Origin of the sequence: Rhizobium sp. BT-226 (assembly GCF_025847085.2) — a bacterium.
GTDB lineage: Bacteria > Pseudomonadota > Alphaproteobacteria > Rhizobiales > Rhizobiaceae > Rhizobium > Rhizobium sophorae.
Genome location: NZ_JAOYTI010000001.1, coordinates 53,663 through 272,331, shown reverse-complemented (window position 1 = coordinate 272,331; position 218,669 = coordinate 53,663). Strand labels below are relative to the sequence as shown.

Below are 218,669 nucleotides of genomic sequence, written 5' to 3'. Positions count from 1 at the left end.
CTTTGAACCAGCCTTCATTTCACCTATTACCTTTGTTTCCCTCGTCCCCGGCCCCAGGAAACCCCGATTCCGGTCACGTGTGTCGTTTTACCCGCTTTTGACATACAAGCAAGGCAGGTCGTTAATTTCTGTTTACTTCATTTGCAAGCGTGACCCATTCGCCACTACAGCCTTGAAACATCGTAAATAAATAGTAATTAGCCTCGCCTTGCTCGTTTACCCTCTCAACGAGCCAATGTCGTTCCAGGTCGTGAAAACCATCAATGTCAGTATCATCGCCAGGCCGATGCGAAATGCAATTTCCTGGGCCGAAGAGCCCAGCGGTTTCCCCCTCACCGCTTCCACCGCATAGAACATCAGGTGGCCGCCATCAAGTACCGGAACCGGCATCAGGTTAAGCAATCCTATCGAAACAGAAAGCACCGCCGCAAGCTGCAACACCGCGCCTATCCCAAGCGACGCCATCTGGCCCGAGGCTTGCGCCACGCGGATCGGCCCGCCCAATTGATCGGCGCGCATCGTTCCGCTGAAGATGTTGCCGATATATTTGAAGGTGCCGGTGACAATGTCGCGGGTCTCGATCACAGCCTCGCGCAGCGACTGCAGCGGCGTATAGGTCTTCAGGCGGAAGTTGCCGACCTCCCGGCTGGTGACGATGCCGATCTGGCCGAGCTCGACCTTGTTGCCGAACTGGTCGGTCTGGTCGACGCGTTGCGGCACCATCGTCACATCGAGCTTCTGGCCGGCGCGCTCGATCGTCACGACGATCTTCTGGCTCGGGCGGATGCCGACATAGCGGCGCACGTCGTCGAAGGTCTCGACCTTGCCGCCGTCGATGGCGACCAGCAGATCGCCCGGAAGGATGCCGGCGGCAGCGGCGGCGCCGTCGGGCTTGACCTCGGCAACGACGGGATCGGCGATCGTGCGGCCATAGACCGAGAACAGAATGGTGAAGATGGCGATCGCCAGCAGAAAATTGGCGATCGGGCCAGCCGCGACGGTTGCAGCGCGTTTCCACAACTTGGCACCGGCAAAGGAGCGCGCCCTGTCCTCCTCGGACATGGCGGCGATCTTGTCGGTGTCGGGCTTGCTCGAGGCATCCTCGTCGCCGAAGAACCGGACGTAGCCGCCAAGCGGGATCACCGAGATTTTCCAGCGTGTTCCGTGGCGGTCGGTGAAGCCGAAGATCTCCGGACCGAAGCCGACGGAAAAGGCAAGGATGCGAATGCCGCTCCAGCGCCCGACGAGGTAATGGCCCATCTCATGCACAAAGACGAGCAGTGACAGCACGAGGATGAAGGTAACGATGTTCCCCATCAGAAATGCGTATATGCCGCTCATCGTTTCTATAAGTCCCTTCCGTCAGACTGCCGCGTTGTCAGAGTCCGAACAATGCCGCGCCGAGCGACGTCATTTCGGCCCCCTTTATCAGGGAAAAAAGCCCAGCAAGCAAGAACGCCGAAAAACAGGCGAAAATCAGTCCGTCGACACGGTCCATGACGCCGCCATGGCCGGGAATGAGACGGCTCGAATCCTTGACGCCAAATTTCCGCTTGATGAACGATTCGAAAAGATCGCCCGATTGGCTGCAAACCGAGAGAACGAGTGCCACGAAGGCGGCGATGATTTCAGCGCCGGGAATGAGAAAATGGACGAGAACGACGCCGGCTACGACCGCCGAAACGGCGCCGCCGATTGCACCCGACCAGGTCTTTCCGGGCGAGATCGAAGGGGCAAGCTTCGGTCCGCCAAGCGCCCTGCCGACGAAATAGGCAAGAATATCGGTTGCCCAGACGACGGCAAAGACGAAGAGCATGGCGTAAAGGCCAGGCCGGTCATCGCTTCTGATCGCGGCAAGCGCCAGGCCGGTGGCGCCGGCATAAAACAGGCCTGCCGGAAACCAGCGGCTCGTACCCTGCAGGATGATCAGGGCGATGCCGACGGCGGTGACGCCGGCCAGCATGCCGGCGGCGAATTCGAAATTGCCGACAAGCACCAGGAAGGCAATCGCCGCCTCGCCGATCCAGCCGACGGCATTGGCGACCCAATCCCGCGCGATGCCGGTGATCTTCGACCATTCATAATAGATCAGCAGGCCGATCACGACCGCCAGGATACGGAAGGCAAGGCCGCCATACCAGGTGGCGGCAAGAACGATGACCGCAAGAATCAGTCCTGAAACGATGCGGAGCTTCAATTCCCTCTGCATCAGGTGCCGACCGCGGCCGCCTGCGACGACAGGCCGCCGAAGCGCCGGTCACGAGAGGCGAATGTCTCGAGCGCCGAGCGGAAGATTTCGGGGCTGAAATCCGGCCAATATTCCGGAAGGAAGATAAACTCCGAATAGGCGGCCTGCCAGAGGAGGAAGTTGGAAAGCCGCTCTTCGCCGCTGGTGCGGATAATGAGATCCGGATCGGGAATGCCGGCCGTGTCGAGACGGGCGTTGATCAGCGCCGGGGTGATGTCCTGCGCCCTCAGGCGGCCGGCCTCGACGTCGCGGGCGAGGCTGACGACGGCGCGGGCGATCTCGTCACGCGAGCCGTAGTTGAAGGCGATGACGAGCGTCAGTGACGTGTTGTCCTTGGTCGTCTCCTCCGCCTCCAGCAAGAGGCCCAGAATGTCGCTGCGCAGGCTGTGGCGGTCGCCGATCACCTTGATCCGCACGTTCTGGCGATGGAGCTCGGCGAGGTCGCGCCGGATGAAAGCCTTGAGCAGGCCGAGCAGATCGGAGACCTCGGCTTCGGGCCGGCGCCAGTTCTCCGAGGAGAAGGCAAAGAGGGTCAGATATTTTATGCCGGCGGCACCTGCGGCGCGGACTGTCTCGCGCACCGCCTCGACGCCCTTGCGATGGCCCATCGTGCGCGGCAGGCCACGCTGCTTGGCCCAACGGCCATTGCCATCCATGATGATGGCAACATGCTCTGGCACAGTCACAAATACAGATTCCGACATTTCCCGTCCGGTCTTTCCAGGCAAAGGCACAGATCCACTAGACCTGCATGATTTCCTTTTCCTTCTCGCCAAGCAAGCGGTCGATTTCGGAAATCGTCTCGTCCGTCATCTTCTGTACACGTTCCGACTGTGCCCGGCTCTCGTCCTGGCCGATTACGCCGTCTTTTTCGGCTTTCTTAAGGCCGTCCATGCCGTCGCGGCGGACGTGGCGAATCGCCACCTTGCTCTTTTCGGCATAGTCGTGCGCCACCTTGACGAGCGACTTGCGGCGCTCCTCGTTCAGCTCCGGCAACGGAATGCGCAGGTTCTGGCCGTCGACGATCGGGTTGAGGCCGAGATTGGATTCGCGAATGCCGCGCTCGACGGCGCTGACCATCGACTTGTCCCAGACGGAAACCGACAGCATGCGCGGCTCGGGCACGGTGATGTTGGCGACCTGGTTCAACGGCATGCGCGAACCGTAGGCCTCGATCGTCACCGGGTCGAGGATGTTGGCCGAAGCACGGCCGGTGCGCAGCGATGCGATGTCGCTCTTGAATGCGGAAATCGCGCCGTCCATGCGGCGCTTCAGTTCCTTGATGTCGATACCTTCACTCATGTCGATGCTCCCGTATAAAGCGCGTCGCGATCTTTCAGATTCGCTTGCCGCACTTTAAGTCCTGGTTCTACGCATGTCGTTTTCGCAAAACCGCTGCACACTTTTGCGCGACATGCTCTAGAGCATGATGCCGGAAAGTGTCAGCGGCTTTCGGACGACATCATGCTCTAACTATTTAATGTAGAACATGATTCAGCTTTCAGGCCAAGCGGGCCTAAAACCATCATGTTCTAGCGAGGGCTGCGCCGAAACCGCGGCGCAGCTTATATCAGTTGTCGGAGACGATGGTCTTGAGGCCACCGCCCGTCAAGATTTCAGCAAAACCACCCTTCTCGTGGATCGAGAAGACGATGATCGGAATGGAATTTTCTCTGGCCAGCGCCACAGCGGCAACGTCCATCACCGCCAGCCCCCTGTCCAGCACTTCCTGGTGCGTCAGCCGGTCGAGGCGGGTCGCATCGGGATATTTCTTCGGGTCGGCGGTGTAGATGCCGTCCACCTGCGTGCCCTTGAAGATCGCTTCCGCACCCATTTCGGCGGCGCGGAGTGCCGCAGCGGAATCGGTGGTGAAGAAGGGGTTGCCAGTGCCGCCGGCAAAGATCACCACGCGTCCCATCGATAGATGGTAAAGGGTTGCACGCTGCGAAAAGCTCTCACAGATCTCGGGCATGGAGATGGCCGAAAGCACCACCGTATCGATGTTCAGCTTGCGCAGCGAGGTCGCCAGCGCCAGCGCATTGATGATGGTGCCGAGCATGCCCATATGGTCGCCGGTGACCCGGTCGCCGCCCTTGGACGCTACCGCGACACCGCGGAAGATATTGCCGCCACCGACGACGACGCCGACTTCCACACCCATATGCCGTGCCTCGGCGATGTCGGATGCAATGCGGTCCGCCACCGTCACATCGATCCCGAAACCCTGGCCACCCATGAGCGCTTCGCCGGAAGCCTTGAGTAGAACGCGTTTATAGACAGGCTCTAAAGACATCTTGGCTCCTCGTAAATTGCCGTGAATGCCCGATACACGAAGGGCACCGCGTTGTCACGCGATGCCCTTCGTGTTTTCCCAATTATGACTGGAAGATCAACCCTTGACGGCAGCCGCGACTTCGGCCGCGAAATCGGTCTCTTCCTTCTCGACGCCTTCGCCGAGCAGCAGACGGGCCATGCCGGCAACTTCGATCGGTGCGCCGACGGCCTTTTCAGCTTCCTTGATGGCGGCTGCGACCGTCAGATCCGGATTGATGACGAAAGCCTGCGAGAGAAGGGCGACTTCCTCGAAGAACTTGCGCATGCGGCCGTCGACCATCTTCTCGATGATATTGTCCGGCTTGCCGGAAGCGCGCGACTGCTCGATGAAGACGTTGCGCTCGCGCTCGGCGACGGCGGCATCGACTTCTTCCGGGCGGATCGCCAGCGGCGCGGTGGCGGCGATGTGCATGGCGACCTGGCGGCCGATGGCGTTGAGGGCATCCTTGTCGCCGGTCGACTTCAGCGCAACGAGAACGCCGAGCTTGCCGAGGCCGTCGGAAACAGCATTGTGGATATAGGTGGCGACGACGCCGTCCTCGACCGAGAGAGCGGTCGAACGGCGCAGGTTCATGTTCTCGCCGATCGTTGCGATCGCATCCTTGATCGTGTCGGATACGGACTTGCCGGATGCCGGGTAGGTCGCAGCGGCAACGGCGTCGACAGTGCCGTCGGTCGAAACAGCGACCTTGGCGATGCCGCGGACGAGCTCCTGGAAGGCATCGTTCCGGGCGACGAAGTCGGTTTCGGAATTGACTTCGACGACGACGGCCTTGGTGCCCTGGCTCGAAACGCCGATGAGGCCTTCGGCAGCGGTGCGGCCGGACTTCTTGTCGGCCTTGGCGATGCCCTTGGCGCGCAGCCAGTCGATCGCCGCTTCCATGTCGCCGGCGGTTTCAGCAAGAGCCTTCTTGCAGTCCATCATGCCTGCGCCGGTCTTTTCGCGCAGTTCCTTCACCATTGCAGCCGTAATCTCGCTCATTAGCTTCCTCTTGTCGGTTCATACGGTGGACCGCAAAGCGCGGCTCGGCACCGGATTGAGGCACGAAATGTACCTGTATGTATGACAGCGTGATGAAGACGCGTCATAACGAAACTTATCGGGCGGAGAGCCTGACGCCCTTCCCTTGAAACAGGCAAGGCCGCCGAACTTCGATGAGTCGCGAGCGGCCTTTCCCAGTCTCTGCAAGCATTAGCGGACCTTTTCGATCCGCCCGCCTTCATCAGCCTTCGGCTGCTTCCTCGAGAGCCGGTTCGACCGGAACTTCGATGGATGCGCCGAGATCGCGGCCGGAAGAGCCCTGCTGACGCGCAATGCCGTCGATGGCAGCGCGGGAGATCAGCTCGCAGTAAAGAGCGATCGCACGCGATGCGTCGTCGTTACCCGGGATCGGATAGTCGATCAGGTCCGGATCGCAGTTCGAATCGATGATGGCGACAACCGGGATGCCGAGGCGCTTGGCTTCGTCGATCGCGATCTTTTCCTTGTTGGTGTCGATGATGAACATCAGGTCGGGCGTGCCGCCCATATCGCGGATACCGCCAAGAGCCTTGTCCAGCTTTTCGCGTTCGCGCTCGAGGTTCAGGCGTTCCTTCTTGGTGAAGCCCTGGGCTTCGCCGTTCAGGATCTCGTCGAGCTTGCGCAGACGCTGGATCGAGTTGGAGATCGTCTTCCAGTTCGTCATCATGCCGCCGAGCCAGCGCGAGTTGACGTAGTACTGGGCCGAGCGCTTGGCGCTGTCGGCAATGATCTCAGACGCCTGGCGCTTGGTGCCGACGAAGAGAACGCGGCCGCCGCGGGCAACGGTGTCGCTGACCACCTGAAGGGCGCGCGACAGCATCGGAACGGTCTGGGCCAGATCGATGATGTGAATGTTGTTGCGATCGCCGAAGATATACGGCTTCATCTTCGGGTTCCAGCGATGTGTCTGGTGGCCGAAGTGGACGCCTGCCTCAAGAAGCTGGCGCATAGAAAAATCAGGCAATGCCATGCCTTGTTACTCCTTTTCCGGTTGAACCTCCGCAAGGCGAACAGCACCCTCTTCGAGGATGCCACCGGGCGGAACAGCCCGGATTTCTCCCGGACGATCCCATGCCTTACGTGTGGAATGCCGGTGCCCATACATTCGATTTGGCGCAAAAGCAAGGCTTATGCCGAAAAAACCTGGCGGCTCAGCTTGCCAGCGTCGGCAGCAGCGACAGCATGACGCCTGCGTCGGGCATCGGCAGGATGGCATCGACCTCAGCCGGCAGCAGGGTGCCGATTGCGCTGTCGGCGTTGCCGCTGGCGGTCCCCAGCGGACCGCGGAAGCCGTGTCTCGTCCAGGCAAGTTCCTGGAGCTTCGGGCTTACCAGTGCTTCAATCAGCCGGTTGGCATTCTCGTCGACGACGATCAGCGGATGCGCTGAATAGACGGTCGGGCGCGGATAGAGCACCACAGGCTTTGCGCCGGCACTTGCCTTGATGCGGTCCCAGCGTGCGGGATCGGCGAGGATCCATTCGACCAGCTGGTTTTCATAACCGACGATCATCGGCTCGCCGCCGAGGCCGCCTGCGAGATACTGGTCGAAAAGTTTGCCTGAGGACGGCGACTTGAAGCCCATGTTGCGGAAGATCGCCTGCACCTTGCCGCCGAACGCAGCGAGGTCGGCGGATGTCGCGACATTGCCGCTGAACAGGCTGAGCACCAGGCCCGCAAACATGAAGCCGGAATTGGAACGGTTGGGATCGGTCGAGACGATGCGCGCGCGACCATAGAGCGAATTGACGCCGAGCTTCGACCAGTCGGATCCGGCAAGAATCGCATCAAGCAAAGCCTTGAGGTCGAGCTGATGATGGCCTTCGTTCGTCACCGTCACCAATCCCGCTTTCATCAGTCCGTCGACGACGGGCTGCCAGGAATAGACGACGATCGGCGTGTTCAGCACGACGCGGTCGTTACGGATAGAAATGCCGTTCTGCCTGGCGATATCGACCATGATCGAGGAGGACGGCCAGAGGAATTGCGGATGCTGCGACAGCAGTGCCTGTTCGCGGACCATCTCGACGGAACCGGCGACGCGGCTGTCCATCGTCAATCCGTATCCGCCGAGCGCCCTGACGACGTCGGGGTCGGCCAGGAAAGCCTCTTTCTCTCCGCCGACGAAGCCGAACAGCGTCGTGCGGCTGCCGAGCAGGCCCTGCAATTCCGGCCGATCTCGGACAGCGAAATAACCGCCGGTGCCGACGACGCCGGTTCCAAGCAGTCCCACTCCAAAGGCGCGACGAGAAAGGGCCATCAGCGTCCGATATCCTCTTTGAGCGATGCCTGGATGAGGCGCAGATCGGTGTCGAGCGTGCCGAGCTCCTCATCGACCAGGCTGTCGGCATAATGGACGAAAGCCTCTTCGAGCTTCACCAGCACGCCGCGCACCTCCTGCAGCTGCTTGGGGTCGGGAACACGCTTGGCCTCGATGACGGCGAAACCTTCCGCCACCTCGGCGGCACGCGGCAAATAGTAGGAGAGGAATCGCCGTACCGCATTGGCGCTCTCGGGCTTGGCCTCGACCTTGCGAAAGACATCGGCGGCGATCTCAGCGAGATGCCGGACTGCGGCTGCCATTTGACGATCGCTGATCGTGTCGGCGGCAGTCTCCAGCCTCTCAGCAAAGGGCACGGCGGCCTCCAGCAGGTCGCGGGCAAAGGCGACGCGCCCGCTGCCGATGCTCTTGATATCGAGGCCTTCGAACAGCCGGCGCGGCGCGAACAGAATGACCAGGCCGGCAAAGACCAGAAGGGCGATGACGGCGGCGATCCAAAAGGGCATGCCGGCGGCAAAGCTCAAGAGCGGCACGGTGATTGCCGCCGCCAGTCCCGCCACGATCCAGTTGCCGTCATTGCCGAGCCAGTTGCGCATGCCTGTCCTAATTGTAGCCTCGCGCGGTGCGGAAAGCGGTGGCGAGATCCGAACCGCCGTCGAACACGCGCGCCGAGGTCAGCTTGGCGAGGCTGTCGAGCTGGGTCTTGTCGGCATCGCCGAATGTGATGCCGAAAATCGGCACATGCGGCTCCATCGCGTTCCATTCTCTGGTGAAGGCCTGGCTTTGATCATCGGACTTGCCATCGGTCATGATGACGATGGCAGGCAGATAAGTCGAGAGCCCGTCGGTTCGGGCAATCTGCTGCAGAGCCCGTGCGGCGCAGGCATACATGTTCGTGCCGCCATTCGCCTTCTGCCGGGAAATTTCGTTCAGCAGCCCTTCCTGCTCGAGCGGATTTCCGCTCGCCATGAAAGTGTTGCGCACGCTGCCGTCGAAGGGAATGACGATGATCTGATCGGCGGGCGACCATTGCACCAACACCTTGCTCGCTTCGTCGGGCGTCAACAGGAAACGCATCGCCTTCTGCAGCTGGTCCTCGCCGTCACCCTGCATCGAGCCGGAAAAATCGAGGCAGAGCGCGGTCAGCGACGGTTTGCGCAGTGCTGCCTGATAAAGGTTGAGCGCCTGGCGGATGACGCCCGCCTCCGGCATGCGGATCGCCGTCACCAGCCGGGCGGGATCGAAATTCCAGCTTGGCTCCGATTTTGCGGCGACGCCGGTCAGCGGAATGCGCCGGCCGGTATCAGCGATTCGCCGCTGCACCGGGGCCGAGCTCAGATAGGCGAGCAGATCGTTGAAGAAGGTCTGGACTTCTGGCCCGCGGCCATGATCGACGAAACCGATCGGCGAATCCGCCACGGCCACACCATCGGCCGGATAGATCGCGTACAGCGGTTCCTGCGACAGGGCGGCGAGCTTTTCGTTGGTTTCCTTCAGTACCGCCTCGTAATTCCACATCGCGTCATAGACCGTGCCCTTGCCGGCGGATTCGACATAGAGATCGGCTAGCCAGCCGGAAGAGCCGGAAGAGCGCACGACACCTGACAGCAGCGACCGGACGCTCTCCTGGACGTGTCTGTCGTCGAGATCGCCGGGTTCGATCACCGGCTTGTTGCCGAGCGCGCTCGACAGCATGGCAAGATAGGCGCTGGCGCCCGAATTGGATTGCGTCGCCGAGGTCATCAGGAACTTCAGCGATCCGCTCTCGACGGCAGCGAGAATGTCCTTCATGAAGACGTCCTTGCCGATCCAGCCGAGCTGCTGCGCCTTCGACCTGCGCACGCCCAAGACCACCGGCGTCTGGGCGATCGAGGTCAGGCTCTTGACGCGGCGCTTGGTGTCGAACATGTCGACCCACACGCTGGAGGCCGGCCAGACCGCATCCTGCGCGACACCCTGGTCACTCTGCAGCGCCAGGCCGATATCGAGCGTGCCTTCATATTTGAAGGTGCAGGTGGCGTTCTTCTGTTTGCAGAATTCCTCGACGATCGGCTGCAGAACGGTGTTCTCCGATCCCGATACGATCGAGAAATCCGGCCCTTGGCCGAAGGGATTGCAGCCGGCAAGGGGCAGAACGGCAAGAAGCGCCAGGCCTGACAGCAGTGCTCGCATCGTCATCTTGCCGTTCACGCCTGGGTCATCGCCTTCTTGAGTTCGATCGTCATCTGCTCCATCTGCTGTTCGGCGAGCGCCCGCTTGCGGCGCCCCTCCTCCTGAACCTGCAGCACGCCTGATATGGTATCGATCAAATCCCTGTTTGCCTTGGCGAGCGTGTCGATATCGACGATGCCGCGCTGCGACTGTTGCTCGATTGATATCGCCTGATCCTTCATCATCTCGGATGCCTGGCGGATCATGTCGTTGGTGGCGTCGGTCACCGCCTTCTGCAGGTCGAGCGCCGATTTCTGCCGCGTCAGGCCGAGCAGGATCACCATCTTCTGCTTCCAGGCCGGCACCGTCAGCGCCGAAGTCGCCTGCAGGTTCTCGATCAGCGTTTCGTCGCCCGCCTGAACGATGCGGATCTGCGGCAATTGCTGGATGCCGAGCTGGCGGGCCTGCTGCAGGTAGAACACCCGCTTTTCCAGCCGGTCGAGCGCCTGCAGACTGTCCTGATAGGTCTGCGCCTCCAGCATGCCGCCGCCAGGGCCGGTCGCCGCCGCCTCGGCTTGCGCCTTCAGCCTCGGCAGATCGACGCTGCGAAAACGCTCGGCGAAAGTCTTGCCGGCCTGAACATAGGCCTCGAGCCGCATGATCGATTGCCTGGTTTCCTCATGCAGGTCGTCGAGCAGCGCGATGTCGCGCCTCAGCGTATCCTTGTGACGGTCGAGCTCCAGGCCGATCCGGTCGATCTGGCCGGCCACGTCCTCGAACTCCGCCTTGAAGCGTTCGAGCCGGGCCTTGGCCGAGAGAAACATGCGGCTGAGGAAACCCTTATCCTTCAACGATGCCGGATCGAGGCTCTTCGATTTGAGGATGATGTCGGTCAGCAGGCGGCCGACATCGCCGAGGTCCTTGTTGCGGACTTCGCGCAGGATCCTGTCGGCATAATCGCTGACCGCCTGCTGGGCGCGGTCGCCATAGACCGAGATGCCGGCGCGGTCGGTGATATCGATGCTATCGGAAATGCGGGCAATTTCCGCCGGATCGGCGACAACAACCGGCAGAGCGGCATTCTGAACAGTCGCGAGATCGGTATCGGCCATCGGTAGGGCTTTCCAGGCTTGCGGGCATAATCGTCTGGAAGCCCATCCTCGCAATAAACAGGCCCCATCGCAATGGACTGGCCGCTAGGATCGCACCGACCCGAAAAACAGGACGACAGAAGGCGACTCAATCATCGCTGGTCGCCGCACCATAGTGAACTTTATGATACAGTTTTATGACAGTCGAAAAACCCGTGCGCCTATTTGCAAACCTCGGCCTTGCGGTCAAGCAGTTCCAGCTTGGCGAGCTTGCCGGTCAGGACGAAATCGCCGTAATCCATCGTCAGGTCGCGGGTAATGCCGTTCTCGTAGAGCTTGAAGGACATGCGGTAGACCGGCAAAGCATCCGATTTCGCACTCTCGTTGAAATAGGCGATCGTCACCGGCCAGAAGGCCGTCTTGGAGAAGGCGCCGGCGTTGCCGGCATCGGCTTCCTCGACGAGCGGCGTCTCCTGCTTGCCGACGATCGTCGTCGTCGCCAGCGACTTGTCGCCGTCATCGGAACCGTCGAAGACACGCGCCTCGAAGAAGCGCTTGCCGTCCTTGGCGTGCTGGATCACGTCGAGCATATGTTCCGTGGGAAAACGGCTTTCAGCAAGCTGCAGCTCGCGGCTCGCCGGCTGCTTGAGATCGACCTTGACGCCATCAGGCTGGTCCTGCGCCGCACCGTTGACCTCTTTATCGAGCTGCTCGTCGGTGAAGGATTTGGTGTCGAAGGTGAACTTGCCGTCCTTCAGGTTCTCGAATGTCTTCGTCTGCTGATCGCTGACACGCACGCTGTCGCCGGTGTCGATCTGCGTCACGAAGCGGAAGCTGGTGGTAAAGCCCTGGCAATAGCTGCCGTCGAACTCATAGACCATGCGACCGTACATGGCGGCGATGCCGGAGCGGTCCGAGGCGTCCTTTAGTTCCAGATCGTAGACCGCGCGATGGGCGACGAGGCCGGTCGCGATCGCAGCGCTTACCGCGGGCGCACCCGCCCATGCATTGGCGGAAACGCTGGCGAAAAGCAGAGCGACAAGACCTGATCGGAACATTTATTAACTCCTGTTGGACTCGGTCGCGATGTTATAAGAACGCTTTCGGCCAAATCGAGGCTCGAACCTGTCATATTAAAGATTCTAGTCTTGATGCATAATTTTTGAAGAATTGACAACAAAAGCGGAGACGAAAATGTCCGATGAAATTGCAGCGCGCCTGACTGAGATGGGGATAACCCTGCCCGAAGCCGCAGCACCGGCTGCAAATTACGTTCCCTATGTCATCAGCGGCAATCTTCTCTACATCTCCGGCCAGCTGCCGCTCGAAGGCGGCAAGGTCACCGTCTCGGGCCATCTCGGCAAGACCGTCGACGTTGCAACGGGCCAGCGCGGCGCCGAACTCTGCGCCATCAACATCCTTGCCCAGGCGAAGGCGGCCCTTGGCGGCAATCTCGGTCGCATCCAGCGCGTCATCAAGCTGAATGGCTTCGTCGCCTCGGCGCCCGACTTCGTCGAGCAGCATCTCGTCATCAACGGCGCTTCGAACCTGATTGCCGGCGTGCTTGGCGAAGCCGGCAAACATGCGCGTGCCGCTGTCGGCATGGCGGCCCTGCCGCTGAATGCCGCCGTCGAGATCGATGCTATCATGGAAATCGCAGAATGACCAATGCTGCCTGGATCAGGGACCTGCCGATCGCCCATCGCGGCTATCACGATCTCAACACGCATGTCTGGGAAAACACACTTTCGGCCTTCTCGCGCGCCGTCGAAGCAGGCTTTGCGATCGAATGCGACCTGCATTACGCCTCCGACGGCGTGCCGGTCATCTTTCACGACGAGGATCTGCAGCGCCTGTGCAATCTCAACGGCGATATCCGCGAGCGCACCTCCCGGGAACTCGGACTGATCGCCGTTGGCGGCACGAGCGACAAGGTGCCGACGCTGCGCCAGCTCCTCGATCTCGTCAAAGGCAAGGTGCCGCTGGTGCTGGAGCTGAAGGGCCGCGAGGCCGATGACGAAGGTTTCGCCGAAGCCGTGCTGGAAGTCCTCGAAGGTTATGAGGGCAAGGTGGCGCTGATGAGCTTCGACCACTGGCTGCTGCGCGATCTGAAGGCGCTTGGCTCACCCTACCCGCTTGGGCTGACCGCCAACGGCAATACGCCGGAAGAGTTCAAAACGCATGCGAAGGCGATGGAGATCAGTCTCGATTTCATCTCCTATTATTATGACGACCTGCCGAATGCCTTCATCACAGGCGAACGCGAAAAGGGCATTCCCGTCATCACCTGGACGGTGCGTGACGAAGAGGCGCGCCGACGCACATTCGCCAATGCAGACCAGATGACCTTCGAAGGCTTCGATCCGCGTGTGACTGCTTGACGCTCGCTTTTTGGCCAAGATCATGCGCAGACTGAAGCAGAGCCGAGACCATCCCCCAAAGGCTTCGCATTTGCTCCATGACTGATGAACTATCCATTCGCGTAGAACGCTCCTTCACCGCGATTTCCCCGGAGAGCTGGTCCAGGCTTTCCGGGACATCGAAGACTTGCGGCACGCTTGCCTACAACCCCTTCGTTTCGCACGCTTTTTTATCGTCGCTGGAGGAATCCGGCTCGGCCGATGCCCATACCGGCTGGCTTGGCCACCACCTGCTGCTCGAAACCCATCGCGGCGAACTGGTCGGCGCCCTGCCCGGCTACCTCAAGAACCACAGCCAGGGCGAATATGTCTTCGATCATGGCTGGGCCGACGCCTTCGAGCGGGCCGGCGGGCGTTATTATCCCAAGCTTCAGTGCTCGATCCCGTTCACGCCGGCGACAGGCCCGCGTCTTCTTGTCGCCGAGGGGCTACAGCGGCTGCCGATCCAGAGCGCGATCGCCGAAAGCCTGAAGGAGGTGGTGCGCCGGCTCGGAATCTCTTCGGCCCATATCACCTTCGTGCCGGACGAAGAGATCGGCGTCTTCGAGATGGACGGCTATCTGCACCGCACCGACCAGCAGTTCCATTTCATCAATGACGGCTATGCCAATCACGAGGATTTTCTAGAAACGCTTGCCTCGCGCAAACGCAAGGCATTGCGCAAGGAGCGCCGCGCCGCACTCGAAAACGGCATCAGCATCGACTGGCTGACCGGCCGGGACCTGACGGAACGCATCTGGGACCAGTTCTTCAAGTTTTACATGGATACCGGCGGCCGCAAATGGGGGCGCCCCTACCTCACCCGTAAGTTCTATTCGTTGATCGGCGAACGCATGGCCGACGATATCCTGCTCGTCATGGCCAAGCGCGACGGGCGCTATATCGCCGGCGCGATTAACTTCATCGGCGGCGATACGCTCTACGGTCGTCACTGGGGCTGCATCGAGGAGCATCCCTTCCTGCATTTCGAGGTCTGCTATCATCAAGCGATCGACTTCGCCCTGTCGAAAGGGTTAAAACGGGTCGAGGCCGGAGCGCAAGGCGAACACAAGCTCGCCCGCGGCTATCTGCCGGTGACGACGCATTCCGCCCATTATGTCGCGCATGCCGGCCTTCGCCGGGCGATCGGCGACTATCTCGCCCGCGAGCGCGCCGATGTCGAACAGATGAGCGAGTTGCTGACCGAGCACAGCCCTTTCCGCAAGGGCGAACGTCAGCAGGAGGATTGACGCCACCGCACCGGCCGCGTTACCCGATCAACGCATAATTCCCTGAATCGAAATCGATTTAGGGATAAAATTATGCAGTAATTCAACGTGCTACAGCGTCCCTTGTGCGTTTGAAATGACGCACGCCCTGTGAAAAACGAGGAGATTTCGCGATGACCAGCCCGGCCGCTTACGACGACAACAACATCTTCGCCAAGGTCCTCCGCGGCGAAATCCCCTCGCACCGGGTTTACGAGGACGAGCATACCGTGGCCATCATGGATGTGATGCCGCAGGCGCCGGGCCACGTTCTCGTCCTTCCGAAGGCGGCGTCGCGCAATATCCTCGATGCCGATCCAGCCGCTCTTACCCATGCGATCACCGTCGTCCAGAAGATCGCCAATGCCCTGAAGGACGTCTTCGACGCCGATGGCGTGTTCATCGCCCAGTTCAACGAGCCGGCCGCCGGTCAAACGGTGTTCCATCTGCATTTCCACGTCATCCCGCGGCATGAAGGCGTGGCGCTGAAGCCGCATTCCGGCAAGATGGAGGACGGCGCCGTGCTTGCCGGCAATGCCGAAAAGATCAAGGCAGCGCTGGCGTAAGGTCGGCCCAGCCGATATCACGCGAGGGCGGCCCCACCACTGGTACTCCCCTCCTTGTTGAACGGCGATTTTCTGGATATATTACCGGAAATAAGCTGAAGGTGCATCGTGACCAGTTCGCAAAAGCGTGCCATTCAAAATTATCGATCCCGCCTCGGCGAGCGTGGCATGGCGCGTTTTGAGGTGATCGCGCTCGACAGCGACCGCGATCTTATCCGATCCCTTGCACGACGCCTTGCAGAAGAAGGCCCGGATGCCTCACGTTTGCGTGCGGTCGTCAGCCAATCGATTGCCGGCGAGCCTGCTCCGAAGGGCGGCATCCTGGCCGCGCTCCGCCGCTCTCCCATGGTCGGCGCAGATCTCGACCTTACGCGCCCTCGTGAGGAAGGGCGCAAAGTCGATCCTTGATGCGTTATCTGCTGGACACGAACATTCTCAGCAATGTCACCAAGCCGGCGCCATCGGAGGCCCTGCTGGCCTGGATGGCCGCTCGGATCGACACAGACCTCTTCATTTCCTCCCTTACCGTCGCAGAGATCCGACGCGGCGTTCTCGAGAAGCCTGCCGGCAAGAAGCGCGATCAGTTGGAGGCGTGGTTTTCAGGGCCGGAGGGTCCGCATGCCCTATTTGCCGATCGTATCCTCGCATTCGACGAGAAGGCCGGTCTGATCTGGGCACGGTTGATGGCCGATGGAAGGACCAGAGGCCGACCACGCAGCGGCCTCGACATGATCATCGCGGCTGTCGCCGAGGCCAACGGATGCATTGTCGTCACGGATAACGAGAAAGATTTCGACGGGATCGATATCGTCAATCCGCTGCGATATCCTTCATGACCGGTATCCCCTATCCCATCGTTCCCGTTGACGCTCTTCTCGACTGAATTTCTTTCGCACCTCTGAATGGACAAGATCATGATCCGCCACACTGTCACATTCCGCCTGAAGCACGAACCTGGCTCGGCCGAAGAAACGTCGTTCCTCGCTGGCGCGCTGGTGCTTGCCAATATCCCGAGCGTGCGGAATTTCGAGCAACTTCGGCAGACAAGCCGGAAAAACGATTTCACCTTCGGCTTCTCAATGGAGTTCGACGATCAGGCTGGCTATGACACGTACAACCTTCATCCCCTGCATGTCGCCTTCGTGCGCGACCGCTGGGTGCCCGAGGTCGCCGATTTTCTCGAGATCGACTACACCAAGCTCTGAAAGGGCCCATGTAGATCCGGAAACGAAAAAGGCCGCTGAGAACGCGGCCTTTTCCAATTCGGTGACGGTATCTTACTTCTTGCGTGGAACCTTCGGAACCGCGCTTCCCTTCTTCGGCGCGTCGCGGACCTCAGGCTCGGCCTGCGGCACCGCCTTGGCGCGGGTCTTGCGGGCTGCCTTGGTCTTCAGCTCGCCGTCATCCCCATCATCGCCTTCGGGATGCACGACCTCGGCTTCGGGCTTCGGCTTGATCGGCGCCGTTTCCGAAATAGCTTCGAGCACGATGCCGGGTTTGCCGTCTTCCTTCGGGCCGACGGTGACGTTGACGACGCCGCCCTTCTTCAGCTTGCCGAAGAGGATTTCGTTGGCGAGCGGCTTCTTGATCGTATCCTGAATGACGCGAGCAAGCGGGCGGGCGCCCATCTTCTCGTCGTAACCCTTTTCCGCCAGCCAGGCGATCGCGTCCTCATGCAGGTCGAAGGTGACGTTCCTTTCCGAAAGCTGCGCCTCCAGCTGCATGATGAACTTCTGCACGACCTTGTGGATAACAGCCGTCGGCAGCGCCGCGAAAGGAATGATCGCGTCGAGACGGTTGCGGAATTCCGGCGTGAAGAGACGGGTCAGTGCCTCTTCGTCCTCGCCGGTGCGCTTGGACGAGCCGAAGCCGATCGCCGCCTTGGCCATTTCCGACGCACCCGCATTGGTCGTCATGATCAGGATGACGTTGCGGAAGTCGATCTTCTTGCCGTTATGGTCGGTCAGCGTGCCGTGGTCCATGACCTGCAAGAGGATATTGTAGATGTCGGGATGCGCCTTCTCGATTTCGTCGAGCAGGACCACGCAATGCGGATGCTGGTCGACGCCATCGGTCAGAAGGCCGCCCTGGTCGAAGCCGACATAGCCGGGAGGTGCGCCGAGCAGACGCGAAACCGTGTGCCGCTCCATATATTCCGACATGTCAAAGCGCAGCAGTTCGACGCCGAGCGACGATGCCAGCTGCTTTGCCACCTCGGTCTTGCCGACGCCGGTCGGACCGGAGAAGACATAGGCGCCGATCGGCTTGTTCGGCTCGCGAAGACCGGCACGCGCCAGCTTGATCGAGGTCGAAAGGGCTTCGATCGCGATATCCTGGCCGTAGACCACCGAACGCAGTTCCTGCTCGAGATTGGCGAGCACGGCTTCGTCGTCCTTGGAGACGGTCTTCGGCGGAATGCGCGCCATCGTGGCGACCGTCGCCTCGATCTCCTTTTCGGTGATCAGCTTGCGGCGCTTCGACGGCGGCAGCAGCATCTGGGCCGCACCGGTTTCGTCGATCACGTCGATCGCCTTGTCGGGCAGCTTGCGGTCGGAGATGTAGCGGGCCGACAATTCGACGGCCGACTTGATGGCGTCGTTCGAATAACGCAGGTGGTGATACTCTTCGAAATAAGGCTTCAGGCCCTTCATGATCTCGATCGCATCATCGATCGACGGCTCGCTGACGTCGATCTTCTGGAAACGACGGACCAGCGCCCGGTCCTTCTCGAAGAACTGGCGGTATTCCTTGTAGGTGGTCGAACCGATGCAGCGAATCGCACCCGATGACAGGGCCGGCTTCAGGAGGTTCGATGCATCCATCGCGCCGCCCGAGGTGGCGCCGGCGCCGATCACCGTGTGGATCTCGTCGATGAAGAGCACGGCGCCCGGATATTCTTCCAGTTCCTTGACGACCTGCTTCAGGCGCTCCTCGAAATCGCCGCGGTAGCGCGTGCCGGCGAGCAGCGTGCCCATGTCGAGCGAGAAGATCGTCGCATCGGCGAGCGCTTCGGGAACCTTGCCTTCGACGATGCGCTTGGCAAGGCCTTCGGCGATCGCCGTCTTGCCGACGCCGGGATCGCCGACATAGAGCGGATTGTTCTTCGAACGGCGGCACAGGATCTGGATCGTGCGGCTGACCTCGGCGTGACGTCCGATCAGCGGATCGATCTTGCCGCCCTTGGCCTTCTCGTTGAGATTGACGCAATAGGCCTTGAGCGCATCCTGCTGCTTCTTCGAGCCGCCCTCTTCCTCGCCGCCGCGCGCCGTCGGCTTGCTGCTTTCGGCTTCGTCCTCGGCGCCGCGCGGGGGACGCACATCCGAAGCGCCCGGCCGCTTGCCGATGCCGTGGGAGATATAGTTGACGGCATCGTAGCGGGTCATCTCCTGCTCCTGCAGGAAATAGGCGGCATGGCTTTCGCGCTCGGCGAAGATGGCGACGAGCACGTTGGCGCCGGTCACCTCCTCGCGGCCGGACGATTGCACGTGGATGACGGCACGCTGGATGACGCGCTGGAAGCCGGAGGTCGGCTTCGAATCCTCGTCATAACCAGTGATCAGGTTGGAAAGTTCGTTATCGACATATTCGACGAGCGTCTTGCGCAACGCGTCGAGATCGACATTGCAGGCACCCATGACCGCGGCCGCATCGGCATCGTCGATCAGGGCGAGCAGCAGATGCTCGAGCGTCGCATATTCGTGGTGCCGCTCGTTGGCAAAGGTCAGTGCCTGATGGAGCGCCTTCTCTAAACTAGGCGAAAATGTTGGCACGTTCAGATCCTCACTTCTTTTCCATGACGCATTGCAGCGGATGCTGGTGTTGCCGGGCGAAGTCCATCACCTGGCTGACCTTCGTTTCCGCTACCTCGTATGTGAATATTCCGCATTCGCCGACGCCGTGGTTATGGACATGGAGCATGATGCGGGTGGCACTTTCACGATCCTTCTGAAAAAAACGCTCCAGAATATGGATGACGAATTCCATGGGAGTGTAGTCGTCATTCAAAAGCAGCACGCGATAGAGGTTGGGCTTCTTGGTCTTCGGCTTGGTGCGTGTGATGACCGAGGTTCGATTTGCGTTGTCCCCGTTCCTTTCGCTGTCGTTCTGCATCCGGATCGGCTTTGCGATCATTGTCATTCATTCCTCAAGCAATCCGGCGGAGCATGGGAGGGTGCTTTTCCCGCCGAATATCTGAAACACTAACTTAGTTCATAATAGGCTGATTTTAAGCCCCCTGTCAGACACTGCAATCAAGAAATGGCCGGCATGCACGGGAAAGACCAAAAAAGTCCCCAAAGCATGTCGCGCAACACCGTGCAGCGGTTTTGCGGTAACGACATGCGTAAAAACAAAGACCTAAAGCGCGAAGAGCGAATCTGAAAGATTGCGACGCGCTTTAGCCGATCCCATGCGGGCGCTGCAGCGAAAGCGGAAACGAAAAGACCGGCCACAGATGCGTAGCCGGTCCTCGTTTTTCAATATGTAGCGCAGGTTGCGCCGCCAAAATCAGCTCATGCGGCAGCAGGCGTTGCCGGCGACACTGACTTCGGGGTCTTGCCGACCGCAGCGGCGATCGGAGGCTCATAGGGCTTGTAGGCTGATTTGGCGAGATCGGCATACATCTCACTGAGCTTCGTCGTCTCGGAGACAAAGCCTTCAAAATACGCCTTGACGTAGTTCGTCTGCAGCTCGAAAGCGGCTTCGAAGCTCTTGACGCCGGCCAGCGTTTCGAAATGCGTCACCGCGTCCTGAAAGGATTTCTTCGAATATTCAGTGGCTTCTGCGGCGATCGCCTGAAACCCCTTGGTCGTGTCGGAATAGGTTTTCAGGGCCGTGTCGACGGCTTCCTTGCTCTTCTTGTTGGCGTCGTCAAAGTTGAACATGAGCCATCCTCCGTTGGGCTGTTGGTGGCGGCAGGGTAGCTGCAATGCACAAATAGTCAAGTAGTCTTGTGCGTTGCAAAACATCCACTAGTTGCATTACAATAATATAACAAAGCCCGCGCGCCGGGGCACGTACGTCTTTAACTGATTTTGCTAAAATATATCAGAATGCCGCAACCAGAAGTTTTGAATAAATTCTCGTTCCGAATCGAAAAAACGAAAAAAGGACCGAACGGATCACGCCGTTCGGTCCCTTTTGAAGCTTTCGAGCGCGATCAGAGATCGACGTCGAGGATCGCCATCGAAAAGTTGTAGGAGCGGTCGCCGTCCTCGTCATCGATATAGACGACACCCAGAAATTCTTCGCCGAGATAGACTTCCGCAGAATCATCCTTGCGCGGACGCGCCTTGACGATCATCTGCGGATTGAACATGCGCTTGAAATAGGCGTCGAGCTTCTTGATTTCTTCTGGCTTCACTCTGTCATCTCCGTAAGCGGTCTTGATTGGCCGCTTCTTGCACAGGAAATGCAGCGGTGTAAAGGCAAGGTTGCCGTTTGCTCATGGCCCTCCCCGCTTGGATCCCGCCGACTTTTCCTATCCTTGTTTCCAAACGGCGCTCAGATATCGGCGCCGATCACCTGGTCCATGTTACGCGACGGCTCGGAACAACCGGCCTCGCCGACGACCTTGGCCGGCACGCCCGCCACCGTCTTCTTGGGCGGCACCGCCTTCAACACGACGGAGCCGGCGGCGACGCGTGAGCAATAGCCGATCTCGATATTGCCGAGGATCTTCGCGCCGGCGCCGATCATGACGCCGGAGCCGATCTTCGGATGGCGGTCAGCGCCCTCCTTGCCGGTGCCGCCGAGTGTGACGCCGTGCAGGATCGAGACGTTGTCGCCGATGACGGCCGTCTCGCCGACGACGAGACCGGTGGCGTGATCGAGGAAGATGCCCTTGCCGATACGGGCGGCCGGATTGATGTCGGTCTGGAAGACGCTGGAGGAGCGGCTCTGCAGATAGAGGGCAAAATCACGCCGGCCGCGGTTCAGCAGCCAATGGGCGAGACGATGCGTCTGCAGCGCATGGAAACCCTTGAAATAAAGCACCGCCTCCATGAAACGCAGGCAGGCGGGGTCGCGATCGTAGATCGCCTGGATATCGACGCGCAGGATGGAACTCCAGTCAGGCCAGTCGAGGAGCATTTCCTCGAAGGTCTGGCGAAGCAGGTTCGCCTGCATGTCGGGGTGATCGAGACGTTCGCAGATGCGGTGAATGACGCATTCCTCGAGCGAATGGTAGTTGATCACCGTCGAATAGAGGAAGGCGGCGAGAACCGGGTCCCGTTCGGCGGCGAGCCGGGCTTCCTCGCGCAGGCTGTCCCAGATGGGATCCATCACTTTCAGAGGATGGCCTGTGTCAAAAGCACGGATGTCAGTCTTTGCGACCATCGCCGCTCTCCTCGCTGCCAGCAGGAATGCCGTTTTCGGAATGCCAATATATAGAGGAAAACGCCAATAACATAAATGGGTGCCGTCGCCATGGTTTTTTAGCACGGTTTTTCGGCATCACGATGTTGTCAGCGATGGGCGACCCTTGCATAGAAGGCCAGCACCGCCTGCTTGAAAACCCTGTCGCCGACGGCGAGCATATGATCGCGGCCCGGAATATCGAGCGCTTCGGCATTTTGCATCAGCGACGCCAATTCCTGCGGCGAGCCGGCGATATCATCCTTGGTGCCGACGCCGATCAGCGTCGGCATGTCCAGCTTGGTCATATCGGAGCGGGCGACCAGATCGCGCGAGCCGCGGATGCAATCGGCAAGGGCGACCCGATCGCTCTTCGTCTGCTCGGCGAAGGCGCGGAACATACGGCCGCGGGCATGCGTCACCGCCTCCAGCGAGGGAGCCAGCAGCGCATCGGCAATCGGGTCCCAATCGCCGACGCCGTCGGTCATGCCGATGCCGAGGCCGCCGAGCACCAGTGAACGGACGCGATGCGGATTGGCAAGTGCGGCAAAAACGGAAATGCGCGCGCCCATCGAATAGCCCATGACATTGGCTTCGGGGATGCCGAGATGGTCGAGCAGCGCGATCGCATCGCCGGCCATGACCCATGGACGATAGGCTTCGGCATCATGCGGCTTGTCGCTTGCGCCATGGCCGCGATTGTCGATGGCGATCACCCGGTAGCCGGCATCGCCGAGCGTCTTCAGCCAGCCCGGATGCACCCAGTTGACGTTTGCGGTCGAGGCAAAGCCGTGGATCAACAATACGGGCACACCGGCCGGATCGCCCTCATCGAAGAAGGCGAGCTGCAGTCCGTCATGGGTGAAGCTCGAAAATGTGGGCGTATTCAGGTTCATCGGGCCTTCCTTTTTGGCGCGACCATAGTCGAGCGGCCTTTCATCGTGAAGCCAAAAACTGTGCTTGGCGCGGCGGTTTGGCTCTACACATTTGCGGCGAAGGCTTATAAGGTTCGCGCAGATTTCAAAGCATTCGGAGAGCGACATGGCCGGCCACAACATTCCTCACTTCCAGAACGACGGCGGTCACCGCGTTATCGAAGTCGGCGTCAAGGAATTCATGTGCACCGGCGCTTCGGCTCCCTTCGATCATCCGCATATCTTCATCGACATGGGCGACGACAACGAGAAGGTCTGTTCCTACTGCTCGACGCTCTATCGCTTCAATTCCGCGCTCAAGCCGAGCCAGACTAATCCGGCCGGTTGCGTTTTCCACGTGAAGGCGGCGTAACCCGTCCAGATCCGGATCGGACGGATAATGCCGGTCGAACATGCCGCCATCATCGGCGCCGGGATATCGGGGCTGACCGCTGCCCTTGCGCTTTCGCGCCGGGGTATCAGCTCGGAGATTTTCGAACAGGCGGGCGAACTCATCGACATCGGCGCCGGATTGCAGGTTTCGCCGAACGCCTCCCGCATCCTTGCCGAACTCGGTATCCTTGACGGGCTGTCAAAGGTCTGGCTCGAGCCGGACGCGATCCGGCTGATATCGGGGGGATCGCTGTGCCAACTCGCGGCGGTGCCGGCCGGCAAATTCGCGCGGGAACGCTGGGGCGCTCCCTATGGCGTCCTCCACCGCACCACATTGCAGAAAGCGCTTTTGGATGCGGTTACGACCGATCCGCTCTGCCGACTTCACCTTGGCGTGCGGATAGATTCGACCCTACCGCCTTTCGAGCGGACGGCCGATGTTGTGATCGGCGCTGACGGCGTCTGGTCGAAGCTCCGGCAATTCGTTCCGAGCAGCCCATCGCCGCGCTTTTCCGGCAATATCGCCTACCGTTTTACGATTGCCGAAACTGAGGCGCCGGGTTTCCTCGACCGGGCAAGCGTTTCGGCTTTTCTCGGCGGTTCGGCGCATCTCGTCTGCTATCCGCTGAGAGAGATCGGCAGCTTCAACATGGTGGCGATCACCGCCGGCAATATCGCGCCGCAGGCCTGGCAAAGCGAGGCGACGGAAGAACAGCGGGCGCAGCTGCGGGCGCGCCTTTCCGGCTGGAACGCCGCGATCGTCTCGCTGCTCGAAAAACCCCGGAAGCTGACGTTCTGGCCACTGTTCGAAACCACCGCGGGTTCCTGGCAGGACGGCCGTAAGACTGTTCTGATCGGCGACGCCGCGCATGCGATGATGCCGTTTGCCGGCCAGGGAGCAGCCATGGCAATCGAAGACGCCTACGAACTGGCGGCGTTTCTTTCGAACCGTCCCGTGGCGGAAGCGCTATCGCGCTTCGAAAAACACCGGGCGCCACGCATTGCGAGGCTACGCCAGCGCGGCGCCTTCAACCGATTCGCCTATCATGCGAAAGGGCCGATCCGGATCGGCCGCGATCTCGTGCTCGGCCTCAAGCCGCCGCTAAGCCTGGCGGCAGATCTCGACTGGATCTACGGCTATCGGGCTGCAGATCTGCCGTGAGGTGCCGCCAGCGACGACGAAGCATGCCTGATCAGACCGCGCTTGCCGCGGCAAAACCCCGTTCGATATCGGCCTTGAGGTCGGCCACGTCCTCGATGCCGATCTGCAGGCGGATGACCGGACCGTCCGTCGGCGCCTTGGCGACCTTGCGATCGTTGAGATAGGCATGCAAAGCGAGGCTTTCAAAGCCACCCCAGGAATAGCCGAGACCGAAAATCCTGAGCGCGTCGAGGAAGGCATGCGCCTTTGCTTTTGATTTCTCGGGGCCGTCGGCGGCAAGCACGAAGGAAAAGATGCCGCTGGCGCCTTTGAAATCGCGCTTCCAGAGATGGTACGAGGGGAAACTCGGCAGGGCCGGATGCAGCACGCGGGCGACATCCTCCCTGCCCTCCAGCCATTTCGCGATATCAAGCGCGCTTTCATAATGGCGCTCGAGGCGCAGGCCCATGGTGCGCAATCCGCGCAGGATCTGGTAGGCATCATCGGGTGCGCCACAGATGCCGAGCACACCGTTTGCTTCCTTCAGCCGCTCCCAGTGCTCGGCATTGGCCGAAACCGTTCCGAGCAGGATGTCCGAATGGCCGGACGGATATTTCGTCGATGCGTGGATGGAGATGTCGACGCCGTAATCGAGCGGCCTGAAATAGACCGGCGTCGCCCAGGTATTGTCCATCATGACCACGGCGCCGTGGCGGTGCGCAACCGCCGAGATCGCCGGAATATCCTGCATTTCGAAGGTGTTGGAGCCCGGAGCCTCGGTATGAACGAGCTTGGTGTTCGGCCGGAACAGCGTCTCGATGCCGGCGCCGATCTCCGGGTGGTAATATTCCACCTCGACGCCGAGGCGCTTCAGCATCGTATCGCAGAAATGACGCGTCGGGCCATAGACCGAATCGACAACCAGCGCGTGATCGCCGGCAGCGACGAAACCCAGAAACGGAATGGTGACGGCCGCAAGACCCGAGGGCACGAGGATCGTCCCGGCCGAACCTTCGAGCGCGTCGATCGCCTCGCAGAGCGCATCCGTCGTCGGTGTGCCGCGCGTTCCGTAGGTATATTTCTGCGTGCGCGTCTCCATCGCCCGCGCATTCGGAAACAGCACCGTCGAGGCATGCACGACCGGCGGATTGATGAAGCCGTGATAGTCGAAAGGATCGTTGCCGATATGGGTCAGGCGGGTGTTGATGCCGGCATTCTGCAGCAAGCTGTCTTTGTCTTTCATGTCGGGAATAGCCTTTGGCGACGGAGACGCGAAACCGGACTTTTGGACGCCCCGCCATATCAGGTCAACCCCTTGGAGTTGATCGCCGGCGACGTAGCGAAGCGGTGGAAGCCACGATTTTCGCGTTATTTTTCCGCAATCAGGCGCCTATTTCATAGCCAAGTGCCCACGAACGCAGCGCAATCTCCCAAAATGCTGAAATTTGCCGCAATTATTGACCGCGACACTTGACCCTGGTGACATTTGCGACTGTGATAGAACAACTCGCGCCGGGAGGGTGTCGAGAAAATGGGGGGCGGCAGAGTTTTTCCGCCGGCACTTCCCACAAGAAAATACAAGACAACGGAAAAGGTTGGGAAAAAATGAAGAACAAGCTTCTGTCCGCAACGATCGGCGCAGCAGTTTTCGCTCTTGGCGCTTCGGCTGCTTCGGCCACGACACTCACGGATGTCAAGGCAAAGGGTTTCGTTCAGTGCGGCGTCAATACCGGCCTTACCGGCTTTGCCGCACCTGACGCTTCCGGCAATTGGGCCGGCTTCGACGTCGACTTCTGCAAGGCCGTCGCTTCGGCCGTGTTCGGCGACCCCACCAAGGTCAAGTACACGCCGACAAATGCGAAGGAACGCTTCACCGCTCTGCAGTCCGGTGAAATCGACGTTCTCTCGCGTAACACCACTTGGACAATCAATCGCGACACCGCACTCGGCTTCAACTTCCGTCCCGTCACCTATTATGACGGTCAGGGCTTCATGGTGCGCAAGAGCCTGAATGTGAAGTCGGCTCTCGAACTCTCCGGCGCCGCAGTCTGCGTACAGTCGGGCACGACCACGGAACTGAACCTCGCCGATTACTTCAAGACGAACAATCTGCAGTACAATCCGGTCGTCTTCGAAAATCTTCCTGAGGTCAACGCGGCCTACGACGCCGGTCGTTGCGACGTTTACACGACCGACCAATCTGGTCTCTATTCGTTGCGTCTGACGCTGAAGAACCCCGACGAACACGTCATCCTTCCTGAGATCATCTCCAAGGAGCCGCTTGGCCCGGCCGTCCGTCAGGGTGATGATCAGTGGTTCGATATCGTTTCCTGGACGGCTTATGCGCTGATCAATGCCGAAGAGTTCGGCATCACCCAGGCAAATGTCGACGAGATGAAGAACTCGCCGAACCCTGATATCAAGCGCTTCCTCGGCAGCGAGACCGACACCAAGATTGGTACCGATCTCGGCCTGACCAATGATTGGGCCGCCAACGTCATCAAGGGCGTCGGCAATTATGGCGAAATCTTCGAGCGCAACATCGGCCAGGGCAGCCCGCTTAAGATCGAACGCGGCTTGAATGCTCTGTGGAACAAGGGCGGCATCCAGTACGCACCGCCGGTTCGTTAATCGAGCTTTGGCATGAAATCCCGGGAAGGCGGCCGAGCCGCCCTCCCATCTTCCAAAAAGTAAAAAGAAAGCCCGAAAACGGGCACAAGGGGATTGGCGCGGCATGACGCATGGGGCTGTGGATAGGACACCTTTGCATGACACCGGCTGGAGTTTCCGGTCGGCAATGTACGACCCGAAATACCGGAGCATATTTTACCAGCTTCTAACAATCGTTGTTCTCGTGGGCTTTGTATGGTGGGTGGCCCACAACACGGCCGTGAACCTTGCCCGCAGCAATACGGCATCGGGTTTCGGCTTTCTTCGCGGTCGCGCCGGTTTCGAAATCGGCCAGTCGCTGATCACCTTTTCGAGTGACTCGACTTATGCGCGCGCACTTCTCGTCGGTATTCTGAATACCTTGCTGGTGGCGGTGACCGGTATCTTCACGGCGACCATCATCGGCTTCCTGATCGGGATCGGCCGGCTGTCGCGCAATTGGCTGATTGCCAAGCTCTGCACGGTCTATGTCGAGGTTTTCCGCAACATTCCGCCGCTGCTCGTCATCTTTTTCTGGTATCTCGGCGTTCTCTCCGTCTTGCCGCAGCCGCGCGAGTCGGTGGGTCTGCCGTTCAACATGTTCCTCAACAACAGAGGACTGGCCTTCCCGAAGCCGATCTTCGAGACAGGCATGATAGCGGTCGGCATTGCCCTGCTGATTGCGATTGTCGCCACCATCATCATCACGCGTTGGGCCCACAAACGCCAAGCCGCAACCGGCCAGCCGTTCCACACCGTGTGGACGGCGATCGCGCTGATCGTCGGCTTGCCATTGCTGGTCTTCGTTGTCTCCGGCTTTCCGCTCACCTTCGATGTTCCGGTTGCCGGAAAATTCAACCTCACGGGCGGCTCCGTCGTCGGCCCCGAATTCATGTCGCTGTTTCTCGCTCTGTCCTTCTATACCGCCTCGTTCATCGCCGAGATCGTTCGCGGCGGCATTCGCGGCGTTCCAAAGGGACAATCGGAAGCAGCCGGCGCGCTGGGGCTGCATCCGTCGAGCGTGACGAGACTTGTCGTGGTGCCGCAGGCGCTGCGCATCATCATCCCGCCGCTGACGAGCCAGTACCTCAACCTGACCAAGAACTCCTCACTCGCCATCGCGATCGGTTTCTCGGATCTTGTTGCCGTCGGCGGCACGATCCTCAATCAGAGCGGTCAAGCGATCGAGATCGTGTGCATCTGGGGTATCGTCTATCTCAGCTTGAGCATTCTCACGTCGCTGTTCATGAATTGGTTCAATGCCAAGATGGCACTGGTGGAGAGATAAGATGTCGGTCGCCGATAAACCCTTCGTCAGAACGTCCATCCTTGCCGCCGAACCGCCGCCGCCCGGCGAGAGGGGAGCCGTCGCGTGGATACGCCGCAATCTCCTGGCAACGCCCAAGGACGTGATCCTGACGATCCTCGCCCTTGCGCTCATCGCATGGGCCGTGCCGCAGCTCGTCAACTGGCTGTTCATCCAGGCCGTATGGTCCGGGCCGGACCGCACATTCTGCGCGACGACGATCCAAGGCGGCATCCAGCCTGACGGCTGGAGTGGTGCATGCTGGGCCTTCATCAGCGCCAAGTACGATCAGTTTATCTTCGGCCGCTATCCGCTCGGTGAGCGTTGGAGGCCGGCGATCGTCGGGATCCTGTTCATTCTGCTGCTGGTTCCGATGCTGATCCCGTCGGCGCCGCGCAAAGGTCTGAACGCCATTCTTCTGTTCGCCGTCCTGCCGGTCATCGCCTTCTGGCTTCTTCACGGTGGCTTCGGCCTCGAAGTGGTGGAGACTCCACTCTGGGGCGGGTTGATGGTGACGCTCGTCCTGTCCTTTGTCGGTATTGCCGTCTCCTTACCCTGCGGCATTCTGCTTGCGTTGGGGCGCCGCTCGAAGATGCCTGTCATCCGGATGCTCTGCGTGACCTTCATCGAGGTCATTCGAGGCGTTCCGCTGATCACCGTTCTGTTCATGGCAAGTGTCATGCTGCCGCTCTTCCTTCCCACAGGCTGGAACGTGGACAAATTGCTGCGGGCGCTGATCGGCGTGTCGATCTTCACGTCGGCCTATATGGCGGAAGTAATCCGCGGCGGCCTTCAGGCGATCCCGAAGGGACAATTCGAAGGCGCAGATTCGCTTGGCCTCGGCTATTGGCAGAAGACCCGGCTGATCATCATGCCGCAGGCCATCAAGCTAGTCATCCCGAGCATCGTGAACACCTTCATCGGAACGTTCAAGGACACGTCGCTGGTCACCATTATCGGCATGTTCGACTTGCTTGGCATCGTCAAGCTGAACTTCTCCGATGCCAACTGGGCAAGCTCCGTCACGCCGATCACGGGTCTCATCTTCGCGGGCTTCATCTTCTGGCTGTTCTGCTTCGGCATGTCGCGCTATTCAGGCTTCATGGAACGCCATCTCGATACCGGCCACAAACGATAAGAACGCTAAAACGATAAGAATGAGGGAAAACAATCATGGCTGAAGCTCCAGCGAAAAAGCTCACCGTTTCCGCAACGGAAGTGGCGGTCGAGATCGTCAACATGAACAAGTGGTACGGCGATTTCCATGTGCTGCGCGACATCAACCTGAAAGTCATGCGCGGCGAGCGCATCGTCATTGCCGGGCCGTCGGGCTCGGGCAAGTCGACGATGATCCGTTGCATCAACCGTCTGGAAGAGCATCAGAAGGGCAAGATCATCGTCGACGGCACCGAGCTGACCAACGATCTGAAGAAGATCGACGAAGTACGGCGCGAAGTCGGCATGGTGTTTCAGCACTTCAATCTCTTCCCGCATCTGACGATCCTCGAAAACTGCACGCTGGCGCCGATCTGGGTCCGCAAGATGCCGAAGAAGCAGGCGGAAGAAGTGGCCATGCATTTTCTGAAGCGGGTCAAGATCCCGGAACAGGCCAACAAATATCCGGGCCAGCTCTCCGGCGGCCAGCAACAGCGTGTGGCGATCGCCCGGTCGCTCTGCATGAACCCGAAGATCATGCTGTTCGACGAGCCGACCTCGGCGCTCGATCCCGAAATGATCAAGGAAGTGCTCGACACCATGGTGGGTCTTGCCGAGGAAGGCATGACCATGCTCTGCGTCACACACGAAATGGGCTTTGCCCGCCAGGTCGCCAACCGCGTCATCTTCATGGACCAGGGCCAGATCGTCGAGCAGAATTCGCCGGCCGAGTTCTTCGACAATCCGCAGCACGAGCGCACCAAGCTGTTCCTGAGCCAGATCCTGCACTGAGGCAGAGAGCTGAAGCTTTTAAAGGACCCGCCGCGCCTTCCGGTTCGGCGGGTCTTTCGCGTTCAGCGGGAAGCTGTCGCCTGCAGCAGACTGCAGAGACCGGCAAGACCGGAATCGGAGCCGCCTGAACCGGAGATATCGGCGCAACGGACGAGCATCTTGCGCTGCTCATTGACAGGCCTCGCCCGAAAAGCCTCCAGGGTCTGGATCTGCGATGCGCTGAGGCTGCGGTCGGCCGCGGGTCTCCCGGTGCCTGCCTCATCTACCCTGCCGATGGCGAGATCGGCATCGACGCCATTACCGCTGCCGACCGAGGCCGTGGCGTCGGCATCGAGCCCATCAGAACCGCCGGTGCGCGCATTGAGATCGGCATTGACGCCGCGCCCGCCACCGATCCTGGCGTTGGCGTCTGCATCGAGACCGTTGCCGACACTGGCATTGACATCGGCATCGATGCCCCGGCCACCACCGGCATTGGCGATTGCATCGGCATTGACGCCGTTCGAGCCGCCGACGGAAGCATTGGCATCGGCGCTGATGCCGTTCCCACTGCCGATCGAAGCCCCGCCATCGGCGCTGACGGCATTGCCTGCATTCACCGACACGCCGACATCGATCGCACGCGCATCGCTTGCCGGCATGGCAAGGAGGGCGCAGGTAGATGCGAGCACTGCAAAGGACAGTCTATTGTGGTTATGGGTCATATTTTCCTCCGTTTCATTCCGCCGAACCATCTGCCCGGCAGTCGAAAATCGAGGAACGCGCGTACCTTCGATTGACCGGACGCCTGCAGCTACAGGACGTCCATGGCAAGGCAACGTGAAGAGATGACGAATGTTTCACAACGTGGCGCGGCAAGTCGGCTTGGCGGCGTGCAATGATGTTTCACGGTTATTGAATTCCGAATTGCTCGACCGACTGTGCCAGAAGCGGGCATGTCCGCTGACAGTCGGAGGCTTGCTGAAGTATTCCCTCCGATGGCGCCAGCAATCTTCAGCCGGCGGCGAAAATCCGATGGCAGCTTTTCCTTGAGATCGACCACAGCTGTCGCGGGCGTCGGCTTTTCCACCAACGATTGAACATGCTAAAAATAACTCCCTCTCCGCCTGGATATATCAAGCGGGAAGTCCATGTTTCAGAATGTTTCTCATCTGATGGAACTGGAGGTTTAGAATGGGCATTTTCGACAAGATCAAACATGCAATCTTCGGAGAGGCGAAAGCGGCCGAACCCGTTGCTGCCGGCGCGCCGAAGACAGAGCCGGCGCAAGCGCCTGCCTCACCGTCGGCAGCCCCCAGTGCGGCGCCTGCGGCCCCTGCCCCGCAGAGCAAGCCGGTCCCCACGGCCACCGCGCCAGCCAGCACAGGGACAGTCGATATCGTCCCGATCCTTGACGCGGCAGTAAAGAAGAGCGGTCAGAAACTCGATTGGCGCCGCTCGATCGTAGACCTGATGAAAGCCGTCGGGATGGATGCGAGCCTGACCGAGCGCAAGGAACTTGCCGCTGAACTCGGCTATACCGGCGACACCAACGATTCCGCAAAAATGAACATGTGGCTGCACAAGGCGCTGATGAAGCGGCTTTCGGAAAATGGCGGCACGGTCCCGGCCGATCTCCTGGATTAATCAACGGCGGATGGCTGCCGCCATTTCTACGACGGCAGCCACCCGGCAAGGTCTCGCGCCGATGCGGAGGGAACAAGGAGTCCGCTTGCCCGCAGGCGTTGGAACCAATAACGTCGCGCTCGATTACTTCAAAAATCGATCATGGAGAATTAAATCCGATGAGATTGATGGCAGTCGTTGGTCTTGCACTGAGCTTGGGCTGTATCTCGGCCGCAGAATCCCCTTCAAACTATCAATCCTATAGCGGCATTCGGGTCGATACCGACCCGGTCCTCCTGGCTCGATACGACAAGGCGCTTCAACGCTGCGTGCCGGAGGCAAGCTCATGGCGGCGCGGCTCGCCGGATCCGCAAAGCCTGCATTACAACGCGGCGCTCAGAAATTGCCTCTATAGACGCAGCTTCGTCGACACAGGCGTCTACGCCTATCCTATCCCGAAGGTCTACTTCGATCACTTCCTGGATCGCTGAAAAGAGCGGAGCCCTTCAGAGGCCTATCAAACAGAAACCCCGCCATTTTGGCGGGGCTGTCCTCAATCGCGATGCTGCGACCTCTGCATAGTTCCTTAAATCGGAAAGACGCGCGGCGTTATAGTCAGCGTTTGCCGCCAGCTGGCGGGCGGCCCTTGCCCGCCGGGCGATTGCCGCTTCCGGACGAGGTCTTGGCATCGTTGCCCTGACCGAAGTTGGTGCCGCCAAGATGGCCACCGCCGCTGGTATTGGCAACCTGGCGCTGCGCTTTGCGCAACAGTGCCTCTGCATTGGTCTTGCTCATGAAATTCTCCTCGATGGCTGGAAAACCCAGCCGGAATGCCGCCACTGACATCCGCGGTCAAAGACCGAAGGCATATCAGGCAGCGACGATGGGTGTGGGCGGGAGGCTTGTGTCGATCAAAGAATTGACTGCGTTCATGACGATCCCCCCTCAACCGGCATGACAATCACCCTCCGGCTGCTGCCGGACGGCGCAGAAATCGATTTTGAAAGGAAAGATCAGCTGGGACGCCAGGGCGCAAACCAAGCTCGACAAGCAATTTCGATAGATGAATCAATAAGACGGCAATGTGTTTAAAACAAGTTCCCGGCTTCCTGGCTGGAGAGGCATTGCCGATGGCTTTTGCCGATTCATAGAGGATGAACATGCTGCAGCTCCGGTTGGAACACTTCTTGCAGAGTTACTAATATGTTTATGATGCAAGGACCAAATGTCATGAATCGGTACACATCGCATCAGTTTCCCGCGCTGAGGATCCTCATGAGCGGCCAGGAAAAATACAGCGTCGTCAGAACCCTCGGCGACGCAGCCACCATACTCATCTCCGAATGGCCGGGCGATGATGGCGAGGAGTATGTCGTGGCGGTGAGGACATGCCTCGACGCCATCCGCGGAACCACGCCCCCGGACGCCGCGCGGGAAGCGCTGATCAGAGCGGCTGATGAAGCCGGCATCCGCTACCTCTCGGTCGTTCACTGAGATCGCTCGAGCAGATTCCAGAGAAGAATTTGCGGAAATGCTCGAGGTGCAAATCCGCCGCTCGAACAGATATGGGCACCGCGTTCCTGAACTTCGGCGAATAACGGAACGACTGCCGAATCGAGCCGCGCGCATCTTCCTGGCTTCGCCCTTTTCAAAGCGCGTTTGAAGCAAGACATTTCTGTCTTCTGATCGACCTTCGCAATTTCGCGCATGGTCTTTCCCGCGTCACACGAATCGAAATAAACATCAAACGCCGATCAATGGGTAATTAAGGGAATAATATAAGAATGCGCGCCGGTACCGCAACAGTATTGATTGCCATGGGATTGCTCACTGCCTGCACGCCGACGCGTCAGGACTATGATGCTTTCGTCACATTGCTGCAGGGCAGCTCGAGAGCGAGAAGTGAAGCCGTCAAAGAATGCGTGAGGGGCTTCGATGGAAGGACCACTCGCAACTTCGGCCTTTTGACAAACACCTCGGACAAAGACGCTGCGCGCGTTGGCTGCAATCGATTTATCGCAGCGATCGCTTCCGGTCGCGCCACCTATGACGACGTCGTTGATATCAAACGCCACCGGCCCACTCCGAAGTTGATCAAAATCTTTCAAGGTCGCTAAACAGGATTACGCGTCGGCTTGCGGTGTTAGGCTCGCAAGCCGTCCGCCCAAAGTCGTTTAAGGTGGCAACGAGCCGATGTTTGTGTACCGGCATTGCGATCGGCGTTTGCCTTGTCGTCTTGCTGCAACTTTACGACGCCCTACGCTCTTGCTAATTGTTGCCGTCGAGGGCATGGGGGCTAGAGCATGGCAGAGTGGTATTATGCGGTCGAACAGAATCAAAAGGGTCCTGTTGGCGAAGACGAACTTCGAGAACTCATCGAAAGCGGGCAGATCACAAGCGAAACCTACCTGTGGCATGAGGGGATGGACGCATGGCAACGAGCCACCGAACATCCAGAGTTTGCGTCAGCCTTCGTTGCGCCGCCACCTTTGCCTGTCGTCCAGCTTTCGAAGGGACCACCGCCCGCTTTCGAACCGCGTGTAGGCGGACAAGGCGTGGTCATCACGTCTCGACCATGGCCTCGTTTCTGGGCGAGGTTCATCGACAATCTCATATTTGCGCCGCTACTCGGGTTCTGTACCGTCCTTCTGGCGGCCTTGTATGCGCCGGACGTCTACTTACAGATTGTCACGATGAACACCGGCCTATTCGGTCTCCTTCTGCTACCGCTCGTCACCCTATTCCTCGCCCTGTGCATGATCACAACGGGTTATACGCCCGGCAAGGCTATCGTCGGTGTGCGCGTACCTGTTCCCGTTGACCGCAGCCGCATCGGCTTCTTTCTCGGTAGAGAGTTCAAGGTGTGGGTCGCCGGCCTGGGTCTCGGCATACCCTTCGTCGCCCTCTTCACGCAAATCCACCAATACCGCCGCCTCGCGGAAGGTAAGACCGCAAGCTACGACGAAGGCAATCCTCCGGTCGTCGCCAATCCGTCGAAGATGCGGCTTGGAACGGCGATCGTGGTCGTCATGGCCCTGTTCACGGGCCACATCGTCCTGCGAGTCGAGGATCAAGAGGCCTCCAGAAACCTCGCCGGCACCCAGACATGGGTCAACCCGGTGACGAAGAAACCAGCAATCATCGGAAAGACCTGGCAGGCGAAGGAAATGACCACCAATAGCGGCCGAGCTTTCTACTTCGCCTCCAACGACCTACTCGCCGAGGCTATACTCGGTTACGAGCAGTTTCCGTCCGAAGGAATCGAGCCCGCCGCCTATGCGGATGCGATCAAGAGGGCGGTCGCCTCAGACATCAGCATCACCACTGAATGGAAGCCAGTCACCGTTCAGGGGATACCCGCTCTGCGAGCCACAGGAAAGTCCGTAAACTTCAATGACGCCAACGTCGAGGTGACCATTGTCGTTGCCGGCCGTGACGCATGGAGGACACTGATGTTCGCAAGGGGTAATTCACCCGCGCAATCGGCCGAGAAGGACAAGTTCGTGCAAGCAATGTTCGGGACGGCAAACTGAGCATATCGAAATGCCGTGTTATTGCCCATAAAGCCTCGGCAAGATCTAGCCTTTCCTGTGCTCATTGTGGATGTAATATCGACAATGTTCAGCGGGTGCTCCCAGCGGACGGCGCGCGTAAACACAGGCGGCTGTAACGCAGGCCGTCGCGCGGATAAAGCTGTCGATCTGCCAGAAGCGACGCCGGATCTCCCGGCGGACCGAGAGGCCAGACGTATGTGGGCGTGGGGTCCGGTAATCTTGGAGGCTGTCCAGACGTATCTGGCGCTGCGTAAGATGGTGGCGACCCCTGCAGGAATCGAACCTGCGACAACCTGCTTAGAAGGCAGGTGCTCTATCCAGCTGAGCTAAGGGGCCGTCCGGCGGCCGCGTCTCACGAGCGCGACCGGATGGCATATCTGGACCAGAAATCTCAATGCGTCCAGGGTTGCGTGCGGGTATAGCGGAAATTGTCCGGATAGGCGACGACTTGGCGGACCGGATCCTTCGGTGCGATGACGCGGTATTCGATGCCGTTGCGCTGGGCGTAGGCTTCGGCCAGTTCCTGCGTTTCGAAGGTGAGCTTCACCTGCTGGCGCATATCACCCGAGGAAGTGTAGCCCATGATCGGATCGATCTTGCGCGCCGACTCCTGATCGTATTCAAGCACCCAGAGATGGGTCTTGGCCTTGCCGGACTGCATGGCGGTCTTGGCTGGACGATAGATCTTGGCAGACATGACTGCAGCGTCTCCGACTATGCGGGCAACGCCCGCCTTTCCTGGTCTCTATCCCGTTGCCGGCCCGCTCTCGGGCCTTGGCTTCATCGCTGACGATAATGCCAAGAGATGAATTTTGCTTAGCCGCGAATCCTCGCTTTTTCAAGAAAAAAGGCGGTGTGCGACGCAGCTGCCAACTCCATTCGCATGACGGCCAACATCGCCTCCCCTTCAAATCCGGGGACTGCCGGCCGGATTTCGCAATATTACCGATTGTCTCATGTTGTGATCACAACCTGATTGCCGCTGCCTTCCCTCGGCACTAGTTTACGGCTCAATCGATTTCAGTGGATTTGCAGCTCATGATGAGACGTTCGGCGGAGTTCAATGCCATTGTGATAGGCGCTAGCATCACGGCCTTCTTCTACGTTGCCATCAGCTACGCCCAATATATCGGCCTGATCGCCCGCGGCTAAGGTAGCCTTGTGCTGACGTACAATTGCGCCAGGCAGACCGAACTCGTGCGCCCGGCAAGCAGGCTGGCGACCTATCAAGATTTTTCTGTCTTGCATCCACAGGTCCGGCGAGGAATCTTCAGCCAGAGCTGGATTTATGGTTGCGACGGCGAAGTGAACCGTGTATCTCCCCTGCCATTCACGGCACGGAGTGTAGCGCAGTCTGGTAGCGCATCTGGTTTGGGACCAGAGGGTCGGGAGTTCGAATCTCTCCACTCCGACCATTGCCTTTCCCACTGAATTTAATATTGAATTTGGTATCGCCGCGATCACGCCGGCAACGGGCTTAGTGGGAGCACTGCGAGAGTACTTGCCGCCGTGGGCGCAAATTCCAACACACCGCTTATGCTAATGCTGCCCATCGTCTATCCCTTCGTCCCTGATTTCGCGCCAAATAAAAAATGACAACAAGGGATTCTTGCGCACGAATTCTCTATTGGCTTTATCCTTACGAAACTCCCGCCACGACCGCGAAAATAAATAACTCATGACGCCCGGCAGGAACAGTATAGCAAGAAGCGTCCAAATAATACCGTATGCATGCCTGACGAACCCATGCATATATTCCACACCCCCACTGAAAATACCTAGGGTAAACACGCCAAGCAAACAGAGGATGAAACCTATTAGACAGACAATACTTACGCGTTTTGTCACCCTAACCTCCTAATATCCTTGAGAAGATGCCGGCGCATGTTTATAAAGGCTTTCAGGGATACCTTCATAACTCACTCGCTCATAACCGACGTAGACGTCAGGCCGATCTTTAGCCAGCTTGTCCGACGCTGCGCAAAGGCATTTATTGAGGATGCACGCATTGCCGTGGGTGGCAACAACTCCAGCCTGGAGGAATAGGAACGCATATTCTTGGCACATGCGAAGCGGCCGTACGCGCCGTCACTTCGCCTTCTTCGTCGTCGTGGCGCTAACGATCCTGTCGCCCGGCTTGATTCCCAGTTTGGTGACGATGCCGGCATTGAGTTCGACGACGTATTTCACCGCGACCGTCGAATCGATGATGTCGCGCGAATAGGGCGTCGCGTTTTCCTTGATGTGGCGAATCGTGCCGGTGTCGTCGGCAAAAAGCATGTCGAGCGGCAGGGTGGTGTTTTCCATCCACATGGTGACGCGCCGCGGCTGGTCGAAATCGAATATCATGCCGGCATCATCGGCCATCGTCTTGCGAAACATCAGGCCGCGGGCGCGCTGATCAGGGGTCGAGGCGATTTCGACGGTGAAATGCAGCACCTTGCCCGCAGCGGTCTGGATGAGCAGTGGCTCCTTGTCGAACCGTATCTCCTCGTCAGCCAACGCCGGCAGCGCGACCATGAAAAAAAGCGCCAAGATGGCGCTTCTGATGACATCAAATAGGATTAGGCCGCGCATGTTCAGTGCGACCGGCTTGCCGGGCTCGGAACGTCGGGATGGATTTCAGCGGCCATCAGGCCCTTTTCGCCGTCGCCGAAGCGGACGAGCACCACCTGGCCGGGGCGCAGTTCCGTCAGGCCGAAACGGCGGAGTGTTTCCATGTGCACAAAGATGTCTTCCGTGCCCTCGCCACGCGTCAGGAAGCCGAAGCCCTTGGTGCGGTTGAACCACTTGACCAGCGCACGCTCAAGCCCGCTCGTCGCGGTGACCTGCACATGGGTGCGCACCGGCGGCAGTTGCGAGGGATGAACCGCGGTCGATTGGTCCATCGAAAGGATCTTGAAAGCCTGGTAGCCGCGCTCGCGGCGCTGAATGAGGGCGACGATGCGTGTTCCCTCGAGGATCGTCTGGTAGCCGTCGCGGCGCAGGCAGGTCACGTGCAGGAGAACATCCTGCATGCCGTTGTCGGGCACGATGAAGCCAAAACCCTTGGCGACGTCAAACCACTTGACGACGCCGGTGATTTCAACAAGATCGACCGGTTCTCCCGATAGCTCGTCGAGGTCGGAGTATTCGTTCGATGAAATCCTATCAGCCATTGTCGCCAGCCCCTCGAATACGCGTCACACTGTTACGGTTAACTGATTCTTGAAATCAAGATTAACATCTTGGTAACGGATAAGCGCAAGTCCTAGTTTTCGGTTATTCCCAGCTGCACATTTTATAAAGATGACTTGCCCGAAGCTGACCTCGGTTCGCCGAAAAAAGCCAGCCCCAATAAAGGAGTAAATAGAATGCGTTATCTTCATACAATGGTTCGCGTCAAAGACCTGGACGCCTCGCTTGCCTTTTACACCACGCTGTTCGGGCTGGAGGAGATTCGCCGCCACGAAAACGAAAAAGGCCGCTTCACCCTGGTTTTCCTGGCCGCCCGCGACGATCTCGACCGTGCGCGCAGCGAAAAAGCTCCCTGCCTCGAGCTTACCTACAATTGGGACACGGAAGATTATAGCGGAGGACGCAATTTCGGCCACCTCGCTTATGAGGTCGACGATATTTACGCGACCTGCCAGAATCTGATGGACAACGGCATCACCATCAACCGGCCGCCGCGCGACGGCAACATGGCCTTCGTGCGCTCGCCCGATGGTATCTCGATCGAAATCCTGCAGAAGGGCAGCCCACTTCCAGCCACTGAGCCCTGGGCGTCGATGGGCAATACCGGCGCCTGGTAAGGGTTTTCGCCGCAAGGCTTTTGCGAGGCTTGCGGCTTTTTCGATTTCGGGTCCGGCCGGCGCCTCGGCGCTTGCCGCGATCCGACGCCGCAGGCAATCTCCTGGCGACTCGAAGCGGAAGAGAAGCGTTTTCGCTTATTTTCCGCATCAACTGGAGACTGTCGCTTGCGTAAGATGCAGATGCGGATGCCCGTGATGGGCGCTTTGCTGATCGCCACCTCGGTTCTGGCACTGTCCGGCTGCGCGTCGGACAAGAAGGCGCTCGATGCGGCGGCGACGAATCCGGTGGTTCCGGCGGTGCAAGCCGCAGCACCGCAAGTGGCCACGGCAGCGCCTGCAAGCCCTGCCCCACGTTCGGTCTATACCGATCCCCGGCTCGTCAACGTCTCCGGCGTCGAGGGCGCGCCTCAGGTCGTGGCACAGGATCCGAATGCAGCCGTCCCGCCCGCTGGCTCGGCAACGGCGGCGCCTGCCAATGTCGGCGGGCTCGTCCTGCAGTCGACCCGGATCAACGCGCAGGCGATGAGCATCTTTTCCGATCATCAGCCGGCGCCGCAGAACAACAGCACGTCGACTGTCATTCAGCCGCAGGCCTATGTGCCGGTGGAAGGTGCAGCACCGGCGCGAAGCAGCGTCTACAGCCAGCCGCCCGTGCCCCAACAGCCGGCAGAACCGGTGCTGCCGCAGCAATCCTCGCAGAATAACAGCACGCAGCTTGCGCCCGTGCAGACGGCGTCCTTGGCGACGGGCAGCATTCCGACCTCGACGATGAACGCGCTCTACAGCGCGCCGAAGCAGAACCTGCTCGGCAGCCTCTCGGGCCTGCTGCACAAGGCGGCCCTGCCCGGCATGACGCGTATCGGGCCGAATGGGCTACATCTCCAGAACGACAAGGTCGAGGTCGGCTGCTTCAAGCCCGACCTGCTGAAGGTGATCAAGATGGTCGAAAGCCATTTCGGCCGGCCGGTCATCGTCACCTCCGGCTATCGCGACGAAGAACACAACCGCCTCGTCGGCGGTGCTGACGAATCGATGCACAAGAGCTGCGAGGCCGCCGACATCCAGATCGACGGCGTGACGAAATGGAATATCGCCGCCTATATCCGCTCATTGCCGGACCGCGGCGGCGTCGGCACCTACTGCCACACGGATTCGGTTCACCTCGATACCGGCAAAACCCGCGACTGGAACTGGGGCTGCGGCGGCAAACGTGCACCGATAACGACGGCAAGAGCGATCTGACGGCCGCGCGATTTCGACATTACGTTACGGCAGCGCCGCCTCGTCTCGTTAAAGAAACAAGTGGCAGCCTATTGATTCAGCTTCAATAATCGGCGTCTCGAATGCAGTCGGTTTTCCTGTCATTTTTTTGAAAGAAAACCGCAATTGCCGCTTGCGGGATTTAAAACGCCTGACTATAAGGGCGCCACCACGAAGGAAGCGCCCTTCGTCTATCGGTTAGGACACCAGATTTTCATTCTGGGAAGAGGGGTTCGACTCCCCTAGGGCGTGCCACTTTCTCTTCATCAAGAAGCCATCACTTCCGCTTGCAGAAGCCAGCGCGCGCTCCTATTTTAACGGGGCTGCCTGCGCCCTTCGTCTATCGGTTAGGACGACAGATTCTCATTCTGTAAAGAGGGGTTCGACTCCCCTAGGGCGTACCACTCCTGGTGATAGGCCGTCGTCTTCCGTTTCGATCGACGTTGGCCGGCCCTATGAGTCCCCTCGAGGAGAACCCTTCGGATTCGCGCGACGTTGCCCATCCTAGCTGCCGGCTTGATTTTTCTCCGCTCCGCCGTAGCCTGCGCCTCGATTTTCCACAGGAGCAAAAAAATCGGCGAAAACGATGATTTTTTCGTGTCTTGGCGCTTGCGGCCTTCGAAGGTGCTGACTATAAGGGCGCCACCACGAAGGAAGCGCCCTTCGTCTATCGGTTAGGACACCAGATTTTCATTCTGGGAAGAGGGGTTCGACTCCCCTAGGGCGTACCACTTTCTCTCCCTTGACACTTCCCATCCTCATCGCTCTTGCGCGACTGCTCTATTTCGCCGGCGCTGCATCGCAGACGCGCAGCTGGATGCGGCGTGCGCCCTGGTAGTGGTCGGCACCGAGCGAACCGGCGACATGCAGGTTGGCGCCGCGTGAATTGATGAGAAGATTGCCAAGCGGCGTATCGGCGGCGCGGAAGGCGATGCCGTCGAGCCGCGATCCGTCCATTGCCTCCAGCGTCACCTTCACATGTTTCTCGCCGACGAGGCGGGCGTCGCGCAGACGATGCGCCGGCACGGCAAAGAGCGGCTGCGCGTGGCCGGAGCCATAAGGGCCGGCGGCCTCCAGGCGGTCGATGAGTTCGAGGCTGGCGCCGCTTGCGCCGATCGCACCGTCGATCTTCAAGGTCTCGTTGGCGACGAGGCCTGCCACCGTTTTTGCCGCTCTCTCCGTGAAGAAGGTCCGCAGCCTGCCGAGATCGGCGCGCTCGACCGTCAGGCCCGCGGCCATGGCGTGGCCGCCGCCTTTGACGAGCAGACCCTCGTCGACTGCGGCCCGGACCATCCTGCCCATGTCGAAGCCGTTGATCGAGCGACCCGAACCGGTGCCCCGGCCGGAAGGATCGAAGGCGATCGCGAAGGCAGGCCGTTTGAACTTTTCCTTCAGCCGCGCCGCAATCAGGCCGACAATGCCGGGATGCCATTTCTCATGCGCGGTGACGATGACGGACGCGCCCTCGCCGTCGCCATATTCGGCGAGCGCCTCGGCTTCCGCCTCCTGCAGCATGATCGCCTCCATCGCCTGGCGTTCGCGGTTGAGCTCGTCGAGACGCTGGGCGATCATTTCCGCCTCACCGGCGTCATCAAGCGTCAGCAGCCGGCTGCCGAGTGCCGCGTCGCCGATCCGCCCGCCGGCATTGATGCGCGGGCCGATCAGGAAGCCGAAATGATAGGGTGTCACCGGGCCGGCCAGCCCCGCCTTGCGGAACAGTGCTGCCAGCCCGGCATTGCTCTGGTGGCGGGCAGCGACCAGCCCCTTGACCACATAGGCGCGATTGAGGCCCTTCAGCGGCACGACATCGCAGACCGTCGCAAGTGCGACGATATCCAGCCATTGCAGCAGATCAAGCGCCAGGATGCGCTTGTTGCCGGCCGCGCGCAGCATCCGGAGCGTCGCGACCAGCACCATGAAGACGACGCCGGCGGCGCAAAGGTGCCCCTGCCCCGAGAGATCGTCCTCGCGGTTCGGGTTGACCAGCGCATGGCAGGACGGCAGCTCATGTGTCACCTGGTGGTGATCGATGACGACGACATCGATATTGCGCGCGGTAGCGGCGGCCAACGCCTCGTGGCTGGTGGAGCCGCAATCGACGGTCACGATCAGCTGAGCGCCATTGTCGATCAACTGGTTGATCGCCGCCGGATTGGGGCCGTAACCTTCGAAGACGCGGTCGGGAATATAGATGGTCGCCTTGACGCCGAAATGACTGAGAAAACGAAACATCAGCGCCGAGGAGGCTGCGCCGTCCACGTCATAGTCGCCGAAGATCGCGACGCTCTCACCACGCTCGATCGCGCGCAAGAGGCGGTTCGCGGCCTTTTCGCAATCGGTCAGCTTATGGGGATCGGGCATCAGGCTGCGAATCGTCGGATCGAGGAATTCGATCGCCTCGTCTACCGTCACGCCGCGCCCGGCAAGCACCCGGGCGATCAGGTCCGGCAGTCCGTGGATTTGCGACATGGCCAGCGCGCGGTTCTGCCCGGCCTGGTCGAGCCGCGCGACCCAGCGATTGTCGAGCGCGGATTTCTCCACGCCGAGAAACGCGCGCTGTACGGGATCGACGAGATCTGCCATGCCACACTCCGCTGACTTCATCTGCTCTTTCTACAGGAGCAGCGGAGATAACATAGCGATGGATTTGCAGACACGGATTTTTACCAAAACACCGCCCAGATGATCATGGCGATGCCGGCGAACTGTACCAGCAGGAACGAAAACAGCGTCAGCAGAATGGCCCAGTTGCGGCCTTCCGTGTTTTCCTCGTCATCAGCCTCATCAGAGATCTCTTGAGGAATTTCACGGTAGGCCGGCTTGAGGATTTCCTCAGGCAAATCAGGATGGTTCGGCGGCACGTCGCTCGGGTAGCCATACCCCTTCCCGGCGTGGCTGTCCTTGCTCATGAAATTCTCCACCCAGACGACTCACCATCTTAGGTTTAGTTATATCAATATTTCGGTATCTGTTAATATAGCCTTCCGTAACGAAAGGTTGAATAGATAACAAAAAAACCGCCCTGCAGGGACAGGGCGGCGCAATGGTCCTCCGGGACGAGAAAAAGGCTCAGCCTTCCTCTTTCGGCCGCTCGATGCGAATCACCTGCGGCTCGCCGAAGAGGTAACCTTCCGACTTGATCGAGGCGACCGCCTTGCGCACCGACTCTTCCATCGTCGCATGGGTGACAAGGATGATCGTCTGGTGGTGCGATGGCGCCAGGTGCTGCTTGGAGCGCTGGACGATCGATTCCAGCGAGATGTTGTTTTCGGCCATGCGGGTTGCGACGCTGGCAAAGACGCCGGTACGGTCGAGCACGGTCAGGCGGATGAAATAGCCGCCCTCGTGGCTCTGCATCCGCGCCTTGCGGTAGGGCTCCAGCGTCGTTGCGGGATGACCGAGCACAGGCACGCGCTGGGCGCCCGGCTGGCTCTTGGCGATATCGGCGATATCGCCAAGCACCGACGAGGCCGTGGCGTTGCCGCCGGCACCAGGGCCGACCATCAGCAGTTCGCCGAGCACGTCGGATTCGATTGCCACCGCATTGGTGACGCCATCGACCTGGGCGATGACCGAATCGACCGGCACCATCGTCGGGTGCACGCGCTGCTCGATGCCGGTATCTGTGCGCTGGGCAACGCCTAAGAGCTTAATGCGATAACCGAGCTCGGCAGCGGCGTGGATATCCTCGATCGAGATATTGGTGATGCCTTCGAGATAGATGTCGTCGGCCGCGATCTGATTGCCGAAGGCGAGCGTCGTCAGGATGGAAAGCTTGTGGGCCGTGTCATTGCCCTCGATATCGAAGGCTGGATCAGCCTCGGCATAACCCAGCCGCTGCGCTTCCTTGAGGCATTCGGCGAAGGAAAGCCCCTCCTTCTCCATCTTGGTCAGGATGTAATTGCAGGTGCCGTTCATGATGCCATAGATGCGCGAGACGGAATTGCCCGTCAGCGATTCACGTAGCGCCTTGATGACCGGGATGCCGCCGGCGACTGCCGCCTCGAAGTTCAGCAGCGACCCCTTCTCCTCGGCGATCGTCGCAAGCTCGACGCCGTGATAGGCAAGCAGCGCCTTGTTGGCTGTCACCACATGGAGACCACGCTGGAGTGCCGTGCGCACGGAGATGTTGGCAGCCCCTTCGGCGCCGCCCATCAGCTCGACGAAGACGTCGATATCGCCCTTTTCGGCAAGCTCCTCCGGCCGGTCGAACCAGGCAACAGTGGAAAGATCGATGCCGCGATCCCTCGCCCTGTCACGCGCCGAGACAGCCGTGATGGTGATCGGACGACCGCAGGTAACGGCAAGCTCGTTGCTTTTCTGCTGAATGATGCGGACAAGCGAGGCGCCAACGGTGCCCAAGCCCGCAATGCCGATTCTGAGGGCATCTGCCATGGATCGATCCTGAAATATCTGTGTGGCGGCAGCCGCCGGACGCGGCTGCCGGAGAGTTGGATTAGCGGTGTGCGTTCAGCGAGATGACGTTGTGCATCGTCTCGTCTGCCGTCGACATGAACTTCTTGATGTTGCGCGCAGCCTGGCGGATGCGGTGTTCATTTTCGACAAGGGCCAGACGGACGTAGTCGTCGCCCATTTCGCCGAAGCCGATACCCGGGGCAACGGCGACGTCGGCCTTCTCGACCAGCAGCTTGGAGAATTCCAGCGAACCGAGATGACGGAACTTTTCCGGGATCTTCGCCCAGGCAAACATCGTCGCAGCCGGCGGCGGCACGTCGAACCCGGCCTTGCCGAAGCTTTCGACCATGACGTCGCGGCGACGTTTATAGACGTTGCGGACTTCCGCAATGTCGGAACCATCGCCGTTCAGCGCATGCGTCGCCGCCACCTGGATCGGCGTGAAGGCGCCGTAGTCGAGATAGGACTTGACGCGGGTGAGCGCCGCGATCAGCCGCTCGTTGCCGACGGCAAAGCCCATGCGCCAGCCGGGCATGGAGAAGGTTTTCGACATCGAGGTGAACTCGACGGTCACGTCCATCGCGCCCGGCACTTCGAGAACCGACGGCGGCGGGGCGCCGTCAAAGTAGATTTCCGAATAGGCGAGGTCGGAAAGCACGATGATGTCGTGCTTTTTCGCAAAGGCGATGACGTCCTTGTAGAAATCGAGCGTCGCGACAAAGGCCGTCGGGTTCGAGGGATAGTTGAGGATCAGCGCCAAGGGCTTCGGGATCGAATGCCGGACGGCACGTTCGAGCGGCTCGAAGAAGCTCGCATCCGGCTCCACCGACATGGAACGGATCACGCCGCCCGCCATCAGGAAGCCGAAGGCGTGGATCGGATAGGTAGGGTTCGGGCAGAGGATCACGTCGCCAGGCGCGGTGATTGCCTGCGCCATGTTGGCGAAGCCTTCCTTGGAGCCCAAGGTGGCGACCACCTGGGTATCCGGGTTGAGCTTGACGCCGAAACGGCGGGCATAATAGGCGGCCTGGGCGCGGCGCAGGCCCGGAATGCCTTTGGAAGAGGAATAACGGTGCGTGCGCGGATCCTGCACGACCTCGCAGAGCTTGTCGACGATCGACTGGGGAGTGGGAAGGTCGGGGTTTCCCATGCCGAGATCGATGATATCGGCGCCGCCCGCTCGCGCGCTTGCCTTCAAACGGTTGACCTGTTCGAAAACATAAGGCGGCAAACGCCGGACTTTGTGAAACTCTTCCATCTCATTCCCCATGGAAAGGCGGCATTTCGGGCCGCAGTCGAAGTTCGTTCCGTCTCCCGGCGGCTGCGACACGAACTTCAGAATCGCAACGCCGTATTCATCAGACCCAAGCGACGCGGCGAATCTTTGACGGAAAGGCCGCGAAACGCGCTTTATCGGGAAAATTGTATCTTCCGATCCTTGCCGAAGGCTTTGCGTCCAAATTGCCTGAAAGGCAAGGTCTATTTGGAGATTTCAGACAGCGTATCGGTGCCGTGCTCGGCGGCGAGACGCCGCATTTCGGCGACCTTGGCCTGATATTCGGCTTCCGAAAGCGCGCCTGCCTTGCGCCGGGCGGCAAGTGCCGTCAGCTGATGCTGCAGTTCGGCCGCCTGCTCGTCGCTCATCTGGACATTGGCGGCGGTCAGCGGAGCGCCGAAATTCGGATAGCCGTCCGGGTATTTTGCAAGGCCGCCCTCGGCCGCCTCGCCCTTGGTGGCGGGCATGACGACGGCGGTCGGCGCCGCTCGCTTGGCGGCGGCTGCGGCTTTTTGTTCCGCCGTCAGATTGCATCCGGCAAGAGCCATCGCTGCCGCGGCGCAGATCAGTGCGGTACGGTTGAAGGTTGCGATGCGCCGAATGCCGTTCTTCGTCATGCCTCAAAAATCCAGTTTTGACTGCTTCGACTGTTAAATTTGTCGCAGCCACAAAGCAATAGCATGAGCCGATGCGGGTGGAACTTGTTTTCTCGTTCGATCACGATGTACAACGAATGGATAAAAAGAGTGGTGCTGCCGCCGGAGGAAATGGTGACCGACAGCAAGCAGGAGAATGGCGGCAAGGCCGGCTTCGACGCGACCGATCTCGATCCCTATCTGTTGAAGGATCCTGAGGCCATGGCGATGAATTTCGCCCGGGCGCTCGAAAATCTCGGACAAGCAGCGTCTGCCTGGCTTGCGCCGCGCGAACGCGGCGAGATCACCGAAAGCGCCGCCGATCCGATGACCGACATGGTCAAGACGCTTTCCAAGGTCACCGAATACTGGATTTCCGATCCGCGCCGAACCTTCGAGGCACAGACGCAGCTGATGTCCTCGTTCTTCGGCATCTGGATGCGCTCGATGCAGCGAATGCAGGGCGATCCCACGCCACCCGAGCCGGACACCCGCAAGGACAAGCGCTTTTCGGACGAGGACTGGCAGAAGAATCCGTTCTTCGATTTTCTCCGCCAGGTCTATTTCGTCACGACAGACTGGGTGGAAAAGATGGTGTCGGAGACCGAGGGCCTCGACGAGCACACCAAGCACAAGGCCGGCTTCTACGTGAAGCAGATCACGGCAGCGCTTTCGCCGACCAACTTCATCGCCACCAATCCGCAGCTCTACCGCGAGACGATTGCGACCAGCGGCGCCAATCTGGTGCGCGGGATGAAGATGCTGGCCGAGGATATCGCTGCCGGACATGGCGACCTTCGCCTTCGCCAGACCGACATGACGAAATTCGCCGTCGGCCGCGACATGGCGCTGACGCCAGGCAAGGTGATCGCCCAGAACGATATCTGCCAGATCATCCAGTACGAGGCATCGACCGAAACGGTGCTGAAGCGGCCGCTTTTGATCTGCCCGCCCTGGATCAACAAGTTCTATATTCTCGACCTCAACCCGCAGAAATCCTTCATCAAATGGTGCGTCGACCAGGGGCAGACCGTCTTCGTCATCTCTTGGGTCAACCCGGATGCGCGCCACGCCGACAAGGACTGGGCGGCCTATGCCCGCGAGGGTATCGATTTCGCGCTGGCGACGATCGAGAAGGCGACCGGCGAGAAGGACGTCAACGCCGTCGGCTACTGTGTCGGCGGCACGCTGCTGGCCGCGACACTAGCGCTGCATGCCAAGGAGAAGAACAAGCGCATCAAGAGCGCGACACTCTTCACCACCCAGGTCGACTTCACCCATGCCGGCGACCTCAAGGTCTTCGTCGACGAGGAGCAGCTTGAATCGCTGGAAGAGCATATGCAGGCGGCCGGCTATCTGGACGGCACGAAGATGTCGATGGCCTTCAACATGCTGCGCGCCTCCGAGCTGATCTGGCCTTATTTCGTCGACAACTACCTCAAGGGCCAGGATCCCCTGCCCTTCGACCTGTTGTTCTGGAACGCCGATTCGACCCGCATGGCGGCGGCAAACCATGCCTTCTACCTGCGCAATTGCTATCTCAAGAATGCGCTGACGCAGAACGAGATGATCCTCGACGGCAAGCCGGTGTCGCTGAAGGACGTGAAGATCCCGATCTATAATCTCGCCACCCGCGAGGATCACATCGCACCTGCCAAGTCCGTCTTCCTCGGCAGCCAGTTCTTCGGCGGCAAGGTGGAATTCGTCGTCACCGGCTCGGGACATATCGCCGGCGTCGTCAACCCGCCCGACAAGAAGAAATATCAATATTGGACCGGTGGTCCCGCCAAGGGGGACTACGAGACCTGGCTCGAACACGCGACCGAGACGCCGGGATCGTGGTGGCCGCATTGGCAGGCCTGGATCGAGGCGCATGACGGCAGGCGCGTACCGGCGCGCAAACCCGGCGGCGATGCGTTGAACGCGATCGAGGAAGCGCCGGGGAGTTATGTGATGGAGCGCGCCTGAGAAGGCCCAACACATCTCTTTTTGAGACGTCGAAAGAAAGAGCGACGCCGCGTAAACACATTAGAAACCATAATTCGTCATCCTTGCGAGACAGTCGGACGTCGCGGGTGGTCTAAATTCGGCCCATTTGCGCCTGTACCGGCCCCCGGCGAAGTTTAATCAGTCAGTGCCGCCGGCCTGCGTAGCGAGTTTGAAAGACGAGTGTAGTATGGCGTGTGCGGTCGGGACGTTGGATGACGTCACCCCTCTTGGCGGATCTGCTTTCCGTTGGCGCAGATCTCGCGGTTTCCTTTACGGTGTTGTCGGCGCCGGATTTTTGACCTCCACCTGGCTGATCGCAACCTTCGCGACGATGCACTCGATAGCCGCTCCCTATTCTCCGCCGGATCGTCTGGCACAGCTCGGCATTGCGCCGAAGGTTGCGCCTTCACCGCGCCATGAGAGGCTGATCCATGTCGGCAAGGCCGACCGGCTGACCGCCTTCGATGCGAAGCCGAAGGTCCCGCTGACGGCGAGCCTCATTCAATCCCATGCCGAAAAGACCGCCGCCGCTGCAACAGCACTGGCGGTTCTCGCCAAAAACAATCGGTTCGCCATGGCTGCCGAGCAGCCGGTCGTGGCAGCGATCTCCGACAGCGCCAAATTCCGCAAGGACGACGTGATCGCGGCGGCGGCGGTCGAGATCGCCTCGGCAGAGACGGAAGAAGACGACGGCGACCGGATCATCGTTCCCTCGAAAGAGGCGGTCGCTGCAGCCGAACTCCCGACCCTGCTTGCTCTTGCCGATGCCGGATCCCGGCAAATCGCGCCGTCTCCGGTCGAGCCAGCTGCACCTCCCCTCAAAACGGCCTCGATTCCCGCATCTGAACCAGCTCCTGTGGTTGTCGCCGCCGCGGAAGACGCGCCACCCTTCGATCTCGTGCTGGCGCCGGACGACGGTTCGGTGCCGCTGCCGATGGCGCGTCCCGACGGATTGATTGGCAAACCGACACCGGCCTCCAAGGGTTTGCAGCGCTCCGCCGAGCCTGTGCTTGCCTACGCCCAGCCGAACTCGCCGATCGAGGATGACGAGGACGATGCCGTGCCGCGCTACGACAAGCCGGTCTTCTCGCCCAAACTGCGCGCAGGCGTGGCGATCTACGATATCGAGAACAGCACCGTCTATCTGCCGAACGGCGAGCGGCTCGAGGCCCATTCCGGGCTCGGCAAGATGCGCGACAAGCCGCGCTTCGCCAACAAGAAGATGCGCGGACCGACACCGCCGCACACCTATGTTCTTACCATGCGCGAGAGCCTTTTCCACGGCGTCGAGGCGCTGCGGCTGACACCTGTCGAGGGTTCGGACGCCATCTATGATCGTGTCGGCCTGCTCGCCCACACCTACATGCTCGGCAAGAACGGCGATTCCAACGGCTGCGTCTCCTTCAAGGATTACAAGCGCTTCCTCGCCGCCTACAAGCGCGGCGACATCAAGCAGCTCGTGGTGGTGGCGCGGCTGAACAACAAACCGTCTTCGACGCTCGCCTCGCTATTTTCGCGGCGCAGCTGAGGATTGGCGAGCGCACTGCCGCTTGCCCGGCAGCGGACGCTACTTCAACCAGGCTGCGATTCGCTCTACCGCCTCGGCGATCTCCGCTTGCGAGCCCGCATAGGAGAGACGCAAGCTTCGATTTCCCTCCAGCGGATCGAAATCGAGACCGGGCGTTGCGGCGACGTCGATTTCCGCGAGCATACGTTTGGCAAAGCCCATGCTGTCATTGGTGAAGCGGCTGACGTCGAGATAGGCGTAGAAGGCGCCGTCCATCGGCGAGGCGATGGAAAACCCGATCTGCGGCAGTCGCCGCATCAGCAGTTCGCGGTTGGCGGCATAGCTCGCCTTGTAACGATCGAGCTCGGCGCCAGCGCCAAGAGCGGCCGTGGCGGCGATCTGGGAAAGCTCGGGCGGGGAAATATAGAGGCTCTGCGCCACCCGCTCGATCGGCCGAACCAGGCGCTTGGGAAGCACCATCCAGCCTACCCGCCAGCCGGTCATGCAATAATATTTGGAGAAGGAGTTGATGACGATCGCCTCGTCGGTCAGCTCCAGCGCGCTCGCCTCCTCACCGGCGAAGGTCAGCCCGTGGTAGATTTCATCGGAGATGAAGGCGATGGAATGGGCCGCGCAGTAATCAGAAAGCGCCTTCAGTCCCTCGCGGCCGGTCACCGTACCCGTCGGGTTGGCGGGGCTTGCGAGCAGCACGCCTTTCAGCCTCATGCCGCTTTCCTTCTGCGCCGCTTCGAGGCTTTGCGGCGTCAGGGTGAAGTGGGTCTCGGCCGTTACAGGCACTTCGAGAACCTTCAGGCCCAGCGCACCGAGGATATTGCGATAGGCGGGATAACCGGGTCTTGCGATCGCCACCGCATCACCGGCATCGAAGAGCGACAGGAAGGCGAGATTGAAGCCGGCCGAGGAACCAGTGGTGATGGCGATGCGCTGGGGATCGATCTCCAGGCCATGGCGATCCTTGTAGTGCCAGGTGAGCGCCGATTTCAGCCGCGCCGTTCCCAGCGCATCGGTATAACCGATCCGGCCTTCGGCAAGGGCTGCCCGCGCCGCTTCGAGGGCCGCCTGAGGTGCCGGATGCGAAGGCTGACCGACCGCCATCGAGATCACCGGATGACCGGCCGCACGCCGCTTTGTCGCCTCCGCCAGGACGTCCATGGCGTGAAAAGGCTCGACTTCGCTGCGTTTCGATATGGAAAACAAGATCGTTTCTCGCTCAGCTTCTGCAATCACGGCCCGACAATTGCCGCATTAATCGGCTCATCACAATCCCGCGAGGGCCGCGCGGGGACGAAAAATTCTGGTTTGAGCAGAACCGAACGCACCGTACCTTGACGCAACGCATTCAAGTCCATTAACCCGGCGACGGTCTTCTCGATGAAGAGACGACCATATCGCCGATGACGAGGATATCATGGCATTCTTCCCGAAGACCTTCACCGCACTGGCGCTTGCCGCATCGATCGCCCTTCCGCTTCCGGCGGCAGCGCTCGACGACCAGCAGAAGAAGGAGTTCGGCGAATTCATCAAGCAATACCTGATCGAGAACCCCGAGATCATGCTCGAAGTCCAGGATGCGCTGCAGAAGAAGCAGGAGGCCCAGCGGTCGGTAAAGGCCAATATGGCGATCGAAGAGAACAGCACCGACATCTTCGAATCGAAGAACGACGTCACGCTCGGCAATCCCAAGGGCGATGTCACTGTCGTCGAATTCTTCGATTATAATTGCAGCTACTGCCGCCATGCGCTTCCCGACATGCAGGCGATGCTGAAGAAGGACAAGAACGTCCGTTTCGTCCTTAAGGAATTCCCGATCCTCGGGCCGGATTCGGTCGCCGCCCACAAGGTGGCCGACGCCTTCCGCAAGCTCGCACCGGAGAAATATGCCGATTTCCACGTCGCCCTTCTCGGCACCGAGGGCCGTGCCTCTGACGAAACAGCGGTCGCGGTCGCTGCCTCGCTCGGCGTCAGCGAGGACAAGATCCGCGCCGAGATGGCAAAGAGCCCGAATGACGGTATAGTCCAGGCGACCTACCAGCTCGCCTCCAGTCTCGGCATCAGCGGCACGCCGTCCTATGTGATCGGCAACGAACTGGTGCCCGGCGCCGTCGGGCTCGACGATCTCGAAGCCAAGGTTAGGAACATGCGCAGCTGCGGCAAGACCGCCTGCTGAGCAAACCAAGCGCCGAACGATAGCCCATCAAATCGCCAAAATCGAAGCGTTTCAACCATGTGGACAAATGTGGCACGATTGCCGCTGGCCAATCCGTAAGGGCTTTCATTCAGCCTTCGCGGAGTCTATAGGTTGCCGTCGTACCTTTTACGGAACATTCGATGACGCAAACGATTTTTGTCCTGAACGGCCCCAACCTGAACATGCTGGGTAAACGAGAGCCCGGCATTTATGGCGGCAAGACGCTCAAGGACATCGAGGCGGACTGCAAGGCTGCAGGCCGCGAACTCGGATTTGATATCGATTTCCGGCAGAGCAACCACGAAGGCACGCTCGTCGACTGGTTCCATGAGGCCGACGACAAGGCCGCCGGCGTTGCCATCAACGCGGGCGCCTATACGCATACATCGGTCGCGCTGCATGATGCGATCCGCGCTATTTCCATTCCCGTCGTCGAACTCCACATATCCAACGTGCATGCACGGGAAGAATTCCGCCACAAGTCGATGATCGCGCCGGCATGCAAAGGCGTCATCTGCGGCTTCGGGCCTCACAGCTACATCCTGGCGCTCCACGCGCTGAAGAACATCACGGCATAAGAAGAAGACAGGGCAACACCATGGCTGAAAAGAAATCGGGTATCGACCAGGCACTGATCCGCGATCTCGCCAATATTCTGAACGAAACGGATCTGACAGAGATCGAGGTCGAGCAGGACGACCTGCGCATCCGCGTTTCGCGCGCCGGCACGCCGCAATATGTCCAGGCGCCGATCGCAGCACCGGCCTTTGCCGCGACCGCAGCCACCGCTGCGGCAGCTGCTGCCGCGCCTGCCGCAGCTCCCAGCCGCAACCCGGCCAATGTCGTCAATGCACCGATGGTGGGTACCGTTTACATGGCGCCGGCTCCGGGCGCGCGTCCCTTCATCGAAGTCGGCGCAACCGTCAAGGAAGGCCAGACGTTGATCATCATCGAAGCGATGAAGACGATGAACCAGATCCCCTCGCCGAAGTCAGGCAAGGTGACCGAAATCCTCGTCGATGACGGGCATCCCGTCGAATACGGCCAAGCCCTCGTCGTCATCGAATAGGCCGATGCCCATGATTTCGAAAATCCTCATCGCCAATCGCGGGGAAATCGCCCTTCGCGTGCTCCGGGCCTGCAAGGAGCTCGGCATCGCCTGCGTGGTGGTTCATTCCACCGCCGACGCCGATGCCATGCATGTACGCCTTGCCGACGAAAGTGTCTGCATCGGCCCGCCCTCCTCGCGCGAGAGCTATCTCAACATCCACCAGATCGTCGCCGCCTGCGAGATCACCGGTGCCGACGCCGTGCATCCGGGCTACGGCTTCCTGTCGGAGAATGCCAAGTTCGCCGATATCCTCGAAGCCCACGGCATCACCTTCATCGGCCCGACGGCGGACCATATCCGCATCATGGGTGACAAGATTACCGCCAAGACGACGGCGCTCGAGCTCGGCATTCCCGTCGTTCCAGGCTCGGACGGCGAAGTGAAGACCGAAGAGGATGCGCTGAAGACGGCCGCCGAAATCGGCTATCCCGTGCTGATCAAGGCCACGGCCGGCGGCGGCGGACGCGGCATGAAGGTCGCCAAGAGCGAGGCCGACTTGATCGAGGCCTGGTCGACGGCGCGCACGGAAGCGGCAGCCGCCTTCGGCAACGATGCCGTCTACATGGAAAAATATCTCGGCAAGCCGCGCCACATCGAAATCCAGGTATTCGGCGACGGCGAAGGCAATGCCATCCATCTCGGCGAGCGCGACTGCTCGCTGCAGCGGCGCCATCAGAAGGTCTGGGAAGAGGCGAATTCGCCGGCACTCAACGTCGAGCAGCGCATGAAGATCGGCCAGGTCTGCGCCGACGCCATGAAGAAGCTGAAATATCGCGGCGCCGGCACGATCGAATTCCTCTACGAAAACGGCGAGTTCTATTTCATCGAAATGAACACCCGCCTGCAGGTGGAGCATCCCATCACCGAAGCGATCACCGGCATCGACCTCGTTCACGAGCAGATCCGCGTCGCTTCCGGCGGCGGTCTCTCGGTGACGCAGGATGAAGTGCATTTTTCCGGTCACGCCATCGAATGCCGTATCAATGCCGAGCACCCGCGCACCTTCGTGCCTTCGCCGGGTACGATCACGCATTTCCACGCGCCGGGTGGCCTCGGCGTGCGCATCGATTCCGGTGCCTACCAGGGCTACAAGATCCCGCCCTATTACGACAGCCTCATCGGCAAGCTGATCGTGCACGGCCGTACCCGCGTCGAATGCATGATGCGCCTGCGCCGGGCGCTCGACGAATTCGTCGTCGACGGCATCAACACAACGTTGCCGCTGTTCCAGGACCTCGTCTCCAACCAGGATATCGCCAACGGCGATTACGATATCCATTGGCTTGAACACTACCTCGCCAAGACACCGGCAGCATAGGACAGGAATGGCAGGATCGCGCAGGAAGTCACCAGGCATAACCCCTGACATTCTCCTGCGCGCCTATTCCATCGGCCTCTTCCCGATGGCCGAATCCGCCGACGACCCGGAGATCTTCTGGGTCGAACCGGAACTGCGCGGCGTGCTGCCGCTCGACCATTTCCACGTGTCGAAGAGCCTTGCCAAGGCAGTGCGCAGGAAACCCTTCGAGATCCGTTTCGATCACGCTTTCGATCAGGTCATCGCGGCTTGCGCGGAGGAGACGTCCGGGCGCCCGAGCACCTGGATCAACAGGACGATCCGATCGCTTTACGCGACGCTCTTCGACATGGGTCATGCCCATACCGTCGAAGCCTGGGAGGGCGATAAACTGGTCGGCGGCCTCTACGGCGTCTCGCTCGGCTCGGCCTTCTTCGGCGAAAGCATGTTTTCGCGCCGGACGGACGCCTCGAAGATCTGCCTCGTGCATCTGGTCGACCGGCTGCGGGAAAGGGGCTTCACCTTGCTCGACACACAGTTCACCACCGAGCACCTGAAGACATTTGGAGCTATCGACGTTCCGAAGGCTGATTATGCCGCGATGCTTGCCGCGGCGATGGAATCGCCGCACCTTAAGTTTTAGGCCCGATCGATTCATCCAAGCGTTGATTTTTCAACCGAGTTCGTTAGGTCCCGGCCCAACGGGGATAGAACTTTGAAACGATATAATGCGGCCGCGATCCTTGGAGCGGCCTGTACTACTCGACCGGCCTCTAGAATGTTGTGCGGCGAATGAAGAATGGCTTTACTGAGCTATTCTCCCACGCAGGGCAAATCTATGGAACAGCGCTTCACATTCGATCAGGTCGCGAACGTATACAGGGAAACACGCCCCGACTATCCCGAAGCTCTCATCGATGATGTGGTCTCGTATGCCAAACTGAAACCAAGCGATATCGTTCTCGAAGTCGGCTGCGGAACGGGTCAGGCAACGAAGAGCTTCGCGACGCGGGACTTGCAGATCCTTGCGATTGATCCCGGGCAGGAAATGGTCCGCACCGCACGTGAAAGCTTGGCGAATTTTTCCAACGTTGACGTGCTCGAGACAACGTTCGAGGCTTGGCCTGTTCACAATGCCGTCTTCCCACTGATCATTGCGGCACAGTCGTGGCACTGGGTCTCTCCGGAGGTGCGGTTCGTAAAAGCAGCCGAAGTGCTTTCGCCTAATGGATCATTGGCGGTCTTCGGACATGTTCCTGTGGGGATACCCACGTCCCTGCTTGAACAGTTCAAAGGAATATTCCTGCGTCACACTGGTGGCTGGGGGACTCCGCCGGAAGCTTGGTATCTGCCCAGTGGCCCATTCAAACGCTGGTTTGACGAGTCGAGATTGTTCGGGGCGGTGGAGCACCGGTGTTATTCGTGGAAGTGGCAGCACACAACATCGAGCTACATCAATTTCTTACGCACCCGATCGGATGTTCGGATGCTCACTCCAGCGATACGCGAAGAGCTGCTCGGCGAAATCGCAAAAGCGATCGACAGTGAAGGAGGAGAGTTCAGCTTGGACTACGAAACCCACCTCTACATTGCTCGCCGTGTTGACCACGGCGACTAGATTCTGATTCTGTTTGCTAAGGTCGAACGGAAACCACAATTGGCCGGACTGATTTCCGTCCTCACACGGCGCTTGGCAAGATACCGATACCGTTGAGCACCTTTCGAGTCAGGCTCTGAGAGGCTTTAGCGCGCTGTCGCCTTGGCGCCGTCGGGAGCCGGGACGTCCGAGTTCGCCTTGCAATCCTTCAGCCAGACGTCGTAGATCGGGTGCTCGACGGCGTTGAGGCCGGGGCTGGCTGCGAACATCCAGCCGGTGAAGATGCGGCGGATCTTGCGGTCGAGGGTGATCTCGTCGACCTCGACGAAACCGTCGATCTTCTGTGCTTCCGACTGGTCGCGCGAATAACAGGCCTTCGGTGTCACCTGCAGCGCACCGAACTGTACCGTCTCGTTGACATAGACGTCGAAGGTCGTGATGCGGCCGGTGATCTTGTCGAGGCCGGAAAAGACGGCAACCGGATTTTCGATGCGTGCGGCATGTGCCGCAACTGGCGGAAGCAGGGCCGAGAGCGCCAGCAGCGATCCGGCGGCACGCAGGACCATGTTCCGCGTGAAGAGCTTCATATGTACCCGTCTCCAGACATTTTCAGTTCACGGCCGCGGTCAAGCGCGGCCAACCTGCGGGTAAAGGTCAATTGTGGCCAAAAGCCGGGTCTTGGGATCGCCCGGTCGAGCCGTCTCAGTTGCCTGGCGTCCAGGCGTCGTAATCGCCGGTGACGCGCGGACGTTCGCCCGGAACGGCGATGGAGCCCGGCGGACGATAGGCCTGCGGCGAACCGGTATGGTTGGGCCGGTGCGGCTTCTGCCATTCCTTGGCGACGTAGTTTTCCCTGGACGGAGGAACATCGGTGCGATGATGCATCCAGCCATGCCAACCCGGCGGAATCGCGGAGGCTTCGGCATAACCCTTGTAGATCACCCAGCGCTTCGGCAGACCGTAGGAGGACATGCCGCCTTCGTAGTAGACGTTGCCGAATTCATCCTCGCCGACGCGCTTGCCAAAACGCCAGGTCGCAAAACGCGTGCCCATCGTCTGACCGTTCCACCAGGTAAAGGTCTGAACCAGAAGATTCCACATGTCTTTTCCTTGTGCCCGCCAGATGCGAGCCAAACCAGAATTCGTTTCCTCGCTTATGCCGTCGCCAAGCCGAATTGTCCAGCGATTCCGCGACAGTCACGGGTCATTTCAAAGCCAGCTTGAAGCCGAGATGCGAGGGCTTGAAGCCCAGCCTTTCGTAGAAACGATGGGCATCCTTGCGTATCGCATTCGAGGTCAAGGCAACCCGCCCGATACCGCGGCCTTTTGCCTCGGCAATGGCGAATTCAATCATCAGTCCGCCGACCCCCTGCCCGCGCATATCGGCGCGTGTCTGCACCGCCTCGATAATCATCGCCGAGGAGCCACGGCCGGTGAGCGAAGTCGTCACCATCGTCTGAAAAGTGCCGACGACCTCGCCGCCGCGCTCTGCGACGTAAAGCGTCTGGTCGGGCGAGGCCTCGATGATGGCAAATGCCCTGACATAATCTGGAAAGGCTTCAGCTTCGGTGGTATCCCCGTGACCGCCGAGTGCGTCGGCCGAAAACATAGCCACCAGCGCAGGCAGGTCGTCCTTGCAAGCTTCACGGATATTCAAATCTTGTGGCATCACACTTTTCTACCTATGTAGGAATCGGACGATGATTGTTGCAGAAGGAAAAAGGCGGATGTTCTTGAGCGATATCCGTGAGGTCGGATACTCCGCTAGGGACATTTGGCTTAGAATTGCACTATCAACACTAGTGATTGTTCTCGGCTTCTGGCTTTTCGATGGAACTTTGAATTCGTTTTTCCTGTCCGTCCTCTGTGGGCCGCCAATTGCGTACTACCTATTTTGCAATCTTTATATCCTGATCTTTTCATCCAATAAGACGATCATTGCGATAGGCCCAAATGGCTTTAAAGATCTTCGGCTAATGCAAGAATTAATTCCGTGGCCGGCAGTCGCACGCATCGAGGCGGCGGCACCCACGCTGGCGCAAAGGATTTTGCGAACAATTTATCTGGTTCTGGGCAACCTGTTGTCGGCATCGCCGGGAACGGACGCAGAAGGCACCGGAGATACAATCGCTGTCTGGTGTCGACCAGGCAGCATTCAGGGTCGCAAACCGGTGTTCTCACTATTCCATACCGCACGTGCCACGAATGAACTTCGGCAACTGCGCATCGAAACGAGTGGCCTTACCGTCAGCACGGAGCGACTGCTGCAACTGCTCCAGACCTACCACAGCCACCACAAGGCACTCAGCGATACGGGCGTTTAACCCGCCAAGCGCTTCTCCAACACCAATGCCGGAATGCCGGATTGTCCGGCCCCGTCATTCTCGTTGCGGCCGATCTCGGTGAAGCCGTGCGTGAGATAGAAGGCGATCGCCGCAGCGTTTTGCGGTTCGACTTCGAGGCGCATGATCTCCGCATCGGGAAAGCAGGTTTCGAGCTCGGCGAAGATATCGCGGCCGATACCCTGGTGCTGCAGCGCCGGCCTGACATAGAGGAGATGCAGCATGACCGTTTTCGTCAATGCCTGCGACATTGCCGCATAACCCATGCCGCCGATATTACGGCCGTCATCGGCAACGAGGAATTCGGCATCCTTTCGCACCAGCCGCGCCTTCAGCGCCGCCGGCGAAAAGAGATGGGCGACCAGTTCATCTACTTTAGCTCGGCCATGGAGACCGTCATAGGCGGCATGAAAGCTCTCCGCCAGCAGCGCGCGCACCTTCTCCAGGTCGCGCTCGCCGGCAGTGCGGACGAAATACACCGCTTACTCCTCGATGCCGAGCTTCGCCTTGACGAGGGCCTGAACAGCCTGCGGATTGGCCTTGCCGCCGGTCGCCTTCATCACCTGGCCGACGAACCATGCCGCCATGGTCGGCTTCGCCTTGACCTTTTCGACCTGGTCCGGATTGGCGGCGATGATCTCGTCGACGGCCTTTTCGATCGCGCCGGTATCGGTCACCTGCTTCATGCCGCGCGCTTCGACGATCTCGGCGGGATCGCCGCCCTCGGTGAGCACGATCTCGAAGAGATCCTTGGCGATCTTGCCGGATATGGTTCCCGCCTTGATAAGATCGATGATGGCGCCGAGCTGGGCCGGCGAAACCGGCGTCTGCTCGATGTCCTTGCCGGTGCGGTTCAGGGCTCCAAGCAGATCGTTGATCACCCAGTTGGCCGCCGTCTTGCCGTCACGGCCTGCGGCGACCGCTTCGAAATAATCGGCAATCGCCTTTTCGGAAACGAGCACCGAGGCGTCGTAGATCGACAGGCCGAGCTCGCGCACGAAGCGCTCCTTCTTGTCGTCAGGCAGTTCCGGCAGATCGGCTTCGAGCGCCTTGATGAAGGCATCGTCGAATTCGAGCGGCAGCAGATCCGGATCGGGGAAATAACGATAGTCGTGCGCATCCTCCTTGGAGCGCATCGAGCGCGTCTCGCCCTTGTTCGGATCGAACAGGCGGGTCTCCTGATCGATCTTGCCGCCATCCTCCAGAATGCCGATCTGGCGACGGGCTTCATATTCGATCGCCTGGCCGATGAAACGGATGGAGTTGACGTTCTTGATTTCGCAACGCGTGCCGAAATCCTCGCCCGGACGGCGGACGGAGACGTTGACGTCGGCGCGCATCGAGCCCTCGTCCATGTTGCCGTCGCAGGTGCCGAGATAACGCACAATCGAGCGCAGCTTGGTCATATAGGCCTTGGCCTCGTCGGACGAGCGCATGTCCGGCTTGGAGACGATCTCCATCAGGGCAACGCCGGAACGGTTGAGATCGACATAGGACATGGTCGCGTGCTGGTCATGCATCGACTTGCCGGCATCCTGCTCCAGGTGCAGGCGCTCGATGCCGATCTCGATATCCTCGAACTGGCCCTGGCGGTCCGGCCCGAGAGAAATGACGATCTTGCCCTCGCCGACGATCGGATCCTTGAACTGCGAGATCTGATAGCCCTGCGGCAGGTCGGGATAGAAATAGTTCTTGCGATCAAACAGGGAGCGCTTGTTGATCTGGGCCTTCAGGCCGAGGCCGGTGCGAACAGCCTGCTTGACGCATTCCTCGTTGATGACAGGCAGCATGCCGGGCATGGCGGCGTCGACCATCGAGACGTTCGAATTCTGCGGCTTGCCGAATTCCGTCGAGGCGCCGGAGAAGAGCTTCGAATTGGACAGCACCTGGGCATGGACTTCCATGCCGACGATGACTTCCCAGTCGCCGGTGGCGCCGGGGATGAAGCGTTTCGGATCAGGCGTGCGGACGTCGACAAGGGTCATCTGATGCTCTTTGCAGGCTGTTCTTTTCCACTGGTGAGGTAAAGGAAATGGCGTGCCGGTGCAAGGCTTTCGCCATGACGCGCATTGCGGTTTTGCCGTCCATTAACGGAGCCGCGGTAGGGTTCCCCTATGACGATGATCGATATTATCAAATGGGCCTTCCTGTTTCTGGCCCTGAACCTTTTAGTATTCTCGATCTATTTCAGGGACAAGCAGGCGGCGCGCCACGGCAAGCGGCGCATCAGCGAGCGCACACTTCTCTTGCTGGCGCTGATCGGCGGCAGCCTTGGCGCGGTGGCGGCACAGCAGTTGCTGCGGCACAAGACGAGAAAGGAGCCGTTCCGGTCAATCCTGGCGGCGATCCTGATCCTCCACGGCGCGCTGATTGCTATCCTCGCCTTCGTGCCGCAATGGGGCCTTCTGCTTCCTCAGGATTTTTGAAGCGTCAGAATTCCTGGCCATATCCACCTTGGCCGTCCGAAACGAGCTGTTTCGTCAGTCCAACGGAGGGCACGTCGCGGTCGAGCTTTGGATTGTAGGCAACCGAAAGCCAATGAATGCTATAGCCGTGCTTCTGGAAGAAGCCGATCGCCTCGCTATTGCCGGAATGGGTCTGCATCGCCGCCTTCTCGAAGCCCTGATCGGCAATCTCCTTTTCGATGCGGACGAGAAGGGCCGAACCGAGACCCTGGCGGGTGAATGCGGGATCGATCCAGAAATCCGAGATGGTTTCGTCCAATCCCTCACGCGCCGCCCAGCCCGCGACCTGGCCGTTCTGCTCGACGACGGTGATGGTCAGCCAGTCGTTTTCCACGAAGTTCCGGAAGGCGTTGCGCGCCGCGTCGATCATCGCGTCCGATTCGCCGATCGACGCCATCGCCTTTTGCCAGGCCCTGAGCCCGATCTCGCTCAATAGCTCCGCTTCACCGTCGCGGGCATTGCGAATGTGGATCAACGACACCTCCGCGTTACGCCTCAACTAGACCATTGAGTCGCGGATTTTACCAGTAGCTCCAACAGGATGATCGACCGAAACCGCGGTTTTCGGCTGGTTTTGAGAGGCAAACACGTCTTGACCGAATTTTCCGGGCTGAATAATAGGTCTTATCGAGGTGTTTTATGTTGAGCCTGCCTGAGACCCGGTAAAGGCCCTGCCCGCAAGTTTCCTTGCGCGCATGGGCCCGAAAAAAACGAAGCCCTGACGTTCGAATGAGCGCCAGATCGTTTTTGTGCGCCCTGCCGGGCGCGATACCGGATCTCAACATATGGACATTTCTCGCACGGAGCAGCGAATCCTGCATCTCATGGCCCAAGGCGGCCGCATCGAAATTACCCGCGACGACGACAGGAAGATCGAGGCGGTCAGTTGCTTCACTCGCGACGGCTGGCTCTATCCCGGGGTCGACCTCGATCTCTTCCGCAGGCTGAAGCGGCTGAAGGCAATCAAGTCCTCAGGCGGCCACCCCTACCGGATCACCGAAAGAGGGCTGAAGTTGGTCAGGTCTCAGCTGAACAACAGGTAATAGTGGCACTCCCGATCGCGTCTCGAACGGGGCGATCGGGGGTGTCGCCTCAAACCTTTGCAGAGAGTTCCGTCCGCATCGCCGACCACTCGACTGCCATCGTGCCCGTGCCCCGCGCCTTGCCGGCGCGGCGATACCAGTAGTCGGCATTCCAGTCATCGCCCTCGATGCGATGGCAAAGGGCGTGCCCCCAATCGAACGGCTGTTCGCCTTCGTGGCGCTGGCAGATGTCGTGCACCGCCTGCCAATCCGCACCCATGGCGAAACCGCCGGCAGAGAGGCGATCGAATGCCTCGATTAATTGCGCAAGATCATTGTTCGCCATAAGACCCCCTCCTGGTTCCCGCTATCGGTCAGGCAACCGCTTCTCCAGATGCACCTTTTGAAGTTCAACGCCCATGCTCTTCGAAAATTCGCGGCCGCGCCAGATGATCGTGAAGCCGCAGCGTTCGTAGAGCCAGATCGCGCGCTCATTCCTGGCATGCGTGTCGAGCCTGGCAGTCGCCAGCCCCTCTGCCGCCATCAGCTCGCACAAATGAAGCAGGAGAGCCCGGCCGACGCCGTTGCCCTGGTGGTCGGGATGCACCCAGAGGTCGGACACATAATTCGGTTGATTTTCACGCGCGCCCCAGCCGAGAATCGTCCCGCCCCGTTCGGCAACGACGATCTCGCCTTTCGTTTCCTTAGGAAAGATGGCGAACTCGTCCCGCACCCTGGCGATTACATCGGGATCGAGATAGTTGTCCTCGAAGGCATCACTGGCGGCCCATGCGGCAAAGCCGACGGCGCCGACCGTTTCGTGGTCGGCAGCCGTTATTCTTCGGATCGTTAGATCCGTTACCACCACTTGGCCGGCGTAAACCGGCCGGCTGCCTGCTCGATGACATGAGCGGTCTTGAAGAGGGTTTCCTCATCGAAGGGTTTGCCGATCAGCTGCAGGCCGAGCGGCAGGCCCTTATGGTCGAGGCCGGCCGGCACGGCGATGCCGGGCAGGCCTGCCATGTTGACCGTCACCGTGAAGATGTCGTTCAGATACATCTTCACCGGATCGGCGGCGAGGTTCTCATCGGCAACGCCGAAGGCCGACGACGGCGTTGCCGGCGTCAGGATGGCATCGACACCAGCGTCAAAGGCGAGTTCGAAATCGCGCTTGATCAGCGTGCGCACCTTCTGGGCGCGGATGTAATAGGCATCGTAATAACCGGCCGACAGCACATAGGTGCCGATCATGATGCGGCGCTTGACTTCCTTGCCGAAGCCCGCGGCACGCGTCTTCTCATACATGTCGACGATATCCTTGCCGTCGACGCGCAGGCCGTAGCGCACACCGTCGTAACGCGCGAGGTTCGAGGATGCCTCGGCGGGAGCGACGATGTAATAGGCCGGAAGGGCATATTTTGTGTGCGGCAGCGAGATGTCGACGATCTCGGCGCCGGCATCCTTCAGCCAGGCGATGCCCTGGCGCCAGAGGGTCTCGATCTCATCCGGCATGCCGTCGACACGGTATTCGTTCGGAATGCCGATCTTCATGCCCTTCAGCGACTGGCCGAGAGCTGCTTCGTAATCCGGCACCGGCAGATCGACCGATGTCGTGTCCTTTGCGTCGACGCTTGCCATCGACTTCAAAAGGATGGCGGCATCGCGTACGTCGCGGGCGATCGGGCCTGCCTGGTCGAGCGAAGAGGCGAAGGCGACGGTGCCCCAGCGCGAGCAGCGGCCATAGGTCGGCTTGATGCCGACGGTGCCGGTGAAGGCAGCCGGCTGGCGGATCGAGCCGCCGGTATCGGTCGCGGTGGCGCCGGCGCAAAGATGCGCGGCGACGGCTGCGGCTGAACCGCCCGACGAACCGCCGGGCACGAGCTGCTGGTTGGAGCCTGCGGCACGCCAGGGATTGATCACCGGGCCGTAATGCGAGGTCTCGTTGGACGAGCCCATGGCGAACTCATCCATATTAAGCTTGCCGAGCATGACGGCGCCGTCATCCCAGAGGTTCTGCGTCACGGTCGATTCATAACGCGGCTCGAAACCATCGAGAATGTGGCTGCAGGCCTGGGTGTGAACACCGACGGTGGCGAAGAGATCCTTGATGCCGAGCGGAATGCCTTCGAGGTCGCCCGCCTTGCCGGCGGCGATGCGCGCGTCGGAGTTCTTCGCCATGACGCGGGCAAGATCCGGCGTGATCTTGATATAGGCGTTCAACCGGCCATTGGCCGCATCGATCGCCGAGATATAGGCTTCGGTCAGTTCGATCGCGGTGATTTCCTTGGCGCGCAGCTTCTGGCGGGCTTCGGCAATGGTCAGGCTGGTGAGTTCGCTCATCGTGTTTTCGCTTCAGGTCTGGAAATGGCAACTGGGTCGGAAAGAGGCTTCGAAACCTTATTCGACGACTTTCGGCACCAGGAAAAAATTGTGGTCGGTGACGGGCGCATTGGCGACGATATCGGCTGCCTTGCTGCCGTCGGTCACCTCATCGGTCCGCTTCTTCATCGCCATCGGAGTCACCGAGGTCATCGCCTCGACGCCGTCGACATTCACTTCGGAGAGCTGCTCGACGAAGCCAAGGATGCCGTTCAGCTCGCCGACCATGCGATTTGCCTCGTCCTCGGAGACGGCAATACGGGCAAGGCGGGCGACGCGCTTCACGGTGGCAAGATCGACGGACATGGCATTCTCCGGATAGGATTTTTCCTACCCGCTATAAAGGCCATGTCCGCCTTACGCAACGGGGTTTCGTCAGATCGACAGGCTCTCGGAAGGCCTGATTGCCTTCACATCCGTCTTCGATCCCTCCATGCCGGCAACGAATTTTTCAGCCGTCTGGTCGATGATCGGAAAGGTACCGTAGTGGCAGGGGACCGCGGTCTTGAAGTTGAAATAGCGCCGGCAGGCAAGTGCTGCCACCGCGCCACCCATGGTGAAGCGGTCTCCGACCGGCACGAAGCCGATATCAGGCTGGTGCAATTCATTGATCAGCGCCATGTCGGAGAAGATATCGGTATCGCCCATGGCAAGGATCGAGGCTTCGTCGTCGAAATGCAGCATCAGGCCGTTGGCGTTGCCGAGTGCGTGCGAGACGCCGTCCTCGGTGATCTGGGCGGAGGAATGCAGCGCATTGGTGAAGGTCGCCGAGAAGCTGCCGAGCGCGATCGTGCCGCCGGTATTGCCCATCTCGATCTTGTCGACGCCCTTGGAGCCGAGCCAAGCGGCGAGATCGGCATTGGCGAGAACGACAGCACCGGTTTCCTTGGCGAGTGCCACGGTATCGCCAACATGGTCGCCATGGCCATGCGTCAACAAGATATGGGTGATGCCGGCGGACACATCCTTGATATCCTGGCCGGAAAAGGAGGCGTTATAGCTGAGGAATGGATCGAGCAGGATCTTCGCCTTTGATGTCTCGATGCGGAAGGCGGAATGGCCGAGCCAGGTGATCTTCATGAAATGTCTCCTTTATTACGTGATGCAAAGCCGGTTTCGATGCCACATCAAAGAATGAGAGCATGATGTCGTCCGAAAACCGCTCACACTTTTCGGCGTCATGCCCTAAGGACATATCTTATGCGGCCGCAAAGAAAAGCGGCGGCGACTTCAATTTGTTTTGACGGGATGAAACGGCGATGACGGTGTTGACGATCGAGGAAATGGCCGAGATGCTTGCCCCGGGACAGGCGATTGCCGGCCTCGATCTCGGCACCAAGACGATCGGGCTTTCGATGTCCGATCTCGGGCGGCGTTTCGCCACGCCGCGCACAGTGATCCGCCGCGTCAAGTTCACCATCGATGCCCAGGCGCTGTTGGATTTCGCACAATCGGAAAAGGTCGCAGGCTTCATCATCGGCCTGCCAATGAATATGGACGGATCAGCGGGTCCGCGTGTGCAGGCGACGCGCGCCTTCGTGCGTAATATGGAGCAGAAGACGGCGCTGCCCTTCGTCTATTGGGATGAGCGGCTTTCGACGGTTGCCGCCGAACGGACGCTGCTCGAAATGGACGTCTCGCGCGCCAAGCGGGCCGATCGGATCGATTCGGCCGCGGCAAGCTTCATCCTTCAGGGCGCGCTCGACAGGCTTTCCTTGCTGGCAAGGTCTGACGGAGAGGAATTCAGCGCCTGACGCGCCTTCCACCAGCCGATAATCGACTTGCGCTTCCGAAGGCCTATAATGGCGAAGACGACGAGGCTGTCCACCGCGATCGCGCGGGCAACGAGCGGCGGGATGGTCTCCGGCGGAATGCCGAGCGCCTTGCCGTAAAGCTCGAAGGTCAGGTCATGGACCTGCCGGCTCAGCATGAAGATGCCGAAACTCATGTCGTAATAGGAGAGCCAGTACCATCCGCCCAGAAAGACGATGGGGCCGGCCCAGAAGATCAGAAACCACTTCATGCGGCCTCTCCTCCATGCTTGCGCGCCACGGGCAGATCGAGGGAGACCAACCAGATCGACAATGCCATGATGCAAAGCACCAGCGCCGGAATTGCGATATCCAGCGCCAGGACTGCGAAAAACATCATCGCCGTCACCAGAAGCGCGACTTTAGCGATCTTGGTTCCCATGGCCGTCACTCGGGCACTCTCACTCATAACATCTCTGCTCACCGCCACACTGTCGGGTTAAACACCCCCACGCAACGTAAACCATTTGTTAAGGTTAACGTGAGGCCCCGCCCCCCTGTGGATGAGGCAGGTATCAGCCATAGACGCCGCGCACGATGCGCTTCAACGCCGTCGCCGCCTTCTCCCAGTCCTTGGGCGTTTTCAGCGACAGGCCGGCGCACTGCCCGCCGGCTGCGGCGGCGAGCACAAGGTGCTGGATCGCGGCGATGACGACGGCGTTGACGGCTGTTGCATCCACGCCCTTCGGCGGCGCCAGCGAGCCGCGCATGCGCTCGAGCCACAAGGCGAGCGCCTTCGAACGCGCCTCGGACAACCGCCTCACCTGCTCGGTGTTTTCCGATATCTCCCAGGCGAGGATGCGGCGCATCAGCGGATCGTTTCTCAAGGCGTCGAGGAGAAGAAGCGACAGCCGCTCCATCAGGTCGCCATAGGTGAGCAGGAACATGCCGCCGGCGTCTTCCGGAATGCGATCCTTCACCCATGTGCCGAGATCGGCGCCGATCGCCTCGACCAAGCCGTCGAGGCCGCCATAGTAACGATAGATCAACTGCTTGTCGCAACCGGCGCGGCGGGCGACCGCGTTGATGCCGAAATTCTGGAAGCCTTCCTCGGCGAGCAGCCCCTTGGCGGCGGCAAGAATTGTGCGCTCGGTGGCGCCGCGATCACGCACGCGCCGTTCCGGCCCCTCGCCGGTCCCGGGTGAATTTACAAGATTTACGGCTTCATTCAGCATGATCGACCCTTCCCCGCTGTCACCAAGCGGTGAGTAGCGGGGAGGCTTCATGCAATCAATCCTATCCCTTTGGGAAGATTGTGGATATTCCAGCCGGACCGATGATTGTCCGTCGAACGGATGTGGATGGCTGCACGTTGAGCGGATCGGATCGGTTCAGAAATCTCGTCCTGGCGGTTGATCGCGATGGACGAACCCGGCATAGCTGCATTATGAACAATTCTAATATTCTCCACTAAGGCCCTGCAATGGTGAACTATATCGAAGCCTCTACCGCGCCCCCGAAGAATACGGGCGCCATCCGGCTTTATGACGCGCAAGCATTCGAGGGCATGCGCAGGGCGTGCCAGCTGACCGCGCGCTGCCTCGATGCGCTTGCCGACATCGTCAAGCCCGGCCTGCTGACCGATGAGATCGACAGGTTCGTTTTCGATTTCGGCATGGATCACGGCGCCTATCCGGCGACGCTGAACTATCGCGGCTACACCAAATCGACCTGCACCTCGATCAACCACGTCGTCTGCCACGGCATTCCGAACGACAAGCCGCTGCGTGACGGCGATATCGTCAATATCGACGTCACCTTCGTGCTCGACGGCTGGCACGGCGATTCCAGCCGGATGTATCCCGTCGGCGTCGTCAAGCGTGCTGCCGAGCGGCTGCTCGAGGTCACGTATGAATCGCTGATGCGCGGCATTGCCGCCGTCAGGCCCGGCGCTCGCACCGGAGCGATCGGCGAGGCGATCCAGACCTATGCCGAAGCCGAGCGCTGTTCGGTGGTGCGCGATTTCTGCGGCCATGGCGTTGGCCGGCTGTTCCACGATTCGCCGAATATCCTGCATTACGGCCGCGCCAACGAAGGCCCGGAGCTGCGCGAAGGCATGATCTTCACCATCGAGCCGATGATCAACCTCGGCCGGCCGCACGTGAAGGTGCTGGCCGACGGATGGACGGCGGTCACCCGCGACCGCTCGCTCTCAGCCCAGTACGAACATACGGTCGGCGTCACCTCCGACGGCTGCGAGATCTTCACGCTGTCGCCTGGCGGCCTCGACCGCCCCGGCCTGCCGTCGCACAACGGGTGACGGTCCGATGGCGAAGGGGCCCGTTTCGACATCTTCCGACGACGAGCTGCCTTTCGAGACGCAAGAGCCCATTGCCGCCGACGAACGTTCATTCTTTGCAGGACAGCCCCAAAAACCGTCGATAACGAATGCCAGGACCGCCCTGCCCGCCTCGCTTGTTGGCCAAGAGCATTATCACGGCCATCGCGAGCGGTTGCGTGACCGCTTCCGCGAACTCGGCGACACCGCGCTTGCCGACTACGAAATCCTCGAGCTCTTACTTTTCCGCCTGATCCCGCGGCGCGACACCAAGCCGATCGCCAAGGCGCTGATCGAACGGTTCGGCTCGCTTTCGGGCGTCTTCGGTGCGCCTCAGGCGCTGCTGATGGAGGTCAAGGGCGTCGGCGAGGCCGTGGCGCTCGACTTGAAGCTGATCTCGACTGTCGCTCACCGGACGCTGAAGAGCGAACTCAGGAGCAAACAGGTCCTGTCCTCGTGGTCTTCGGTTATCCAGTATTGCCATGCCGCCATGGCGCACGAGACCCGCGAGCAGTTCCGCATCCTCTTCCTCGACAAGCGAAATGTGCTGATCGCCGACGAGGTGCAGGGCCGCGGCACGGTCGACCATACGCCGGTCTATCCGCGCGAGGTGGTCAAACGCGCACTTGAGCTTTCGGCAACGGCCATGATCCTCGTGCACAACCACCCCTCCGGCGATCCCACGCCATCGCGCGCCGACATCGACATGACGAAGGTGATCATCGACGCGGCCAAGGCACTGGACATCACCGTCCACGACCACGTCATCATCGGCAGGGATGGCCATGTCAGCCTGAAGGGGCTGAAGCTGATCTGAACAAACACTGCGGCCGGTCGCCGACGAGATGCAGAGCCCCGGCGCGTCGATCATGCCCCGGTCCATCCCGCGAGAAGACTGAGGAATGCTGGAGTTGACAGCAGTCGGTGGTGCGGGATTGTATGCAGTCCTGCACCACCAAAGCCTGGACAATGCCCGCCCGAAATACCGAGAAGATGAAGCTCCATGACGATCCGCAGCGGCAACACCGATCGATCGACCCGGCTCTGCCGCGACGTGCTCTGCCTCGATGACTTTGAAATAAAGGCGCGGCGACATCTGCCAAAGCCCCTATTCGGTTATATCGCAGGCGCAACCGAGACGAATGCGTCGCTACGGCTTAACGCAGAGGCTTTCCAGGGCTATGCCTTCCGGCCTCGTGTCCTTCGGGACGTCTCGAAACGCAGCACCGAGACGAGCCTCTTCGGCAAGACCCATGCCGCACCATTCGGCATCGCGCCGATGGGTATCAGCGCGCTGATGGCCTATCGAGGTGACATCGTGCTGGCGCAAGGAGCGGATCAATCGGGAATCCCGATGATCATAAGCGGTTCATCGCTTATCCCTTTGGAAGAGATCGCTGCGGTTTCGCCGCAAGCATGGTTTCAGGCCTATCTCCCCGGCGAACCCGACCGTATCGATGCTCTCATCGATCGCGTCGGCGCGGCCGGCTTGCGCACGCTTCTGCTGACCGTGGACACAGCCACGCTGCCAAATCGTGAAAACAATGTAAGGGCCGGATTTTCGACGCCTCTGCGTCCCGGTCTCCGCCTGGCATGGCAGGGCATCTCGCACCCGCGCTGGACCACCGGCACATTCCTGCGCACGATCGCCCGGCACGGCATTCCGCATTTTGAAAATTCCTATGCCACAAGAGGCGCGCCGATCATCTCCTCGAATGTCACGCGCGATTTCGGCAGGCGCGACCATCTCAACTGGAACCATCTGGAGCGGATACGCAACAGGTGGTCCGGAAAACTTGTGGTCAAGGGGATCATGCATCCTGACGACGCGGCGCGGGCTGTCGACACAGGGGCGGATGGAGTGATCGTCTCCAATCATGGCGGCCGCCAGCTCGACGGTACCGTATCTCCCCTTCAGGTCCTTCCGGAGATTGCGTCCCGTGTTGGAGACAGCGTTGCCGTCATGGTCGATGGCGGTTTCAGGCGTGGAACTGATATCATGAAGGCCCTCGCGCTCGGGGCCTGTTTCGTGTTCGTGGGCAGGCCGTTCCTTTATGCCGCAGCCGTTGCGGGTCTACCGGGCGTGCTTAAGGCGGCCGATATTCTAAAGACGGAATTGCATAGCAATATGGCGTTGCTCGGCGTCACCAAAGTGAGCGATATTTCCGCGGACTACATCACCCGCGGATGAAATGCCGTCGCGCCGTCGAGCATGGCAAGCGCTGCCTGCCGGTCAGCTACGACCCATGGTGTAAAGCTGTTTCCCGAAGGGCTCACTTGCCCGAAAAAGCACCCGTCAGGACCAATCAGGCCGCCGTAAAACAATCTGTAACATTGACCGGCTAACGATGGACGGGCGACATTTTGCGTTGCAAAATGATTCCTTTCCAATCCGGGGCTTGATGATGTTTCAGTACGATCTCGTTGTGGTGGGTAGCGGTCCCGCAGGGCGCCGCGGCGCGATCCAGGCTGCGAAACTCGGCAAGAAAGTGCTCGTCATCGAGCAGGGCAAACGCGTCGGCGGCGTGTCGGTCCACACCGGCACAATTCCCTCGAAGACGCTGCGCGAGACTGCGCTCAACCTTTCCGGCTGGCGTGAACGCGGCTTTTACGGGCGGGCCTACCGCGTCAAGCAGGAGATTAGCGCCGAAGACCTGCGTCGTCGCCTGCTGATCACCCTCGACCATGAGGTCGAGGTGCTGGAGCACCAGTTCGCCCGCAACCGCGTACAGCATATTCGCGGCAAGGCGAGCTTCATCGATGCGTCGACGCTGCAAGTGATCAAGGATGACGGCGAGACCACGCAGGTCACCGGCGCCAGCGTGCTGCTTGCCGTCGGCACAAAGCCGTTCCGCCCCGATTACATACCCTTCGACGGCAAGACCGTTCTCGACAGCGACGAACTGCTCGACATACAGGACTTGCCGCGATCGATGGTCGTCATCGGCGCCGGCGTCATCGGCATCGAATATGCGACGATCTTCAGCGCGCTCGACACCGCCGTTACCGTCATCGACCCGAAGGCGACGATGCTCGACTTCATCGACAAGGAAATCATCGAGGATTTTACCTACCAGCTGCGCGACCGCAACATGAAGCTGCTGCTCGGCCAGAAGGCCGACAAGGTGGAGACGCTTGAAAACGGCAAGGTCGAGCTGACGCTCGACAGTGGCCGGCGCCTGACGACCGACATGGTGCTGTTCGCCGCCGGCCGCATGGGCGCGACCGACACGCTGAACCTTCCCGCCATCGGCCTCGAAGCCGACAGCCGCGGCCGTCTCAAGGTCAATCCGGAAACGTTCCAGACATCGGTTGCCAACGTCTACGCCGCCGGCGACGTCGTCGGCTTTCCAAGCCTTGCCTCGACCTCGATGGAACAGGGCCGCATCGCCGCCCGCGTCGCGATCGGCGCGGTCGCCAAGGAACCGCCGAAATATTTCCCCTACGGCATCTATGCCGTGCCGGAGATTTCGACCTGCGGCCTGACCGAAGAAGAGATGAAGGAGCGTGGCATTCCCTATGAATGCGGCATCGCCCGCTTCCGCGAAACCTCGCGCGGTCACATCATGGGCCTCGACACCGGGCTTCTGAAGCTGATCTTCTCGCTGAAGACGCGACGCCTGCTCGGCGTGCATATCGTCGGCGAAGGCGCCACCGAACTGGTGCATATCGGCCAGGCCGTGCTTAATCTCAAAGGGACCGTCGAATATTTCGTCGAGAACACCTTCAACTATCCGACGCTCGCCGAAGCCTACAAGATCGCCGGCCTCGATGCCTGGAACCGGATGGGCGACATCAAGTCGGAGCTCTAAAGTCCGTCGCATCGTCGAGGGAACTGCCGTCTAGAGCAATTCCAGGAAAAGTGTGAAGCGGTTTTCCGTCTGGAATTGCGTAAAAACAAAAGGATAGAGCGGTTCTGCGCTTCCGCTAAAAAGCTGAACCGCTCTAAGCCGGCCGCCAAAACGGAGCCGTATCGCATTGCGCATCATTTCATTGAACGCATGGGGCGGTAGGCTGCACGAGGCCTTGATTACCTACGTCACCGAGGCAGATCCGGATGTGCTGTGCCTGCAGGAGGTTTTGCGCGCACCCGGCACCCGCTCAGGCTGGTCGATCTATCGGGATGGTGATGTCGAGCTGCCGCAGCGCTTCAATCTCTTTACCGAGATCAGCACCGCCCTGCCCGGCCACGACAGCTTCTTCTGCCCGACATCGAGAGGCGAACTCTTCGACGGCGATACTGCCATTGTCGCCGAATTCGGGCTGGCGACCTTCGTACGCAAAACGCATTCCGTCATCGCCCAAGGGCTGGACTTCGTGCACGGCCGTTTTTCCGCTGATGGCTGGGGCGAGCATCCGCGGCCGCGAAACGCCCATTGCATCCGTCTCTTCAGCCATGAGCACGCTTCTACCGTGACCATCGCCCACATGCATGGCCTGCGCGATCCCGCAGGCAAGGGCGACACCCCGGCGCGCGACGACCAGGCCGTAGCACTGGTCAAGCTCATCGAGCGCGTCTGGCCCGGCGACGAAGGGCTCATCGTCTGCGGCGATTTCAACGTGCTGCCTGACAGCGCGACCTTTGCGATTCTCGCCAGACTCGGGCTTTCCGACCTTGTCACCGGAAACGGCCTTGTAGACACGCGGACCTCCTACTATCTGAAGCAGGGCCGCTTTGCCGACTACATGCTGGTGACGCCAGGGGTGAAGGTTGCCAAATTCGAGTTGGTCGAGGCGCCCGAAGTCTCCGACCATCGCGCATTGCTGCTCGATATCGGGTAGTATATTGAGGAATGATACACTTCGCGACGCGTTTGCGCGCCGTGCCGTTTTTTTACGCCTTAGTTTGACCGCCTAAATCGCATTGATACGTCGTGCTTGTATATGCCTTCAACGCCATTTTGCCTTCGGGCAAAAGCTTCTAAAGAAAGATAGATACTCTTGTCCCATGTCTTGGAAGCTGCGCGCAGACGTTTTCAGCTGATCCTGATCAAGCCGTCGCATTATGACGACGACGGCTACGTCATCCGCTGGTGGCGGGCGATGATCCCCTCCAATTCGCTGGCAGCGCTCTACGGCATTGCCGCCGAATGCGCCGAGCGCAAGGTGCTCGGAGACGATACGGCGATCGACATCACCGTGATCGACGAGACCAATACGCGGATCGATATCGCCGGACTGCTGGCGCAATTCAAGCGTCACGACAATTTCGGCATGATCGCGCTCGTCGGCGTCCAGACCAACCAATATCCGCGCGCCCTCGATATCGCCCGCCCCTTCCGCGATGCCGGCCTGCCGGTGTCGATCGGCGGCTTCCATGTTTCCGGCTGCCTGTCGATGCTGGATGGCAAGGCGGTCGGGCTCGACGCCTGCCGCGACATGGGCATCTCGATGTTTGCCGGCGAGGCCGAGGGCCGGCTCGACATGGTGCTGCGCGACGCCGCCGCCGGCGAGCTGAAGCCGCTCTATAATTTCATGAACGACCTTCCCGGCATCGGCGGCACGCCGGTTCCCTTCCTGCCGAAGGACAATATCCAGCGCACGCTCGGGCTCAGCACCAGCTTCGATGCCGGACGTGGCTGTCCCTACCAGTGCTCGTTCTGCACCATCATCAACGTACAGGGACGCAAGTCGCGCTTCCGTTCGGCCGACGACGTCGAAAAGCTGGTGCGGATGAACTGGGCGCAGGGCATCCACAAATTCTTCATCACCGACGACAATTTCGCCCGCAACAAGGATTGGGAAGCGATCTTCGACCGGTTGATCGAACTCAAGGAGCGGGACGGCATTCCGCTCGGCCTGATGATCCAGGTCGACACGCTCTGCCACAAGATCCCCAATTTCATCGAGAAATCCAGGCGCGCCGGCGTCACCCGCGTCTTCATCGGCCTCGAAAACGTCAATCCGGACAATCTGACCGCCGCCAAGAAGAACCAGAACAAGATCACCGAATATCGCAAGATGCTGCTCGCCTGGAAGGCACAGGGCATCATGACGCTCGCCGGTTATATCCTGGGCTTCCCTGCCGATACGCCGGAATCGATCCGCCGCGACATCGCGATCATCCAGGAAGAGTTGCCGCTCGACGTCATCGAATTCTTCATCCTGACGCCGCTGCCCGGCTCCGAGGACCATCAGGTCCTGTGGAAGAAGGGCGTCGAGATGGATGCCGATCTCAACATCTACGATGTCGAGCATGTCTGCACCGCGCATCCGAAGATGAGCAAGCAGGAATGGGAAGACATCTACCACGAGGCCTGGGCGCTCTATTATTCGCCTGATCATATGAAGACGCTGCTGCGCCGCGCGGTGGCGACCGGGGTGCCGCTCGCAAGGCTCGTCAAGGTTCTCGTCTCCTTCGCGACCACCGTGCCGCTGGAAAACGTGCATCCGTTGCAAAGCGGGCTGCTGCGCCTGAAGACGCCGTCGGAGCGGCGCCCGGACCTGCCGCGTGAAAATCCGCTGGTCTTCTGGCCGCGCTTTGCCTGGGAAACCTTCCGCAAACACGCTTCGCTCGCCGGCACGATCATTGGCCTGACGATTTCGGCATTTCTGATTTCAAGGGATGCGAAGTCGAAGACCTATATGGATCAGGCTCTGACGCCGGTCGCCGATGACGAAGAAGAAACGCTCCACCTCTTCACACAGACCGCCGGCGGCGCCGCAGCCGTCAGCCATGTCAGGAAAGTTGCGCAACTGACAGCGCATTGAGCAGTAATTCTGAACGGCTGCTGACCCGAAAACATGGGCGGCACCAAACTCTAAAGCCAGTGTATGTCGCTAAAGCGCGTCGCATGAATCAAGTTTGACAACGCGCTTTGAAAGCTCCGACTTTGGTGGCCGTTTAAGCCACTTGGATCATCTTGGTCGTTTCGGCCACTTGCAGCGTGTCGACGAATTCGACGATCTTGACCGGTTTCCCATCTCGGAAATGGATCTTGTCGACGAATTCCGTATGGAAGCTCACGCCCGATGGAATGTGCCTGACCTCGCCTTCGCGGTGGGCAAAGACCATATGCTCATCCTCGTCCACATAGATGCCGGCTGTCCTGATATTCGATAGATCCCACACTGTGATTAGCTGCGTTATCGCCTGGCGAAAAGCATGCCCGCTTGATTCAGTCGAAAACGGCGCCATCCGTGTACTGCCGACCATGCGAAAGGTGCAATTCTCGCCGATCAGCGCCAGCGTAGCTTCGACATCGCCACGGTCACGCACAGTATAGATTTCCTCCACGAGCTTCTTCATGTCATGCTTTGCAGTCATTTCAGGTCCTCCTACCATCAACGAAATCTGCATCCAATTATATGTTAATGCAACTCTTTGTTGTTCCGCATGAATAGACACAATGGAGTAGGCGGCGAGAATGAATACTGTCTTGGATAATAGAAAAAGGCCTCGCACGATGGCGAGGCCTTCCAAACTTCATAACTGAAAAACGATTATTCGGCGCTTTCGTCAGCCGCCTTCTTCTTCGAAGCAGCCTTCTTCTTCGGTGCGGCTTCTTCGCCTTCACCGGAGTCAGCTGCTTCGGCCTTGGCGGCAACCTTCTTCTTCGGTGCGGCCTTCTTGGTTTCGGCCTTGGCTTCGCCTTCTTCCTCGGCGAGCAGCTCTTCCTTGGTCACCTTCTTGTCGGTGACGTCGATTTCGGTCAGCAGGTGATCGATGACCTTCTCTTCGAAGATCGGTGCGCGGATCGAAGCGGCGGCACCCGGCTGGCTGCGGAAGAATTCGAGGATCTGCTTTTCCTGGCCCGGATATTGGCGCAGTTGCTCGTAGATGGCGCGCTGCATCTCGTCTTCACTGACTTCGACGCCGGCCTTTTCGCCGATTTCGGAGAGAACGAGGCCGAGGCGGACACGACGCTCGGCGAGAACCTTGTATTCCTCGCGAGCCTTCTCCTCGGTCGTGTCTTCGTCCTCGAAGGTTTTGCCGGACTGGGCGAGGTCGTTGTTCACCTGGCTCCAGATGCCGTTATATTCGGCGTCGACGAGCGAGTTCGGGGTCTCGAACTTGTACATCTCGTCGAGCTGGTCGAGGATCTGACGCTTCAGCTTCTGGCGGGTCAGCGAGCCGTACTGCGATTCGATCTGGCCACGGACGATTTCCTTCAGGCGGTCGGCGGATTCGATGCCGAGCTTGGAGGCGAGTTCGTCGTTGATCTCGAAATCGGCAGGTGCTGCAACTTCCTTGACGGTGACGTCGAAGGTCGCTTCCTTGCCGGCGAGGTTCTTGGCCGGGTAGTCGGCCGGGAAGGTCACGGTGATGGTCTTCTCGTTGCCGGCCTTGACGCCGACGAGCTGGTCTTCGAAGCCCGGAATGAAGCGGCCGGAGCCGAGCACCAGTTCGGCGCCCTGGTCGGTGCCGCCTTCGAAGGCTTCGCCGTCGACCTTGCCGACGTAATCCATGGTGATGCGGTCGCCGTTCGCGGCCTTGCCGGTCTTGGTCTCATAGGCGCGGGCGCTTTCGGCGACCTTCAGGACCTGCTCGTTGACTTCGTCGTCCGAGATGTCGATGACTTCGCGCGTGACCTTGATGCCCTTGACCGACTTCAGTTCGATCGGCGGCAGCACTTCATAGGAGAGCGTGAATTCGAAATCCTGCTCGGCGGCGAGGATCTTGTCGGCTTCGTCCTTGTCTTCCGTCATGGCGATTTCCGGCTGCGTGGCCGACTTCTCGCCGCGGCTGGACAGGATGGCGGCCGGCTGCTCGCGGACGATCTCGTTGACGAGGTCGGCCATGATCGACTTGCCGTAGACCTTCTTCAGGTGAGCAGCGGGGACCTTGCCCGGACGGAAGCCGTTGATGCGAACCTTGTCCTTCACATCGGCAAGACGCTCATTCATCTTGTCTTGCATGTCCTTGGCCGGGATAACGACCTTGATTTCGCGCTTCAGCCCTTCAGCGAGCGTTTCGATAACCTGCATGTCTTCCTACCTTCATTTCGTGGCGGCCGTGCCCAGACGCCGTTCGTTTCGATGAGCACGACGCCGGCGATCCTGCCGCGCGTGGCTTTTCCCAATTCCATATCATTCCGCCCAAAGCGGAATGGCACTCGCGGGGCTATTCGGGACAACTCTCAATTGTTCTGGAACAACCGATTCTTAGTCTCCCGCCTGCAAACAGCTTGGTGCGGGTAGAGAGACTTGAACTCCCACGCCTTGCGGCACCAGAACCTAAATCTGGCGTGTCTACCAATTTCACCATACCCGCGTTCACAAAACCGCATGCCTATGCCTGCGCATGAGGCCTTCCGGAGCGCGGCGTCTCTATATCACCCGATTTGGTCGAGGCAAAGGAAAAATGAACGGCAAATGACAGGGGACTTGCGGCCCTGGAGCCGCGCTCCTGCGAAGTGCCGTCGGATCAGTAAAGCGGCTCGTCGTAAACCGGCTTGCCGTCAACGAGAAGGCTGCGAATCTGTGCGCTTCCATCAGGCGAGATACGCACTGCGATGGCAACGTTGCCGTCATTGCGGGCCTCCTCGATCGGCTTGCCCTCGCCTTCAGGAACGTAGTAGCGCTCAATGCCGTATTCGACACGCATGCTGTCGCCGGCGGCAAGGCCGCCACTATAAAACGGCTGGCTGCGTAGGATCACGGACTCCGGCTGCGGAGGCAGTTCGTGAAAGGACGATTCGGTCACCGTCCAGAAACCGTCCTCCTGCTTCTTCAACCGGACCCATAACACCCGCTCGCCGGCCTCGGCCGGAATGCCGCCGGAAACCGTCTGCACCGGCACCGAGGAAATGTCGTAGTTCAAGACGACATAGTCGCCGCGCAGGAAATCGCGCGGATCGACGGGAGCCGTCTTCAGCAGCACCTCGGCGCCCTCGCTGAGGATCGACGCCCGGCTTTGGATGATCGTGCCGAGGATGAGGGTCTGCAAACCGGCGACGATGATCGCCGAAAAGAGATAACCTTTGCCGGATTGCAGCCTTGCCATGAACGAGCTCATGCGCGCTCCCCCTGTGCATTCGCCGAAAAACGCCGCTCGAGACGGATGACCATCCAGGCGACAAGTGCCACCACGAGACCGGAGAACAGGAAGAGGCTCGACGTGCCGAGGATCGAGCCGACGGTGACAGAGGCGAGATACAGCATCTCCGCGGCGAAGGTCGCATAGGCGAGATATCGCACCGCGCCATTATCCCTGCCACGCAGGACGATTGCCAGCACGGAAGCGGCAAGCGTCGCCACTCCGAGCACCACCAGCCCCCAGCCGTCCTCGATTTCGATATGCAGCAGCAGGAAGCCGATTACGGCGACGAGGAAGCTGTAGAAGGCAGGAGCCGCACCGGCGCTTCTGACCAAGGAGGCAATAGGCCGGAGCGGCAACGCCGTCAGGACGAAGGCCGCCATGCCGCCGATCGCAAAGGCCAGTGCCACGGCCACCTCCTCATAAAGAGTATAGAGCCAGGCAAGCCAGCCGATCAGCAGCAGATAGGCCAGGTGGCGGGCCCGCTCGGCGCCGGTATAGCGCACCAGCCCGATGACGATCACCGCCATGACGGGCGCCATCCAGGGATCGAACCCTATCCAATGCGTGTCGTAATTCTCAAGATAGACGGCAAACGACGCCCAGGAGAGGAAGCCGGCGACGACGGTCACGGCGCCCGAACGGAACAGGATCGCCGAGATCGTCGCAATCGCGAACCACAGATACATCACCGTCTGCTCGTCGCCGGAGAGGTGATACATCTGCCCGACCAGCGAGATGGCGCCGCCGAAACTCATCGCGCCGATGACCAGCAAGCCACCTGCGGCGGCTGTCGCACCACGGGCAAGCATCCGAGCGGCGGCGATATGCACCACCCAGATCAGGGCAAGGATGCCCCCCACGCGCACCAGGCGCGGGATGGCCTCCCAGTTGGAGGCGACGACCAGCAGGATGGCAGCTGCAAGCAGCACCCCCGCCAGCGCCATCAGCACCCTGCCGAGGCTGAAGTTTGCCGGGCGGCTGTCATATTCGGCGAGAAGCGCACCTGCCGTTTCCTGCCCGAGCAGGCCCTTGCCCACCCAGAGCGAGAGATCCCGCTCCAATCTGCCGCGATACATGCTCAACCTCTCGATTTCCGTAACGCCGACTGCGGCGCTGCGGGCTCACGCCGTTATAGACGCAGCACGGGTGTCCGCAAACGCTCTTGCGACAAATATACAAGTTCCTCATTGGTCTAAATAGTATCGGGTGTTAACCGGCCGCTAACGTCAGAAGCACTAATATAAGCCTATGGACGGAGAGGCATGCAATCCGCGCATATCCCCCATGAATTTATTGCACTGCACAATATTCATTAGTCATACTATTGATCAACACATCGAAGCACGGGGATGGCGCCCCGGCCCGGCATCAGCCGGACGCCCGCGGATGCCTTGTCCGTGACGAGATTCGCAGTCGCGCACTCCTCCTCCCAGCGCGCTGCGATAGACTGGCAACACTCCTCCTCCCAGTTGTCAGTCACCATAACACGCCCGCCGGATCCTCCCCCGGCGGGCGTTTTCACTTAGCCAAAGCTTCATTAAAGCCTTGGCAGTGAGGGGATTCTCGTCGCGCGGCGCCATCAATGCCGCATTGTCGTCACAGCGCCCCACCAACCCTGCGAAGAGATGGGCAGCTTCCGATCCGAAACGGCGCGCCTCTTTGCAGCGGCTGGACGGGCGGAACCATCGGAGCAAGCAGCGTTTTCTGCGGTGCCACCCGCTTCGTCCAAACTGCTTTCCCAAAAGTCATTCTGCCTATTCGTTGACCAAAAAGCGGTAAGTCTGCGTCAAATACCTCTTGAGCATTGCATAGATCGCATAGGTGATCTGAAAACTTGGCTGTTTTAGTCTTTCGCGTCGCAACATATATTCCAGTCATCAAATAGAGGTCAGCGCCGATCGGTGGCTGCTGGCAGATGAAACCCTCGGAAAGGGGCTTAACATGAACTTCTCTCGCTCTTTCAACAACTGGCGCAAGTATCGTCAGACCGTCACGGAACTCGGCCGCATGACCAACCGCGAATTGCACGATCTCGGCATCGACCGTTCGGACATCCATCGCGTTGCCCGTGAGGCTTCTTCCCGCTAATTCAGGCGGTTGACTGCTCTTTACGAGCAGATCGTCTTTTATTGAAACGCCCGCTGCCTCCCACAGCGGGCGTTTTCGTTTGTCTGCATACGGCTGCCGCAGCGGTTGAAGGTTTCCGACTCGTTAGCCCGCTCAAAAAATATCCGCTGCTTAATTGAAGAGCATCATCGTGCACAATTGCATGGCAGACGCCTTTTATTTGCACTGCACAATTGGACGATTCTCGCCTATATAAACATCAACCGCAGAGAGACAGGCGATCCCGCCGTCCCGCGGACATAGGAAGAAGACAATGAACCCGATCCGCATTGCAAGAAGCTGGCTCAGCTACCGTCGTACGCTCAATGAACTCGGCGGCCTTTCGAACCAGACCCTGTCCGATATCGGCGTCAGCCGCTACGACATCCGGAATATCGCATCCCGCTCGTTCCGCTAATAACGGGCCGCTAATAGCGAGTGCGATGCTTCCAAGACGGCGCCCCAGGGCGCCGTTTTTGATTCCAGGGTGTTGGATCACACCGGCCGACATGATATCAGCCCGGAATGAACACGATCTCCTGCTATTCCCCTATCCACGTCGTCGGCGGTGGGCTTGCCGGTTCCGAAGCCGCCTGGCAGATCGCCAGTTCCGGCGTTCCGGTCATCCTGCATGAAATGCGCGGGGTGCGCGGCACGGATGCGCACAAGACCGACGGTCTTGCCGAACTCGTCTGCTCCAATTCCTTCCGGTCCGACGATGCGACCAGCAATGCCGTCGGCGTCATCCATGCCGAGATGCGCATGGCGGGCTCGCTGATCATGGCCGCTGCCGATCGGTGCCAGGTACCGGCCGGCGGTGCGCTCGCCGTCGATCGCGACGGCTTCTCCGAGGCGGTGACCAAAGCAATCCATGACCACCCGCTCATCACCGTCGTGCGTGAAGAGATCACCGGCCTGCCACCGAAGGACTGGGATCTTGCCATCGTCGCCACCGGACCGCTGACGGCGCCGTCGCTCGCGAACGCCATCCAGACGGAAACCGGCGAGGATTCGCTTGCCTTCTTCGACGCCATCGCGCCGATCGTCTACCGCGAGAGCATCGACATGGATATCTGCTGGTATCAGTCGCGCTACGACAAGGTCGGACCCGGCGGCACAGGCAAGGACTATATCAACTGCCCGATGGACGAGGCGCAGTACAATGCCTTCGTCGACGCGCTGATATCAGGCGACACGGTCGGTTTCAAGGAATGGGAGGGCACGCCTTATTTCGACGGCTGCCTGCCGATCGAGGTGATGGCCGAACGCGGCCGCGAGACGCTGCGCCACGGGCCGATGAAGCCGATGGGGCTGACGAACGCGCATAATCCGACAGTCAAGGCCTATGCCGTCGTGCAGCTGCGGCAGGACAATGCGCTCGGCACGCTCTATAATATGGTCGGCTTCCAGACGAAGCTGAAATATGGCGCGCAGGCGGAAATCTTCCGGATGATCCCGGGTCTGGGAAATGCCGAATTTGCCCGTCTCGGCGGCCTGCACCGCAACACCTATATCAACTCCCCCACCCTGCTCGATCCGTCGCTGACGCTGAAATCGCGGCCCGGCCTGCGCTTTGCCGGCCAGATCACCGGCTGTGAGGGTTATGTAGAAAGCGCCAGCGTCGGGCTGATGGCCGGGCGTTTCGCCGCCGCCGAACGCAAGGGTGAGGCGATTTCGCTACCGCCGGCGACGACGGCGCTCGGCTCGCTGCTCGGTCATATTACCGGTGGGCACCTCGTCACCGACGAGGAGCCGGGCAAACGATCGTTCCAGCCGATGAACATCAATTTCGGGCTGTTTCCGGAGCTCCAGCCGGGTTCTATCGTCAAGCCTGAAGGCGTCAAGCGCTTCCGCGGCAAGGACAAGACGATCATGAAGCGGCAGCTGATCGCGCGACGCGCGCTTGCCGACTGCGCGGCCTGGCTCGGTCAAGAATCGACGCTTGCCGAAAGCGCCTGACCGGCGTTTTCAAGCGCGTCGCATCGAACCCGGCTCATGCGACCGCATGACGTCTTTGCTTTTATGCATGTCGCCCTCCCCAAAACCGCTGCACGCTTTGGGCGACATGCATTACTGCTTGTTCGCCGCCGAAATATTGCCGAGCGGCAGGTCCTTATCCGGCTCGGCGATATAATTGCCGAGCAGCCAGAGCGAAACCTCCGAGGCTTCCTTGGCGGAAGCAAATTCGAAATCGCCGTTGTGATGGGGTGCATCGAGGAAGTCGATCACCAGTCCCCTGCCCGTTTCAGAGCCGACGACGCGCACCCGACCCGGCTCGATCAGGTGACAGGAGAAATGGCGCGACATGTTGCGCATGAAGCCGGCCTTGTTGTCGTGCAGGCGCACAAAGACGGCCTGGCCGTTTTCCGTCGCCTGCAGCTGACGGATCGCCTCGGTCGGAAAGGCACGGCCGAACTCGATGATGGCGAGGCCTGTGTCATGCAGGCCATCTTCCTTGTTCTGTGCGGCCATGCGCGTCGCCACGAAAGCAAAGAAAATGACGATCGCGAAAAGGACGCACCAGACGATAATGCCCACGCCGAGTCTCCGTTCAAAGGGTAGCGGTGGAAGCCTTGTAACGCACGAGACTTGCGCGAATTTGACCGATATCAGATTTTTCGGCGTGCGGCAGCCAGCCCCATCCGTAGCTGGCGGCGCCACTGCGGCGGCTGCAGCGGCCGGTCGAGCAGCAAGGCGCCGCGTTTCTGCGCCTTGATGAGCACCGGTTCTGCAAGCGTCGCCGGCAGGAAGGCTGGAAAGACGGCCGGCGCAATCGGGCCCGCCGCCCTCGCCTTTGCCAGATGTTCGCGACCGAGGCCGGCGAAGGCCTCGATGGCGGCAGAGATGCGCGGCCTGTCTTCGCCGGCGAGGAAAGCATCGCGGTCGAGACCGGTGGCGGAAAGGATCTGCAGCGGAATATAGATCTGGCCTCGGCGGCGATGCAGCGGCATCAGCAGCAACAGCCCGGCGACCGCCTGGGCGACCCCGGCATGGCCGGCGGCGTCGGCCGAGCGTGCGGCTTCCTCCGGCGAAAGCACCAGGCTTGCGAGCTGAATCAGCGCCGATGCCGTTTCGCCGGCATAGCCTTCAAGCGAAAGACGTGTCTCCATCGGATCGTCATAGAGATCGAAGGTACGGGCCTCGATCATGTCGATCAGCGTCTTGCGCGGCAGGCGGTGCGTTTCGATCGCGATCAGAAGGGCTGCGGCGACGGGATTGGCCGCCGTCGAACCGTGTGCGCTGCCCTCCAGAAGATCGTGCCAATATTGCAGCCGCACCTCGCCGGGCAACGGCTCGTGGACGAGATCGCGGATGCGGGCAAGCTCAGCATTGAAGGCGTAAAGAGCTGCGAGCGCCCCGCGCTTTTCCTCCGGCGACAGCAGACAGGCGAGATAGCGGTCGCGATCGCTGTCACGCAGCATCGCCAGGCAGATGTCCTGGTTGGTCGCAATATGCGCTTCAGTCATCGTCAGACCGCAATCAACGCCGCGGCGACGGCACGTTGCTCGGCGAGCATGATATTGAAGGTGCGCACTGCAGCCCCGGTGCTCATCGGATCGGACGAGATGCCGCGCGACTTCAACGCCAGCCTCAATTCCTCGGGCAGACGGCGAAGCTCGGTTCCAGTACCGACGAGCAGAACCTCGATATCGGCGGCCTCATCCAGCACCCGGCGAAAATTTTCAGGTGACAGCGGTTTCGACATGTCCATGTCCCAGCCATGAATGCCGGAGGGCAGGCAAAGGATCGAGCCGCGATGCGACATGTCGGCAAAACGAAAGCCGCCATTGCCGTAAGCATCGATCGGAGCGCGCCCGGGGAAATGCGCGGCGCGGATTTCTATGCCTTTTGCCATGTTTTCAAACCACCGTGCCGGATTTTACACCAGCATCCGTCTTGTTGCTCTCTTCTCCGTCGGGAGCCTCCGGCCGCAGCCGGAAGACGATCAAGACAGGAGCGGCGATATAGATCGAAGAGAAGGTGCCGAGAGCGACGCCGAAGAGCATCGCAAAGGTGAAGGAACGGATGACTTCACCGCCGAAGAGAAAAAGCGCCAGCAAGGCGATCAACGTCGTCGCCGCGGTCAGAACGGTGCGTGACAGCGTCTGGTTGATCGACGCATCGATCAGGATAGGCAGCGGCATCTTCTTGTATCGTTTGAGATTTTCACGCATTCGGTCGTAGACCACGACCGTATCGTTCAGGGAATAACCAACGATGGTCAGCACGGCGGCGACGCTCGTCAGGTTGAACTCGATGCCGGTGAGGACGAAGAGACCGAGCATGATGATGACATCGTGCAGCGTGGCAATGATGGCGCCGACCGCGAACTGCCATTCGAAGCGGATCCAGATGTAGATGAGGATCGCCGCAAGTGCCGCAAGCACGCCGAGCGTCGCCATCATCGTCAATTCGCCCGAGATGGCGGGACCGACGACCTCGACGCGGCGAAAGTCATAATCTTCCTGGAGCTCGCCGCGCACCAGCGTCGCCGCCGACTGCTCGGCATTCTCGCCGCCGCCCTGGGAAGCGATGCGAATCCGCGCGTTCGCCGGCCCGCCTGTGCGCTCGACGCTGACATCGCCGAGATTGAGATCATTCAGACGCGAGCTGAGATCGGCGATGTCGGCATTGCCCTGCTTTGCCGTCACCTCGATGAGCGAGCCGCCGGTGAAATCAATGCCGAGATGCAGGCCGACGGTGGCAAAAGCGGCCATGGCGATCAGCGAGATGACTGCCGACGCCGTAAAGACATAACGGCGGATCCCCATGAAGCGGATATTGGCGTGTTCGAAAAGATGCGTCAGCACGCTCTTCGGCAGATGCCGGGGATGGCGCCTTCTCAACCAGACGGCAACGATCGAGCGCGTCAGCGTGAATGCCGTGAAAACGGTCGTCAGGATGCCGACCGCAAGCGTCACCGCGAAACCGCGGATGGATTCGCTGCCGAGGAAGAAGAGGATGATGGCGGCAATGAAGATCGTCACATTGGCATCGACGATCGTTGCGAATGCGCGCGAGAAACCGCGGCCGACGGCCTCCGCAAAGGAATGGGTGGTTTTTTCCTCTTCCCGGATTCGCTCATAGATCAGAACGTTCGAGTCGACCGCCATGCCGACGATCAGCACGATGCCGGCAATCCCCGGCAAGGTGAGCGTCGCGCCGATAAGGCTGAGCACCGCGACGATGAGGATCAGGTTGAGGAAGAGCGAGGCGACGGCGATGAGGCCGAGGATGCGATAGAGCGCGATCATCAATGCCGCGACCAATACGACGGCGACGAGGCCGGCAACGAGGCCGTTGAAGATGGAATCGGCGCCGAATCTCGGGCTGATGCTGCGTTCCTCAACGCTGGTCAGCGTCGCCGGCAAGGCGCCGGCGCGCAGCATGATCGCAAGGTCGCGGACGCCATCCTCGGAAAAGTTTGCCGAAATCCGACCCTCGCCGCCGGTGATCGCCGCATCGATGACCGGTGACGACATCACCTGGTCGTCGAAGACGATGGCAAGGTGCTTGCCGATATTCTGCCCCGTCGCCTGCGCCAGCCGCTGCGTGCCTTCCGCATCGAGACGATAGGCGATCGAGGTATCCTGCGTCTGTTGATCGACGACAGGCTCGATATCGACCATGTTGCTGCCGGTGATGAAAGCCGTGCGGTCGACGAGGTACGGCACCGGCGGATCGTCAAGCGAATAGAGCACCTGCGATGTCGCCGGCCAGCGGCCGTTCAGCGCCTCCTGCCCCGACATGCTTTCGTCGATCAGATGAAAGGAAAGCTTGGCCGGCTGGTTGAGGATGTTCTTCAGCCGCTCCGCGTCGACCGATCCCAGCACCTGCACGACGATGCGGTCGGCGCCATCGGGGCGAACGAGGAAATTATCATTGCCCAATCCCGCGATGCGGCGGCCAACGATATCGAGCGAGCGGGTCCGGGCGGAAGCGACGTCAGCGGTAATGCCGGCGTCGGAAATCTGCAGTGAGAGCTGCCCCTGGTCGCCCGGCTGCAGCGCGACCTCAGGTCCCGAATGTCCGCCACCGGTCGTCAAGGGCTTCAGGAGATCGACCGCCGCCGGTGCCTGGGCCGCATCGGTGATGCGGACGGTGACGGTCTGGTCATTGCCGGTCAGCCCGGTATAGCGGATACCGGCGCCGCGCAGCGCGTTGCGCACATTCGCGACCACCTCTTCCAGGCGGTCCCTGACGATATCGGAACGCTCGACCTTCAGAACGATATGCGAACCACCCTGCAGGTCGAGACCAAGCACGACGCGGTCGTGCCGCAGCCAGTCCGGCAGGGAAGATCGCTGCGCCTCGGTCAGCAGATTGGGCGCAGCAATGACGATGGCCGCAAACGCGACCAGCCAAATCAGAAGTGTTTTCCAGCGGGAAAAATGCAACATTCTCTCGACGATCTTCCGATCCGGCGGTCCTGCCGTTATCGCTTGTTACGCCGCGTCGGCCTTGACCGGTTCACCCTTGACGCGAATTTCGGAGATGCCGCTGCGGACGATGCGCACGCGCACGCCGTCAGCGATCTCGACTTCGACTTCCTTTTCGTCGATCACCTTGGTGACCTTGCCGACGAGGCCGCCACCGGTGACGACCTGGTCGCCGCGACGGATCGCCTTCAGGGTTTCCTCACGCTTTTTTGCCTGTGCGCGCTGCGGACGGATCAGCAGGAAGTACCAGACGACCATCAGCGGCACGAACAGGATGATCATTTCGAAACCGGAGCCGCCGAATCCCGTTGCGGTATCGGTCGCGCTCTGGGCGAATGCCGGGGTGATGAACATGCTAAACTCCTCAGGCTTGGGCGGCGGAACTCCGCCTCTCTTTTCAGGTTGCCGGACTATAGTTACGGCTTCGATGAATGCAACAGAAACAGCCGGAAACAGTACCGATTCCGCTGCCTCATAACCTTTCCGCCGTCAAAACGCCATGGTAGGCGGCATCGAAAGATCAAAGCGGAATGACGCAGCGAAAAACAGGAGGCCTGCGATGACCGAGGAAATCAACACTGCCCTGCTTGCCGAACTGAAACGGCTCGCCGATGCCGTCCAGCGCCTTGCCGGGCCGGCGCCTGCCGTCAACGACTGGGCCGCGGCGGACTGTTTCGTCTGGGCGCCGATGCGCCAGCATCTGCAGCCTGTGAAGAAGCCGAACCGGGTGGCGTTGAAGCTCATCCGCGGTGTCGATCATGTACGCGACATCCTGCACGAGAATACGGTGCGTTTCGCCGAGGGGTATGCCGCCAACAATGTACTGCTCTGGGGCGCGCGCGGCATGGGCAAATCCTCGCTTGTTAAAGCCGTACACGAGGATGTCAGGCGCGAAAGCGGTGTCGCGCTGAAGCTGGTCGAAGTCCACCGCGAGGATATCGCCAGCCTTCCCAATCTGCTCGACCTCTTGAAGGACACGCCGTACCGCGTGATCGTCTTCTGCGACGATCTCTCCTTCGATCACGACGACACCGCCTACAAGTCGCTGAAGGCGGCACTCGACGGCGGCGTCGAAGGGCGGCCGGACAATGTGCTCTTCTACGCCACCTCCAACCGGCGCCATCTCCTTCCGCGCCACATGATGGAAAACGAGCAGTCGACGGCGATCAATCCGTCGGAGGCGGTCGAGGAGAAGGTTTCGCTTTCCGACCGCTTCGGCCTCTGGCTTGGCTTCCACAAATGCAGCCAGGACGACTATCTCGGCATGATCGACGGCTATGCCGATCACTTCAAGCTCGGGCTCGAACGCGACAAGATGCATGCCGAAGCGCTGGAATGGGCAACGACGCGCGGAGCCCGCTCCGGCCGCGTCGCCTGGCAGTATATTCAGGATCTGGCCGGACGCATGCGGGTTCACATCGACCGGGCCTAGTCTTTGATTTATGCATGTCGTTATCCCAAAACCGCTGCACACTTTTGGGCGACATGCATTAAATGACAAAAGCCCGGCTGGCGGCCGGGCTTTTGCGTTTCCTGGTACGCTGTACCTATTCCAGGAAAGTCATCGGGTTGACCGGGGACGCATCCTTGCGCACCTCGAAATGGACCTGCGGCTGCTTGACGTCCCCGCTCATGCCGGAGACGGCGACGGTCTGGCCACGCTGGATCTTCTGGCCGCGGGTGACGCTCAGCGTATCGGCGTTGCCGTAGACGGTAACGGTGCCGTCGTCGTGACGGACGAGAACCGTGTTGCCGAGCTCCTTCAGGCCGTTGCCGGCATAGATGACGACGCCGTTTTCGGCAGCCTTGATCGGCGTGCCCTGCGGTACCGAAATGTCGATGCCGTCATTGCGGTTGCCGTTGACGTTGGCGCCGTATGAAGCAATGACCTGGCCGCGCACCGGCCAGCGATATTTGCCGATGCCGGTCGATTCCGGCGCGGCGGAGCTGACGTCCGACTTCTTCTCGACATCGTCGACGGTCTGAGTGGCGGCCGGCGCCTTATAGGGTGCTGGCTGAGCGGAAGCCGTCTGCTGGGCAGCCGCCGGCTGGGTCGGCTTCGGATCGACCTTCTCAGCCGGGATTGAAGCGGTCTTGATATTGTCGGCGGTGCCGTTCGGGATTTTCAGAGCCTGACCGATGCGGAGCGAGCTGGCCGAAAGATTGTTGGCGGCCTTGAGGTCGTCGACATTACTACCGGTCGCCTTGGCAATCTTTGCCAGGGAATCGCCTTGTTTGACGACATAGGTGCCGGCAGGCGCCTTCGGATCTTTGCCGGCGCCGGCGGGAAGTTTGCCGGTGACATCGCCACTCGCCAGCGTCTTGTCGCGGGCGGAATTGGCGCCCGGAACGACGGCGACGTTCTGCTCGGGCGCCTTCGGCGCCGGCATCTTGCCGGGCTTGGAAAGGTCAGCCGCCTGCGATGCCGCCTTGGCGGCATTGCCGCCGTTGAAGGTCGGGATCAGGATCGCCTGGCCGGGCTGGGCGGCAGATGCCGTCTTCAGAGCATTGACGCGGAGGATTTCCTTTTCCGGTACGCCGAAACGCCTGGAGAGCGTGGCGATGCTTTCACCCGGACGCAGGGTCACCGACGGAGCGTTGGTCGCGGACCAGCCTGAAACCTTCGGCGTCGTGCCTGTCGTCAGCGTATCGGGCGCCACCTTCGGAGCAGCTGGCGCCACCAATCGGGGCCTTTCGGCCTGCGGCGCAGCTGGGAAAGGCTGGGCGAGCGCAACTTCCTTTTCCCGCTGCCGGGAGGGTGCCGCCGCCGTCGGCGCGGCCAACTCTGAACGCTGCACCGAAACCGGCGCGGAAGCGAGACGTGCGCTCGAGCTCGACGTGCGTGTCGGATCGTAACCCTGGCGGGCGGGATAAGGCTGGTTCATAGCGTCATTGCCGCCGCCGTAGCCCGACTGGTTGGCAACGGCCGAACTGCTAAGATCGGCGCGCGGCACCGGATCGCCTTGAGAACCGTTCATATTCCTGCGCGGAATGGAACTTGTGGTGATCTGATCCTGCCCGGAGGAGGAAAACAAGCCGCCAAACCGTGTCACATCGGAACTGCAGCCCGTTGCGGCACTTGCCAGCAGGCTAACAACCAGAAGATTACCGGCCGACTTCCCGAACTTTGGCGAAAGACTGAAACGCATGACTCGACCCACTGAGAACGCAACCATTTGTGAGTCTATTAAAACGCGTTAGTATTACCACGCAGTTAAGATGCTGGAATCAGTGCGATTTTTTTGAGAAGTTGATAACCATAGCTTACGGGTGAAAAATCGCAGTGTGCTGAGCATGATGCCGAAAACTCTCAGCGGTTCTCTGACGAGATCATGCGCGCTCTTTTCTGATGGTAAATCTCAGGCCGGTCCGGCCTGAAATCATCCACGTCTACAGTAGCGAGGCAAGGCGCGGAACGATCGGCAGATAGGGTGCTTCGAACAGTTCCTCGCGTTCGAAACGGCTGCCGGTTTTCGTCAGCCTCACCATGCGACACTCGTTCTCGGAAATCATCAGCGGCGCGATCATCGAGCCGCCGGAAACGAGCTGGTCGGTATAAAAGCGCGGCATCGCGTTAAAGGCCGCCGTCACCAGGATGCGATCGAAGGTCCCCTCGCCCTGCATGCCGGCGCTGCCGTCGGCCTGGCGGATGACGACGCTGCGCAGACCAAGCGATTCCATGCGCCGCTGAGCGGCTGATGTCAGCGTCTTGTAGCGGTCGATAGACAGAACGCGCTCGGCCAGGCGGCCCATCACGGCGGCGGTAAAGCCGCTTCCTGTACCGATTTCCAGGACGCGCTGGCCGGGCTTGAGCTTCAGATGGTGCAGGATGCGGACGGCAAAATCGATGCCTTCGAGGAAGGATCCGCATTCGATCGGTATGGTCCGGCTCGAATAGGCGTCGTCGGCGAATTGCGGCGGCACGAACAGCGAGCGCTGCGTCTGCTCGACCGCCGTCAGCAGATCGAGGTCGGAGATGCCTTCGGCACGCAATCTGAGGACGAGCGCAGCAAAGCCCTCCTTCTCCGCCAGTCTTGCCGTCAAACTTGTGCTCCGTATCCCAAGGCCCGCGCCACGCGGTCCGTCACGGAATAATCGGTCAGATCCAGTTTCAAAGGCGTTACCGAAATCTTATTATGCTTCAGGGCGTGAATATCGGTGCCTTCGACGAAGGCGCCGGCGCGCTCGCCAAACTTCAGCCAGTAGTATGGAAAGCCCCGGCCGTCGGAGCGGGCATCGACCTGCAGATTGAAGGCGAGCTTGCCCTGCATGGTCACCTCGGCGCCGTCGACTTCGTCGGGACGGCAGTTCGGGAAGTTGAGATTGAGGAACGTGCCCTCCGGCAGGTCCAGAACCATCAGCTTTTCCAGAAGAGCCGGCGCGTGCGTCTCGCAGACCTCCCAGGGCACGATGCGTGCGCCGTCCTCATAAAGATAGGCCTGGCTCAACGCGAAGGAGCGCACGCCCTGCATGGTTCCTTCGATGGCGCCGGCGATCGTGCCGGAATAGGTCACGTCGTCGGCAACGTTCGAGCCCGAATTGACGCCGGACAGGACGAGATCCGGCTTGATGTCCATCACCTGCCTGATGCCCATGATGACGCAATCGGTCGGTGTGCCGCGCAGGGCGAAATGCTTGTCGGAAATCTTGCGCAGCCGCAAAGGTTCGGAGAGGCTCAGCGAATGGGCCAAGCCGCTCTGGTCGGTCTCGGGCGCCACGATCCAGACATCGTCGGACAGCGTGCGCGCGATCCGCTCCAGCGCGGCAAGACCTTCGGCGTGAATGCCATCGTCATTCGTAAGCAGGATGCGCATCGCCTCAGGCCGCCCGTTCGATCTTGGTCAATCCGCCCATATAAGGCAGCAAAACGTCCGGAATCGTGACCGAACCATCCTCGTTCAGATAATTTTCAAGGACAGCGATCAGGCAGCGGCCGACGGCCGTGCCGGAACCGTTCAGCGTATGGACGAACCTGTTGCTCTTGTCGTCCTTGCCGCGGTAGCGCGCATTCATCCGCCGGCCCTGAAAATCGCCGCAGACCGAGCAGGAGGAAATTTCGCGGAAGGCATTCTGCCCCGGCAGCCAGACTTCGAGATCGTAGGTCTTGCGCGAGCCGAAGCCCATATCGCCGGTGCAAAGCGTCATGGTGCGGAAATGCAGGCCGAGGCGCTTCAGCACCTCCTCGGCGCAGGCGGTCATGCGTTCATGCTCGGCAACGGCGCTCTCGGCATCGGTGATCGAGACGAGCTCGCATTTCCAGAACTGATGCTGGCGCAGCATGCCGCGGGTATCGCGGCCGGCGGAGCCCGCTTCCGAACGGAAGGACGGCGTCAGCGCGGTAAAGCGGAGCGGCAGCTTTTCCTGATCGAGGATTTCCTCGCGCACCAGATTGGTCAGCGTCACTTCGGCCGTCGGAATCAACCAGCGGCCATCCGTCGTCCTGAAGAGATCCTCGGCGAATTTCGGCAGCTGGGCGGTGCCATAGACGGCCTCGTCGCGCACCATCAGCGGCGAGCTGACTTCGGTATAGCCGTGCTCTCTGGTGTGGAGATCGATCATGAACTGGCCGAGCGCCCGCTCGAGCCTGGCGAGCGGACCGGTCAGAACCGTGAAGCGCGAGCCGGAGAGCTTGGCGGCGCGCTCGAAATCCATATAGCCAAGCGCTTCGCCGATTTCGAAGTGCTCCTTCGGTGCATGGTTCCAGCGCGGCTTTTCGCCGACGGTGCGGGTGACGACATTGTCATGCTCGTCCTTGCCGACCGGGACGTCGTCGAATGGGATGTTCGGGATGCGCGAGAGCGCGTCGTTGAGTTCGGCCGTCAGTTGCCGGTCCTCTTCCTCGATCGCCGGCAGCAGGGTCTTGAGTTCAGAGACCTCCGCCTTCAGCTTCTCGGCCAGCTCGCTATTCTTCTGGGCCATCGCCGCGCCAATCTCCTTGGAGGCGAGGTTGCGGCGGGACAGCAGGTCCTGCGCCTTCTGCACAGCGGAGCGGCGCTTTTCATCGAGGGCAACGAGACTTTGGGCAAGAGGCTCCGCCCCGCGCTTGGCAAGGGCGGCATCGAGCGCTTCGGGATTCTCACGGATCCATTTGATATCGAGCATCGTCGTTCCAGGTCGTTGCAATAGAGGTGACCCAGCCAAAGCCTGATCGGGCCTCGACCGGATGTCACGGCGCCGCGCCTTTTCAGACGCGCAAAGGACGCCGCAACACTTTGAATTGCTCCATAACCCTTAAACCGATTCCGATTTAGGGATTATGCAGTCGACGGCGTTCATGAAGGGATTTCCGGGATCGCTGCTTAGACGCTGTCCGTCTTGGCAACGTCTGCGGATCCGGTTTCCTTTTCGACCGCCTGCCGGGCACGCTGGCGCTCCACGAGTCGCGCCGCATAGATGGAAATCTCGTAGAGAAGGATCGTCGGTATCGCAAGGCCGATCTGGGACATCGGGTCCGGCGGCGTCAGCACGGCAGCGACGACGAAGGCGAGGACGATGGCAAACTTGCGCTTTTCGGCCAGCCATTGCGACGTCAGAAGACCGACACGGGCGAGCAGCGTGGTGATGACAGGCAGCTGGAAGACGAGGCCGAAGGAGAAGACCAGCGTCATGATCAGGCTCAGATATTCAGAGACCTTCGGCATCAGCGAGATTGCTATCTCGTCGTGACCCGGCGCCTGCTGCATCGACAGGAAGAACCACATGACCATCGGCGTGAAGAAGAAATAGACGAGCGCGCCGCCCATCAGGAACAGGACCGGAGAGGCGACCAGGAACGGCAGGAAAGCCTGACGCTCGTTCTTGTACAGGCCGGGCGCCACAAACTTGTAGACCTGGGCGGCGATGATCGGGAAAGCGACCACAAGGCCGCCGAACATCGCCACCTTGACCTGGGTGAAGAAGAATTCCTGCGGCGCGGTGTAGATGAGCTGGGCCTTCTCAACGTCGAGATTAGCCCACTGGACCGCTGTCTTGTATGGGATGACCAGATAATTGAAGAGATCCTTGGCGAAAAAGAAGCATGCGATGAAGGCGACGAAAAATGCGCCGATCGACCACATCAGCCGCGTGCGCAGCTCCATCAGGTGCTCGATCAACGGCTGCGGCTTGTCTTCAATATCACCGCTCATGCCTCGTCCTTCTTTGTCTGCGCAGGCTTCTTCGGCGTTGCAGGCTTCCTGACTGCCGTCGTGCGTTTCGGCTTTTCCACAGGCACGGCAACGGCGGCCGCAGCATCGACCTGGTCGGCAGGCTTGACGCGCGGCTTGCGCACGGCCTTCGGCTTAGCGACAACCGTATCGGCTTGCACAATCGCTGTGGCGACGGGTTCCGACGGCGGCGCAGGTGTCGCTACCAGTGGCGGCGTTTCCGGCAAGCTCATCGACGGCGTCGGGGCTGCGACAGCATCGGGCGGCACGTCGGTCTTGTTTTCCGTGACCGTGGTTGCCTTCTGCAGGTCGGCCTTGATCTCGTTGCCCATCTGGCGAAGCGGATTCATCGCCTCGCGCAGGCTGTTGACCGGGTTGAGCTTCTGGGCGTCGCTGATCGTCTGGCGGACATCGTCAAGCTCGGCTTCGCGCAACGCTTCATCGAACTGCGCACGGAAATCACCCGCCACCTTGCGCGCGCGCTGCGTCATTTTGCCGAAGGCGCGCAGCATCGGCGGCAAATCCTTGGGACCGACAACCACGATCAGTACGACCGCGATGACCAAAAGCTCGGTCCAGCCAATATCGAACATGCAAGGCTCCTGGACGGGAAGCGCGGGGGCGGCGCTTTTTCCCGGACTTGGTTACTTCGTTTCGTCGGCCTTGTGATCGACGGTCTTTGCCGTATCCGGCGCGTCTTCGTCCGTCATGCCCTTCTTGAAGCTCTTGATGCCCTTGGCAACGTCGCCCATCAGTTCCGGGATCTTGCCGCGACCGAACAACAACAGCACGATGACCAGAACGATCAGCCAGTGCCACATGCTAAAAGAACCCATTACGCTAACTCCCTGTTTCTGTGTTCCCACGATGTAAGGATTTCCGACACCGTTTCCAACATCAAGCCCTTTGGATTGAGCTTAATGTCACGGTATCGCCCTTTGTGACAAGCCGTTGACCCGCCGAAAAGTGCTGGCTCCATTGTTTTCGCCATGCATGGCAAAAGCAAGACGCAAACCCCTCAATCTTCAGAGGTGCCGCGCGGCGCCAACAACCCCAGTTCCTCGAGGTCCATCTGGGTGATCGGGTCTTCGTCCTCGGTCAGCTCGTCGTTCATCAAGGGCGAGGGAATGTTGAAATTCGCTGGAATGCGGCCCGACAGCAAGCCCGCTCCCTTCAACTCTTCGAGACCGGGCAGGTCACGCAGCTCTTCGAGACCGAAATGGTCGAGGAAATCGCGCGTCGTGCCCAATGTCACCGGCCGGCCCGGCGTGCGCCGCCGGCCGCGAAACCGCACCCAGCCAGCTTCCATCAGCACGTCAAGCGTGCCGCGCGAGGTCTGGACGCCGCGGATATCTTCGATTTCGGCCCGCGTCACCGGCTGGTGATAGGCAATGATCGCCAGCACTTCCAGCGCGGCGCGCGAAAGCTTCTTCACCTCATTGTCATCACGGCGGATGACGAAGGACAGGTCGGCGGCGGTGCGGAAGGCCCAGGCACCCTCGACCTGCACGAGATTGACGCCGCGCGGCGCGTAGTACTCCTTCAGCCGCAGCATGATGGCACGCACGTCGGTCTTCTCAGGCAGGCGCTCGGCGAGGAAGCCTTCGGAGACCGGCTGCGACGAGGCGAAGACCAGCGCCTCGGCGATGCGCTCGGCCTCGATCTCGGCCTGCAGGTCGCGGCTCCTGTCTTGGAAATCGCCCTCGAAATCCTCTTCGCCCTTCAGATCGATCAAACCGGCCGCTCCTGTTCGACCACCTGCAGCGTGGCGTGTTTCGGGCCGCGGCGCATGTATATCGGCTGAAAGGCGCCGTCCTGGCGGATTTCGAGCTTGCCCTCGCGCACCAGCTCCAGCGAGGCGGCAAAGGCGCTGGCGATTGCCGTGACGCGCTCTTCGGGCGCTGCGAGATAACGCAGCAGGTAATGTTCCATCGCCGTCCAGTCAGCGACCTCGCCGATCATCTGGGTCAGCAGCTCACGGGCATCGGTCAGCGACCAGACCGTGCGCCGCTCGATCGTCACCTGGGTGACGGCATGGCGCTGACGCAGCGCCGCATAGGCGGTCAGGAGATCGTAAAGGCTCGCCGCATAAGCGGATTGCTGGCGATCGGGAATATGCTCCGGCGCGCCGCGCACGAAGATATCGCGGCCGAGGCGATTGCGATTGACGAGGCCGTCTGCCGCCTGGCGCATGGCTTCGAGGCGTTTTAGGCGGAAGGCGAGCGTTGCCGCTAGTTCCTCGCCAGAAGGGCCGTCATCCTTGACCTGCTGGGGAATGAGCAGCTTCGACTTGAGATAGGCAAGCCAGGCTGCCATGACGAGATAATCGGCGGCAAGCTCGATGCGGATACGCCGGGCGCTTTCGATGAACAGCAGATATTGCTCGGCGAGCGCCAGCACCGAAATGCGCGACAGATCGACCTTCTGGTTGCGGGCGAGATAGAGCAACAGGTCGAGCGGACCTTCAAAGCCGGCGACGTCGATCACCAGCGCCGGCTCGTGGCTGGCGCGCTCAGCACCGTTATCCTGCCACAGCTTGTCCATCGGCGTTGCCGCCTGCGGACGTTCCGTGCCCTTGACCGTGTTCACCACCCTGCTCCTCTGCGATCACACGATCGCAAACATCGCCTCGAATTCCGCCCTCAATTCCGCTTCATCGGCGCTATCCGGCGCCGGGAAACCCGCTTCTACCGCCTTTGCGCGAGCAAGCGATAGACCGGCGAGCGGTGGAACATTTGCCACGACCTCCCGCATCTCGTCCATATGGCCATTGCAATGCAGCACGATATCGCATCCGCCTGCAATGATATTCGCCGCACGTTCACCGATCGTGCCGGAAAGAGCGTTCATCGAACTGTCGTCGGAGAGCAGCAGACCGTTAAAGCCGATGTGCTCGCGGATGATGCCGTCGATCACCTTGCGCGAGGTCGTCGCCGGATTATCCGGGTCGATGGCGGCGAAAACGACGTGGCAGGTCATGGCCATCAACTCGTCCTTCATCGCGACAAAGGGCGGGAAGTCATGGAGCTCCAGCTCATCGCGCGGGACGGTGACGACAGGCAGCTCCAGATGTGAATCGGCAAAGCCGCGACCGTGGCCGGGCATGTGCTTCATCACGGGCAACAGGCCGCCGGCCTTCAGCCCCCCGGCAGCCGCCCGGCCCATCGCGATGACCGTCTCCGGATCGCCGCCATAGGCGCGGTCGCCGATGACGTTACTGCTGCCCTCGACCGGCACATCAAGCACTGGCAGGCAATCGACATCGATGCCGAGGCTCGAAAGATCGAAGGCGTGCAGCCGCGACATCAGCCAGGCGGCGCGCAGGCCGAGTGCGCGATTGCCGCGATAGAGATCGCCGAGCGCCTGGCCGGAAGGATAGCGCGCCAGAACGGGTGGGCGGATGCGCTGGACGCGGCCGCCCTCCTGGTCGATCAGCACCGGTGCATGCCAGCCGACGCTATCGCGCAGTTCGGCGACGAGATCGGCGATCTGCCGTGCTTCGGAGATGTTGCGCCCGAAGAGGATGAAGCCCCAGGGCCGCTCGTCCCGGTAAAAGGCTTTCTCTTCGGATGTGAGGGAAAGGCCGCTGCAGCCAAGGATCATCGCTTTTGATTCGGTCATATTCGAATCATAGACGGCCGCCGGCCAAATGCGAGCAAGGTCGGGCGCGATGCACAAGAAAGAGCGGCGGACCGATCCGGCCCGCCGCTCCTATATTCAAAGACGCGATCCTACCTGGAGATCAGGCAGCTTCCACCCGCCGCGCGATACTGCTCGCAGAGTGCTGCGGCCTCGTCCTTGGAACCGGCCGGTATGCGGACACGGTAGAACGTGCCCTTGCCGGCGATATCGGCCCTGCGGATCTCGTGGCTGCGGCCGCCAAGCACGCTGGCGAATTTCTTCGACAGGTTGGCATAGGATTTGGTCGCCTCATCTTCCGAAGGCAGCGAGGCGATCTGGATGCCGTAGCCGCCGGCGGATGCGGCCTGCTGCGGCTTTGCGGCGGCTGGTGCTGCGGCTGCGACCTCCGTCGTCTTCGGCTGCTGGGCAGGCGGGCGGACATTGCCCTTCTCGGTGACCGTGCCGACGACGTTGACGGGCTGGTCGGCCGGACGCGCGGTCGGAATCGGCGCGGTATCGGCAATCGCCGAGGTCTTGACCGGGCGCACCGGCGAAGCGACCGGAGCCGGGTTTGCAGCCTGCGCGTCGGCACTGCCGGCGAGCGGCGGCTGTACCGGCGCGGTTTCGACGGGGGCTGCAGAACGCGCATCGGCGGAAGCAACCTCGGCGCTTGCCGGGAAGCTTGCGGCCGTTCCACCGACGGGAGGTACAGCCGGGGTCGTTTGCGCGGAAGGGGTCGACGGAGCCGTCAACGCCGGCTGAGCCGGCGGCATCGGCTGGGCAGACGGCGTTGCCTGGGCAGACTGTGTCGCCTGGGCAGACGGCGTCGCCTGGTCGGCAGGCGCCCGTTCTTCGCGGGCAACCAACGTACCGTCAGGCTTGACGATCATCGTGCGAACCTTGCGCGGCGAAACGGACGGCGTCTTGTCGGCGTCGGTTGCCGAAGCGTTGTCGGCGTTATCCTGGGTTGGCAGCAGACGCGGATCCTCCGTCTCACCGACCGCAGTCGGCGTGACCTGATCGTCGACGCTGGCGTTCTCGTCGTCCTCGGGGAGCGCTTCCGGTGTCAGCGTGCGCTGGACCACATCGACGGGCGCCTCATCGGAAGAAACGAGCGCTTTCTGCTTCGGCTCTTCGGCAGAACCCGCAACGCGGTCGTAGACAGCCTTATCCTGGTTCGGCACGGTCTTGCCGCCAGGATTTTCCGGAACGACCTTGACCGGCTCCTTGTCGGCCACGATCACGCGCGGCTCGCCGGACGCGACAATGCCGAGCCCCTCGCCGTTCCAGACGGAGGAATAGACGCCATAACCGACGCCGGCGAAGACCACGAGCACGACGGCCCCGGCAAGCAGCCGGCGCATCGACCGGGCGCGGCTGAAATCAGCGGCCTGGCTCGCCGATTCGATGCGGACCTCGGAGGTCTCGCGGCGCTCGACCGGCTCGCGCACGCTGCGGCGGAAATCTTCCTCCAGCGCCCGTTCGAAATCATCGAGACCATCGGCGATGGTGGGCTTGACCGGCTTTGCAGCAGCGGCGGCCGTATCCCGGACCGGCGTCGGCGTTTGCCGCGGTTTGGCCGGTTCAAAGAAGCTGGCGATCTCGGCGTCGAGATCGAAATCGAAATCCGCAGATTTCGCGACCGGCGCGGGCTGCTCGACGGGCGGCAGCGCCGGCACGTGCATGTCATCGACGGTCTCGGGACGATCCTCCGGATCGGAGATCATCGCCGGATCGAATGGCAGGTCTTCGGTCGAGTCTGAAGCAGGCGTCCAGTTGAAAGCCGGAGCCGGAGCTTGAGCCTGCGGCTCGGGAACGAAGGCCGGTGCGGACCGTGCAGGAGCGGCAGCGGCCTGCTCAAAAGCAGGAGCCGGCGGCTCAGGAGCAAAAACCGGAGCGGGCCGAGCAGCGACGGCAGCGGCCTGCTGGGGAGCAGAGGCTGTCGGCTCAGGCTGCGGTGCCGGCTCGGATGGCTCGGAGAAATCGAGATCGGTGAGTTCCAGCTCGATGCCGGCAAGATCCAGCTCGAAATCATGGCCGTCGAAGGGGTCGTCGGCTTCCGCTACCGGCTGCGGCGCCGGCGAATATGCCGTTGCGGCAGGCTGAGGCGTAACGACCTCGGCAAGCTGCGGAGCGATCGGTCTTGCGGCTTCGGCAGCATAGACCGGGGCCGGCTCGACCGGAGCAGACCGGACGGGTGCTGCGGCGAGCGGTGCGGGCGCAATCACCTCAGATTGGGCAGGTGCGGCGGCGGCGGGGGCAGCCGGAACGGGTGCTGCCTCGATCGATGCGGGTTGCGGCGAGACGGGCGCCGGATTGGCCCGTTGCGGTACCGGATAACGCGAGACGTCGGCGAGCAGATCATCGAGATCGAAGGTGCCGGCGGTGTGCGGAACATCCGGCACGACCTCAGTCAGCGCGGCATCGGCCTGGATTTCGCCTTCGACGGCGGCGGCGAGATCGAAACCGGCGTCGGATCCGAAATCCTCCAGCTCTTCCTCGACTTCGACGAATTTTTCGGCCTCGGCGGTCTCTTCCGGCGCGATCACCTCATCATGGCGATCGAGCTCGGCGGGAAAGCCAAGTGACGGAGAAGCGGATTCGAATTCCTCGGAAGGCTCGACAGCAGCTACAGGAGCCGGCGGCTCGATGACAGACTGAGGCTCGACCACAGGAAGATCGGCGGATGGTGCTTCAGCAACCGGTGCGGCGACAGCTTCGGCCACAGGCCCCGGCAAAACAACCGGTTCCTCGCGCCTCGGTGCATGGAAATTGGCAAGCGGCAGCCTGATGCTGGCAGCCGACCATTGCGGCGCCTTGCTAGGCTGCGCCAATGAAGAGACCGGCGCTGCGCCGATCGACAGTTCAAGCTCCTCGATCAGGTCGCGCGCACCGCCGAAGGCCGATTGCACCGATGCTTCGGGCTCGGGAGAAAGCTGCTCCGCCCAGTCGGCGGCAGATGCATCCTCATTCCCTGCGGCATGCAAGGATGCTTCTTCAGCCTCAACGGCGACGGAAACCGGCTCAGGAGCCTGCGCAGATTCGTCAGCGGGAGAAGCGTCGAGAACAGGCTCGACGTAATCTTCAGGCGTGAAGTCATCAGAGATCGGCTCGGCGGGCCGGTCGAGCTCTGCAAGCGGGCGTGGCGAATCGTAGCGGTCGAACTCGCGCCCAAGCTCATCCTCGAGATCGAGGGCTGGCTCGCGGCGTGCGGTCTCCGTCACCGTATTCGCAGCAACACGCGGCTCGAAGCCGACGATACGGGCCAGTTCAGCCAACGGATCATCGTCGGCAAACAGGTCGTCTTTTCCGCGCGTATCATACGCAAGTTGTTTATCAGCCATGCCTATTCCCACTCGCAAACGCCAACGCTCAAATGCCAGCGCATTGTGGGGAAATGGTGACGTTATCGCATTTCGTCCGGTGCGGCAGTGCCTGTAATGGCAAGTCCCGACTTCAAAACCGACGCGACGGCGTACACCAGCCCAAGTCTGGCAATACTTGATTCTCGGTTTTTATCATTAACAAATCGTAATTCCGGCTGATCTTTACCTTTGTTCCAGTGCGCGTGGAAGGAACTGGCGAGGTCGTAGAGGTAAAAAGCGATACGATGCGGCTCCTGCGACTGGGCCGCCGCCTCGACGATACGCGGGAATTCAGCGAGCTTGGCGACAAGCTGCAATTCGGCCGGATCACCAATGCCTGCAACGGTTTTCGCGAGTTTCTCGTGGGAGACATCCAGGTCGGGAAAAGCCTCCCTCGCCTGCCGGAAGACCGACATGCATCGAGCATGCGCATACTGCACATAAAAAACAGGATTATCTTTCGACTGTTCCGTCACTTTGGCGAAATCGAAGTCGAGCGGCTCGGAATTCTTGCGGTAAAGCATCATGAACCGGACCGAATCACGGCCGACTTCCTCGACGACATCCCGAAGCGTGACGAAATCGCCCGAACGTTTCGACATCTTCACCGGCTCGCCGTTGCGATAGAGCTTGACGAGCTGGCAGAGCAGCACCGTCAGCTTCGCCTTACCGTCCGAAACTCCGCGTGCAACCGCTTCCAGGCGCTTGACGTAGCCGCCATGATCGGCGCCGAGCACATAGATCATCTCATTAAAGCCGCGGTCGAACTTGTTCTTAAAGTATGCGACGTCAGCGGCGAAATAGGTGTAGGAGCCGTCCGACTTGATGAGCGGCCGGTCCATATCGTCGCCCACTTCGGTCGAGCGGAACAGCGTCTGTTCGCGATCCTCCCAGTCCTCGGCAAGCTGGCCCTTCGGCGGCGGCAGCGTGCCCTTGTAGACAAAACCCTTGAAGGTCAGGTCGTTGATCGCCGTGCGGATCGCGGCCGCGCCATTGGCATGCAGCGTCCGCTCGGAGAAGAAGACGTCATGATGGACGTTCAGCGCCGCGAGATCTTCGCGGATCATCACCATCATCGCGTCGATCGTGCGATCCTTGACGATCGGCATCCACTGCTCTTCCGGCATGTTGTGCAGCCGCACGCCGTAATCGGCGGCAAGCGACTGGCCGACCGGCACAAGATAGTCGCCTGGGTAGAGACCCGAGGGGATCTCGCCGATCTTTTCGCCGAGCGCTTCGCGATAGCGCAGGAAGACGGACCGGGCGAGCACGTCGATCTGCGAGCCGGCATCGTTGATGTAATATTCCTTCTCGACGCCGTAACCGGCAAAAGCGAGCAGGTTGGCAAGCGCGTCTCCGACGACGGCGCCACGGCAATGGCCGACATGCATCGGGCCGGTCGGATTGGCCGAGACGTATTCGACGTTGACCTTCTTGCCCTCGCCGAGCGTCGAGCGGCCGTAATCGGTGCCGGCGCCGATCATCGAGGCGAGCAGCCGCTGCCAGTAGCCGACGGCGAGACGGATGTTGATGAAGCCCGGACCGGCGACCGAGACATCGGCGACGTCGGCATCCTCCTTGAGCTTGGCGATGATGACGTCGGCCAGGGCGCGCGGGTTGGTTCCAAGCGGTTTTGCCAGCACCATTGCGGCATTGGTGGCGACATCGCCATGGCTCGCGTCACGCGGCGGCTCGACGGCGATGCGGCCGAAATCGAGCTCGGATCGCTTTTCCCTGACCAGATCGATCTGTTCAAGGGCGGTTTTGATCCTGGCTTCGAAGTCGGTAAAAAGGTTCATCGCACTCTTCCATGCATAGGCTGTGCCAAAGGCTCAAATCGGCCCTCGGCGTGGGCGACCGCTGCCTATCGCAAATCCGGAGTGTGGTCAAACAACCGTCTGTGGGCGCTGATCGCATAGGTGTCGGTCATGCCGGCGAGATAATCGCCGACATGACGGGCCTTCGGCGCATCGGACAGGCCGGCGATATGATCGACCCAGTAATGGCTCTGCATCTCCTTGGGATTGGCCATGTAGGCGGCGAACAGATCGGTGACGATCTGGGCGGCACCGGCACGGATGCGCATGATATCGGGATTGCGGTAGATGCGTTTGAAGAGCATGGCCTTGATCTGCCTGTCGGTCTCGGCCATCCCTTCGGAAAAGGTGGCAATAACCTGGTCGGCAGCGCGGATGTCGCCCGCATTCTCAGGGCGGAGGAGGGAAAGGCGCTGCTGTGCTACGCCAATCACGTCTTCGACCATGCGGGTAATCTGGCGGCGCATGATCTCATGGGTGAATCGGCTCGGCTCCAGATGCGGGTAACGCGCCCTCACCTCGGCCATCAGCCCGGCAAGAAACGGGATTTCCTCCAGCATGTCGAAAGTCAGGTAACCGGAGCGCAGGCCATCGTCGATATCGTGGGTATTATAGGCGATGTCGTCAGCGATCGCCGCGACCTGGGCCTCCAGGCTGGCATAGGTTGCAAGCTCGAGATCGTGCAGCTCGCAATAATCGAGGATCGGCTGCGGAACGGGACCGCGGGTGCCGGTTCCATCAGGCGTCAGCAGCGGACCATTGTGCTTGACGAGACCTTCGAGGCTTTCCCAGGTCAGGTTGATGCCGTCGAATTCGGCATAACGCCGCTCCAGCTTGGTCACGATGCGCAGCGATTGTGCATTGTGATCGAAGCCGCCATAGGGCAGCAGCACCTCATGCAGCGCGTCCTCGCCGGTATGACCGAACGGCGTGTGGCCGAAATCGTGCACGAGCGCCACGCCTTCGGCCAGATCCTCATCGAGCTTCAGGGCGCGGGCAAGAGCGCGGGCGATCTGCGCCACCTCGATCGTATGCGTCAGCCGGGTGCGGTAATGATCGCCGTCCTGGGCTATGAAGACCTGGGTCTTGTGCTTCAGCCGGCGGAAGGCGGTGGTGTGGACGATGCGGTCGCGGTCGCGCTGGAAATCGGAGCGCGTCGGGCTTCCGTCCTCCTGATAGAGCCGCCCGCGCGTCGTCCAGGGGTCGGCCGCATAGACCGCCCTCTCACTGCTGCCGAAACCTAAAGCACGCGTATCGATCGTCATTCTTCACCGTCATCCTGCATGTTGCCGCATCTGCCCATTGACGCCGCCTAACGCTCTTCATACCTATAGCGTGATGAAACGGCAAAGAGGCGCTTTCTTAACCGCTTCGGCGCATCATCGCCTTTTCGCGAATATCATGGTAAGTTTCTTTGATATCAGGCATTTGAACATTCAAGTGCCCAAACCCATTCTCTCCGGATCTTGACCCCGGCAGGAGGAAACATGACGGATACGAGTGTAACCCTTTCAGATGCCGCGGCAAAGCGTATCGCTGCGATCGTCGGCGCCGAAGCCGGCAAGAGCGCCTTGCGCGTTTCCGTCGAAGGCGGCGGCTGTTCGGGCTTTTCCTACAAGTTCGATCTTGCCGACGGCGCTGCTGACGACGACATCATCGTCGAAAAGAACGATGCCAAGGTGCTGATCGACAGCCTTTCCCTCGTCTATATGGCGGGCTCGGAGATCGACTTCGTCGACAATCTGCTTGGCCAGTCCTTCCAGATCAAGAACCCGAATGCGGTGGCAAGCTGCGGCTGCGGCACCAGTTTCTCGATCTGAACGTCTAAACGCACATACCTACCCATCAAACCGGCCGAAGAATTCCTTCCGGCCGGTTTATCGTCTTGTCCGGCGGCGAAAGACCGCGATAAAAGAAGCGCGTCGCGCTTCGAACACGTCCGGGCGACATGCAATAATGGGAACGGGAGAGCCATGAAGATCGCGACCTGGAACATCAACGGCGTCAAGGCGCGCATCGACAATCTCACGCAATGGCTGAAAGATTCCGATCCGGATATCGTCTGCCTGCAGGAGATCAAGACCGTCGACGAAGGTTTCCCGCGGCTGGAGATCGAGGCGCTCGGCTATCATGTCGAGACGCACGGGCAGAAGGGCTTCAATGGCGTCGCGATCCTCTCCAAGAGTTCACCTTTCGAAGTGAACCGCGGCCTGCCCGGCGATCCGCTGGACGAACAAGCGCGTTTCCTCGAAGCGACGTTCACCCTGCCTGACACGCGAATCCTGCGCGTCTGCTGCATCTACCTGCCGAACGGCAATCCCGTCGAAACGGAGAAATATCCCTACAAGCTCGCCTGGATGGAGCGTCTGCGGACGTTCGCGGCCGAACGGCTGGCCTATGAAGAGATGCTGGTCCTTGCCGGCGATTACAATGTCATTCCGGAACCGCACGACTGCTTCGATCCCAAGGTCTGGGAAAGTGATGCGCTGTTTCTGCCGCAGACGCGGGAGGCGTTTCGCAGGCTCGAAAATCTCGGGCTGACGGATGCGGTGCGCGCCACGACGGATGCGACGCAGTTCTATTCCTTCTGGGATTATCAGGCCGGCGCCTGGCCGAAGAACAACGGCATCCGCATCGACCATCTGCTGCTGTCGCCGGAAGCTGCCGACCGGATGACGTCGGCTGCGATCGAAAAACATGTGCGGGCCTGGGAAAAACCGTCCGACCACGTGCCCGTCATCGCCTATTTCGATTTCGCAGCCTGAGGCCTTCTACCTCAATCGTCCGAACCGCTCGCGATCGTGTGCGACAGCGACACCGCTGTGCGGCGGTCGGACTCGTTTGCAACCGAGAAGGCCTGCTCCTGCAGCGCTTCCATCCAGCCGCAGTCCTTGGGCTTGCAGCGGTCGAGTGCTGCCGTCATCAGCGCCAGACCACGGGCCGTCTGGCCTTCGTCGAAAAGAATATTGCCGAAGACCGCCATGGCGCCGGGATGGCCGCTCTTGCGGGCCTGGTTCAGCCATTTCTTCGCCTGCTGCGGGCTGGAAGTGCCGCCCTCGCCGGCCAGCATCATCTGCGCCAGCTGGAACTGCGCCTCGGGCACGCCAAAGGTGGAGGCCACCTGAAAATAAAGCTGGCGCGCTTGGCTGAGGTCGGTCCTGACCGGACTGCCGGCGATGCCGTGCTTGTAATAGTTGGCGAGCGAGAGCAGCGCGTTGACGAAGAAGCCGGTATCTTCCGAGCCGGGTTCGACGCCCTGCTGGGCGATCTCGCTGTAGATCTTGAAGGCTTCGAAATCGTCCTGCGTGACACCGTCGCCATCGGCATACATGTTGGCGAGCGCCCAGCGCGAGCCGGTATGCCCCTTTTCGGCGGCGTATTTATAGGCTTCGACCGCCTCTTCCTTCTGGCCGTTCTTATAGGCCTTGAAGCCGAACTTGAAGAGGTCGAAGGGTCCGGATTCCTTACTGACGCCACCTTTGATGTCGAATGCGCGGCATGGACCGGACAGCGCCAGTGCTACGGCTATCGACATGCCCATCAGCATGAATTTGAACAGTTTGAACTCGGACGTCACCATTTCAACCGATTTCTTTCGTTCATCCCTGGCAGGCGGCAACGGCGCTCATGCCGTGCATCCCGCGGATGTATTCCTTCGAGGCGAGCGATCCCGCGGCGAGCTCCATGGCTCCTTTGCCCGCGTCGCATCCAGCCCACTGGCCTTTTCTCAAAGGCGGTATTCTCAGCACATCATTCAGAACCACCCGGCTCCCGGCATGGCCCAACTGCAATCTCCGTGGCACTCTTTCGGCAGGTGCGTCATCCGCCTTCCCGCCTCTATCGTATTCGTAAACAGCAAATGTGACGAAACCGGTATCGACAGCTCCGGCAAAGCCCGGCTGTTCATCCGAGCGGGTCGAAAACAGCGACAATGAACGGATCGACGACTTCATCGCGAGACCGGATTGGCGGCCGGAACAGCCTTGTTCGGAAAGCGAAACGACCGCAATCAAACGATTGTCGCCAATCGCGCCGTACGACCTGATGTACCCGGAAAAAAATCGACCCATACTACTATTTACACGCACCGTATGCCTGCCATCACCTCGCCCGCAAATATCGCTGCGCCCTCTTTGTGGCGGGAAATGGACAAATTCGCCTCACCACCACCATACGCCAAACGTCGTAAAAATGTGTTGCTGAATCGTCACAAATTGGAGCGTCGATTTGTCTTGCGACGCCCAAAGAAAAGCCCGGCAAACTGCCGGGCTCTAAGACTTCTACTTGGGCCGCAAGATCAGAACTTGACCTTTACGCTGGTGGAAAGAGCCGCCACCAGATCGTCGCCGAAGGAATAGGAGACGTCGTTGCCGTAGGTCCGGCCATTATAGACGTAGGTGCCGGATTCCCCGCCGGTCATGATGCCGAGCGCGCCGGCCAGACGCCACTCGACATTCTCCACCGGCGTATAGGAGACACCCGCGCCGAGCGTCCATGTGTCGGTCTGGGCGCCGTAGCCCTGGCTCGTGCCGCGATCCCAGGTCAGGCTAAGGGCGCCGGCCCATTGTTCGTTGAACTTGTGGCCGACGCCGCCGCTGATCGTCCAACCGTCGCGGTAGAAGAGATCGAGCGAGGTGAGTTGGCTGCCGGCGCCGCAGGCGACGACGCCCTTGTTGGCCTTCGGGCAGAAGGCGATCGACTGCAGCACGCTCCAGTTCGTCCACTTGACGGAACCGAAGGCAAGCCAATCGGGCGCAATGCCGCTCTGCAGTTTCAATTCGACGGAATCGGGCGCTTCGGCCGAACCGTAGACCGGCGTAACGACGCCGAGGTAGGGATTGGCGGGATTCGCCGGCACCTCGGTCAGGTCGACCGTGCCGGTAAGATTGTCATATTTGACCTTGCTGTTGTAGACTAGGCTGGCGCGGAAGGCATATTCCTCGATTTCGTAGGCGATGCCCGCCCGCCATCCCATGGCCTGGTCGGCAAGGTCCAGACGACCGGTGCCGTCATAGACCAGCGCTGCCGCCCCTGGGATCGGCGCGACGAGGCGTGTCTTGAAACCTTCGACCGTCTGATAGAAGCCGCCGCCGATCAGGCGGAGCTGGCCAGGCCCCATATCGAAACGATAGGAGCAGGTGGCGCCGTAGTTGCGGGTGCTGATCTTGGTTTCGATGTTGTCGTTGACGCCCAACCAGTCAGCGCCGGGATTGGTATGTGCGCCGAACGGTGTCGAAAAATCGCCCATACAGTCGATGGCATCGCCGAAACCGACCTTCACCCCGAGATAGGGGATCCAGTAATCCTCCGTATCATCCGCCGTGGTCGAACCGCCGCCGATGCCGTTCGTGCCGAGACCATCGGTGGGATCGGTGTCCCTGACGTTCTTCAGCTTGCGCTGCGGCATGACAAACGTCGCGCCGGACTGGACGGCGAACCTCGAATTGTCAAAGAGAAGGTCGATATTGTATCCGCCGCGCTCCAGACCGCCGGCGAAGGACGGCGATGCAAGCGACGAAAGAAGAACGAGCGATGTTATGCCCTTGGAAAACCTACGAGATGCCATTGTGTCTCCCCCACTCCAGCAATTGATGTGACTCCACTCTAGTAAGTGTTCGCGTGATATGGCAACGCGCCCTACGGCAGCGCTCCCAGGCATTGCAGTGGCCAACTTACGTAAAGAAATTGACGGACACGTCAAAAAACCTGGTTAATAAAATTTTATTCCAGACTTATCGAATTTCAGATGGGCTTTTGGGTTTTCATTCCAAGCATTGCAGAAGCTGTATCAATCCGACAACAGTGGCAGTTTTCGCCCGCTGGATGCCCGTTCAGCCACAATCCACAGGTTCCGCGCCTGAAACCGGCGGCTTTCAGGTCCGAATCATGCGCGCCCAAAACGACAAAAAAGACGCGCCCGCAGCGGGGCGCGTCTTTGAAATAACTTACCAAAATGGGCCAGTGAAACTTACCCGGCTTCGCTCACCCTGGAAAGAGCGATCCTCAGGCTCGCGATCTGACCCTTCAGTTCCTCGAGGCGCTCACGCTCGCCCTCCACCACTTCGGGATTGGCGTTGGCGACGAACTTCTCGTTGGAGAGCTTGCCGTCGATGCGGGAGATCTCGCCTTCCATCTTGGCAATCGCTTTTTCCAGACGAGCCTTTTCGGCGGAAAGGTCGATCAGCTTGCCGAGCGGCAGGCAGATGGTGGCCTCGGCAATGACGATCTGAGCGGCACCCTTGGGCGCATCGTCAGCCAGCGATATCGCCTCGACGCGCGCAAGCCGCTTGATGGCGGCGTCGTGGCGGAACAGCCGTTCACGCGTCAGGTTGTTGGCCTTGACGACGACGAGCGGGGCTATCGCCGATGGCGGCACGTTCATTTCGGCGCGCACCGAGCGGATGCCGGATACGAGGTCGATCAGCCAGTTGATCTCGTCGGCGGCCGCGTCATCGGCATAGGACGGCGCCGGCCATTCGGCATGACAGACCAATGTGTCGCGCTCTTTGCCTTCGCCTGCCGTATGAGCCCAAAGCTCTTCGGTCATGAAGGGCATGAAGGGATGCAGCAGCTTGTAGATCTCTTCGAGAATATAAGCGCTGCAGGCCTGGGCTTCCGCCTTGGCGCCCTCGTCCTCACCATTGAAGACCGGCTTCAACAGTTCGAGATACCAGTCGCAGACCTCATTCCAGACGAAGCGGTAGAGCGCGCCGGCAGCATCGTTGAAGCGGAAGGCTTCGAGTGCTTCCGTAACGTCACGTTCCGTACGGGCAAGTTCCGTCAGGATCCAACGGTTGATGGTGAGCTCGGCGGCCTCCGGCACGAAATGCGGATCGCTCTTTGCGCCGTTCATCTCGGCGAAGCGTGTGGCGTTCCAGAGCTTGGTGCCGAAATTGCGGTAGCCGGCGATGCGGGCCGGATCGAGCTTCACGTCGCGGCCCTGCGCCGCCATGATCGCCAGGGTAAACCGCAGCGCGTCGGCGCCGTATTCGTCGATCAGTTCCAAGGGATCAATGACGTTGCCCTTCGATTTCGACATCTTCTGCCCGTTCTTGTCGCGCACCAGCGCGTGGACATAGACGGTCTGGAAGGGCTCGACGGGTTCGCCGTCCTCATCCTTCATGAAGTGCAGGCCCATCATCATCATGCGGGCGACCCAGAAGAAGATGATGTCGAAGCCGGTGACGAGAACGTTGGTCGGATAATAACGCGCAAGCTCCGGCGTCTCATCCGGCCAGCCGAGCGTCGAGAAGGGCCAGAGTGCAGAGGAGAACCATGTGTCGAGCACGTCCTCGTCACGCGTCAGGATCTCGCCCGGCTTGAAGTTTTCGAGCAGGTCCTCGACATAGGCCTTCATCGGCCCCTCATGCGAGAGGTAATGCTGAATCGCCGCCTGCAGTGCCTCTTCCTCGGTCTTTTCGACGAAGACCTGGCCATCCGGGCCGTACCAGGCGGGGATCTGGTGACCCCACCAGAGCTGACGGGAGATGCACCACGGCTGGATGTTTTCCATCCATTCGTAATAGGTCTTGTCCCAGCTCTTTGGCACCATCCTGGTGCGGCCTTCGCGGACCGAGGCGATCGCCGGTTCGGCGAGCGTCTTTGCATCGACATACCACTGCTCGGTAAGCCGCGGTTCTATCGGCACGCCACCGCGGTCGCCGTGCGGGACCATGTGCTTGTGTGGCTCGATCTTGTCGACGAGGCCCGCCTCCTCGAAAATCTCGACGATGACCTTGCGCGCATAGAAGCGGTCCTGCCCTTCCAGGCGGTCCCAGGCGCCGTGCAGCGCCGCCGGATTGTCGAGACCTTCAAGAAAGTCCTCATTGTCCTTGATGGTGATCGTGCCGTCGCCGTTCATGATATTGATGACGTGAAGACCTGCGCGCTTGCCGACATCGAAGTCGTTGAAATCGTGCGCGGGCGTTATCTTCACCGCGCCGGTGCCGGCAGCCGGATCGGCATAATCGTCAGCAACGATCGGAATTCTGCGGCCGACGATCGGCAGAATGACATGCTTGCCGACAATGCCCTGATAGCGTTCGTCCTTGGGATTGACGGCAACACCGGTATCGCCCAGCATTGTCTCCGGTCGTGTCGTTGCGACGACAACATAATCGCGCGTCTCGAATTCGGTTGGCTTGCCTTCCTCATCGAATGCAATCGGGTATTGGTAGGTTACGCCCTTTTCCAGCGGATAGCGCAGGTGCCAGAGATTGCCCTTGACCTCGTGCTGCTCGACTTCGATATCGGAAATCGCCGTCAGCAGCTTCGGATCCCAATTGACCAGGCGCTTGTCCTTGTAGATCAGACCTTCCTTGTAGAGGCTGACGAAAACCTCGATAACCGCCTTCGACAGGCCCTCGTCCATGGTGAAACGTTCGCGCGACCAGTCGCATGATGCACCCAGGCGCTTCAGCTGGTTGAAGATCAGGCCGCCCGATTCGGCCTTCCATTCCCAAATCTTGTCGATAAAGGCTTCGCGGCCCATGTCGCGGCGGCCCGGCAGCTGCTGTTCCATCAGCTTGCGCTCGACGACCATCTGCGTGGCGATGCCGGCATGGTCCATGCCCGGCTGCCAGAGCACGTCCTTGCCGCGCATGCGCTCGAAGCGGACCATGATGTCCTGCAGCGTGTTGTTCAGCGCATGGCCCATGTGCAGCGAACCGGTGACATTCGGCGGCGGGATCACGATGGAGAAGGTCTCGGCCCCCGGTCTGGCGTTCGCGCCGGCGCGGAAAGCGTCCGCCTCATCCCATATCGCGGCGATTTTCGGTTCGACGGCAGCGGAATCATAGGTCTTGTCGAGCATTTTCTGACCAATTTCGAGGTTCGAGGGTGGCGTTTGTAAATAGGATGGTCACGGGCAAGTCAATAAAAAAGCCGCCCCGGAGACCGGAGCGGCTTTTCCACGAAAAAGCAATCCGATCAGCGGCGCGGGCCGCGCGCGACGCGCTCGATTTCCTCGCGCACCAACCGCTCGACCAGTGTCGGCAGATTATCATCGAGCCATTCGCGCAGCATCGGGCGAAGCATGTCCTCAGCAATCTCGTCCAGCGAGCGGCGCTCGGCACCGTCGATCGCAGCGGCAAGCTCCTCGAAGGAGCGGCTGATCTGCAGCCCGGCATCCTCCGAAAGCAGCGTCGGCTGGACCTCGTCCATAACGCTCGGCAGGAAACGCTCGGTCGAGGACTGAGCGGGTTCAAAAGTTGGCGGCGCCGTTTCGATAGCAGGCGCCGGCTCGGCGGCGGCGACCTCGGGCGTTTCCATCAGGACCGGCTCGGTCGGCTGCTGGATTGCAACATGCTGAACGGGTGTTGCGGCTGGGAAAACGGGCTGTGCCTGATGTGGTTGTGGTTGCTGTGCAGCGGCGCGCGGCGGCTCCGGCATCACGGCCGGCTGCGGTTCGGGCTGACGGAAGCCGCTCGGAATTTCACGCAAGGCCTGACCGGCCTGCACGGCGCTGCGTTCGGAGGCAGCGCGCACGCGGGCGGCGACATCGGCAAGCGACAGAGCGCGCGCCGGAACTTCTGATTCGGGAGCTGTGCCGGCCGAATTGGCGGCGACGAAACGCGGATCGGAGGAGCGCATGACCGGTTCGGGGAATTCCACGCCGGCATAGGTGTCGTCGACCGTCAGATGAATTTCGGAGCCGTTCTCATCCTCGTCGGCGCCGTAGACCGGCGGCAGGGATGCGGAAATCGCCTTGCCGGCGCCGGGCTCATTGCTTTCGATGATCTGGCGGATGGAGGCCAGAATTTCTTCCATGGACGGTTCACGCGCTACGCTTGGCTGAGCCATTTCTATCCCCGTTATCCCAAAACAACGACCGGATGGTGTGGAGCATTCACCCGAATCACCACGACCTTAGAATACCCCAAGCGGGAAAAAAATCATCGCGAATCAAATGAATGCGGCCATGCACAGTTTTGTTACCTGATGTTTGCGACGCGGCGGCGTCAGGATAATTCATGTTTGTGAAGGCTCTCCTGCGGCCCTGACAAAAAAACGGGCGCCGATGGCGCCCGTCGCTGAATTCGTCGATGAGAACGATCTCAGAAAACGAATTCGCGCGCCTTGGCGAAACCCGGCAGCGGCTTGACCGAAGCATTGAAGAAGACATTCTCCGAAACAGCGCCGCGCTCGGCGACAAAGACCTTGGCGCGGGCGGCATTGCCGTAACCTTCGACAGTGATCAGACGACCACCATCGCGCAATTGACCAAGAAGGCTCGCCGGAACCTCTTCGACTGCGCCGTTGACGAAGATCAGATCATAGGGAGCGCCGGCAGCGTAGCCCTGTTCGAGCGGGCCGGTCACGACCTCGACTTTGGCGTAGCCGGCAAGCTGGGCCTTCGCTTCAGTGGCCAGCGCCTCGTCGCATTCGAGCGCGATGACGGAACCGGCAATGATCGACAGCAGCGCCGAGGTGTAACCCGTACCGCAACCGACTTCGAGCACGAAGTCATCCTTGGTGATCGCAGCCAGCTGCAGCAGCTTGGCAAGCGGCGACGCTTCCATCAGGAAGCGGGCCGGCTTTCCCGGTGCGGCTGCGGAGATCTCGATGTCGTTGTCGATGTAAGCCAGCAGCTTCGCCTTCTCCGGCACGAAAGCCTCACGCGGCACCGTGAGAAATGCCGTCAGCACGGAATGCGAGGTAACGTCCGTCGTGCGAACCTGGGTATCGACCATCTTTACGCGCGCTGCTTCGAAATCCATCATGTCCTCTCGCTCTTGAAAAGCGGTTCCTGTCCCTCGTCTCTTAATCCCCGCCACGGATGCTTTCAAGGCTTGGCAGGCGCCGGCGAAAAGAATCCGGCAGGCGCCTCTTCCGCGCCACAGGGGTAGCACGGACGCCCCAGCTCCAGCGTGGAATCTTTTAGCCCTTCATGTTATGATCTGCAGCGGAGGAAGTAGGAGGAGCAGGCGATGTCTGCAATTTTCGAGTATTTCACGCTGTTCGATTTCTTCATCGTCGCAGCGCTCGTCGGCATATTCTGCTGCGGGCTGCTGGACGGCGAAACGACTTGGAAGCGCTAGAGCGCCGAAGCACGCTCGGAGACACCCCTTGCATGGCGTTTGCGGCAATCATGCCCGGCGCTGGTCCGGCATGCGTTGGTTTCCTTTGAAAACCAGTCCTCGACTACCACACGCCCATTAACGTTACGTCAACCATTTTGTTGCGGCGCCTCGCCTTCCGCTATGGCTGTGCGCATGCAAACCTTCATGATCCAATCGCGCGGCATGGGGCATGAATTGAGCGATCTGCAGTATCAGGCGCGCAAATCCGGAAAGGCGGCCTGAAGTTCCTCTACCGCCTCACGGGAATCAATCCGTTGCAGTTCGATTTTTCGCCCGGCCAGCGGGTCTGGCAGCATCGCAAACGCCAATGCCGCGCCGCTGAGCCCGCAGCTTTTCACATCGATTGTGTCATGTGGAAGTTGGAGGCCTCGCCCGGAATTGAACCGGGGTACAAGGATTTGCAGTCCTCTGCGTCACCACTCCGCCACGAGGCCTCACGCGCTCGTTATCTGAGCCGTGGCGAGCGTTTAGAATGATCGTAAGGAAATCGCAAGAGGGCATTTCGGAAAAACGCTATTCCGCAGTTGCCGAAACGACCATTTCTCCATCCCGAAACGGAGCGGGCGCGGGCTGGAATTTCCACGGCCGTGACGATGATCCATTTCCTGCCAATGATGGCATTTGAAACAAATTCTTGACTTGACTTCGATCGCCGTCCGGCACTCAATTGCCCTCGGGAGGGTATAGGAGCTTGCGATGGATTGGGCTGCCCTCAAATCGAAGCGCGTGCGTGCAGCATATGACGCCGAAACCCGGGATCTCCATGTAAAGTTCCCCGGTTCTCCGCCGGTGAACCATGCGGATATTCCGCCGCACGTCTACCAGAACCTGCTGGAAACCGATGATCCATACTTCTACTATCAGTACTATATAGCGCCGTCTCGCGTATCACCGGGCCGTCGACAACCGGTCTCCGTGGCGTCCTACGCAGTGAAGCTCGTCCTTCTCCTTGCCGCCTGTAGCCTGTTGATGGCGACCGGCCTCGATCCGGACCATGGCGGGACTTTCGAGGAAAGCGAACTCAGATCCAACTAGATGCGAATGTGGATGAGTTGCGCGCTCAGCCCAATCTCCGGGCCTGCGACAAGGCGGCTGGTTCCGGCGTCGAAATTGTCGCTCCTGTTCTGAGAACGGTAGCGCCGATTGTCCCGCTCGCGGTCGTTCCTCCCGTCGCGCTCATTCCGGCCGTTGAAATTGCGATAGTTTCGAGGTCCGCTATAGCCGCGTTGGCCGTGATCGACCACGCAGCCTTCGGGCCGGCGGCAGATGCCACGGGCGTCGAAACCGCCGTTGTCGGCCCCCTGGGCCTCGGCGGGCGCGCCGGAGAGGATGCTCGCCGCTGACAGGACAACCACAAAAAATAGCTTCATTTCCTCACCTGAGCCATTGTGGGGCACTTACAGTTCATAAACCACGAATGCGAAAAGTGCCTCACTGTTCCACAGGCCCCTTCGCTGGGGCGACCGTCAGCCAGCCGGTTTCCCTCGCCTGTGCCACCAGACCGCCAGCCGGCGCCGAAGCCGGCGCGCGAACGGCAGATCGTGCGAGAGCACGAGGAAGCCGAGCGGCAGCATCCAGAAGCCGAGGATGGGGAGGAAACCCAACAAGCCGCAGAAAATGAGGGCCATGCCGAGCCCCATCCGCGCGATGCGCGAGCGCGGCATGCCGATGCTGAAAGAGCCGAGCACAAGCCTGCCGCTTGCATGATCGATGCCGAAGCGCACTGCCCGTGCCTTGCGCTTCCCGCCGCCTTTCGTCTGATCGCGATCATTCCCTTTTGTCATTCCCCAGAGATGGGCGCAGGCATCCCAAATACAAGTTCATTTCATTTTTTTGAAAAAACCGCTTGGCAAATCGGGAAAGCGTTTGTATTAGCCCACTCACACCGCGCCAAGCAGTGATCCCTGGTAGCTCAGCGGTAGAGCATTCGACTGTTAATCGACAGGTCGCCGGTTCGAATCCGGCCCGGGGAGCCATTTTTCAAGTTAAGCGCCTGTTTCGTTGACAATTCCGAATGCAGGCGCTTACTTCCCACTTTCCCTCCCCGGTTTTGGAGCCTCTTTGAGCCGCGTTGCTCCCTAGCCCTAAATCAGCACGCCCCTAATTCTTGCGAAAATTCACAAGGCGCATAAATTCAATCTATCAGATGGCTTTTGCTGGTGACCACGGATGTACTGGCACCCTGCTGATGCAATCAAAGAAGGGTCGGCGCGAGCATTCGCCCGACCCTTCTTGTTATCCAAGACCGTTCTGTCGCTACTGCCGGCTAAAAATCGAAATACACGGTCACACCTGACCGGCGACGATAGGGTTGATAGTCGCGATAGCCGTAATAGTCGCGACTGCCGTAATACCGCGGACGATAACACGAGCCGTAATACCGACAGTCGCGGTAAGCGTACCGGTGTTTCTTCCGGTGGCCATACGCATGTCCATTACCGTGGCTCCGGTGTTTGACCTGCTCGACGTCGGGGGTGTGGAAATGTACTGTGTTCGGCACGACGATCGGCGCGGCGTTCAGCGGCAGGGCGAAAGATGCAGACAAGATCATGGCTGCAAGTGCGGAAAAAAGCATCTTCATCGGCGCATCCCTTCAGGCTGCGATTCTGGGTTAATAAGCATTAACCTCCGATGAACGGCTGCCAGCATCTGCGACGGATAGGCATTCGCTGGCCAACCAACCGCCGGCGGTGTAAAGCAAACGCCATGGCGCTAGATCCCGAAAAAGCATTTTTAGATTACAGTGCGGCGGACTGCAGCGTGCAGTTCTGGACCGCCAACGCACCAGCCGTGCAATTCACATCTTTGGAAGCCGCCGTCGGGTTCGCAAAAGACCATGGCGGCAGGTGGGAAGAGATTGAGATAACAGTCCATCTGCCGCGCGAGGACATCGCGTTCGCCACCGGAAAAGTGCATCAACTCATTGACGCTCTGCCGGGTGACCTCCGGAAGAAACGGTAATGAGGTGGGTTGGCAGTCAATAGAACCGGCCGGCGCGCCTGGGAACGACACTCCTCCCCGCACGGTCGGTTGGGAGATATGGGCAAGTGAGCCAGAGCTACCGTCGATTGCGATCGTAACGCATACTATCGCCACAGCACCTGGATAGGGTCACGTCCATGGCTCTCAGTATGGCGATAGGAATCGGAATAGGCGCCGCAGTCGGCCCGATGCTGTTCTATGACACCGCGATCGGCATCACGTTCGGCGCTGCCGTCGGGGCTGTCATCAAGCGGAAATGACCGCTTATGGAGCGCCCGCCCGACGCTCCTCACGATCCCGCTTCTTGTACGGGCAAAGAGACGGCCAGCTTTAATAGCTGCACGAACGGCCGTCGCCGGGTCGGAATCCATCGGCGCAGGCCGGGTTCATTGAATCTCCCGGCTGATATCCCGATGCCGAGCCATATGAATTCGGCGGCGTCGAGCATGCCGAGGTCATGGCGGCAAGACTGATTGCTCCGGCTGCTACAAATGCCCGAAATTTGTTCATCGATTCCTCACCGTTTAGGCTGTGACCGAGTGGCGAGAGCTTCTGCTCTCTCCCCCCAAGATCACCTTGTCCCATAAGATATGGCGTTCCCTTCGCCGGACGTCAGCTCCTAATGCGCAAGATTCTTATCGATCGCGATCAGCTCGGCATGAAGATCGTCGATGACCAAGCCGGCCGGGAACAAAGACCGTGGTTCAAAGTTGAGTGGCACCAACCACGTAACGTCAGTTTCTGACAGGAGGTCTTTCATGGGTCGCGGTATTTTGCTTTGGCTGCTTGGTGTTCCACTGCCGATCATCATCCTTCTTGCTCTGTTTATGCGATAGGAACAGATCATGTCGGTTTCAATGACAGGTACCGGAGAGACTGCTACTCCGGTCGAATCCTCCAAATCCGCCATGTCATGGGGGCCTATCTTCGGGGGGGCCGCCGCTGCCATCGGAGTGACCCTCATTCTTTTGCTGCTTGGATCCGGGGTCGGGTTGACGATGGTGTCGCCCTGGTCGGGGCAAAGCAGCTCTCTCGGCACGGTCGGGGTGACGGCAGCGATCTGGCTCGTTGTCGTCCAGTGGCTCTCCTCCGGGCTCGGAGGCTATATCACCGGCCGGCTGCGCACCAAGTGGGCCGCCGTCCACACCGACGAGGTATTCTTTCGTGACACGGCGCATGGCTTCATCAGCTGGGCGCTGGCGACGATCTTCGTTGCCGGATTTCTAGCCTCGTCACTGACCTCGCTTGCCGGTGCGGGCGCACAAGCCGTGGGTTCGGCGGCCACCGCCGTAGGTACGGCGGCGTCATCGACGGCATCGGCCGCGGATCTGCCTACCGCCTATTTTACCGACGCTTTGCTGCGTCCTGAGCAGGCCCGTGCAGGCGCAACAACCGACGATACAGCTGCAACGGCCGAGGTCTCTCGCATCCTCCTCAATGGTGCTGCCGTCGGCCAGATCCCGGATGACGACAAGGCCTATCTTGCCACCATCGTCTCTGCGCGCACCGGCCTTTCCGAGGCCGATGCACGCACCCGAGTCGACACTGTGCTGAAGCGCATCGACGACGCCAAGGTCGCCACCCAGAAAGCTGCCGATGAGGCACGCAAGGCGGCCTCGACGACGGCCTTGCTTGGCTCGTTGTCACTTCTGATCGGGGCCTTCATCGCTGCTGCGGCCGCAGCTTTTGGCGGATCGCAACGCGACGAAGAGGAAGACCTCATCGTCACGCCCCGGATCTAAGATCGACGGAAATCGGGGCGCAGGGTCGAAAGGCCACGCGCCCCATTTATGTTGACCGCGGGTCTCCAGTGGTCGACTATCGACCTCCCCCGGCGGTCTCTTGCCCAAGTTGCGGTTTATTTCCCAGCGAGCGGAACATGTGGCCGTTGTGGAGCTTCGGTTAGGTCAAACCCTTTCCGGAGAATATAGATGGCCAAGAACACATCCAAAACCTCGCCCTCCGACAATGCAACGATCCATGATCAGAAGCTGCACCGCGGTGCAGGCGGTGAGCTTCATCAGTTCGCCGAAGACGGGATGCCGGTGCTGACTACAGCGCAAGGCGGCCCCGTTTCCGACGATCAGAATACGCTTCGCGTTGGCGCCCGTGGCCCTTCCCTCATCGACGACTTCCACTTCCGTGAGAAAATCTTTCATTTCGACCACGAGCGCATTCCCGAGCGGGTCGTGCATGCGCGTGGCTATGGAGCCCATGGCTACTTCGAAACATATGAATCGATGGCCGCCTATACCCGGGCCGATCTTTTCCAGCGGCCCGGCGAAAAGACGCCGGCCTTCGTGCGGTTTTCGACCGTTGCCGGCAGCAAGGGTTCCTTCGATCTGGCGCGCGACGTGCGCGGTTTCGCCGTGAAGATTTACACCCAGCAGGGCAATTGGGACCTGGTCGGCAATAACATCCCGGTCTTCTTCATTCAGGACGCGATCAAGTTTCCCGACGTCATCCATTCCGTCAAGCCGGAGCCCGACAAGGAATTTCCGCAGGCCCAGTCGGCGCATGACAATTTCTGGGATTTCATCACTCTGACGCCCGAAAGCATGCACATGATCATGTGGGTGATGTCGGACCGCGCCATTCCGCGATCGTTCCGGTTCATGGAGGGTTTCGGCGTTCACACCTTCCGCTTCGTCAACGCAGCGGATGAATCGACCTTCGTCAAGTTCCACTGGAAACCGAAGCTCGGCCTGCAATCCGTCGCCTGGAACGAGGCGGTCAAGATCAACGGTGCGGATCCGGACTTCCATCGCCGCGACCTCTGGCAGGCGATCCAGTCGGGTAACTTTCCGGAATGGGAACTCTGCGTGCAGCTTTTCGATCAGGACTTCGCCGACACGTTCGACTTCGACATCCTCGATCCGACGAAGATCATTCCAGAGGAGATCCTTCCGGTCAAACCGATCGGCCGTCTCGTGCTGGACCGAATGCCGGAAAACTTTTTCGCAGAGACCGAGCAGGTCGCCTTCATGACGCAGAACGTTCCACCCGGCATCGACTTCAGCAACGACCCGCTGCTGCAGGGACGGAACTTCTCCTATCTCGACACGCAGTTGAAACGTCTGGGCGGCCCGAATTTCACCCATCTGCCGATCAACGCGCCGAAGTGTCCCTTCCACAATTTCCAGCAGGATGGCCATATGGCGATGCGCAATCCCGTCGGGCGCGTCAATTACCAGCCGAACTCCTGGAATCAAGGGCCACGGGAATCGCCGGTTCAGGGCTATCGCCACTTCCCGGCCGAGGAGCAGGGGGCGAAGGTCCGGCTGCGGCCGGAGAGCTTTGCCGATCATTACAGCCAGGCTCGGCAATTCTACATCAGCCAGACTCCGCCGGAGCAACGCCATATCGCCGCGGCGCTGATCTTCGAACTGAGTAAGGTCGAAACGCCGGTCATTCGCGAGCGGATGGTCTCGCATCTGATGAACATCGATGAGACGCTGGCCAGCAAGGTTGGCCACGCCCTCGGCTTTAAATCGATGCCGAAGCCTGCCGATGCCGCTATGCCGACGCGGCAGGATCTCGAGCCGTCGCCGGCGCTCAGCATCATAGAGCGCGGTCCGAAACGGTTCGAAGGACGCAAACTCGGCATTCTTGTCAGCGACGGCACCGATGCCGCGATCTTCAAGGCGCTGCTTGCCGAGATCACCGAGCAGAAGGCAGCGTTCGAAGTGATCGCGCCAAAGATCGGCGGTGTGACGCTCTCGGACGGCAATTGGATCGAGGCGCATCAGATGATCGACGGCGGGCCTTCGGTGCTTTACGACGCCGTCGCCCTCCTCCCCTCGGCCGAGGGAACCGGCGATCTGCTGAAGGAGGCAACGGCCCGCGATTTCGTGGCGGATGCCTTCGTGCACTGCAAGTTCATCGGCTATGTGGAAACAGCGCTGCCGCTGATGCAGAAGGCCGGAATTGCCGATTCCCTGGATGAGGGCGTGATTGCGCTCGGAGCGGCGAAAGATGTCAGCGCCTTCATCAAAGCGCTTGGCAAACTGCGGGTCTGGGGTCGGGAGCCATCGGTCAAATTGAATTGACCGTCTCGTCGTCATCTCCGCACGAGAATGGCTAGTCGTCAGAATAAAACCCGCGGAAGCGCGGGTTTTATGTCGTTTGCGGCGCCCTATTTATTAAGCCCAGGTGATGGAAGCCGCTCCATCTTCGTTTTTACGCGCTGTGGAGAGCCGTATGCGCTGGCGCTTTCGACAGATCTCTGACTTGGCCGTCTTATGGGCAGGCCATCGTGTGGTCCCTGTCACGCTGATCGCGTTCGCAGCCCTTTGGGCGGTAGTGGGTCTTAGCTTTTCCTTCCCACGGCAGTGGTTTCTGCTGACCAATATGGTCGGGACACTTATTATATTTTTTATTTTGCTGCTGGTGCAGCACTCCCAAAATCGGGACATGCTGGCACTCCATACCAAGCTCGATGAATTGATCCGATCAAGCAAGGCAGGAAACCACTGGATTGCGGCCGAGAAGAAAGACGCCGACGCAATCGAGGGAATGCGCCAGCAACACCACGGCCAAATCTCGGAGAGTGCGAATTAGGCGGATGCTGCCTCTGCGGCGGATTTCTCGTCCGCTTTTTCCTCGACGCATTCAGCCTTTTCGGCAAGGGTTTTGCTCATTTCCCTGAGTTCGCCCTCCTCCAGCTTTTCGATACCAACAAATTTGTTGGCTGCCTGGCTCGTAAGGATGAGTTCGTCAAGCTTGGCTTGCAGAGCCTTTCCGTCACGGTTCTGGCTGTTCTGCAACACAAACACCATCAGAAAGGTGATGATGGTCGTAGTGGTATTGATCACGAGCTGCCAGGTTTCAGAATAGCCGAAAAACGGGCCGGAAACCGCCCAGACTAGCACGAGCGCCAAGGCCGCCACGAAGGTGAACGGCTTTCCAGAGAGGTCGGCGACGGCGGTTGCAAAGGAAGAGAAGAAGTTGGATTTGTTCGACATCTGAATGCCTCGTTGGGTCGCAGCGCCAATGCTGTCTATCGACAACGTCAACTCCAGATCCGGGCCGAAGTTCCTCGCGCCAAGGTCACGAGAAGGATCGCGCGCGCGTTCGCGGCGCTAAAAAAATATTGTGCAGTGCAGCAACTTTTCGTAGGCTGAGACGTTTGGTTAAGCATCACCGCCATCCCGGCTGCTGATTGGCGGAGACTTTTCATGAGATCTATGTCAGACACCCTTGCACGCCTTGCTGCGCTGCGAGGAACGCTTCGCCCCCAACCCAGGCAGGACAACCCCGATCTCGTCGCATTGGACGCGTTCGGCTCAAACCCGGGCGCTTTGGGGGGCTACACCTATTTGCCGTCAAAGCGCGGGAAAAACATGGCCCTGGTCGTCGTCCTGCACGGCTGCACCCAGACCGCCGCCGGGTATGATATCGGATCCGGGTGGTCGCGATTGGCCGAGGACTACGGCTTCGCACTGCTGTTTCCCGAACAACGACGGGCAAACAATCCAAACCTCTGCTTCAATTGGTTTAACCCGGAAGACATAAGCCGGGATCACGGCGAGGTCTTTTCTATTCGCCAGATGATTGCAAAGGTCGTTGCGGAACACGATATCGACGGTAGGCGCGTGTTCGTGACCGGGCTTTCGGCGGGCGGCGCCATGGCCGCCGCCATGCTCGCCACCTATCCCGAGGTTTTTGCAGGCGGCGCGATCATCGCGGGCCTGCCATATGCAAGTGCTGCGACCATTCCCGAGGCGTTCGACCGAATGCGCGGTCACGGCGGCCCGACCGGCAAAGAGCCTGAACTGCGATTGAGAAACGCTTCACGGCACAAAGGCCCGTGGCCGACATTGTCACTCTGGCAGGGAACCGCAGACAGAACCGTCGTGCCATCCAATGCGAATGCGATCGTGGAGCAATGGAGAAATATCCACGGCGTCGACGCATCGCCGGGCCGCGTCGAAGATATCGGACGACACCAGCGAAAGGTCTGGACCGACGCTCACGATGTCGACGTGATCGAGCTCTATGCAATTGCCGGGATGGATCACGGCACACCGCTTGACGTGAGCACCGGCTACGGGGCAAGCGGCCCCTTCATGCTTGACGTCGGAATTTCATCGACCGTCGAAATTGCCAGGTCCTGGGGTTTGCTCCCCTCGTTTGAAAAACGGCGCGACGCAAAACCCTCTGTCGCACAACCGGAAAACGCCGCAGATCCATTCGGCGCGGGCAGCGACCGAGGCGGCATTCAGAAGGTCATTGAAGATGCGCTCCGGTCCGCTGGGCTGATGCGGTAGTTCCGAGGACATTATGGCTATCCCGCTGGATGCCGCGAGATCGCCGCTATCGGTTTTGAGACTTGGGCAGTGGTCCGTTTTGGTGGCTGAAGACCAGTTCGCTCTGGACATCTTGCTGAAACTGCAGCACCCGCTGACCGACATCGCTCTCCGGCATCCCGGCCGCCAGAAGCTGATCGGCAAGCCTGCGGCATTCGGCCTTCCAGAATTCTATCGCATCTGCGCCATGCCGCCGGCCGAGTTCGCGAGCGCAACGCTCAATATTGGCAGTTCCGGTTCCAGCGGGAAAGGCAATAATTCTGCCTTCATTGGCGCCGGCAGGCCGGCGGGTCATTTCAGTAGCCATCGAACACAGGTTCCTTTGATCCTGTTCGTTGTCTACGGGACTATGGTTAACGCTTTCTATTTGTTGCAGTAAGAAGATCAATCAGGTGGAAATTTAGCGGGCCGCAATGTCACCAGACAATCGGATGGGTTTTGCCGGTGAGCACGTTCACGAACCCCTCCGGCGCCAGCTCCGACGGCGCGACCAGGACCCAGCGCCAGGGCGAGCAGGTCAGCGTCGCAAACGACAGGCGTTCGGGAAAGCCCGGCCACCATCGGGGCGAGAAGGTCGGCTCGTACATCCAGTCGATCCCGGCGCCGGCGGCATAAAGAGCCTGCATCTCCGCATCCAGCGCTTCGGCCGAACGCGCCGTCATCAGGCCGCCGACCTCATAGCGGACGCGGGCGAGAATCTTGCCGCCGGATACCAGCACCCAGCCACCCTGCTGCTCGTTCAGGGCATTGACTGATATCGCCATCGCCTCATCCGATGAGCCGACCGTCCAGATATTGTGCTTGTCGTGCCCGAGTGTGGAGGCGAGCGCCGTGTCCGGCGTGCGTGGTCCGGTACCCAGCCAGAACATCCTGGAGACCTTGGCCTCCCCGGAAAACCGGTCGACAATCGAGAATTTGGTGACATTGCGCGCGGGATCCCTCTGTACGGCGCCATCCTCCACCGGCAATTCCATGGTGATGAAATCGTCGTGCCAGTGAAACGGCCGCAAAAGTGCTGCATTGACCGCGGTCCGGTTCGGCGGCGCCTCTATGCGGAAATCGTCAGCCGTGACCGTCCTGTCTATTTTCACGGTGCGCGTCGCCCATTGCGGCCAGTCGATTTCAGGACGCGCGCCAATGAATGTCGCACCCTCGGACACAGGACGCCCGTCCGCCCATACTTTTTCGATCGACAGTCTGGCGACGTCGCGGAGAAGAACGAAATCGGCGAAACGGCCCGGCGCGATCGATCCGACCCAAGGCGTCAGCCGCATATGGCGTGCCGGATTGAGAGTGACGCACTGGATGGCGATCTCCGGCGCAAGGCCGTTTTCGATGGCGAGCCTAACATTGTGGTCGGTCGCACCGATTTTCAGTGTTTCCGAGGCGCTGCGATCGTCGGTCACCAGGGCAATCTGCGACCAGTCCGTCAGTCCCTTGTCGATCAGACCGCGGATGACCTCCGGCAGGGAATGCGGCCTGAGCTCGATGAAAAGGCCGTGAAGAAGCTTCTGCCAGATTTCATCGAGAAACCAGCCTTCGTGATCGGAGGCGAGACCCGCCGCGGCAAAGGCATTGATCGAGGCCATGTCGCGCAGTCCGGCACCGTGGCCTTCGACCACGCCGCGCTGCTCGAAGGTCGCGCCGATCATGCCCCACAGCCGATCGTAGGAAGGATTGCCGGGATCGGATATGGACGGCCAGTCCATGACCTCGTCGAGCCCGGCGACCATCAGGCTTTCGGAAAGGAAGGCCTTCTGCTCATCGTAGCCGAACCAGCCGCCACCCCATTCATAGGCGGTCGGCGGCACGGCGGAGCCAGGCAGGGGAAAGATCTTCATCGGCGATCCGCGCCGGCGCGCCTCCAGCCAGAATTCCAGATTGCGGGGGCCGTTGACGTTGGAAAATTCGTGGCTCGCCTCGCATGTCCAGGTCACGCCATGCGGCATCACCAAAGCCGCCTCCCATTCCGGCGTCAGATGGGAGCTTTCGATATGTTTGTGTGCCTCGCCGAAGCCCGGCACGGCCGCAAGATCCGGCTCCGAGAACCGCTCGCTCACTTCGCCTGCGTAACTGCCGGCGGGGCCGACATAGGCGATACGGCGGCCCTTGATGACGATCTCCTGATCGTCAAGCCACGTCCTCGTATGGACATCAAGCAACCGGCCGACTCGCAGCAACCTGTCGGCCGGCCGGCGTCCGAGCGCCGTCAGCACGAGATCCTGCCGTGTCAGAACCTCGTCGGACGCGTTGATCAGCAGATCATCAGGAAGAACAGTGCGCGAAGTGGCCATGAATGGAATGCCCGTGAGAAGCTGGAACCGCCGGACCGTAGAGACCATGCCCGGATGTGTAAAGCGCTGATGAACCACACGTTTTGTGAGCGATGACCAGGCGTCATCAACCGAGAGTTAGCTGATCGGCCGACCCCGGAAAATTCCCGACACAAGAGCGCATTTGCCCAATTATTGAGCTTGCGGCCTGACAGATCAAAAAATAGTATCCCTCAAATCCTGGAGGTATAATCCCGATTGCCAACGCCGCTTTTCACAGAAGGACATTGCTCATGAAGGTCAGACGTTTTGCCCGAATCCTGTCTCTTGCGCTGCTTGCCGCCGTCGGCAGCACCGCTGCGGCCCATGCGCAATCGAAGACGCTGACCATCTCCTGGTGGGGCTATAACGGCGAGAAGATGAATGCGAACATCATTACGCCGTTCAAGAAGATCTGCGGCTGCGAGATCGTGTTCGAGACCGGCAACAATGCCGACCGGCTCAACAAGCTGAAACTGCGCGATGGCAAGGGCGTCGATGTAATCTATCTCACCGACAGCTTCTCGCAGCTCGGCATTGAACAGGGATTGTTCCAGGAGATCGATCCGTCGAAGATCCCCAACCTTGCTGACATTTACGAGCTGGGCAAGGCGCCTCAGGGCAAATACGGCCCCGCCTACACGATCGGTCGCGTCGGCATCGTCTATGATTCCGCCAAGGTCAACCCGCCGATCACTGCCTGGGGCGACCTGTGGCGCGAGGACCTGAAAAGCTCCGTCTCCCTGCCCGGCATTACCACCACGGCCGGCCCGCTGGTCGTTCTGGAAGCCGGCAAACATGGCGGCGCAGATGCCTATGAAGACACCGACAAGGCCTTTTCGGAAATCGAGGCGCTGAAGCCCAACGTCGTCAAGAACTACAACACCGGCTCGGAGCTGGTGAACCTGATATCAACAGGCGAAGTGCGCGTTGCGCTGGCCCAGGACTTCACCCTGGCATCGATGCAGGCGGCCGTTCCGACGATGACATGGGCCAAGCTCAAGGACGGCGACATCGCCACGCTGAATACCGTGAACATCCCGAAGGGTTCGGAAAATGTCGAACTCGCCCATCAGTTCATCAACTTCATCCTGTCCAAAGACGTCCAGCAGGCTGAAGCCGAACAAGGCGTCGATGCACCGATCTCGACCAAGGTCAGCCTGACGCCGGACCAGGCGAAGATCTGGACCTATGGCCCGGATATGGTGGCAGGCCTCACCCGCATCGACTATGCCAAGATGAACGCTGCCAAGGCCGACTGGATCGATCGCTGGAACGAAGTCTTCGGTCAGTAAGCTGCGCGATATCCCGGCCGATTCGCCGCCAGACATTGAAGCGCCGCACATCCGGACCCAAGATGCGGCGCTCTGAACATTCGGACATGCGACGAGTTTCGAGATGAAGCCTTTTGCCAGATGGGTGTTGACGATGCCGGCGACGATTGCCGTCGTTGCGCTTCTCATCATTCCCGTCGCCATCACCATCGCTGCGACGTTTGCCGAACCGAAGGGCGTGTTTGCGCCCTATGTGACATTCTTCAGCAGCGGTTTTCGGCGGGCGGTTCTTTATCGGACGCTGGAGGTCGCCCTGGTCACGACGGCGATCTCCCTCACCGTGGGTTTCATCACCGCCTATGTGATCGCGCAGATGCCCGGTCGCGCAAAGAGCATCATGATCGTCGCGGCGGTTTTTCCGTTGCTGACCGGTGTTGTCGTTCGCTCCTTCGCATGGCTGATCATTCTCGGGAAGAACGGCATCCTGAACGCCATGCTAATCTCGACCGGCATTATCGGGGAGCCGCTTTCGATGCTCTACACCGAAGGCTCGGTGATCGTCGCCATGGTCTATCTCTTCGTTCCCCTGATGATCCTGACGCTGGTCGGGGTGCTTGAAGGCATCCCGCGCGATCTGATCGACGCCTCCGCCTCGCTCGGCGCGAAACCGCTGATGACATTCTTTCAGGTGATCCTGCCGCTCGCGACACCCGGCCTCATCGTCGGCGCGGTCCTGGTCTTCACCGGCAGCTTCACTTCCTATGCGACACCGCAACTGCTCGGCGGAGAAAAGCAGATGATGATGGGGACCTTCCTCTACCAGCGCGCCATGGTGACTTTCGATTGGGTCGGCGCATCGACGATTGCCGCCATCATGGTGGTGCTGACGCTCGGCGTCGTCCTCATCATGAGCCGCATCGCACGCCGGCTCAATCCGATGGCGGTGTGATGGACAGGCGCGTTCACCCGATCCTCGCCGCCTTTGCGGCCTGCGTTTTCTTCTTCCTGCTCGCACCGCTCGTCATCATCATCGGTGCAGCTGTCAGCGACACGACCTATCTGACCTTCCCGCCGCAGGGCCTGACATTGCGGTGGTTCGTCAATATCTTCCAGATCGAGGCCTTCCGCACGACCGCGATCACCAGCCTGCAAGTCGCCTTTCTCGGCACGGCGCTCTCCTTGCTGATCGGCGTCCCGGCCGCCTATGCGATCAACCGCTACCGGGTGGAATTGCCGCGCTGGCTTTCCACCATTTTCGTCCTGCCGATCCTGGTGCCGGAGATCGTCTTCGGATTTTCGCTGATGAAATCGGTCACGATCGGCCTCGGGCTGCCGATCTTCATCAGCCTGCTGGTCGGCCACGCCCTGCTGATCCTGCCCTATTCGGTGCGTGTCGTCGGCGCCAGCCTGGCGGCCTTCGATTTTTCCGTCGAGGAGGCGGCGATCAGCCTGGGTTGCCCGCCGCTGAAAACCTTCCTGACCGTGGTCCTGCCGAATATCCGCGCCGGGGTCATTGCCGCCTTCATCCTCGCCTTCATCACCTCGATCAACGATGTGTCGGTTTCGGTCTTCCTGACCGGGCCGGGCATCTCGACGCTGCCGATCCAGATCCTTGCGCATATGGAACAGTTCTTCGATCCGACGATCGCATCGGTCTCGGTGCTGCTGATGTTCGTGACAGTCGGCGTCATGGCCGTCGTCGAGGCCACGCTCGGCCTCACCTTCCTGACAAAGTAGAACGCTCTTGACCGTATCCCTCACCATCGATTCCATCTCCGCCCATTACGGCAGCACACAGGTGCTCAAGGACCTGTCGATCTCAGTCATGGCCGGGGAGCTGGTCTCCCTGCTCGGCTCCAGCGGCTGCGGAAAGACGACGACATTGCGCCTCGTAGCCGGCTTTCTGCAGCCAAGCAGCGGCAGCATCAAGCTCGGCGAGCGCAACCTGACCGGCCTTCCCGCGCATGCGCGCGACATCGGCCTGGTCTTTCAGAACTACGCGCTTTTTCCTCATCTGAGCGTCCAGGATAATGTTGCCTTCGGCCTGAGGCAGCGTCGCATTCCCCAGCCGGAACGGGCGAAAAGAACGATGGCCATGCTGGACCGCGTCGGCCTTTCGGCCTTCGCCGACCGCCTGCCGTCGGCCCTGTCAGGCGGCCAGAAACAGCGCGTGGCTCTCGCCCGGGCGCTGGTCATCGAGCCGCCGCTTCTGATGTTCGACGAGCCGCTTTCCAACTTGGATGCAAAGCTCAGGATCGACATGCGCGTCGAAATCAGACAGCTCCAGCGCGCCAACGGCACCACGTCACTTTACGTCACCCATGACCAGGAGGAGGCATTCTCGATCTCCGACAGGGTGGCGATCATGAATGCCGGGCGCATCATGCAGCTCGACGCGCCGGAGGTGCTGTATCGCCAGCCGGCCAACGCTTTCGTCGCCCGCTTCGTCGGATTCGAGAACCTGATCCGCATGAAGGTGACCGCGCGCAACGGCGCGCTTGTGACCGCCGAAACAACGGGCGGAGCGCGGCTGCAGCTGTCCCAGGAAACATTCGGACCGATCAAGAACGACTTCGCCCTGGCCTGCCGTGCAGACGGTCTTGCCGTCAGCCGTGACGGTGACGGCATCGCGGCCGTGCTCGGCACGCGCACCTATCTCGGCCGGGCCTATCAGTATAAATGCACGACCGCCGCGGGAGAGATCACCGCCAATGGGGCGCTATCCGATCCACTGGAAACAGGGGCGTCCGCCGTGCTGACGCCTGTAGCAGAGCAATGCTGCATTCTCGATCCGGAAGATTGAAACGCTGAGGAGAGACGATGACTAGTGCCATGGACCAAGATATCGATGCCGTTCTTGCCCATGTGGACCAAAGCCTCGATGGCAGCCTGGCGCGGCTTTTCGAGCTGATCCGCATTCCGAGCGTCTCGACCGACCCGGCCTATCGCGATCACTGCCGGGCTGCTGCCGAATGGCTGAGCAGGGATCTGGCTGCCATCGGCTTCGAAGCATCGGTGCGCAAAACGACCGGCCATCCGATGGTCGTCGCCCATGAAACGGCGGCGTCCGCACCGCATGTGCTGTTTTACGGCCATTACGATGTCCAGCCGGTCGATCCGCTGGCGCTGTGGACGAGCGATCCGTTCGAGCCGCGCATGGAAGCCTTGCCGAACGGCGATACCGCGATCGTCGCCCGCGGCGCGTCCGACGACAAGGGGCAGTTGATGACCTTCGTCGAAGCCTGCCGCGCCTGGAAGAGCGTCACCGGGAAACTGCCGGTGCAGGTGAGCGTGCTGTTCGAAGGCGAGGAAGAGGCCGGCAGCCCGAGCCTCGCACCCTTTCTGGATGCCACGGCGGACGAGTTGAAGGCCGATGCGGTTTTCGTCTGCGACACGGATATGTGGGATCGCGAAACGCCTGCGGTCACGACGATGCTGCGCGGTATCTTCAGTACGGAAATCGAGGTCACCTGCGCCGATCAAGACCTGCATTCCGGCATGTTCGGAAATGCCGCGCGCAATCCGCTGCAAGTACTGTCAGACGTTGTTTCGAGCCTGCGGCGAGCCGATGGCGGCGTCGCGGTCGAGGGTTTTTATGATGGCGTGAAAGAGCTCCCCGACGCCATCAAGGCGCTGTGGAAAAGGCTGCCCTTCGACGAGGAGGCCTTTCTCGGTGATATTGGCCTCAGAGATCCGGCCGGCGAGGCAGGCCGTTCCGTCCTCGAACAGATCTGGGCGCGGCCGAGCTGCGAGATCAATGGCATGAGCGGCGGCTATACCGGCGAAGGCTTCAAGACGGTCATTCCGGCGAAGGCAAGCGCCAAGATTTCGTTTCGCCTGGTGGAAGGACAGGATCCCCAGACGATCCGCGATGCCTTCCAGCGGCACGTGCGCGCACGTATCCCCAGGGATTGTTCGGTCAGCTTCAGGGATTACGGGCTTTCGCCGGCAACCGTGATGCCGATTGATAGTCCGTTTCTCACCAGAACGCTTCAGGCGCTTTCGACGGAATGGCAATGCGAAGCGGCGCTTGCCGGCACCGGAGGCTCGATCCCCATCATCGGCGAATTCAAACGCCGACTCGGATGCGATGCCCTCCTGGTCGGCTTCGCCCGCTTCGACAACCGCGTCCACAGCCCGAACGAAAAATACGATCTCTCCAGCTTTCATAAAGGCATACGATCCTGGGTCCGCATCCTGGCGGCCCTCGCCAACTGACGCTGTAGCACTTTGAATTGCTGCATAATTTATCCTTCAATCGATTCCGATTTAAGGAATTATGCCGTAGGCTATGGTGCGGCCAGCCCACCCTGCTGATCCAGCAGGCCGAGAATAACGGACAATCCCACATCACCATCGACACCGAGGCAGCAGAGACCACCGATGACGATAACCGCTCCCCGCGACTTCCTGAAAAGCCTGTTCGACGCGGCGGTTCGCGCCGCCGATCCGCTGACCGGCATCAAGGCGCATCTGCCTGAAAGGCCGAAGGGAAGGACCGTGGTGATCGGCGCCGGCAAGGGCGCGGCGCAGATGGCGCGGGCGCTCGAAAGCGTCTGGGACGGACGGCTCGAAGGTCTGGTGGTCACCCGCTACGGCTATGGCTGCGAGACACGCGCCATCGAGATCATCGAGGCCGCCCATCCGGTACCTGATGCCGCTGGGCTTACCGCCGCAAAGCGGCTGATGGAGACGGTGAACGGGCTGACGGAAGACGATCTGGTGATCGCGCTGATCTGCGGTGGCGGCTCGGCGCTGCTGCCCGCCCCACCGGAGGGGCTGACCCTCGAAGACGAGATCGCGCTCAACGAAATGCTGCTTGCCTCGGGCGCGCCGATCTCGGCGATGAATGTGGTGCGAAAGCATCTCTCCACCATCAAGGGCGGAAGACTTGCGGCAGCGACCAAAGCGAGGGTCGACAGTCTGATCGTCTCCGACATTCCCGGCGACAACCCGGCCCATGTCGCCTCCGGGCCGACAGTGGCTGATGGTTCGACGCGACACGATGCGCTCGAGATTGTCAGGCAATACGGATTGCAGCTGCCGCAGGCCGCGCTCGATCATCTGAACTCGCCGAAGGCCGACGCGCCGCGCCCGGACGATCCGGTCTTCTTAATGCACGCGCATCACATCATCGCCTCCGCCGGCGTCTCGCTGGAGGCGGCTGCCGCCCTGGCAAAATCGCAGGGGATCGAGCCGGCCATTCTTTCGGATGCGATCGAGGGGGAATCGCGCGACGTGGCGCTGGTGCATGCGGCCATCGCCCGCGAAGTGTCGGGCCGGAACAGGCCGTTTCCGAAGCCGGTCGTCATCCTTTCCGGTGGCGAGACGACGGTGACGCTGCGCGCCAAGGGCGGCAAGGGCGGACGCAACGGCGAATTCGCGCTCGCCATGGCGTTGGCGATCGACGGACAGGAGGGCATTCATGTCCTGGCGGCCGACACCGACGGGATCGACGGTTCGGAGGATAATGCCGGCGCCTTTGCTGATGGCGGCACGGCAAGGCGCCTTCGCGCCGCCGGGCTCGATCCGCGCCGGCTGCTCGACAGTAATGACAGCTATTCAGGCTTTGCGGCCACCGGTGATCTCTTCGAAACCGGCCCGACCGGAACCAATGTCAATGATTTCAGGGCCATCCTAATCAGTTAGGATCCGGGTGATGGCGGATCAGGTCTTGATCCGCCCCTGCCCGACCAGCCAGCCGACCGATTCCTGCACCGCCTGCAGGGAGGTGTATCTCGGGGTGTATCCCAACAGGCGTTTGGCCTTGGCGATCGAGCAATTCGGGCTGCGGGCGATATGTTCCCAGGTCGCCTTCGCATCTTCGGCCGTCTGACTTTCGGCCCAGGCGTCGAATGGGGCGAAGCTGAGCTTCGGCTCGTGACCGAACCAGCGAGACATGGATTCGGCATAACCGCGAAGGGTCAATGCCTGCTCCGAAACCGCGTGGAAACTTTCGCCGGTCGACGCATTCCGATTGGCGATCGCATCCATGAACATCGCCGCCACGTCATCGGCATGGACGTGATGAACGGTCTCCAAACCGAAATGGGGCAGCGCCAGGGTCTCTCCGCGGGCAAGGGTTGAAAAGACCTGCAGGTTGAAATTGCCGGCCGGATTGAGCGGCGTCCAGCCGGGACCGACAATGTGCCCGGGATGGATGATGGTTGCCGGAAATCCGCGAAGCCTTGCCTGCTGCAGCAGATAGGTTTCGATATCAGCCTTCTGCGTGCCGTAATCGCCGAAGGGAGATTTCGGTGCCTCTTCCAGCGTCGGCACGGCAGTGGGGTAGCCATGCGTCCAGATCGTGCCGGTATGCAGGAAGTGACCGACATGCCCTGACAGCGCCGTCACCAAGTGCTCGGCACTTTCCAGCGTGAAGCAGATCATGTCGATGACGATATCGGCTTTCACTCCACGCACGGCCGGGCCAAACTCACCCGTTCGCTCCATGGCTGCCCGATCCATCTGACGCTGATCGACGGAAGCCCAGGCGTGGTTTGCCTTATAGGGCTTCGCCGTGCCTCGGCTGATCGTGACGACGTCGTGACCTGCCTCCACCAGACGGGGAACGAGATAGGTTCCGACATGGCCCGTTGCTCCGACTACCAAAACCCGCATCATCGTTCCTCCTTTTGCATTTCCCGTGTCGAATATGCTGCGCTTAGGTGCTCCTGCAAGCAGACTTTTCGTGATCCAGGGGCGGACCAGGCCCACTATCGATTCTTGAAAACAAGACAGGTGCCGCCATGCTTGCGGATCTGGTTGCAGAGGTCGTTGGCTTCCAAGCGTGTCTGCCGGCCGATGCGGGCAGCATAACGCGGGCGAAAACCGAAGCTGCGATCGCGCTGGCGCAGGATCAGCGGCTGTTCCGCATTCAGGGGAGCGGGCAGATCCTGCACGGCATCGAGAAACATGCGCCGGGCCACCGCGACATTTGCATTCGCCGCAAGCTGGACGCCCCAGGGCGCCCATTCACCCTCCTGACGCCAGGGCGTGTCCTTCAAGGTCCGTCTCTCCGCGAGCGCCACGCAAGCATCAAGGAAGGACTTGTCCTTGTCGAGCGGGACAGCCGCATCCTCCGGCGGATTATCCTTCCATTCCTCGATCGTATGTGCGGTGATTGCCAGGACGTAGCCGCGTGTCTCGTAAGGTAATCTCCCTGACGCTAGGTAAGAAGAAAGTCCGTTTTCGCCGGCATTATAGGCGGCGGCGGCAAGGCCGAGATTGCCGAAACGATTGCGTAATTCGTCGAGATATTGCGCCGATTTCCGCAGGGCTTCCAACACCTGGTAGCTGTCTTCGAGACCGCGCAGTTTCGCCGTTCCGGGCATGAACTGCGCAATCCCCTGCGCTCCCTTGAAGCTGACTGCATCGGGTCGAAAGGTGCTTTCCCGCCAGATGAGACGGGCGAAATAATCCGGCGGCAATTGATTGGCGTTGGCGAAATGCTCGATCGCGACGCAAAGGTCGCGGTTGAAACTATCTTTCCGGATGCAGAGCGTCTCACCCGATCCCAACGCCGAAGGACCTGAATAGAGACAAGCCGGCGCCCCAGCGCTTCCTTCCGGCTGGGCCATGATCGTCTCCACTTGGGAAAACAGGAGACAGAGCGAAAGCATGGCCTTGGCCGATCTCTTCCCAATGTCGGACTGACGTTTTCGGCGTGTCATCGGATCTCATGAGGTTTGAACTTCCATCACGACGCTGGATTCTAGATATCATCGATCAAGGCGCGACGCTTCCCTATTCCATTCTGCACTTCGGTTGTTGGCACGGACGGTCACAGGTTTCTAATTTCGCCATCGATTTTGGAACAGATATATTCGACCTGCCACGGTCGTAGCGTCATCCTGTTTTGCCAGGAATGCTCGAGCAAACGAGGATACGCAGATGATTGATCTCCACTACTGGCCGACGCCGAACGGCAAGAAGGTTTCGATCTTCCTGGAGGAAACCGGCACACCCTACCGGCTGGTGCCGGTCAATATCGGCCGGGGCGACCAGTTCAAACCCGATTATCTAAAGCTCAACCCCAATCACCGCATGCCTGCCATCGTCGATCACGAGCCTGCCGATGGCGGCAGTCCCTTGAGCGTGTTTGAATCCGGCGCGATCCTCTTCTACCTCGCCGAGAAGACCGGAAAATTCTGGCCGCAGGATCTGCGTGGCAAATACGAGGTCATGCAATGGGTGATCTGGCAGATGGCGAACCAGGGACCGAAACTCGGCGAAGCCGGTCACTTCCGTCGCCTTGGCGATCGCGAAGGCGATCAGTCCTATGCGGTGCGGCGCCTCACCGACGAAGCCAACCGCCTTTACGGCGTTCTCAACATGCGGCTTCGCGACCGGCGCTATCTTGCCGGTGACGAATTCACCATCGCCGACATCGTCAGCTATCCCTGGACCGTCAACTGGCAGGCACAGGGCCAGGACATCAACGAGTTCAAGCATTTCAAGCGGTGGTTCGAGGAGCTCATCGCAAGGCCCGGCGTCCAGCGCGGCCTTGCGGTCGGCGCCGATCTCGGCACCGATAACAGCAAGCTCTCCGAAGAGGAACAGGCGCGCATCCGCAAGATCCTCTACAACCAGCGCGCCCTGCCCGTTCCGGATTGAGCAGCCAAGCAATTGCAGCGAAAGGGCGCAGCGGTTTGCGTCCGGAATTGCGCAACAACAAGGCGCAACGGAGCGACATTCTTCCAGAATGCCTGCACGAAAAAGCCGCCGGGCCATATGGCCGCGGCGGTCTGGAGAATGGCTTGAAAGCAGCAATCAGGCCGTCGGCTGCTTGGTCTTCCTGAGATAGGGCAGAACCGTATCGAAGGAGCCGAAACGCGTGATCGCGTCTTCGTTGGAAACCGCGGCGGTGATGATGACATCCTCGCCCTGGTTCCAGTTCGCTGGTGTCGCCACCTGGTGCTTGGCGGTCAACTGGATGGAATCGATGGCGCGCAGGATCTCGTTGAAATTGCGGCCCGTCGTCATCGGATAGGTCAGGATCAGCTTGATCTTCTTATCCGGACCGATGATGAAGACCGAACGCACCGTCGCGTTGTCGGCAGGCGTGCGGCCTTCCGAGCTCTCGCCGGCGCCGGCCGGCAGCATGTCGTAGAGCTTGGCGACCTTGAGGTCCTTGTCACCGATCAGCGGATATTCAACGTCGAAACCGGTGGCGGTCTTGATGTCGCTCTTCCACTTGGCATGGCTTTCGACCGGATCGACGGAGATGCCGATGATCCTGGCGCCACGCTTGGAAAATTCCCCGGCCAAGCCAGCCATGGCGCCAAGCTCAGTGGTGCAAACCGGCGTGAAATTCTTCGGATGCGAGAACAGGACGGCCCAGCCGTTGCCGATCCAATCATGGAAGCTGATCGGTCCCTGGGTGGTGTCGGCGGTAAAATCGGGGGCAATATCGTTGATACGTAAGCTCATGGTCGGCCCTCCAAAGCCTTGTGTTCAATGTTGTTTATCTCAAATCGAGGCCATGGGATCCGTCCGCCGGAAGCGGTCGCGTGATTGCGGTCAAAAGGATCGCACCGGCCGAAGGTAAAAACTTCCCATTCCAGGATTTTAAGTAATTCATATATCACGATCACCGAAGGCATGCTCTTTCGATTTCCGGCCTGCTCCGACATTATTTTTCCGGCAGGTGCGCGCGATGAAGAGACCGATGGCTTTCCATCGGTCCCCTCAAAAGCAGCAGGAGAACCGTCCGCCGCTTGCTCAGGCGGCCTGGACGGATTTGATCCTGTCGATGCCGCCGACAACAGGCGCGAAATCGTCCCACACGCCCTGGGCGCCCTTCTGCCATTCGTCGAAGGCTTCCGGCTTCAAGAGTTTTCCGCCGTTGGCAACTGCGGTCTCGACGGATTTGGATTCGTCGTCGACGATCAACTGGTTGAAATAGGCAGCCCCCTCGATGGAGGCCTGCTGGAACACCGCCTTCTGCTCGTCATTGAGGCCGGCCCAGAAGGTCGAGGCATAGTAGATGACGCCGGATGCCCAGATGTGGCCGGTTTGGGTCATATCGGGCACGACCTCATAGAGCTTGAAGCCGGCATAGGCCGATTTGGTCAGATCCATCGCGTCGGCGACACCGGTTGCGAGCGCATTATAGGTCTCGGTGATCGGAATGCCGATCGGCGTCGTGCCGAATGCGCTCCAGAGCTTGGTGTGCAGCGGGCTCTGGATGACGCGAATGCGCTTGCCCTTGAGTTGTTCTGGCCGCGTCACCGGCTCCTTGGTCAGGAGATGGCGGGCGCCGTAATTGATGAAATCGCCGACGACGAAATTCTGCGCCTGCAGTTTCTGCATGAGATCGGCGCCGACATCGCCGGTGACGGTTTTGCGGACATGGTCGGCATCGCGGAAGAGGAAGGGCAGATCGAGGATCTGCAGCTCCGGCGCCCAGCCGGAGAGCGACGAGACCGTCGAGAGACTGGCCTGGATGGAACCGAGGCGCACGCCTTCGGCCACTTCCTTTTCGCCGCCGAGCGCACCGTTTCTGACGATGTTGAACTTGAACTGGCCGGGAAGCTTCGCTTCGACCAATTCGCCGATCTTCACCCAGATCTTCGTTTCCGGCTTCTCGTCGCCGAGCAGTGAGGCGATCGTGATCGTCGTCGTGCGGGCAGCGGCGGTGCGGACGAAGGCGGGCGCGGCAAGCGCCGTTCCAGCGACAGCTGCGGTCTTCAGGAAATTGCGTCGGTTGAGATTATCCATGGGGTTGTCCTGTTTACGAGAAGATGATGGCCCAGGCGCAGAGGATTGCGAGCGAGACCAGGAGAGCGAGCAGATAGGGAACCACCGCCCGAAAGAGCTCTGAGGCGGGAATGCGCGTGACGCCGCCGACGACGTAGATCAGCATGCCGAGCGGCGGTGTCAGTCCGTGGATCATCAGGTTGACGACGATGATCACCCCGAACTGAATGGGATCGATGCCGGCGGCGACCGCTGCCGGCAGCAGGATCGGGCCGAAGAGCAGGATCGCGGCGCCGATATCCAGAACGAGGCCGATCACCAGCAGGATGACGTTCGACAGCAGGATGACCGCAAGCGCGCTGCCGCCGAGCACCGTCGTCAGATGCGAGATCAGTCCGGATACGTCGTCGACCGCCAGCAAAAAGGCAAAGGGGCCGGCCGTGCCGATGAGAAGGCCGATCGCCGCCGCTTCGACTGCTGCCTGGCGAAAGGCGGCATAGAGCGAGAGAATGCCGAGGCGCGCACCGATGCCGAGCAGCAGCGTGTAGAAAGCAGCAAGAGCGGCGGCTTCCGTGGTGGTGACGATACCGATGCGAATGCCGACGACGACGATGATGCCGAGCCCGAAAGCCGGGATTGCCTGGACCGCCGATTGCCAGCGCTGTCTCGCATTTGCGCGCGGCAAGGGCACCTGCTCACGCACGGTCAGATGGATGGCGACCGCCAGGCATATGGCCATCAAGCCGCCGGCGAAGAAGCCGCCGACGAGCAGCGAGCCGACGGAAAGATTGGTCGCCGTCGCAAGGATCAGAAATGCGATCGACGGCGGGATAACATTGTCGAGAACCGATGTCGAGGCGATGATCGCCGCCGCCTGCGCCGGCCGGTAGCCGTGTTTGACCAGCTCGGGCTGGAAGGTCGATGCGCCGAAGGCGGCATTTGCGACCGACGAGCCGGAAGCGCCGGAAAAGAGAACGCTGGTGAGCAGCGTCGTCTGCGCCAGTCCGGCCCGGCGATGGCCGACCATGGCGGCGGCGAAGCGCACAAGCTGGTTGGCGACGCCGGATGCCGTCAGCAGGCCGCCGGCGAGCAGGAAGAAGGGAATGGCGAGCAGCAGGAATTTCGATATACCGGTGACGGTCGCGGAGACGATCGCCGGCTCCGGCAGGCTGCTGCCAAAGGCGATGACGACATAGGCCGCAGCAAGAAAGGCGTGCGGCAGCGGCGCAGCAAGCACAAGGCCGACCGCGGCGATCAGTCCGAGAAAAATGCTCGGCGGCCAGTCGAGATCGAGCGAGATATGGGGAATGCCGGCATAGAGCGCGACACCGACGGCAAGCGAGAGCAAAACCGGCAGGATCTTGCCTTCGGCGATGCGCTGCAGAAGCAGCACGACAAGGATCAGCGCGCCACTGGTGCCGAGGAAGCCGAAGCGGATCCATTCCGGCACGCCGAGCGTCGGCGAGACGCCGCCAAGCATCGTCATGATCTCGCTACCGCCGAAGCTCAGGATCAGCGCCGAAAGCACGGTGAACACATCGGCGCCGATCGGCGTCACCTTCTGCAGGCTTTCCGGTAGCATCTTGACGAAGACGTCGAGGCGCATGGCAAGCGCGCTGTTGAGGCTGAGCGGCGCGCCGAGCGCGATCAGACCCACATGCAGCCAGATACCGAGATCCTCGGCGCCGATGAAGCCGGCGCTGAAGAAATAGCGCAGGCAGACTGTGACGAGCACCATGGAGAGCAGCACGGCGAGAACGAGTGCCGCGGCAATGCCGAGAACCGCTTCGATCGCCCGCAGCAGGCGCGCTGCCACCCCGCTGTCCGGAGCGGCCTGTTCGATCGGATGAAATTCACTGGTGGCCACAAAACTTACCTTCTGGCGAGAGAATCAGGCATTCTTGACGGTCGTAAGATCGCGATCGAAGAGCGTCGACCAGGTGTAGTTGCGCGCCTTCGAGACTTCCCTGCTGACATCGAGCCGCGGCAGCACCTTTTCGCCGAAACGATAGGCTTCCTCAAGCAGCGGCATGCCAGAAAGAATAAAAGTATCGACGCCCGCCTTCTGATAGGCTTCGAGCGTGCGCAGAACCGTATCCGGAGAACCGACGATCGCCGTGCCGGGGCCGGGCCTGACCAGGCCAATGCCTGCCCAGAGGTTCGGCGCGACTTCGAGGTCGCGCAAGTTTTCCGGCTTGAGGCCGCCATGCAATGCGGTCATGCGCTGCTGACCGACGGAATCGCTTCTTGCGACGAAGCGCTGGTTGGCGGTGATCGCCGCATCATCCATGCGGCCATAGAGATCGGCCGCCGCTTCCCAGGCCTTTTCGTCGGTGTCGCGAACGATGACATAGAGACGGATGCCATATCCCAGTTCACGGCCGTAGTGGGCGGCCCGCGCCTTTACGGCTTCGACCTTCTCGCCGATCTGGGCGGGCGTCTCGCCCCAGGAGAGATAGGTGTCCACATGTTTCGCCGCGACTTCAAGCGCCTTGTCGGAGGATCCACCGAACCAGAGCGGCGGCGGTGCGATGCTCTCGCCGACCGGCAAGGCGAGCTTGGCGCCGTCGGTCGAGAAATACTTGCCCTGATGGGTGACGCTCTCACCGGCAAAGAGCCGGTGCCAGAGCTGAAGATATTCGTCTGCCATGTCATAACGCTCGTCATGCGGCAGCATCATGCCGTAGGCGCCGAGCATCTTGGCGTCGCCGGAGACGACATTGATCAGCAGCCGGCCACGGGCGAATTCCTGGAAGGTCGCAGCCATCTTGGCAAGCAATGTCGGCGCGACGAGGCCGGGGTGGATGGCGACGAGAAATCGCAGCCGCTCGGTGTGAGCAAGCAGCGCACTCGCCAGCACCCAGACGTCGTGGGCGCCGGTCGCAAACAGGGCGCCGGTGTAGCCCAGATGGTCATAGGCCTGGGCAAGCTGCTTGTAGTAACCGTAATCGACCTGACGTGAGCCTTCGGGCTGCCAGGGATAGGCGCCGTCGGGCGCGCACATGTACCAGAAAACGTTCATCTCCGGCTTCCTTGTTATTTCGTCATTTCCGGGCGTTTCAACACGATGGGCTTGGCGAAATGGCCGTGGCGCAGCAGCGTGTCGGCCTCCTCCTGCTGTTCGGCAATGATCTCGTCGTCGATCGGCCTCGTATCGAAACAATCGTACAAACTCTGCGGGACATGTTCTCTGGCCTCGACGATGTCACCGGGCGCTTCGGAATGACGAAGCTGCCGGTCGACGAAATGATGTTCGATTGAACCCGGCATGATCGACCTCTATACCTGGATCACGCCGAACGGGCTCAAAGTATCCATCGCGCTCGAAGAGTTCGGCCTCTCCTACCGCCCCCACACGGTCGACATCACCAAGGGCGATCAATTCCGGCAGGACTATCTCGCCATCAATCCGGGCGGCAAGACTCCCGTTATCGTCGATCACGAGACCGGCATCACGCTTGCCGAATCCGGCGCCATCCTGCTCTATCTTGCCGAAAAGACCGGCCGCTTCCTGCCCCGGCAGGGTGCCGCCCGGCATCACACGATCGAATGGCTGATGTGGCATATGGGCGGCTTCGGGCCGACGCTCGGCAACGCCCATTATTTCCTGACCTACAATGCCGGCGAAGCGCCGTTCGCAGAGGATCTTTTTCGCAGGGACACTTGCCGCCTCTATGAAACGCTGAACGCGCGGCTCGCAGACCGCGACTATCTCGTCGACGATTATTCCATCGCCGACATGGCGGTCTGGCCCTGGGTTTCCCGTTTTCAGCGCCACGAGATCGACCTCAATGCATTCCCGAACGTCAAACGATGGTATCTCAGGCTTGCGGCGCGGCCACAGGTCAAGCGCGGCTACGACGTTCCCCATTTCACATCCGAAATACCGCAGCCCTGAAGACCATGCCAGCGCGGCGTATTGATCCCGCCCGAAATTTCGGCAATTTGATTATTTTTTGCGCACACCCATTTTTGCACATTTTTCAGGCGAACACCTTGCTAAATTTGCTGCACTGCGTCATGAATATAGCAATGACGCATCTCGATCTGACAATTCTGGTGATCGACGAAAATGCCATTCGCGCCTCCATCATCGAAGAAGGCCTGCGCGAGGCAGGGCATGTGCGCGTCACCGTTGTGCATGAGGTCAACGGCATCGCGCGAATCATTGAAACGCTGATGCCCGACGTGATCATCATCGATATCGAAAATCCCAACCGCGACATGATGGAGCATCTGTTCCAGCTGACGCGCACCGTCAGCCGCCCGATCGCCATGTTCGTCGACCGGTCCGACACGGCCTCGATCGAGGCTGCCGTCGATGCCGGCGTCTCGGCCTATATCGTCGACGGATTGAAGAAGGAACGCGTCAAACCGATCCTCGACATGGCCGTCAGCCGCTTCAATGCCTTCAACCGGCTGCGGCGGGAGCTTGCCGATGCCCGCTCCGCGCTGGAGGAACGCAAGCTGGTCGAGCGCGCCAAGGGCATATTGATGAAGATGCGCGGCCTCTCCGAGGAAGAGGCTTTCGCCCTGCTGCGCCAGACAGCCATGAACGAAAAGAAGAAGATGTCGGAAATCGCCCAGAGCGTCGTCACTGCCGCGGGGCTGTTGATGTAATGGCCGACCTGATGAATTTCCGGAGGAAACCGGAGTGGATATGATGACAACGACCTCCAACTCCGGCGGCGAGCTGCCCTCGCCCGTGCGGGTGAACAACGAAGGACCGAAAGTGCTGCGGGCCGGTTTCATTCCGCTCGTCGATGCATCGGTGCTGATTGCGGCGGCGGAATTCGGCTTTGCGCGGAAGGAAGGCCTGACGCTCGATCTCGTCAAGGACGTCTCCTGGGCGAATGTGCGCGACCGCCTGGCATTCCGCCAGTTCGACATCGCCCACATGCTGTCGCCGATGCCCGTCGCCTCCATGCTCGGTCTCGGCTCCAATCCCTCACCGACGATCACACCATTTTCGCTGGGGCGCGGCGGCAACGCGATCACGTTGTCGACGCGGCTCTTCGACAGGATGCGGAATGACGTGGGATTGCCGGAAACGGCAAGCGCGCTCGACAATGCCCGCGCCCTGGCAAAAACATTGGCGGCAATGAAGGCCCGCGGCGAGCCGCTGCCGACTTTCGGGGTCACCTACCCCTTCTCCTCGCACAATTACGAATTCCGCTACTGGCTGGCAGCCGGCGGCATCGATCCCGACAAGGATGTCAAGCTCGTGGTCGTGCCGCCGCCCATGACTTCGGATGCGCTGGCAGCCGGTGCGATCGACGGTTTCTGCGTCGGCGCGCCGTGGAACATGGTCGCTTCGGAGCGCGGCGTCGGCCGCATCGTCGCCGCCAAGCAGGATATCTGGCCGTCGGCACCGGAAAAGGTGATCGGCATGCGGCCGGACTGGGCGGAAAGCCATCCGGAAACCGTTTCCCGGCTGATCGTGGCGCTCGACGCGGCAGCCCGGTGGTGCGACCGGCCGGAAAATCACGATGCGCTGGCGGCAGCTCTTGCCGACCCGCGCTATATCGCTGCCCCCGTCGAAATCATTCGCCGTGTGCTCGCCGGCGAATTCAGCCTCGACGCAAAGGGTAACCGCCGCATCATCGCCGATTATTTCATGTTCCATTCCGGCTTCGCCAATTATCCCCGGCCAAGCCAGGCGCTGTGGATCTACAGCCAGATGATCCGCTGGGGACAGGCCGAGATCAGCCTTAACATGGCAAGGGCCGCAGCATCCGCCTACCGCCCGGATCTCTATCGCGCTGCTCTCGGTGACGACAACGCACCCGCAGATGCCGATATCCGCATCGAAGGTAGTGACGAGGGCGACCGTTTCATGGACGGCCACGTCTTCGACCCGGCGAGGCTGCCGGACTATGTCGCAGGTTTTGCCGTCAAAAGCGCCCTCGCCTTCGTTTCCGACGACGAGGTCTAACCGATGCCGGCCTGCACAAAACGCCAGCAAGCATCTGCCCGTCTCACGACAAGCGCACAAAATATTTGCATGAGCGGGTGGCGGCCCGAAAAACAAGCAGGCGGCGTGTTTCGTAAAATATCATTTGTATTCAGTGGATTGAACGTCGATCACAAAACTGGCACGCAGTTTGCATAGTCTTTGTAGCACCGGTCAATGACGATCAGCGCAGAGTGAGCGCGCGATAGACGCTCACGGAAGACACAGAGATTGCTCTTCGGATGAAGAGGTAGGTTTTAGCTTGAGCAATCCGGCCAACGGATTGCCTCCAGGCAAATGGGCCGAAGGCCCAAGAATTCGGCGTCCAACGGCGGGCGCCACCAGCAAAGCCGCTGATCAGGATATTTCGCGCGCCTCGTGGATGCGCGTCCTGACCAGCGGCTTTTTGTTTTAACCCTCAGCGATGGATCGGCACGACCTTGTCGGGCCTCGGAGAAGTTATGTCTGTCATCGAGAAATCACAGTCCATGTCCGCCGGCGAACCAGCCAAGGCATTGTGGATCTCCACTGTAGCCTTCACCCTCTGTTTTGCCGTCTGGACGATCTTCGCGATCATCGGCATTCGCATCAAGCAGGATCTCGGCCTGAACGAGGCCGAGTTCGGATTGCTGGTCGGTACCCCCGTGCTCACCGGTTCGCTGGTGCGCATCGTTCTTGGCATCTGGACGGGGCGTTACGGCGGCCGTCTCGTTTACACGCTCACCATGCTGGCCGCCGCATTGGCGACCTTTCTGCTCTCTTACGCCCAGACCTATACGCAGATGTTGATCGCCGGCCTCGGCGTCGGCCTCGCCGGCGGCTCCTTCGCAGTCGGTGTCGCCTATGTCTCGCCTTTCTTCCCGGCGGAGAAGCAGGGAACCGCACTCGGCATCTTCGGTGCCGGCAATGTCGGCGCGGCCGTGACCAAATTCGCAGCCCCCTTCGTGCTGATCGCATGGGGCTGGCAGGCGGTTGCAGAGATCTGGGCCGTCGGTCTGGCGCTAATGGCAATCGTCTTCTGGTTCACCACGACCGATGATCCGGCCTTTCGTCTGCGCCGCGAACGCCGCGCTGCCTCCAAGAGTTTCGCGCAGGAATTCGCGCCGCTGCAAAACGTTCAGGTCTGGCGCTTCTCGCTCTACTATTTCTTCGCCTTCGGCGGCTTCGTCGCCCTGTCGCTGTGGCTGCCGCGCTACCTGGTCGGCGTCTACGGCTTCAACCTGGAAACCGCCGGCATGGTCGCGGCCGCCTACTCCATCCCGGGCAGCATCTTCCGCGCCTTCGGTGGCGTGCTGTCGGATAAAAAGGGCGCGCGCAGCGTGATGTATACGATGCTTCTCGTCTCGGCCGTGGCCACCCTCATCCTTTCGCTGCCGGCTGCTTCTGGTTCCGGGACGGGTCCGGCGTTCGGTATCACCCCCGTTATCTTCATCGTCGTCATCTTCGTGCTCGGCTTCTTCATGAGCCTCGGCAAGGCTGCCGTCTACAAGCACATTCCGGCCTACTACCCCGAGAACGTCGGCGCAGTCGGCGGCGTCGTCGGGATGATGGGCGGCCTTGGCGGCTTCATCCTTCCGATTGCCTTTGGCCTCCTCAAGGACATGACCGGCCTTTGGTCCAGCTGTTTCCTGCTGCTCTTTGCGATCGTCGTAATCTCTCTCATCTGGATGCACCTGTCCGTAAAGCAACTGTCGCGCCAAGGGCACTCGGCGCCCGTGGCTGCAACCTGATCTAAGGACCTGGAAATATGACCGAAAAACTTGTCATCATCGGCAATGGCATGGCGCCCGGGCGCATGCTGGAGCACCTCTTCGAACAGGCGCCCGGACGCTATGAAGTTACGATCTTCAATGCCGAGCCGCGCGTCAATTACGACCGCATCATGCTGTCGCCGGTTCTCTCAGGAGAAAAGGACTACGAGCAGATCATCATTCACGGTGACGGCTGGTATATCAAGCACGGCATCATGCTCTACAAGGGCCACAAGATCGTCAATATCGATCGCGCCGCCAAGACCGTCACCTCCGACCACGGCGTCACCGAAAGCTACGACAAGCTGGTGATCGCAACCGGTTCCGTGCCTTTCATCATCCCCGTTCCCGGCAAGGATCTGCCCGGCGTCATCACCTATCGCGATCTCGACGACGTGCAGGCAATGCTGCTTGCCGCCCAGTCGCGCGAAAAGGCTGTCGTCATCGGCGGCGGCCTGCTTGGCCTGGAAGCGGCGGCCGGTCTTGCCCAGCGCGGCATGGACGTCACCGTGCTTCATGTCATGCCGACGCTAATGGAACGCCAGCTCGACCCCGCCGCCGGCTACCTGCTGCAGAAGGCGGTCGAGGAACGCGGCATCAAGGTCATCTGCAAGGCCAATACCAAGGCGATCGTCGGCAATGGCAAGGTCGAGGGCATCGAGCTTGACGACGGCCGCATCATCCCGGCAACGCTGGTCGTCATGGCCGTCGGCATTCGTCCGAGTGTCGGCTTGGCGAAGGATGCCGGCATTGCGGTCAATCGCGGCATCGTCGTCGATGCCGGCATGCAGACATCGGATGGCGATATTCTTGCGCTCGGCGAATGTGCCGAGGTCGGCGGTATGGTCTATGGCCTCGTTGCGCCGCTCTATGAAATGGCCCGTATCGCCGCCTCGCATCTCTCCGGCGATCGCTCGCCGGCCTTCGTTCATGCGGATACGCCGACCAAGCTCAAGGTCACCGGCATCGAGCTTTATTCACTCGGCGACTTTGCCGATGGCGACGACCGCGAGGAGATCGTGCTGCGCGATGCCAGCGCCGGCGTCTACAAGCGCCTGGTGCTCAAGGACAATAAGATCATCGGCACCGTACTTTACGGGGAGACCGCCGATGGCGCATGGTTCAATGACCTGAAGAAGAAGGCAACCGATATTTCGGAGATGCGCGAGACGCTGATCTTCGGACAGGCCTATCAGGGAGGGTCGCCGCTGGACCCTATGGCGGCCGTTGCAGCCTTGCCGGATGACGCGGAGATTTGTGGCTGCAACGGCGTATGCAAGGGCAAGATCACGTCGACGATTTCAGGCAAGGGGTTGACGTCGCTCGACGACGTACGCGCCCACACAAAGGCATCCGCCTCGTGCGGCTCCTGCACCGGCCTCGTCGAACAACTCATGGCGCTGACGCTCGGCGACAGCTACAATCCGACTGCCGTCCAGCCGATGTGTACCTGCACCGAACTCGGCCATGACGACGTTCGCCGGCTGATCAAGGCCAAGGGGTTGAAGAGCATCCCTGCCGTCATGCAGGAGCTCGAATGGAAGACCTCCTGCGGCTGCGCCAAATGTCGGCCGGCGCTCAACTATTACCTGGTTTGCGACTGGCCGGACGAATATGCCGACGACTACCAGTCGCGGTTCATCAATGAACGCGTGCATGCCAACATCCAGAAGGACGGCACCTACTCCGTCGTTCCGCGCATGTGGGGCGGCGTCACCAATTCGAACGAGCTGCGCGCCATCGCCGATGTCGTCGACAAGTTCGAGATCCCGATGGTGAAGGTGACGGGCGGCCAGCGCATCGACCTGCTCGGCATCGAGAAGGAAGACCTGCCCGCCGTCTGGGCCGATCTCGGCAAGGCCGGCTTCGTCTCCGGCCAGGCTTATGCCAAGGGCCTGCGCACCGTGAAGACCTGTGTGGGTTCGGACTGGTGTCGCTTCGGCACGCAGGATTCCACCGGCCTCGGTATCCGCATCGAAAGGTTCATGTGGGGCTCCTGGACGCCGGCCAAGCTGAAGATGGCCGTCTCCGGCTGCCCGCGCAACTGCGCGGAAGCAACCTGCAAGGATATCGGCGTGATCTGCGTGGATTCCGGTTTCGAGATCCATTTCGCCGGTGCGGCCGGTCTCGACATCAAGGGCACGGAGGTCCTCGGGCTTGTCCGGACCGAGGACGAGGCGCTGGAGTATATCGTGGCCCTGACGCAGATGTACCGCGAGCAAGCCCGCTATCTCGAGCGCATCTACAAATGGGCCAAGCGCATCGGCCTGGAGGAAATCCGCCGCCAGATCATGGGCGATGCCGAAAAGCGCAAAGCCTATTACGACCGCTTCGTCTTCTCCCAGAAATTTGCCCAGGTCGACCCCTGGTCGGAGCGTGTCTCCGGCAAGGACAAGCATGAGTTCAAGCCGATGGCGACGATCGGCTATCCGCAGGCTGCAGAATAAGGAGATGGACATGAACTGGATCGCAATCGGTGACATCTCCGACATCCCGCTGCGCGGGGCGCGCTGCGTGAAGACGCCGCAAGCCAAGATCGCCGTCTTCCGCACGGCCGAAAACGAGGTCTTTGCCATCGAGGATCACTGCCCGCACAAGGGCGGCCCGCTCTCCCAGGGCATCGTCCACGCCAAGTCAGTCACCTGCCCGCTGCACAACTGGGTTATCTCGCTGGAAACAGGCAAGGCGCTCGGCGCCGATGAAGGCGAGGTTCGGACGATCCAGGTGCTGAACGACGACGGCAGGCTGTTCATCGCTCTGGAAAGCCTGATGATGGCGGCGGAATAGATGGCGGCGGAGGTCAAGACCACCTGTCCCTATTGCGGTGTCGGCTGCGGCGTAATCGCCACGGTCGACCAGGCAGGCGCAGTCAGCGTCAAAGGAGATCCCGAGCATCCGTCGAATTTCGGCCGGCTCTGCTCGAAGGGTTCAGCCCTTGCCGAAACCATTGATCTCGATGGCCGGCTTCTCCATCCCGAGATCGAAGGCAAACAGAGCGGCTGGGACGAGGCGCTTGATCTGGTCGCCCGCCGTTTTTCTGAAACGATCGCCGAACACGGGCCTGACGCCGTTGCCTTCTACGTCTCGGGCCAGTTGCTGACCGAGGATTACTATGTCGCCAACAAGCTGATGAAGGGCTTCATCGGCTCCGGCAATATCGACACCAATTCAAGGCTTTGCATGTCCTCTTCCGTGGCGGGGCATCGCCGCGCCTTCGGCGCCGATACTGTCCCCGGGACCTATGAGGATATCGAACTTGCGGATCTGGTGATCCTGACCGGCTCCAACCTTGCCTGGTGTCATCCCGTCATCTACCAGCGGCTTGCCGCCGCAAAGACGGCGCGGCCAAACATGCGGATCGTCGTCATCGATCCGCGCCGGACGATGACCTGCGACATCGCCGACCTGCATCTCGCCATCCGTCCGGACGGCGATGTTGCGCTGTTCATGGGACTGCTTGCCCATCTCGCGACCAGTCCGGCAATAGACCAGAATTATATCGGCGCCCATACCGAAGGTTTCGGCGACGCTTTTGCGGCCGCCGCCGCGCTTGATATCAACGATCTCCTGGAACGGACCGGCCTGCCGGCCATGCAGATCAGGGAGTTCTTCCGCCTGTTCGAGACGACGCCGAAGGTCGTGACCTGCTACAGCCAGGGCGTCAACCAATCCTCCTCCGGCACCGACAAGGTCAATGCCATCCTCAACTGCCACCTGGCGACCGGCCGCATCGGCCGCCCCGGCATGGGACCGTTTTCGCTGACCGGCCAGCCGAACGCCATGGGCGGGCGCGAGGTCGGCGGTCTCGCCAATATGCTTGCTGCCCATATGGCGATCGAGAATGCCGAAGATAGGGACCGCGTGCAGCGCTTCTGGGACTCGCCCGTCATCGCCGCAAAGCCCGGCCTGAAGGCGGTCGACATGTTCCAAGCCGTGGCCGACGGGCGCATCAAGGCGCTGTGGATCATGGCGACCAATCCTGTCGTCTCGATGCCGGATGCCGACAGTGTCGAAAACGCGATCGCCGCCTGTCCCTTCGTCGTCGTCTCGGACATCCTCAAAGAGACGGATACGACCCGGCACGCAGATGTGCTTTTGCCCTCGCTCGGCTGGGGCGAGAAGGATGGCACCGTCACCAACTCCGAACGGCGCATTTCAAGGCAACGGCCGTTTCTCGACATCCCTGGCGATGCAAGGGCCGACTGGTGGCAGCTTGCGGAGGTCGGACGCCGCATGGGATTTGCCGCCGCCTTCGATTATGATGCGCCGGCGGCAATCTTCGCCGAGCACGCCGCGCTTTCCGCCTTCGAAAATAACGGCAGCCGCGATTTCGACATCGGGGCGCGCGCCGGCATGAGCGGCGGGGCCTATGACGAACTGTCGCCCTTCCAGTGGCCGCAGGCGGCAGGGACAGAACCAAACACCACCCGCTTCTTCGCCGAGGGCGGTTTCTTCCATCCGGATCGCAAGGCGCGCTTCGTCGCGGTCAAACCGCCCGCAACCGATCGCACCAATGCCGAGTACCCGTTCACGCTGAATACCGGGCGCATCCGCGACCAGTGGCACACGATGACGCGAACCGGAAAGAGCGCGCGGCTTTCCGCCCATATAGCCGAACCCTTTGCCGAGATCCATCCACGCGACGCGATCGAGACCGGTATATCAAGCGCGGGCCTCGTCGAGATCGACAGCCCGCACGGCAAGGCAATCGTCAGGGCACTGGTGACCGATCGCCAGGCCCGCGGCGGCATCTTTGCGCCGATGCACTGGAACGACCAGTTCGCCGCAAGAGCGCGAATCGACACCGTGGTCGCGCCGATAACCGATCCCATTTCCGGTCAGCCGGCATCGAAGAACGTTGCCGTCGCCGTCCGGCCCTTTAGCGCCACCCATTACGGTTTCGCCGTCTCGGCGACAAAACCCGCCACGCCTGACGCGGCCTATTGGGCGCTGGCAAAAGCCGCCGGCGGCTGGCGGCTGGAGCTTGCCTTCGGCGAACCCGTCGAAGACTGGACGGCCTGGTGCCGGGCGGTTTTCGCCATTCCGGCCGAGATCGAACCGCTTGGTTATGCCGACCGGCAATCCGGCGACCTCAGGCTCGCCTTCTTCGATGGCGAGGTCCTGCTTGCGGCGCTGTTTCTGGCACGCGAGCCCGTTGCGGTCGCGCGCAACTGGGCGATTTCACAGCTCTCCGCCTCGCATGGCGACCTCAGGAAACGCTTTGCGCTCGTTGCGGGTCGTCCCGGCGCAGGCAGGCCGGATCCAGGCGCTACCGTCTGCTCCTGCTTCAGTGTCGGGGTCAACCAGATCGCCGCTGCCGTGCGCGGCGGATGTCACAGCGTCGAGGCGGTCGGCAAGGAAACCAGCGCTGGAACCAATTGCGGCTCCTGCCGCAGCGAAATCGGCAGGATCATCGATCGCTGTCTTGCCGCAGCCGCGGAGTGAACCGCGCAAAAGCAAGCAGGACGCAACCGGAGCACTGTCAGGCCGCGTTCGGGACGATCAGCATCCTGTGATCGGAGGAGATGCGGACCGAGATCTCGTCATAGGATGAAAGCGTCGGGTGCGGCGTCTCCATCTTTTGGTGATGTGTTGCCGTGATGACCATGACATCGGCACCCGCCGCCTCGCCGGCCGTAATGCCGGCTGCGACATCCTCGAACACCAGGCAATCCTGCGTGCTGACGCCGAGGCGCTCGGCGCCCAGAATATAACATTGCGGGTCGGGTTTTCCGACCTTGACGTCCTCAGCCGTCACCATGAATCTCGGCACCGGCAAGCCTGCTGCCTCCAGTCGCCGGTGAGCAAGGCGCAACGGCGAGGAGGTGACGATCGCCCAGCGATCCGGAGGCAATGAACTCAGAAACGTCGCGGCGCCGTGAATGGCAACGACGTCGCTGACATCGGCGATTTCGGCCTCGGTCACCAGCTTCGATTCATGTTCGGGATCGACTCCCGGCAGGTTCAGCCGGGTGATCGTGTCAATGCCGCGCGATCCATGCATCTTCGGTAAAAAGGTGGCGACATCGAGCCCATGACGCCTTGCCCAGTCGCTCCATACACGCTCGGCCGCACGGATCGAATTGAGGATGGTGCCGTCCATATCGAACAGAAAGGCGGCATAGGGCTTCTCGAAGCCGCGGGGCATCGGCATAGACAAAAGGCTGATCCTTCAGGGAAACAGTCGAACGGTGGTCGCTATCGCGATGAAACGGCAAATCATTGGGTTTTGCAAGCTTTCGGGAATGGCGGTGACGCCTCCCGACCGCCTTCACCTAAAAAGCCGCCCTACCGGAGGTGACGATCAAGTCGCAGGAAAGCCGGAGGCCGATCGGGTCGTGGCAGAGGTCGTCGGCACCATCGGCGAGTTCCAGTGCGGCCGAAGCATTGGCGCGCAGGTAGGCTTGCGTAGTCGGATCGACGCGCATCGGAGCGGCGGTCCAGAGTGAGGGACGGCTGACGTCGATTGCGGAAATTTTAGCCTTGTCATTCTTGACGGCGTAGGACGCGACCGTCATGCCACTCAGCGTCAAGGTGAGTGCAAGTGCGATCTGGAGACCGAGATCTGCGGCTTCGCGAAAGGAGATGAACATAGCGGCCTCATGCCACGGTTTTTTAGTATCTCCGCATGCAAGTAGGACATGCGCCGGCGCCGATCCAGCGACATCGCCCGTTAAGGTTTACGCATAACCATGCCGGGTATGCCGCGAGGCTTGAATGCAGGTTTTCGGCAAATTTCGGAACAATGATTCCAGCAGGCAGTTACCTCAGGGTCATCCAAGATGAAAATCCAAGGAGGATATCCCATGCCTAGATCCCTTATTGCCGCTTCGCTGCTCGCGATCGGCATGGCGTCGTCGGCTTTTGCCCAGTCTAACCCGAGTCCGATCGGGCCAACGAATGGCGGCTCGACCGACCCCGGTTCCGGCACCTATTCATCCGATTACACCAATGATGACAACGGCATCCGCCCAGTGCCTGTCTCGCCGGTCGATCCGACGACGACACAGAGTATCGGCAGACCGCAGACGATGGAATGCCCCGGCATGCCGCAACAGAGGTCCGGCGTCGATACGCGCGGCGGCCAGAGCGGCGCATCGATCAGCGAAGCCTGCCGCGAATACGACAACTAAGCGACAGACTGCCGCTCTCAAAAAAGGCCGGTTCACGCCGGCCTTTTTTTATATCGCGAGGGCGACGAAAAGCTTTTTCCGCCGGATAAACTTTTGATCCGCACGTTCCGTCCATCTGTAGCAGTTGAAAAGAACACGCGCGGGGACGGGCTCTTGGCAAAGAACGCGGAATTGTAGCTGAAGGGCACGCTCCGCCAGGCGTCCGGCGTCTCCGCCTGAAGTCAGCGTCCGGCTGCCCCGCCCGGTTGCAGACGCGGCGGAATGGCATGGCAGCGCCGCACGCGCCGCGCAACGGACCCTGTAACATTTTGAACTGCTAAATCTGTTCCGATTTCAGGAATTATGCGGTAGCTTTCGATGTAATGGCCGGGGGAGCGGCCGCGCATATCAACACGGGTGCGCCGTCCTTCCCAACCGGTAAGAAAATGCTGGAGGAGAAGAGATGAGCAAGGCGCAGGATTGGAACCTGCTGGCTCGTGACGCGGTGACGTTGACGGGGGAAAACATATCTCGTCTGGTGAAGGGGCTGCCCTTCAAGGCGAAACTGGCGTTGCGCGGACTTCTGCGCATGCAGCACGGTTCGCTTGCCGTCACCCTTCCCGACGGCCGCAGACTGCTGATCGAGGGCAAGCAGCCCGGGCCGAAGGCGGCGCTCAGCCTCAACAATTGGAACCTTGCCTATCGGGCGCTGACGAGCGGCACGATAGGGGTCGCCGAAACCTATATGGACGGCGATTGGGACAGCCCCGACATCACCGCCTTCCTTGAACTCTTCCTCGTCAACGGCGAGGCCGCGCACAGCTATGCGCACGGTAAGGGCGGCGTCGGCCGCCTCTTCGAGCGCGTCCGCCATTGGATGAACGCCAATACCAAAACGGGCTCGAAGCGCAACATTTCCGCTCACTACGATCTCGGCAACGACTTCTACAGGGAATGGCTCGATCCGAGCATGACCTATTCCTCGGCACTCTATTCGACCGGTGCCAACGATCTGCAATCGGCCCAGAACGCCAAATACCGGGCGCTTGCCGAGGCGACCGGCATCGGGCCTGGCGATCATGTGCTGGAGATCGGCTGCGGCTGGGGCGGTTTTGCCGAATTCGCCGCAAGTGAGCTGAACTGCAAGGTGACGGGGCTGACGATCAGCCGCGAGCAGCTCGCCTTTGCCGAGGAGCGCATTCACAAGGCCGGCCTCGATGACCGCGTGGAATTCCGCTTCCAGGACTACCGCGATGAAACAGGGCTCTACGACCGGATCGTCTCGATCGAGATGTTCGAAGCGGTCGGCGAGAGGTACTGGCCATCCTATTTCTCCAAGCTCAGGCAATGTCTGAAGCCGGGCGGCAAGGCCGGCCTGCAGATCATCACCATCCGGCCGGAAGCCTTCGACCAGTATCGCAGCAACCCCGATTTCATCCAGAAATATGTCTTTCCCGGCGGCATGCTGCCGACGCGCAACCATCTGGCCGAACTTGCCGGCAAGGTCGATCTGTCGCTGGTCAAGGACATCGGCTTCGGGCTCGACTACGCCCGCACGCTCGCCGAATGGCGCGAACGTTTCTGGTCGGTCTGGGAACGCATCCGCCCGATGGGCTTCGACGAACGTTTCAAGCGGCTCTGGGAATTCTATCTGTTCTATTGCGAGGCCGGCTTCCGTGCCCGCAATATCGATGTGCGCCAGGTCGTGTTCTCGCGCCGTTGATCATTCCGCCGCATGCGGTGTCACCGGGTGGCGACCTGCCGATGGCGGCCGCTCCCGCCAGCCGGTCACGCGGTTCACCAGCGCGAAATAAAGGCTATAGGGGAGCAGGCGCGCGAGCTTCAGCATGGTGGTGAAGCGCTTCGGAAACGTGATCTCGAAGGCTTGCGATTTCAACCCGGCGGCAATCTCCTGGGCGGCCTCCTCTACCGACACCAGAGCCGGCGTCGGAAAGGCATTCTTCCTCGTCGCCGGCGTATCGACGAAGCCCGGGCTGACGAGCTGGATGCGGATGCCCATCTTGTCGAGATCGAATTTCAGGCTTTCGGCCATATTGATCAGCGCCGCCTTGGTGGCGCCATAGGCAGCTCCCGTCGGCAGGCCGCCATAGCCGGTGACGGAGGAAACAATGGCGATTTGTCCCTGGCCTTTCGCCTTCATATGGCGGATCGCCGGCAACAGACAGTTGACGACGCCGGAGAGGTTGACGGCGAAGCTCTTCTCGAAATCGGTGCGGTTCAGATCCTCGGCATGAACAGGCAGGTAGACGCCGGCATTGAGGATCGCCATGGCGAGCGTGCCGTGCTCATATTCGATGGAAGCCATGACATGTTCCATGTCCTCGGCATCAGTGACGTCGCCGTCGAGCACAATGATACTGCCCGAGAGGCCATTGGCTTCGGCTTGCAGTTCGACCAGCTTTTCGTGGCTTCTGGCCGTGACGGCGACCTTGTATCCTTCGCCGGCGAGCCTCAGTGCAAGTGCCCGGCCGATGCCTGAACTCGCACCCGAAATCCAGACGATTCCATGTTCGGGATGGGCAATGAAATCACGCATAACATGTTCCTCCGGGCTGCCTGATCAATGCGAAAACAGGTCCGGAAGTTCCTCAACCCCTCCGGATTTACGGCTCTATCACACTATTGTGGCTGCTTTCAGCCGATCAGGTCGCCGATCATCTGGCGGAAGGATCCGGTGAGCTTGACCGGTCCGTCCGAGACGGCAAAGGCGATGCAAGGCCTGTCCTTTTCGGCGACCGGCCGGTGGTCGACCGTCTCGTCGGCAATGGAGATGTCGCCGGGGCCGAAACGGCCGCGTTCATCGTTGAAGGCGCCGTCGAGAATGAGGATCAGTTCCATGCCTTTGTGAGTGTGCGCCGGCAAGGCGCGGCCCGGCCGGATCCACATCAGGCTGACCTCGCAGCCGTCCATGTCGAGCGAATATTCCCTAAAACCGGGCAACCGCCGGCGCCAGGGCACATCCTCAGCCTCGAAGCCCAAGAGAGAGCGCAACGCCTGCGGAAACAGCGCGTTTTTCGGTCGCGCCGCCGTCTGTGGCGCTGGGACGGGAGAAGCAGAGGAAAAGATCGCCGCAAGCCGCCCGTCGCGATCGGCAATGGCGACTTCAGGCGCGCTTTCCAGAGCTTCGCCTGCCAGCAGCTCGAGGCTGTTCACCAGGCTGCGATTGGCCGGTTTCATTTCGAGATGAGACTGCACCAGCACACGCGCCGGCTCGGGCAAGGAGCCGGCAACATAATGCGCCATCAATGCATCGATCGTGTCGATCTGCTCGTGAACCATGTCGGTTTCGGTCACGCCCTGTTGCCGCGCTCCGTTTTCGCTTTGTCGTCATCCGTACGGGGAAAGTCAATCTTCGGATCACCCCTCACACGGCGGGATTGCGGGCCATGCGTCATTTCAGGGAGAGGAAAGCAAATTTTATCGTGTCCGACGGAGGCGTGGAATAGCATTTCTTGCCAACTCAGCCTTGTGAAGGGAAAAGACCGTTCCTAAAGTAAGAGTTCGAATAGAGGCAGATTCCATGACCTTCCACCCCTCCGTCCTCGAAGCCATCGGCAACACGCCCCTGATCAAACTCAAGGGCGCCTCAGAGATGACCGGCTGCACCATTCTCGGCAAGGCGGAGTTCCTGAACCCCGGCCAGTCGGTCAAGGATCGCGCCGCGCTCTACATCATCCGCGACGCAGAGCAGAAGGGACTGCTTCGTCCGGGCGGCGTCATCGTCGAGGGAACGGCCGGCAATACCGGCATCGGGCTGACGCTGGTCGCCAAGGCGCTCGGTTATCGCACCGTCATAGTCATCCCGGAAACGCAGAGCCAGGAAAAGAAGGACGCGCTGAAGCTGCTCGGCGCCGAACTCGTCGAAGTGCCCGCCGTTCCCTACAAGAACCCGAACAATTACGTGAAGGTATCCGGGCGGCTGGCAGAGCAGCTGGCGAAGACCGAGCCGAACGGGGCGATCTGGGCAAACCAGTTCGACAACGTCGCCAACCGCCAGGCACATGTCGAAACGACGGCAAAAGAAATCTGGCAAGACACCGACGGCAAGGTCGACGGCTTTGTCTGCTCGGTCGGCTCCGGCGGCACGCTGGCAGGCGTCGCCGCCGGCCTCAAGGCTTTCAAGGCAGACGTCAAGATCGGCATCGCCGATCCCGACGGCGCCGCACTCTATGAATTCTACCAGAACGGCGCACTGAAATCCGAGGGGTCCTCGATCACCGAGGGCATCGGCCAGGGCCGCATCACTGCCAATCTCGAGGGCTTCACGCCTGACTATGCCTATCGGATCCCCGATGCCGAAGCGCTTCCCTATCTCTTCGACCTCGTCGAGAACGAGGGCCTCTGCCTCGGCGGATCGACAGCGATCAACATTGCCGGCGCGGTCAACCTCGCCCGGGATCTCGGGCCTGGTCACACGGTGGTGACGATCCTCTGCGATTACGGCAACCGCTATCAGTCGAAGCTCTTCAACCCGGATTTCCTGACGTCGAAGGGTCTGCCCGTTCCGGGCTGGATGGCCAAGTCGCCCGATATCCGCGTTCCCTACGAGCCTGTGTGAGACGCCATGCCTGTCAATGCCCTTTATCGTGACGACTTCTATCTCTCGACGTGCGAGGCGGTCGTCACCGCCGTTCACGAAGACGGGGGCATCGAACTGGACCAGACCTGTTTCTATGCCACATCAGGCGGCCAGCCCGGAGACACCGGAGAGCTCGAGCGCGCTGACGGCAGCAAGATCGCGCTCGGCCAGACGAAGCATGGTCCGAGCAAGGATGTCATCATCCACGTGCCGCTCGACGGTGCGCCGCGACCAGCGGTCGGCGAGACGCTGGTGCTGCATGTCGACTGGCCGCGCCGCTACAGGCTGATGCGCATGCACACGGCCTGCCACCTGCTTTCCGTCGTCTGCTCCTATCCGATTACCGGGGCTGCCGTCGGCGAGGAGGAAAGCCGCGTCGACTTCGACATGATCGAGACGATCGACAAGGACCAGGTAACGGCCAAGCTGATGGAACTCGTCGGCCAGAACCATCCGGTCACCCTGCAATGGATCACCGATGAGGAACTTGCGGCCAATCCCGACATCGTCAAATCGAAGAACGTGCGCCCGCCGATGGGGCTCGGGCGCGTCAGCCTCGTCTGCATCGGCGAGAACTCCTCGATTGACAGCCAGCCCTGCGGCGGCACACATGTCTCCGAGACTCAGGAAGTCGGGCAGATCCATATCGCCAAGATCGAGAAGAAGGGCAAGGAAAACCGCCGCTTCCGCATCCGCTTCGGCACGCCCGGCGACGAAGCCTGACCATCAAGGGAGACCATCATGAGTGAGACCAAGAGCCGTTTCGTCGTTTCGGCCGACTGGCTGCAGTCCGAGCTCGGCAAAGCTGATCTGCGGGTGCTGGACGCCTCCTTCTATCTGCCGGCGCAGAAGCGCGATGCCGATGCCGAATATGCGGCCGGCCATATTCCCGGCGCCATCCGCTTCGACCAGGACAAGATCGCCGACCGTTCGACATCGCTGCCGCACACGATCCCCTCGCCCGATTATTTCGCCACTGAGGCCGGCCGGCTCGGCATCAGCGAGAATGATCGGATCGTCGTCTATGACGGCATCGGCCTGTTCGCCTCGCCGCGCGTCTGGTGGCTGTTCCGGGTGATGGGCGCGAAAAATGTCTTCGTGCTCGATGGCGGTCTCGACGGCTGGAAGGCCGAGGGCCGTCCGCTTGAAACCGAAGCGCCCAATCCTGCGCCGGCGACCTTCACGCCGAACTTCGACGCGAGCCGCGTGGTGACGCTCGATACGATGCGCGACATCGTCTCCAGCGGTGCGATGCAGATTGCCGATGCCCGCAGCGCCGGCCGCTTTGCCGCCGTCGAGCCCGAGCCGCGCGCCGGCATGCGTTCCGGCCATATGCCGGGCGCCCGCAGCCTGCCCTCCGGCGTCTTCGCCAGCCAGGGCCGTTTCAAGTCGCTGCCCGAACTCAGGCAGACGATCGAGGATGCCGGCATCGATCTTTCAAAGCCTGTCGTCACCTCCTGCGGCTCGGGAATCACCGCCGCGATCATCACGCTGGCGCTGGAATCGCTCGGTCATCACGACAACAAGCTTTATGACGGCTCGTGGAGCGAATGGGGCAGCCGTGACGATACACCCATCGTCACCGGTCCGCCGACGCCGGTCAAAGTCTGATCGCCATGGGAAAGGCACCCGCTTCGCTGAAAGCTCACATCACCCGGCTCGAAATGACGGCGCCGCCAAAGGCAAGCATGCCGGTGCCCGTCAATATTCAGACGGCGATCATGCGCGCTCCCGAGATCCCATTGCCGTTCTACCGCTATCTCTACCGGCAGGTGGGCGCGCGCTGGCAATGGGTGGACCGGTTGCGCATGAGCGACGAGCAGCTTGCCGAGACGCTGAACGACAAGCGCAACAATATCAGCGTTCTCTACGTGAACGGCGCGCCCGCCGGCTTCTACGAATATTTCTGCGAAGACGAGGATATGATCGAGCTCAGCCATTTCGGCCTGATCGAACATGCGCTCGGTCTCGGCATCGGCAAATGGTTCCTGCTGCAGGCGCTCTATGCCATCTGGTCACTCAATCCGAAGCGGGTGACCACCACCACCAACAATCTCGACCACCCGCGTGCGCTGCAGCTCTACCAGATGTATGGTTTTTCCCCCGTCTCGACCGGCACCGGCATCGTCCGGCCGCTCAGCGACAAGGAGCTTCTGGAGCTTGCGCGGAAAAGCTGACAACTTCTTTCCCTACGTAAGTGGAGCTAACTAACGTTGCGTCAGGCTGTTCGGGCGGCGCGGATCGTTGCGGCGCTCGAAATCGAGTGTGCGGCCCGACTGTTCCTTCAGTTCCGTCACTTCCCGGCGCAGAGCCCTGAGCTCTTCCAGTATTTCTGCATTCTGTTGCGCCAGCAGCGCGAGATCGACGTCGGCCAAGGGTTTCTCCTTTCGCTTTATAGAGTGCGGACAAAAGGTACTCCGCTTTTTCCTCTCCGGCGATCTCATATCCAGATGCAGGCAAGAATCGGGTGGCTTGCCCGCTCGTCCAGGTGCATTTCATGGCAATACAAAGGAGATCTATCATGACCGCCATTCGTTTTGTTGCCATGCCGACGACCGACGCCGAACACCTCTGGAATGGCGGCCGCGACGCCTATGACAGGCTGCCCGAGACGATCGTTTCCGATGGTCCCGGTCATCCCTGCCGCCATTGCCTCGAAAATATCGATCCGGGCGAGGCGTTGCTGGTCTTCGCTTACCGGCCCTTCCCCGATCTGCAGCCCTATGCCGAAACCGGCCCGGTCTTCCTGCACAAGCAGCCTTGTGTACGCTATACCGCCGAAGAGATCATGCCGCCGGTGCTGACGACGAGCCGTGACTTCATCGTCCGCGGCTATAACGAAAATGACCGCATCGTCTACGGCACCGGCGCGGTGACTGCTATCGGCGATATTCCAGCCTATGGCGAAGAGCTGCTGGGACGATCTGATATCGCCTATGTGCATGTGCGCTCCGCGCGCAACAACTGCTTCCAATGCCGGATCGACAAGGTAAAGGCGCCGGCCCCGGTGGGGACCAGCGCCTAACCTAGAGTAAGCTACTACGCGACGTTCAGCACGCTTTCCGGCGCGAAGGCCTCGTAACCCAGCGCGTCGGCGACCGGCTTGCTGGTGATGCGGCCCTTGTGAACGTTGAGGCCGTTCCTCAGATGCTTGTCTTCGGCGATAGCGCGCAGGCCGCGATCGGCAAGCGCCAGGCCATGAACCAATGTGGCATTGTTCAGCGCGTGCGCCGAGGTGACCGGCACGGCGCCCGGCATGTTGGCAACGCAATAATGCACGACGCCGTCGACTTCATAGGTCGGATCGGAATGGGTCGTCGCGTGCGAGGTCTCGAAGCAGCCGCCCTGGTCGATGGCGACGTCGACGATGACGGAGCCCTTCTTCATGCCGGACAGCATCTCGCGGGTGACGAGCTTCGGAGCGGCAGCGCCCGGGATCAGCACGGCGCCGATAATGAGATCGGCCGAGAAGACTTCCTCCTCCAGCGCCTGGATGCTGGAATAACGCGTGTGGATGCGGCCTGCGAAGATATCGTCGAGCTGGCGCAGACGCGGCAGCGACTTGTCGAGGATGCTGACATCGGCGCCAAGGCCGGCGGCCATCCTGGCCGCATGCAGGCCGACGACGCCGCCGCCGATGACCGCGACCTTGGCGGGCAGCACGCCGGGCACGCCGCCGAGCAGGACGCCGAGGCCGCCATTGGCCTTCTGCAGCGCGGTCGCTCCCGCCTGGATCGACAGGCGTCCGGCGACCTCCGACATCGGCGCCAACAGCGGCAGGCCGCCGCGTTCGTCGGTCACCGTCTCATAGGCGATCGCGGTGACGCCCGAGGCGATGAGACCCTTGGTCTGTTCGGGATCCGGCGCCAGATGCAGATAGGTATAGAGAAGCTGGCCGTCACGGAGCTGCGCCCATTCGGCGGGCTGCGGCTCCTTTACCTTGACGATCATGTCGCACTTTTCGAAGATATCCTTGGCGGAGGCGGCGATCTTGGCGCCGGCCGCGGCGTAGGCGGCATCATCAGCGCCGATGCCGACGCCTGCCTTGGTCTCTACCCAGACCTCGTGGCCGTGGGCAACATATTCGCGCACCGAAGCCGGCGTCATGCCGACGCGATATTCATGATTCTTGATTTCCTTCGGGCAACCGACACGCATGCGCGTTCCTCTCATTTTATCTCCGCGGCCGCGGATTTTTTCAGACGAGGAATCCAACCATCAAGGCAGTGAAATGTCCTTGCAAAGACGATTTGCGAAGACGCGATTTTTCGGCGATTATTGCGCTTCTTCTATTTTTCTTCGAAGGTTCTTCGAATGGCCGATCTCGATACTATCGATCTTGCGATTCTCCGGGCATTGCAGGCCAATGCCCGCATCACCAATGCCGAGCTTGCCGAAAGGATCGGATTGTCGCCTTCGGCCTGTTCGCGCCGGCTCGACATCTTGGAAAGAAGCGGCGTCATCGGCGGCTACCATGCGCGGCTTTCACACAAGGCGCTCGATTACAAGATGATCGCCATCGTGCATATCTCGCTCTCCGGCCAGTTCGCCAAGACGCTGGCGGAATTCGAGGCAGCGGTGAAGCTCTGCCCGAACGTGCTCGTCTGCTACCTGATGTCGGGCGAATACGACTATATCCTCAGGGTCGCAGCCCGCGACCTCGAGGACTATGAGCGGATCCACCGCGACTGGCTGTCGGCCCTGCCCCACGTCGTCAAGATCAATTCGAGCTTCGCGCTCAGAGAAATCATCGACAAGCCGAATGTCGGCCTTTGAGGCCTTGCATCTTAGCCGAAAGCCTGCCCAGACTTTCGTCGCGCGCAAGCGCTTCCCCACTACAGCGCCGCGCGTCTTTTCAGACGCGCAGAGGACGCTGTAACACTTTGGACTTCTGCATAATTTCACCCTTAAATCGGAATCGATTAAGGGTGAAATTATGCAGTAACGGCAAATCATGACATCGAAGACCCAAGGCTATATTTTCGCGCTGCTGGCGATCACCATTTTCTCCCTGCAGGATGCCATCTCGAAACATCTGGCGACGGCCTATCCGCCAATCTTCGTGACGATGATCCGCTACTGGGCCTTCGCGTTTTTCACGATCATCCTCGCTTCGAAGATGCGCGGCGGCATCAAGGCGACGGCCCGCACCAAACGCCCTCTCCTGCAGGTAACCCGCGGCGTGCTGCTTGCCGTCCAGGTAGTTCTGGCCATCACCTGCTTTGCAATGATCGGCCTTGCCCGTTCACAGGCGATCTTTTCCGCGACGCCGATCCTGATCGCGCTGCTGGCGATGCCGATCCTCGGCGAGCGGGTCGGGTGGCGGCGGTGGGCAGCGATCGGCGCCGGACTTTTCGGGGTGCTGCTGATCCTCAAGCCGGAAGGCGAATTTTTCGACGTGAAGCTGCTTCTCGCCGTCATTTCCTGCTTCAATTTCGCCTTCTACGTCATCGCCACCCGTCTGGTCAGCCGCGACGATTCATCGATGACCAGCTTTTTCTATACCGGCGTCGTCGGCGGCGTCACGATGACGCTCATCGGACCGTTCTACTGGAGCTGGATGTCGCCGGGTGACTGGGGTTGGATGGCGCTCGTCTGCGTCACCAGCATTTCCAGCCATTATTTCCTGATCCGCGCCTATGATATTCTCGATGCCGCCGCCGTGCAGCCGCTGACCTATCTGTCACTGGTCTACGCCTCGGTCATCGGCATGGCGGTCTATGACGAAACGCTCAGTCTCAACACGATCATCGGTTCGATCATCGTGGTTGCCGCCGGCATTTTCACGGTCTGGCGCGAGCATGTGGTCGGAAGCAGGGCCACTGCCGCCAATTGATGTTTCACTGCAATTTTAGCTAAGCCCCTAAAACCATTTCAATTTTCCGGCGCTATGCTCCTTCGCTATACCAAGGGAGACAGTATGACCCGCAACTTGAAAATCACGGCCCGGAAGACCGATCGGAAACACTGCCGCGTTTTCGGCCATGTCAAATACCTGAACAGCCAGGTGGATGCCCGCATCCTCGACCTATCGCCGACTGGCGCCGCCCTGGAGATGAAGGGGCCGCTCCATGCCGCCTCTGGCAGCAAGGTGCGCATTGAGGCCGAAAACCTCGGGCTGCTCGAAGGCGTCATCCGCTGGAAGCACAATGGCCGCGTCGGCATCCAGTTCGACGTGAATTCGAATGCGCGGGCGCAGATTTCCTCCTATTTCCGCTTTTTCCATAAGGAGGTACGGCCGGTGCTGGCGTACGCCAGCTGGCCAAAGCCAGCGCCAATAGCGACCGGATGCCTCATTTGGCAACGTCGACGCTGAAATCGTAAGGCTGCACGGCCTTTGCGCCGAATGACCGGCTGAGATCGTTCCAGTAGCTGCGGTTGACGTTGACGTCGAGGGTGACCGAGCCTTGCGTCTGCGGCAGCCTGGCGCCGAGATCCCTGACGTTGACCGTGGCGGTATTGGCGTTGGCGCCGGACAGCAGGATCGTTTCCGTGCCGAGCGGCACGTTGACCGCGCCGGGCGCCTGGCTGCTGGAGAGCGGCTCGCTTGATATTATCTGGCCGTCTCCGCCGAGGAACTTGATATCGCAGGTCTGGCATTCGCCCTGCGTCCAGCCGGGATTGACCTTCAATTCGACCCGCGGCGGCAGGGAGCGAGTGCCGTCCTGAGCATGGGCGACGCCGACGATGCCGAACAAGCTGGCGGCCGAGCTGACCTCGATCGGCCGCGGGTTGGCTGCACTGCCCTGTGCAGCGGCCATGATGAGAGCCGGTGCGCCGATGCCAAGAAGAAGCGCCTTCTGCAACTGCTGTTCGCGATAGATCAGCGCGATAGCGCCGCCGATAATGAAGAAGACGACGATGGCGGCAAGCGCGCAGGCAACCGAGATCCAAGGGTTTGCCGTCGTCGTCAGCCATTTCTCGACATCGCCGCTGTAGAGCGCCTGCGCCTTGTCGACCAGACTGGGGGCGATGCCTCCGAAACCTCCGACCAAAGCGATAACGACCTTGTTCATAATCCCATCTCCCCAATGGTTCCAGCCGCCGCCACTGTACCATAAATTGTATTTCACGACCATGCCGCTATCCCGCTGGATTGTTTTGACGTCCTGTCATTTTCGCAGTGTACTCCTCGTCAAATCGTCCTAATTCTGACGGGCCGGACGATGCATGATCCCTTAGGAGAATTTCCATGTCTTCCATTTTCGATGTTGGTGTAATGAGCCGCCGTTCCCTGCTTGGCGGCCTCGCCGCCACTTCCGCCCTGGTGCTGCTACACCCTTTCAGCGCGCGCGCCAGCGCCAACCAGGCGCATCTCAGGCTGATGGAAACGACCGACATTCACGTCAACGTCTTCCCCTATGACTATTATGCCGACAAGCCGAACGACACGATGGGCCTGTCGCGCACCGGGACGATCATCGACAACATCCGCGCGGAAGCTGTCAACTCGCTGCTGATCGACAATGGCGACGTGCTGCAGGGCAATCCGATGGGCGATTACATGGCCTATCAGCACGGCATGAAGGACGGCGACGTCCATCCGGTAATCAAGGCGATGAACACGCTCGGTTATACGGTCGGCACGCTCGGCAATCACGAGTTCAACTACGGCCTCGACTTCATGTTCAAGGTCCTGGCGGGCGCAAACTTCCCCTTCGTCTGCGCCAACCTGACCAAGGGCCAGTTCGCCTCGGACCCGAAGCAGGACGATCTCTTCTTCAAGCCCTACATCGTCGTCGAAAAGCAGATCAAGGACGGCGCCGGCAATGAGAGCCCGGTCAAGATCGGCTTCATCGGCTTCGTACCGCCGCAGATCATGCTCTGGGACATCAAGAACCTCGAAGGCAAGGCGCAGACGCGCGACATCGTCGAGGCCGCCAAGGCATGGGTTCCCGCCATGAAGGAAGCCGGCGCCGATATCGTCATTGCGCTCTCGCATTCCGGCATCGACGGCAGCGCACCGTCCGAAAAGATGGAGAACGCCTCGCTGCATCTCGCCGCCGTCGATGGGATCGACGCGATCTTCACCGGCCACCAGCATCTCGTCTTCCCCGGCCCGAAGAGCTGGGACGGTGTGGCCAATGCCGATCCGGTCAAGGGCACGCTGCACGGCAAGCCTGCCGTGATGGCCGGCTTCTGGGGCTCGCATCTCGGCCTGATCGACCTGCTGCTGGAAAAGGATGGCAATAGCTGGAAGATCGTCGATTTCACGTCGGAAGCACGGCCGATCTATCACCGCGACGACAAGAAGAAGGTGGTTGCCGACTTCGCCGACAAGAAGGAAGTGGTCGAGGCCGCCAAGGCCGAGCACGAGGCGACGCTTGCCTATGTCCGCACCCCGGTCGGCAAGACCTCCGCACCGCTCTATTCCTACTTCGCGCTGGTCGCCGACGACCCCTCGGTGCAGGTCGTCAGCCAAGCGCAGACCTGGTACATCAAGCAGATGCTGGCCGACACCGCATTCAAAGACCTGCCGGTTCTTTCGGCAGCGGCCCCCTTCAAGGCCGGCAGCCGCGGCGGCGCCGACTATTATACCGATGTTCCGGCCGGCGATATCGCCATCAAGAACGTCGCCGACCTCTATCTCTACCCGAATACCGTGCAGGCTGTGGCTATTACCGGTGCTCAGGTGAAGAACTGGCTTGAAATGTCGGCCGGCATGTTCAATCACATCGAGGCCGGCTCGAAGGATGCAGCGTTGCTCAACACCGACTTCCCGTCCTACAATTTCGACGTCATTGACGGCGTCACCTACCAGATCGACCTGTCGCAGCCGCCGAAATATGATTCATCCGGCAAGCCGATCAATCCGGACGCCAACCGCATCCAGAACCTCGCCTTCAATGGCAAGCCGATCGATCCGGCTCAAAAGTTCGTCGTCGTCTCGAACAACTACCGCGCCGGCGGCGGCGGCAATTTCCCCGAGATCACCGCGGACAAGGTGATCTTCCAGGCGCCGGATACCAACCGCGACGTCATCGTCCGCTATGTCCATGATCAAGGCACGATCAATCCGTCTGCCGACGCAAACTGGACCTTCAAGCCGCTCCCCGGCACGACCGTGACCTTCGAAAGCGGCCCGAAGGCGAAACAGTTCCTTGCCGAGGTCAAGAGCGTCAAGATCGAGGATGCCGGCGAAGGCGCCGACGGTTTCTCGAAATTCAGGCTGGTTCTTTAGGCGGAAGACAATATCAGCGAAGGCGCGGCCCGCGCCTTCGTCATTCGGCTGCGAGCGGCGTACCAGCTTCCTGGAGTTCCGCTATCTGAGCATGGAAATCGGCTTGGCTCGGGCAGGCGGAAAGCCGCGTGCGGAACGCGTCGATCATCCAGGTGGCGGCAGGTCCGGGCGGGTTGGCGAGTTGGCGCACCGAATATATGGGATACTCCCCCTGTTCGTAGGCATCCAGATCGAGATGAACGAGCCTGCCGCTCGTCAGATCGTCATGAATCACGGAAGCCGGGAGGCCGCCCCAGCCAAGGCCTGCCGTGATGAGCTGGTGCTTCGTCGCAATATCGCTGACGCGCCACGTCTTGTAGGAGAGAACGTTGAAATCGCGCCCCTTCGTCCGTCCCGACGCATCGGTGACGACGAGCTGCACTTCCTCGCGCACGTCGCCGAGCGTCAGCGGCCGGCCGATTCCGGCAAGCGGGTGGTTATGCGCGGCAACCGGCAACATGAAGGAATGACCGATCCGCTCCGTGACGATCGAATCGTCCTGCTTTAGAACTGCGCCACCGATCCCGATCGTCGCCTTGCCGCTGAGGACGAGATCCATGACCATTCCGAGCTCACCGACATTGAGGCTTAACGAAACGGATGGAAACATCTCGCGGAATTCGCGGAGGACGTCCACCAGGGCTCGCGAAGGCACCATGACGCTGATGGCGACGGAAACCTCCGCTTCGAGCCCTTCCCTCAGGCTTTTGACGCGCGCCCGCATGACTTGCAGGTCGCCCAGAATGCGTCGCGCATCCTCCAGCATCGCCTTGCCCGCCTCCGTCAGCTTCGGCTGACGCGCGCCGGAACGCTCGAAAAGCGGCACTTCGAGCTGCGCCTCTAGATTGGCGATCGTATAACTCACGACCGACTGTGCACGGTTCAGCGCCCGCGAAGCGGCCGAGAAGCTACCGGTCTCGGCAACGGTCAGAAACACCTGCAATTGGTCCAGAGTGGGGTTTGGCAGCATCTTCTATCCATTCCATCGATAGTTTCGATCTACATTATCACCGTTTTTTCGATAGCAGGCCAGACCTATTTTCCTCATCGAGACCGCGGCTCACCTCCCAGCAACGGGCCGTCAAATTCCATTCGAAAGGAAATGCACCATGTCGTCCATCCTGCTTCTGACGTCCAGCCCGCGTGCCGATTCTCTCTCGACGCCGATCGCCGTCGATCTCGCTGAAAAGCTGAAGGGCCAGAATTCGGGCAGCGTCGTCGTTCGCCGCGACCTTGCCGCCAATCCGCTGCCGCATATCGATGACCTCTTCACCGCTGCGATCCGCAAGCCGGTTGAAGATCGCACCGCCGAGGAGGCAGCCGCCGTCAAAACCTCCGACGAACTCGTCAACGAGCTGCTGGCCGCCGACACGATCGTCATCAGTACCGGCCTGATCAACTTCAACATCTATTCGTCGCTGAAGACCTGGATCGACAACGTCGCCCGTGCCGGCCTGACCTTCAAGTATACGGAAAGCGGCCCGGTCGGCCTCGCAACCGGCAAGAAGGTTTATGTGGTGCTCGCCTCGGGTGGCGTCTACTCGCAGGGACCGGCCGCCGCCTTGAACCATGCCGTGCCGTATCTGAAGTCGGTTCTCGGTTTCCTCGGCATCAGCGATATCGAGACTATCTATGTCGAAGGCCTGGCCTTTGGTCCGGAAGCTGCCGAAAAGGCGATCGACGCCGCCAGGTCGCGCGTCCAGGAAATCGCGCTGGCCGCCTGATCGGTTCCTAAACGCTTCACGCAACGGCCGGCCCTTCGCCGGCCGTTTTTCATTTGTCGATATCGGCGACAAAATCCCGCACGGTCGCCAGGATTTCGGCCGAGAGTTCCTCGTCGGAGGAAATCCTGGCAAGGCCGACGCCGCCGGCCATCATCGCGAAGGCCATGATCGCCTTGCGCCGCCTTTCTCCTTCGTCCGCTCCCGCTGCCTTGCTCGCCAGCGACGCGAAATTGCGCCTGAGCCCGTCCGTCGCAATCCCCCGTGCCTTCTCGCCGCTGCGTGATATATCGGAGGTCAGCGCGGCAAAAGGGCAACCCTCACCGGGATTGTCGCGATGATAGGCGTTGACATAACGATCGGCGACATCGGCAGCCGTCATCTCCGCCGGGTTTATCCCCTCGGCCTCCAGCTTGCGTCCCCATGAATCAAAAGCGGACTGGATCGCCTCGGCGACCAGATCGTCGCGGGAGGCGAAATGCTTGTAGAAACCGCCGACGGTCAATCCGGCCTCCTTCATCAGGTCGGCGACGCCAATACCTTCGAGCCCCTCCTCGCGCAGCCGCTTCGATGCGGTCTCGACAATCTTCTCGTGCGTCTTCTGTTTTTCCAACTGCGAACGGCCCATCGGAATCTCCCCGGCACCAATCGAATGAGCATGATGTCGGCCGAAAACCGCTTACACTTTTCGGCATCATGCTCCTCTTGACTCATATAGATTATAATCATAATCCTTGTGGATAACGATCATAATCCAGATCGTTGCCAATTCCAAGAGGAGCATGAATCATGCGTCTACAAAACAAAGTCGCCCTGATTACCGGCGGAAACAGCGGCATCGGTCTTGCGACCGCCAGGGTCTTCATCGACGAGGGTGCCAAGGTGGTGATCACCGGCCGCAATCCGGAAACGCTCGCGGCTGCCGAAAAGGCGCTCGGCGCCGGCGTGCTGGCGCTGAAGGTCGACGTCACCGATGCCGCCGCCACCGAGAAGGCCTTTGCGGAAGCCGCCGCAAGGGTCGGCAAGTTCGACATCGTCTTCGCCAATGCCGGCATCGGCGGCGCGACGCCGCTCGGCGAGACATCACCGGCGCAGTTCAACCAGATCATCAGCACCAATCTCACGGCGGTTTTCTTCACCGTGCAATCAGCCCTGCCGCATCTCAATGACGGCGCTTCGGTGATCCTCAACGGCTCGGTGCATGCCGTGCTCGGCGCTCCCGGCTGGTCGGCCTATGCGGCGACCAAGGCGGCTGTCCGGGCAATGACGCGTAACATGGCATCCGAGCTCGCGCCGCGCGGCATTCGGGTGAATCAGGTAACGCCCGGCGGCACCAAAACGCCGATCTGGTCGCCGATGGCCCAGACGGAAGATGCCATGTCGGCGCTCGAGGCGCGCATCGGCGGCATGAGCCCGCTCGGCCGCATGAGCGAAGCCGACGAAATCGCCAAGGCGGCGCTCTATCTGGCTGCGGATGATTCGGCCAACGTCACCGGCATCGAGATCACCGTCGACGGCGGCATGACGAGCGCGCCATCCGGCGCCAAGATCTTCCGCGCTGCCTGAATGAGTTTCAGCTGAGTTTCACCACGCCGGAGCGGCCGACGACACAGTTGCGGCCGCTCTTCTTGGCTGCGTAGAGCCTGCCGTCGGCTGCTGTCAGCACGGCGGTGAAATCGACGCCGTCCTCGTCGGCGGTCGCAACGCCGATGCTGACCGTGATCGGCCTGTCATCCGGCGTCTTGACGCTGGTCGCGATCGTCCAGCGCAGGCGCTCGGCAAGCAGCAGACCTTCCTCGTGGTCGGTGCCCGGACAGACGGCAACGAATTCCTCGCCGCCGAAGCGGAAGACGCGGTCGCTGGAACGCAGTGTTGTACCGAGCCGAGCGGCGATCGCTTTCAGCACCTCGTCGCCCTGTAGATGACCGTAGCCGTCATTGACATCCTTGAAGTGATCGGCGTCGATAATGAGGACGGTGGCGAATGACCCCTGCTTCAGTGCCTCGAGCAGCATCAGCGGCGCTTCCATTTCCATGCGCGTCCGATCGTAGACACCGGTGAGCATGTCGCGGCCGGTGCGCTCCAGCAGATCGTTGTAGCGCTCGCGAAACGTCAGGTCGCCGAATACGTCGCTAATCGAGCGTGCGGACCCAGCTGCGCCGATACGGCGAACACGATATTCATAGAATGCGAACATCGCCGCGTAGAGGCAGACGGCAAGCATTTTCGCCTTCCATCCACCCCAGAATGCGGCGATCGGCACATCCAGGAAGTAATGCAGCGCGGCGAAGAAGCCGATCTGGTCGAAGGTCAGCAGCACGAAGCCCGAAATCAGGAAACGCAGGACGACGCGGCGGCGGAAGAAATCGCCGAGTTTTTCATAAAGCAGGATGATGCCGAGCGAATCGACATAAAGCAGCGCCGTGCCCCAGACCATCAGCCAGCCCATCTCCTTGAGGAAATCGACGTCCGGCGTGTGGTTGGTCGACATCTGCAGCGGCTGGTGCAGCTGCAGCACCCAGGCAATACCGACGGTGAGCAGGTTGCCGAGGAAGAGGCCGTAGATCGGCTGGCGCACCGTCGCGGCATCCTCCTGCAGGTAAAGCATCAGGATCATCATCAGCTTGCCGGAGAAGAAGACGGATGAGCCCGGTGACACGTCCCCGAACGGCAGCGAGACATAGAAAACCGCCGCCAGATAGGTCTCCATGAAATGCATGACACCGAGCGCCGTCAGGAAAACCCCGAGACCGAGCCGATGGCGAAAGTGCAGGAGCGTCACCATCAGCGCGAAATAGGCGACGGCTTCGACGACGAAGAGAAGGAGGTTGAGTGTCTCCATCATGAGACCGCGGCTCCGGACGTTCGGCCTCGTCCTGGCGCGGTGATCGCGACAGCGAATCCATTGGTCAATCGTCCGAAACAGTCAAACACGGGGGTGTCCTGCAAATCCTGCAGGCGATACCTTTCACCGCAATCCTTTAAGATTGCGTGAGCGAAACGCGCTCGCTGGAGGGCAGCCGGTCACACACAGGAATAGTTGCAGCCGGGTATCAGGGACCTATGCCCGGATCCCGATTCAGACCTGACGAAGCTTCTCGCCGTCGCCAAAGAGCGACGAACCATGCTGATCGATGATCTGCTGCGCCTTGCGCACCGTGCATTCGAGCGCGTCATCGGAGGAGGAAAACAGATCGGCGCGGATGAAATTGCGCACCAGCACCTCGTCGCCGACCTTCTTTTCGATGCGGCCGGCAAGGCGATACTGGCCGCCTTCCTTGCGCGGCTCGGCATAAATCGTGCAATCGCCGTAAAGCTGCGGCTCGCCGGAAGGGCCTGCCGCCTCCGAAGCCGGTTTGCCGCCGCCGGAGAACATCGAAAAGATATTTGAAATGAACGAAGCCATGCTCCGCCTTTAGCACGATGGCATCGCTGTCGCCAAGTCAAATGATCAGATTGGCGAGGATCTCGTTTTCGGTGATATCCTCGTAACCCATGCCGGCAGCTTCGAAATTTGCGATCAGCCGGGCGAAATTCTCCGGTGCCTTGGTTTCGATGCCAATCAGGATCGAGCCGAAATTGCGCGCCGATTTCTTCAGATATTCGAAGCGGGCGATATCGTCATCGGGGCCGAGCAGATTGAGAAAATCCCGGAGTGCGCCGGGGCGCTGGGCGAGACGCAGGATGAAGTATTTCTTCAGCCCCGCGTAACGCATGGCTCTTTCCTTTACGTCAGGCAGGCGCTCGAAATCGAAATTGCCGCCGGAGACGACGGCGACGATGGTCCTGCCGCGGATCGCTTGGCGATCCATCGCGGCAATCGCCGTCAGCGACAGAGCGCCGGCCGGCTCCAGCACGACGCCCTCGACATTCAGCATTTCCTGAATGGTGACGCAGATGGCGTTCTCCGGCATCATTTGCACTTGGCTTGCAAGAAAATCGCGAAGGGCAGCGAAATTGAGGTCGCCGATGCGGGCGACTGCCGCGCCGTCAACGAAATTATCGACTTTGGCCAGCGTCGTCACCATGCCCGCCTCGATACTGCGCCTGAGGCTCGGCGCACCGGCGGGCTCGGCGAAGACGAAAGCCGATTTCGGCACCGTGCCGTCGAGATAACCGGTGATGCCGGCAGCCAGTCCGCCACCGCCAACCGGCAGGACGACCATGTCGGGCACGGTTCCTTCCGGCAACTGCTGCATGATTTCGGCGGCGACGGTTGCCTGGCCCTCAATGATGTCGGCATGGTCGAAGGGCGGCACCATGACGCCGCCGACCGCCTCCACATGTTCGCGGGCGGCCTGGTAGCACTGGTCGAAGAAGTCGCCGAACAGCCGGATGGTGATGTATTCGGCGCCGAACATGCGGGTCTTATCGATCTTTTGCTGCGGTGTCGTCACCGGCATGAAGACGACGCCCGGCACGCCGAAATGGCGGCAGACGAAGGCAAAACCCTGAGCGTGATTGCCGGCCGAGGCGCAGACGAAGGTCTTGCCGGCAGCACCCTGCCCGATCGCCTTGCGGAAGAAATTGAAGGCGCCGCGGATCTTGTAGGAGCGCACCGGCGACAAATCCTCGCGCTTCAGCCAGATATCGGCTCCGTAGCGGGCCGACAGGTGATCGTTGAGCTGCAGCGGCGTTGCCGGAAACAGGCTGCGCATTGCCTCTTCGGCGCTTTCGACATCAAGTCTCGTCACGGGCGTGGTCCATTCTCATGATTACAGCGCCGCGCGTCTTTTCAGACGCGCAAAGGACGCTGTAACACTTTCAATTGCTGCATAATTTTATCCTTAAATCGATTCCGATTTAAGGAATTATGCAGTAGCCACTGCCGCTATGGCATAGGCCGACCGGCAAAAGAAAGCCCGTTTCGGCCATTTCCGGTTCGCTCCCGGGCAAGCCTTTCTTAAGCCAATCGCGAAATCGGCGGCAGATGAACTGATTTTAACTGTCAATGAAAAGCCAAGCCACTAATATGAAGCCATGATGATCTTCAAATTTGCAAGGCCGCTCGCCTGGCTGCTGCTCGCCCTCATCCTCTTCGTCACGGTTTCGCCGATCGGGCTGAGGCCGGAAACGGTCACGACGGTCGATACCGACCGCGGGGGCGCCTTTGTTCTCGTCGGCCTCGCCTTCGCGCTCGCCTATCCGAAACAGTGGAAGATTGTGGCGGTGCTGCTGATTGCCGGTGCAGTCGCCATCGAATATCTGCAGTATCTCACACCAACACGCCATCCGCGCCTGCACGATGCCGGCATCAAAGCGGCGGGCGCAGCCCTCGGACTGCTGGCTGGCTGGCTGATCAACAGGTGGCGCGAGACCAAAGCGCCAAACGCGCTTCCGCTCACAGAGCGATGATCACTACCAGCAACAAGCCGCACATAATCCCAAAATCGAATTCAGGATCCGTCCAGATCGAAAGTGATAGAGCGTCCTTAGCGCGTCTTCTTGGACGCGCTAAGGACGCTCTAGAAACCCTGCAAATGCATTGCCCAGAAGAACAGCGGTATAGCGGCTATCGCAGTCCCCAGAACAAGTGCGACACTGGTCTTGAAGATGCGGATGCGCCGAACCTTAGTCCCACTCCAATCGTAAACCATCGTCTTACTCCCACAAGACAACCCTTACTCAACTGTCGCGGCGCAATCGTTACGCCGGAAATTCCTTTGTCAAGCGATAACTTGCTTTTATGCACAATATACAAGCAGATTCAATACAGGCATATTCAAGCAGGATTATGAAGGTGGTGCGGGCGACGGGGGTCGAACCCGTACAGCCAAGGCCGAGGGATTTTAAGTCCCTTGCGTCTACCAGTTTCGCCACGCCCGCTTTACTTTCAGATCAACGACTTGCGCGGATTCGTCAAGGGAATGTTTTGCAGCTTTTCCTTCGCGTTTTGCAAAATGGGTTCTGGCGATGTTCTTCCGAAGGTCGACGGGATTCCCTGACGCACTGTGCTAAGCGGACGGGTAATCATTGAAAGGAGCATAGCATGCCGAGCCTCACGCAGATGACAGGGTCACTGCATATCCACAATTTCTATATCGCAAAGTTGAAAGCCAAGCAGGAGCAGCTTTTCGAGAGCGATCCCGAATTGGCGCAGCTTCTCGACAATGTTGCTGAGGTTCTGTCCGAGCACGTTGTAGCGCTCACCGATGATATCGCTGACATGGAAGATGACGACACGTGGGACGACCCGAGCCGATGATCGACTGGACGGATCGGCATATTTTATCGATATAAATCAAAGATGGCATAGGCAGGCGTAGCACTTTCGTAGCACTGCCGAGTTATCGTCATGGATAAGCATCAACTTCCAAGCAATTCTTGAATCTATTGATCCACCTTGAAAGACGCTTCGCCACCCTCGATTCCCTTTTTCGCTTTCGCATACGCGGACTTCGGAATTTGCGGGCTCGCCTTGTTCAAGTCATCCTTCTCGGCGACTAGCGCCTTCAACTGCGCCGTGAGGCCCTCATCCGTCGCATCGCCAGCCCAACAGTCGATCGACCAAAACATACGAGCAGCGTTATTAAGGCGGTCATAGGAATGTGCAGCAGCTAAATGAGCGCCCTCTTTTTCATTGGGATTAAGGAAGGTCGTAATTGCTGACAGCACTGGAACGATTATCGAGAAAAGAACCGCGACGGCGGCAAGAGCCGCGTTCTGTTCAGCGGTCTTGGTGAAAGCCGCGACACCGACCAACGCCGAGATGACCACCGTCGGGATACCCAGCCATAGATGCCATGTTTTCCAGCCCTGAGCAGCTTGATGATGCCCCTTACACGAATAGAGAGTGCTTTCCTCCAACCGTTTCGCTTCGGCAATTACTTGGTCGCGGGTCTTAGAAGGCGGCCGCTCGCCCGTCGTTGTGATCTCAACCATAGGCGGGGAAATAATCCGGAAAGAGGCGTTGCCATTGCTCGATTGCGGCGCGGTTTCGACCCGCCGTGTTGTGCTGCTCGGCTGCCAGAGCGATGCTGAGCGCCGATTGTATTCTGTTGCTGGCTTCATCAATCTTGGTCTGTGTGCCAAGGTAGCTGCCGACATTGTCTCCGTAGCCCGCCGGGTCGAGTATGCCGTCGCGGATCAATGGTCGGACTCGGTCGAAGAAGAATCTGATCCCTGAAGGAAAGTCGGAAATCGTTATTCTCTCGAAGACTTTCAGCGCCAAGACTTCAAGGTGAAACGACCTGAAGAAAGAGCCGTTTCCTTTATTCCATGCTTTCAACATCTTGATAGTCGGGACAAGCGCACCAGAATGGTCCTTATTTGCGTCGCTGACAATTCCAACGTGCCTTTGGGGATCGGTGGAAAGCCACTTCGAGGTCACCGAGTTGGGAATTACATAGCCGCCGCCTTGCCTGAGAAAGCCGACCACAACATCCACAACGAAGTCCGTGAAGCGAATCGTGACCGCCTGCCCGTTCCGGCTGATGCTAGGGGTCGAAGTGTAGGTTTTCAAAAGCGTGCGGCGTACCGCATCTAAAAGACCTGCTGGAGTGTATTGCCTAAAGTAAGAAGAATCCAAAACAAAGAAGACATCAACATCGGCTTCATTCAGAGGCGCGATCATCGTGTGGCGAGCGTAAGAACCAGTCAAGAAACTTTCGTGAACCCTCATGCCGGCTTGGAGTACATCACGCACGCGGGTTTGACGCACGGAAACAGTCTCCGCCTGGAGCCCCGTTATCTCAAGATTTGACCTTAACTGCGCAAAACCTTGCTGTACGCTAATCACCATGTTTGCCTTTGATTTAATCAATCCCTAAGGGAATATATCAGAGTTTCTTACAAAGAAAGGTGGCAACCCAACATCGAGCAACCGGACATTGCTCGCTGGGGAGAACTTTTCATCCGCTTATGATCCGGGAGGCCTTGGCGCCTCACGTCCCGAACGGAGGATGCTAATGCCGGAGCTTGCCGTCGTGCGTCCATGCCCGATACTCGATCTCGGCAACAAGCTCCGGCCGCGAAGACCGCATTCCGCTTCCTCCCGGTCTGCGTTTACGCGCCCTGGCGCCATCTGATTGCTGCTTCCGTCCGATTGCTGGCGCCAAGCTTGAATAGTATTTCGGTCATGTGATGCTTGATCGTTTTCTCCTGGACTTCCAGGCGGCGCGCAATATTCTTGTTGGAAAGTCCTTCGGCTACCAGTTCTATCACCTCGGTTTCGCGTGGAGTCAGCGAAGCCGGCCTGTCGAGAAGGCTTTGTTCGACCTTAGCGCGCATGATCGGCGAGATGTACCTCGAGCCTCCAACGACTGTTCGAATGGCCTCTCCGAGTCCGCGCGATCCGATACCCTTGACAACGTATCCGGCTGCGCCTCGTCGCAGGGCGGCGATGAGGGTGTCGACTTCCTCCGAGGCGGTCAGCATCAGGACCTTTGTCTGTGGGCTTTGCGCCACGATCTTGGAAATCGCATTGATCCCTCCTCCGGGCATGGACACATCGAGCAGAACGACGTCAGGCCTATGCGACGCAGCCAACGTCGCCGCGTCATCGGCACTTGCCCCTTCACCGACCACGACGAAATCCTCGATCTCGGACAGGCTGCGGCTCACCCCTTCTCGAAAAAGAGGGTGATCGTCCACAATCCCTATCGTGATGGTTTTCAAGCTGCACTCTCCATTTCCCCGGTCCAAAAACAAGATTGCCTTTTCGACAGACATGGCAAGGCTTTAGACGGGCGGCTTTTTCTATGAGGCATTGAACATGGTGGGCAGCATCGACGAGGACGGCGATGTGGATGGGACGGCTTGAGGCTCCTGCAACTCACGTCTTTGTGTCGGAGTTCCTGCGTTGAATAGACGCTGTTTCGCCTTACCTTGTCCCGGGGAGTGAGGGCGATTATGATACGATCTCAAATTGCAGAAGCGCAAACCGCATTGAACGATGAAGAAGTCGCCCTCTGTCAGAGGGTGTATGATCACATCGTTTCGGTTCGACAAATCAAAACAGACGCTGAGCGTGAAGAATTGGCCGCGCGGGTTATCCAGTCGTTCCAACATGGCGTGAAGGATGAAGCCGCGTTAATGCGGCTGCTAATCTGACGGTCCGAAGGCACCTACTCCACCTCATAAACCCCCGCCTCATCCTGCTCGTCCCGCAACCCCTTATAGGACGCGTGCCGCAGTTTGCCGTCATGCGTCCACGCCCGATATTCTATCTCAGCAACAAGCTCCGGGCGGAGGAAGACGGCATTTCGCTTCCTTCCGGTGTCGACCGCTGGCTTGCCGATGATCAGCTTGTCCATCTGCTCCCGGAGCTCGGTTGCGGAACGCTCGTTGAAACCCGTCCCTACCCCGCCAACGTAGACCAGGTTCTTGCCCTTGCGCGCGGCGAGCAGAAGCCGGCCGATCCCGGCGCGCGCGACTGTCGATTTCTCGTAACCGACGATGAAGAAGCTGTCGCTCTGGATGCATTTGATTTTCAGCCAGTCACCGCCCCGGCCGGATCGATACGGCGCACTCTTGCGCTTGGCGATGATGCCTTCCAACCCGTGCTCGCAGGCGCTCGCCAGCAACTGGTCACCATCGGCCTCGATCTCTTCCGAGAGACGGATGTCGCCCTGCTCGCCGGCCGGCACCAAATCCTCGAGCAGATGCCGGCGCATTGTGAGTTCCGAATTCCTGAGATCATGGCCATCGAAGTAGAGAAGATCGAAGGCCATGAAGATGGCGTCGCTTGAGCTCTTCTTGCCGCCGCGGCCGCCGAGCGATTGTTGCAGTAGGCCGAACTCCGGCCGGCCCCGCTCGTCGAGAACCACGGCCTCGCCGTCGAGGATTGCCGTGCCGACAGGAAGCCACAATGCCGCCTGTTTGATCGCCGGGAACCGATCTGTCCAGTCGTGGCAGCCGCGCGTCAGTATGCGAATGCCCGTCGGCTCGACATGAACTGACAGGCGATAGCCATCCCATTTGATTTCATAAACCCAGTCGTCGCCCTTCGGCGGCCTGGCTTTCAGCAAGGCCAAGCACGGCTCGATTCGATCTGGCATAGGGTCGAGGGGGAGGTTTGGCTGCGCGGGATTTCGCGGCTTGCGCGGCCGGGATCGAACCGGCTTATCAGCATCCTGCAGGAGCGGTTTTGACTTGGGAGGTTTGGTCATGGAACCATCACATCAGCAAGTGCTTAAAATGCTGTCTACGGATGAATGAGTCCACGCAATGGAAGATGTATACCAGCCGATCTACAAATGGCGCGAGACTTGGCCAGGAGAAGGGCGTCAGGACTACAGCGGCTTTGACGGGGAGCAGTCGTTCGGCCGCATCCAGCTGGACCAAACGAGCCACGGCAAGATGGGCTTGTGGAAGTGGAATATCACCCACATTCCTTGGGTGCGAGAGCATATCGTGCCTCACAGCGGATGGGAGACGACGTCGCGGGAGGCATGCCGGAGGGTCGAGGAGCACTACGAAAAACTGTTAAAATTACATGGCCGGCCGAAAGGCTGATAAAAATCGGGAGGGACGGGAACAATTGGCTGCGCCGATCGTAAGGGGTCGGGCCGTGCAGAGATCGTTATGGCAGCCTACCATACACTTCAATATGCGGCCCGCCGAACCCAAACTAGCCCCGTCTTCCAAAGGCGGGGCTTTTTTCCGGCATTGGCGTTTCGGCCGAAAATAGTCAAAGCTCTGGCATCGACCATTCTAGGAAAGGTTGGATAACGGCAGCGTCAGCCGACTTCCTCATCTTGACCCGAGCGCGCCGCCGCTGACTTCCTCTGCCTCGATGATCGCGATGTCGAGCAGATGGACGCTCATCCCACCATCAGGATTATCGGCAGTGCGCTTCCGCACAGTTGCCGCAAGCTTCAGCCAAGTCGGCGAGCAGCCGACAAACATGATTCCGGGCCATTGGAAGGCCGCCCAGCGCACAGGAGCTTCAATGCTTGGGGTTTAGCAAGTGATCGCTGAGCGGCCCCCCGGATGATACAAATTATTACTCGAAAAGCTGAAGTCAAATTGTATTTTCGAGAAAAACAGGACAATGAACTCTTTAGTTGAGAACGAATCTGTGGGCGCATAACTCTAGAAAGTAATATTTATTGCAAATCCATGTAAGTTGTGCGAATAAGATATTGCAGTGCAAGATGCGCTTGCCTAGAAAACACCCCCCTTCCTGATCCCCGCCATCGCGGGGTTTTCTTTCTCCGAGCTACCTAAACTTAGATGAATCTCTCAATCGATCAGTAACCAGATTCAGCCTAAGATCTGGCCTAACAGGTTGAAAGCAGGTATACATCGCTCTCGCTTAACTTGTGTCGACGGAGCCTGGCTAAAGATGTTGATGAATTCGGACGCTCCGATCACAGTTCATAGCTGGCGCGCCGGTACTGAGAACAAACAGTTCGTCTCTTTGCAAGCAGCGATCGAATACGCGAGAGATCAATTAGACGAGCTTCCGGCGGTCGAGATCCTAATCCGAACGGGTCAGCACCGTTATGCGATTCTTGGCGGTGATCAACTTGCCGCCTTGGTTAGGCGGGTTTGCGTTACTCACTGAGACAACATCGCGCCGGACGATCTGCGCCTTATCATCTGCGGCAATGGACTTATCTCTATGGTTACGCAGCTCCGCGCCTACCACTGAAGACGATTCCATCAATCCAAACCAGCCGCAGATATGAAGGGAACTATCTTCAGAACCGCGCCATTTGAACTTCTAATCTCAAACTCTTGGTCTTCTACCCGGTGACCGGCAAGTATCATCTCCGCAGCCATTTCACGAGCAGCTTTTGTGGCCTCTTCAATGGCCATTTCAGGAGTGGGGAATTCTAGGCCCTCTAGATCCTCTGCGATGGTAATTTCGCCATGCCGAAGGTGAAAATAGTATCGAGCCATGCGTCCTCGTTGAGGCGGAAGGGGGCCTTTGATGCGGAGGCCGCCTTAGTTGATCTTCAACCAATGCCGCAGCGCCGCCACCGCGCCGTCGCTGGCATAGGCAATCATCCCCCCAATCGTTAGCCCCGCGAACGCAATGAGCCCTGAAATGCCGTAGCCGATCGATTTCATCCGGCGCCACTCCTCAAGAGCAGGCTGAACCGAATCGTGATTCTTTTCCACCGTTTCCTTGAGCGCCTTGATCTCATCGCGCAAGGTCGCATCGACGCCGCCGCTGATCGCCATTGTCGTATCGAGATGGGCGATCTGCTTGGCCTGCTTGTCCAGCCGCCTATGGATCACCGACCGGCTTTCGTGAGCGTTGTCCTTCTCGTCGCTGACGTCCTCCCGCAAGAGGGAGACGCTTTCTTCTATGCCGGATAATCTGCCTTCGACGCGCCCGAGAGCTCGAAGAATGTCGTCATTGGATGTCATCTATTGGAGCTCGCCTAGATTTGTGTTTTCGCCTTGATGGGTTCGGGAGAGCGAGATTGCATCCATCATGGATGTGTCCCGTATCTGGCCTTTAGGTCGTCGTAAAATTGAATGGTGCGCCCCTGGCGTGAGTTGGCACGGTCGAGCGCCTGACGCTCGCGGGCGAGGATCGCAATCAGCGGCTGGCCTTCCACGACCGGCGCATGGGCTTCCTGCTTACGGAGATCATCGGGAAGCGGCGGAAGAACAAGGCCGGCTTGCGTCTGCCCTTTGGTGGTAGCCGCACGGTTGAGGCGCTCAGTGGCGGAGCAACCAGTCACGATCAGCAGCAGTGACAGCGCAAGCGCGGTTCTTCTCGGAAAGTTGAAGCTCATAGGATTGGATCTCGGTTTCGAGGGTGTCTTTGGCCGTCTGCTCGGCGGCCTCGGCGGCCGCCAGGCGCTTGCGGTGCTCTTCGGTCGCCTGGGTAGCCGCGTTGCGCTGGCGCTCCATTTCGACGGCCTTGGCCTCGGCCGCCGTCTTCTCGGCAAGCAGGACATATCCGGCGCGCGCCTCGCGGGCGGCGGCCGGATAGCCGATCGAGACGGCATAGACGTGATAGAGCAGCAGACCGGCCGCCACGCCGGCGCCGAGCTTGAGAAAGTCGAGGGTCCCGAACATCAGACCGGAATCCCATTGAGGCAAAGGGCACGCTCAGCGGTTCGCCTCTTCGTCAGACCAGGAAGGCGAATGCCGGCGGCGCGATCCCATTTCGGCAGCTCGTTGCAGGCCCCGACGACATCGCCAGAGTTCAGCTTGCGCGTCAGGGTGGATTTGCAGAAGGCGCCCGTGCCGACGTTATAGGTGAAGGACAGGAAGGCGACATAGGCGCCGGCCGGCACTTGGTCCGGCTGCTTCATGCAGGCACGCATGCCGATCTCGAATTCCTTCAGGCTGTCGCCCAGCATGTCCTTGCATTGGGCGATGGTGTATCTGTCGCCCATCTTCACGCCGCGCGTCTCGCCGAAGCAGACCGTCGGAATGCCGATCGGGTCCCGATAGGCGACGGTGCGCAGCCCTTCGAAGGTGCTGACGACAGCGATGCATGCGGCAGCGATTGCGCTACCCTTCCTGAGGCGGCTTGCCATTCAGATCTCCTGAAACTTTTTGTTGGACGAAGATGCGGGCGATGATTGCCGCGACCGCGAAAAGGCCGGTGACCACCGATATTCCGAGCTGGATGTAGATGTTCCGTGAGACCCAGGTGGCGGCTACGAAGGTGTAGATCGGCTCGATGATGATGAAGAGCAGAGCGAGCACCATGAGGCGGACGCTCCAGGCGCGCTTAAGCACCTCGCGCCAGTTATGGACGAGCATGGAGATCTCCGATTTTGGATGTGAAAATGCCGCCCGGAGGCGGCTTGGCTTTTTAGCGCGGCCGCGCATCAAATGATGTCAGGGAGGTGAGGTAGCCAAGACTCGACATGTTCGCCGTTCGCCATATCTCCTTAACACCATCAAGGAGGGAAATATGTTTCGAGCACTAGCCGTTTCTCTATCTGTCAGTGCCACAGCTATCCTGTGCCAGCCGGTTTTTGCAGCTGACATGATCGAGGGTTATCGCCCACCACCGGCTACGCGCCACGTCGTTTACCACCCTAAAAAGGTGTATGTCAGGAAGACCTTTCACGAGTGCGGTCAGCTATTGGTGGAGTACCGCCCGCCGTACCGTCCTCACACGGAGATTGTTACCATCTGCCATCCACGCAAGTATGTCCTTACCCGATACTGACGGCCGATGTTTTCAGGAGGCGGCAAAGCCGCCTCGATCTCATTGACCTGAGATTGAGCTAGCGATCCGCCGAACACAGAGGTTCGAACGGTCGCAAAGAATTGCAATCGGTTCATGGATATCTCCAGATTGTGGGTAGGGTCTTTTATTGGTTGCCGATCGGCGCTATGGATCGCGCTCAGTCAGCTAAGGACAGAGAAATGCCATCAAGAGAGATCGCAGCCATGGCGCGCGCCATCCACGCAGTTCGTTCGGAACGAGAGCCGGAATGGAAAGGCACGTGGCAGGACTGCGTTGTTGAGGCCGAGGCCGCACAGAAAGCCGCCTATGATGCCAAGCCTTTCCGATACGATGCATCGGACGATTTTAGCCACATAGACCCGATCTAAAACTACTCTCGGTACTTGACGACTTTTGCAGGCGATCCAACGGCTATCGCGTATTCAGGGATATCGGTGAGGACGACAGAGTTCGCGCCGATCACTGCGCCATTGCCTATTTTGACGTTCATCAGGATCTTCGCGCCCGCTCCAATCCAAACGTCATTGCCGATATCCACGAAGCCGATTTCTGCCTTCTGAAGCCGAATCGGTATGTCCCGTCGCATTCCATGCCCGTGATCGATGATCTGAACGTCAGAGCCAATCAGCACATCATTGCCGATCGATATGTGGTTCTTGGCCGTGATGATGTTTCGCCGGCCAATCACGGTGTTGTTGCCAATGAAAACCTTCGGCTCTGGCATCGTAAGCTGGAAGAAGGAGTGGTCCTGAATCGTGACATTGTCACCGACTTCAAGGACGGCATGATCGACAAGTCTGAATTCAGCGCTGGCTTTCACAACGAGGTTCGCCCCGACCTTCGTGAAAAACCGGCGGCCCTTATAGGCTGATATCAGCCTTTGAAGGAAGCCGCCGCGATTGCGGTAGGAGGCTCTGTCAACGGTCGCCATTCCGGCTCCTAAGTAGTGCTTATGATGGTTTTGCCTTGGCATGTTCACGTTTCTGGCGCAAGCAACTCGTCATCTCCAGTTCAGTTGTTGTAGGTCCAAAGACCACCTGTATCGACGACGTTATTCTTCGCTGTGAACGTGCTGCCCCCTGACACGCTGGGCGCCGAGACCAAGCCGCTTCGGATATAGGCGTTCATCAAAGCCATCCTCGATGTCCCAATCAACTCAATATCGCTACCGACCTGGCCGCCATTCCACTGGATGCCGACCGAGTTCGTTAGGCGGATTTTCCCGTGGCCGCCCCCTGCCTGGTCGCCGAGAGCAATGCAGCCTGTGAAGACTTCGCCAAAGGTGATACCATTCGCATCGACAGCGTAATTAGAATGGTTCATCTGGCAGTTGGTGAATTCGCCGTGAGCATCGTTCGATCCTGCGGCCACCGAGACGCACACAGAGTTGAAGTTCATTTTGCCGTTGGCGAACATGATGTTCCCGCTCTCGACCCTGACAGCGAAAGCGCAGTTGTCGATCGAGAAGTCGTTCACCTGGTCATATTCGGCGACGTTGGTGTAGCGGATGCCGTGATAGCAGCTGTGAGCCCGGATACCCTTGATGATGCCTTTGTGCTGCCAGCCGCCGGCGCTGAGCTCGGCGTATAAGCCAGACCCGTTGATGTTTTCGAACTCGATCATTCCGTCGATGAGATAACGATCGCAGGCGGAAAGCTTTATCCCCTTCTGGCCAGTGTCAGCCAGCGAGCCGGGATATGCCGTGTATGGGGTGGCATCACCAACGAAGCGGAACATGCCTCGCAACATCCAGTTGGTCTTGTTGGTCATGTCGAGGATCGCGATATCAGCAGTCGTGTTGATCGTAACCGGGCCATTGCTTTCAATCTCGATATTGTCGGCGCCGGTGAGCGAGCTCGTGACTACATAGCTGCCGGCCTCAACAATGAGACGCCTTCCGGCCGCCGCAGTGATTGCATCCTGCAATGTCGGGTAGTCGGCCGAGAGGACAGCAGAGCCAAGCCCTCTGCCTGACGATGCAGCGGATGCATTCTTGAAAATCGCAGCGCCCCGATCGTCGGACCATTCGTGCAGGGCGAGATACAAGGATCCTGCGCCGGCGCCGCGGTGACGGATCTGACCTGAGGTGTTCGTCCTCTTGGTCAATTCACTCGCGGCGAACTGGCTGGAGACCTGAATGTGACCGACATTGACACCCCCGGGGAAACTGGCTCCCGGCGTCGGATCGTTCATGAGCGGCGAGGTGATGAGAGCGCCGGAGGTTACGGTGCCTGAAGTGAAGGATGCCTCCAGCTTCACGTCGACTTCAATGCCGGTTGGCACCCCGGAAAGCGCGATTAATGCACCACTCGTGGTAACGGCAATGGGCGATCCGCTGTTCTGCACGACAGGATCGTAAAGGATGTGCTTGTCCCCGCGCTGGATGACGCGACGCAGGGAGCCTGCCATTCTGACACGCGAGCCAATGCGGCGGTATTTCGAATAGCCAGCCGGGTAGTTCGGTGCAGCTGTCGGGTTTAGGCTCTGCGAAAAGCCGATGATGGTGTTCGAACCATTGGAGCATGCAAAGATGTGCCATGTGCCGTCGGCAATAGCACTGTCGAAACGGCCGCCGCTGCCGGTGCCATAGGCGACATCAAGCTGCCGGGTCACGGATGTCCACACCATCAAAACCGGCGTCGTGTCGTCGGATGCCGTTACGCCAGCCGCGACATCGAGGTCATTGACCGCATCGGTGGCATTGTTGCTGATCTCGCCTCCGAAAAGATACCCGCGCAGGATCGTCCCGCCTTCAAGCGCGACTTCGGCCCAATGTTTTGCGGAATAGGTCGTCGATCCGTCGCCGCCGGCCGGAACGGAGACAGGGACGCCGAAATTGTTATTGGCCCATTCCTTCGCGCCATTGCGCGCCCCGATCGCGGCAGTCATGGCGGCTTCCGCCTCTGCCACGATCGCCGTGTCTACCTGGTCGGTGATCAGCCGGAAGGTATCGTCAATGATGGTGCCGAGCACTCGCATCCCCGCCAGCAAGCCGCCGGTCGCGATATCGTTGCCCGTGTTGGACTTGATCGTCAGAGGATCTCCGCCATTGAAGGAGACCGTCACCGGAGAAGCGTCGTTCGCCTCGATGAGGTCGAGAACGATCATTGCCGACGAGGAAACAGGGATACCGGTCACCGCCTGAATAGCGCTCGGCTCGCCTGCGGCCGTCGCAGTCGCCGCGATGAACGAGTAAGGGAGATCTGCGAAACGAACCCACGAGCCCGTACCGCTTGCGCCGAGCTTCCGGTAGATGCCGTTGTTCGCAGCGACAGGATCTCCGTTCACCCACGCAAGCGTAAAGGCAGGGTGGTTGAGGTCAGCATTCAGCGCCGCCAGCGACAAGTAAGAGATTGTCGCGCCAGAAGACAGTGCGCCGATGGTGGACTCGACCCAATAGCCCCAAGCCCGGATTAGTGCCTTGTCAGGCTCATAGGGGCTTGATGACGGGCCATCCGCCCAGATGACGAGAGCGCTCTCAGGCATGTTTGTTTCCTGTTCAAACTGTGATTGTTGAAGAAGCTTGCGCAGCAGACGGGATGCCGGAGCCGTTTTCAGCTCCGCACCAGTATTTCCAAGTGCCCGCGCCTGGCGGGTCGGTGATGGTGATGACCTGGTTCGCCACGACGTTACGCGTGGCAATCTGCGTGGCGGCGGCATAGGTCTGCCCGGTGGTGCCCCGCTTGAAGATCAAGACCTTGGTGTTGTCGTTGGCGGCCTGAGCGCTGATCGTGACGGTACCCGAGGCATTCACCGTGGACATGTTGACCGGCGTGCCTGGGGCGACGGGGTCGACGGTAGAGGTGACGCTCGCTGTTATCGACCACGGCCCGTAGTCGCCATCGGAGGCGATGAACGCGACCTGGATGTCATGGAGCTTGTTCGACGGCACTATGTTGGTGCTCATGTCGATGAAGCCGCCAGCCGGAACCGGATTCGGGAACCGCTGTTCGATCCACGGTCCGGGCGTTCCGGAGCCTGCATTAGCCAGCCGGTACCTGACCACCGGAAAGAGGCTGTCGTCGTCGGGATCGATGATCAGCACCCTGAAATAGACGCTGTCACTATTCGGCCGCGCCTGCACCAGATTGATTACCGGCGTCAGAATCCCTCCCGCACTGGTCTTCGGAGGCGTTGACGGCATCTGCCCTTCATCCGTCGCCGGGTTCCACGCGTCGATGTTGTCGGGGTGCTTCATAATGTCCATGACGAACCCGCCCTGAAGCAGCGACAGCACGGACTTGCGGTTCTCGACGATCTTGCCGTCCAGCTTCGGCAGCGTGTTGGGCGTGACGAGCCGGACCCACCGACTATAGACCGAGTTGATCCCCGACAATCGAACATTGAGCTGACCGGTCACCTTCTCCTGAATGCGCAGCCAGTCGCGCTTTCCGAGGCGCCTTGCCTGTCTCCACTGCTGCACCCACTGATAATTCGCCTCCTGCGCCAGCACCCGGCCGGAGACCAACTGCGCCGCCGTGTCCTCGAAAAAGTCGGTGTCGGACGTGGCGTACCCGATCTCAGGAAAGTTGAACTTCGGGATCAGGCGATTGCACTCATCCTCGAAAAGCACGTCATATTCGACCTGGTGCCCGACGATGTCGGCGTCAGTCAGGGTCGTGATGTACTTGCCGCGGAACTTGCCGACGATGAAGAGGAGTGCCCCGTCGCCACGTTCGCATATCCAGCCGTCGCATGACGCCAGGATCGCATTGGTGGCGGCCTTAGGGTCGTTCTCCGTCGTGTCGATGCCGTTGCACTCGTAGCGACGCTCGAAGCCGCCGCCGGCCAGCGGAACGAATTCATCGCAGACGTCAGCTTCTTCCTGCCACATGTCGAGGACCGGCAGGAGCGCGCGCTTATAATCCCGGCGGTGGCCGAACTCGTTGAAGCACTGATGCCACGCCATGATGAGCGCAGCGTTTCGCGTCCATTCCCAAGTCGACGGGTTTTCGGGATCCTGCAAAGGATCTCGAAAATCCCAGCAAAGAGCGAGATCGGCTTCGACAGAGAGCTGCGGCGGCCCGTAGGGGAACGTCTTTTGCTGCCTCTCCGCGTTGGAGCTGGTGCAGATCATCCCGAGAGAAGCCTGACCGTCTCCCCGATGATTGCTCGACCACACGCCCTGGCCGGAGAGAGCCGACGTGATCGGTGGATAGTCGGTCTCCGGGACCAGACCGAGACGGCTGAGGATCTGGACGTTCGTCCGGTAATTCGTACCAGAGTTGATGGTCCCGTCGCTCTGCAGCGTCACCTCATCGTCGTGGAGCCAATAGCGGTTGATCGATTTGATCCTGTGGCCGGCGATGGCCTGAACGGCATAAAGCTTCTTGCCGACGGCTTCCCAAAGCATGTAGGCGCCAGCAACACGCGCCCGACCGACGCCCCACCAGCGATAGGGGATCGATTGGACTTTCGGTATCTTGCCGTCTTCCGGCTTCGGCGGCCTCGGCGCGAGAAGCGCCTGGATGCCGATCGCCAGAGCGGTTGTTGCGATCGCAGCCGCGCCGGCGCCGAGCAGCGCAGCAGTAGCGGCGGAGAAATTCAGTGCCGTGAACAGGCTTGTGAACAATGGCGTGAAGATCGGGTCGTAATGCGAGGTAGTTCCACGCAAAAAACGATCCTGCCACTCCCAACGATGCTGCTCGAAATAGTGCTCCGCCTCGCTGGGGACGCTCTCATACATCGCCTTCAGGCTCATGCGGGCAAACTCCATGCGGCGATGAATTCAGCCGGCGTCGCGCGGATGCCGGCCGGATGAATGCAGGCCCAAAGCGGGCCGAAGCGGATGGCGCCGATCTGCGTCTCCACCTGGTCGGCCGCCGTCTCGCCGGTCATCGCCTTGATCAGGCCGATATCGCCGGTCTCAGGGTGCTGGACGCGCTTTGCCCCGATCTTCGCCAGGTGGCTATCCATGAACGCCAACTCGCCCCCATAGCTTTCGACGATGGCGTGCGCTTCGTCACGGGTCCGATAGGTCCCGCGGAGATCCTCTGCCGGATCAATCCCGACGCACTTGAGTGCCCAGGAAGCTGGGAACGTCATACAATCGTCGCCGCCTACTCCGCCCCACCTGAACCGGTGCGGGAGCGCAAGAAAATGATGGATGTCCATGATGCCTCAGCTAAATACAGGCCACTTCGGCTGGATGCCGCGCGCCAATCGGCCCGTTCCATTGCAGAAGGCGTCGCTTGGATAGAGCGATCGCTGCATCGCGTCGGACCAGAGCGCCTTTGACGGGCGCGATCTCGTGTTTTCCCCGGCGACGACTGCCAGGCTTAGGGACAGGGTCGCCGTCTCCCCCTCCCGGATAGGAGGGCGGGATTCCTTCGGATGCGACGCCACCCCCGTCCAGATCGGGATGATCTGGCTCATCGGCTGATAATACTGGTCGAGCGTGGTCAATCCGACCTGAACCAGCTTGCCGCGCACGGCTGGAATGCTGTCGAGCATCGCCGCGCCGGTCGCCGGGTCGATACCAGAGACGGAGAAGTCCACCGCGTCCGACGTGCCGTTGACCAGCACCTCGAGCGAGGGCACACCGATGAGACGGCCGCCGCCGAGATAGACCGTTCCATCCGGGTCAATCCCGTCGAAGCCGATCGGCACATCGTTGACGCCGAACCACATGTGCAGCGCCGGTTCGGTGTCAATCCGCAGGAACACGCCGAGCTGATGGCTGCCGCGCATCTCGTCGACAACGTTCGCCGGCACATACTGAACGGAATAGGCCATCAGAACGCTTCCGTGAACTGCACCGTCGGGCGCGACGAATACCATCCTGAATATTCCCAGGGGATCGTCACGCCCTTCGGCAGCTTCATTACGCATCGAGGACGCGCGAGCTCGACGCGAGTGCCGGCCGTCACCGCCTCCCGCAGGGGCGGGCTCAGTGCGAGGCGATAGACCGGGTTCTCCTCATCCGTTTTGTCGAGCACCTCCCAATGGCGATAGACCCGCCAACCTTTGGTCGAGTGATAGATCGAAAACCAGTCAGACCAGCGGAGGTCTCGCGCCGCCCCATAGACGCGCATCGAGATGATGCCGGCATTGAGCGCGGCATCCTCTGTCACTTCGCCGTAGACGGTCGCCTGCGAATATCCAGAACCATCCGAGTGGAAGGAACCATCTGAATGCGGGATGCCTGTGATGATCGGCCGGCGCGTGCCATTGATGACCGGAAACGGGCCGATCTTATCGTTGACGATCGGCACGTTGATGAAGCGGAAGCCGCCATTAAGCCGGGCGCCCAACCAATTCAGCACTTCAAAGCGTTCGTCTGGTCCTTCCAGAACCATCCCCGAGTAGGTGGCGGTGATGATGCCGCCGCCTGATGTTTCGACGCTGATCGGCTCGCCGACGCCGTTGACGCCGCCGTCGAAGCCACTTCCAGGATTATCGAATTTCGCCTGTGTCGGACGCAGAAAATCCACGGGGAACATCGGCTGACTGGTATAGACGGCCATCCTTAGCCCACCCGTGAATTGAATTTCTTCTGCGTGTTGCCGAAGCCGCCCCGCGTCTGGTCGATCTTGTCCTGGTAGAGCGCTTCCTGCGCCCCCTGCCTTGCCAGCTCGCGAACGTGGTCATCGCCGCTCCCGCCTTGGACATAGACATTCAGATGCGGGCGCTGGCGCGGCGCGCTGTCGTTGGCGCCCATCATCTGTGCGCTGCGGTTCGTGTTGAAGACCTGCGAGCCCTGTGGAAGGTTCACCAGTTCCGGACCGCGCTCGCCGACGATCGACAGCCCACCAGGGGCATAGTTCGTGCCGTCGGCATAGAGACCGAGGCCTCCTGCCTTCCAAGCCCCGGCAAACTGAGCCGATGATGCGAAGATGCTCTTACCCATTCCCGTCAGAGCGCTCAAAAGGCCGCCACCGCCGCCCCCCGCCCCCGCACTCAGCGTCGATCCGAGCTGACCAAGACCGTTCCCCAGCTGGCCCAGGCTCCCGGTTGCCTTGTCAGCAGTGCCGCCGAACTTCGCCAGAGCGCTTTCAGCACCCTCGAGGCGACCAGAGAAATTGTGAGCGCCCTCAGGGTTGCCCCATGTGAAACCCTGAGGGCGTTCGAAGCCTGCGAAGGCCGCTGTCGCGCTGCGCACGTCTGGTGCCCCCTTGAGGGCGTTCCAGGCCCGACTTTCCGGCCCCATCAATTCGGAGTAGGCAAACTGATGCTGAGAAAGCTCATTGCCCAGGTTGCCGCGGCCACCGATCGCCTTCAGCAACGAGGGCGACCGATCGTTCCATTGATACAGACCCAGAGCGTTGCCGCCATCGCCTATAGCGCTCGGATTGAAGGCGCTCTCTGCTTTGATGTTGCCGAGAATGCCGGCGACCTGGTGATCGGCCAGCCCTTTCGACTTCCAGAAGTTCCACGCCAAGTTGGCCCCGGAACCGGAAATCGAGCCCGCTCCAGATGCTGACCGATTGTCATTCGCGGCGCCTCCAAGCGCCGACGTCACGACGCTGCCAATTCCCGATACGGACGAACCGCCGCCCTTGCCTCCGGTGATCATGCCGGCGAACAGGTTACCGATCCCGTCGAAGAACTTCTCCCAGAGCTTCGACGCCTCGTTCGTCAGCGCAGACTCCAAGCCCTTGAGGAACGCCTTGCCGATGTCGTGGCTGCCGGAAACCAATTCATTGGCAAAGGCATCACCGAAGCCCTTGGCGAGATCCTTTGCCTGCTGGCCGCGCAACTGCTGGCGGATAGCCTGCGCTTCAGGCGAGTTCAGATCCTCGTTGAAACCATAACGAGTGAGCGTGGTGGCTACCTGCTGGTCCATGGCGCTACGCTCGGCCTGGCGCTGCTGGAAGCCGATGTCGAGCCAGAAGTCAGCCTTTGCTTCCTGCGCGCGTCGATATGCCTTTTCAAGGTCGTCAACCTTGTCCGTCTGCTCCTCGATCTCAAAGAAGTTCGGCCGCTGCCCAGGGATCGGGACACTGGTCAGTCTGCCGTCACCGTTGAGGATGGTCGGGGCGCCTGGATCCTGATCGAGATCGAGAGGCCGACGGGTCGGCGTCGGGACGTTCGAGGGCATGAAGTCAGAAGGCCGGAAGGTCCGTCCGCCGTCGGTGAACGTCGACCCTGCAACGATATCCTGCACGTTCGTGCCGCCGGCAATCGCAGCGATCCATTCCGTACGAGCCTTCTGGGCAGCTTCGACACCGCGGTAGATGGCGTCAGTCACCTTGTCGAAGGCATCACGAAAGCTGAGGACCTCGGGAACGCCATACTGCGCGACAGCGCTGCTCAACTCCCGCTGAACCCGATTGAGATCACTCATGGACGCTGTGCCATCATCGAGCCGATCGCGAAGATCGCCCCATGCGTTGCGCAGATCCCTGATGATGACTGCGTTATTCGGGTCGCCTTGCAGGGCCCGGAAGGCCGCAACGCCCTGCTTCTGGATCGTGTCGAGGTTGTCGGAAAGGCCTTCCAACTCACGTCCGGCAAGGATGTCTCCGGCCTTCCGGCCCTGCGTGAGTTTATCGGCCCGGTCAAGTTGGTCGACGTAGCTCTTAAGCGCCGGCGTCGCCTCTCCCCAGAGATCAGCAGCCCGGCGAATAACTTCGTTCTGCTCCTCAAAAAGCTTGCTCGTCTTGCCAGATCCGCTTTCGGCCGTGGAAAAGTATTGAACGAGAGCCGCAACACCGGCGGTAAGGCCGATGGTGACAAGTGAAATCGGGTTGATCAGCGATGCGAAAGCCGAAGCGAGGCCCGCGACCGGTCGTTCCATCGATCCGACCACCGCCGCCAGCTGCGTGCCCTGCTGAAGGCCGATCATCAGCGGGTTCATGCCCATGGCGGCCGTCACCGCAATATCCTGGAACTGAAAGGCCGCATTGGCCGAGTTGAAGCTCTGCGCACCGCCGCGGTTGCTGTTAGCAGCCTTCACGGCCGCTCCTGCGGTAGTCGCTGAGGTTTTCAGCCGCTCATACGCTTGCCGTTCGCGATCGAGCGCCTGCGTCATTTGCTGGGCATTAATCACACCGAGCTTATGGGCGCGGTCAATTTCGCCTATCGCGGCTTCATAACTGCGCGTCGCCTGCGCCAGAGGTTGATATTTCAGTGTCAGGCGTTCGACTTCCATTCGGAAGGCGCGGACGTGTTCATCCTGGTCCGCTAGGGACTTTGCCATCCGCTCCATCGGCGGAGCGGCTTTGCTCGCTCCCTCTCCCGCGCGAGACAAGGAACCGCTGAGGCTGGCGGCTTCCGCTTCCAACTTATCCGCCGCCTGCTGGGTGCGTGCAGCAGCAGCCGTCAGCCGGTCCAGATCGGCGGCGGCAGACGATGCCTGCGAGCTATCGATCTTGAACCCGAGTGTTGCTTCGGTCACTGGCTTTACCTTGGCGAGAGTGATGAACTATCTTCCCGGCATAATTGGGGAGATTTAAATGAGTGGGCTGAAAGCGCTTATTGCAGTGACATGCGTGGTGATCATCGGCGGGGTCGGATATTTCATTGTCTCGGACATGAACGCCAAGAAGGCGAGCGAAGCGCGAGAGGCACGCGAACAGAGGGCACAAGATTGTGAGGAGCGCGCCCAAGCCATGGAAGCTGGCAACCAGAGCGGTGACGACCTACTCGTCTTGATCGACTGCACGAATAACGGAGCCATGACGCAAGATCGTATGAACCGGGCGATTACCGCAGTTGGCCGGCGGATCAACGGAGGTTGATCACTTCCGTTTGGTGGGGAAAATGGCATCGAAAAGCCTGCTGGTGAGCGGCCGCTCCGAAATCTTCTGTTCGGGGGCGTCCTTATCGGCCGCCTTCTGCGCCATCACTTCGCGCCGCTTGAGATCCATGGCGACGATCGCGTCAAGCTGCCACTGAAGGAGCGTCACGCCACGAAGGCGTGACCAGTCTCCGATGGCTTGGAACCCTATGGCGTTGGCACCGAAGCCATTGCCGGTGCGCTGGCAGTCGAGTTCGCGGAACCAATACCAGACCTGCTCGCCTGCCACCGGTACCGCGATTTTCCTACCCTCATGCTGATCGACGATGAGGCCGCAAAGCTTCTCGATCAGCCTTTGGTAAAAGAACTGCGACGAACCGCCTTGATCTCGACCTGCTCACGGATGATCCGGAACTTGGAATACAGGTTCCGGACGTTCTCTTCCGAGAACGGTATGACCTGGCCGCCGATCTTCGGATTTGGCGACCAGTGCGTCGTTGCCTTCGCCAGTATGGCGATCATCCGGGCATCGCCGTCGTCGGCCGCCGGCTCGAGGCTGGCCCGGTCGGCAGCGGCTTTGGCGAACTCGGCGGTGACATCCCGCATCGCCTTCTGCATCCGGTCGCTGTCGGGGCCGACAATGCCGACCTTGAGGCCGATCGGCTTGCCCTGCTCATTGAGAAGGTCGACCTCGATGCCCTGCTCCTGCGACTGGATGAGGGATTCGAGGCCGGAAAGGTCGACGAAGTCTTCGGACGCCATCAAGCACCGCCGATCGGGGCCACGGTGATGACCGGGCTATTGATTTCGACGTTCCCCTGCAGGAGGCGTGCCGTGTTCGCGCCGCCGCCGTTCTCCTGAGCCGTCATGACGATGGCATAGAAGTATTTGACAGTCCCGGTCGGGACGGTCGTAGCGGTATGGACGCCCGACTGCGTGCCGGTCGTCGCGATGGCCGTGCCGCCGGGGGTCGCGGCGACGCTGAAGCTGTTCGTCGTCGAGGCAACGACATAGTAAGTCGTGCCGGCGGTCAAGCCGGTCGGCAGCGCGCCTGTGGTGCTGAACTTGATCGGTGTGCCATCGGCGAGACCGTGCGCTGCCCACGAGATGACGCCGGGGCTGGCGATCGTCATCGTGACGACGGAAAGCTTCGGCGGCGGGGCGTCATCGAAGGCGATCTTGAACGGATAGTTGAAGTCCGTGTTCTCGGCCGCGATCATTGCGATCTGGCCCGGATCGTTGGGCAGGATGATGAAATTGTTCTGCATCGAGCCGGCGTTGCGAGTGCCCTTGGCCTTCAGCGTTCGGCCGGAGGAGATCACGTCCTCGGAGATGAGGGTGGCGGCGTCGCCGATAGCGCCCATCGTCTGCCAGCCTTTGATTTCCGTGAAGGAAACCGAGGCGAAATCGGTGGCATCGATGTCCGCATCATCGGGGACGACAGTGATGGCAGGGCCGATATGAATCTTCGCGCCCGCCACAGGGTAGAGCTGAGGCATGATGGTTTCCTTTATGTCTGATCGCGCACTTGCCTAAGGTGCATTGAGGCAGGCCAATCAGGCCGGAATTTGAGGTTGGCAGTTCCACCGTGTGGTCACGGGGATGTTGTGATGCGTCTCTCCGGTGACGAGGACGCCGATCTCCGGATCCTCGTCGATGCGGATTTGAGTATCGACGCGAAAGAGCTTCGTGCCGCGGCGTAAATGCGCGCGCAGCTGGCCGGCGAGGTTATAGCCATCGACGATCGCCGCGCCTTTCGGCCACAAGACGTTGGTGCGCATGAAGCCCTGCCTGATCGGGTCCATCTCAAGCGACAGGTCCGTCTCGATCGAGCGGTTGAAGTGGACTTCGACGCTGACGAACTTGCTTTGAGCCGTCGGCGTGAACGTCACGCCCGGCAGAACCATCGTGACGCCGGCTGGCAGCGTAAACTCCTGGCACCTGACAAGCAGCGCCTGGTAGATTTTCATTTCCACCGTGTCGGCCATTCTGCTACCTCTGGCCCATGGCCGATAATCATCCGCTCAGCGACGAGGAAGTCTATGACCTGATCCATCAGGCGCTGATGCTGTTGAGCAAGAAGACGGTGCGCACGCAGAACGCTCATTCTGTCCTGAGCGCCGCGGTCGCCAATCTGGAAGTCCTTCAAAAGGCCCTGATCATCATGACTGAGGGACGGGACCCGCTTCGAACCGACCGCGAACTTTAGCTTCAGCCTGAGCGACGATCTGCGGCCAGCGCTGCGCGACTGCGTCGACGAAACCATATCCGACCTGATTGTAAGTCCTGCCGAGCGCGTCGGTGCCGACGAAGCCGTAATTCATGCGGGCGGCATAGGCTGCCTGGAAGCCGAGGTAGATCGTGCTGCCGAGCTCGGCCCCGGCGATGACCAGCTCGATGCCGCTGTCCGAAAAGGTCGTCTTGCCCTCTTGTATCCTCGGCATGTCCGACGTCGATGCCATCAGCGATCGGCGGAGATTGCCGGTCTTGAGCGGCATCCGGCCGCCCTCAGACACAGGCGTCCGTACCTCATTGGCGACTTCCTGCGCAGCGGTCTGAAAAACCGCCTCACTTCGCTCCAACTCAGACTTCGCCCATTCCGATACCTGGGCGGCGAATGATAGGTTTTCGGTGGCCATCAGCGGCCCCGCGAGCGGGCATAGGCTTCGGCAAAGTCGAAATTATACTCGACGTCGCAACGGCAGCCGATGACCTCGGAAGCGCCGGCGCCGAGAGACGTGTCGCCGGGATAACGCAGCAGTGCGCCGCTCGGAGACTGGAAAGCGAGATCCATGCCCCTCACCTCTTGACCGTTCAGGACCTCGTGCGTGTGGCGGACCTTCCGGTCGCCGGCCGATCGCCACTTGCGGGTGACGAGCGTGGCATCCCTGCCCGACTTCGACAGCGCCTGATGAAAGGCCTCATGCTTCGAGGACATGACCGCCGTGACGGTCTCGGTTCTCGCGATCGTCTCGCCACGAAGGCGCAGATTCCGGTCTCGCAGGCGCATCAGCACCTTATCGAGCGTTGCCTTGTCCAGCGGCTTGCCGGCGGCGATGGCTCGCTGCACGGCCTTGTCGAGCCTCTTGTCGCGCGTCTTGAGCGTTAGATACTTCCGCATCAGCGCCGGGTCGCCCGAGAGCAGATTGATGCGGGTGCGCTCGATAAGCTCTGCCTGCGGCCCATTCAGGCCGATGATGCCGCCTTCCCGCTTGCCGGTGGTTGCGGACTTCCGGCCCACGAGATCGAGGGCAATCTTATTCGGACCAGCGCCCTGCGAATAGGCCTCGACGATGGTTTGCCGAGCCGCCGCGACCGTCTGCTCGCTGATGTTCGTGATCATCGTCGAGGACAGATTGCGGATGTTCGCCTCGGCGCCCTGGTTGCTCACGTCCCAGCGGAAGACAATGCGGTTTCCCAACGCGTCGGCTAGCCGTGGCATGTTCTGCGAGGTCAGCAGTCCGCCGGCGTCATATGCCTGCCTCATCGCCTCGGAGAGCGGCCGGAATGCGGCCGGATCGATATGCAGCGCCTGTATGGCGCCCTCGACGTCTCGCGCTTCCAGCTTGGCGACGACCTCGCGCAGCACGATTTCGCTCTTGATGTCGTCGATCGCGTCGAGGAAGGCTTTTTCCAGCGTCGGGGACAGCTTGTCAACGAGCTCAAGAAGCTGCTGGCGAAGGTTGGCCATTATTCGGCGTCAGCGCCCTTGCCGGCCTTCTTCGGTGCCGGCTGTTCTTCCTTGAGGATTTCGCCAAGGCCGAGCGTGACAAGGCCGTTTGCCTCATTATCGGGAAGGTCAAGGATCTCACCCGGCTTGCGGGCCTTGTAGGAGCGGTGCAAAAGAATTTTCATCGTTGAATCCCTTCGTGGCGTGATACCGTGTATTCAAAAGGAAAGCCGGTCATCTTACGTGACGTGCGTTCCGCCGACATCTCTGAGGTAAGTAAAATCCTCGGGAAGTACGGAGGTGCCTATGTATTGACCGCGCCAGAATCCGGTCGAACAATGGCCGTTGACATCATTTGCACGTTGCGCGCGCCGTCCAACAAACCCGCCTTCAGGAAAGATTGGGACAAGTTCCTTACGCAATCCTACCTTGACAGATGAAGACGACGTTGACCTGGCCATCGTAGTTGTTCGGATCGTCATGGACGATGTGATATTCCGTGCCGTCGGCGCCGATCGCGAGATCTCCGACCTTCGGCGAGACGCCAATCCCGATCGAGCCGATGTAAAGCTGCTTGTCGGATGCGAGGATGTTGGTCCCGTCCACATAGCGCCGGTCATAGGTGGCCGGGAAAAGACGGCAGTCGTAATCCGTCGGGGTGCCATCGCCACCAGTGACCGGATCAGGCGGCGTAACGCGGCGGATCTTGCCCGCTTGCCCGTATTTGGTGATGAGCCGCTGCGCAGTCGCCTGCAGACGCGTGAAGAGCGGATCACTCACAGCGAGAGCCGCCGATCGAGAGGATGCCGAGATAGACCAGGTCCTCGCAGCGCAGGTACGGCGCCAGCATGCCATCCACGATCGAGATCAGCGGCGTAATGCCGGATGCCGTGCCGTCGGATTGGGCATTCTGATATTCGACCTCGAGCTGGCCGACTTTCTCGCGCTTTACTGCCGAAGAGGCGGAGCCGACAACTGAGAGCGAACCGGGCGAGATCGCTTCCTGATAGGCCGCCTGATACGAGGCGTTGATGACGGCGGCCGGCACGACATTCGACGGAAGGAGCTTGCCGTTGACGATCGCGCCCTCGCGCGGCCACTGGCGCTCCTGCGCGGCATCCACGACAGACCCGAGGAAGCGAGACCCATAGACCGCGTCGATGTAGTTGCTGCCCCGATTGCGCAGGACAGCAGCCGACGGCGGTACCGGGTCTGTCGGCAGAGAGTAGCCGTTATCGCTCAGCCAGGCCGTGAAGCCTGCATCGTCGCCGTATCCAGCCATCAGTAGAATTCCCTGTCCGCTTTATTTGGGATGCCTTCTGGCGCGTTCAGTGCGCTACTCCCCGCGCGGGAAATAGAAGGGACTGAGGAACGGACGATAGCCAGGGACGATTACGTTCGAGGCGATTGCGTCGTGAACGGCCGCAGCGATGTGGATGCCGTCCGAACCTACCGGGACGGTGACCTGAGAGTCAGTGTTGTAATAGGCGTCGGCCTTTCCGTCAGCGAATGCAGCACCCCAGGCGTTGTAGGCGAGGCGCGTGTCACGCTGGACTGAGTCAAGCTCGTAGGAGTCCCGCTTCAACATATCGAAGAAATGGACGCGAAGGCGCTTGCCGTAGGGGCCGGTGATTGCTCGGGCACCGTTGGCGAGATCGAGCCATCCGGCCTGAAGTATTGCAAGCCGCTCCGCAACAGTTCCGGAGGCCGGCATCGAGTTCGTGCTCAGCTCGATCATAATGTCGGTGACATACTGCCAGTGGCTCTTTTGAAGCGGGGCGCTGGCGAAGCTCGCGTTGCCGAACGTATGGCCATTCTGCGTCTGCTTCATCCAGGGAACGACGTGGCCGTCCAGATTGTTCAGGGCTTGAGCCCAGGCACCGCCGCCAGCAGCTGTGTTTGGGGCGTCCCGATAGTTGCCGATGCTGTCGCCGATGATGGCGACGCAAGACATAGGGGAGACAGGAGTGCCCAAGATGGCGTTTGGCCAGATCTGCGGACCAGCACCAGTGCCGGAGGAGTTCATCGCCCCGGTGCTCATGAGCTGGCTCGCACCTGAAGTGCGGAAGCCTTGGCCGGAAGGCCCGACCAGAGCGTGGGCAATCAGGGAGTTGGTGTCTAGCGGAAGTGCTTTCTCCCAACGCGCGAAGAATGCAGTGTCGGGAGGAAGCTCTACCGAGCCGATGATGTCGGAAAGAGCCTGGGCGCTTCCGGAAATGCCGATGGAGTTCGCGGCCGCGTAGAGGGCTCGGGTCGTGACCCCGCCGATCTCAATGGCTCGCTGGAGTGTATTGAGCGTGCCGGACGTGGACTCCGCACCATTGGTGCCGAGAAGGATGAGGGAATCGAGGAACCGCAAGTTCCGAGCGAGGACTGAGCCCGACGTGTGTCCACTACGACCCAGTGCCCGAACATTCCCCGTGCCCATCTGGACGAAGGTCCCGTTTGGAATGCCGGTGAAGTTCGCAACGAGCTGCGGCTGGGTTGGGACAAAAGGGGCCCCGCTAGAAATGACGCCCGCCCCAACCAGAGCAGCAATAAGATTCGGTGAAAGAGCCATCGTGATCTCCTTGGCTGCTCTGGATTTTTCGGGAGGGTTGAAGGGTTTAGGCGTCTTTCTTGTGAAGCTCGACGAAGGCGGCCCTGTCTTCTTCGGACAGGGTGTCGAAGCCTTCGAGATCGTCTTTGCGCAGGCCCTTGGTGACAGGCTCGCCGTCCTTCGTGATGACGGAATAGCCACCGCCCTTGCTTTCGACAGCGTAGGCGGAGTTGAGGATCGGCTCCTTGCCTTCGGTCGATCCGGAGACGACTTCATAGCGCCCGACCCAGTCGGTGGGCTCCTTCTCGACATCGATTTCCGTGCCGATCGGGATTTCGCCGCTGGGGTTCTCGGTGCTCGGCTTGCCGTAGAGGCCGGACGATGTAGCGCCCTTGAACGGCGCGATGATCTTGATGCGCATAGTGGGCCTCCTTCGGCCATTGCGGGATGAGGGAATGGCCCCGCCCGAAGGCGAGGCAGTTCATCAGGTGCTGGTCGAGTAGAAGACGCCGGACCGGCCGTTGATGTCGGCGCGGATCTCGATGCCGAGCGCGTTCATAACGAGGAACTGATAGTTCGCCGTCGGCGTGTTGCGCGGCATCGCGGTCGTGTTGGTCGCCATGCCAACCAGGGGGCGGATATACTCAGCCGACGGGACGAAACCGAAGAACTGATTGCCGGTGAGTTCGAAGGACACCGCGATCTTGTTGATGCGGCGGTTCTTCAGCAGCTCATTGAGGCGGGTGCCCAGCGTCGAGCCGGCAGACGGATTGATCTGCTGATCGAGGTTCCGCATGATCTCCGGAGAGACATACAGGTTGACCTTGCCGACGATGTAGTTGGCATCGAGCATGGCGCCGAACGGGCCATTGAAGAACGCATCCAGCTGCGCCCAGGTCGCCGTGGTGAGGTCGATGTTATTACCGGACGGGCCGATGTTGATCGACTTCGAGTAGGGCGACGTCTTGATGCCGTAGCCCGTATACCCCTGGAAGACGATCGTGGAATCGCCATTCAGGACATAGAGGGCATTGTCGCGGCGGATCTTCGCCGTGATGGCCTCCTGATCGTCGGAGAGAGCATCGAAGTTCTCGGACTGCAGGGTATTCCACTCGCGCCACTCGCGGCCGTAGCCGGACGAGAAGATCGGCACGGGCGTTCCCCGGTAGTCATAGGCGACCTTATCGAGGCCGACCGGGACCTGACCGGAAATCGAGCGGGTGACGGCGCCGGCATCACCGGAGACGCGGTTGAGAGCGACGATCTTGCCGATGTTGACCGTTCGGGCCAGTGGCATCAGATCCGCCATCCAGACCTGACCTTCATCCGCGCGCATGACGCGACGGGTGGTTTCGTCGAGGTCGAACCAGGCATCACGGGGCAGAACAGCAGCAGCGTTCTGCAGTTCCGCGAAGTGCCCCTCCACATTGTGGAAGTGTTGGCGCTCGGCGGAGACTTCTCCCCACCACTGCGCATGCGCCGCGGAGTTCGCGACAAGCTGCTCGTCGAAGTAACGCATGTCGGTTTCTCCTTATGCGAAGTGGTAGCCCTTGGCAGCGCGAACGCTGACAAGCTGGTCGGCGCCAGAGGTGTTGTTGTAGGCCTCGTTCGCAAAGGCCACGACGAAGTTGCCGGACGCAGCGGCCACGAACTTGCCGTTGGCGTTGATGGTCAGCGCAGCGTCCTGGGCGATGTTGTTGCCGGTCGGCACGCGGACGCGGAACAGCTGCTCATCGAGCAGTTCCATGCCGATGATGCGATCACCGGCCGGCCATGCGTCATCGACGCCCTTCATGGCGAGGTAGTTATCCTGCACCACGAACATGCGGCCCTTGCTGGCCGCGACGGCCGCGACGAACTTGCCGGCAGTGCGAACGACAGCCGTGCCGGGGAGAACCGAAGTGTCGCAGATGGCTTCATGCACCTGCGGCTTAACTTCCTCGACCGGGCCGCCATAGATCTTGTTGTAGCGGGCCATGTTACTTGTCTCCCTTCGGAAGCTTGAAGTCGCTGGTCTTCTCGCCACCGCCGTTGAAGGCGGAGTTGAGGCCGACGGACTTCTGTGTGGTCGCCTGCGGAGCCAGGGCGCGCAGGGTGGCGAGAGGGGTTGCCTTCGCCGTGGCCTCGTCGAGAAGCTTGGCGTTGACGACCTTGGTGACGAGCGCGGCATGCTCGGCGTCATCCTTGGCCTTCTGGTTGGCAACCATCTCGGCCTGTGCGTCGAGCACCGGCTTGAGGGCTGCGGTTACGGAGTTGGCGATCGTCTCGCCAATCTTTGCCATGCTTCCCGAGAGGGCTTTGACCTCATCGGAAAGCGACTTGAACTGCTCGTCGGTGACAGGCATCTCGTCTTCCTTCGTGTTGGTTGAGGATTCCCGCTCGTTGAAGCCCAAGGCTTCCATCATTGCGGTCTTGGTCTTCTCCCATAGGCCGACGTTCTTCCGGCGCATGAGAGCTTCAACGAGGCGAGTTCCCGCCCAGTCGATTTCCTGATCGGCAGCATCCGTCAGAGCGGAGTTGACGACCTCGATGTCTTCCATCTCGCCCTTGGCGTTGACGAGCATGCCGACGCCCTGCTCGGGGGTGGCAGCGCCCTCCTCGCCCAGCAGGATTGCGTCATGGTCGAAGACCATATTGCGGGCGATCCGCTTGTGATCGGCGGCGTTGACGGCTTCCATGGTTGCGAGAAGGCCCGTGGACGTGTGGACCGGGCCGCCGGCCTCGATCGCAGCAAGGACAGCCTTGCCGCCTTCCGTGCGGTTGGCGACCTCGACGTCGATCACCTTGTCCAGCAGCACCCGGCCGCCTTCGCGGCGAACGTTCTCATTCCATGCCCCGATATGGCCGATGTTGACGCCTTCCGGGTCGCGGGCGGAGATGAACTTGCCGTTGACCAGCGGGTGACCGAGTGGCGCCGGCGACCGGTTGAGCGTCAGATAGCTCTTCTCGATCTCTTCCGACGGATACTTTATCCCGTTCATGATGATGTCGTCCGGCAGGGTTGCCGACGGCACGATCACGACATCGCGGCCGTTGCGCTTTTCCTTGCGGACAGCCTTCACGTTCGCCAGTGACCTGACGTTCACACGCACCTGGGGCATGGTCGACTATTCCTTTGTGGGTGTGGGCTTTCCGAGAGATGCGTCGGTTTCTTCATCCGTCGCTTCATCTCGATACTTGTCCGCATCCGTCAGCGGCTCATAGCCAACTGCGCCGCGGATATCCTCGGGGGTGAATACCCACTCACTCGTTCCGGTCTTCTGGTTGACGTCGGCCATTTTGACGGCTCGGTCGATCTTCTCGCCCATCGACGCCTCGGTAAGGTCGGCCTGATCGATGAACCAATCCTTCTCGGGAAGGATCTCGAAGCGCTGCAGGCGGGTGACAAGCTCCATGATGTTCGGGTGCGTGATGTTCGACCGGCGCGACATGCAGGTCTGCGCCCACTCGTCCGCATCCTCCTGGCTGGCCCGCTCGCCCGTCTGCATGCCGACGAGGATCTTCACAGGCATGTTGATCGACGCGGCGAAGGACTGAAGCGGCATCCCATAGAAGTGCTCCGGAGACGGGAGAGTGACCTGCAAAGTCTTCGCCTGCATGCCCATGAGCATCAGCAACTGGTCGAAGCCGGCATTCCAGTCGCCAACCTGATCATTCATCTTGTCGGCAAGCTCTTCGACAGTGACGCCCATCGCCTTCGCCATGTCGGCAATCTTGGCCTCCTTGTCGACTTCGAGCACCGGCGCCGACTTCGCGTTCTTCCAGAAGCCCTCGCCACCCGCGCCCTTGACCTTGTCCATGTCGATCAGGTCATTGAAGCCAGGCTCAAGGATCGACTGGCCGTAAATCGTGCCGTCGTCCGACCAGATCAGCACGCGATCGGGATGGATGCGAAGCTGGCGATTCTGCTTCGCATCGCCGGTAAGAGCAGCCTCGTTGAACTGGTACATGACCGGCTCGCCGTAGGTTTCCGATCGAGGATCGGTGTCGTATTCCGCGACGGTCAACTGTCCCTTCCAGACGGGGTCGACCTTATAGAGGCCATCAAGCCCACCGGGCACGGTGTCGACCGGCTGGTCGAATGCGTTGCCATCCCTCAGACGAAGGATGACGCCGGAATATCCGCCAACCATCGCCATGCGATCCGCATCGGCAAGCTTTGCCCATAGGCGCAGCGCGGAGAACTTCTTGCGGATCTCCTTTTCGAGCGGCGTTTCTTTCCGCTTGCCTTTCTCCGAACCGTCCCGCTCCTGCTCGAGGAGGAAAGGCGCGTCCTGCCAGGTCTTCAGCGCGGTCTTGTCCACCCCTGCCGTCGCAACGCCGTTGCGGAGGTACATGCGATAGAGCTGATTGAAGCTGAGCGTCTCGGGCCAGCCGAAATCCTTGTAATAGTCATGCTTGACGTTCGCGCCAGGGAAGAAGGCCGGGAACATGCTGCCGAGCCGGCGCTGGGCATAGTTTGCCAGCCTCAGGACATTGCTCATCGGTTCTTATTCCTCAGGAACATCGCAACGGTCGGACCGACTTCGATGTTGACGTTGTCGGCGGCGATCACGGCATCAGCCAGGTTGTGAGATTTCACGCCCAAGTCCTTCTTGAGCTTGACCTTCGGCACGACCCGCTTCTTGCCCTCGGTCTCGACCCACCATGGGACGCAAAGCTCGGTGAAGAGCGCGTCCAGCTTCTTGGCGCCGATCCCGGACGAGAACGACAGCACGTCATCAGGCTTGATCGACTGGCCCCGCGTCACCGCGTTGAACGTGAGCATGGCGCGGCGGGCTGTGTTGGCCCATGCCTGCGCCTTCAGGTTCAGGTATTCATCCTTGTTCAGCGGGCTGTTAGCGTTCAGCGCATCGCTCGGCTTATCCGGATCCATGACCGCACCGCCGGCGTGAAACGCAAAGTGCTCGACGCTGGCCTTGTTCACCTCGTTCTGCTCGTCGATGTAGCCGCCGACGAAAGCGCCAACGCCGATCGTGTCATAGGACACCGTGGCATCGGCATTCTTTGCTTTGGCCCAGACGCGCTTGGCATTTTGGACGAGCTCGTCCTTGCCCGATGACCAGTCTTCAGCATCCGTGAAGATGCCGCCGATCTTGTCGGCCGTCGCGCTGTTGTCTTCGCCGTCGTCGGCCGGGTCGAAGCCGATGATGTTTCGGCCGGTCAGCGAGAGCTTGAGCACCTTGTGGGCATCGACACATGCCTCAAGCCATTTCCGCTTGAAGATCGAAAGTTCGCTATCGCCGAGAGGCACGCCCCCGTAGATGTGCTCAAACAGCTCAGGGTTTCGTTCCTGCATCGCCGCGATGTCGCGCAATGCCTTGGCAGATAGGAACGGGTTTTCGGTATAGTTGATCTTCCGCACGATGCAGTGCGGCGGCACATTGATGACGAAGTTCTTCCAGACGTAGTCGGTGACCAGCTTCGGGTTGAACAGCAGGATCGCCAGGCTGTCTTCCTTGCGGATCGTCGGGCCGATGACGGTCCACTGATCCTCGGTCAGTTTTTCCGCTTCTTCGACCCAAAGGATATCGACGTCAGACGTGCCCTTGATGTCTTCAAGGTTGCGCTCGATGCCGTAGAAGATGAACTCCGCACCGGTCCTCCGGTGGATGATCGTCGTCTTCTGGACGTCGTAGGCCGCCTCAAGTCCGAGATGAGCTATCGCCCATTTCAGTTCGGTGTAAACCGAATCCTGAATGCGGTTCTGGAAGCGACGGATGCAGAGTACGCGCATCCTGACGGCGACGTGGTCGACAAGGCGCACCAACTGGCAAGCCGTGTCCCTTGTCTTTGAGCTGGAACGTCCACCGTGGAGAACCGCGATGTCCGCCTGCCCGAGGAAGACCTCTTCCCAAAAGTCGTGAAGGGCGGGGTTGGTAAGGTGGGTGGTGGCGTCTAGTTCTTTTCGCTGCGCAGCACTTCCCGCCATGTTCTCGTCTCGGTCTGTATCGGGCCGCCGTCCTTCCCGGTGTGCTCATGCCTCTCGGTGATGAAGCCCAGCATCTTGGCGAGATCGACAAGGGCGCCCTTCTTGTCATGGAGCTTGAACTTGACCCGGCGGACGTCGCGGGCGTCATCGCCTCTGCCATCCTTAAAGTCCTCGACAATTACCTCTGAAAGAGCGGCGGCCTGATCGCGCGTCAATCCGGAGAAGTCGAGATATGGATCACCATCGTGACCGGCGCGCATATAATCGAGCATGTTCGCGAAGCCGATCTTTGCCAGTTCGTCGACGATGCGCTCTTTGGTGATTTCGAGCCGTTCAGCGACCTTGCTCTGCTGCCGGGATAGCTCTTCCTGCACCACAACATTTAACAACAGGCGGCTGCCTTGCTGTTGCGCAGTCTTCGCGCTGTACCCTGCCCTTATTGCTGCTTGCGTTGCATTAAGGTCGATCAGATACTCAGCGACGAAGCGGCTCTGCTTATCCGTCAATGCGGGCATAGGTTACCTTGGTGGACATTGTTGCTGCGCCTCAGTTGGATGGAGCACCGAGTTATTATCCCGTTAGAGAGACGATCGATGAAGTCGTTGAGCAGCCAACCGGCTAGTTTGCCGAACGGCGGGAACTTCACTACTTCATTGATGTTGTAGTCGCATGAGCAACACAGAGAAAAAAGCCACGAAAGGCATGATCAAATTCGTGCTGACTATCTTCGTTGTCGCGATGATCATAGCGCTGGCGTATTTGGCCTTCTTCACGCCAGGGCAGGCGTAAGCTGATCGCTTCGCAACTAAAAGGAGAGCCCGATGCCAAAGTACGCCGTCCATTTTAGACGCTCATTGGAACAGGTCGGCTTTCTGACAATCGAAGACGAACGTTCTCTGAACGAGCTGGCAAACACACTCCAGAGTGTAGGCTATATTCTAACTGAGGATCACACGTCGTTGGCGGGCCGTTCTTCGAGATCCAAACCGTCAGTCATATTCCTCGGTGACGTGAGCCGCATACACCCGCTCTAACTCCGCGAGAGGAGCATGCTCTGATGGTTATCAAAGTCCAGGAAATGCCCGAGTATCAGCCGGATGGAGGATGTTCCAAGGACGACTGGGATGTCGTTTTCGACAACCCACCCATGTCCAGGGAAGAAATGGAAGCCGCAAGGCCGTTCAAAGAAGCCTTCTCAGATCTCGCCGAAAAGATGGAAAGAGCCATAGCAGCGCGCCGCGCTCGATCTTCCCGCTCATGGCGGCCACCATCCTGGTAGAGATGCCAGACCGAACGTCAGCGCCACCAGAGCGAGATAGACGGCCCATGCGAGAGCGTTGCGAACTAGACGAGGCAGGCGACCCAGATGGCCTTGCAGGTGATGTGCAAGGCCTAGTCTTGGGCGAAAATCGTCTTCCCCCTCACCTTCGCCACGTCGATCGTCGTGTGTGCCAGCCATTCGAGCAGACCTAGCCACATGTTACCCGTGACCACTGCGCCGCCGGCGCCTTGAATGCCGGCGTGGGCCACCAGTTGATAAACGTGCAGCGGGACTGATTGTTTGGCGTCGGAAAGGAACTGGCCCTGCAGAAACGGCGCGGTCATGGCTATCTCGATCGCATGAACTCAAGGTGAGGATATTGCGTTTAATTCGCGAAACCCTCTTTGCCCGGAGAGAGACCATGAGGCTCGTGCAATTGACTCTGATTGGACAGGCTGCGGTACCTGTTTTCATAAACCCGGACCAGGTCGTTTCGCTGGTGGCGCTTCCTGACCGTACGCAAATAGTGACGACTGCGAATGCTAACCATGGAGCCGCAATCATCTATGATGTGACCGAGCTGGCTGCGGAGGTCGTACGCTTACTGACGACTAGTCCTTCTGTCGCACCACCAGGGCGAGCCTAAGGGAAAAACCCGCGGCTCGCTTGGTTATGAGCCAAGCGAGCTACCGGGCTGCTCTACTCCGACATGAAAGCATGTAAAAAGCCGCCCGGTGACAAGTCGGGCGGCTTTTGTATTTTAACACGGTTTTCGTGCTTTTCCTATTGCGTTTAGCACGGTTTTCGTGCATAACAATCTTACCGAAGCAATCCCGCTTCGGGAGGACTGGAGGCACCCATGAGCGTCAAGCTCACCTTCCAAGTCCGGTTCGGCAAGTGGAGACTGACACTCTCCATTAGCCGGTAACTGGGGGCCGGAGGGGTCTAGCCACCTCTCCGGTTCCCCAAGATATAGCAAACCTTCGGAGGCCCTTCAATGTTCGACCTGAAAGCATTTCGCGCAAGCCTCGATCTCACCCAGCACCAGATGGCCGAGGCGATGGGCATGCCGTTTCGCAGCTACCAGGACATCGAGAGCGGCAAGAGCCCAGTTCGACCCGTCCATGAGGCGGCCGCCAAGTACGCCGGGTGGCTTATTCGACAGCAGGGCCGCCACAAGGGGGCGCGGCCCCTTCACTTCTTCCTCGCTCGCTTCCGCGATGACGAAAGAACTTGGACTGTCCCTTGGACGGTATGGGCCGAGGACTTCAGTGATGCAGTCGAGCGCTTTTATACACTCGCGAGCATAGACCGATCGCAAGAACTGCAAATCAGGGTGATGCCGGAAGATGCATCGAAATCATTCCATCATGCCAAGAAACACGCCGAGGCCGTTCTAGAGCATAAGGACGCCACTTGGCCTGAGTGAAGCACAATTGCCTCTAAACCTGTCGGAATTTCTGGCAGCGTTCTTTTTGCGCGATTGGCGGTGATGACCAATCCGGGGCCCGGCGAGTATTCCCTCTCAGAGAGGTCCGCGATCAGAACAGCCCAAATCACCTTGGGCTGGATATTACGCAACACGATCTATGGTTTCAAGCCCCTCATATGCCTCCAACTGCTCCAATTGCAGCAGCATCCCCATGACTTTGCTCTGCATCTCCGATTTCATGCCCTTGATGGCGATCAGCGCTTGATCCTTCAGGTTGATCCGGTTGCCCCTGCCCTTGGGCAAGATCTTTCGGAGATTGCCGCGGAGCTGCATGACCTGGCCGGCCGTCTCGCTTTGGATTCGCGTGATACGCTCGCGGCGAAATTCCTGCCGGCGCGATAGCTCTTCGGCCGCGATGATGGACAGATCGTCTCCGCTGAACCTGATCGGGCCGAGTTCGGAGCGGAGGAAGCAAACCACGCCGTCGACGTCGCGCACCTTCTCAAAGTTCAGGTTTTCGAGGTTGACGAACGCATAACCGACCAGCAGCGGAAGGCGGCGCTGGATGACCTTCCGGGTGCGGTGATGAATGCTCTCGTACCAATAGGCCGGCATGTAGACGCTAATGCCCTCGTTGCGGAGATTGCGCTCGATGATGCTCTCTCCGACACGGTGGAGCGGAGCGTCGTCGACACGGCGGGCCATGCGCTGGGTGCCTGGCGCAGCCCGGATAGCATACCAGTCGCGGCCCTTCAGGCGCTTCCGCCTTTGATCGACAATTTCACTGAAATCTCTGGTGTCTTGCTCTTTCAACTTAATCGCCGCCATTTTCATTTCCTCTCGTGAGCCGCCGCTCGGTCAAGCATTTCGGTCAGTTTGCGATTTTGCGCAGGTTGCCTGTTTGTCTCAGTTTGCCTTGGTCATGTCGGCGCGGACGCCGAGATGCTCTTCAGATTTTTGAAAATAGATCTGCTTGAGCCGATCGTTCGGCTTGAACTCTGGGATGAGGTCCGCTCGGCTGCCGCAAGCTGTGAACTCGGCATGCGGGAACGGAACCCAACTCACCGGATCCTTTTCGCTATGCCAGTCCGGATAGCCGAACGCGTATGCTTTTCCGCACTCTTCGCAGTTGTTCATTCCGAAGGTGACGGTTTTGTTCAGCCCTCCGCACCATGGGCAGCAAGCGCCATTTGAGAAGCACGAGACCGGCTGTGGCAGGCGCCGAATGGCCTTCCAGAACTCGTCATCTTCGTGTTCCAGCGGATGAGGCCTCGCGTCTTTCATCGCGCCGCCTCCATAATCGCCCGCGCTGCCGCGGCCGCCTTTTTCGGGTTGTGGAAACCTTGCCTGAGCTTTTTTGTGTAGGCGCAGGATTCACACATCGGCTCATTGTCCCCGGTCTTCTCGCCAGCCGCGCAAGCCTTGATGTATCTCGTACGCCGATGCTCGTAGGAGCCACAGACGCAGCGGACAACCCAACGCGTCCCGTTCGCGCAAACATCAACGGCCATGCCAAGCACCGTGAGCCGTCCGGACTTAACGCCGGTCAGATCGACGAATTCTGGCATGATCCGCTCAGCCGCCGTCGGTGACCTGTGCGGGATCGGATCGGCAGAGTGGGCGGAAGTCGACGGCGGAGACCACTCGAAATGATCTCCCCTCGCCGTCACCCGGCCGGCGACCTTGTCGCTCGGGTAAAGCGGAGCGACCGCATCAAAATCAATCTTCGCGAGCCGGGTCATCAGATCGCTGCTCCATCGATGAAGGCGACTCGCGGAAGCGTGACTTCGGCGCCGGTGAAAGTGACGCGGATCACCCGATCGGCGTGATGGATCCGCTGAGCCTCCGTCGCATCTTCCGGAAGCGATATCCTGGCCGATTGCCTCGCGGGGAACCTGTCACGATGCCGGCCGGCCATGTTGATCACGGTGTTTTTCGTTGAGCCGAGGCGTTCAGCGATTTCTCGCGCCGATATCCCTTCGGCCCAAAGCTTCTCCGCCGAGGCGATCTTGTCATCTGTCCAGAAAAAACTCGTCATCTGAAACTCCGTTCTGCTCGTGCCTTTTCGGCGGCTAGGTACTCTTCTCGGGACTGAAACTTCTGCAGTTGGGATAGGCCGTTCGTGCCCGGCCTCGGCGCCGGCGGCTTGTCGGGCGGCTTTGCCGGCTGGTCCTTCCACCGATCGTCGGATAGCCACCGAACCGGCGAGCACCATTGGCGATCATCGGTCTTCGCGGCGTAGGCGCTGACACCGGTCATGATCTCGTCGAAGCTGGCGCGCTTGAGGGCTTGGGAGAATGCTTTCTCAGCCGAAGGCCTGCCGGTCTTGTTCGGGTAGGCATCCCAAAATCTTTCGAATTGAGGATCGATATCGGGCGCGCGCACGTCTTCCGAAGGATCTGTATCTGTCTCTGTATCTGTTGTTGCAGATGCGTTCGCTTGCGTTCGTTTGCGTTCGCGCCATTCCTTCGCGCGTTCGGCCGCGCCGTCTTCCCGCTTCGGCTGGCGCTTTTCCCAGCTCGAAAACCTGCCATCGGAAATCATGCCCTTGTCGGCCATTGCGGCGACGATGGCCTCGACCTGCTCAGGTTCGCAGCCATAGAAATACGCCAGTCCTTCGGCGTCATAACCCTTGATCGATCCGCGATCCGATGCCTGCGAAGCACGGTCCATTAGAGCCCATGCGACAGCGACCGCGATACCCGGTGCAACGCCGGCGCGTCGGGCAATTCCAAGCCACTTCGGATCGGTGGGCGCGCCATGCCAAGAGCGGAACCAATCGTTCATTGGATTGCCTCCAGCCACTCCGAATAAGGAATATTGCTCTTGGCCAGGTTGCACGGTTCACAAGCGACACAGAGATTGTCGAGATCGTGCTTTCCACCGAGCGACCATGGTTCCTTATGATCTACGTGGAATGGCCCGCTGATTGTTCGGCAATAGGCACAAACCTCGCCATCACGCTCAAGCACAGCTTGGCGCAGAGCGATCGGAACGCGCCTGCGCGCACCCGCACCGCAGATCTTGTCAGCCAGGCTGTATCTGCCTTGCGTGGTGTTAAAGAAACCGAGAAGCCGATCCTGACTTTCGGCCCATTGGTTCGGCGTCATTTTCGCCCAACGCCTCACAACCTCATGGTCGGCCGGCAGCCCACCGTTCCGGCGATATTTCATGATCAGGAGCAGCAACGCGCCGTGCTCGACTGTCGAAAGGTCGAGCGTATGGGACAAATAGAGATCGACGTAGAGAGGCATCCAGGCGCGGTTACTCATTTCCACACCTCGACGTCGAAGTTGTAGATCGCCTTGATGATCTTCTGAACGCGCTTGAAATCGCGGGTGACGACGCCTTTAACGTCGACGACGCGGAACCTGCCATCCTGGTCATGATCAATGAAGGCGAAGTCGGCCCGATAGGTGCCGATGATCTCGCCGTTGACGATGAGCTCGAATTTACGCTGCCGCTCGAATCCGGAGATCCGGCCCGAGCGCTCAAGCAGCTTCAGATCGCGGTAGACCTCTGCCTCGCGCTTGCTGTCGAAAAGGATGCCTTCGAACATCGTCTTCTTGGCCCCGAATTTGTTTCCGCGCTTCGGCTTGGCGACTGCGGCGCGATATTCTTCGCGGGTGAGGACCTCGGTCATGCCGGCCTCCGGCGATACTGGACGCGCTTCTGGTAGCGGCGCTCCATTGCCTCGTTTATGAGGCGATCGGCTTCTGGTGCCGTGATGTTGAGGACTTCAGCGATACGCTCGACGTCCGGGCCGTACTTGGTGAAGGCTTCGAGGAAGGTCATGCGTGCGCCTCCCCAAAAAATTTCATTCGGCGTGTATTGAAACGAAAAAAACGAGAAAATACATTTTCGGCCGGCGCTGGAATTCGGCGCCATCCTTGTTGATCACCAACGTTTTCAGTGAGGTAGCGATGAACGCGAAGACCTTTAATCGTCCCATCTATCTGAAAGAGCGGGGAGGCCTGATCCGGGAGATAAGCTCCCTGGCCGACGCCATCGATTTTCTCGAAGATTGGCCGGAGAAGGACCGAGACCTGATCCATGAGGCAACCCTCAAGACCTGCTACATGGCCCATGATGGACACAAGCCGCTTGAGGTAGCTCGCGATGCTGTTCGGGCATTCGGGAATAAAAAGGGTATCTTGATGAAGCAGCCCGCAATCCAGCCATGGATGATCAAGACGCCGACCGGCGGCGGGCGTGTTTCTGCCTGATCTATTCGCGTAAGTGGAGAGGCTGCGATCGCGGCCTCTCTCATCGACCATCGATATTGCAGAACTGGCGCAGAAGGGCGTGCAGGACTTCATGCTGCCACCTCGCGATATGCTGCATAGTCCTCAGCGCGCTCAAGCTTCTTGCGGCACGGCGGAATCCAGACCAGCTTCGTGCTGGTGACGCCATTGATCCACGCAAGCCAGCAATAGGAGGTGGCGGTCGATCCGGTCGCGGTCAGCCTGCCTTTGACCATCGGGACGCGCTCGGAGAACTGAGCGACGATCGACGGCGGGTTCTTGCTGAACAGGTTCTCGTATCGCCCAACGCCCTCCAGGAAGGACGTGCGGACAATCATGGCAACGCCCTCGGCCGCCACACCGCGTGCTCGCTCGATGAACTGTTCAGCGAGGCGGAAGGGCGGATTCGAGATGATCCAGTCCGGCTTCGCCATCGCCCATTTCATGACGTGTGGCGTGAACGGCATGAGAAAGTCATGCTGGAATGCGCCATCGAGGCCGTAGTCGTGAATGTCGGACGCCCACACAGCATTGAAATAATCGCCCAAAGGATCGACCATGTGCCCGCGATTGCATGCTGGCTCCCATGCCGTCTTGTTCTCGAGATAGCATCCGGAGAGTACGTGCTCGCATAGCGCCCGTGTCGCCCACGGCTGAGTCGGGAAGTCATCGAGGCTATCGTGAGGCTCGCTGCGCTGCTGCATGACGGCGGAAGAGGTGTTCTGGCTCATGCCGCCACCCCGCCCGGAACGGTTCTTGCACGGTTACTGATATCTTCACCGTGTAAAGGCGTAACGTCATGAAATGGCACACATCCGGAGAGTTTACCCCTGTGATGCTCGTTGTGAACGGGTCGGAAAAATACAAGCTTGTCGCAACCCTTTGGCAGGTTGCCAATATGCTGACGGCTTGCTGGCCCGATGACGACGGAGAGGAGTATCTCACAGCGATTAGGACGTGCCGTGACGCACTTCATGGGGACGCCTCGGTTGAGGAGGCGCGAGAAGCCCTCATCCGCGCCGCTGACGAAGCTGGCATTCCGGTGATCACCGTCGTTCACTGAGGTGCGAAGTTCCTTCATGCCACCTGCCCTCTCCGCTCGAGCGCCGTCACATACGCCGCCTTGATCTCCTCGAAGCGGGCGATGTCGTATTCCTTGGTTTCGATCTCGTGCTGAGGACGAGGACGTTTCGAGCCTTTGCCGTGGTCGTCGAGCCAGGCCATGGCGCTGGCGATGCGGCGGTCGAGCCAGGAAATCATCTCGGAGGGTTCGGTCATGCTGCCCCCTGACGCTTGCGGCGAAGTTCGCTGACCTTCTGGTCGACCCGGGCCAAGATCATGAGCACTGGCTTCAATTGATCAGGGGCAGCGTCGTAGGCCATCACACGCGTTGCACGGCCGCCGTTAATCCGCGGAAGGACGCCGCGAGGGATCAGCATCCAATTTGAGGGGTCGGTGTTTGATCTATTGCTATCAACCGCCTTCAGGCACATGCCATCCGGAACAGGCCCGTTTGCCTTTTCCCAGAGGTATAGGTGCTTCAGAACATACCGGCGCTCATAGCCCGTGTGCGGGTTTTCCTCGTCGACGCTGATCTCAATATAACCGTCTTTCGTCACGCGCTCGTGGCCGAGATACTTGGTGTTGTGCGGCAAGCCGCCCTTCTTGAACTGGGTCTTACGAGCGTTGGGGTGCCTGCCGCCCTTTCCAGGCTCGCAGGGGACGCCCTTGTTGAAAGGCGTGCTTCCCTTTGAGAAGTGACCGGTTCGGCCGGTTTTCCAGCCCTTGCGCTTGCGCAGCGCATGCAGGTTTCCGGCAGAAACATCGTAGCGGTCGAACTGGTGGCAGAAAGCAGCGTGGTAATCGCTAATCGGAAGCAGCCGATTGGCCTCCAGCCAAGCCATCTGATCATCAGTGTACTTGATCCAGGTGCCTTTCACTTCTCGCTCCCATCGGTGATCGCTTTGCCTTCGAGGGTGTCGGGCTGGCGGAAGATGGTCGGCAGCATCGGCTTGAACCTGTCGCCATGGTTGGCAACGAGCGTGGCGGCCTTGAGCGAGAGGTCCGAGTTCCGGATCAACTGCTCGCTAACGGCGACAATCGCGTCGGTCCGCTTGACCTCGCTCTCGATCTGTTCAGCGGTCAGGTTCTCGTCACTCAGGCGCTCAAGCTGGGAAAACAGGTGATTGTTTAGGTCGATGAGACGGTTTTTCATGCTGCTTTCCTCGCTTCGTCGCGCAGTGTCATGGTCTCTTCGGTGACGGAGAGATGCCGGCCCTTGCGCTTGAACCAACCGTCCTCGATGCCGTGGATAGCTACCCAGACACCTGTCTCACCTTGATATTTGATGTTCGGTGCAATCCCGCCGCTGGTGCGGCCCGGCCATATGCCGTCACCGAGCAGACTGGCTCTGCTGCGGTCTTCCGGCTCTACACAGTCAAAGCCTCCGAGGATCGCTCGGGCGTTCTTGATAGACAGAGAACCCCACTCGACATGAAGCTGCGCCGCCTTGAGAATCGCGTCATTTTCAGTGAACTGCGACGTTCGGAGCAGATCCTTCCAGTGGTCATTGGTGCATAGGTCAACGGCATGCCACCATGCGCCGAGCGTCATGTAATGCTGATTAGCGAACTCCTGCCGCCACTCTGGACGGAAGCCTGTTCTGCGCTCGATATCGTGGAGAAAGCCCGCAACGTCCTCATCCTCCCGCAGGAGCGGGTGACGCATAAGGATGACGCTTTGACCGCCTGTCGCTTCGCTCCCCTTCACGACAGAAACAGGGAACTGAAAGAGCCGGGATGGAAGGCTCGTATCGCGATGGTTGGTGATACCGCCGTTGAGATCGAGGATGTACTCGTTCGGCACCAAACCCGAGCTTATAACTGCGAGCCGCACATGATCGATCGCCGGGGGCGGCGGTGGCGGCATCATCAGATCGAACATGGAAAGCTGCTGCACTGTCAGTCCCCCATGATCCACTCGGCCCGATCGGCCCACTTATTCGCCCGCGCCCGCCACCGTGCGGCCAGCCACGCGCGCACTGAAAGCGGCAACCTTTTTGTCCAGCGCAGCCAGACGGGCGCGTAATTCCTGTTGCTCACGGTGGGCCTCCTCGATGATCGCTGCCTTGAGCGCTTCCATTTCCTCAGCATCGATCCGGCGGGCTGTCCCCTCCCGGATCGATCGAATTCTTCTCGGCGTCAGTTCTTTCGAGACCTTCGGGCGGACGAAGCGATATGCCGCGAATATCGCTCCCTTGACCGAGCCGTAACGGCTCTCCGGAAAGGCCTCTCTCAAAAGGTTTTGTGCGTAAAAAGCGTCAGTCATGACCTTGGCCCTGTTTGCCAATTCCTTGTCTTTGTTTGACAACACCTTGTCGGTCTCCTGTGCGATCAGTCTCCTTGTTGAGTAGGAGCTTTCAGATGCACCGGAGAGATGATGAAAAAGACCAAGGTCGAGGCCTTGCCGGGCTTTCGCCCTTGGTCTCCGGTCCGCCTGGGCCAACCGCAGTCATTCCATTTCGCAGAGCCGACACTTCCGCCGCGTCCGGCTCTGCTGCAGGTGGCGATCCGCCGTCGCCACCTGCTAATTTCGAGCCTCTTGGCCAGGCTGTGAGCGCAGTCGTTTTGCGCATCCGAAACAGCAGGCTGAGGTTGAAGGTTGCTGGTCCCGGCGCTCGGGAGGATGACCGGGACCAGCTGTGACGAGCCGAGGGGGTGAGCTCATCAATTCGAATTCGCGGGGTATCGGCTCCTGTAGCGTTAAACTTCCTCTTCCCGGCTGATGTCGCCGGAGTTGCGCGCCATAGCCGCCACCGTGCAAAGGAAGAAGGCGCCGACGATCAGCGCCAGTCCGAGATGACCGAGAAACATGCTCATGCCGCCCTCTCCCTGACTTCGGTTGGGGTTATCGTCGCGTCGCAGCGTTCGCAGTGACGCTCGATGATTTCTGGTATCGAGAGGACGCGGTCGCATGCCGGGCAGCAGTGAAACGTCGCGAAACGAACGTCCTGCTTTTGAATGCGGCGCGCGGCGTCGATTGTCGCTGTCATGTGCATGCCTCCATCTCAGGTTCCCGAGCTGCGCGAAGGCAGGAGCCGCAATGCGTGCTTCCGTAACCGGCGCAACGCTCGCCCGGGTTCCGGCAGTGAGGCCGGAGAGGTTTGGTGGCCGGAGCGACTTGAACGAGAGCCCCGGCCGGTGCGGCGCGATGTGCTTGAGCGGTTACATGATCGCCTCCTGCGTTGGCGGCGGCGCTGCTTCCGTCATTGAGACTTATGCGCTCGACGCTGGGGGCTTCGGCTTCACCATGAGCGGCCGGAGCGATGGGGTCGGCGGGATGGATCGCTATCTCGTCCTGCATCCCGCCGGAGGCTCCAGCTTCTGGCGCCTCCTTGTCCGATCTGTTTTCAGTCTCGGGCCGGCCCAGAAAGGCTATACCGGGGCGAGAAATAGCAGCATCGGTTTTGGAATCGGTTGCGGCACTCTCTCCGCCCGTCACGCCTGCTCGCGGCGTCCCGGTGCCATTCCCATCACCATCGACAGCTTCACCTGTCTTGATGGCAGGGTCCCCGTCACCCAGGGACTTTTCATGCGCCTCTTCCCGCTCAATCAGAATGTCGACGGCAGCGATCAGCGCCTTGCGGCCGATCTCGGTCTGCATGCCTGTCGCGACCGTGGCGACCAGCTTGGCGTTCACCGGCTCTTCGACGAACTCGCCCGTGATTGGGTCAAATTCTTCAATCTTTTCTCGTGCGCGCATTCGCGCATCGCGCGCCTGAATAGTCGGAGCGTTCAGAGCCGACATGTATGTGTCGACGATCGCCTCAAACTCGGCATCAGCCAGACTGTCGAGATCCTGCTTGGCCTTGAGGCGGAAAGCAGCGCGCAGAGCCTTGGTGTCGTAGCCGAATCCTTTGGCCTCCGCGAAGAGGTCCTTCATCAGGTCGGCTACCTGCTGCTTCTCTGCTTCGAGAGTTTCCCAGCGCTGGAAGAAGGATTTGATTTGGCCGTTGGCGGTCATGCTGACACCGCCTTCCTCGTCGAAGTGTGCCTCGATGCGAGCCACTGCCAGTCGACACCCTTGATCTTTTTGCGATCGGCCGCGGCAATAACGCCGTCCCAATGCCGCGGCGAGATGCTTTCGCGAAGCCTCATCTGGCGTGCTGCCTCGTATCCGCAGCCGACATCAGTCGCGAATTCGCCGATGGTTTCCCACTCGTCAATCAGGCCTGAAATGGAAGAAGGTGTTTTGCTCATGACGGTCATCGTACAAAAAGTACGAAGGACAGGCAAGCCGAAATCGTACACATTGCACGATATTTTTCGGCCATAATGTACGAATGGAATTACCGAAGGACAGATTGAGGCGCGCCCGAGAGGCGGCTGGGTTTCAGACCCCTACCGACGCGGCAAACGCGTTTCCTCGCGATATCAACAAGAACACGCTGATCAGCAACGAAAATGGGAACCGTGCGATCTCAAAGAAGGCCGCCGAGAAATACGGCGAACTCTTCGGGGTGAAGGCTGGTTGGATCCTGTTTGGCGACGGCGGCGAAGACGAGGTAGCGGCTGTCCCGAGCGAGATCACGCTGAGCAGGATCGGGATGGTAGCTGGCAGGGTTGCCGGCGTCGTAGAGGCCGGGACATTTCGTGAGGTCGATGAGTTCGACCAGTCCGACGCTGTGGAGATCATGCTCCCGCGTGACGAAAAGTTTCCGAACGCGCGCCAACTGATCTTCGATTGCAGCGGTGACAGCATGAATGATCTCCGCCCTCGCCCGATCTTTCCCGGCGATCGCCTCGTCTGCATATCCTACGAGGATGTTGAGCACCTGGTCGAGCTGCGATCAGGGATGGTCGTTGTCGTGGAGCGGACACGGGATGGCGGGCACTTCCGCGAATGGTCGGTTAAGCAGCTCGAGCTTTTCGGAGATCGGGCTGAGTTCCACCCGCGGTCGACGAACCCGAAGCACAAGCCGATTGTCATTCAACGCGACCATAACGCAGATGACGGCGTGAGCGTCCAGGTCATTGGGCTTGTCCGACGCGTAATGAATGAGATGCCGGGGTTCTAGTGTGTTCAGACGCGGAGGAAAGATGCATTGAGCGACGATCGAAAGATACATGGAGGCGCTGGCTCGGCGGCAATGGAGTTTTCCGAAAGTATCAAAGCAATATTTTCAGACAATAAACATCCAGCGACAAAAAATGACGTTGCGAATCTATACGTGACGGCGATTCTACTATTTGACGCCATCAGCGCCGCGACCTCAAATCTATCTTATGACCCCCGATCAGCCGAAGGCATTGCTGCTGAAAAGCGGTATGCGGATGCTATGGACCGAAGCCTCAATTCGATAAAAACCGGGATTGAGCAAATGGTGGAGAGCCAAATCGATGAGCGATGACAAAATCGATTTCAGCCTTTTGGACCGCCTGCGCAAACAAGTGTCGATTTCAGCTGACGAGAAGCGCCCATTGCATTCAGGTGGCGGCGGTGGCACATTTGAGGGTATGGAAGCGCGCGTAAAAGCCCTTGAAGACGACATGAAGAAGATCCTGCAGGATACTGCTGAGATCAAAGGCATGTTGCGTGCGGCCCCATCGGCTGTCGAGTTTGGTGAGCTTAAGGGCCGCGTGAATAGCTTGCCGACGACCGCAAAAGTCGCCGCTCTTCTTGCAATAGCCACGGCTGTG

The 218,669-nt window shown here is 60.3% G+C and carries 243 protein-coding genes, 9 tRNA genes and 3 pseudogenes (2 of these 255 running past the window's edge); 96 read left to right on the top strand and 159 right to left on the bottom strand.

Annotation, left to right across the window (positions count from 1 at the left end):
- From bamA to OIU37_RS01525, 13 genes are all read right to left on the bottom strand, one after another.
- Nucleotides 1-18, bottom strand: partial view of an outer membrane protein assembly factor BamA gene (bamA, locus tag OIU37_RS01585; RefSeq protein ID WP_129420786.1) — the beginning only. It extends 2,316 nt beyond the left edge of the window; the window shows 18 of its 2,334 coding nt (coding positions 1-18); it begins with the start codon at nt 16-18; the stop codon falls past the left edge of the window.
- Nucleotides 19-216: 198 nt separating this feature from the next.
- Nucleotides 217-1,341, bottom strand: a complete 1,125-nt coding sequence (gene rseP / locus OIU37_RS01580; protein WP_206679695.1) for an RIP metalloprotease RseP — start codon at nt 1,339-1,341, stop codon at nt 217-219.
- 37 nt (nt 1,342-1,378) lie between these two features.
- Nucleotides 1,379-2,209, bottom strand: a complete 831-nt coding sequence (locus OIU37_RS01575) for a phosphatidate cytidylyltransferase (RefSeq protein WP_171602329.1) — start codon at nt 2,207-2,209, stop codon at nt 1,379-1,381.
- Complete coding sequence (locus tag OIU37_RS01570) at nt 2,209-2,952, bottom strand: isoprenyl transferase (RefSeq protein WP_003539291.1); 744 nt, start codon at nt 2,950-2,952, stop codon at nt 2,209-2,211. Before OIU37_RS01570 ends, OIU37_RS01575 begins: the two co-directional genes overlap by 1 nt.
- A gap of 37 nt (nt 2,953-2,989) precedes the next feature.
- Complete coding sequence (frr, locus tag OIU37_RS01565) at nt 2,990-3,550, bottom strand: ribosome recycling factor (protein ID WP_018241888.1); 561 nt, start codon at nt 3,548-3,550, stop codon at nt 2,990-2,992.
- A gap of 268 nt (nt 3,551-3,818) precedes the next feature.
- A complete protein-coding gene (pyrH, locus tag OIU37_RS01560; RefSeq protein ID WP_003539289.1) occupies nt 3,819-4,541 on the bottom strand; it encodes a UMP kinase in 723 nt (240 codons plus the stop codon).
- A gap of 96 nt (nt 4,542-4,637) precedes the next feature.
- A complete protein-coding gene (gene tsf / locus OIU37_RS01555; protein WP_180695228.1) occupies nt 4,638-5,564 on the bottom strand; it encodes a translation elongation factor Ts in 927 nt (308 codons plus the stop codon).
- 241 nt (nt 5,565-5,805) lie between these two features.
- Nucleotides 5,806-6,573 (bottom strand): 30S ribosomal protein S2, encoded by a 768-nt coding sequence (rpsB, locus tag OIU37_RS01550; RefSeq protein WP_064654227.1) that lies wholly within the window; start codon nt 6,571-6,573, stop codon nt 5,806-5,808.
- Between the two features lie 181 nt (nt 6,574-6,754).
- Nucleotides 6,755-7,861 carry a substrate-binding domain-containing protein gene (locus OIU37_RS01545; protein ID WP_264255137.1) on the bottom strand — a complete coding sequence of 369 codons (1,107 nt, stop codon included), beginning with the start codon at nt 7,859-7,861 and terminating at the stop codon, nt 6,755-6,757.
- Nucleotides 7,861-8,478, bottom strand: a complete 618-nt coding sequence (locus OIU37_RS01540; RefSeq protein ID WP_264255136.1) for a 5-bromo-4-chloroindolyl phosphate hydrolysis family protein — start codon at nt 8,476-8,478, stop codon at nt 7,861-7,863. Before OIU37_RS01540 ends, OIU37_RS01545 begins: the two co-directional genes overlap by 1 nt.
- Before the next feature lie 7 nt (nt 8,479-8,485).
- Nucleotides 8,486-10,054 (bottom strand): substrate-binding and VWA domain-containing protein, encoded by a 1,569-nt coding sequence (locus OIU37_RS01535; protein ID WP_264257439.1) that lies wholly within the window; start codon nt 10,052-10,054, stop codon nt 8,486-8,488.
- Between the two features lie 14 nt (nt 10,055-10,068).
- Nucleotides 10,069-11,145, bottom strand: a complete 1,077-nt coding sequence (locus tag OIU37_RS01530) for a toxic anion resistance protein (protein WP_264255135.1) — start codon at nt 11,143-11,145, stop codon at nt 10,069-10,071.
- A gap of 200 nt (nt 11,146-11,345) precedes the next feature.
- Nucleotides 11,346-12,182, bottom strand: coding sequence for a cell envelope integrity EipB family protein (locus OIU37_RS01525; protein ID WP_171602325.1), 837 nt, complete (start codon nt 12,180-12,182; stop codon nt 11,346-11,348).
- Between the two features lie 136 nt (nt 12,183-12,318).
- Here OIU37_RS01525 and OIU37_RS01520 point away from each other — a divergent pair, with 136 nt between their 5' ends.
- The 7 genes from OIU37_RS01520 (at nt 12,319) to OIU37_RS01490 (ending at nt 16,562) form a co-directional block, all read left to right on the top strand.
- On the top strand, nt 12,319-12,789 hold the full coding sequence (locus tag OIU37_RS01520) for a RidA family protein (RefSeq protein WP_171602324.1): 471 nt from the start codon (nt 12,319-12,321) through the stop codon (nt 12,787-12,789).
- Nucleotides 12,786-13,505 carry a glycerophosphodiester phosphodiesterase gene (locus OIU37_RS01515; protein ID WP_171602323.1) on the top strand — a complete coding sequence of 240 codons (720 nt, stop codon included), beginning with the start codon at nt 12,786-12,788 and terminating at the stop codon, nt 13,503-13,505. Before OIU37_RS01520 ends, OIU37_RS01515 begins: the two co-directional genes overlap by 4 nt.
- Nucleotides 13,506-13,582: 77 nt before the next feature.
- Nucleotides 13,583-14,773 (top strand): GNAT family N-acetyltransferase, encoded by a 1,191-nt coding sequence (locus tag OIU37_RS01510; RefSeq protein WP_180695233.1) that lies wholly within the window; start codon nt 13,583-13,585, stop codon nt 14,771-14,773.
- A 152-nt stretch (nt 14,774-14,925) separates the two neighbouring features.
- The gene (locus OIU37_RS01505) at nt 14,926-15,357 is read left to right on the top strand and encodes an HIT family protein (protein ID WP_171602321.1); all 432 of its coding nucleotides are present in this window, start codon (nt 14,926-14,928) and stop codon (nt 15,355-15,357) included.
- A 168-nt stretch (nt 15,358-15,525) separates the two neighbouring features.
- On the top strand, nt 15,526-15,765 hold the full coding sequence (locus OIU37_RS01500; RefSeq protein ID WP_205931710.1) for a hypothetical protein: 240 nt from the start codon (nt 15,526-15,528) through the stop codon (nt 15,763-15,765).
- Nucleotides 15,765-16,193: a PIN domain-containing protein gene (locus OIU37_RS01495; protein WP_171602319.1), complete on the top strand. Its 429-nt coding sequence runs from the start codon at nt 15,765-15,767 to the stop codon at nt 16,191-16,193. The genes OIU37_RS01500 and OIU37_RS01495 overlap by 1 nt, the downstream gene beginning before the upstream one ends.
- A gap of 78 nt (nt 16,194-16,271) precedes the next feature.
- Nucleotides 16,272-16,562, top strand: a complete 291-nt coding sequence (locus OIU37_RS01490; protein ID WP_264255134.1) for a Dabb family protein — start codon at nt 16,272-16,274, stop codon at nt 16,560-16,562.
- A gap of 72 nt (nt 16,563-16,634) precedes the next feature.
- Here OIU37_RS01490 and clpA read toward each other — a convergent pair whose 3' ends face one another.
- From clpA to OIU37_RS01460, 6 genes are all read right to left on the bottom strand, one after another.
- Nucleotides 16,635-19,127 (bottom strand): ATP-dependent Clp protease ATP-binding subunit ClpA, encoded by a 2,493-nt coding sequence (gene clpA, locus OIU37_RS01485; protein ID WP_180695235.1) that lies wholly within the window; start codon nt 19,125-19,127, stop codon nt 16,635-16,637.
- A 10-nt stretch (nt 19,128-19,137) separates the two neighbouring features.
- Nucleotides 19,138-19,488 carry an ATP-dependent Clp protease adapter ClpS gene (gene clpS / locus OIU37_RS01480; protein WP_017988219.1) on the bottom strand — a complete coding sequence of 117 codons (351 nt, stop codon included), beginning with the start codon at nt 19,486-19,488 and terminating at the stop codon, nt 19,138-19,140.
- Between the two features lie 380 nt (nt 19,489-19,868).
- Nucleotides 19,869-20,240: a phasin family protein gene (locus OIU37_RS01475; protein WP_240603379.1), complete on the bottom strand. Its 372-nt coding sequence runs from the start codon at nt 20,238-20,240 to the stop codon at nt 19,869-19,871.
- Nucleotides 20,241-20,515: 275 nt separating this feature from the next.
- Complete coding sequence (locus OIU37_RS01470) at nt 20,516-20,719, bottom strand: DUF3126 family protein (protein WP_003539277.1); 204 nt, start codon at nt 20,717-20,719, stop codon at nt 20,516-20,518.
- Between the two features lie 140 nt (nt 20,720-20,859).
- A complete protein-coding gene (gene cysE / locus OIU37_RS01465) occupies nt 20,860-21,693 on the bottom strand; it encodes a serine O-acetyltransferase (RefSeq protein WP_003539276.1) in 834 nt (277 codons plus the stop codon).
- Between the two features lie 128 nt (nt 21,694-21,821).
- The gene (locus OIU37_RS01460; RefSeq protein ID WP_240603380.1) at nt 21,822-22,607 is read right to left on the bottom strand and encodes an alpha/beta fold hydrolase; all 786 of its coding nucleotides are present in this window, start codon (nt 22,605-22,607) and stop codon (nt 21,822-21,824) included.
- A 145-nt stretch (nt 22,608-22,752) separates the two neighbouring features.
- Here OIU37_RS01460 and OIU37_RS01455 point away from each other — a divergent pair, with 145 nt between their 5' ends.
- Nucleotides 22,753-22,998: a zinc-finger domain-containing protein gene (locus OIU37_RS01455; protein WP_003539274.1), complete on the top strand. Its 246-nt coding sequence runs from the start codon at nt 22,753-22,755 to the stop codon at nt 22,996-22,998.
- 27 nt (nt 22,999-23,025) lie between these two features.
- Complete coding sequence (locus OIU37_RS01450; RefSeq protein WP_264255133.1) at nt 23,026-24,180, top strand: FAD-dependent monooxygenase; 1,155 nt, start codon at nt 23,026-23,028, stop codon at nt 24,178-24,180.
- A gap of 31 nt (nt 24,181-24,211) precedes the next feature.
- On the opposite strand, the gene OIU37_RS01445 is transcribed toward OIU37_RS01450, so the two are convergent.
- Nucleotides 24,212-25,402: a cystathionine beta-lyase gene (locus tag OIU37_RS01445; RefSeq protein WP_264255132.1), complete on the bottom strand. Its 1,191-nt coding sequence runs from the start codon at nt 25,400-25,402 to the stop codon at nt 24,212-24,214.
- 362 nt (nt 25,403-25,764) lie between these two features.
- Here OIU37_RS01445 and OIU37_RS01440 point away from each other — a divergent pair, with 362 nt between their 5' ends.
- From OIU37_RS01440 to OIU37_RS01425, 4 genes are all read left to right on the top strand, one after another.
- Nucleotides 25,765-26,790 (top strand): amino acid ABC transporter substrate-binding protein, encoded by a 1,026-nt coding sequence (locus OIU37_RS01440; RefSeq protein ID WP_168308789.1) that lies wholly within the window; start codon nt 25,765-25,767, stop codon nt 26,788-26,790.
- A gap of 103 nt (nt 26,791-26,893) precedes the next feature.
- A complete protein-coding gene (locus OIU37_RS01435) occupies nt 26,894-28,096 on the top strand; it encodes an amino acid ABC transporter permease (RefSeq protein ID WP_171602312.1) in 1,203 nt (400 codons plus the stop codon).
- Nucleotide 28,097: 1 nt separating this feature from the next.
- Nucleotides 28,098-29,252, top strand: a complete 1,155-nt coding sequence (locus OIU37_RS01430; protein WP_171602311.1) for an amino acid ABC transporter permease — start codon at nt 28,098-28,100, stop codon at nt 29,250-29,252.
- A 35-nt stretch (nt 29,253-29,287) separates the two neighbouring features.
- Nucleotides 29,288-30,061 carry an amino acid ABC transporter ATP-binding protein gene (locus OIU37_RS01425; protein WP_162118789.1) on the top strand — a complete coding sequence of 258 codons (774 nt, stop codon included), beginning with the start codon at nt 29,288-29,290 and terminating at the stop codon, nt 30,059-30,061.
- A gap of 62 nt (nt 30,062-30,123) precedes the next feature.
- On the opposite strand, the gene OIU37_RS01420 is transcribed toward OIU37_RS01425, so the two are convergent.
- Nucleotides 30,124-30,765, bottom strand: coding sequence for a hypothetical protein (locus OIU37_RS01420; RefSeq protein ID WP_264255131.1), 642 nt, complete (start codon nt 30,763-30,765; stop codon nt 30,124-30,126).
- Between the two features lie 469 nt (nt 30,766-31,234).
- Here OIU37_RS01420 and OIU37_RS01415 point away from each other — a divergent pair, with 469 nt between their 5' ends.
- Together OIU37_RS01415 and OIU37_RS01410 are read left to right on the top strand one after the other, a co-directional pair.
- Entirely contained in the window at nt 31,235-31,687 is a 453-nt protein-coding gene (locus OIU37_RS01415) for a DUF3597 domain-containing protein (protein ID WP_171602309.1), read from the top strand.
- Nucleotides 31,688-31,845: 158 nt separating this feature from the next.
- Nucleotides 31,846-32,157, top strand: coding sequence for a hypothetical protein (locus OIU37_RS01410; RefSeq protein WP_264255130.1), 312 nt, complete (start codon nt 31,846-31,848; stop codon nt 32,155-32,157).
- Nucleotides 32,158-32,281: 124 nt separating this feature from the next.
- Here the strand turns inward: OIU37_RS01410 and OIU37_RS01405 are convergent, their stop codons facing one another.
- Both OIU37_RS01405 and OIU37_RS01400 read right to left on the bottom strand, forming a co-directional pair.
- Nucleotides 32,282-32,461, bottom strand: coding sequence for a hypothetical protein (locus tag OIU37_RS01405; RefSeq protein WP_003559012.1), 180 nt, complete (start codon nt 32,459-32,461; stop codon nt 32,282-32,284).
- A 166-nt stretch (nt 32,462-32,627) separates the two neighbouring features.
- Nucleotides 32,628-32,828: a hypothetical protein gene (locus OIU37_RS01400; RefSeq protein ID WP_171602308.1), complete on the bottom strand. Its 201-nt coding sequence runs from the start codon at nt 32,826-32,828 to the stop codon at nt 32,628-32,630.
- A 41-nt stretch (nt 32,829-32,869) separates the two neighbouring features.
- On the opposite strand from OIU37_RS01400, the gene OIU37_RS01395 reads away from it, so the two are divergent.
- Nucleotides 32,870-33,160, top strand: a complete 291-nt coding sequence (locus OIU37_RS01395; RefSeq protein ID WP_171602307.1) for a DUF982 domain-containing protein — start codon at nt 32,870-32,872, stop codon at nt 33,158-33,160.
- Here the strand turns inward: OIU37_RS01395 and OIU37_RS01390 are convergent.
- Entirely contained in the window at nt 33,154-33,375 is a 222-nt protein-coding gene (locus tag OIU37_RS01390; protein WP_180695240.1) for a hypothetical protein, read from the bottom strand. The two genes, OIU37_RS01395 and OIU37_RS01390, sit on opposite strands and share 7 nt — an antisense overlap.
- 75 nt (nt 33,376-33,450) lie before the next feature.
- Here OIU37_RS01390 and OIU37_RS01385 point away from each other — a divergent pair, with 75 nt between their 5' ends.
- Nucleotides 33,451-33,783: a hypothetical protein gene (locus OIU37_RS01385; RefSeq protein ID WP_264255129.1), complete on the top strand. Its 333-nt coding sequence runs from the start codon at nt 33,451-33,453 to the stop codon at nt 33,781-33,783.
- A 186-nt stretch (nt 33,784-33,969) separates the two neighbouring features.
- Entirely contained in the window at nt 33,970-35,199 is a 1,230-nt protein-coding gene (locus OIU37_RS01380; protein ID WP_264255128.1) for an RDD family protein, read from the top strand.
- Between the two features lie 280 nt (nt 35,200-35,479).
- On the opposite strand, the gene OIU37_RS01375 is transcribed toward OIU37_RS01380, so the two are convergent.
- A tRNA-Arg gene (locus OIU37_RS01375) sits at nt 35,480-35,556 on the bottom strand.
- Between the two features lie 55 nt (nt 35,557-35,611).
- On the bottom strand, nt 35,612-35,917 hold the full coding sequence (locus tag OIU37_RS01370) for an ETC complex I subunit (protein WP_003539138.1): 306 nt from the start codon (nt 35,915-35,917) through the stop codon (nt 35,612-35,614).
- Nucleotides 35,918-36,558: 641 nt separating this feature from the next.
- Here OIU37_RS01370 and OIU37_RS01365 point away from each other — a divergent pair.
- Nucleotides 36,559-36,635: transfer RNA gene (locus tag OIU37_RS01365), tRNA-Pro, on the top strand.
- A gap of 124 nt (nt 36,636-36,759) precedes the next feature.
- Here OIU37_RS01365 and OIU37_RS01360 read toward each other — a convergent pair.
- From OIU37_RS01360 to OIU37_RS01350, 3 genes are all read right to left on the bottom strand, one after another.
- Nucleotides 36,760-37,068: a hypothetical protein gene (locus OIU37_RS01360; RefSeq protein ID WP_264255127.1), complete on the bottom strand. Its 309-nt coding sequence runs from the start codon at nt 37,066-37,068 to the stop codon at nt 36,760-36,762.
- Between the two features lie 240 nt (nt 37,069-37,308).
- A complete protein-coding gene (locus OIU37_RS01355) occupies nt 37,309-37,797 on the bottom strand; it encodes a DUF192 domain-containing protein (RefSeq protein WP_264255126.1) in 489 nt (162 codons plus the stop codon).
- 2 nt (nt 37,798-37,799) lie between these two features.
- Nucleotides 37,800-38,378: a cold-shock protein gene (locus OIU37_RS01350; RefSeq protein WP_007628623.1), complete on the bottom strand. Its 579-nt coding sequence runs from the start codon at nt 38,376-38,378 to the stop codon at nt 37,800-37,802.
- 195 nt (nt 38,379-38,573) lie between these two features.
- On the opposite strand from OIU37_RS01350, the gene gloA reads away from it, so the two are divergent.
- The 5 genes from gloA (at nt 38,574) to OIU37_RS01325 (ending at nt 41,005) form a co-directional block, all read left to right on the top strand.
- On the top strand, nt 38,574-39,014 hold the full coding sequence (gene gloA / locus OIU37_RS01345; protein ID WP_017988206.1) for a lactoylglutathione lyase: 441 nt from the start codon (nt 38,574-38,576) through the stop codon (nt 39,012-39,014).
- Between the two features lie 174 nt (nt 39,015-39,188).
- Nucleotides 39,189-40,256: a D-Ala-D-Ala carboxypeptidase family metallohydrolase gene (locus OIU37_RS01340; RefSeq protein WP_372353357.1), complete on the top strand. Its 1,068-nt coding sequence runs from the start codon at nt 39,189-39,191 to the stop codon at nt 40,254-40,256.
- A 198-nt stretch (nt 40,257-40,454) separates the two neighbouring features.
- Nucleotides 40,455-40,529 (top strand) — tRNA-Glu (locus OIU37_RS01335).
- A gap of 74 nt (nt 40,530-40,603) precedes the next feature.
- Nucleotides 40,604-40,678, top strand: a tRNA-Glu gene (locus tag OIU37_RS01330).
- A gap of 252 nt (nt 40,679-40,930) precedes the next feature.
- Nucleotides 40,931-41,005: transfer RNA gene (locus tag OIU37_RS01325), tRNA-Glu, on the top strand.
- Between the two features lie 49 nt (nt 41,006-41,054).
- Here OIU37_RS01325 and recJ read toward each other — a convergent pair.
- The 5 genes from recJ to OIU37_RS01300 all read right to left on the bottom strand — a co-directional run bounded on the left by recJ (nt 41,055) and on the right by OIU37_RS01300 (nt 46,583).
- Nucleotides 41,055-42,857 (bottom strand): single-stranded-DNA-specific exonuclease RecJ, encoded by a 1,803-nt coding sequence (gene recJ, locus OIU37_RS01320; RefSeq protein WP_171602301.1) that lies wholly within the window; start codon nt 42,855-42,857, stop codon nt 41,055-41,057.
- Between the two features lie 80 nt (nt 42,858-42,937).
- The gene (locus OIU37_RS01315) at nt 42,938-43,183 is read right to left on the bottom strand and encodes a hypothetical protein (protein ID WP_129420740.1); all 246 of its coding nucleotides are present in this window, start codon (nt 43,181-43,183) and stop codon (nt 42,938-42,940) included.
- Nucleotides 43,184-43,343: 160 nt separating this feature from the next.
- Nucleotides 43,344-44,669, bottom strand: coding sequence for a homoserine dehydrogenase (locus OIU37_RS01310; protein ID WP_171602300.1), 1,326 nt, complete (start codon nt 44,667-44,669; stop codon nt 43,344-43,346).
- Nucleotides 44,670-44,730: 61 nt separating this feature from the next.
- Nucleotides 44,731-45,948 (bottom strand): LL-diaminopimelate aminotransferase, encoded by a 1,218-nt coding sequence (locus OIU37_RS01305; protein ID WP_018445590.1) that lies wholly within the window; start codon nt 45,946-45,948, stop codon nt 44,731-44,733.
- Nucleotides 45,949-46,169: 221 nt separating this feature from the next.
- Complete coding sequence (locus tag OIU37_RS01300) at nt 46,170-46,583, bottom strand: hypothetical protein (RefSeq protein WP_020049736.1); 414 nt, start codon at nt 46,581-46,583, stop codon at nt 46,170-46,172.
- A 150-nt stretch (nt 46,584-46,733) separates the two neighbouring features.
- Between OIU37_RS01300 and OIU37_RS01295 the strand changes: the two genes are divergently transcribed.
- Together OIU37_RS01295 and OIU37_RS01290 are read left to right on the top strand one after the other, a co-directional pair.
- Complete coding sequence (locus OIU37_RS01295) at nt 46,734-48,569, top strand: alpha/beta hydrolase (RefSeq protein WP_264257438.1); 1,836 nt, start codon at nt 46,734-46,736, stop codon at nt 48,567-48,569.
- A gap of 208 nt (nt 48,570-48,777) precedes the next feature.
- Nucleotides 48,778-50,118 carry a DUF2778 domain-containing protein gene (locus tag OIU37_RS01290; RefSeq protein ID WP_264255124.1) on the top strand — a complete coding sequence of 447 codons (1,341 nt, stop codon included), beginning with the start codon at nt 48,778-48,780 and terminating at the stop codon, nt 50,116-50,118.
- Between the two features lie 39 nt (nt 50,119-50,157).
- Here the strand turns inward: OIU37_RS01290 and OIU37_RS01285 are convergent, their stop codons facing one another.
- Nucleotides 50,158-51,315 carry a pyridoxal phosphate-dependent aminotransferase gene (locus OIU37_RS01285; RefSeq protein ID WP_264255123.1) on the bottom strand — a complete coding sequence of 386 codons (1,158 nt, stop codon included), beginning with the start codon at nt 51,313-51,315 and terminating at the stop codon, nt 50,158-50,160.
- 211 nt (nt 51,316-51,526) lie between these two features.
- Here OIU37_RS01285 and OIU37_RS01280 point away from each other — a divergent pair, with 211 nt between their 5' ends.
- The 6 genes from OIU37_RS01280 (at nt 51,527) to OIU37_RS01255 (ending at nt 56,332) form a co-directional block, all read left to right on the top strand.
- On the top strand, nt 51,527-52,285 hold the full coding sequence (locus OIU37_RS01280) for a DsbA family protein (protein ID WP_182209630.1): 759 nt from the start codon (nt 51,527-51,529) through the stop codon (nt 52,283-52,285).
- Nucleotides 52,286-52,446: 161 nt separating this feature from the next.
- Nucleotides 52,447-52,884, top strand: a complete 438-nt coding sequence (gene aroQ, locus OIU37_RS01275; protein WP_168316810.1) for a type II 3-dehydroquinate dehydratase — start codon at nt 52,447-52,449, stop codon at nt 52,882-52,884.
- A 20-nt stretch (nt 52,885-52,904) separates the two neighbouring features.
- The gene (gene accB / locus OIU37_RS01270; RefSeq protein ID WP_240603431.1) at nt 52,905-53,375 is read left to right on the top strand and encodes an acetyl-CoA carboxylase biotin carboxyl carrier protein; all 471 of its coding nucleotides are present in this window, start codon (nt 52,905-52,907) and stop codon (nt 53,373-53,375) included.
- Nucleotides 53,376-53,379: 4 nt separating this feature from the next.
- Nucleotides 53,380-54,735, top strand: coding sequence for an acetyl-CoA carboxylase biotin carboxylase subunit (gene accC / locus OIU37_RS01265; RefSeq protein WP_180695284.1), 1,356 nt, complete (start codon nt 53,380-53,382; stop codon nt 54,733-54,735).
- 7 nt (nt 54,736-54,742) lie between these two features.
- On the top strand, nt 54,743-55,357 hold the full coding sequence (gene aat / locus OIU37_RS01260; protein ID WP_180695285.1) for a leucyl/phenylalanyl-tRNA--protein transferase: 615 nt from the start codon (nt 54,743-54,745) through the stop codon (nt 55,355-55,357).
- Between the two features lie 156 nt (nt 55,358-55,513).
- On the top strand, nt 55,514-56,332 hold the full coding sequence (locus OIU37_RS01255; protein WP_319004689.1) for a class I SAM-dependent methyltransferase: 819 nt from the start codon (nt 55,514-55,516) through the stop codon (nt 56,330-56,332).
- Nucleotides 56,333-56,457: 125 nt separating this feature from the next.
- Here the strand turns inward: OIU37_RS01255 and OIU37_RS01250 are convergent, their stop codons facing one another.
- From OIU37_RS01250 to OIU37_RS01240, 3 genes are all read right to left on the bottom strand, one after another.
- Complete coding sequence (locus OIU37_RS01250) at nt 56,458-56,898, bottom strand: DUF2155 domain-containing protein (RefSeq protein WP_164023712.1); 441 nt, start codon at nt 56,896-56,898, stop codon at nt 56,458-56,460.
- Nucleotides 56,899-57,013: 115 nt separating this feature from the next.
- The gene (locus OIU37_RS01245) at nt 57,014-57,412 is read right to left on the bottom strand and encodes an NADH:ubiquinone oxidoreductase subunit NDUFA12 (protein ID WP_180695286.1); all 399 of its coding nucleotides are present in this window, start codon (nt 57,410-57,412) and stop codon (nt 57,014-57,016) included.
- A gap of 103 nt (nt 57,413-57,515) precedes the next feature.
- On the bottom strand, nt 57,516-57,980 hold the full coding sequence (locus tag OIU37_RS01240; RefSeq protein ID WP_180695287.1) for a GNAT family N-acetyltransferase: 465 nt from the start codon (nt 57,978-57,980) through the stop codon (nt 57,516-57,518).
- A gap of 31 nt (nt 57,981-58,011) precedes the next feature.
- Here OIU37_RS01240 and OIU37_RS01235 point away from each other — a divergent pair, with 31 nt between their 5' ends.
- Entirely contained in the window at nt 58,012-58,635 is a 624-nt protein-coding gene (locus tag OIU37_RS01235) for a hypothetical protein (protein WP_244956147.1), read from the top strand.
- Here OIU37_RS01235 and OIU37_RS01230 read toward each other — a convergent pair.
- Complete coding sequence (locus OIU37_RS01230) at nt 58,632-59,132, bottom strand: GNAT family N-acetyltransferase (protein ID WP_180695288.1); 501 nt, start codon at nt 59,130-59,132, stop codon at nt 58,632-58,634. The genes OIU37_RS01235 and OIU37_RS01230 overlap by 4 nt on opposite strands.
- 3 nt (nt 59,133-59,135) lie before the next feature.
- Nucleotides 59,136-60,638 carry an Asp-tRNA(Asn)/Glu-tRNA(Gln) amidotransferase subunit GatB gene (gatB, locus tag OIU37_RS01225; protein ID WP_222306329.1) on the bottom strand — a complete coding sequence of 501 codons (1,503 nt, stop codon included), beginning with the start codon at nt 60,636-60,638 and terminating at the stop codon, nt 59,136-59,138.
- 129 nt (nt 60,639-60,767) lie between these two features.
- On the opposite strand from gatB, the gene OIU37_RS01220 reads away from it, so the two are divergent.
- Nucleotides 60,768-61,079: a DUF1294 domain-containing protein gene (locus OIU37_RS01220; protein WP_171602291.1), complete on the top strand. Its 312-nt coding sequence runs from the start codon at nt 60,768-60,770 to the stop codon at nt 61,077-61,079.
- Nucleotides 61,080-61,083: 4 nt separating this feature from the next.
- Here OIU37_RS01220 and OIU37_RS01215 read toward each other — a convergent pair whose 3' ends face one another.
- Nucleotides 61,084-61,593, bottom strand: coding sequence for a GNAT family N-acetyltransferase (locus OIU37_RS01215; RefSeq protein WP_130682417.1), 510 nt, complete (start codon nt 61,591-61,593; stop codon nt 61,084-61,086).
- Between the two features lie 310 nt (nt 61,594-61,903).
- Here OIU37_RS01215 and OIU37_RS01210 point away from each other — a divergent pair, with 310 nt between their 5' ends.
- Nucleotides 61,904-62,161, top strand: coding sequence for a YjhX family toxin (locus OIU37_RS01210; RefSeq protein ID WP_168308764.1), 258 nt, complete (start codon nt 61,904-61,906; stop codon nt 62,159-62,161).
- 49 nt (nt 62,162-62,210) lie between these two features.
- Here the strand turns inward: OIU37_RS01210 and OIU37_RS01205 are convergent, their stop codons facing one another.
- The 5 genes from OIU37_RS01205 to OIU37_RS01185 all read right to left on the bottom strand — a co-directional run bounded on the left by OIU37_RS01205 (nt 62,211) and on the right by OIU37_RS01185 (nt 65,599).
- Entirely contained in the window at nt 62,211-62,486 is a 276-nt protein-coding gene (locus tag OIU37_RS01205; protein ID WP_264255122.1) for a hypothetical protein, read from the bottom strand.
- A gap of 21 nt (nt 62,487-62,507) precedes the next feature.
- Nucleotides 62,508-63,008, bottom strand: a complete 501-nt coding sequence (locus OIU37_RS01200) for a GNAT family N-acetyltransferase (protein ID WP_180695290.1) — start codon at nt 63,006-63,008, stop codon at nt 62,508-62,510.
- A complete protein-coding gene (gene gatA / locus OIU37_RS01195; protein WP_180695291.1) occupies nt 62,999-64,480 on the bottom strand; it encodes an Asp-tRNA(Asn)/Glu-tRNA(Gln) amidotransferase subunit GatA in 1,482 nt (493 codons plus the stop codon). Before gatA ends, OIU37_RS01200 begins: the two co-directional genes overlap by 10 nt.
- 57 nt (nt 64,481-64,537) lie before the next feature.
- Nucleotides 64,538-64,825, bottom strand: coding sequence for an Asp-tRNA(Asn)/Glu-tRNA(Gln) amidotransferase subunit GatC (gene gatC / locus OIU37_RS01190; protein ID WP_003558942.1), 288 nt, complete (start codon nt 64,823-64,825; stop codon nt 64,538-64,540).
- Nucleotides 64,826-64,894: 69 nt separating this feature from the next.
- Nucleotides 64,895-65,599: a metal-dependent hydrolase gene (locus OIU37_RS01185; RefSeq protein WP_264255121.1), complete on the bottom strand. Its 705-nt coding sequence runs from the start codon at nt 65,597-65,599 to the stop codon at nt 64,895-64,897.
- 179 nt (nt 65,600-65,778) lie between these two features.
- On the opposite strand from OIU37_RS01185, the gene ruvX reads away from it, so the two are divergent.
- Complete coding sequence (ruvX, locus tag OIU37_RS01180) at nt 65,779-66,273, top strand: Holliday junction resolvase RuvX (RefSeq protein WP_264255120.1); 495 nt, start codon at nt 65,779-65,781, stop codon at nt 66,271-66,273.
- Here ruvX and OIU37_RS01175 read toward each other — a convergent pair.
- From OIU37_RS01175 to OIU37_RS01165, 3 genes are all read right to left on the bottom strand, one after another.
- On the bottom strand, nt 66,210-66,542 hold the full coding sequence (locus OIU37_RS01175) for a DUF6105 family protein (RefSeq protein WP_182209640.1): 333 nt from the start codon (nt 66,540-66,542) through the stop codon (nt 66,210-66,212). The two genes, ruvX and OIU37_RS01175, sit on opposite strands and share 64 nt — an antisense overlap.
- Entirely contained in the window at nt 66,539-66,739 is a 201-nt protein-coding gene (locus OIU37_RS01170) for a hypothetical protein (RefSeq protein WP_182209660.1), read from the bottom strand. Before OIU37_RS01170 ends, OIU37_RS01175 begins: the two co-directional genes overlap by 4 nt.
- A 106-nt stretch (nt 66,740-66,845) precedes the next feature.
- Entirely contained in the window at nt 66,846-67,505 is a 660-nt protein-coding gene (locus tag OIU37_RS01165) for a TetR/AcrR family transcriptional regulator (RefSeq protein ID WP_168308866.1), read from the bottom strand.
- A 248-nt stretch (nt 67,506-67,753) separates the two neighbouring features.
- Here OIU37_RS01165 and map point away from each other — a divergent pair, with 248 nt between their 5' ends.
- From map to OIU37_RS01135, 6 genes are all read left to right on the top strand, one after another.
- A complete protein-coding gene (gene map / locus OIU37_RS01160; protein ID WP_003558931.1) occupies nt 67,754-68,590 on the top strand; it encodes a type I methionyl aminopeptidase in 837 nt (278 codons plus the stop codon).
- 7 nt (nt 68,591-68,597) lie between these two features.
- A complete protein-coding gene (radC, locus tag OIU37_RS01155; protein ID WP_264255119.1) occupies nt 68,598-69,425 on the top strand; it encodes a DNA repair protein RadC in 828 nt (275 codons plus the stop codon).
- A gap of 186 nt (nt 69,426-69,611) precedes the next feature.
- Nucleotides 69,612-70,799 (top strand): alpha-hydroxy acid oxidase, encoded by a 1,188-nt coding sequence (locus OIU37_RS01150; protein WP_264255118.1) that lies wholly within the window; start codon nt 69,612-69,614, stop codon nt 70,797-70,799.
- Between the two features lie 214 nt (nt 70,800-71,013).
- A complete protein-coding gene (sthA, locus tag OIU37_RS01145; protein ID WP_168316679.1) occupies nt 71,014-72,420 on the top strand; it encodes a Si-specific NAD(P)(+) transhydrogenase in 1,407 nt (468 codons plus the stop codon).
- A gap of 166 nt (nt 72,421-72,586) precedes the next feature.
- Complete coding sequence (locus tag OIU37_RS01140; RefSeq protein ID WP_264255117.1) at nt 72,587-73,390, top strand: endonuclease/exonuclease/phosphatase family protein; 804 nt, start codon at nt 72,587-72,589, stop codon at nt 73,388-73,390.
- 159 nt (nt 73,391-73,549) lie between these two features.
- The gene (locus OIU37_RS01135; RefSeq protein WP_129420718.1) at nt 73,550-75,319 is read left to right on the top strand and encodes a radical SAM protein; all 1,770 of its coding nucleotides are present in this window, start codon (nt 73,550-73,552) and stop codon (nt 75,317-75,319) included.
- Nucleotides 75,320-75,452: 133 nt separating this feature from the next.
- On the opposite strand, the gene OIU37_RS01130 is transcribed toward OIU37_RS01135, so the two are convergent.
- The 5 genes from OIU37_RS01130 to OIU37_RS01110 all read right to left on the bottom strand — a co-directional run bounded on the left by OIU37_RS01130 (nt 75,453) and on the right by OIU37_RS01110 (nt 79,666).
- Nucleotides 75,453-75,875 carry a nuclear transport factor 2 family protein gene (locus tag OIU37_RS01130; RefSeq protein WP_264255116.1) on the bottom strand — a complete coding sequence of 141 codons (423 nt, stop codon included), beginning with the start codon at nt 75,873-75,875 and terminating at the stop codon, nt 75,453-75,455.
- A 176-nt stretch (nt 75,876-76,051) separates the two neighbouring features.
- On the bottom strand, nt 76,052-77,536 hold the full coding sequence (tig, locus tag OIU37_RS01125) for a trigger factor (RefSeq protein WP_264255115.1): 1,485 nt from the start codon (nt 77,534-77,536) through the stop codon (nt 76,052-76,054).
- 201 nt (nt 77,537-77,737) lie between these two features.
- Nucleotides 77,738-77,822: transfer RNA gene (locus OIU37_RS01120), tRNA-Leu, on the bottom strand.
- A 153-nt stretch (nt 77,823-77,975) separates the two neighbouring features.
- Nucleotides 77,976-78,566, bottom strand: a complete 591-nt coding sequence (locus OIU37_RS01115; RefSeq protein WP_171602280.1) for a GDYXXLXY domain-containing protein — start codon at nt 78,564-78,566, stop codon at nt 77,976-77,978.
- On the bottom strand, nt 78,563-79,666 hold the full coding sequence (locus tag OIU37_RS01110; protein ID WP_182209645.1) for a DUF2157 domain-containing protein: 1,104 nt from the start codon (nt 79,664-79,666) through the stop codon (nt 78,563-78,565). The genes OIU37_RS01115 and OIU37_RS01110 overlap by 4 nt, the downstream gene beginning before the upstream one ends.
- An 865-nt stretch (nt 79,667-80,531) precedes the next feature.
- On the opposite strand from OIU37_RS01110, the gene OIU37_RS01105 reads away from it, so the two are divergent.
- From OIU37_RS01105 to trmFO, 3 genes are all read left to right on the top strand, one after another.
- Complete coding sequence (locus OIU37_RS01105; protein WP_010067591.1) at nt 80,532-80,678, top strand: DUF1127 domain-containing protein; 147 nt, start codon at nt 80,532-80,534, stop codon at nt 80,676-80,678.
- 292 nt (nt 80,679-80,970) lie between these two features.
- Complete coding sequence (locus OIU37_RS01100; protein WP_003539017.1) at nt 80,971-81,114, top strand: DUF1127 domain-containing protein; 144 nt, start codon at nt 80,971-80,973, stop codon at nt 81,112-81,114.
- Nucleotides 81,115-81,221: 107 nt separating this feature from the next.
- Nucleotides 81,222-82,655: a methylenetetrahydrofolate--tRNA-(uracil(54)-C(5))-methyltransferase (FADH(2)-oxidizing) TrmFO gene (trmFO, locus tag OIU37_RS01095; RefSeq protein WP_182209646.1), complete on the top strand. Its 1,434-nt coding sequence runs from the start codon at nt 81,222-81,224 to the stop codon at nt 82,653-82,655.
- A 111-nt stretch (nt 82,656-82,766) separates the two neighbouring features.
- On the opposite strand, the gene OIU37_RS01090 is transcribed toward trmFO, so the two are convergent.
- The 5 genes from OIU37_RS01090 to yajC all read right to left on the bottom strand — a co-directional run bounded on the left by OIU37_RS01090 (nt 82,767) and on the right by yajC (nt 87,490).
- Nucleotides 82,767-83,234 (bottom strand): hypothetical protein, encoded by a 468-nt coding sequence (locus OIU37_RS01090; RefSeq protein ID WP_182209647.1) that lies wholly within the window; start codon nt 83,232-83,234, stop codon nt 82,767-82,769.
- A 71-nt stretch (nt 83,235-83,305) separates the two neighbouring features.
- Nucleotides 83,306-84,163, bottom strand: a complete 858-nt coding sequence (locus OIU37_RS01085; RefSeq protein WP_182209648.1) for a phytoene/squalene synthase family protein — start codon at nt 84,161-84,163, stop codon at nt 83,306-83,308.
- 2 nt (nt 84,164-84,165) lie between these two features.
- A complete protein-coding gene (locus tag OIU37_RS01080; RefSeq protein ID WP_003539009.1) occupies nt 84,166-84,552 on the bottom strand; it encodes an Mth938-like domain-containing protein in 387 nt (128 codons plus the stop codon).
- Between the two features lie 4 nt (nt 84,553-84,556).
- Nucleotides 84,557-87,097 (bottom strand): protein translocase subunit SecDF, encoded by a 2,541-nt coding sequence (gene secDF, locus OIU37_RS01075; RefSeq protein WP_182209649.1) that lies wholly within the window; start codon nt 87,095-87,097, stop codon nt 84,557-84,559.
- 45 nt (nt 87,098-87,142) lie between these two features.
- Nucleotides 87,143-87,490 (bottom strand): preprotein translocase subunit YajC, encoded by a 348-nt coding sequence (gene yajC / locus OIU37_RS01070; RefSeq protein WP_003539006.1) that lies wholly within the window; start codon nt 87,488-87,490, stop codon nt 87,143-87,145.
- Between the two features lie 205 nt (nt 87,491-87,695).
- On the opposite strand from yajC, the gene OIU37_RS01065 reads away from it, so the two are divergent.
- Nucleotides 87,696-88,568 (top strand): ATP-binding protein, encoded by an 873-nt coding sequence (locus OIU37_RS01065; protein WP_182209650.1) that lies wholly within the window; start codon nt 87,696-87,698, stop codon nt 88,566-88,568.
- Between the two features lie 115 nt (nt 88,569-88,683).
- On the opposite strand, the gene OIU37_RS01060 is transcribed toward OIU37_RS01065, so the two are convergent.
- From OIU37_RS01060 to OIU37_RS01000, 13 genes are all read right to left on the bottom strand, one after another.
- Nucleotides 88,684-90,285: a peptidoglycan DD-metalloendopeptidase family protein gene (locus OIU37_RS01060; protein WP_264255114.1), complete on the bottom strand. Its 1,602-nt coding sequence runs from the start codon at nt 90,283-90,285 to the stop codon at nt 88,684-88,686.
- A gap of 241 nt (nt 90,286-90,526) precedes the next feature.
- The gene (locus OIU37_RS01055) at nt 90,527-91,180 is read right to left on the bottom strand and encodes a protein-L-isoaspartate(D-aspartate) O-methyltransferase (protein WP_011651660.1); all 654 of its coding nucleotides are present in this window, start codon (nt 91,178-91,180) and stop codon (nt 90,527-90,529) included.
- Entirely contained in the window at nt 91,177-91,950 is a 774-nt protein-coding gene (gene surE, locus OIU37_RS01050; protein ID WP_017991200.1) for a 5'/3'-nucleotidase SurE, read from the bottom strand. The genes OIU37_RS01055 and surE overlap by 4 nt, the downstream gene beginning before the upstream one ends.
- 4 nt (nt 91,951-91,954) lie before the next feature.
- Nucleotides 91,955-93,238 carry a serine--tRNA ligase gene (gene serS, locus OIU37_RS01045; RefSeq protein WP_240603448.1) on the bottom strand — a complete coding sequence of 428 codons (1,284 nt, stop codon included), beginning with the start codon at nt 93,236-93,238 and terminating at the stop codon, nt 91,955-91,957.
- A gap of 197 nt (nt 93,239-93,435) precedes the next feature.
- A complete protein-coding gene (gene tatC / locus OIU37_RS01040) occupies nt 93,436-94,263 on the bottom strand; it encodes a twin-arginine translocase subunit TatC (protein ID WP_017960201.1) in 828 nt (275 codons plus the stop codon).
- Nucleotides 94,260-94,874, bottom strand: coding sequence for a Sec-independent protein translocase protein TatB (tatB, locus tag OIU37_RS01035; RefSeq protein ID WP_264255113.1), 615 nt, complete (start codon nt 94,872-94,874; stop codon nt 94,260-94,262). Before tatB ends, tatC begins: the two co-directional genes overlap by 4 nt.
- A 51-nt stretch (nt 94,875-94,925) precedes the next feature.
- Nucleotides 94,926-95,117 (bottom strand): twin-arginine translocase TatA/TatE family subunit, encoded by a 192-nt coding sequence (locus OIU37_RS01030; RefSeq protein WP_003538990.1) that lies wholly within the window; start codon nt 95,115-95,117, stop codon nt 94,926-94,928.
- Nucleotides 95,118-95,299: 182 nt separating this feature from the next.
- Nucleotides 95,300-96,016 (bottom strand): SMC-Scp complex subunit ScpB, encoded by a 717-nt coding sequence (gene scpB / locus OIU37_RS01025; protein WP_264255112.1) that lies wholly within the window; start codon nt 96,014-96,016, stop codon nt 95,300-95,302.
- On the bottom strand, nt 96,013-96,870 hold the full coding sequence (locus OIU37_RS01020) for a ScpA family protein (protein WP_180695312.1): 858 nt from the start codon (nt 96,868-96,870) through the stop codon (nt 96,013-96,015). Before OIU37_RS01020 ends, scpB begins: the two co-directional genes overlap by 4 nt.
- An 18-nt stretch (nt 96,871-96,888) precedes the next feature.
- Nucleotides 96,889-97,902, bottom strand: a complete 1,014-nt coding sequence (gene nagZ / locus OIU37_RS01015; protein WP_264255111.1) for a beta-N-acetylhexosaminidase — start codon at nt 97,900-97,902, stop codon at nt 96,889-96,891.
- Between the two features lie 110 nt (nt 97,903-98,012).
- Nucleotides 98,013-101,246 (bottom strand): SPOR domain-containing protein, encoded by a 3,234-nt coding sequence (locus tag OIU37_RS01010; protein WP_264255110.1) that lies wholly within the window; start codon nt 101,244-101,246, stop codon nt 98,013-98,015.
- Between the two features lie 62 nt (nt 101,247-101,308).
- Nucleotides 101,309-103,066, bottom strand: coding sequence for an arginine--tRNA ligase (argS, locus tag OIU37_RS01005; protein WP_171602266.1), 1,758 nt, complete (start codon nt 103,064-103,066; stop codon nt 101,309-101,311).
- A 65-nt stretch (nt 103,067-103,131) separates the two neighbouring features.
- Nucleotides 103,132-104,349: a deoxyguanosinetriphosphate triphosphohydrolase gene (locus OIU37_RS01000; RefSeq protein ID WP_240603454.1), complete on the bottom strand. Its 1,218-nt coding sequence runs from the start codon at nt 104,347-104,349 to the stop codon at nt 103,132-103,134.
- 222 nt (nt 104,350-104,571) lie between these two features.
- Between OIU37_RS01000 and erpA the strand changes: the two genes are divergently transcribed.
- Nucleotides 104,572-104,904 carry an iron-sulfur cluster insertion protein ErpA gene (gene erpA / locus OIU37_RS00995; protein WP_264255109.1) on the top strand — a complete coding sequence of 111 codons (333 nt, stop codon included), beginning with the start codon at nt 104,572-104,574 and terminating at the stop codon, nt 104,902-104,904.
- Nucleotides 104,905-105,057: 153 nt separating this feature from the next.
- Nucleotides 105,058-105,849, top strand: coding sequence for an exodeoxyribonuclease III (gene xth / locus OIU37_RS00990; RefSeq protein ID WP_180695317.1), 792 nt, complete (start codon nt 105,058-105,060; stop codon nt 105,847-105,849).
- Nucleotides 105,850-105,860: 11 nt separating this feature from the next.
- On the opposite strand, the gene exoR is transcribed toward xth, so the two are convergent.
- The 7 genes from exoR to OIU37_RS00955 form a co-directional block, all read right to left on the bottom strand.
- On the bottom strand, nt 105,861-106,664 hold the full coding sequence (gene exoR, locus OIU37_RS00985; protein ID WP_171602262.1) for an exopolysaccharide production regulator ExoR: 804 nt from the start codon (nt 106,662-106,664) through the stop codon (nt 105,861-105,863).
- Nucleotides 106,665-106,683: 19 nt separating this feature from the next.
- The gene (locus OIU37_RS00980) at nt 106,684-107,154 is read right to left on the bottom strand and encodes a hypothetical protein (RefSeq protein WP_180695318.1); all 471 of its coding nucleotides are present in this window, start codon (nt 107,152-107,154) and stop codon (nt 106,684-106,686) included.
- Between the two features lie 227 nt (nt 107,155-107,381).
- Nucleotides 107,382-108,650, bottom strand: a complete 1,269-nt coding sequence (locus OIU37_RS00975) for an OmpP1/FadL family transporter (protein WP_171602261.1) — start codon at nt 108,648-108,650, stop codon at nt 107,382-107,384.
- A gap of 402 nt (nt 108,651-109,052) precedes the next feature.
- Nucleotides 109,053-111,896, bottom strand: a complete 2,844-nt coding sequence (locus tag OIU37_RS00970; protein WP_264255108.1) for a valine--tRNA ligase — start codon at nt 111,894-111,896, stop codon at nt 109,053-109,055.
- A 116-nt stretch (nt 111,897-112,012) separates the two neighbouring features.
- Complete coding sequence (locus OIU37_RS00965; protein ID WP_171602259.1) at nt 112,013-112,885, bottom strand: PopZ family protein; 873 nt, start codon at nt 112,883-112,885, stop codon at nt 112,013-112,015.
- A 254-nt stretch (nt 112,886-113,139) separates the two neighbouring features.
- On the bottom strand, nt 113,140-113,805 hold the full coding sequence (locus OIU37_RS00960) for a protein-L-isoaspartate O-methyltransferase (RefSeq protein WP_264255107.1): 666 nt from the start codon (nt 113,803-113,805) through the stop codon (nt 113,140-113,142).
- A gap of 720 nt (nt 113,806-114,525) precedes the next feature.
- Nucleotides 114,526-114,599 (bottom strand) — tRNA-Cys (locus OIU37_RS00955).
- Nucleotides 114,600-114,861: 262 nt separating this feature from the next.
- Here OIU37_RS00955 and OIU37_RS00950 point away from each other — a divergent pair.
- Nucleotides 114,862-115,200 (top strand): KTSC domain-containing protein, encoded by a 339-nt coding sequence (locus OIU37_RS00950; protein ID WP_171602256.1) that lies wholly within the window; start codon nt 114,862-114,864, stop codon nt 115,198-115,200.
- On the opposite strand, the gene OIU37_RS00945 is transcribed toward OIU37_RS00950, so the two are convergent.
- Together OIU37_RS00945 and OIU37_RS00940 are read right to left on the bottom strand one after the other, a co-directional pair.
- A complete protein-coding gene (locus tag OIU37_RS00945) occupies nt 115,197-115,535 on the bottom strand; it encodes a hypothetical protein (RefSeq protein WP_264255106.1) in 339 nt (112 codons plus the stop codon). The two genes, OIU37_RS00950 and OIU37_RS00945, sit on opposite strands and share 4 nt — an antisense overlap.
- A 96-nt stretch (nt 115,536-115,631) precedes the next feature.
- On the bottom strand, nt 115,632-115,949 hold the full coding sequence (locus OIU37_RS00940) for a hypothetical protein (RefSeq protein WP_171602254.1): 318 nt from the start codon (nt 115,947-115,949) through the stop codon (nt 115,632-115,634).
- Nucleotides 115,950-116,066: 117 nt separating this feature from the next.
- On the opposite strand from OIU37_RS00940, the gene OIU37_RS00935 reads away from it, so the two are divergent.
- Nucleotides 116,067-116,141, top strand: a tRNA-Asn gene (locus OIU37_RS00935).
- Nucleotides 116,142-116,431: 290 nt separating this feature from the next.
- Here OIU37_RS00935 and OIU37_RS00930 read toward each other — a convergent pair.
- A complete protein-coding gene (locus tag OIU37_RS00930; protein ID WP_180695322.1) occupies nt 116,432-116,746 on the bottom strand; it encodes a hypothetical protein in 315 nt (104 codons plus the stop codon).
- 125 nt (nt 116,747-116,871) lie between these two features.
- Between OIU37_RS00930 and OIU37_RS00925 the strand changes: the two genes are divergently transcribed.
- Nucleotides 116,872-117,126: a hypothetical protein gene (locus tag OIU37_RS00925; RefSeq protein ID WP_180695323.1), complete on the top strand. Its 255-nt coding sequence runs from the start codon at nt 116,872-116,874 to the stop codon at nt 117,124-117,126.
- Between the two features lie 158 nt (nt 117,127-117,284).
- Nucleotides 117,285-117,407: a hypothetical protein gene (locus OIU37_RS00920; protein ID WP_264255105.1), complete on the top strand. Its 123-nt coding sequence runs from the start codon at nt 117,285-117,287 to the stop codon at nt 117,405-117,407.
- Nucleotides 117,408-117,477: 70 nt separating this feature from the next.
- Here OIU37_RS00920 and OIU37_RS00915 read toward each other — a convergent pair whose 3' ends face one another.
- On the bottom strand, nt 117,478-117,657 hold the full coding sequence (locus OIU37_RS00915) for a hypothetical protein (RefSeq protein WP_003558829.1): 180 nt from the start codon (nt 117,655-117,657) through the stop codon (nt 117,478-117,480).
- Between the two features lie 335 nt (nt 117,658-117,992).
- Between OIU37_RS00915 and OIU37_RS00910 the strand changes: the two genes are divergently transcribed.
- The 3 genes from OIU37_RS00910 (at nt 117,993) to OIU37_RS00900 (ending at nt 121,707) form a co-directional block, all read left to right on the top strand.
- Nucleotides 117,993-118,889 (top strand): hypothetical protein, encoded by an 897-nt coding sequence (locus OIU37_RS00910; RefSeq protein ID WP_180695324.1) that lies wholly within the window; start codon nt 117,993-117,995, stop codon nt 118,887-118,889.
- A 189-nt stretch (nt 118,890-119,078) separates the two neighbouring features.
- Nucleotides 119,079-121,196: a catalase gene (locus OIU37_RS00905; protein WP_264255104.1), complete on the top strand. Its 2,118-nt coding sequence runs from the start codon at nt 119,079-119,081 to the stop codon at nt 121,194-121,196.
- A 151-nt stretch (nt 121,197-121,347) separates the two neighbouring features.
- Nucleotides 121,348-121,707 (top strand): low affinity iron permease family protein, encoded by a 360-nt coding sequence (locus OIU37_RS00900; protein WP_180695326.1) that lies wholly within the window; start codon nt 121,348-121,350, stop codon nt 121,705-121,707.
- On the opposite strand, the gene OIU37_RS00895 is transcribed toward OIU37_RS00900, so the two are convergent.
- On the bottom strand, nt 121,704-122,111 hold the full coding sequence (locus OIU37_RS00895; protein WP_018241771.1) for a low affinity iron permease family protein: 408 nt from the start codon (nt 122,109-122,111) through the stop codon (nt 121,704-121,706). The genes OIU37_RS00900 and OIU37_RS00895 overlap by 4 nt on opposite strands.
- 213 nt (nt 122,112-122,324) lie before the next feature.
- Here OIU37_RS00895 and OIU37_RS00890 point away from each other — a divergent pair, with 213 nt between their 5' ends.
- Nucleotides 122,325-123,416, top strand: coding sequence for a PHB depolymerase family esterase (locus OIU37_RS00890; RefSeq protein WP_171602248.1), 1,092 nt, complete (start codon nt 122,325-122,327; stop codon nt 123,414-123,416).
- Nucleotides 123,417-123,462: 46 nt separating this feature from the next.
- On the opposite strand, the gene OIU37_RS00885 is transcribed toward OIU37_RS00890, so the two are convergent.
- Nucleotides 123,463-123,762 (bottom strand): DUF6074 family protein, encoded by a 300-nt coding sequence (locus tag OIU37_RS00885; protein ID WP_024320638.1) that lies wholly within the window; start codon nt 123,760-123,762, stop codon nt 123,463-123,465.
- 109 nt (nt 123,763-123,871) lie between these two features.
- Nucleotides 123,872-125,797, bottom strand: coding sequence for an adenine deaminase (locus OIU37_RS00880; RefSeq protein WP_171602247.1), 1,926 nt, complete (start codon nt 125,795-125,797; stop codon nt 123,872-123,874).
- Between the two features lie 224 nt (nt 125,798-126,021).
- Between OIU37_RS00880 and OIU37_RS00875 the strand changes: the two genes are divergently transcribed.
- The 6 genes from OIU37_RS00875 (at nt 126,022) to OIU37_RS00850 (ending at nt 132,690) form a co-directional block, all read left to right on the top strand.
- Nucleotides 126,022-127,062, top strand: a complete 1,041-nt coding sequence (locus OIU37_RS00875) for a PotD/PotF family extracellular solute-binding protein (RefSeq protein ID WP_264255103.1) — start codon at nt 126,022-126,024, stop codon at nt 127,060-127,062.
- Between the two features lie 103 nt (nt 127,063-127,165).
- Complete coding sequence (locus OIU37_RS00870; RefSeq protein ID WP_264255102.1) at nt 127,166-127,990, top strand: ABC transporter permease; 825 nt, start codon at nt 127,166-127,168, stop codon at nt 127,988-127,990.
- Nucleotides 127,987-128,778: an ABC transporter permease gene (locus OIU37_RS00865; protein WP_065279702.1), complete on the top strand. Its 792-nt coding sequence runs from the start codon at nt 127,987-127,989 to the stop codon at nt 128,776-128,778. The genes OIU37_RS00870 and OIU37_RS00865 overlap by 4 nt, the downstream gene beginning before the upstream one ends.
- 7 nt (nt 128,779-128,785) lie before the next feature.
- A complete protein-coding gene (locus OIU37_RS00860) occupies nt 128,786-129,844 on the top strand; it encodes an ABC transporter ATP-binding protein (RefSeq protein ID WP_264255101.1) in 1,059 nt (352 codons plus the stop codon).
- A 17-nt stretch (nt 129,845-129,861) separates the two neighbouring features.
- Nucleotides 129,862-131,259 (top strand): dipeptidase, encoded by a 1,398-nt coding sequence (locus OIU37_RS00855; RefSeq protein WP_264255099.1) that lies wholly within the window; start codon nt 129,862-129,864, stop codon nt 131,257-131,259.
- Between the two features lie 165 nt (nt 131,260-131,424).
- Complete coding sequence (locus OIU37_RS00850; protein WP_264255098.1) at nt 131,425-132,690, top strand: glycerate kinase; 1,266 nt, start codon at nt 131,425-131,427, stop codon at nt 132,688-132,690.
- 18 nt (nt 132,691-132,708) lie between these two features.
- Here the strand turns inward: OIU37_RS00850 and OIU37_RS00845 are convergent, their stop codons facing one another.
- Complete coding sequence (locus OIU37_RS00845; RefSeq protein WP_264255097.1) at nt 132,709-133,665, bottom strand: NAD(P)-dependent oxidoreductase; 957 nt, start codon at nt 133,663-133,665, stop codon at nt 132,709-132,711.
- Between the two features lie 92 nt (nt 133,666-133,757).
- Nucleotides 133,758-134,714, bottom strand: a complete 957-nt coding sequence (locus tag OIU37_RS00840; RefSeq protein ID WP_182211407.1) for a lytic transglycosylase domain-containing protein — start codon at nt 134,712-134,714, stop codon at nt 133,758-133,760.
- 220 nt (nt 134,715-134,934) lie between these two features.
- Here OIU37_RS00840 and OIU37_RS00835 point away from each other — a divergent pair, with 220 nt between their 5' ends.
- Nucleotides 134,935-135,657: a glutathione binding-like protein gene (locus OIU37_RS00835; RefSeq protein WP_264255095.1), complete on the top strand. Its 723-nt coding sequence runs from the start codon at nt 134,935-134,937 to the stop codon at nt 135,655-135,657.
- 156 nt (nt 135,658-135,813) lie between these two features.
- Here the strand turns inward: OIU37_RS00835 and OIU37_RS00830 are convergent, their stop codons facing one another.
- The 5 genes and pseudogenes from OIU37_RS00830 to OIU37_RS00810 form a co-directional block, all read right to left on the bottom strand.
- Nucleotides 135,814-136,473, bottom strand: coding sequence for a peroxiredoxin (locus OIU37_RS00830; RefSeq protein ID WP_264255094.1), 660 nt, complete (start codon nt 136,471-136,473; stop codon nt 135,814-135,816).
- A 291-nt stretch (nt 136,474-136,764) separates the two neighbouring features.
- Nucleotides 136,765-137,763, bottom strand: coding sequence for a TRAP transporter substrate-binding protein (locus tag OIU37_RS00825; RefSeq protein ID WP_264255093.1), 999 nt, complete (start codon nt 137,761-137,763; stop codon nt 136,765-136,767).
- A gap of 13 nt (nt 137,764-137,776) precedes the next feature.
- Nucleotides 137,777-139,609, bottom strand: coding sequence for a TRAP transporter large permease subunit (locus OIU37_RS00820; protein WP_264255091.1), 1,833 nt, complete (start codon nt 139,607-139,609; stop codon nt 137,777-137,779).
- Nucleotides 139,610-139,633: 24 nt separating this feature from the next.
- The gene (locus tag OIU37_RS00815) at nt 139,634-140,764 is read right to left on the bottom strand and encodes an LLM class flavin-dependent oxidoreductase (protein WP_264255090.1); all 1,131 of its coding nucleotides are present in this window, start codon (nt 140,762-140,764) and stop codon (nt 139,634-139,636) included.
- Nucleotides 140,765-140,778: 14 nt separating this feature from the next.
- A pseudogene (locus tag OIU37_RS00810) lies at nt 140,779-140,901 on the bottom strand (ABC transporter); the annotation flags it as partial.
- A 109-nt stretch (nt 140,902-141,010) separates the two neighbouring features.
- Between OIU37_RS00810 and OIU37_RS00805 the strand changes: the two are divergent.
- The 7 genes from OIU37_RS00805 (at nt 141,011) to OIU37_RS00775 (ending at nt 150,891) form a co-directional block, all read left to right on the top strand.
- Nucleotides 141,011-141,640, top strand: a complete 630-nt coding sequence (locus OIU37_RS00805; protein ID WP_264255089.1) for a glutathione S-transferase family protein — start codon at nt 141,011-141,013, stop codon at nt 141,638-141,640.
- Between the two features lie 134 nt (nt 141,641-141,774).
- Complete coding sequence (locus OIU37_RS00800) at nt 141,775-142,362, top strand: ANTAR domain-containing response regulator (protein WP_018241751.1); 588 nt, start codon at nt 141,775-141,777, stop codon at nt 142,360-142,362.
- Nucleotides 142,363-142,396: 34 nt separating this feature from the next.
- A complete protein-coding gene (locus tag OIU37_RS00795) occupies nt 142,397-143,677 on the top strand; it encodes a CmpA/NrtA family ABC transporter substrate-binding protein (protein WP_264255083.1) in 1,281 nt (426 codons plus the stop codon).
- Between the two features lie 479 nt (nt 143,678-144,156).
- Nucleotides 144,157-145,425 (top strand): nitrate/nitrite transporter, encoded by a 1,269-nt coding sequence (locus tag OIU37_RS00790; protein ID WP_264255082.1) that lies wholly within the window; start codon nt 144,157-144,159, stop codon nt 145,423-145,425.
- Nucleotides 145,426-145,442: 17 nt separating this feature from the next.
- Nucleotides 145,443-147,893 carry a nitrite reductase large subunit NirB gene (nirB, locus tag OIU37_RS00785; protein WP_062944637.1) on the top strand — a complete coding sequence of 817 codons (2,451 nt, stop codon included), beginning with the start codon at nt 145,443-145,445 and terminating at the stop codon, nt 147,891-147,893.
- Nucleotides 147,894-147,897: 4 nt separating this feature from the next.
- The gene (gene nirD / locus OIU37_RS00780) at nt 147,898-148,233 is read left to right on the top strand and encodes a nitrite reductase small subunit NirD (RefSeq protein ID WP_264255080.1); all 336 of its coding nucleotides are present in this window, start codon (nt 147,898-147,900) and stop codon (nt 148,231-148,233) included.
- The gene (locus OIU37_RS00775; RefSeq protein ID WP_264255078.1) at nt 148,234-150,891 is read left to right on the top strand and encodes a nitrate reductase; all 2,658 of its coding nucleotides are present in this window, start codon (nt 148,234-148,236) and stop codon (nt 150,889-150,891) included.
- A 37-nt stretch (nt 150,892-150,928) separates the two neighbouring features.
- Here the strand turns inward: OIU37_RS00775 and OIU37_RS00770 are convergent, their stop codons facing one another.
- Both OIU37_RS00770 and OIU37_RS00765 read right to left on the bottom strand, forming a co-directional pair.
- Nucleotides 150,929-151,606: an HAD family hydrolase gene (locus OIU37_RS00770; RefSeq protein WP_264255076.1), complete on the bottom strand. Its 678-nt coding sequence runs from the start codon at nt 151,604-151,606 to the stop codon at nt 150,929-150,931.
- Between the two features lie 115 nt (nt 151,607-151,721).
- A complete protein-coding gene (locus tag OIU37_RS00765) occupies nt 151,722-152,039 on the bottom strand; it encodes a hypothetical protein (RefSeq protein ID WP_171602231.1) in 318 nt (105 codons plus the stop codon).
- 213 nt (nt 152,040-152,252) lie between these two features.
- Between OIU37_RS00765 and OIU37_RS00760 the strand changes: the two genes are divergently transcribed.
- Both OIU37_RS00760 and OIU37_RS00755 read left to right on the top strand, forming a co-directional pair.
- The gene (locus OIU37_RS00760) at nt 152,253-152,579 is read left to right on the top strand and encodes a hypothetical protein (RefSeq protein ID WP_182211425.1); all 327 of its coding nucleotides are present in this window, start codon (nt 152,253-152,255) and stop codon (nt 152,577-152,579) included.
- A 442-nt stretch (nt 152,580-153,021) separates the two neighbouring features.
- Nucleotides 153,022-154,281 carry a cyclopropane-fatty-acyl-phospholipid synthase family protein gene (locus OIU37_RS00755; protein WP_180695348.1) on the top strand — a complete coding sequence of 420 codons (1,260 nt, stop codon included), beginning with the start codon at nt 153,022-153,024 and terminating at the stop codon, nt 154,279-154,281.
- Here the strand turns inward: OIU37_RS00755 and OIU37_RS00750 are convergent, their stop codons facing one another.
- Nucleotides 154,282-155,115: an SDR family NAD(P)-dependent oxidoreductase gene (locus OIU37_RS00750; RefSeq protein WP_180695349.1), complete on the bottom strand. Its 834-nt coding sequence runs from the start codon at nt 155,113-155,115 to the stop codon at nt 154,282-154,284.
- 98 nt (nt 155,116-155,213) lie between these two features.
- Nucleotides 155,214-155,873 carry a ChrR family anti-sigma-E factor gene (locus OIU37_RS00745; RefSeq protein ID WP_180695350.1) on the bottom strand — a complete coding sequence of 220 codons (660 nt, stop codon included), beginning with the start codon at nt 155,871-155,873 and terminating at the stop codon, nt 155,214-155,216.
- Nucleotides 155,874-156,099: 226 nt separating this feature from the next.
- On the opposite strand from OIU37_RS00745, the gene OIU37_RS00740 reads away from it, so the two are divergent.
- From OIU37_RS00740 to OIU37_RS00725, 4 genes are read left to right on the top strand one after another with little or no spacing between them, the layout of a single operon-like run.
- A complete protein-coding gene (locus OIU37_RS00740) occupies nt 156,100-157,137 on the top strand; it encodes a cysteine synthase A (protein ID WP_182211427.1) in 1,038 nt (345 codons plus the stop codon).
- Between the two features lie 6 nt (nt 157,138-157,143).
- Entirely contained in the window at nt 157,144-157,881 is a 738-nt protein-coding gene (locus OIU37_RS00735; RefSeq protein ID WP_182211429.1) for an alanyl-tRNA editing protein, read from the top strand.
- A gap of 18 nt (nt 157,882-157,899) precedes the next feature.
- Entirely contained in the window at nt 157,900-158,769 is an 870-nt protein-coding gene (gene sseA, locus OIU37_RS00730) for a 3-mercaptopyruvate sulfurtransferase (protein WP_182211431.1), read from the top strand.
- Nucleotides 158,770-158,774: 5 nt separating this feature from the next.
- Nucleotides 158,775-159,335: a GNAT family N-acetyltransferase gene (locus tag OIU37_RS00725; protein WP_017960121.1), complete on the top strand. Its 561-nt coding sequence runs from the start codon at nt 158,775-158,777 to the stop codon at nt 159,333-159,335.
- A gap of 30 nt (nt 159,336-159,365) precedes the next feature.
- On the opposite strand, the gene OIU37_RS00720 is transcribed toward OIU37_RS00725, so the two are convergent.
- Nucleotides 159,366-159,602 carry a hypothetical protein gene (locus OIU37_RS00720; protein ID WP_319004688.1) on the bottom strand — a complete coding sequence of 79 codons (237 nt, stop codon included), beginning with the start codon at nt 159,600-159,602 and terminating at the stop codon, nt 159,366-159,368.
- A gap of 77 nt (nt 159,603-159,679) precedes the next feature.
- On the opposite strand from OIU37_RS00720, the gene OIU37_RS00715 reads away from it, so the two are divergent.
- Nucleotides 159,680-160,183, top strand: coding sequence for a DUF1203 domain-containing protein (locus OIU37_RS00715; RefSeq protein WP_182211434.1), 504 nt, complete (start codon nt 159,680-159,682; stop codon nt 160,181-160,183).
- 14 nt (nt 160,184-160,197) lie between these two features.
- Here the strand turns inward: OIU37_RS00715 and ald are convergent, their stop codons facing one another.
- Nucleotides 160,198-161,316: an alanine dehydrogenase gene (gene ald, locus OIU37_RS00710; RefSeq protein ID WP_182211460.1), complete on the bottom strand. Its 1,119-nt coding sequence runs from the start codon at nt 161,314-161,316 to the stop codon at nt 160,198-160,200.
- A gap of 156 nt (nt 161,317-161,472) precedes the next feature.
- Here ald and OIU37_RS00705 point away from each other — a divergent pair, with 156 nt between their 5' ends.
- From OIU37_RS00705 to OIU37_RS00695, 3 genes and pseudogenes are all read left to right on the top strand, one after another.
- Complete coding sequence (locus OIU37_RS00705) at nt 161,473-161,934, top strand: Lrp/AsnC family transcriptional regulator (protein WP_003538804.1); 462 nt, start codon at nt 161,473-161,475, stop codon at nt 161,932-161,934.
- A gap of 178 nt (nt 161,935-162,112) precedes the next feature.
- Nucleotides 162,113-162,994 carry a DMT family transporter gene (locus tag OIU37_RS00700; RefSeq protein WP_264255073.1) on the top strand — a complete coding sequence of 294 codons (882 nt, stop codon included), beginning with the start codon at nt 162,113-162,115 and terminating at the stop codon, nt 162,992-162,994.
- Between the two features lie 84 nt (nt 162,995-163,078).
- Nucleotides 163,079-163,482 (top strand): annotated as a pseudogene (locus tag OIU37_RS00695) (PilZ domain-containing protein).
- On the opposite strand, the gene OIU37_RS00690 reads toward OIU37_RS00695, so the two are convergent.
- A complete protein-coding gene (locus OIU37_RS00690; RefSeq protein ID WP_003538796.1) occupies nt 163,452-164,174 on the bottom strand; it encodes a hypothetical protein in 723 nt (240 codons plus the stop codon). The pseudogene OIU37_RS00695 and the gene OIU37_RS00690 overlap by 31 nt on opposite strands.
- A gap of 176 nt (nt 164,175-164,350) precedes the next feature.
- On the opposite strand from OIU37_RS00690, the gene OIU37_RS00685 reads away from it, so the two are divergent.
- The gene (locus OIU37_RS00685) at nt 164,351-166,339 is read left to right on the top strand and encodes a bifunctional 2',3'-cyclic-nucleotide 2'-phosphodiesterase/3'-nucleotidase (protein ID WP_264255072.1); all 1,989 of its coding nucleotides are present in this window, start codon (nt 164,351-164,353) and stop codon (nt 166,337-166,339) included.
- Nucleotides 166,340-166,379: 40 nt separating this feature from the next.
- On the opposite strand, the gene OIU37_RS00680 is transcribed toward OIU37_RS00685, so the two are convergent.
- A complete protein-coding gene (locus tag OIU37_RS00680) occupies nt 166,380-167,348 on the bottom strand; it encodes a LysR family transcriptional regulator (RefSeq protein ID WP_168310158.1) in 969 nt (322 codons plus the stop codon).
- A 139-nt stretch (nt 167,349-167,487) separates the two neighbouring features.
- Here OIU37_RS00680 and OIU37_RS00675 point away from each other — a divergent pair, with 139 nt between their 5' ends.
- Nucleotides 167,488-168,102, top strand: coding sequence for an FMN-dependent NADH-azoreductase (locus tag OIU37_RS00675; protein ID WP_180695360.1), 615 nt, complete (start codon nt 167,488-167,490; stop codon nt 168,100-168,102).
- 49 nt (nt 168,103-168,151) lie between these two features.
- On the opposite strand, the gene OIU37_RS00670 is transcribed toward OIU37_RS00675, so the two are convergent.
- Entirely contained in the window at nt 168,152-168,727 is a 576-nt protein-coding gene (locus tag OIU37_RS00670; RefSeq protein WP_182211442.1) for a TetR/AcrR family transcriptional regulator, read from the bottom strand.
- Between the two features lie 161 nt (nt 168,728-168,888).
- On the opposite strand from OIU37_RS00670, the gene OIU37_RS00665 reads away from it, so the two are divergent.
- A complete protein-coding gene (locus tag OIU37_RS00665; protein WP_264255071.1) occupies nt 168,889-169,665 on the top strand; it encodes an SDR family oxidoreductase in 777 nt (258 codons plus the stop codon).
- A 7-nt stretch (nt 169,666-169,672) separates the two neighbouring features.
- Here the strand turns inward: OIU37_RS00665 and OIU37_RS00660 are convergent, their stop codons facing one another.
- The 3 genes from OIU37_RS00660 to ilvA all read right to left on the bottom strand — a co-directional run bounded on the left by OIU37_RS00660 (nt 169,673) and on the right by ilvA (nt 172,793).
- A complete protein-coding gene (locus tag OIU37_RS00660) occupies nt 169,673-170,944 on the bottom strand; it encodes a diguanylate cyclase (protein WP_180695363.1) in 1,272 nt (423 codons plus the stop codon).
- Nucleotides 170,945-171,178: 234 nt separating this feature from the next.
- Entirely contained in the window at nt 171,179-171,505 is a 327-nt protein-coding gene (locus tag OIU37_RS00655; RefSeq protein ID WP_003538786.1) for an HlyU family transcriptional regulator, read from the bottom strand.
- 37 nt (nt 171,506-171,542) lie between these two features.
- Complete coding sequence (ilvA, locus tag OIU37_RS00650; protein ID WP_264255063.1) at nt 171,543-172,793, bottom strand: threonine ammonia-lyase; 1,251 nt, start codon at nt 172,791-172,793, stop codon at nt 171,543-171,545.
- 286 nt (nt 172,794-173,079) lie between these two features.
- Between ilvA and OIU37_RS00645 the strand changes: the two genes are divergently transcribed.
- A complete protein-coding gene (locus tag OIU37_RS00645) occupies nt 173,080-173,454 on the top strand; it encodes a VanZ family protein (RefSeq protein WP_319004687.1) in 375 nt (124 codons plus the stop codon).
- Between the two features lie 386 nt (nt 173,455-173,840).
- Here the strand turns inward: OIU37_RS00645 and OIU37_RS00640 are convergent.
- Nucleotides 173,841-173,925: transfer RNA gene (locus OIU37_RS00640), tRNA-Leu, on the bottom strand.
- A gap of 163 nt (nt 173,926-174,088) precedes the next feature.
- On the opposite strand from OIU37_RS00640, the gene OIU37_RS00635 reads away from it, so the two are divergent.
- The gene (locus OIU37_RS00635) at nt 174,089-174,304 is read left to right on the top strand and encodes a hypothetical protein (protein ID WP_264255060.1); all 216 of its coding nucleotides are present in this window, start codon (nt 174,089-174,091) and stop codon (nt 174,302-174,304) included.
- 125 nt (nt 174,305-174,429) lie between these two features.
- On the opposite strand, the gene OIU37_RS00630 is transcribed toward OIU37_RS00635, so the two are convergent.
- The 4 genes and pseudogenes from OIU37_RS00630 to OIU37_RS00615 all read right to left on the bottom strand — a co-directional run bounded on the left by OIU37_RS00630 (nt 174,430) and on the right by OIU37_RS00615 (nt 176,715).
- Nucleotides 174,430-174,981, bottom strand: coding sequence for an SLATT domain-containing protein (locus OIU37_RS00630; RefSeq protein WP_264255059.1), 552 nt, complete (start codon nt 174,979-174,981; stop codon nt 174,430-174,432).
- Nucleotides 174,974-175,840 carry a CBASS oligonucleotide cyclase gene (locus tag OIU37_RS00625; RefSeq protein ID WP_264255057.1) on the bottom strand — a complete coding sequence of 289 codons (867 nt, stop codon included), beginning with the start codon at nt 175,838-175,840 and terminating at the stop codon, nt 174,974-174,976. Before OIU37_RS00625 ends, OIU37_RS00630 begins: the two co-directional genes overlap by 8 nt.
- Nucleotides 175,841-176,003: 163 nt before the next feature.
- Nucleotides 176,004-176,097, bottom strand: a pseudogene (locus tag OIU37_RS00620) (ATP-dependent carboligase); the annotation flags it as partial.
- A 6-nt stretch (nt 176,098-176,103) separates the two neighbouring features.
- Nucleotides 176,104-176,715 carry a response regulator transcription factor gene (locus OIU37_RS00615; RefSeq protein ID WP_264255056.1) on the bottom strand — a complete coding sequence of 204 codons (612 nt, stop codon included), beginning with the start codon at nt 176,713-176,715 and terminating at the stop codon, nt 176,104-176,106.
- Between the two features lie 234 nt (nt 176,716-176,949).
- Between OIU37_RS00615 and OIU37_RS00610 the strand changes: the two genes are divergently transcribed.
- Nucleotides 176,950-177,150: a hypothetical protein gene (locus OIU37_RS00610; RefSeq protein ID WP_264255055.1), complete on the top strand. Its 201-nt coding sequence runs from the start codon at nt 176,950-176,952 to the stop codon at nt 177,148-177,150.
- 14 nt (nt 177,151-177,164) lie between these two features.
- Here OIU37_RS00610 and ligD read toward each other — a convergent pair whose 3' ends face one another.
- The gene (gene ligD, locus OIU37_RS00605) at nt 177,165-178,208 is read right to left on the bottom strand and encodes a non-homologous end-joining DNA ligase (protein WP_264255054.1); all 1,044 of its coding nucleotides are present in this window, start codon (nt 178,206-178,208) and stop codon (nt 177,165-177,167) included.
- A gap of 58 nt (nt 178,209-178,266) precedes the next feature.
- On the opposite strand from ligD, the gene OIU37_RS00600 reads away from it, so the two are divergent.
- Nucleotides 178,267-178,554: a hypothetical protein gene (locus OIU37_RS00600; RefSeq protein WP_264255053.1), complete on the top strand. Its 288-nt coding sequence runs from the start codon at nt 178,267-178,269 to the stop codon at nt 178,552-178,554.
- A 1,152-nt stretch (nt 178,555-179,706) separates the two neighbouring features.
- Here OIU37_RS00600 and OIU37_RS00595 read toward each other — a convergent pair.
- The 6 genes from OIU37_RS00595 to OIU37_RS00570 form a co-directional block, all read right to left on the bottom strand.
- A complete protein-coding gene (locus tag OIU37_RS00595) occupies nt 179,707-179,946 on the bottom strand; it encodes a hypothetical protein (protein WP_264255051.1) in 240 nt (79 codons plus the stop codon).
- Nucleotides 179,947-179,991: 45 nt separating this feature from the next.
- On the bottom strand, nt 179,992-180,420 hold the full coding sequence (locus tag OIU37_RS00590; protein WP_264255050.1) for a DUF1515 domain-containing protein: 429 nt from the start codon (nt 180,418-180,420) through the stop codon (nt 179,992-179,994).
- 65 nt (nt 180,421-180,485) lie between these two features.
- Complete coding sequence (locus OIU37_RS00585; protein WP_264255049.1) at nt 180,486-180,740, bottom strand: hypothetical protein; 255 nt, start codon at nt 180,738-180,740, stop codon at nt 180,486-180,488.
- Nucleotides 180,718-181,080: a hypothetical protein gene (locus tag OIU37_RS00580; RefSeq protein WP_264255048.1), complete on the bottom strand. Its 363-nt coding sequence runs from the start codon at nt 181,078-181,080 to the stop codon at nt 180,718-180,720. Before OIU37_RS00580 ends, OIU37_RS00585 begins: the two co-directional genes overlap by 23 nt.
- Nucleotides 181,080-181,547, bottom strand: coding sequence for a lysozyme (locus OIU37_RS00575; protein WP_264255047.1), 468 nt, complete (start codon nt 181,545-181,547; stop codon nt 181,080-181,082). The genes OIU37_RS00580 and OIU37_RS00575 overlap by 1 nt, the downstream gene beginning before the upstream one ends.
- Nucleotides 181,522-181,776, bottom strand: coding sequence for a hypothetical protein (locus tag OIU37_RS00570; RefSeq protein ID WP_264255045.1), 255 nt, complete (start codon nt 181,774-181,776; stop codon nt 181,522-181,524). Before OIU37_RS00570 ends, OIU37_RS00575 begins: the two co-directional genes overlap by 26 nt.
- A gap of 639 nt (nt 181,777-182,415) precedes the next feature.
- Here OIU37_RS00570 and OIU37_RS00565 point away from each other — a divergent pair.
- Nucleotides 182,416-182,580, top strand: a complete 165-nt coding sequence (locus OIU37_RS00565) for a hypothetical protein (protein WP_264255044.1) — start codon at nt 182,416-182,418, stop codon at nt 182,578-182,580.
- Nucleotides 182,581-182,582: 2 nt separating this feature from the next.
- On the opposite strand, the gene OIU37_RS00560 is transcribed toward OIU37_RS00565, so the two are convergent.
- From OIU37_RS00560 to OIU37_RS00530, 7 genes are all read right to left on the bottom strand, one after another.
- Nucleotides 182,583-183,143: a DapH/DapD/GlmU-related protein gene (locus OIU37_RS00560; protein WP_264255042.1), complete on the bottom strand. Its 561-nt coding sequence runs from the start codon at nt 183,141-183,143 to the stop codon at nt 182,583-182,585.
- A gap of 80 nt (nt 183,144-183,223) precedes the next feature.
- Nucleotides 183,224-185,698, bottom strand: coding sequence for a hypothetical protein (locus tag OIU37_RS00555; RefSeq protein WP_264255041.1), 2,475 nt, complete (start codon nt 185,696-185,698; stop codon nt 183,224-183,226).
- Between the two features lie 13 nt (nt 185,699-185,711).
- Entirely contained in the window at nt 185,712-187,913 is a 2,202-nt protein-coding gene (locus tag OIU37_RS00550; RefSeq protein ID WP_264255040.1) for a hypothetical protein, read from the bottom strand.
- Nucleotides 187,910-188,326: a hypothetical protein gene (locus OIU37_RS00545; RefSeq protein WP_372353411.1), complete on the bottom strand. Its 417-nt coding sequence runs from the start codon at nt 188,324-188,326 to the stop codon at nt 187,910-187,912. The genes OIU37_RS00550 and OIU37_RS00545 overlap by 4 nt, the downstream gene beginning before the upstream one ends.
- 6 nt (nt 188,327-188,332) lie before the next feature.
- Complete coding sequence (locus OIU37_RS00540) at nt 188,333-188,947, bottom strand: hypothetical protein (protein WP_264257431.1); 615 nt, start codon at nt 188,945-188,947, stop codon at nt 188,333-188,335.
- On the bottom strand, nt 188,947-189,678 hold the full coding sequence (locus OIU37_RS00535; protein ID WP_264255038.1) for a hypothetical protein: 732 nt from the start codon (nt 189,676-189,678) through the stop codon (nt 188,947-188,949). Before OIU37_RS00535 ends, OIU37_RS00540 begins: the two co-directional genes overlap by 1 nt.
- A gap of 2 nt (nt 189,679-189,680) precedes the next feature.
- Complete coding sequence (locus tag OIU37_RS00530; RefSeq protein ID WP_264255037.1) at nt 189,681-192,551, bottom strand: phage tail tip lysozyme; 2,871 nt, start codon at nt 192,549-192,551, stop codon at nt 189,681-189,683.
- A gap of 58 nt (nt 192,552-192,609) precedes the next feature.
- Here OIU37_RS00530 and OIU37_RS00525 point away from each other — a divergent pair, with 58 nt between their 5' ends.
- A complete protein-coding gene (locus tag OIU37_RS00525; protein WP_264255036.1) occupies nt 192,610-192,894 on the top strand; it encodes a hypothetical protein in 285 nt (94 codons plus the stop codon).
- On the opposite strand, the gene OIU37_RS00520 is transcribed toward OIU37_RS00525, so the two are convergent.
- From OIU37_RS00520 to OIU37_RS00505, 4 genes are read right to left on the bottom strand one after another with little or no spacing between them, the layout of a single operon-like run.
- Nucleotides 192,895-193,182, bottom strand: a complete 288-nt coding sequence (locus OIU37_RS00520; protein WP_264255035.1) for a hypothetical protein — start codon at nt 193,180-193,182, stop codon at nt 192,895-192,897. It lies immediately after the preceding gene.
- A gap of 59 nt (nt 193,183-193,241) precedes the next feature.
- On the bottom strand, nt 193,242-193,655 hold the full coding sequence (locus OIU37_RS00515) for a hypothetical protein (RefSeq protein ID WP_264255034.1): 414 nt from the start codon (nt 193,653-193,655) through the stop codon (nt 193,242-193,244).
- Nucleotides 193,655-194,392, bottom strand: coding sequence for a hypothetical protein (locus OIU37_RS00510; protein ID WP_264255033.1), 738 nt, complete (start codon nt 194,390-194,392; stop codon nt 193,655-193,657). The genes OIU37_RS00515 and OIU37_RS00510 overlap by 1 nt, the downstream gene beginning before the upstream one ends.
- A gap of 57 nt (nt 194,393-194,449) precedes the next feature.
- Nucleotides 194,450-194,881 carry a DUF4128 domain-containing protein gene (locus tag OIU37_RS00505; RefSeq protein WP_264255032.1) on the bottom strand — a complete coding sequence of 144 codons (432 nt, stop codon included), beginning with the start codon at nt 194,879-194,881 and terminating at the stop codon, nt 194,450-194,452.
- A 17-nt stretch (nt 194,882-194,898) separates the two neighbouring features.
- On the opposite strand from OIU37_RS00505, the gene OIU37_RS00500 reads away from it, so the two are divergent.
- Nucleotides 194,899-195,102, top strand: a complete 204-nt coding sequence (locus tag OIU37_RS00500) for a hypothetical protein (protein WP_264255031.1) — start codon at nt 194,899-194,901, stop codon at nt 195,100-195,102.
- Here the strand turns inward: OIU37_RS00500 and OIU37_RS00495 are convergent.
- From OIU37_RS00495 to OIU37_RS00430, 14 genes are all read right to left on the bottom strand, one after another.
- On the bottom strand, nt 195,056-195,532 hold the full coding sequence (locus OIU37_RS00495; RefSeq protein ID WP_264255030.1) for a hypothetical protein: 477 nt from the start codon (nt 195,530-195,532) through the stop codon (nt 195,056-195,058). The two genes, OIU37_RS00500 and OIU37_RS00495, sit on opposite strands and share 47 nt — an antisense overlap.
- Entirely contained in the window at nt 195,532-196,584 is a 1,053-nt protein-coding gene (locus OIU37_RS00490; protein WP_264255029.1) for a phage minor head protein, read from the bottom strand. The genes OIU37_RS00495 and OIU37_RS00490 overlap by 1 nt, the downstream gene beginning before the upstream one ends.
- A complete protein-coding gene (locus OIU37_RS00485; protein ID WP_264255028.1) occupies nt 196,584-196,748 on the bottom strand; it encodes a hypothetical protein in 165 nt (54 codons plus the stop codon). Before OIU37_RS00485 ends, OIU37_RS00490 begins: the two co-directional genes overlap by 1 nt.
- A gap of 229 nt (nt 196,749-196,977) precedes the next feature.
- Nucleotides 196,978-197,343, bottom strand: a complete 366-nt coding sequence (locus OIU37_RS00480; RefSeq protein ID WP_264255027.1) for a hypothetical protein — start codon at nt 197,341-197,343, stop codon at nt 196,978-196,980.
- Nucleotides 197,336-197,845, bottom strand: a complete 510-nt coding sequence (locus OIU37_RS00475; protein WP_264255026.1) for a DnaT-like ssDNA-binding protein — start codon at nt 197,843-197,845, stop codon at nt 197,336-197,338. Before OIU37_RS00475 ends, OIU37_RS00480 begins: the two co-directional genes overlap by 8 nt.
- Nucleotides 197,846-197,899: 54 nt before the next feature.
- On the bottom strand, nt 197,900-199,123 hold the full coding sequence (locus tag OIU37_RS00470; protein WP_264255025.1) for a hypothetical protein: 1,224 nt from the start codon (nt 199,121-199,123) through the stop codon (nt 197,900-197,902).
- 46 nt (nt 199,124-199,169) lie between these two features.
- Nucleotides 199,170-199,523, bottom strand: a complete 354-nt coding sequence (locus OIU37_RS00465; RefSeq protein WP_206117119.1) for a hypothetical protein — start codon at nt 199,521-199,523, stop codon at nt 199,170-199,172.
- Nucleotides 199,524-199,586: 63 nt separating this feature from the next.
- A complete protein-coding gene (locus tag OIU37_RS00460) occupies nt 199,587-200,621 on the bottom strand; it encodes a major capsid protein (RefSeq protein WP_264255024.1) in 1,035 nt (344 codons plus the stop codon).
- 12 nt (nt 200,622-200,633) lie between these two features.
- Nucleotides 200,634-201,080 (bottom strand): hypothetical protein, encoded by a 447-nt coding sequence (locus OIU37_RS00455; RefSeq protein ID WP_264255023.1) that lies wholly within the window; start codon nt 201,078-201,080, stop codon nt 200,634-200,636.
- 1 nt (nt 201,081) lies between these two features.
- Nucleotides 201,082-202,203, bottom strand: coding sequence for a hypothetical protein (locus OIU37_RS00450; protein ID WP_264255022.1), 1,122 nt, complete (start codon nt 202,201-202,203; stop codon nt 201,082-201,084).
- Between the two features lie 6 nt (nt 202,204-202,209).
- Nucleotides 202,210-203,586 carry a DUF1073 domain-containing protein gene (locus tag OIU37_RS00445; RefSeq protein ID WP_264255021.1) on the bottom strand — a complete coding sequence of 459 codons (1,377 nt, stop codon included), beginning with the start codon at nt 203,584-203,586 and terminating at the stop codon, nt 202,210-202,212.
- On the bottom strand, nt 203,583-205,034 hold the full coding sequence (locus OIU37_RS00440) for a PBSX family phage terminase large subunit (RefSeq protein ID WP_264255020.1): 1,452 nt from the start codon (nt 205,032-205,034) through the stop codon (nt 203,583-203,585). The genes OIU37_RS00445 and OIU37_RS00440 overlap by 4 nt, the downstream gene beginning before the upstream one ends.
- Nucleotides 205,001-205,549: a terminase small subunit gene (locus OIU37_RS00435; protein ID WP_264255019.1), complete on the bottom strand. Its 549-nt coding sequence runs from the start codon at nt 205,547-205,549 to the stop codon at nt 205,001-205,003. Before OIU37_RS00435 ends, OIU37_RS00440 begins: the two co-directional genes overlap by 34 nt.
- 877 nt (nt 205,550-206,426) lie before the next feature.
- Nucleotides 206,427-206,639: a hypothetical protein gene (locus tag OIU37_RS00430; protein WP_264255018.1), complete on the bottom strand. Its 213-nt coding sequence runs from the start codon at nt 206,637-206,639 to the stop codon at nt 206,427-206,429.
- Nucleotides 206,640-207,292: 653 nt separating this feature from the next.
- Between OIU37_RS00430 and OIU37_RS00425 the strand changes: the two genes are divergently transcribed.
- Nucleotides 207,293-207,724 carry a helix-turn-helix transcriptional regulator gene (locus tag OIU37_RS00425; protein WP_264255017.1) on the top strand — a complete coding sequence of 144 codons (432 nt, stop codon included), beginning with the start codon at nt 207,293-207,295 and terminating at the stop codon, nt 207,722-207,724.
- 144 nt (nt 207,725-207,868) lie between these two features.
- On the opposite strand, the gene OIU37_RS00420 is transcribed toward OIU37_RS00425, so the two are convergent.
- The 8 genes from OIU37_RS00420 to OIU37_RS00385 all read right to left on the bottom strand — a co-directional run bounded on the left by OIU37_RS00420 (nt 207,869) and on the right by OIU37_RS00385 (nt 211,522).
- Nucleotides 207,869-208,561 (bottom strand): transcription termination/antitermination protein NusG, encoded by a 693-nt coding sequence (locus OIU37_RS00420; protein WP_264255016.1) that lies wholly within the window; start codon nt 208,559-208,561, stop codon nt 207,869-207,871.
- Between the two features lie 72 nt (nt 208,562-208,633).
- On the bottom strand, nt 208,634-209,011 hold the full coding sequence (locus OIU37_RS00415) for a hypothetical protein (protein ID WP_264255015.1): 378 nt from the start codon (nt 209,009-209,011) through the stop codon (nt 208,634-208,636).
- Nucleotides 209,008-209,469, bottom strand: coding sequence for a hypothetical protein (locus OIU37_RS00410; protein ID WP_264255014.1), 462 nt, complete (start codon nt 209,467-209,469; stop codon nt 209,008-209,010). Before OIU37_RS00410 ends, OIU37_RS00415 begins: the two co-directional genes overlap by 4 nt.
- The gene (locus tag OIU37_RS00405; protein ID WP_264255013.1) at nt 209,469-209,765 is read right to left on the bottom strand and encodes a GcrA family cell cycle regulator; all 297 of its coding nucleotides are present in this window, start codon (nt 209,763-209,765) and stop codon (nt 209,469-209,471) included. The genes OIU37_RS00410 and OIU37_RS00405 overlap by 1 nt, the downstream gene beginning before the upstream one ends.
- Complete coding sequence (locus OIU37_RS00400; protein ID WP_264255012.1) at nt 209,762-210,286, bottom strand: hypothetical protein; 525 nt, start codon at nt 210,284-210,286, stop codon at nt 209,762-209,764. The genes OIU37_RS00405 and OIU37_RS00400 overlap by 4 nt, the downstream gene beginning before the upstream one ends.
- A gap of 224 nt (nt 210,287-210,510) precedes the next feature.
- Nucleotides 210,511-210,999: a DUF1376 domain-containing protein gene (locus OIU37_RS00395; RefSeq protein WP_264255011.1), complete on the bottom strand. Its 489-nt coding sequence runs from the start codon at nt 210,997-210,999 to the stop codon at nt 210,511-210,513.
- The gene (locus OIU37_RS00390) at nt 210,996-211,370 is read right to left on the bottom strand and encodes a DUF1064 domain-containing protein (protein ID WP_264255010.1); all 375 of its coding nucleotides are present in this window, start codon (nt 211,368-211,370) and stop codon (nt 210,996-210,998) included. The genes OIU37_RS00395 and OIU37_RS00390 overlap by 4 nt, the downstream gene beginning before the upstream one ends.
- Nucleotides 211,367-211,522, bottom strand: coding sequence for a hypothetical protein (locus OIU37_RS00385; protein ID WP_264255009.1), 156 nt, complete (start codon nt 211,520-211,522; stop codon nt 211,367-211,369). Before OIU37_RS00385 ends, OIU37_RS00390 begins: the two co-directional genes overlap by 4 nt.
- 128 nt (nt 211,523-211,650) lie before the next feature.
- On the opposite strand from OIU37_RS00385, the gene OIU37_RS00380 reads away from it, so the two are divergent.
- Entirely contained in the window at nt 211,651-211,953 is a 303-nt protein-coding gene (locus tag OIU37_RS00380) for a DUF982 domain-containing protein (RefSeq protein WP_319004708.1), read from the top strand.
- Nucleotides 211,954-212,042: 89 nt separating this feature from the next.
- On the opposite strand, the gene OIU37_RS00375 is transcribed toward OIU37_RS00380, so the two are convergent.
- The gene (locus OIU37_RS00375; protein ID WP_264255007.1) at nt 212,043-212,702 is read right to left on the bottom strand and encodes a methyltransferase; all 660 of its coding nucleotides are present in this window, start codon (nt 212,700-212,702) and stop codon (nt 212,043-212,045) included.
- A gap of 68 nt (nt 212,703-212,770) precedes the next feature.
- Here OIU37_RS00375 and OIU37_RS00370 point away from each other — a divergent pair, with 68 nt between their 5' ends.
- Nucleotides 212,771-213,034, top strand: a complete 264-nt coding sequence (locus tag OIU37_RS00370) for a DUF982 domain-containing protein (protein WP_264255006.1) — start codon at nt 212,771-212,773, stop codon at nt 213,032-213,034.
- A gap of 14 nt (nt 213,035-213,048) precedes the next feature.
- Here OIU37_RS00370 and OIU37_RS00365 read toward each other — a convergent pair whose 3' ends face one another.
- From OIU37_RS00365 to OIU37_RS00330, 8 genes are all read right to left on the bottom strand, one after another.
- Nucleotides 213,049-213,249: a hypothetical protein gene (locus OIU37_RS00365; RefSeq protein WP_264255004.1), complete on the bottom strand. Its 201-nt coding sequence runs from the start codon at nt 213,247-213,249 to the stop codon at nt 213,049-213,051.
- Complete coding sequence (locus OIU37_RS00360; RefSeq protein WP_264255003.1) at nt 213,246-213,911, bottom strand: HNH endonuclease; 666 nt, start codon at nt 213,909-213,911, stop codon at nt 213,246-213,248. Before OIU37_RS00360 ends, OIU37_RS00365 begins: the two co-directional genes overlap by 4 nt.
- The gene (locus OIU37_RS00355; RefSeq protein WP_027685080.1) at nt 213,908-214,186 is read right to left on the bottom strand and encodes a hypothetical protein; all 279 of its coding nucleotides are present in this window, start codon (nt 214,184-214,186) and stop codon (nt 213,908-213,910) included. Before OIU37_RS00355 ends, OIU37_RS00360 begins: the two co-directional genes overlap by 4 nt.
- Nucleotides 214,183-214,929: a hypothetical protein gene (locus OIU37_RS00350; protein ID WP_264255001.1), complete on the bottom strand. Its 747-nt coding sequence runs from the start codon at nt 214,927-214,929 to the stop codon at nt 214,183-214,185. Before OIU37_RS00350 ends, OIU37_RS00355 begins: the two co-directional genes overlap by 4 nt.
- Before the next feature lie 39 nt (nt 214,930-214,968).
- Nucleotides 214,969-215,475 carry a hypothetical protein gene (locus OIU37_RS00345; protein WP_372353410.1) on the bottom strand — a complete coding sequence of 169 codons (507 nt, stop codon included), beginning with the start codon at nt 215,473-215,475 and terminating at the stop codon, nt 214,969-214,971.
- 370 nt (nt 215,476-215,845) lie between these two features.
- Nucleotides 215,846-216,022, bottom strand: a complete 177-nt coding sequence (locus OIU37_RS00340) for a hypothetical protein (RefSeq protein WP_264255000.1) — start codon at nt 216,020-216,022, stop codon at nt 215,846-215,848.
- On the bottom strand, nt 216,019-216,993 hold the full coding sequence (locus OIU37_RS00335; RefSeq protein ID WP_264254999.1) for a DUF2312 domain-containing protein: 975 nt from the start codon (nt 216,991-216,993) through the stop codon (nt 216,019-216,021). The genes OIU37_RS00340 and OIU37_RS00335 overlap by 4 nt, the downstream gene beginning before the upstream one ends.
- Entirely contained in the window at nt 216,990-217,229 is a 240-nt protein-coding gene (locus OIU37_RS00330) for a hypothetical protein (RefSeq protein WP_264254997.1), read from the bottom strand. The genes OIU37_RS00335 and OIU37_RS00330 overlap by 4 nt, the downstream gene beginning before the upstream one ends.
- An 83-nt stretch (nt 217,230-217,312) precedes the next feature.
- On the opposite strand from OIU37_RS00330, the gene OIU37_RS00325 reads away from it, so the two are divergent.
- The 3 genes in view from OIU37_RS00325 to OIU37_RS00315 are tightly spaced (at most 27 nt apart) and all read left to right on the top strand, a layout consistent with a single transcriptional unit that may run on beyond the window.
- Nucleotides 217,313-218,047, top strand: coding sequence for an XRE family transcriptional regulator (locus OIU37_RS00325; RefSeq protein ID WP_264254995.1), 735 nt, complete (start codon nt 217,313-217,315; stop codon nt 218,045-218,047).
- Nucleotides 218,048-218,074: 27 nt separating this feature from the next.
- Nucleotides 218,075-218,380 (top strand): hypothetical protein, encoded by a 306-nt coding sequence (locus OIU37_RS00320; RefSeq protein ID WP_264254994.1) that lies wholly within the window; start codon nt 218,075-218,077, stop codon nt 218,378-218,380.
- Nucleotides 218,370-218,669, top strand: the 5' portion of a protein-coding gene (locus OIU37_RS00315; RefSeq protein ID WP_264254992.1) for a hypothetical protein. It continues 51 nt past the right edge of the window; the window shows 300 of its 351 coding nt (coding positions 1-300); the start codon lies at nt 218,370-218,372; its stop codon lies off the right edge, out of view. The genes OIU37_RS00320 and OIU37_RS00315 overlap by 11 nt, the downstream gene beginning before the upstream one ends.

What these genes read in the sequence shown, in the direction of transcription:
- OIU37_RS01130 (WP_264255116.1), bottom strand. Translation starts at nt 75,875, where the DNA reads ATGACTGCAAAGCATGACATGAAGAAGCTCGTGGAGGAAATCTATACT.
- aroQ (WP_168316810.1), top strand. Translation starts at nt 52,447, where the DNA reads ATGACGCAAACGATTTTTGTCCTGAACGGCCCCAACCTGAACATGCTG.
- OIU37_RS00680 (WP_168310158.1), bottom strand. Translation starts at nt 167,348, where the DNA reads ATGCTGCCAAACCCCACTCTGGACCAATTGCAGGTGTTTCTGACCGTT.
- OIU37_RS00575 (WP_264255047.1), bottom strand. Translation starts at nt 181,547, where the DNA reads ATGGCAAGCCGCCTCAGGAAGGGTAGCGCAATCGCTGCCGCATGCATC.
- OIU37_RS01315 (WP_129420740.1), bottom strand. Translation starts at nt 43,183, where the DNA reads ATGAGCAAGGACAGCCACGCCGGGAAGGGGTATGGCTACCCGAGCGAC.
- OIU37_RS01515 (WP_171602323.1), top strand. Translation starts at nt 12,786, where the DNA reads ATGACCAATGCTGCCTGGATCAGGGACCTGCCGATCGCCCATCGCGGC.
- OIU37_RS00510 (WP_264255033.1), bottom strand. Translation starts at nt 194,392, where the DNA reads ATGCCTCAGCTCTACCCTGTGGCGGGCGCGAAGATTCATATCGGCCCT.
- OIU37_RS00485 (WP_264255028.1), bottom strand. Translation starts at nt 196,748, where the DNA reads ATGAAAATTCTTTTGCACCGCTCCTACAAGGCCCGCAAGCCGGGTGAG.
- nirD (WP_264255080.1), top strand. Translation starts at nt 147,898, where the DNA reads ATGGACATGAACTGGATCGCAATCGGTGACATCTCCGACATCCCGCTG.
- OIU37_RS00690 (WP_003538796.1), bottom strand. Translation starts at nt 164,174, where the DNA reads ATGAACAAGGTCGTTATCGCTTTGGTCGGAGGTTTCGGAGGCATCGCC.
- OIU37_RS00455 (WP_264255023.1), bottom strand. Translation starts at nt 201,080, where the DNA reads ATGGCCCGCTACAACAAGATCTATGGCGGCCCGGTCGAGGAAGTTAAG.
- OIU37_RS01210 (WP_168308764.1), top strand. Translation starts at nt 61,904, where the DNA reads ATGGACATTTCTCGCACGGAGCAGCGAATCCTGCATCTCATGGCCCAA.
- nagZ (WP_264255111.1), bottom strand. Translation starts at nt 97,902, where the DNA reads ATGACCGAATCAAAAGCGATGATCCTTGGCTGCAGCGGCCTTTCCCTC.
- OIU37_RS01545 (WP_264255137.1), bottom strand. Translation starts at nt 7,861, where the DNA reads ATGGCCCTTTCTCGTCGCGCCTTTGGAGTGGGACTGCTTGGAACCGGC.
- OIU37_RS00490 (WP_264255029.1), bottom strand. Translation starts at nt 196,584, where the DNA reads ATGGCCAACCTTCGCCAGCAGCTTCTTGAGCTCGTTGACAAGCTGTCC.
- OIU37_RS00720 (WP_319004688.1), bottom strand. Translation starts at nt 159,602, where the DNA reads ATGAGATCGCCGGAGAGGAAAAAGCGGAGTACCTTTTGTCCGCACTCT.
- OIU37_RS00750 (WP_180695349.1), bottom strand. Translation starts at nt 155,115, where the DNA reads ATGCGTGATTTCATTGCCCATCCCGAACATGGAATCGTCTGGATTTCG.
- OIU37_RS00900 (WP_180695326.1), top strand. Translation starts at nt 121,348, where the DNA reads ATGCGCTGGCGCTTTCGACAGATCTCTGACTTGGCCGTCTTATGGGCA.
- OIU37_RS01520 (WP_171602324.1), top strand. Translation starts at nt 12,319, where the DNA reads ATGTCCGATGAAATTGCAGCGCGCCTGACTGAGATGGGGATAACCCTG.
- OIU37_RS00875 (WP_264255103.1), top strand. Translation starts at nt 126,022, where the DNA reads ATGAAGGTCAGACGTTTTGCCCGAATCCTGTCTCTTGCGCTGCTTGCC.
- OIU37_RS00535 (WP_264255038.1), bottom strand. Translation starts at nt 189,678, where the DNA reads ATGGCCGTCTATACCAGTCAGCCGATGTTCCCCGTGGATTTTCTGCGT.
- OIU37_RS00420 (WP_264255016.1), bottom strand. Translation starts at nt 208,561, where the DNA reads ATGAAAATGGCGGCGATTAAGTTGAAAGAGCAAGACACCAGAGATTTC.
- argS (WP_171602266.1), bottom strand. Translation starts at nt 103,066, where the DNA reads ATGAACCTTTTTACCGACTTCGAAGCCAGGATCAAAACCGCCCTTGAA.
- tig (WP_264255115.1), bottom strand. Translation starts at nt 77,536, where the DNA reads ATGCAGGTTATCGAAACGCTCGCTGAAGGGCTGAAGCGCGAAATCAAG.
- OIU37_RS01430 (WP_171602311.1), top strand. Translation starts at nt 28,098, where the DNA reads ATGTCGGTCGCCGATAAACCCTTCGTCAGAACGTCCATCCTTGCCGCC.
- OIU37_RS00905 (WP_264255104.1), top strand. Translation starts at nt 119,079, where the DNA reads ATGGCCAAGAACACATCCAAAACCTCGCCCTCCGACAATGCAACGATC.
- OIU37_RS00960 (WP_264255107.1), bottom strand. Translation starts at nt 113,805, where the DNA reads ATGATGGATTTCGAAGCAGCGCGCGTAAAGATGGTCGATACCCAGGTT.
- OIU37_RS00460 (WP_264255024.1), bottom strand. Translation starts at nt 200,621, where the DNA reads ATGCGTTACTTCGACGAGCAGCTTGTCGCGAACTCCGCGGCGCATGCG.
- OIU37_RS01080 (WP_003539009.1), bottom strand. Translation starts at nt 84,552, where the DNA reads ATGGCAAAAGGCATAGAAATCCGCGCCGCGCATTTCCCCGGGCGCGCT.
- OIU37_RS01530 (WP_264255135.1), bottom strand. Translation starts at nt 11,145, where the DNA reads ATGGCCGATACCGATCTCGCGACTGTTCAGAATGCCGCTCTGCCGGTT.
- OIU37_RS00890 (WP_171602248.1), top strand. Translation starts at nt 122,325, where the DNA reads ATGAGATCTATGTCAGACACCCTTGCACGCCTTGCTGCGCTGCGAGGA.
- ald (WP_182211460.1), bottom strand. Translation starts at nt 161,316, where the DNA reads ATGCGTGTCGGTTGCCCGAAGGAAATCAAGAATCATGAATATCGCGTC.
- OIU37_RS00765 (WP_171602231.1), bottom strand. Translation starts at nt 152,039, where the DNA reads ATGTTCATCTCCTTTCGCGAAGCCGCAGATCTCGGTCTCCAGATCGCA.
- OIU37_RS01250 (WP_164023712.1), bottom strand. Translation starts at nt 56,898, where the DNA reads ATGAAGCTCTTCACGCGGAACATGGTCCTGCGTGCCGCCGGATCGCTG.
- OIU37_RS01305 (WP_018445590.1), bottom strand. Translation starts at nt 45,948, where the DNA reads ATGGAAGAGTTTCACAAAGTCCGGCGTTTGCCGCCTTATGTTTTCGAA.
- OIU37_RS00540 (WP_264257431.1), bottom strand. Translation starts at nt 188,947, where the DNA reads ATGGCCTATTCCGTTCAGTATGTGCCGGCGAACGTTGTCGACGAGATG.
- OIU37_RS01300 (WP_020049736.1), bottom strand. Translation starts at nt 46,583, where the DNA reads ATGACGAAGAACGGCATTCGGCGCATCGCAACCTTCAACCGTACCGCA.
- OIU37_RS01395 (WP_171602307.1), top strand. Translation starts at nt 32,870, where the DNA reads ATGTTTATGATGCAAGGACCAAATGTCATGAATCGGTACACATCGCAT.
- OIU37_RS01280 (WP_182209630.1), top strand. Translation starts at nt 51,527, where the DNA reads ATGGCATTCTTCCCGAAGACCTTCACCGCACTGGCGCTTGCCGCATCG.
- OIU37_RS00550 (WP_264255040.1), bottom strand. Translation starts at nt 187,913, where the DNA reads ATGAGCCTGAAGGCGATGTATGAGAGCGTCCCCAGCGAGGCGGAGCAC.
- OIU37_RS00525 (WP_264255036.1), top strand. Translation starts at nt 192,610, where the DNA reads ATGAGTGGGCTGAAAGCGCTTATTGCAGTGACATGCGTGGTGATCATC.
- OIU37_RS00800 (WP_018241751.1), top strand. Translation starts at nt 141,775, where the DNA reads ATGACGCATCTCGATCTGACAATTCTGGTGATCGACGAAAATGCCATT.
- erpA (WP_264255109.1), top strand. Translation starts at nt 104,572, where the DNA reads ATGACGGATACGAGTGTAACCCTTTCAGATGCCGCGGCAAAGCGTATC.
- OIU37_RS01405 (WP_003559012.1), bottom strand. Translation starts at nt 32,461, where the DNA reads ATGAGCAAGACCAATGCAGAGGCACTGTTGCGCAAAGCGCAGCGCCAG.
- OIU37_RS01220 (WP_171602291.1), top strand. Translation starts at nt 60,768, where the DNA reads ATGACGATGATCGATATTATCAAATGGGCCTTCCTGTTTCTGGCCCTG.
- OIU37_RS00930 (WP_180695322.1), bottom strand. Translation starts at nt 116,746, where the DNA reads ATGAAGATGCTTTTTTCCGCACTTGCAGCCATGATCTTGTCTGCATCT.
- cysE (WP_003539276.1), bottom strand. Translation starts at nt 21,693, where the DNA reads ATGGTCGCAAAGACTGACATCCGTGCTTTTGACACAGGCCATCCTCTG.
- OIU37_RS00445 (WP_264255021.1), bottom strand. Translation starts at nt 203,586, where the DNA reads ATGAGCAATGTCCTGAGGCTGGCAAACTATGCCCAGCGCCGGCTCGGC.
- OIU37_RS01435 (WP_171602312.1), top strand. Translation starts at nt 26,894, where the DNA reads ATGACGCATGGGGCTGTGGATAGGACACCTTTGCATGACACCGGCTGG.
- sseA (WP_182211431.1), top strand. Translation starts at nt 157,900, where the DNA reads ATGAGTGAGACCAAGAGCCGTTTCGTCGTTTCGGCCGACTGGCTGCAG.
- OIU37_RS00825 (WP_264255093.1), bottom strand. Translation starts at nt 137,763, where the DNA reads ATGGATAATCTCAACCGACGCAATTTCCTGAAGACCGCAGCTGTCGCT.
- OIU37_RS00685 (WP_264255072.1), top strand. Translation starts at nt 164,351, where the DNA reads ATGTCTTCCATTTTCGATGTTGGTGTAATGAGCCGCCGTTCCCTGCTT.
- clpS (WP_017988219.1), bottom strand. Translation starts at nt 19,488, where the DNA reads ATGATCGCAAAGCCGATCCGGATGCAGAACGACAGCGAAAGGAACGGG.
- OIU37_RS01235 (WP_244956147.1), top strand. Translation starts at nt 58,012, where the DNA reads ATGATTGTTGCAGAAGGAAAAAGGCGGATGTTCTTGAGCGATATCCGT.
- gatC (WP_003558942.1), bottom strand. Translation starts at nt 64,825, where the DNA reads ATGTCCGTCGATCTTGCCACCGTGAAGCGCGTCGCCCGCCTTGCCCGT.
- OIU37_RS01510 (WP_180695233.1), top strand. Translation starts at nt 13,583, where the DNA reads ATGACTGATGAACTATCCATTCGCGTAGAACGCTCCTTCACCGCGATT.
- OIU37_RS01445 (WP_264255132.1), bottom strand. Translation starts at nt 25,402, where the DNA reads ATGAAAGACAAAGACAGCTTGCTGCAGAATGCCGGCATCAACACCCGC.
- OIU37_RS00435 (WP_264255019.1), bottom strand. Translation starts at nt 205,549, where the DNA reads ATGCCCGCATTGACGGATAAGCAGAGCCGCTTCGTCGCTGAGTATCTG.
- OIU37_RS00885 (WP_024320638.1), bottom strand. Translation starts at nt 123,762, where the DNA reads ATGGCTACTGAAATGACCCGCCGGCCTGCCGGCGCCAATGAAGGCAGA.
- OIU37_RS00835 (WP_264255095.1), top strand. Translation starts at nt 134,935, where the DNA reads ATGATTGATCTCCACTACTGGCCGACGCCGAACGGCAAGAAGGTTTCG.
- OIU37_RS00925 (WP_180695323.1), top strand. Translation starts at nt 116,872, where the DNA reads ATGGCGCTAGATCCCGAAAAAGCATTTTTAGATTACAGTGCGGCGGAC.
- tatC (WP_017960201.1), bottom strand. Translation starts at nt 94,263, where the DNA reads ATGAGCGGTGATATTGAAGACAAGCCGCAGCCGTTGATCGAGCACCTG.
- OIU37_RS00980 (WP_180695318.1), bottom strand. Translation starts at nt 107,154, where the DNA reads ATGGGTCGATTTTTTTCCGGGTACATCAGGTCGTACGGCGCGATTGGC.
- OIU37_RS00775 (WP_264255078.1), top strand. Translation starts at nt 148,234, where the DNA reads ATGGCGGCGGAGGTCAAGACCACCTGTCCCTATTGCGGTGTCGGCTGC.
- accC (WP_180695284.1), top strand. Translation starts at nt 53,380, where the DNA reads ATGCCCATGATTTCGAAAATCCTCATCGCCAATCGCGGGGAAATCGCC.
- OIU37_RS00570 (WP_264255045.1), bottom strand. Translation starts at nt 181,776, where the DNA reads ATGCTCGTCCATAACTGGCGCGAGGTGCTTAAGCGCGCCTGGAGCGTC.
- OIU37_RS01575 (WP_171602329.1), bottom strand. Translation starts at nt 2,209, where the DNA reads ATGCAGAGGGAATTGAAGCTCCGCATCGTTTCAGGACTGATTCTTGCG.
- OIU37_RS00340 (WP_264255000.1), bottom strand. Translation starts at nt 216,022, where the DNA reads ATGACAGCGACAATCGACGCCGCGCGCCGCATTCAAAAGCAGGACGTT.
- OIU37_RS01255 (WP_319004689.1), top strand. Translation starts at nt 55,514, where the DNA reads ATGGCTTTACTGAGCTATTCTCCCACGCAGGGCAAATCTATGGAACAG.
- OIU37_RS00940 (WP_171602254.1), bottom strand. Translation starts at nt 115,949, where the DNA reads ATGACAAAAGGGAATGATCGCGATCAGACGAAAGGCGGCGGGAAGCGC.
- OIU37_RS01440 (WP_168308789.1), top strand. Translation starts at nt 25,765, where the DNA reads ATGAAGAACAAGCTTCTGTCCGCAACGATCGGCGCAGCAGTTTTCGCT.
- radC (WP_264255119.1), top strand. Translation starts at nt 68,598, where the DNA reads ATGGCGAAGGGGCCCGTTTCGACATCTTCCGACGACGAGCTGCCTTTC.
- OIU37_RS00400 (WP_264255012.1), bottom strand. Translation starts at nt 210,286, where the DNA reads ATGGCCGACAAGGGCATGATTTCCGATGGCAGGTTTTCGAGCTGGGAA.
- OIU37_RS00335 (WP_264254999.1), bottom strand. Translation starts at nt 216,993, where the DNA reads ATGACCGCCAACGGCCAAATCAAATCCTTCTTCCAGCGCTGGGAAACT.
- OIU37_RS00365 (WP_264255004.1), bottom strand. Translation starts at nt 213,249, where the DNA reads ATGACCGAACCCTCCGAGATGATTTCCTGGCTCGACCGCCGCATCGCC.
- OIU37_RS01085 (WP_182209648.1), bottom strand. Translation starts at nt 84,163, where the DNA reads ATGACTGAAGCGCATATTGCGACCAACCAGGACATCTGCCTGGCGATG.
- OIU37_RS00870 (WP_264255102.1), top strand. Translation starts at nt 127,166, where the DNA reads ATGAAGCCTTTTGCCAGATGGGTGTTGACGATGCCGGCGACGATTGCC.
- OIU37_RS00760 (WP_182211425.1), top strand. Translation starts at nt 152,253, where the DNA reads ATGCCTAGATCCCTTATTGCCGCTTCGCTGCTCGCGATCGGCATGGCG.
- OIU37_RS01400 (WP_171602308.1), bottom strand. Translation starts at nt 32,828, where the DNA reads ATGTTCATCCTCTATGAATCGGCAAAAGCCATCGGCAATGCCTCTCCA.
- OIU37_RS00740 (WP_182211427.1), top strand. Translation starts at nt 156,100, where the DNA reads ATGACCTTCCACCCCTCCGTCCTCGAAGCCATCGGCAACACGCCCCTG.
- OIU37_RS00735 (WP_182211429.1), top strand. Translation starts at nt 157,144, where the DNA reads ATGCCTGTCAATGCCCTTTATCGTGACGACTTCTATCTCTCGACGTGC.
- ligD (WP_264255054.1), bottom strand. Translation starts at nt 178,208, where the DNA reads ATGACCAAACCTCCCAAGTCAAAACCGCTCCTGCAGGATGCTGATAAG.
- rseP (WP_206679695.1), bottom strand. Translation starts at nt 1,341, where the DNA reads ATGAGCGGCATATACGCATTTCTGATGGGGAACATCGTTACCTTCATC.
- OIU37_RS01500 (WP_205931710.1), top strand. Translation starts at nt 15,526, where the DNA reads ATGGCGCGTTTTGAGGTGATCGCGCTCGACAGCGACCGCGATCTTATC.
- OIU37_RS01065 (WP_182209650.1), top strand. Translation starts at nt 87,696, where the DNA reads ATGACCGAGGAAATCAACACTGCCCTGCTTGCCGAACTGAAACGGCTC.
- OIU37_RS00790 (WP_264255082.1), top strand. Translation starts at nt 144,157, where the DNA reads ATGTCTGTCATCGAGAAATCACAGTCCATGTCCGCCGGCGAACCAGCC.
- OIU37_RS00845 (WP_264255097.1), bottom strand. Translation starts at nt 133,665, where the DNA reads ATGATGCGGGTTTTGGTAGTCGGAGCAACGGGCCATGTCGGAACCTAT.
- OIU37_RS01110 (WP_182209645.1), bottom strand. Translation starts at nt 79,666, where the DNA reads ATGTATCGCGGCAGATTGGAGCGGGATCTCTCGCTCTGGGTGGGCAAG.
- OIU37_RS00660 (WP_180695363.1), bottom strand. Translation starts at nt 170,944, where the DNA reads ATGATGGAGACACTCAACCTCCTTCTCTTCGTCGTCGAAGCCGTCGCC.
- sthA (WP_168316679.1), top strand. Translation starts at nt 71,014, where the DNA reads ATGTTTCAGTACGATCTCGTTGTGGTGGGTAGCGGTCCCGCAGGGCGC.
- ruvX (WP_264255120.1), top strand. Translation starts at nt 65,779, where the DNA reads ATGACGGTGTTGACGATCGAGGAAATGGCCGAGATGCTTGCCCCGGGA.
- OIU37_RS00630 (WP_264255059.1), bottom strand. Translation starts at nt 174,981, where the DNA reads ATGGTTGAGATCACAACGACGGGCGAGCGGCCGCCTTCTAAGACCCGC.
- OIU37_RS00830 (WP_264255094.1), bottom strand. Translation starts at nt 136,473, where the DNA reads ATGAGCTTACGTATCAACGATATTGCCCCCGATTTTACCGCCGACACC.
- exoR (WP_171602262.1), bottom strand. Translation starts at nt 106,664, where the DNA reads ATGGTGACGTCCGAGTTCAAACTGTTCAAATTCATGCTGATGGGCATG.
- OIU37_RS00385 (WP_264255009.1), bottom strand. Translation starts at nt 211,522, where the DNA reads ATGACCTTCCTCGAAGCCTTCACCAAGTACGGCCCGGACGTCGAGCGT.
- OIU37_RS01060 (WP_264255114.1), bottom strand. Translation starts at nt 90,285, where the DNA reads ATGCGTTTCAGTCTTTCGCCAAAGTTCGGGAAGTCGGCCGGTAATCTT.
- OIU37_RS00645 (WP_319004687.1), top strand. Translation starts at nt 173,080, where the DNA reads ATGATGATCTTCAAATTTGCAAGGCCGCTCGCCTGGCTGCTGCTCGCC.
- pyrH (WP_003539289.1), bottom strand. Translation starts at nt 4,541, where the DNA reads ATGTCTTTAGAGCCTGTCTATAAACGCGTTCTACTCAAGGCTTCCGGC.
- OIU37_RS00945 (WP_264255106.1), bottom strand. Translation starts at nt 115,535, where the DNA reads ATGAAGCTATTTTTTGTGGTTGTCCTGTCAGCGGCGAGCATCCTCTCC.
- yajC (WP_003539006.1), bottom strand. Translation starts at nt 87,490, where the DNA reads ATGTTCATCACCCCGGCATTCGCCCAGAGCGCGACCGATACCGCAACG.
- OIU37_RS00670 (WP_182211442.1), bottom strand. Translation starts at nt 168,727, where the DNA reads ATGGGCCGTTCGCAGTTGGAAAAACAGAAGACGCACGAGAAGATTGTC.
- OIU37_RS01310 (WP_171602300.1), bottom strand. Translation starts at nt 44,669, where the DNA reads ATGGCAGATGCCCTCAGAATCGGCATTGCGGGCTTGGGCACCGTTGGC.
- OIU37_RS01030 (WP_003538990.1), bottom strand. Translation starts at nt 95,117, where the DNA reads ATGGGTTCTTTTAGCATGTGGCACTGGCTGATCGTTCTGGTCATCGTG.
- OIU37_RS00515 (WP_264255034.1), bottom strand. Translation starts at nt 193,655, where the DNA reads ATGGCGTCCGAAGACTTCGTCGACCTTTCCGGCCTCGAATCCCTCATC.
- OIU37_RS01115 (WP_171602280.1), bottom strand. Translation starts at nt 78,566, where the DNA reads ATGAGCTCGTTCATGGCAAGGCTGCAATCCGGCAAAGGTTATCTCTTT.
- OIU37_RS01175 (WP_182209640.1), bottom strand. Translation starts at nt 66,542, where the DNA reads ATGAAGTGGTTTCTGATCTTCTGGGCCGGCCCCATCGTCTTTCTGGGC.
- OIU37_RS01410 (WP_264255130.1), top strand. Translation starts at nt 31,846, where the DNA reads ATGAGATTGATGGCAGTCGTTGGTCTTGCACTGAGCTTGGGCTGTATC.
- OIU37_RS01010 (WP_264255110.1), bottom strand. Translation starts at nt 101,246, where the DNA reads ATGGCTGATAAACAACTTGCGTATGATACGCGCGGAAAAGACGACCTG.
- OIU37_RS00965 (WP_171602259.1), bottom strand. Translation starts at nt 112,885, where the DNA reads ATGGCTCAGCCAAGCGTAGCGCGTGAACCGTCCATGGAAGAAATTCTG.
- OIU37_RS01185 (WP_264255121.1), bottom strand. Translation starts at nt 65,599, where the DNA reads ATGAAGATCACCTGGCTCGGCCATTCCGCCTTCCGCATCGAGACATCA.
- OIU37_RS01455 (WP_003539274.1), top strand. Translation starts at nt 22,753, where the DNA reads ATGGCCGGCCACAACATTCCTCACTTCCAGAACGACGGCGGTCACCGC.
- OIU37_RS00590 (WP_264255050.1), bottom strand. Translation starts at nt 180,420, where the DNA reads ATGACATCCAATGACGACATTCTTCGAGCTCTCGGGCGCGTCGAAGGC.
- OIU37_RS01525 (WP_171602325.1), bottom strand. Translation starts at nt 12,182, where the DNA reads ATGTTCCGATCAGGTCTTGTCGCTCTGCTTTTCGCCAGCGTTTCCGCC.
- OIU37_RS00950 (WP_171602256.1), top strand. Translation starts at nt 114,862, where the DNA reads ATGGATTGGGCTGCCCTCAAATCGAAGCGCGTGCGTGCAGCATATGAC.
- OIU37_RS00705 (WP_003538804.1), top strand. Translation starts at nt 161,473, where the DNA reads ATGGCCGATCTCGATACTATCGATCTTGCGATTCTCCGGGCATTGCAG.
- OIU37_RS00700 (WP_264255073.1), top strand. Translation starts at nt 162,113, where the DNA reads ATGACATCGAAGACCCAAGGCTATATTTTCGCGCTGCTGGCGATCACC.
- gatB (WP_222306329.1), bottom strand. Translation starts at nt 60,638, where the DNA reads ATGACCCTTGTCGACGTCCGCACGCCTGATCCGAAACGCTTCATCCCC.
- OIU37_RS00470 (WP_264255025.1), bottom strand. Translation starts at nt 199,123, where the DNA reads ATGGCTCTTTCACCGAATCTTATTGCTGCTCTGGTTGGGGCGGGCGTC.
- OIU37_RS00850 (WP_264255098.1), top strand. Translation starts at nt 131,425, where the DNA reads ATGACGATAACCGCTCCCCGCGACTTCCTGAAAAGCCTGTTCGACGCG.
- OIU37_RS00655 (WP_003538786.1), bottom strand. Translation starts at nt 171,505, where the DNA reads ATGGCTTCGTTCATTTCAAATATCTTTTCGATGTTCTCCGGCGGCGGC.
- OIU37_RS01535 (WP_264257439.1), bottom strand. Translation starts at nt 10,054, where the DNA reads ATGCGAGCACTGCTGTCAGGCCTGGCGCTTCTTGCCGTTCTGCCCCTT.
- OIU37_RS00600 (WP_264255053.1), top strand. Translation starts at nt 178,267, where the DNA reads ATGGAAGATGTATACCAGCCGATCTACAAATGGCGCGAGACTTGGCCA.
- aat (WP_180695285.1), top strand. Translation starts at nt 54,743, where the DNA reads ATGGCAGGATCGCGCAGGAAGTCACCAGGCATAACCCCTGACATTCTC.
- OIU37_RS01490 (WP_264255134.1), top strand. Translation starts at nt 16,272, where the DNA reads ATGATCCGCCACACTGTCACATTCCGCCTGAAGCACGAACCTGGCTCG.
- OIU37_RS00565 (WP_264255044.1), top strand. Translation starts at nt 182,416, where the DNA reads ATGGCGCGCGCCATCCACGCAGTTCGTTCGGAACGAGAGCCGGAATGG.
- OIU37_RS00635 (WP_264255060.1), top strand. Translation starts at nt 174,089, where the DNA reads ATGCCGAGCCTCACGCAGATGACAGGGTCACTGCATATCCACAATTTC.
- OIU37_RS00450 (WP_264255022.1), bottom strand. Translation starts at nt 202,203, where the DNA reads ATGCCCCAGGTGCGTGTGAACGTCAGGTCACTGGCGAACGTGAAGGCT.
- OIU37_RS00395 (WP_264255011.1), bottom strand. Translation starts at nt 210,999, where the DNA reads ATGAGTAACCGCGCCTGGATGCCTCTCTACGTCGATCTCTATTTGTCC.
- tatB (WP_264255113.1), bottom strand. Translation starts at nt 94,874, where the DNA reads ATGTTCGATATTGGCTGGACCGAGCTTTTGGTCATCGCGGTCGTACTG.
- OIU37_RS01100 (WP_003539017.1), top strand. Translation starts at nt 80,971, where the DNA reads ATGAACCCGATCCGCATTGCAAGAAGCTGGCTCAGCTACCGTCGTACG.
- OIU37_RS00975 (WP_171602261.1), bottom strand. Translation starts at nt 108,650, where the DNA reads ATGGCATCTCGTAGGTTTTCCAAGGGCATAACATCGCTCGTTCTTCTT.
- OIU37_RS00425 (WP_264255017.1), top strand. Translation starts at nt 207,293, where the DNA reads ATGTTCGACCTGAAAGCATTTCGCGCAAGCCTCGATCTCACCCAGCAC.
- OIU37_RS00355 (WP_027685080.1), bottom strand. Translation starts at nt 214,186, where the DNA reads ATGAAAAACCGTCTCATCGACCTAAACAATCACCTGTTTTCCCAGCTT.
- OIU37_RS00380 (WP_319004708.1), top strand. Translation starts at nt 211,651, where the DNA reads ATGAACGCGAAGACCTTTAATCGTCCCATCTATCTGAAAGAGCGGGGA.
- OIU37_RS00675 (WP_180695360.1), top strand. Translation starts at nt 167,488, where the DNA reads ATGTCGTCCATCCTGCTTCTGACGTCCAGCCCGCGTGCCGATTCTCTC.
- OIU37_RS00840 (WP_182211407.1), bottom strand. Translation starts at nt 134,714, where the DNA reads ATGACACGCCGAAAACGTCAGTCCGACATTGGGAAGAGATCGGCCAAG.
- recJ (WP_171602301.1), bottom strand. Translation starts at nt 42,857, where the DNA reads ATGGCAGATCTCGTCGATCCCGTACAGCGCGCGTTTCTCGGCGTGGAG.
- OIU37_RS00580 (WP_264255048.1), bottom strand. Translation starts at nt 181,080, where the DNA reads ATGTTCGGGACCCTCGACTTTCTCAAGCTCGGCGCCGGCGTGGCGGCC.
- OIU37_RS00665 (WP_264255071.1), top strand. Translation starts at nt 168,889, where the DNA reads ATGCGTCTACAAAACAAAGTCGCCCTGATTACCGGCGGAAACAGCGGC.
- OIU37_RS00895 (WP_018241771.1), bottom strand. Translation starts at nt 122,111, where the DNA reads ATGTCGAACAAATCCAACTTCTTCTCTTCCTTTGCAACCGCCGTCGCC.
- OIU37_RS00370 (WP_264255006.1), top strand. Translation starts at nt 212,771, where the DNA reads ATGAAATGGCACACATCCGGAGAGTTTACCCCTGTGATGCTCGTTGTG.
- OIU37_RS00465 (WP_206117119.1), bottom strand. Translation starts at nt 199,523, where the DNA reads ATGCGCATCAAGATCATCGCGCCGTTCAAGGGCGCTACATCGTCCGGC.
- serS (WP_240603448.1), bottom strand. Translation starts at nt 93,238, where the DNA reads ATGCTCGATATCAAATGGATCCGTGAGAATCCCGAAGCGCTCGATGCC.
- OIU37_RS00815 (WP_264255090.1), bottom strand. Translation starts at nt 140,764, where the DNA reads ATGAACGTTTTCTGGTACATGTGCGCGCCCGACGGCGCCTATCCCTGG.
- OIU37_RS01475 (WP_240603379.1), bottom strand. Translation starts at nt 20,240, where the DNA reads ATGTTCAACTTTGACGACGCCAACAAGAAGAGCAAGGAAGCCGTCGAC.
- OIU37_RS00805 (WP_264255089.1), top strand. Translation starts at nt 141,011, where the DNA reads ATGATCGACCTCTATACCTGGATCACGCCGAACGGGCTCAAAGTATCC.
- OIU37_RS00505 (WP_264255032.1), bottom strand. Translation starts at nt 194,881, where the DNA reads ATGGCCGACACGGTGGAAATGAAAATCTACCAGGCGCTGCTTGTCAGG.
- OIU37_RS01340 (WP_372353357.1), top strand. Translation starts at nt 39,189, where the DNA reads ATGCAGATGCGGATGCCCGTGATGGGCGCTTTGCTGATCGCCACCTCG.
- gatA (WP_180695291.1), bottom strand. Translation starts at nt 64,480, where the DNA reads ATGAGCGAACTCACCAGCCTGACCATTGCCGAAGCCCGCCAGAAGCTG.
- OIU37_RS00500 (WP_264255031.1), top strand. Translation starts at nt 194,899, where the DNA reads ATGGCCGATAATCATCCGCTCAGCGACGAGGAAGTCTATGACCTGATC.
- OIU37_RS01295 (WP_264257438.1), top strand. Translation starts at nt 46,734, where the DNA reads ATGGTGACCGACAGCAAGCAGGAGAATGGCGGCAAGGCCGGCTTCGAC.
- frr (WP_018241888.1), bottom strand. Translation starts at nt 3,550, where the DNA reads ATGAGTGAAGGTATCGACATCAAGGAACTGAAGCGCCGCATGGACGGC.
- OIU37_RS01165 (WP_168308866.1), bottom strand. Translation starts at nt 67,505, where the DNA reads ATGCTGAATGAAGCCGTAAATCTTGTAAATTCACCCGGGACCGGCGAG.
- accB (WP_240603431.1), top strand. Translation starts at nt 52,905, where the DNA reads ATGGCTGAAAAGAAATCGGGTATCGACCAGGCACTGATCCGCGATCTC.
- OIU37_RS01150 (WP_264255118.1), top strand. Translation starts at nt 69,612, where the DNA reads ATGACGATCCGCAGCGGCAACACCGATCGATCGACCCGGCTCTGCCGC.
- OIU37_RS01370 (WP_003539138.1), bottom strand. Translation starts at nt 35,917, where the DNA reads ATGTCTGCCAAGATCTATCGTCCAGCCAAGACCGCCATGCAGTCCGGC.
- nirB (WP_062944637.1), top strand. Translation starts at nt 145,443, where the DNA reads ATGACCGAAAAACTTGTCATCATCGGCAATGGCATGGCGCCCGGGCGC.
- xth (WP_180695317.1), top strand. Translation starts at nt 105,058, where the DNA reads ATGAAGATCGCGACCTGGAACATCAACGGCGTCAAGGCGCGCATCGAC.
- OIU37_RS00715 (WP_182211434.1), top strand. Translation starts at nt 159,680, where the DNA reads ATGACCGCCATTCGTTTTGTTGCCATGCCGACGACCGACGCCGAACAC.
- OIU37_RS01570 (WP_003539291.1), bottom strand. Translation starts at nt 2,952, where the DNA reads ATGTCGGAATCTGTATTTGTGACTGTGCCAGAGCATGTTGCCATCATC.
- OIU37_RS01000 (WP_240603454.1), bottom strand. Translation starts at nt 104,349, where the DNA reads ATGACGATCGATACGCGTGCTTTAGGTTTCGGCAGCAGTGAGAGGGCG.
- OIU37_RS00495 (WP_264255030.1), bottom strand. Translation starts at nt 195,532, where the DNA reads ATGGCCACCGAAAACCTATCATTCGCCGCCCAGGTATCGGAATGGGCG.
- OIU37_RS00330 (WP_264254997.1), bottom strand. Translation starts at nt 217,229, where the DNA reads ATGAGCAAAACACCTTCTTCCATTTCAGGCCTGATTGACGAGTGGGAA.
- OIU37_RS01495 (WP_171602319.1), top strand. Translation starts at nt 15,765, where the DNA reads ATGCGTTATCTGCTGGACACGAACATTCTCAGCAATGTCACCAAGCCG.
- OIU37_RS01505 (WP_171602321.1), top strand. Translation starts at nt 14,926, where the DNA reads ATGACCAGCCCGGCCGCTTACGACGACAACAACATCTTCGCCAAGGTC.
- OIU37_RS01415 (WP_171602309.1), top strand. Translation starts at nt 31,235, where the DNA reads ATGGGCATTTTCGACAAGATCAAACATGCAATCTTCGGAGAGGCGAAA.
- OIU37_RS00910 (WP_180695324.1), top strand. Translation starts at nt 117,993, where the DNA reads ATGTCGGTTTCAATGACAGGTACCGGAGAGACTGCTACTCCGGTCGAA.
- OIU37_RS01420 (WP_264255131.1), bottom strand. Translation starts at nt 30,765, where the DNA reads ATGACCCATAACCACAATAGACTGTCCTTTGCAGTGCTCGCATCTACC.
- gloA (WP_017988206.1), top strand. Translation starts at nt 38,574, where the DNA reads ATGCGTTATCTTCATACAATGGTTCGCGTCAAAGACCTGGACGCCTCG.
- surE (WP_017991200.1), bottom strand. Translation starts at nt 91,950, where the DNA reads ATGCGCATCCTGCTTACGAATGACGATGGCATTCACGCCGAAGGTCTT.
- OIU37_RS00390 (WP_264255010.1), bottom strand. Translation starts at nt 211,370, where the DNA reads ATGACCGAGGTCCTCACCCGCGAAGAATATCGCGCCGCAGTCGCCAAG.
- OIU37_RS00410 (WP_264255014.1), bottom strand. Translation starts at nt 209,469, where the DNA reads ATGACCCGGCTCGCGAAGATTGATTTTGATGCGGTCGCTCCGCTTTAC.
- OIU37_RS00325 (WP_264254995.1), top strand. Translation starts at nt 217,313, where the DNA reads ATGGAATTACCGAAGGACAGATTGAGGCGCGCCCGAGAGGCGGCTGGG.
- OIU37_RS00915 (WP_003558829.1), bottom strand. Translation starts at nt 117,657, where the DNA reads ATGAACAAATTTCGGGCATTTGTAGCAGCCGGAGCAATCAGTCTTGCC.
- secDF (WP_182209649.1), bottom strand. Translation starts at nt 87,097, where the DNA reads ATGTTGCATTTTTCCCGCTGGAAAACACTTCTGATTTGGCTGGTCGCG.
- OIU37_RS01290 (WP_264255124.1), top strand. Translation starts at nt 48,778, where the DNA reads ATGGCGTGTGCGGTCGGGACGTTGGATGACGTCACCCCTCTTGGCGGA.
- tsf (WP_180695228.1), bottom strand. Translation starts at nt 5,564, where the DNA reads ATGAGCGAGATTACGGCTGCAATGGTGAAGGAACTGCGCGAAAAGACC.
- OIU37_RS00545 (WP_372353411.1), bottom strand. Translation starts at nt 188,326, where the DNA reads ATGGACATCCATCATTTTCTTGCGCTCCCGCACCGGTTCAGGTGGGGC.
- OIU37_RS00610 (WP_264255055.1), top strand. Translation starts at nt 176,950, where the DNA reads ATGATACGATCTCAAATTGCAGAAGCGCAAACCGCATTGAACGATGAA.
- OIU37_RS01240 (WP_180695287.1), bottom strand. Translation starts at nt 57,980, where the DNA reads ATGCCACAAGATTTGAATATCCGTGAAGCTTGCAAGGACGACCTGCCT.
- OIU37_RS00970 (WP_264255108.1), bottom strand. Translation starts at nt 111,896, where the DNA reads ATGCTCGACAAGACCTATGATTCCGCTGCCGTCGAACCGAAAATCGCC.
- trmFO (WP_182209646.1), top strand. Translation starts at nt 81,222, where the DNA reads ATGAACACGATCTCCTGCTATTCCCCTATCCACGTCGTCGGCGGTGGG.
- OIU37_RS00725 (WP_017960121.1), top strand. Translation starts at nt 158,775, where the DNA reads ATGGGAAAGGCACCCGCTTCGCTGAAAGCTCACATCACCCGGCTCGAA.
- OIU37_RS01205 (WP_264255122.1), bottom strand. Translation starts at nt 62,486, where the DNA reads ATGGCGAACAATGATCTTGCGCAATTAATCGAGGCATTCGATCGCCTC.
- OIU37_RS00405 (WP_264255013.1), bottom strand. Translation starts at nt 209,765, where the DNA reads ATGACGAGTTTTTTCTGGACAGATGACAAGATCGCCTCGGCGGAGAAG.
- OIU37_RS01460 (WP_240603380.1), bottom strand. Translation starts at nt 22,607, where the DNA reads ATGAACCTGAATACGCCCACATTTTCGAGCTTCACCCATGACGGACTG.
- OIU37_RS00375 (WP_264255007.1), bottom strand. Translation starts at nt 212,702, where the DNA reads ATGAGCCAGAACACCTCTTCCGCCGTCATGCAGCAGCGCAGCGAGCCT.
- OIU37_RS01540 (WP_264255136.1), bottom strand. Translation starts at nt 8,478, where the DNA reads ATGCGCAACTGGCTCGGCAATGACGGCAACTGGATCGTGGCGGGACTG.
- OIU37_RS01355 (WP_264255126.1), bottom strand. Translation starts at nt 37,797, where the DNA reads ATGCGCGGCCTAATCCTATTTGATGTCATCAGAAGCGCCATCTTGGCG.
- OIU37_RS00855 (WP_264255099.1), top strand. Translation starts at nt 129,862, where the DNA reads ATGACTAGTGCCATGGACCAAGATATCGATGCCGTTCTTGCCCATGTG.
- OIU37_RS00415 (WP_264255015.1), bottom strand. Translation starts at nt 209,011, where the DNA reads ATGAAAGACGCGAGGCCTCATCCGCTGGAACACGAAGATGACGAGTTC.
- OIU37_RS00475 (WP_264255026.1), bottom strand. Translation starts at nt 197,845, where the DNA reads ATGGCTGGATACGGCGACGATGCAGGCTTCACGGCCTGGCTGAGCGAT.
- OIU37_RS01425 (WP_162118789.1), top strand. Translation starts at nt 29,288, where the DNA reads ATGGCTGAAGCTCCAGCGAAAAAGCTCACCGTTTCCGCAACGGAAGTG.
- OIU37_RS01105 (WP_010067591.1), top strand. Translation starts at nt 80,532, where the DNA reads ATGAACTTCTCTCGCTCTTTCAACAACTGGCGCAAGTATCGTCAGACC.
- OIU37_RS00595 (WP_264255051.1), bottom strand. Translation starts at nt 179,946, where the DNA reads ATGGCTCGATACTATTTTCACCTTCGGCATGGCGAAATTACCATCGCA.
- OIU37_RS00625 (WP_264255057.1), bottom strand. Translation starts at nt 175,840, where the DNA reads ATGGTGATTAGCGTACAGCAAGGTTTTGCGCAGTTAAGGTCAAATCTT.
- OIU37_RS01245 (WP_180695286.1), bottom strand. Translation starts at nt 57,412, where the DNA reads ATGTGGAATCTTCTGGTTCAGACCTTTACCTGGTGGAACGGTCAGACG.
- OIU37_RS00560 (WP_264255042.1), bottom strand. Translation starts at nt 183,143, where the DNA reads ATGGCGACCGTTGACAGAGCCTCCTACCGCAATCGCGGCGGCTTCCTT.
- OIU37_RS01350 (WP_007628623.1), bottom strand. Translation starts at nt 38,378, where the DNA reads ATGGCTGATAGGATTTCATCGAACGAATACTCCGACCTCGACGAGCTA.
- OIU37_RS01450 (WP_264255133.1), top strand. Translation starts at nt 23,026, where the DNA reads ATGCCGGTCGAACATGCCGCCATCATCGGCGCCGGGATATCGGGGCTG.
- OIU37_RS00920 (WP_264255105.1), top strand. Translation starts at nt 117,285, where the DNA reads ATGGCTCTCAGTATGGCGATAGGAATCGGAATAGGCGCCGCAGTCGGC.
- map (WP_003558931.1), top strand. Translation starts at nt 67,754, where the DNA reads ATGGTGAACTATATCGAAGCCTCTACCGCGCCCCCGAAGAATACGGGC.
- rpsB (WP_064654227.1), bottom strand. Translation starts at nt 6,573, where the DNA reads ATGGCATTGCCTGATTTTTCTATGCGCCAGCTTCTTGAGGCAGGCGTC.
- OIU37_RS01385 (WP_264255129.1), top strand. Translation starts at nt 33,451, where the DNA reads ATGCGCGCCGGTACCGCAACAGTATTGATTGCCATGGGATTGCTCACT.
- OIU37_RS00880 (WP_171602247.1), bottom strand. Translation starts at nt 125,797, where the DNA reads ATGGTCTCTACGGTCCGGCGGTTCCAGCTTCTCACGGGCATTCCATTC.
- OIU37_RS00755 (WP_180695348.1), top strand. Translation starts at nt 153,022, where the DNA reads ATGAGCAAGGCGCAGGATTGGAACCTGCTGGCTCGTGACGCGGTGACG.
- OIU37_RS01390 (WP_180695240.1), bottom strand. Translation starts at nt 33,375, where the DNA reads ATGCGCGAAATTGCGAAGGTCGATCAGAAGACAGAAATGTCTTGCTTC.
- OIU37_RS00430 (WP_264255018.1), bottom strand. Translation starts at nt 206,639, where the DNA reads ATGACCGCGCCGTTTCTGCAGGGCCAGTTCCTTTCCGACGCCAAACAA.
- OIU37_RS00440 (WP_264255020.1), bottom strand. Translation starts at nt 205,034, where the DNA reads ATGGCGGGAAGTGCTGCGCAGCGAAAAGAACTAGACGCCACCACCCAC.
- OIU37_RS01380 (WP_264255128.1), top strand. Translation starts at nt 33,970, where the DNA reads ATGGCAGAGTGGTATTATGCGGTCGAACAGAATCAAAAGGGTCCTGTT.
- OIU37_RS01170 (WP_182209660.1), bottom strand. Translation starts at nt 66,739, where the DNA reads ATGAGTGAGAGTGCCCGAGTGACGGCCATGGGAACCAAGATCGCTAAA.
- OIU37_RS00555 (WP_264255041.1), bottom strand. Translation starts at nt 185,698, where the DNA reads ATGCCTGAGAGCGCTCTCGTCATCTGGGCGGATGGCCCGTCATCAAGC.